The organism is Micromonospora sp. NPDC050686, from assembly GCF_040654475.1.
Classification (GTDB): domain Bacteria; phylum Actinomycetota; class Actinomycetes; order Mycobacteriales; family Micromonosporaceae; genus Micromonospora.
In genome coordinates this window covers 1-227,837 of the sequence record NZ_JBFAID010000005.1, presented here as the reverse complement: position 1 = coordinate 227,837, position 227,837 = coordinate 1, and the positions used below count along the sequence as shown (strand labels likewise).

209 protein-coding genes, 5 tRNA genes and 5 pseudogenes (1 of these 219 running past the window's edge) are annotated in these 227,837 nt (G+C 73.0%); 128 read left to right on the top strand and 91 right to left on the bottom strand.

Going from position 1 to position 227,837, the window contains the following annotated elements:
- Positions 1-1,714, bottom strand: the 5' portion of a protein-coding gene (locus tag AB0H57_RS07525) for a glycoside hydrolase family 44 protein (protein WP_357503698.1). It extends 560 nt beyond the left edge of the window; the window shows 1,714 of its 2,274 coding nt (coding positions 1-1,714); the start codon lies at positions 1,712-1,714; its stop codon lies off the left edge, out of view.
- Between the two features lie 139 nt (positions 1,715-1,853).
- Between AB0H57_RS07525 and AB0H57_RS07520 the strand changes: the two genes are divergently transcribed.
- From AB0H57_RS07520 to AB0H57_RS07500, 5 genes and pseudogenes are all read left to right on the top strand, one after another.
- On the top strand, positions 1,854-2,558 hold the full coding sequence (locus tag AB0H57_RS07520; RefSeq protein ID WP_357503696.1) for a VanZ family protein: 705 nt from the start codon (positions 1,854-1,856) through the stop codon (positions 2,556-2,558).
- 57 nt (positions 2,559-2,615) lie between these two features.
- Positions 2,616-2,987: pseudogene (locus AB0H57_RS07515) on the top strand (response regulator); the annotation flags it as partial.
- A 103-nt stretch (positions 2,988-3,090) separates the two neighbouring features.
- Complete coding sequence (locus tag AB0H57_RS07510) at positions 3,091-3,552, top strand: GntR family transcriptional regulator (protein WP_357503732.1); 462 nt, start codon at positions 3,091-3,093, stop codon at positions 3,550-3,552.
- A complete protein-coding gene (locus AB0H57_RS07505; RefSeq protein WP_357503694.1) occupies positions 3,549-4,469 on the top strand; it encodes an ABC transporter ATP-binding protein in 921 nt (306 codons plus the stop codon). The genes AB0H57_RS07510 and AB0H57_RS07505 overlap by 4 nt, the downstream gene beginning before the upstream one ends.
- Complete coding sequence (locus tag AB0H57_RS07500) at positions 4,466-5,527, top strand: ABC transporter permease (protein WP_357503692.1); 1,062 nt, start codon at positions 4,466-4,468, stop codon at positions 5,525-5,527. Before AB0H57_RS07505 ends, AB0H57_RS07500 begins: the two co-directional genes overlap by 4 nt.
- Before the next feature lie 663 nt (positions 5,528-6,190).
- Here AB0H57_RS07500 and AB0H57_RS07495 read toward each other — a convergent pair.
- Together AB0H57_RS07495 and AB0H57_RS07490 are read right to left on the bottom strand one after the other, a co-directional pair.
- Positions 6,191-6,263: transfer RNA gene (locus tag AB0H57_RS07495), tRNA-Arg, on the bottom strand.
- A 35-nt stretch (positions 6,264-6,298) separates the two neighbouring features.
- Positions 6,299-6,389 (bottom strand) — tRNA-Ser (locus AB0H57_RS07490).
- Between the two features lie 625 nt (positions 6,390-7,014).
- Between AB0H57_RS07490 and AB0H57_RS07485 the strand changes: the two genes are divergently transcribed.
- A complete protein-coding gene (locus AB0H57_RS07485) occupies positions 7,015-8,301 on the top strand; it encodes a hypothetical protein (protein WP_357503691.1) in 1,287 nt (428 codons plus the stop codon).
- Here AB0H57_RS07485 and AB0H57_RS07480 read toward each other — a convergent pair.
- Entirely contained in the window at positions 8,262-9,032 is a 771-nt protein-coding gene (locus AB0H57_RS07480; protein ID WP_357503689.1) for a CPBP family intramembrane glutamic endopeptidase, read from the bottom strand. The two genes, AB0H57_RS07485 and AB0H57_RS07480, sit on opposite strands and share 40 nt — an antisense overlap.
- A gap of 144 nt (positions 9,033-9,176) precedes the next feature.
- Here AB0H57_RS07480 and AB0H57_RS07475 point away from each other — a divergent pair, with 144 nt between their 5' ends.
- Entirely contained in the window at positions 9,177-10,295 is a 1,119-nt protein-coding gene (locus tag AB0H57_RS07475) for a globin domain-containing protein (protein WP_357503687.1), read from the top strand.
- A gap of 72 nt (positions 10,296-10,367) precedes the next feature.
- Here the strand turns inward: AB0H57_RS07475 and AB0H57_RS07470 are convergent, their stop codons facing one another.
- On the bottom strand, positions 10,368-11,891 hold the full coding sequence (locus tag AB0H57_RS07470; RefSeq protein ID WP_357503685.1) for a peptide deformylase: 1,524 nt from the start codon (positions 11,889-11,891) through the stop codon (positions 10,368-10,370).
- A gap of 321 nt (positions 11,892-12,212) precedes the next feature.
- Between AB0H57_RS07470 and AB0H57_RS07465 the strand changes: the two genes are divergently transcribed.
- Positions 12,213-12,992, top strand: a complete 780-nt coding sequence (locus AB0H57_RS07465) for a ferric iron reductase (RefSeq protein WP_357503683.1) — start codon at positions 12,213-12,215, stop codon at positions 12,990-12,992.
- A 455-nt stretch (positions 12,993-13,447) separates the two neighbouring features.
- Positions 13,448-14,158, top strand: a complete 711-nt coding sequence (locus AB0H57_RS07460; protein WP_357503681.1) for a class I SAM-dependent methyltransferase — start codon at positions 13,448-13,450, stop codon at positions 14,156-14,158.
- Between the two features lie 57 nt (positions 14,159-14,215).
- On the opposite strand, the gene AB0H57_RS07455 is transcribed toward AB0H57_RS07460, so the two are convergent.
- On the bottom strand, positions 14,216-14,749 hold the full coding sequence (locus tag AB0H57_RS07455; RefSeq protein ID WP_357503679.1) for a YbhB/YbcL family Raf kinase inhibitor-like protein: 534 nt from the start codon (positions 14,747-14,749) through the stop codon (positions 14,216-14,218).
- A gap of 111 nt (positions 14,750-14,860) precedes the next feature.
- Positions 14,861-14,947: transfer RNA gene (locus AB0H57_RS07450), tRNA-Ser, on the bottom strand.
- A 225-nt stretch (positions 14,948-15,172) separates the two neighbouring features.
- Between AB0H57_RS07450 and AB0H57_RS07445 the strand changes: the two genes are divergently transcribed.
- On the top strand, positions 15,173-16,150 hold the full coding sequence (locus AB0H57_RS07445; protein ID WP_357503677.1) for an NAD(P)H-quinone oxidoreductase: 978 nt from the start codon (positions 15,173-15,175) through the stop codon (positions 16,148-16,150).
- On the opposite strand, the gene soxR is transcribed toward AB0H57_RS07445, so the two are convergent.
- Positions 16,137-16,601 (bottom strand): redox-sensitive transcriptional activator SoxR, encoded by a 465-nt coding sequence (gene soxR, locus AB0H57_RS07440; protein ID WP_357503675.1) that lies wholly within the window; start codon positions 16,599-16,601, stop codon positions 16,137-16,139. The two genes, AB0H57_RS07445 and soxR, sit on opposite strands and share 14 nt — an antisense overlap.
- Before the next feature lie 47 nt (positions 16,602-16,648).
- Here soxR and AB0H57_RS07435 point away from each other — a divergent pair, with 47 nt between their 5' ends.
- Positions 16,649-17,344: a transketolase gene (locus AB0H57_RS07435; RefSeq protein WP_357503673.1), complete on the top strand. Its 696-nt coding sequence runs from the start codon at positions 16,649-16,651 to the stop codon at positions 17,342-17,344.
- Positions 17,345-17,349: 5 nt separating this feature from the next.
- A complete protein-coding gene (locus AB0H57_RS07430; RefSeq protein WP_357503672.1) occupies positions 17,350-18,231 on the top strand; it encodes a transketolase in 882 nt (293 codons plus the stop codon).
- A 153-nt stretch (positions 18,232-18,384) separates the two neighbouring features.
- Here AB0H57_RS07430 and AB0H57_RS07425 read toward each other — a convergent pair whose 3' ends face one another.
- On the bottom strand, positions 18,385-19,083 hold the full coding sequence (locus tag AB0H57_RS07425) for a glycosyltransferase family 2 protein (RefSeq protein ID WP_357503670.1): 699 nt from the start codon (positions 19,081-19,083) through the stop codon (positions 18,385-18,387).
- Between the two features lie 125 nt (positions 19,084-19,208).
- Between AB0H57_RS07425 and AB0H57_RS07420 the strand changes: the two genes are divergently transcribed.
- Positions 19,209-21,428: a hypothetical protein gene (locus tag AB0H57_RS07420; RefSeq protein WP_357503668.1), complete on the top strand. Its 2,220-nt coding sequence runs from the start codon at positions 19,209-19,211 to the stop codon at positions 21,426-21,428.
- Positions 21,429-21,540: 112 nt separating this feature from the next.
- On the top strand, positions 21,541-23,136 hold the full coding sequence (locus AB0H57_RS07415; protein WP_357503666.1) for a ricin-type beta-trefoil lectin domain protein: 1,596 nt from the start codon (positions 21,541-21,543) through the stop codon (positions 23,134-23,136).
- Between the two features lie 53 nt (positions 23,137-23,189).
- On the opposite strand, the gene AB0H57_RS07410 is transcribed toward AB0H57_RS07415, so the two are convergent.
- From AB0H57_RS07410 to AB0H57_RS07385, 6 genes are all read right to left on the bottom strand, one after another.
- Positions 23,190-23,777 carry a hypothetical protein gene (locus AB0H57_RS07410; RefSeq protein ID WP_357503664.1) on the bottom strand — a complete coding sequence of 196 codons (588 nt, stop codon included), beginning with the start codon at positions 23,775-23,777 and terminating at the stop codon, positions 23,190-23,192.
- Between the two features lie 56 nt (positions 23,778-23,833).
- The gene (locus AB0H57_RS07405; protein WP_357503662.1) at positions 23,834-25,243 is read right to left on the bottom strand and encodes a HAMP domain-containing sensor histidine kinase; all 1,410 of its coding nucleotides are present in this window, start codon (positions 25,241-25,243) and stop codon (positions 23,834-23,836) included.
- Positions 25,236-25,928, bottom strand: coding sequence for a response regulator transcription factor (locus AB0H57_RS07400; RefSeq protein ID WP_357503661.1), 693 nt, complete (start codon positions 25,926-25,928; stop codon positions 25,236-25,238). The genes AB0H57_RS07405 and AB0H57_RS07400 overlap by 8 nt, the downstream gene beginning before the upstream one ends.
- 71 nt (positions 25,929-25,999) lie before the next feature.
- Complete coding sequence (locus AB0H57_RS07395) at positions 26,000-26,509, bottom strand: hypothetical protein (RefSeq protein ID WP_357503659.1); 510 nt, start codon at positions 26,507-26,509, stop codon at positions 26,000-26,002.
- Positions 26,510-26,652: 143 nt separating this feature from the next.
- The gene (locus tag AB0H57_RS07390) at positions 26,653-27,639 is read right to left on the bottom strand and encodes a phosphotransferase (protein WP_357503657.1); all 987 of its coding nucleotides are present in this window, start codon (positions 27,637-27,639) and stop codon (positions 26,653-26,655) included.
- Between the two features lie 55 nt (positions 27,640-27,694).
- Positions 27,695-28,867 (bottom strand): acetyl-CoA C-acyltransferase, encoded by a 1,173-nt coding sequence (locus tag AB0H57_RS07385; RefSeq protein WP_357503655.1) that lies wholly within the window; start codon positions 28,865-28,867, stop codon positions 27,695-27,697.
- A 163-nt stretch (positions 28,868-29,030) separates the two neighbouring features.
- Between AB0H57_RS07385 and AB0H57_RS07380 the strand changes: the two genes are divergently transcribed.
- Positions 29,031-29,474: a PH domain-containing protein gene (locus AB0H57_RS07380; RefSeq protein WP_357503653.1), complete on the top strand. Its 444-nt coding sequence runs from the start codon at positions 29,031-29,033 to the stop codon at positions 29,472-29,474.
- Between the two features lie 82 nt (positions 29,475-29,556).
- Here the strand turns inward: AB0H57_RS07380 and AB0H57_RS07375 are convergent, their stop codons facing one another.
- Together AB0H57_RS07375 and AB0H57_RS07370 are read right to left on the bottom strand one after the other, a co-directional pair.
- Complete coding sequence (locus tag AB0H57_RS07375) at positions 29,557-30,468, bottom strand: rhomboid family intramembrane serine protease (RefSeq protein ID WP_357503651.1); 912 nt, start codon at positions 30,466-30,468, stop codon at positions 29,557-29,559.
- A gap of 103 nt (positions 30,469-30,571) precedes the next feature.
- Complete coding sequence (locus AB0H57_RS07370; RefSeq protein ID WP_357503649.1) at positions 30,572-31,102, bottom strand: peptidylprolyl isomerase; 531 nt, start codon at positions 31,100-31,102, stop codon at positions 30,572-30,574.
- 28 nt (positions 31,103-31,130) lie between these two features.
- On the opposite strand from AB0H57_RS07370, the gene AB0H57_RS07365 reads away from it, so the two are divergent.
- Positions 31,131-32,021: a hypothetical protein gene (locus AB0H57_RS07365; protein ID WP_357503647.1), complete on the top strand. Its 891-nt coding sequence runs from the start codon at positions 31,131-31,133 to the stop codon at positions 32,019-32,021.
- Between the two features lie 132 nt (positions 32,022-32,153).
- On the opposite strand, the gene corA is transcribed toward AB0H57_RS07365, so the two are convergent.
- From corA to AB0H57_RS07350, 3 genes are all read right to left on the bottom strand, one after another.
- Entirely contained in the window at positions 32,154-33,293 is a 1,140-nt protein-coding gene (corA, locus tag AB0H57_RS07360) for a magnesium/cobalt transporter CorA (protein WP_357503645.1), read from the bottom strand.
- 361 nt (positions 33,294-33,654) lie between these two features.
- Positions 33,655-34,749, bottom strand: coding sequence for a PLP-dependent aminotransferase family protein (locus AB0H57_RS07355; RefSeq protein ID WP_357503643.1), 1,095 nt, complete (start codon positions 34,747-34,749; stop codon positions 33,655-33,657).
- Between the two features lie 154 nt (positions 34,750-34,903).
- A complete protein-coding gene (locus tag AB0H57_RS07350) occupies positions 34,904-35,293 on the bottom strand; it encodes a CBS domain-containing protein (protein WP_357503641.1) in 390 nt (129 codons plus the stop codon).
- Between the two features lie 121 nt (positions 35,294-35,414).
- Here AB0H57_RS07350 and AB0H57_RS07345 point away from each other — a divergent pair, with 121 nt between their 5' ends.
- The 4 genes from AB0H57_RS07345 (at position 35,415) to AB0H57_RS07330 (ending at position 38,793) form a co-directional block, all read left to right on the top strand.
- Positions 35,415-36,218 carry a hypothetical protein gene (locus tag AB0H57_RS07345; RefSeq protein WP_357503639.1) on the top strand — a complete coding sequence of 268 codons (804 nt, stop codon included), beginning with the start codon at positions 35,415-35,417 and terminating at the stop codon, positions 36,216-36,218.
- A gap of 91 nt (positions 36,219-36,309) precedes the next feature.
- Positions 36,310-37,041 (top strand): phosphocholine cytidylyltransferase family protein, encoded by a 732-nt coding sequence (locus tag AB0H57_RS07340; protein WP_357503637.1) that lies wholly within the window; start codon positions 36,310-36,312, stop codon positions 37,039-37,041.
- Positions 37,029-38,096, top strand: a complete 1,068-nt coding sequence (locus AB0H57_RS07335) for an iron-containing alcohol dehydrogenase family protein (protein WP_357503635.1) — start codon at positions 37,029-37,031, stop codon at positions 38,094-38,096. Before AB0H57_RS07340 ends, AB0H57_RS07335 begins: the two co-directional genes overlap by 13 nt.
- Positions 38,071-38,793, top strand: a complete 723-nt coding sequence (locus AB0H57_RS07330) for a CDP-alcohol phosphatidyltransferase family protein (RefSeq protein ID WP_357503633.1) — start codon at positions 38,071-38,073, stop codon at positions 38,791-38,793. The genes AB0H57_RS07335 and AB0H57_RS07330 overlap by 26 nt, the downstream gene beginning before the upstream one ends.
- A 359-nt stretch (positions 38,794-39,152) precedes the next feature.
- Here the strand turns inward: AB0H57_RS07330 and AB0H57_RS07325 are convergent, their stop codons facing one another.
- Complete coding sequence (locus AB0H57_RS07325) at positions 39,153-40,430, bottom strand: glycosyltransferase (protein WP_357503631.1); 1,278 nt, start codon at positions 40,428-40,430, stop codon at positions 39,153-39,155.
- A gap of 80 nt (positions 40,431-40,510) precedes the next feature.
- On the opposite strand from AB0H57_RS07325, the gene AB0H57_RS07320 reads away from it, so the two are divergent.
- From AB0H57_RS07320 to AB0H57_RS07300, 5 genes are all read left to right on the top strand, one after another.
- Positions 40,511-41,371 (top strand): DNA-formamidopyrimidine glycosylase family protein, encoded by an 861-nt coding sequence (locus AB0H57_RS07320; RefSeq protein ID WP_357503629.1) that lies wholly within the window; start codon positions 40,511-40,513, stop codon positions 41,369-41,371.
- A 265-nt stretch (positions 41,372-41,636) separates the two neighbouring features.
- Positions 41,637-43,205 (top strand): sugar transferase, encoded by a 1,569-nt coding sequence (locus AB0H57_RS07315; protein ID WP_357503730.1) that lies wholly within the window; start codon positions 41,637-41,639, stop codon positions 43,203-43,205.
- A gap of 33 nt (positions 43,206-43,238) precedes the next feature.
- Positions 43,239-44,462, top strand: a complete 1,224-nt coding sequence (locus AB0H57_RS07310; RefSeq protein ID WP_357503627.1) for a histidine kinase — start codon at positions 43,239-43,241, stop codon at positions 44,460-44,462.
- The gene (locus AB0H57_RS07305) at positions 44,459-45,214 is read left to right on the top strand and encodes a LytTR family DNA-binding domain-containing protein (protein WP_357503625.1); all 756 of its coding nucleotides are present in this window, start codon (positions 44,459-44,461) and stop codon (positions 45,212-45,214) included. Before AB0H57_RS07310 ends, AB0H57_RS07305 begins: the two co-directional genes overlap by 4 nt.
- Before the next feature lie 139 nt (positions 45,215-45,353).
- Entirely contained in the window at positions 45,354-47,345 is a 1,992-nt protein-coding gene (locus AB0H57_RS07300; RefSeq protein WP_357503623.1) for an FG-GAP-like repeat-containing protein, read from the top strand.
- A 102-nt stretch (positions 47,346-47,447) separates the two neighbouring features.
- Here the strand turns inward: AB0H57_RS07300 and AB0H57_RS07295 are convergent, their stop codons facing one another.
- Together AB0H57_RS07295 and AB0H57_RS07290 are read right to left on the bottom strand one after the other, a co-directional pair.
- Positions 47,448-48,686 (bottom strand): sialidase family protein, encoded by a 1,239-nt coding sequence (locus AB0H57_RS07295; RefSeq protein WP_357503621.1) that lies wholly within the window; start codon positions 48,684-48,686, stop codon positions 47,448-47,450.
- Entirely contained in the window at positions 48,679-49,215 is a 537-nt protein-coding gene (locus AB0H57_RS07290; protein WP_357503619.1) for a SigE family RNA polymerase sigma factor, read from the bottom strand. The genes AB0H57_RS07295 and AB0H57_RS07290 overlap by 8 nt, the downstream gene beginning before the upstream one ends.
- A 106-nt stretch (positions 49,216-49,321) precedes the next feature.
- On the opposite strand from AB0H57_RS07290, the gene AB0H57_RS07285 reads away from it, so the two are divergent.
- The 7 genes from AB0H57_RS07285 to AB0H57_RS07255 all read left to right on the top strand — a co-directional run bounded on the left by AB0H57_RS07285 (position 49,322) and on the right by AB0H57_RS07255 (position 56,637).
- Complete coding sequence (locus tag AB0H57_RS07285) at positions 49,322-50,182, top strand: alpha/beta hydrolase (protein ID WP_357503617.1); 861 nt, start codon at positions 49,322-49,324, stop codon at positions 50,180-50,182.
- Positions 50,183-50,280: 98 nt separating this feature from the next.
- A complete protein-coding gene (locus AB0H57_RS07280) occupies positions 50,281-50,958 on the top strand; it encodes a response regulator transcription factor (protein ID WP_357503615.1) in 678 nt (225 codons plus the stop codon).
- 50 nt (positions 50,959-51,008) lie between these two features.
- Positions 51,009-52,037 (top strand): HAMP domain-containing sensor histidine kinase, encoded by a 1,029-nt coding sequence (locus AB0H57_RS07275; protein ID WP_357503728.1) that lies wholly within the window; start codon positions 51,009-51,011, stop codon positions 52,035-52,037.
- On the top strand, positions 52,034-53,944 hold the full coding sequence (locus AB0H57_RS07270) for a DUF4153 domain-containing protein (RefSeq protein WP_357503613.1): 1,911 nt from the start codon (positions 52,034-52,036) through the stop codon (positions 53,942-53,944). The genes AB0H57_RS07275 and AB0H57_RS07270 overlap by 4 nt, the downstream gene beginning before the upstream one ends.
- A 147-nt stretch (positions 53,945-54,091) precedes the next feature.
- The gene (locus AB0H57_RS07265; protein WP_357503726.1) at positions 54,092-54,439 is read left to right on the top strand and encodes a DUF485 domain-containing protein; all 348 of its coding nucleotides are present in this window, start codon (positions 54,092-54,094) and stop codon (positions 54,437-54,439) included.
- A gap of 1 nt (position 54,440) precedes the next feature.
- Positions 54,441-56,081, top strand: a complete 1,641-nt coding sequence (locus AB0H57_RS07260) for a cation acetate symporter (protein ID WP_357503611.1) — start codon at positions 54,441-54,443, stop codon at positions 56,079-56,081.
- A 61-nt stretch (positions 56,082-56,142) separates the two neighbouring features.
- Positions 56,143-56,637, top strand: coding sequence for a hypothetical protein (locus tag AB0H57_RS07255; protein WP_357503609.1), 495 nt, complete (start codon positions 56,143-56,145; stop codon positions 56,635-56,637).
- Positions 56,638-56,722: 85 nt separating this feature from the next.
- Here the strand turns inward: AB0H57_RS07255 and AB0H57_RS07250 are convergent.
- Positions 56,723-56,839, bottom strand: a pseudogene (locus tag AB0H57_RS07250) (SigE family RNA polymerase sigma factor); the annotation flags it as partial.
- A gap of 153 nt (positions 56,840-56,992) precedes the next feature.
- Here AB0H57_RS07250 and AB0H57_RS07245 point away from each other — a divergent pair.
- The 4 genes from AB0H57_RS07245 (at position 56,993) to AB0H57_RS07230 (ending at position 61,332) form a co-directional block, all read left to right on the top strand.
- The gene (locus tag AB0H57_RS07245) at positions 56,993-57,757 is read left to right on the top strand and encodes an ABC transporter ATP-binding protein (RefSeq protein WP_357503607.1); all 765 of its coding nucleotides are present in this window, start codon (positions 56,993-56,995) and stop codon (positions 57,755-57,757) included.
- Positions 57,742-59,433 (top strand): ABC transporter permease, encoded by a 1,692-nt coding sequence (locus tag AB0H57_RS07240; protein ID WP_357503605.1) that lies wholly within the window; start codon positions 57,742-57,744, stop codon positions 59,431-59,433. The genes AB0H57_RS07245 and AB0H57_RS07240 overlap by 16 nt, the downstream gene beginning before the upstream one ends.
- 140 nt (positions 59,434-59,573) lie before the next feature.
- Positions 59,574-60,086, top strand: a complete 513-nt coding sequence (locus tag AB0H57_RS07235) for a sigma-70 family RNA polymerase sigma factor (RefSeq protein ID WP_357503725.1) — start codon at positions 59,574-59,576, stop codon at positions 60,084-60,086.
- Positions 60,079-61,332, top strand: a complete 1,254-nt coding sequence (locus AB0H57_RS07230; protein ID WP_357503603.1) for a hypothetical protein — start codon at positions 60,079-60,081, stop codon at positions 61,330-61,332. Before AB0H57_RS07235 ends, AB0H57_RS07230 begins: the two co-directional genes overlap by 8 nt.
- A 207-nt stretch (positions 61,333-61,539) precedes the next feature.
- Here AB0H57_RS07230 and AB0H57_RS07225 read toward each other — a convergent pair whose 3' ends face one another.
- Complete coding sequence (locus tag AB0H57_RS07225) at positions 61,540-61,737, bottom strand: DUF397 domain-containing protein (protein ID WP_357503600.1); 198 nt, start codon at positions 61,735-61,737, stop codon at positions 61,540-61,542.
- Positions 61,734-62,519 carry a helix-turn-helix transcriptional regulator gene (locus tag AB0H57_RS07220; RefSeq protein WP_357503599.1) on the bottom strand — a complete coding sequence of 262 codons (786 nt, stop codon included), beginning with the start codon at positions 62,517-62,519 and terminating at the stop codon, positions 61,734-61,736. The genes AB0H57_RS07225 and AB0H57_RS07220 overlap by 4 nt, the downstream gene beginning before the upstream one ends.
- A 195-nt stretch (positions 62,520-62,714) precedes the next feature.
- Here AB0H57_RS07220 and AB0H57_RS07215 point away from each other — a divergent pair, with 195 nt between their 5' ends.
- The 13 genes from AB0H57_RS07215 to AB0H57_RS07155 all read left to right on the top strand — a co-directional run bounded on the left by AB0H57_RS07215 (position 62,715) and on the right by AB0H57_RS07155 (position 75,424).
- Positions 62,715-62,924, top strand: a complete 210-nt coding sequence (locus AB0H57_RS07215) for a hypothetical protein (RefSeq protein ID WP_357503597.1) — start codon at positions 62,715-62,717, stop codon at positions 62,922-62,924.
- A gap of 223 nt (positions 62,925-63,147) precedes the next feature.
- Positions 63,148-63,903: a flavin reductase family protein gene (locus AB0H57_RS07210; RefSeq protein WP_357503723.1), complete on the top strand. Its 756-nt coding sequence runs from the start codon at positions 63,148-63,150 to the stop codon at positions 63,901-63,903.
- Positions 63,904-64,070: 167 nt separating this feature from the next.
- Positions 64,071-64,439 (top strand): DUF485 domain-containing protein, encoded by a 369-nt coding sequence (locus tag AB0H57_RS07205; protein ID WP_357503595.1) that lies wholly within the window; start codon positions 64,071-64,073, stop codon positions 64,437-64,439.
- Positions 64,417-66,090 carry a cation acetate symporter gene (locus tag AB0H57_RS07200; RefSeq protein ID WP_357503593.1) on the top strand — a complete coding sequence of 558 codons (1,674 nt, stop codon included), beginning with the start codon at positions 64,417-64,419 and terminating at the stop codon, positions 66,088-66,090. Before AB0H57_RS07205 ends, AB0H57_RS07200 begins: the two co-directional genes overlap by 23 nt.
- Positions 66,091-66,193: 103 nt before the next feature.
- On the top strand, positions 66,194-67,171 hold the full coding sequence (locus AB0H57_RS07195; protein WP_357503591.1) for an NAD-dependent epimerase/dehydratase family protein: 978 nt from the start codon (positions 66,194-66,196) through the stop codon (positions 67,169-67,171).
- Positions 67,172-67,237: 66 nt separating this feature from the next.
- Complete coding sequence (locus AB0H57_RS07190; protein ID WP_357503589.1) at positions 67,238-68,455, top strand: LCP family protein; 1,218 nt, start codon at positions 67,238-67,240, stop codon at positions 68,453-68,455.
- Between the two features lie 281 nt (positions 68,456-68,736).
- Positions 68,737-69,957, top strand: a complete 1,221-nt coding sequence (locus AB0H57_RS07185; protein WP_357503587.1) for an LCP family protein — start codon at positions 68,737-68,739, stop codon at positions 69,955-69,957.
- A gap of 309 nt (positions 69,958-70,266) precedes the next feature.
- Complete coding sequence (locus tag AB0H57_RS07180; protein WP_357503585.1) at positions 70,267-71,208, top strand: LCP family protein; 942 nt, start codon at positions 70,267-70,269, stop codon at positions 71,206-71,208.
- Positions 71,209-71,265: 57 nt separating this feature from the next.
- Positions 71,266-71,601: a rhodanese-like domain-containing protein gene (locus tag AB0H57_RS07175; RefSeq protein ID WP_357503583.1), complete on the top strand. Its 336-nt coding sequence runs from the start codon at positions 71,266-71,268 to the stop codon at positions 71,599-71,601.
- A gap of 10 nt (positions 71,602-71,611) precedes the next feature.
- A complete protein-coding gene (locus AB0H57_RS07170) occupies positions 71,612-72,391 on the top strand; it encodes a glycerophosphodiester phosphodiesterase family protein (RefSeq protein WP_357503581.1) in 780 nt (259 codons plus the stop codon).
- Between the two features lie 139 nt (positions 72,392-72,530).
- Positions 72,531-73,988: an ATP-binding protein gene (locus tag AB0H57_RS07165; protein ID WP_357503579.1), complete on the top strand. Its 1,458-nt coding sequence runs from the start codon at positions 72,531-72,533 to the stop codon at positions 73,986-73,988.
- A 75-nt stretch (positions 73,989-74,063) separates the two neighbouring features.
- Positions 74,064-74,480, top strand: a complete 417-nt coding sequence (locus AB0H57_RS07160) for an ATP-binding protein (RefSeq protein WP_357503721.1) — start codon at positions 74,064-74,066, stop codon at positions 74,478-74,480.
- Positions 74,481-74,539: 59 nt separating this feature from the next.
- Positions 74,540-75,424, top strand: a complete 885-nt coding sequence (locus AB0H57_RS07155; protein ID WP_357503577.1) for a DUF5926 family protein — start codon at positions 74,540-74,542, stop codon at positions 75,422-75,424.
- On the opposite strand, the gene AB0H57_RS07150 is transcribed toward AB0H57_RS07155, so the two are convergent.
- Positions 75,411-76,646 (bottom strand): arginine deiminase, encoded by a 1,236-nt coding sequence (locus AB0H57_RS07150; protein ID WP_357503575.1) that lies wholly within the window; start codon positions 76,644-76,646, stop codon positions 75,411-75,413. The two genes, AB0H57_RS07155 and AB0H57_RS07150, sit on opposite strands and share 14 nt — an antisense overlap.
- Before the next feature lie 161 nt (positions 76,647-76,807).
- Here AB0H57_RS07150 and AB0H57_RS07145 point away from each other — a divergent pair, with 161 nt between their 5' ends.
- The 4 genes from AB0H57_RS07145 (at position 76,808) to pheA (ending at position 79,996) form a co-directional block, all read left to right on the top strand.
- Positions 76,808-77,542: a hypothetical protein gene (locus tag AB0H57_RS07145; RefSeq protein ID WP_357503573.1), complete on the top strand. Its 735-nt coding sequence runs from the start codon at positions 76,808-76,810 to the stop codon at positions 77,540-77,542.
- A gap of 178 nt (positions 77,543-77,720) precedes the next feature.
- On the top strand, positions 77,721-78,179 hold the full coding sequence (locus AB0H57_RS07140) for a hypothetical protein (protein ID WP_357503571.1): 459 nt from the start codon (positions 77,721-77,723) through the stop codon (positions 78,177-78,179).
- Positions 78,180-78,330: 151 nt separating this feature from the next.
- Positions 78,331-79,029 carry a hypothetical protein gene (locus tag AB0H57_RS07135; protein WP_357503569.1) on the top strand — a complete coding sequence of 233 codons (699 nt, stop codon included), beginning with the start codon at positions 78,331-78,333 and terminating at the stop codon, positions 79,027-79,029.
- 10 nt (positions 79,030-79,039) lie between these two features.
- On the top strand, positions 79,040-79,996 hold the full coding sequence (pheA, locus tag AB0H57_RS07130; protein WP_357503567.1) for a prephenate dehydratase: 957 nt from the start codon (positions 79,040-79,042) through the stop codon (positions 79,994-79,996).
- 117 nt (positions 79,997-80,113) lie between these two features.
- On the opposite strand, the gene AB0H57_RS07125 is transcribed toward pheA, so the two are convergent.
- The 3 genes from AB0H57_RS07125 to AB0H57_RS07115 form a co-directional block, all read right to left on the bottom strand.
- Positions 80,114-80,830, bottom strand: a complete 717-nt coding sequence (locus tag AB0H57_RS07125) for an AIM24 family protein (protein WP_357503565.1) — start codon at positions 80,828-80,830, stop codon at positions 80,114-80,116.
- Positions 80,831-80,962: 132 nt separating this feature from the next.
- Positions 80,963-81,325 carry a metallopeptidase family protein gene (locus AB0H57_RS07120; RefSeq protein ID WP_357503564.1) on the bottom strand — a complete coding sequence of 121 codons (363 nt, stop codon included), beginning with the start codon at positions 81,323-81,325 and terminating at the stop codon, positions 80,963-80,965.
- Between the two features lie 82 nt (positions 81,326-81,407).
- The gene (locus AB0H57_RS07115; protein ID WP_357503562.1) at positions 81,408-81,839 is read right to left on the bottom strand and encodes an OsmC family protein; all 432 of its coding nucleotides are present in this window, start codon (positions 81,837-81,839) and stop codon (positions 81,408-81,410) included.
- Between the two features lie 128 nt (positions 81,840-81,967).
- Between AB0H57_RS07115 and AB0H57_RS07110 the strand changes: the two genes are divergently transcribed.
- From AB0H57_RS07110 to AB0H57_RS07100, 3 genes are all read left to right on the top strand, one after another.
- Complete coding sequence (locus AB0H57_RS07110; RefSeq protein ID WP_357503560.1) at positions 81,968-82,735, top strand: hypothetical protein; 768 nt, start codon at positions 81,968-81,970, stop codon at positions 82,733-82,735.
- 190 nt (positions 82,736-82,925) lie between these two features.
- Positions 82,926-83,747 carry an HAD hydrolase family protein gene (locus tag AB0H57_RS07105; protein WP_357503558.1) on the top strand — a complete coding sequence of 274 codons (822 nt, stop codon included), beginning with the start codon at positions 82,926-82,928 and terminating at the stop codon, positions 83,745-83,747.
- Entirely contained in the window at positions 83,747-84,565 is an 819-nt protein-coding gene (locus AB0H57_RS07100; RefSeq protein ID WP_357503556.1) for an HAD family hydrolase, read from the top strand. Before AB0H57_RS07105 ends, AB0H57_RS07100 begins: the two co-directional genes overlap by 1 nt.
- Before the next feature lie 33 nt (positions 84,566-84,598).
- Here AB0H57_RS07100 and AB0H57_RS07095 read toward each other — a convergent pair whose 3' ends face one another.
- Positions 84,599-85,201 carry a bacterial proteasome activator family protein gene (locus AB0H57_RS07095; RefSeq protein ID WP_357503554.1) on the bottom strand — a complete coding sequence of 201 codons (603 nt, stop codon included), beginning with the start codon at positions 85,199-85,201 and terminating at the stop codon, positions 84,599-84,601.
- 81 nt (positions 85,202-85,282) lie between these two features.
- Between AB0H57_RS07095 and AB0H57_RS07090 the strand changes: the two genes are divergently transcribed.
- Positions 85,283-86,077 carry an alpha/beta hydrolase gene (locus AB0H57_RS07090; protein WP_357503552.1) on the top strand — a complete coding sequence of 265 codons (795 nt, stop codon included), beginning with the start codon at positions 85,283-85,285 and terminating at the stop codon, positions 86,075-86,077.
- Positions 86,078-86,156: 79 nt separating this feature from the next.
- Entirely contained in the window at positions 86,157-87,353 is a 1,197-nt protein-coding gene (locus tag AB0H57_RS07085; RefSeq protein WP_357503550.1) for an ABC transporter substrate-binding protein, read from the top strand.
- A 36-nt stretch (positions 87,354-87,389) separates the two neighbouring features.
- Here AB0H57_RS07085 and ddaH read toward each other — a convergent pair whose 3' ends face one another.
- Positions 87,390-88,223, bottom strand: a complete 834-nt coding sequence (gene ddaH, locus AB0H57_RS07080) for a dimethylargininase (RefSeq protein ID WP_357503548.1) — start codon at positions 88,221-88,223, stop codon at positions 87,390-87,392.
- A 59-nt stretch (positions 88,224-88,282) separates the two neighbouring features.
- Between ddaH and AB0H57_RS07075 the strand changes: the two genes are divergently transcribed.
- Both AB0H57_RS07075 and AB0H57_RS07070 read left to right on the top strand, forming a co-directional pair.
- Positions 88,283-88,741: an Lrp/AsnC family transcriptional regulator gene (locus AB0H57_RS07075; RefSeq protein WP_357503546.1), complete on the top strand. Its 459-nt coding sequence runs from the start codon at positions 88,283-88,285 to the stop codon at positions 88,739-88,741.
- Between the two features lie 79 nt (positions 88,742-88,820).
- Positions 88,821-89,777, top strand: a complete 957-nt coding sequence (locus tag AB0H57_RS07070) for a zinc-binding dehydrogenase (protein ID WP_357503544.1) — start codon at positions 88,821-88,823, stop codon at positions 89,775-89,777.
- Between the two features lie 12 nt (positions 89,778-89,789).
- On the opposite strand, the gene AB0H57_RS07065 is transcribed toward AB0H57_RS07070, so the two are convergent.
- The 3 genes from AB0H57_RS07065 to AB0H57_RS07055 form a co-directional block, all read right to left on the bottom strand.
- Positions 89,790-90,896, bottom strand: coding sequence for a hypothetical protein (locus AB0H57_RS07065; protein ID WP_357503542.1), 1,107 nt, complete (start codon positions 90,894-90,896; stop codon positions 89,790-89,792).
- An 81-nt stretch (positions 90,897-90,977) separates the two neighbouring features.
- Positions 90,978-91,232, bottom strand: coding sequence for a DUF6457 domain-containing protein (locus tag AB0H57_RS07060; RefSeq protein WP_222955917.1), 255 nt, complete (start codon positions 91,230-91,232; stop codon positions 90,978-90,980).
- Positions 91,229-91,912, bottom strand: coding sequence for an NTP transferase domain-containing protein (locus tag AB0H57_RS07055; RefSeq protein ID WP_357503540.1), 684 nt, complete (start codon positions 91,910-91,912; stop codon positions 91,229-91,231). The genes AB0H57_RS07060 and AB0H57_RS07055 overlap by 4 nt, the downstream gene beginning before the upstream one ends.
- A 660-nt stretch (positions 91,913-92,572) precedes the next feature.
- Here AB0H57_RS07055 and fdhD point away from each other — a divergent pair.
- The gene (fdhD, locus tag AB0H57_RS07050; protein ID WP_357503538.1) at positions 92,573-93,433 is read left to right on the top strand and encodes a formate dehydrogenase accessory sulfurtransferase FdhD; all 861 of its coding nucleotides are present in this window, start codon (positions 92,573-92,575) and stop codon (positions 93,431-93,433) included.
- Positions 93,434-93,451: 18 nt separating this feature from the next.
- Here the strand turns inward: fdhD and AB0H57_RS07045 are convergent, their stop codons facing one another.
- Entirely contained in the window at positions 93,452-94,591 is a 1,140-nt protein-coding gene (locus AB0H57_RS07045; RefSeq protein WP_357503536.1) for a DUF4192 domain-containing protein, read from the bottom strand.
- Between the two features lie 172 nt (positions 94,592-94,763).
- Here AB0H57_RS07045 and AB0H57_RS07040 point away from each other — a divergent pair, with 172 nt between their 5' ends.
- The 5 genes from AB0H57_RS07040 to AB0H57_RS07020 all read left to right on the top strand — a co-directional run bounded on the left by AB0H57_RS07040 (position 94,764) and on the right by AB0H57_RS07020 (position 101,539).
- The gene (locus AB0H57_RS07040) at positions 94,764-95,675 is read left to right on the top strand and encodes a fructosamine kinase family protein (protein ID WP_357503534.1); all 912 of its coding nucleotides are present in this window, start codon (positions 94,764-94,766) and stop codon (positions 95,673-95,675) included.
- A complete protein-coding gene (gene moaA, locus AB0H57_RS07035) occupies positions 95,672-96,685 on the top strand; it encodes a GTP 3',8-cyclase MoaA (RefSeq protein WP_357503533.1) in 1,014 nt (337 codons plus the stop codon). Before AB0H57_RS07040 ends, moaA begins: the two co-directional genes overlap by 4 nt.
- Positions 96,686-96,688: 3 nt before the next feature.
- Positions 96,689-96,934 carry a MoaD/ThiS family protein gene (locus tag AB0H57_RS07030; protein WP_357503531.1) on the top strand — a complete coding sequence of 82 codons (246 nt, stop codon included), beginning with the start codon at positions 96,689-96,691 and terminating at the stop codon, positions 96,932-96,934.
- A 14-nt stretch (positions 96,935-96,948) separates the two neighbouring features.
- Entirely contained in the window at positions 96,949-98,256 is a 1,308-nt protein-coding gene (locus AB0H57_RS07025) for a metallophosphoesterase (RefSeq protein WP_357503529.1), read from the top strand.
- An 88-nt stretch (positions 98,257-98,344) separates the two neighbouring features.
- Positions 98,345-101,539 (top strand): UvrD-helicase domain-containing protein, encoded by a 3,195-nt coding sequence (locus tag AB0H57_RS07020; RefSeq protein WP_357503527.1) that lies wholly within the window; start codon positions 98,345-98,347, stop codon positions 101,537-101,539.
- Here the strand turns inward: AB0H57_RS07020 and AB0H57_RS07015 are convergent.
- A complete protein-coding gene (locus AB0H57_RS07015; RefSeq protein WP_357503525.1) occupies positions 101,521-102,531 on the bottom strand; it encodes an EamA family transporter in 1,011 nt (336 codons plus the stop codon). The two genes, AB0H57_RS07020 and AB0H57_RS07015, sit on opposite strands and share 19 nt — an antisense overlap.
- Positions 102,532-102,813: 282 nt before the next feature.
- Here AB0H57_RS07015 and AB0H57_RS07010 point away from each other — a divergent pair, with 282 nt between their 5' ends.
- Together AB0H57_RS07010 and AB0H57_RS07005 are read left to right on the top strand one after the other, a co-directional pair.
- Complete coding sequence (locus AB0H57_RS07010) at positions 102,814-103,293, top strand: hypothetical protein (RefSeq protein WP_357503719.1); 480 nt, start codon at positions 102,814-102,816, stop codon at positions 103,291-103,293.
- A 140-nt stretch (positions 103,294-103,433) separates the two neighbouring features.
- Positions 103,434-104,672 carry an ATP-binding protein gene (locus AB0H57_RS07005; RefSeq protein WP_357503523.1) on the top strand — a complete coding sequence of 413 codons (1,239 nt, stop codon included), beginning with the start codon at positions 103,434-103,436 and terminating at the stop codon, positions 104,670-104,672.
- Between the two features lie 32 nt (positions 104,673-104,704).
- Here the strand turns inward: AB0H57_RS07005 and AB0H57_RS07000 are convergent, their stop codons facing one another.
- Positions 104,705-105,250 (bottom strand): N-acetyltransferase, encoded by a 546-nt coding sequence (locus tag AB0H57_RS07000; RefSeq protein WP_357503522.1) that lies wholly within the window; start codon positions 105,248-105,250, stop codon positions 104,705-104,707.
- 135 nt (positions 105,251-105,385) lie between these two features.
- Here AB0H57_RS07000 and AB0H57_RS06995 point away from each other — a divergent pair, with 135 nt between their 5' ends.
- The gene (locus AB0H57_RS06995; RefSeq protein ID WP_357503520.1) at positions 105,386-105,934 is read left to right on the top strand and encodes a DoxX family protein; all 549 of its coding nucleotides are present in this window, start codon (positions 105,386-105,388) and stop codon (positions 105,932-105,934) included.
- 158 nt (positions 105,935-106,092) lie between these two features.
- Positions 106,093-107,544, top strand: a complete 1,452-nt coding sequence (locus AB0H57_RS06990; RefSeq protein ID WP_357503518.1) for a glycosyltransferase 87 family protein — start codon at positions 106,093-106,095, stop codon at positions 107,542-107,544.
- Positions 107,545-107,577: 33 nt separating this feature from the next.
- On the opposite strand, the gene AB0H57_RS06985 is transcribed toward AB0H57_RS06990, so the two are convergent.
- The 5 genes from AB0H57_RS06985 to AB0H57_RS06965 all read right to left on the bottom strand — a co-directional run bounded on the left by AB0H57_RS06985 (position 107,578) and on the right by AB0H57_RS06965 (position 113,595).
- Positions 107,578-108,027 carry a molybdenum cofactor biosynthesis protein MoaE gene (locus AB0H57_RS06985; RefSeq protein ID WP_357503516.1) on the bottom strand — a complete coding sequence of 150 codons (450 nt, stop codon included), beginning with the start codon at positions 108,025-108,027 and terminating at the stop codon, positions 107,578-107,580.
- Positions 108,024-109,280 carry a molybdopterin molybdotransferase MoeA gene (locus AB0H57_RS06980; RefSeq protein ID WP_357503514.1) on the bottom strand — a complete coding sequence of 419 codons (1,257 nt, stop codon included), beginning with the start codon at positions 109,278-109,280 and terminating at the stop codon, positions 108,024-108,026. Before AB0H57_RS06980 ends, AB0H57_RS06985 begins: the two co-directional genes overlap by 4 nt.
- 82 nt (positions 109,281-109,362) lie before the next feature.
- The gene (locus tag AB0H57_RS06975) at positions 109,363-109,833 is read right to left on the bottom strand and encodes a MogA/MoaB family molybdenum cofactor biosynthesis protein (protein ID WP_357503512.1); all 471 of its coding nucleotides are present in this window, start codon (positions 109,831-109,833) and stop codon (positions 109,363-109,365) included.
- Complete coding sequence (gene moaC, locus AB0H57_RS06970) at positions 109,830-110,321, bottom strand: cyclic pyranopterin monophosphate synthase MoaC (protein WP_357503510.1); 492 nt, start codon at positions 110,319-110,321, stop codon at positions 109,830-109,832. Before moaC ends, AB0H57_RS06975 begins: the two co-directional genes overlap by 4 nt.
- A 244-nt stretch (positions 110,322-110,565) precedes the next feature.
- Positions 110,566-113,595 (bottom strand): BTAD domain-containing putative transcriptional regulator, encoded by a 3,030-nt coding sequence (locus tag AB0H57_RS06965; protein WP_357503508.1) that lies wholly within the window; start codon positions 113,593-113,595, stop codon positions 110,566-110,568.
- A gap of 868 nt (positions 113,596-114,463) precedes the next feature.
- On the opposite strand from AB0H57_RS06965, the gene AB0H57_RS06960 reads away from it, so the two are divergent.
- The 5 genes and pseudogenes from AB0H57_RS06960 (at position 114,464) to AB0H57_RS06940 (ending at position 120,223) form a co-directional block, all read left to right on the top strand.
- Entirely contained in the window at positions 114,464-116,989 is a 2,526-nt protein-coding gene (locus AB0H57_RS06960; RefSeq protein WP_357503506.1) for a bifunctional diguanylate cyclase/phosphodiesterase, read from the top strand.
- Between the two features lie 148 nt (positions 116,990-117,137).
- A pseudogene (locus AB0H57_RS06955) lies at positions 117,138-118,352 on the top strand (glycosyltransferase 87 family protein); the annotation flags it as partial.
- Between the two features lie 72 nt (positions 118,353-118,424).
- On the top strand, positions 118,425-119,057 hold the full coding sequence (locus AB0H57_RS06950; protein WP_357503717.1) for a phosphoribosyltransferase family protein: 633 nt from the start codon (positions 118,425-118,427) through the stop codon (positions 119,055-119,057).
- Between the two features lie 19 nt (positions 119,058-119,076).
- Positions 119,077-119,460, top strand: a complete 384-nt coding sequence (locus AB0H57_RS06945) for a zf-TFIIB domain-containing protein (protein ID WP_357503504.1) — start codon at positions 119,077-119,079, stop codon at positions 119,458-119,460.
- Positions 119,461-119,536: 76 nt separating this feature from the next.
- Positions 119,537-120,223, top strand: coding sequence for a maleylpyruvate isomerase N-terminal domain-containing protein (locus AB0H57_RS06940; protein ID WP_357503502.1), 687 nt, complete (start codon positions 119,537-119,539; stop codon positions 120,221-120,223).
- A 448-nt stretch (positions 120,224-120,671) separates the two neighbouring features.
- Here AB0H57_RS06940 and AB0H57_RS06935 read toward each other — a convergent pair.
- Positions 120,672-120,836, bottom strand: a pseudogene (locus AB0H57_RS06935) (sigma factor-like helix-turn-helix DNA-binding protein); the annotation flags it as partial.
- Between the two features lie 168 nt (positions 120,837-121,004).
- Positions 121,005-122,426 carry a replicative DNA helicase gene (gene dnaB / locus AB0H57_RS06930; RefSeq protein ID WP_357503500.1) on the bottom strand — a complete coding sequence of 474 codons (1,422 nt, stop codon included), beginning with the start codon at positions 122,424-122,426 and terminating at the stop codon, positions 121,005-121,007.
- A 567-nt stretch (positions 122,427-122,993) separates the two neighbouring features.
- Between dnaB and AB0H57_RS06925 the strand changes: the two genes are divergently transcribed.
- Positions 122,994-124,442 carry a hypothetical protein gene (locus tag AB0H57_RS06925; RefSeq protein ID WP_357503498.1) on the top strand — a complete coding sequence of 483 codons (1,449 nt, stop codon included), beginning with the start codon at positions 122,994-122,996 and terminating at the stop codon, positions 124,440-124,442.
- 73 nt (positions 124,443-124,515) lie between these two features.
- Here AB0H57_RS06925 and rplI read toward each other — a convergent pair whose 3' ends face one another.
- From rplI to rpsF, 4 genes are all read right to left on the bottom strand, one after another.
- Positions 124,516-124,962, bottom strand: a complete 447-nt coding sequence (gene rplI, locus AB0H57_RS06920) for a 50S ribosomal protein L9 (protein ID WP_357503496.1) — start codon at positions 124,960-124,962, stop codon at positions 124,516-124,518.
- A 14-nt stretch (positions 124,963-124,976) separates the two neighbouring features.
- A complete protein-coding gene (gene rpsR, locus AB0H57_RS06915) occupies positions 124,977-125,216 on the bottom strand; it encodes a 30S ribosomal protein S18 (RefSeq protein WP_007073789.1) in 240 nt (79 codons plus the stop codon).
- 41 nt (positions 125,217-125,257) lie between these two features.
- Positions 125,258-125,791 carry a single-stranded DNA-binding protein gene (locus AB0H57_RS06910; RefSeq protein WP_222955893.1) on the bottom strand — a complete coding sequence of 178 codons (534 nt, stop codon included), beginning with the start codon at positions 125,789-125,791 and terminating at the stop codon, positions 125,258-125,260.
- 78 nt (positions 125,792-125,869) lie between these two features.
- The gene (gene rpsF, locus AB0H57_RS06905) at positions 125,870-126,160 is read right to left on the bottom strand and encodes a 30S ribosomal protein S6 (RefSeq protein ID WP_088643630.1); all 291 of its coding nucleotides are present in this window, start codon (positions 126,158-126,160) and stop codon (positions 125,870-125,872) included.
- A 545-nt stretch (positions 126,161-126,705) separates the two neighbouring features.
- On the opposite strand from rpsF, the gene AB0H57_RS06900 reads away from it, so the two are divergent.
- Both AB0H57_RS06900 and AB0H57_RS06895 read left to right on the top strand, forming a co-directional pair.
- Complete coding sequence (locus AB0H57_RS06900) at positions 126,706-127,494, top strand: deoxyribonuclease IV (protein ID WP_357503493.1); 789 nt, start codon at positions 126,706-126,708, stop codon at positions 127,492-127,494.
- Positions 127,491-129,563 (top strand): hypothetical protein, encoded by a 2,073-nt coding sequence (locus AB0H57_RS06895; protein ID WP_357503491.1) that lies wholly within the window; start codon positions 127,491-127,493, stop codon positions 129,561-129,563. The genes AB0H57_RS06900 and AB0H57_RS06895 overlap by 4 nt, the downstream gene beginning before the upstream one ends.
- A gap of 14 nt (positions 129,564-129,577) precedes the next feature.
- On the opposite strand, the gene AB0H57_RS06890 is transcribed toward AB0H57_RS06895, so the two are convergent.
- The 3 genes from AB0H57_RS06890 to AB0H57_RS06880 all read right to left on the bottom strand — a co-directional run bounded on the left by AB0H57_RS06890 (position 129,578) and on the right by AB0H57_RS06880 (position 134,641).
- Entirely contained in the window at positions 129,578-131,098 is a 1,521-nt protein-coding gene (locus AB0H57_RS06890; RefSeq protein WP_357503489.1) for a glycosyltransferase 87 family protein, read from the bottom strand.
- 124 nt (positions 131,099-131,222) lie between these two features.
- Positions 131,223-134,012 carry a transglycosylase domain-containing protein gene (locus tag AB0H57_RS06885; protein ID WP_357503487.1) on the bottom strand — a complete coding sequence of 930 codons (2,790 nt, stop codon included), beginning with the start codon at positions 134,010-134,012 and terminating at the stop codon, positions 131,223-131,225.
- A gap of 197 nt (positions 134,013-134,209) precedes the next feature.
- Positions 134,210-134,641: a DUF5318 domain-containing protein gene (locus AB0H57_RS06880; RefSeq protein WP_357503485.1), complete on the bottom strand. Its 432-nt coding sequence runs from the start codon at positions 134,639-134,641 to the stop codon at positions 134,210-134,212.
- 175 nt (positions 134,642-134,816) lie between these two features.
- Here AB0H57_RS06880 and AB0H57_RS06875 point away from each other — a divergent pair, with 175 nt between their 5' ends.
- Entirely contained in the window at positions 134,817-135,455 is a 639-nt protein-coding gene (locus AB0H57_RS06875; protein WP_357503483.1) for a PadR family transcriptional regulator, read from the top strand.
- A gap of 23 nt (positions 135,456-135,478) precedes the next feature.
- Entirely contained in the window at positions 135,479-136,558 is a 1,080-nt protein-coding gene (locus AB0H57_RS06870; RefSeq protein ID WP_357503481.1) for an inositol-3-phosphate synthase, read from the top strand.
- Positions 136,559-136,711: 153 nt separating this feature from the next.
- Here the strand turns inward: AB0H57_RS06870 and AB0H57_RS06865 are convergent, their stop codons facing one another.
- Positions 136,712-137,191, bottom strand: coding sequence for a methylated-DNA--[protein]-cysteine S-methyltransferase (locus AB0H57_RS06865; protein ID WP_357503479.1), 480 nt, complete (start codon positions 137,189-137,191; stop codon positions 136,712-136,714).
- Positions 137,192-137,287: 96 nt separating this feature from the next.
- Between AB0H57_RS06865 and AB0H57_RS06860 the strand changes: the two genes are divergently transcribed.
- Both AB0H57_RS06860 and AB0H57_RS06855 read left to right on the top strand, forming a co-directional pair.
- Positions 137,288-137,809 (top strand): SigE family RNA polymerase sigma factor, encoded by a 522-nt coding sequence (locus AB0H57_RS06860; RefSeq protein ID WP_357503478.1) that lies wholly within the window; start codon positions 137,288-137,290, stop codon positions 137,807-137,809.
- Positions 137,806-138,930 (top strand): hypothetical protein, encoded by a 1,125-nt coding sequence (locus AB0H57_RS06855; RefSeq protein ID WP_357503476.1) that lies wholly within the window; start codon positions 137,806-137,808, stop codon positions 138,928-138,930. Before AB0H57_RS06860 ends, AB0H57_RS06855 begins: the two co-directional genes overlap by 4 nt.
- Positions 138,931-138,985: 55 nt before the next feature.
- Here the strand turns inward: AB0H57_RS06855 and AB0H57_RS06850 are convergent, their stop codons facing one another.
- On the bottom strand, positions 138,986-139,390 hold the full coding sequence (locus tag AB0H57_RS06850; RefSeq protein WP_357503474.1) for a hypothetical protein: 405 nt from the start codon (positions 139,388-139,390) through the stop codon (positions 138,986-138,988).
- 94 nt (positions 139,391-139,484) lie between these two features.
- On the opposite strand from AB0H57_RS06850, the gene AB0H57_RS06845 reads away from it, so the two are divergent.
- A complete protein-coding gene (locus AB0H57_RS06845; protein ID WP_357503716.1) occupies positions 139,485-140,006 on the top strand; it encodes an NfeD family protein in 522 nt (173 codons plus the stop codon).
- A gap of 26 nt (positions 140,007-140,032) precedes the next feature.
- A complete protein-coding gene (locus AB0H57_RS06840; RefSeq protein ID WP_357503714.1) occupies positions 140,033-141,517 on the top strand; it encodes an SPFH domain-containing protein in 1,485 nt (494 codons plus the stop codon).
- 121 nt (positions 141,518-141,638) lie between these two features.
- On the opposite strand, the gene AB0H57_RS06835 is transcribed toward AB0H57_RS06840, so the two are convergent.
- Positions 141,639-143,099 (bottom strand): CCA tRNA nucleotidyltransferase, encoded by a 1,461-nt coding sequence (locus AB0H57_RS06835; protein ID WP_357503472.1) that lies wholly within the window; start codon positions 143,097-143,099, stop codon positions 141,639-141,641.
- Between the two features lie 126 nt (positions 143,100-143,225).
- Here AB0H57_RS06835 and murJ point away from each other — a divergent pair, with 126 nt between their 5' ends.
- The 7 genes from murJ (at position 143,226) to AB0H57_RS06800 (ending at position 151,724) form a co-directional block, all read left to right on the top strand.
- Positions 143,226-144,971: a murein biosynthesis integral membrane protein MurJ gene (murJ, locus tag AB0H57_RS06830; RefSeq protein ID WP_357503470.1), complete on the top strand. Its 1,746-nt coding sequence runs from the start codon at positions 143,226-143,228 to the stop codon at positions 144,969-144,971.
- Positions 144,972-145,395: 424 nt separating this feature from the next.
- Entirely contained in the window at positions 145,396-147,012 is a 1,617-nt protein-coding gene (locus AB0H57_RS06825; protein WP_357503468.1) for a protein kinase family protein, read from the top strand.
- A 43-nt stretch (positions 147,013-147,055) separates the two neighbouring features.
- Positions 147,056-147,796, top strand: coding sequence for an RNA polymerase sigma factor SigM (gene sigM, locus AB0H57_RS06820; RefSeq protein WP_357503466.1), 741 nt, complete (start codon positions 147,056-147,058; stop codon positions 147,794-147,796).
- Positions 147,793-148,824, top strand: a complete 1,032-nt coding sequence (locus AB0H57_RS06815; protein WP_357503464.1) for a hypothetical protein — start codon at positions 147,793-147,795, stop codon at positions 148,822-148,824. The genes sigM and AB0H57_RS06815 overlap by 4 nt, the downstream gene beginning before the upstream one ends.
- A 192-nt stretch (positions 148,825-149,016) precedes the next feature.
- Positions 149,017-149,967 (top strand): thioredoxin-disulfide reductase, encoded by a 951-nt coding sequence (trxB, locus tag AB0H57_RS06810; RefSeq protein WP_357503462.1) that lies wholly within the window; start codon positions 149,017-149,019, stop codon positions 149,965-149,967.
- 95 nt (positions 149,968-150,062) lie between these two features.
- On the top strand, positions 150,063-150,386 hold the full coding sequence (gene trxA, locus AB0H57_RS06805) for a thioredoxin (protein ID WP_357503460.1): 324 nt from the start codon (positions 150,063-150,065) through the stop codon (positions 150,384-150,386).
- 171 nt (positions 150,387-150,557) lie between these two features.
- On the top strand, positions 150,558-151,724 hold the full coding sequence (locus AB0H57_RS06800) for an N-acetylmuramoyl-L-alanine amidase (protein ID WP_357503458.1): 1,167 nt from the start codon (positions 150,558-150,560) through the stop codon (positions 151,722-151,724).
- A 43-nt stretch (positions 151,725-151,767) separates the two neighbouring features.
- Here the strand turns inward: AB0H57_RS06800 and AB0H57_RS06795 are convergent, their stop codons facing one another.
- Positions 151,768-152,433: a GNAT family N-acetyltransferase gene (locus AB0H57_RS06795; RefSeq protein ID WP_357503456.1), complete on the bottom strand. Its 666-nt coding sequence runs from the start codon at positions 152,431-152,433 to the stop codon at positions 151,768-151,770.
- A gap of 293 nt (positions 152,434-152,726) precedes the next feature.
- Here AB0H57_RS06795 and AB0H57_RS06790 point away from each other — a divergent pair, with 293 nt between their 5' ends.
- Both AB0H57_RS06790 and AB0H57_RS06785 read left to right on the top strand, forming a co-directional pair.
- Positions 152,727-154,040 carry a PLP-dependent aminotransferase family protein gene (locus tag AB0H57_RS06790; RefSeq protein ID WP_357503454.1) on the top strand — a complete coding sequence of 438 codons (1,314 nt, stop codon included), beginning with the start codon at positions 152,727-152,729 and terminating at the stop codon, positions 154,038-154,040.
- A gap of 7 nt (positions 154,041-154,047) precedes the next feature.
- Positions 154,048-155,067 carry a D-alanine--D-alanine ligase gene (locus AB0H57_RS06785; RefSeq protein WP_357503452.1) on the top strand — a complete coding sequence of 340 codons (1,020 nt, stop codon included), beginning with the start codon at positions 154,048-154,050 and terminating at the stop codon, positions 155,065-155,067.
- 77 nt (positions 155,068-155,144) lie between these two features.
- Here the strand turns inward: AB0H57_RS06785 and AB0H57_RS06780 are convergent, their stop codons facing one another.
- The 9 genes from AB0H57_RS06780 to rpmH form a co-directional block, all read right to left on the bottom strand.
- Entirely contained in the window at positions 155,145-155,867 is a 723-nt protein-coding gene (locus AB0H57_RS06780; protein WP_357503450.1) for a hypothetical protein, read from the bottom strand.
- Positions 155,868-158,108: 2,241 nt separating this feature from the next.
- Complete coding sequence (locus AB0H57_RS06775; RefSeq protein ID WP_357503448.1) at positions 158,109-159,137, bottom strand: ParB/RepB/Spo0J family partition protein; 1,029 nt, start codon at positions 159,135-159,137, stop codon at positions 158,109-158,111.
- Positions 159,138-159,164: 27 nt separating this feature from the next.
- Positions 159,165-160,235 carry a ParA family protein gene (locus AB0H57_RS06770; RefSeq protein ID WP_357503712.1) on the bottom strand — a complete coding sequence of 357 codons (1,071 nt, stop codon included), beginning with the start codon at positions 160,233-160,235 and terminating at the stop codon, positions 159,165-159,167.
- Positions 160,236-161,104: 869 nt separating this feature from the next.
- Positions 161,105-161,812 carry a 16S rRNA (guanine(527)-N(7))-methyltransferase RsmG gene (gene rsmG, locus AB0H57_RS06765; protein WP_357503710.1) on the bottom strand — a complete coding sequence of 236 codons (708 nt, stop codon included), beginning with the start codon at positions 161,810-161,812 and terminating at the stop codon, positions 161,105-161,107.
- A 121-nt stretch (positions 161,813-161,933) separates the two neighbouring features.
- A complete protein-coding gene (locus AB0H57_RS06760; protein ID WP_357503708.1) occupies positions 161,934-162,464 on the bottom strand; it encodes a R3H domain-containing nucleic acid-binding protein in 531 nt (176 codons plus the stop codon).
- 292 nt (positions 162,465-162,756) lie between these two features.
- A complete protein-coding gene (yidC, locus tag AB0H57_RS06755) occupies positions 162,757-163,737 on the bottom strand; it encodes a membrane protein insertase YidC (RefSeq protein WP_357503446.1) in 981 nt (326 codons plus the stop codon).
- Between the two features lie 3 nt (positions 163,738-163,740).
- Positions 163,741-164,025 (bottom strand): membrane protein insertion efficiency factor YidD, encoded by a 285-nt coding sequence (gene yidD, locus AB0H57_RS06750; protein WP_357503444.1) that lies wholly within the window; start codon positions 164,023-164,025, stop codon positions 163,741-163,743.
- Positions 164,022-164,432, bottom strand: coding sequence for a ribonuclease P protein component (gene rnpA / locus AB0H57_RS06745; RefSeq protein WP_357503442.1), 411 nt, complete (start codon positions 164,430-164,432; stop codon positions 164,022-164,024). The genes yidD and rnpA overlap by 4 nt, the downstream gene beginning before the upstream one ends.
- Positions 164,433-164,466: 34 nt before the next feature.
- Positions 164,467-164,604 (bottom strand): 50S ribosomal protein L34, encoded by a 138-nt coding sequence (rpmH, locus tag AB0H57_RS06740; RefSeq protein WP_088969042.1) that lies wholly within the window; start codon positions 164,602-164,604, stop codon positions 164,467-164,469.
- Positions 164,605-164,808: 204 nt separating this feature from the next.
- On the opposite strand from rpmH, the gene AB0H57_RS06735 reads away from it, so the two are divergent.
- From AB0H57_RS06735 to AB0H57_RS06710, 6 genes are all read left to right on the top strand, one after another.
- The gene (locus AB0H57_RS06735; protein ID WP_357503440.1) at positions 164,809-165,120 is read left to right on the top strand and encodes a hypothetical protein; all 312 of its coding nucleotides are present in this window, start codon (positions 164,809-164,811) and stop codon (positions 165,118-165,120) included.
- A gap of 117 nt (positions 165,121-165,237) precedes the next feature.
- Positions 165,238-167,121 (top strand): chromosomal replication initiator protein DnaA, encoded by a 1,884-nt coding sequence (gene dnaA, locus AB0H57_RS06730; protein ID WP_357503438.1) that lies wholly within the window; start codon positions 165,238-165,240, stop codon positions 167,119-167,121.
- A gap of 761 nt (positions 167,122-167,882) precedes the next feature.
- On the top strand, positions 167,883-169,016 hold the full coding sequence (gene dnaN / locus AB0H57_RS06725; RefSeq protein WP_357503436.1) for a DNA polymerase III subunit beta: 1,134 nt from the start codon (positions 167,883-167,885) through the stop codon (positions 169,014-169,016).
- A 40-nt stretch (positions 169,017-169,056) separates the two neighbouring features.
- Positions 169,057-169,929 carry a phosphogluconate dehydrogenase (NAD(+)-dependent, decarboxylating) gene (gene gnd, locus AB0H57_RS06720; protein ID WP_357503434.1) on the top strand — a complete coding sequence of 291 codons (873 nt, stop codon included), beginning with the start codon at positions 169,057-169,059 and terminating at the stop codon, positions 169,927-169,929.
- Positions 169,930-169,945: 16 nt separating this feature from the next.
- A complete protein-coding gene (recF, locus tag AB0H57_RS06715) occupies positions 169,946-171,079 on the top strand; it encodes a DNA replication/repair protein RecF (protein ID WP_357503432.1) in 1,134 nt (377 codons plus the stop codon).
- Positions 171,069-171,770 (top strand): DciA family protein, encoded by a 702-nt coding sequence (locus tag AB0H57_RS06710; RefSeq protein WP_357503430.1) that lies wholly within the window; start codon positions 171,069-171,071, stop codon positions 171,768-171,770. Before recF ends, AB0H57_RS06710 begins: the two co-directional genes overlap by 11 nt.
- A 3-nt stretch (positions 171,771-171,773) precedes the next feature.
- Here AB0H57_RS06710 and AB0H57_RS06705 read toward each other — a convergent pair whose 3' ends face one another.
- Entirely contained in the window at positions 171,774-171,998 is a 225-nt protein-coding gene (locus AB0H57_RS06705) for a hypothetical protein (RefSeq protein WP_357503428.1), read from the bottom strand.
- 87 nt (positions 171,999-172,085) lie between these two features.
- Here AB0H57_RS06705 and AB0H57_RS06700 point away from each other — a divergent pair, with 87 nt between their 5' ends.
- Positions 172,086-172,580 (top strand): MarR family transcriptional regulator, encoded by a 495-nt coding sequence (locus AB0H57_RS06700; RefSeq protein WP_357503426.1) that lies wholly within the window; start codon positions 172,086-172,088, stop codon positions 172,578-172,580.
- Here AB0H57_RS06700 and AB0H57_RS06695 read toward each other — a convergent pair.
- Positions 172,565-173,119 carry a hypothetical protein gene (locus AB0H57_RS06695; protein WP_357503424.1) on the bottom strand — a complete coding sequence of 185 codons (555 nt, stop codon included), beginning with the start codon at positions 173,117-173,119 and terminating at the stop codon, positions 172,565-172,567. The genes AB0H57_RS06700 and AB0H57_RS06695 overlap by 16 nt on opposite strands.
- Positions 173,120-173,639: 520 nt before the next feature.
- Between AB0H57_RS06695 and gyrB the strand changes: the two genes are divergently transcribed.
- From gyrB to AB0H57_RS06665, 6 genes are all read left to right on the top strand, one after another.
- On the top strand, positions 173,640-175,586 hold the full coding sequence (gene gyrB, locus AB0H57_RS06690; RefSeq protein WP_357503422.1) for a DNA topoisomerase (ATP-hydrolyzing) subunit B: 1,947 nt from the start codon (positions 173,640-173,642) through the stop codon (positions 175,584-175,586).
- A 130-nt stretch (positions 175,587-175,716) separates the two neighbouring features.
- Positions 175,717-179,496: an intein-containing DNA gyrase subunit A gene (gene gyrA, locus AB0H57_RS06685; protein ID WP_357503420.1), complete on the top strand. Its 3,780-nt coding sequence runs from the start codon at positions 175,717-175,719 to the stop codon at positions 179,494-179,496.
- 3 nt (positions 179,497-179,499) lie between these two features.
- Complete coding sequence (locus tag AB0H57_RS06680; RefSeq protein ID WP_357503418.1) at positions 179,500-180,432, top strand: DUF3566 domain-containing protein; 933 nt, start codon at positions 179,500-179,502, stop codon at positions 180,430-180,432.
- Between the two features lie 182 nt (positions 180,433-180,614).
- Positions 180,615-180,688, top strand: a tRNA-Ile gene (locus tag AB0H57_RS06675).
- A 45-nt stretch (positions 180,689-180,733) separates the two neighbouring features.
- Positions 180,734-180,862 (top strand): DLW-39 family protein, encoded by a 129-nt coding sequence (locus AB0H57_RS06670; protein ID WP_222955853.1) that lies wholly within the window; start codon positions 180,734-180,736, stop codon positions 180,860-180,862.
- A gap of 25 nt (positions 180,863-180,887) precedes the next feature.
- Positions 180,888-180,963: transfer RNA gene (locus tag AB0H57_RS06665), tRNA-Ala, on the top strand.
- Positions 180,964-181,018: 55 nt separating this feature from the next.
- Here the strand turns inward: AB0H57_RS06665 and AB0H57_RS06660 are convergent.
- Positions 181,019-182,167 carry a site-specific integrase gene (locus AB0H57_RS06660; protein ID WP_357503706.1) on the bottom strand — a complete coding sequence of 383 codons (1,149 nt, stop codon included), beginning with the start codon at positions 182,165-182,167 and terminating at the stop codon, positions 181,019-181,021.
- Positions 182,160-182,375: pseudogene (locus tag AB0H57_RS06655) on the bottom strand (GntR family transcriptional regulator); the annotation flags it as partial. The gene AB0H57_RS06660 and the pseudogene AB0H57_RS06655, both read right to left, overlap by 8 nt.
- Before the next feature lie 34 nt (positions 182,376-182,409).
- Between AB0H57_RS06655 and AB0H57_RS06650 the strand changes: the two are divergent.
- Positions 182,410-182,892, top strand: a complete 483-nt coding sequence (locus tag AB0H57_RS06650; RefSeq protein ID WP_357503415.1) for an NUDIX hydrolase — start codon at positions 182,410-182,412, stop codon at positions 182,890-182,892.
- A gap of 476 nt (positions 182,893-183,368) precedes the next feature.
- On the opposite strand, the gene AB0H57_RS06645 is transcribed toward AB0H57_RS06650, so the two are convergent.
- Positions 183,369-184,394, bottom strand: coding sequence for a hypothetical protein (locus AB0H57_RS06645; protein ID WP_357503413.1), 1,026 nt, complete (start codon positions 184,392-184,394; stop codon positions 183,369-183,371).
- 691 nt (positions 184,395-185,085) lie between these two features.
- Here AB0H57_RS06645 and AB0H57_RS06640 point away from each other — a divergent pair.
- Positions 185,086-185,754: a hypothetical protein gene (locus tag AB0H57_RS06640; protein WP_357503411.1), complete on the top strand. Its 669-nt coding sequence runs from the start codon at positions 185,086-185,088 to the stop codon at positions 185,752-185,754.
- A 281-nt stretch (positions 185,755-186,035) separates the two neighbouring features.
- Here AB0H57_RS06640 and AB0H57_RS06635 read toward each other — a convergent pair whose 3' ends face one another.
- Both AB0H57_RS06635 and AB0H57_RS06630 read right to left on the bottom strand, forming a co-directional pair.
- Complete coding sequence (locus tag AB0H57_RS06635; RefSeq protein ID WP_357503409.1) at positions 186,036-186,407, bottom strand: hypothetical protein; 372 nt, start codon at positions 186,405-186,407, stop codon at positions 186,036-186,038.
- Positions 186,404-186,808, bottom strand: a complete 405-nt coding sequence (locus AB0H57_RS06630) for a VOC family protein (RefSeq protein WP_357503407.1) — start codon at positions 186,806-186,808, stop codon at positions 186,404-186,406. Before AB0H57_RS06630 ends, AB0H57_RS06635 begins: the two co-directional genes overlap by 4 nt.
- A gap of 42 nt (positions 186,809-186,850) precedes the next feature.
- On the opposite strand from AB0H57_RS06630, the gene AB0H57_RS06625 reads away from it, so the two are divergent.
- Positions 186,851-187,801 carry a YafY family protein gene (locus tag AB0H57_RS06625; protein ID WP_357503405.1) on the top strand — a complete coding sequence of 317 codons (951 nt, stop codon included), beginning with the start codon at positions 186,851-186,853 and terminating at the stop codon, positions 187,799-187,801.
- A gap of 135 nt (positions 187,802-187,936) precedes the next feature.
- Here AB0H57_RS06625 and AB0H57_RS06620 read toward each other — a convergent pair whose 3' ends face one another.
- Positions 187,937-188,581, bottom strand: coding sequence for a methyltransferase domain-containing protein (locus tag AB0H57_RS06620; RefSeq protein WP_357503403.1), 645 nt, complete (start codon positions 188,579-188,581; stop codon positions 187,937-187,939).
- 19 nt (positions 188,582-188,600) lie between these two features.
- Complete coding sequence (locus AB0H57_RS06615; RefSeq protein ID WP_357503401.1) at positions 188,601-189,074, bottom strand: hypothetical protein; 474 nt, start codon at positions 189,072-189,074, stop codon at positions 188,601-188,603.
- A 131-nt stretch (positions 189,075-189,205) separates the two neighbouring features.
- Between AB0H57_RS06615 and AB0H57_RS06610 the strand changes: the two genes are divergently transcribed.
- Positions 189,206-190,021, top strand: a complete 816-nt coding sequence (locus tag AB0H57_RS06610) for a hypothetical protein (protein WP_357503400.1) — start codon at positions 189,206-189,208, stop codon at positions 190,019-190,021.
- Between the two features lie 238 nt (positions 190,022-190,259).
- On the opposite strand, the gene AB0H57_RS06605 is transcribed toward AB0H57_RS06610, so the two are convergent.
- Positions 190,260-191,837, bottom strand: a complete 1,578-nt coding sequence (locus AB0H57_RS06605) for a protein kinase (protein WP_357503398.1) — start codon at positions 191,835-191,837, stop codon at positions 190,260-190,262.
- A 70-nt stretch (positions 191,838-191,907) separates the two neighbouring features.
- Positions 191,908-192,198, bottom strand: coding sequence for a hypothetical protein (locus AB0H57_RS06600; RefSeq protein ID WP_357503396.1), 291 nt, complete (start codon positions 192,196-192,198; stop codon positions 191,908-191,910).
- A gap of 133 nt (positions 192,199-192,331) precedes the next feature.
- Between AB0H57_RS06600 and AB0H57_RS06595 the strand changes: the two genes are divergently transcribed.
- The gene (locus AB0H57_RS06595) at positions 192,332-192,751 is read left to right on the top strand and encodes a CBS domain-containing protein (protein WP_357503394.1); all 420 of its coding nucleotides are present in this window, start codon (positions 192,332-192,334) and stop codon (positions 192,749-192,751) included.
- A 66-nt stretch (positions 192,752-192,817) separates the two neighbouring features.
- Here AB0H57_RS06595 and AB0H57_RS06590 read toward each other — a convergent pair whose 3' ends face one another.
- A complete protein-coding gene (locus AB0H57_RS06590) occupies positions 192,818-193,621 on the bottom strand; it encodes an MBL fold metallo-hydrolase (protein ID WP_357503392.1) in 804 nt (267 codons plus the stop codon).
- Between the two features lie 36 nt (positions 193,622-193,657).
- On the bottom strand, positions 193,658-198,205 hold the full coding sequence (locus AB0H57_RS06585) for a cation-translocating P-type ATPase (protein WP_357503390.1): 4,548 nt from the start codon (positions 198,203-198,205) through the stop codon (positions 193,658-193,660).
- A 233-nt stretch (positions 198,206-198,438) separates the two neighbouring features.
- Here AB0H57_RS06585 and AB0H57_RS06580 point away from each other — a divergent pair, with 233 nt between their 5' ends.
- The 4 genes from AB0H57_RS06580 to AB0H57_RS06565 all read left to right on the top strand — a co-directional run bounded on the left by AB0H57_RS06580 (position 198,439) and on the right by AB0H57_RS06565 (position 201,192).
- Positions 198,439-198,699: a hypothetical protein gene (locus AB0H57_RS06580; RefSeq protein ID WP_357503388.1), complete on the top strand. Its 261-nt coding sequence runs from the start codon at positions 198,439-198,441 to the stop codon at positions 198,697-198,699.
- A gap of 139 nt (positions 198,700-198,838) precedes the next feature.
- Complete coding sequence (locus AB0H57_RS06575; protein WP_357503386.1) at positions 198,839-200,215, top strand: MFS transporter; 1,377 nt, start codon at positions 198,839-198,841, stop codon at positions 200,213-200,215.
- 86 nt (positions 200,216-200,301) lie between these two features.
- The gene (locus AB0H57_RS06570; protein WP_357503384.1) at positions 200,302-200,496 is read left to right on the top strand and encodes a hypothetical protein; all 195 of its coding nucleotides are present in this window, start codon (positions 200,302-200,304) and stop codon (positions 200,494-200,496) included.
- A gap of 147 nt (positions 200,497-200,643) precedes the next feature.
- Positions 200,644-201,192, top strand: coding sequence for a YbaK/EbsC family protein (locus AB0H57_RS06565; RefSeq protein ID WP_357503704.1), 549 nt, complete (start codon positions 200,644-200,646; stop codon positions 201,190-201,192).
- Positions 201,193-201,249: 57 nt separating this feature from the next.
- Here the strand turns inward: AB0H57_RS06565 and AB0H57_RS06560 are convergent, their stop codons facing one another.
- From AB0H57_RS06560 to AB0H57_RS06545, 4 genes are all read right to left on the bottom strand, one after another.
- The gene (locus AB0H57_RS06560; RefSeq protein WP_357503702.1) at positions 201,250-201,885 is read right to left on the bottom strand and encodes a DsbA family oxidoreductase; all 636 of its coding nucleotides are present in this window, start codon (positions 201,883-201,885) and stop codon (positions 201,250-201,252) included.
- A gap of 20 nt (positions 201,886-201,905) precedes the next feature.
- Positions 201,906-202,331, bottom strand: coding sequence for a SufE family protein (locus AB0H57_RS06555; RefSeq protein ID WP_357503382.1), 426 nt, complete (start codon positions 202,329-202,331; stop codon positions 201,906-201,908).
- Between the two features lie 112 nt (positions 202,332-202,443).
- Positions 202,444-202,869 (bottom strand): CBS domain-containing protein, encoded by a 426-nt coding sequence (locus AB0H57_RS06550; protein WP_357503380.1) that lies wholly within the window; start codon positions 202,867-202,869, stop codon positions 202,444-202,446.
- Positions 202,870-202,928: 59 nt separating this feature from the next.
- Entirely contained in the window at positions 202,929-204,686 is a 1,758-nt protein-coding gene (locus AB0H57_RS06545; RefSeq protein WP_357503378.1) for a proline--tRNA ligase, read from the bottom strand.
- A gap of 353 nt (positions 204,687-205,039) precedes the next feature.
- Between AB0H57_RS06545 and AB0H57_RS06540 the strand changes: the two genes are divergently transcribed.
- The 5 genes from AB0H57_RS06540 (at position 205,040) to AB0H57_RS06520 (ending at position 211,235) form a co-directional block, all read left to right on the top strand.
- On the top strand, positions 205,040-206,692 hold the full coding sequence (locus tag AB0H57_RS06540; protein ID WP_357503376.1) for a glycoside hydrolase domain-containing protein: 1,653 nt from the start codon (positions 205,040-205,042) through the stop codon (positions 206,690-206,692).
- An 81-nt stretch (positions 206,693-206,773) separates the two neighbouring features.
- Positions 206,774-207,946 (top strand): hypothetical protein, encoded by a 1,173-nt coding sequence (locus AB0H57_RS06535; protein ID WP_357503374.1) that lies wholly within the window; start codon positions 206,774-206,776, stop codon positions 207,944-207,946.
- A gap of 278 nt (positions 207,947-208,224) precedes the next feature.
- Positions 208,225-208,755, top strand: coding sequence for a SigE family RNA polymerase sigma factor (locus tag AB0H57_RS06530; protein WP_357503372.1), 531 nt, complete (start codon positions 208,225-208,227; stop codon positions 208,753-208,755).
- Positions 208,752-209,900 (top strand): hypothetical protein, encoded by a 1,149-nt coding sequence (locus AB0H57_RS06525; protein WP_357503370.1) that lies wholly within the window; start codon positions 208,752-208,754, stop codon positions 209,898-209,900. Before AB0H57_RS06530 ends, AB0H57_RS06525 begins: the two co-directional genes overlap by 4 nt.
- A 219-nt stretch (positions 209,901-210,119) precedes the next feature.
- Positions 210,120-211,235, top strand: a complete 1,116-nt coding sequence (locus AB0H57_RS06520; RefSeq protein WP_357503368.1) for a hypothetical protein — start codon at positions 210,120-210,122, stop codon at positions 211,233-211,235.
- A 75-nt stretch (positions 211,236-211,310) separates the two neighbouring features.
- Here AB0H57_RS06520 and AB0H57_RS06515 read toward each other — a convergent pair whose 3' ends face one another.
- On the bottom strand, positions 211,311-212,960 hold the full coding sequence (locus AB0H57_RS06515) for a hypothetical protein (RefSeq protein ID WP_357503366.1): 1,650 nt from the start codon (positions 212,958-212,960) through the stop codon (positions 211,311-211,313).
- A gap of 234 nt (positions 212,961-213,194) precedes the next feature.
- On the opposite strand from AB0H57_RS06515, the gene AB0H57_RS06510 reads away from it, so the two are divergent.
- A complete protein-coding gene (locus tag AB0H57_RS06510) occupies positions 213,195-213,962 on the top strand; it encodes an SGNH/GDSL hydrolase family protein (protein WP_357503364.1) in 768 nt (255 codons plus the stop codon).
- Positions 213,963-213,964: 2 nt separating this feature from the next.
- Entirely contained in the window at positions 213,965-214,411 is a 447-nt protein-coding gene (locus tag AB0H57_RS06505) for a hypothetical protein (RefSeq protein ID WP_357503362.1), read from the top strand.
- A 13-nt stretch (positions 214,412-214,424) separates the two neighbouring features.
- On the opposite strand, the gene AB0H57_RS06500 is transcribed toward AB0H57_RS06505, so the two are convergent.
- Together AB0H57_RS06500 and AB0H57_RS06495 are read right to left on the bottom strand one after the other, a co-directional pair.
- On the bottom strand, positions 214,425-215,636 hold the full coding sequence (locus AB0H57_RS06500; protein WP_357503360.1) for a hypothetical protein: 1,212 nt from the start codon (positions 215,634-215,636) through the stop codon (positions 214,425-214,427).
- A complete protein-coding gene (locus AB0H57_RS06495; RefSeq protein WP_357503358.1) occupies positions 215,629-216,159 on the bottom strand; it encodes a SigE family RNA polymerase sigma factor in 531 nt (176 codons plus the stop codon). The genes AB0H57_RS06500 and AB0H57_RS06495 overlap by 8 nt, the downstream gene beginning before the upstream one ends.
- A gap of 117 nt (positions 216,160-216,276) precedes the next feature.
- On the opposite strand from AB0H57_RS06495, the gene AB0H57_RS06490 reads away from it, so the two are divergent.
- Positions 216,277-217,179, top strand: a complete 903-nt coding sequence (locus tag AB0H57_RS06490; RefSeq protein WP_357503356.1) for a sulfurtransferase — start codon at positions 216,277-216,279, stop codon at positions 217,177-217,179.
- A 57-nt stretch (positions 217,180-217,236) separates the two neighbouring features.
- Here AB0H57_RS06490 and AB0H57_RS06485 read toward each other — a convergent pair whose 3' ends face one another.
- From AB0H57_RS06485 to AB0H57_RS06470, 4 genes are all read right to left on the bottom strand, one after another.
- The gene (locus tag AB0H57_RS06485; protein WP_357503354.1) at positions 217,237-218,412 is read right to left on the bottom strand and encodes a hypothetical protein; all 1,176 of its coding nucleotides are present in this window, start codon (positions 218,410-218,412) and stop codon (positions 217,237-217,239) included.
- On the bottom strand, positions 218,409-218,948 hold the full coding sequence (locus AB0H57_RS06480; protein WP_357503352.1) for a SigE family RNA polymerase sigma factor: 540 nt from the start codon (positions 218,946-218,948) through the stop codon (positions 218,409-218,411). Before AB0H57_RS06480 ends, AB0H57_RS06485 begins: the two co-directional genes overlap by 4 nt.
- Positions 218,949-219,023: 75 nt before the next feature.
- Positions 219,024-219,593 (bottom strand): TetR family transcriptional regulator, encoded by a 570-nt coding sequence (locus AB0H57_RS06475; RefSeq protein ID WP_357503350.1) that lies wholly within the window; start codon positions 219,591-219,593, stop codon positions 219,024-219,026.
- Positions 219,594-219,621: 28 nt separating this feature from the next.
- Complete coding sequence (locus AB0H57_RS06470; protein WP_357503348.1) at positions 219,622-220,605, bottom strand: NAD(P)-dependent alcohol dehydrogenase; 984 nt, start codon at positions 220,603-220,605, stop codon at positions 219,622-219,624.
- Between the two features lie 104 nt (positions 220,606-220,709).
- On the opposite strand from AB0H57_RS06470, the gene AB0H57_RS06465 reads away from it, so the two are divergent.
- Together AB0H57_RS06465 and AB0H57_RS06460 are read left to right on the top strand one after the other, a co-directional pair.
- Complete coding sequence (locus tag AB0H57_RS06465; RefSeq protein ID WP_357503346.1) at positions 220,710-221,420, top strand: TetR/AcrR family transcriptional regulator C-terminal domain-containing protein; 711 nt, start codon at positions 220,710-220,712, stop codon at positions 221,418-221,420.
- 205 nt (positions 221,421-221,625) lie between these two features.
- Positions 221,626-222,801: an FAD-dependent oxidoreductase gene (locus tag AB0H57_RS06460; RefSeq protein WP_357503344.1), complete on the top strand. Its 1,176-nt coding sequence runs from the start codon at positions 221,626-221,628 to the stop codon at positions 222,799-222,801.
- Between the two features lie 13 nt (positions 222,802-222,814).
- Here the strand turns inward: AB0H57_RS06460 and AB0H57_RS06455 are convergent, their stop codons facing one another.
- Both AB0H57_RS06455 and AB0H57_RS06450 read right to left on the bottom strand, forming a co-directional pair.
- Positions 222,815-223,243 (bottom strand): hypothetical protein, encoded by a 429-nt coding sequence (locus tag AB0H57_RS06455; RefSeq protein WP_357503342.1) that lies wholly within the window; start codon positions 223,241-223,243, stop codon positions 222,815-222,817.
- A gap of 22 nt (positions 223,244-223,265) precedes the next feature.
- Positions 223,266-224,492: an MFS transporter gene (locus AB0H57_RS06450; RefSeq protein WP_357503340.1), complete on the bottom strand. Its 1,227-nt coding sequence runs from the start codon at positions 224,490-224,492 to the stop codon at positions 223,266-223,268.
- Positions 224,493-224,625: 133 nt separating this feature from the next.
- On the opposite strand from AB0H57_RS06450, the gene AB0H57_RS06445 reads away from it, so the two are divergent.
- The 3 genes from AB0H57_RS06445 (at position 224,626) to AB0H57_RS06435 (ending at position 227,638) form a co-directional block, all read left to right on the top strand.
- Entirely contained in the window at positions 224,626-225,240 is a 615-nt protein-coding gene (locus AB0H57_RS06445) for a TetR/AcrR family transcriptional regulator (protein ID WP_357503338.1), read from the top strand.
- An 86-nt stretch (positions 225,241-225,326) separates the two neighbouring features.
- A complete protein-coding gene (locus AB0H57_RS06440; protein WP_357503336.1) occupies positions 225,327-226,664 on the top strand; it encodes a biotin carboxylase N-terminal domain-containing protein in 1,338 nt (445 codons plus the stop codon).
- A gap of 53 nt (positions 226,665-226,717) precedes the next feature.
- On the top strand, positions 226,718-227,638 hold the full coding sequence (locus AB0H57_RS06435; RefSeq protein ID WP_357503334.1) for a hydroxymethylglutaryl-CoA lyase: 921 nt from the start codon (positions 226,718-226,720) through the stop codon (positions 227,636-227,638).
- Positions 227,639-227,837 lie beyond the last annotated feature (199 nt).

Sequence of the window (227,837 nt, the reverse complement as noted above, 5' to 3'; positions counted from 1 at the left end):
CGCCGGTGATCGTGCCGGCGGCCGGCTTGCCGGGGGTGGTCGGTGGCTGGGTGTCGCCGGGCGCGGCGCCGCGTGGCAGCACCAGGTGAGTGATCGAGTTGGCCGGGAAGGTGGCGGTGAAGCCGCCGGCGGTCACCGGCTGGTCGGCCGCCCGGACGATCCCCGCCAGGTTGGTCGCGCTGTAGCGGTACACCTGGGCGCTGCCGGCGGAGCCGCCGGTGAGGGCCACCGGGCTGGTCAGGTCGTCGCCGCTCTTGTTGACCACGACCAGGGTCAGCGCCTTGTCGGCGGTGCGCTCGGCCGCGTACACGGCGAGTCGGCCCTGGTCGGCGCTGGTGGCCCGGACGGAGGTCTCGCCGAACGCGCCGCCCCTGCCGTCGTAGTTGCGGTAGATGCGGAACGCGTTGGCCACCGGCTGGTCGGCCGTCGGCGCGGTCCAGAGGCTGGCCAGGTCGAGCCCTTCGCGGCCGAAGATGCCGAGCACGTCCGCCTCGGCGAGCGCGCCGTTGAGCGACCCGTACCCGCCCCAGCTGTACTCGGTCATCGCGACCTTCGTGCCCGGGTAGTGCTGGTCGACCAGGTCGCGCAGCCGCGGAATGAAGCGGACCGGCTGGTTGATCCAGCTCTCGTCCACGTACGTCGGGTCCCAGAGCTGGCGGGTCGAGCGCAGTCGCAGCGCCTGGGTGGCGGCGTCGCCGGCGTCCGGTCCGCTGACGCCGGACTGCTGCGGGTAGAGGTGCACGTCGAAGTAGTCGAGAATCCGGGTGCCGTGCTGCTGCTCGTACTCGCGCATCCGGTCCAGGTACCACGGGCCGAGGTCCTGGCCGCCGTGCGCGGCCTTGTCCGGCGGGTTCGACCAGCAGCCGGTCCGCCCGCAGGTGTCCTGGTCCAGCCCGGAATAGAAGATCGAGTTCAGGCCCCAACCGACCGGGCCGAGCGTCTTCGCCCCCGGGTCGGCCGCCTTGATCGCCGCGGCGTACTGGTACGTGCGGTCGCGCAGCTCGTCGTAACCCAGCCCGGCGGGGCGGACGTCGCGGTGGGTCGCGTGCCACAGGTCCGGCTCGTTGTCCAGGTTGTAGAACCGGACTCCGCCGGCACCGGCGGCGCCGAACTGATCCTTCAGGTGAGTGACGAAGTCGGCGACGTACTGCGGCCCGACCGCCACGCTGGTGTCCTTCGGGTCGTTGCCGGTGACCAGGCTGCCGTCCGGCTTCTTCCCGTTGCCGCAGTCCGGCGCCCAGGGATCGGTGGACTCCTGCGGGCCGTACTTGGCGACGCTGAAGCCACACGCTTTCGACCGGTCCTTGGCGATCCAGCCGATCATCGGCACGGTCATGATGGTCTCGGTGCCGGTGGCCTTGTTCTGCTGCACGAAGCGGTCGGTCTCGGAGCCCTTGGGCAGGCTGGCCGGGTCCGGGTTGTCGTTCGGGATGTTCTCGAAGTACCAGTCCGAGGCCCGGTTGGTGGTGTCGACCCGGAAGTTGTAGCGGGTCGTGGCGTTGCCGCCGTACCGGTGCACCGGTAGCCGCAACTCCCGGGCGAGGGCCTCGTCGGCGAAGTTCATGCCGTAGACGTACGGGCTGATCGGGTGGCGACCGGCGGTGGCGTCGACGGCCAGCGCCGGGCCGGCCGCGGCCAGGGCGGGCTCCGGCACGGCCAGACCGCCGAGGGCGGTGGCCAGCACGACCGGAAGCAGTGCTGTGGTGGGACGCACGAGCTTTCCCTTCCTAGGGGGTCGAAGCTCGCCGTTGGGAGCGCTTCCATAGCCTCACGTAGATCTGTCCGGACGTCAATCGGGGACGTATCCAGAACTGCTTACGCCACCGCAACAGCCCGCCGTCTCTAATGGGGGCATGAACCACAGCGCGTCTCCGTCGACACCGCCCCGTCGTACGCCTCGGATCGTGCTCGCCAGCCTGGTGGTCCTCTGCCTGGCGAGCGCGGCGTTCGGTCTGCGGCGGCCGCTCATGATGTCCGCTCCGAGGTGCCTGACCGGGCGGTGGCACGGCTGCTACGACACGGAGAACGGTGTGGTGCTGATGATGCTGGTCGGGCTGCCGTTGGCCGCGCTCGTGGTGTGGGCGCTGGCGCTCCGTCGACGTGCCACCGGCGTCACCTCGGCGGGGCGGATGTCGCTGGCCGAGGTGGGCATGATCTACGGGACGGTGCCCATGGTGTGGCTGACCCTGATGCCGGGCCCGGGGGCCGGCGTCGTCCCCGGCCGGGTGAGCCTGGTCCCACTGCGGGACCTGGTCACGATGGGGCCGCTCGGGGTCGGCGGCAACCTGCTGATCTTCGCGGCGCTGGGGTTCTTCGCTCCGATGCGTTTCGCGGCGCTGGCGTCCGTGCCGCGGATTCTGGCGCTCGGGGCAGGCTGCTCGGTCCTGGTCGAAACCGCGCAGTACGTCCTGCGGCTGGACCGGGTGTCCTCGGTGGATGACGTCCTGGTCAACGCCGCCGGCGCCGTGCTGGCCGGGCTGGCGTCGCGCCGCGGGTGGCGCAGCGCGGCGGAGGTGCCGTCGGACCAGCCCCGCCCCGCGCCGGCATCGGCAGGCTGAGGCGTTGCCGAGTGTGCACACATCGGCGATATTTTGTGCCGGTCAGAAGGTTCAGACATGCGCGTACTGATCGTGGAGGACGAGCCGTCCCTGGCCGAAGCAGTCCGTGACGGTCTGCGGCTGGAGGCGATCGCCGCCGACGTCGCCGGCGACGGTGACAGCGCCTTGGAACTGCTCAGCGTCAACTCCTACGACCTCGCCGTCCTCGACCGCGACATCCCCGGCCCCTCCGGTGACGAGGTCGCCCGACGCATCGTCGCCTCCGGCAGCGGCATCCCGATCCTCATGCTCACCGCTGCCGACCGGATCGACGACAAGGCTTCCGCGGGCCTGCCGCTCGACCCGTTCCGCCGGGAGGTCTTCCGCGACGGGCGCTACGTCGCGCTCACCCGCAAGCAGTTCGCCGTGCTGGAAGTCCTCGTCGCCTCGATGCCGCCAGCCGCCCGGGTAGGTCCTTGTCATGCTGGTTAACTGGTGTTCTACTTTACCAGAACAATCCGCGATGCCCGGAGCGGACAAGGAGGACCACCAGGTGATCAACTTTCATGTCGACCGATCCAGCAGCGTCCCCGCCTACGCCCAACTGGTGCGGCAGGTGCGCGAAGGGCTACGAATCGGGACGCTGCAGCCCGGGGACCAACTTCCCACCGTGCGCAGCGTGGTGACCTCATGCACGGTCAACCCGACCACGGTACTTAAGGCCTACCGGGAACTGGAGCTGTCCGGCCTGGTGGAGGCGCGGCAGGGGGCGGGCACCTTCGTCAGCGGAACGCTCGGCCACGCGGATCCCCATGTCATGGCCCGCTTACGCAGCAGCCTGGCCCGGTGGCTCGGCCAGGCCCGCGAGGCCGGTCTGGAGGACGAGGACGTCCAGGCGTTGCTCGCCTCGGTGATCGTGGAGAACTCGGCGCGCAGGGCCCCGACCGGCGGCGCCCGGACGCAGGCAGAACCGGCACCGGACGCTGGGTTCCAGAAGAAGGAAGGCGCCGCATGAGCGAGCAGTCCATCGCCGTGGAAGCCCGCGACGTGGGCAGGCGCTACGGCACCGTTTGGGCGCTACGGAAGTGCAGCTTCCAACTGCCCCCCAGCCGCATCATCGCGCTGGTCGGCGCGAACGGCGCGGGCAAGTCGACGCTGATGAGCATCATCGCCGGTACGTTGGCGGCCACCTGCGGCTCGCTGCTGGTCCACGGCCGGCCGGTGGTGCAGGGCAGGTCCTCCAACGGGGGTCGTTCTGCCGGGAGCCGGGTCGCGATCCTGGCCCAGGACAAGCCGCTGTACCGGGACTTCAGCGTGTCGGACATGCTCCGCTTCGGAAGGTCGATGAACCGCGTGTGGGACCAGCGGCGGGCGCTGTCGTGGCTTCAGCGCTTCGACATCCCCCTGGATCGCCGCTGCGGCAAGCTGTCCGGCGGGCAGCGGGCGCAGGTCGCGCTGGCGGTCGCCCTGGGCTCCCGTCCGGCGCTGCTGCTGTTGGACGAGCCGCTCGCGAACCTGGACCCGGTGGCCCGCACCGAGGTGACCGGCGAACTCATGGCGGAGGCCGCCGACAGCGACATGACCGTCATGCTGTCGACCCACATCATCGCCGAGCTCAGTGGCGTCGGTGACCATCTGCTGCTGCTCGACGCGGGCCGGCCTTTGCTCACCGGCGATGTCGAGGAGCTGCTCGACAGCCACGTGCGGCTGACCGGACCCCGCGCGGACCAGCCACCGGGCCCCGGCGCGATCGTCCAGGAGCGGCACACTGACCGCCAGTCCATGTTCGTGCTCCGGCAGCCGGCGTCACCGGCGGCGCACGCCGTCGTCGCCCCCGGCTGGACCGCCCAGCCCATCACCTTGGACGAGCTGATCCTGACCTACCTCAAGGCATCGTCCTCGGCACACCGTGATCTGGAGACAGCGGCATGAGCCCGGTCACCCAAGCGACCCCCACGAAGCGCCAGGACGATCTCGGGTACGCCGGGGGCTTCCGCGGTCTGCTGTGGCTGACCTGGCGGCAGCACCGCTGGTCGCTGATCAGCATGCTCGTCCTGGCCGCGGTCCTGGTGGGCTGGATGACCTACCTGTCCATGGAACTGACAGACCTGTGGCACCAGTGCGGCAACGCGTACTGCCCGGAGAACTCCCCACAAGGCGAGCAGCTCGCCGGGTCCTCGCCCCTGGTCCTGACCTTGGGCGCCCTGTCGCGGCTGGTGCAGTACATGCCGCTGCTGATCGGCGTGTTCATCGGCGTCCCGCTGCTGACCAGGGAGCACGAGCAGCGAACCCTGCTGCTGGCCTGGAGCCAGGACGTGTCCCCTCAGCGCTGGCTGTGGACCAAGCTGGGCATGCTCGGCCTGTTCGTGACGGCGGTGACCGCGGCCGTCGCCGGGGTCAGCGACCACCTGCAGCGGACGATGACCCTGGTCGCTCCGGGAACCCTCTTCGACTACCTGCCGTTCCTGAACACCGGGATGCTGCCGGTCGCGATCAGCATCTGCTGGTTCACGGTCGGCGTCGCACTCGGCGCCGCGATCAAGCGCACGCTCCCCGCCGTGTTCGGCGTGATCGTCGGCTTCATCGGCCTGACCTACCTCGTCCAGTGGCGCTACCCCACCCTGATGAAGCCGCTGTCCGCGCAGCTACGAGTGGGCGGCCCGGACGGTGGTCTGTTGCGCGACAACGCCCTGGTCGTCAACGGCGGCATGATCGAATACGGTGCCGACGGGCCGTCCGGCGCGTTCGACGCCTCCGGGCGCCAACTCAGCGGCGTCGACCTTCAACGCCTCTGCCCGCCCGACAATGATGGCGGCAAGATCCTCTCCTGCGAGTTCGACAACCATCTTCTGCACCACCTGCAGTACCAGCCGGGCAGCCGGATCCCCGAATTCCACCTGATCGTCGCGACCGGCTACCTGGGCCTGACCGCGGTGGCTCTCCTCGCCGTCTGGTGGATCGTCCGCCGCACCAACCTCAGTGCGGGCTGACCCCCAGCCGCCGAGGTATCACACCCGGCAATGATCGCGCCGGGCCGCAGGACGGATATCGATGCGGAAACCCGAACCAAGATGGTCGGCCGGTACGCCGGCCGGCCATCTTGACGATGGCGCGCTGTCCGCCCCACGACACCCCTTCATGTCAAGACACCGCTCGGGGGCGGGTTTAGGCTGGCTGGTGGCGGGTCCGGGAAGTGGCTTGCCCGAAGGGCCGATGTCCGGGGTCAGGTCGGTCACGCTGGATAGCAGAGTCGTCCCCGAATGCCCTCCCGGATCCGCCGCCTGCATGCGTTTCTGGTCGGTGACCTCGCGGGCGTAGACGACGTTGGACAGTCGCCGATTCAGCGCGTATGGCTTCCATGAGGTCTTCCCGGCGGATTCTTCGCGTCGGCGCAGCCGCGACCTTCGGTGCGGTTGCGCAGCTGGACAACGGCTATGAGGTGCAGAGTCCGAGCTGCTCAGCGCGTCGTGTGAAGCAAGGCATCGACGTGATCACAGATTGCGGGCCGACCACTATGAGAGTAGAGCTCGGCCACTCTGAGAAGTTTTCTGCCGACGCTTGAGGCGTCGGCGCCCCCTGGAGAGGCACCAAAAACGCCCCTCAGTTCGATCGCTTTCGATCGCCTGAGGGACGTTTCCGCAGGTGAAACCTCGTGCGCCCGAAGGGACTCGAACCCCTAACCTTCTGATCCGTAGTCAGATGCTCTATCCATTGAGCTACGGGCGCTCGTGCTCGGCCAGTCTACACACCCGGCTTTCGCGCGGAGACTCCGGGATTCGAACCCGGGAGGGGCTTTAAGACCCCAACCGCATTAGCAGTGCGGCGCCATAGACCAGACTAGGCGAAGTCTCCCCGGCGGTCCGGAGACCACCGCGCCCGAGGATACAGGTACGGCCCGGCCGGGAGCAAAGCGACTAGCGGGCCGGCTCGGGAGCGCCCCCCGCATGAGGTCGAGGCGCCTGCGTTTCCACGCTGTGCCGCAGGCGGTTCAAGACTAGGCTTCGTCGATATGCAGGAGCAGCCGCCCAGCGACCCGCCCCACGAGCCCGCCCAGCGCCCACGGCGCAGCCGGTCACCGAAGGCGACCTTCACCCCGCCGACGGCCACCGGACCAGAGTCGGACGACGACAGCCGGCGGTCGACTGCACGGGGTGAGAGCCCGGCGAGCCGGACACCGCGGGCCAAGGCGGCACCGAACGTCCTCTTCCAGCCGCCGGATCCGGCCGGCGCGGGCGTCCCCGCTCCCGACCGCGACGCGACCGCCGGTGGTGACCCGGCCGGCGGGCGGACGACCACCGGCGGCGGTGACCCGGTCCGTGGGCGGACGCGGACGGCACCCGCCGGCCGGACGCCGAGGCCGGCTCCCGCCGATCCTCCGTTGAGCCCGCGCCCCCCAGACACGACGCAGACGGACGCGACGGAGCCGGTTTCGAACCCGGCACGCAAGGCGGCGGCCCGCCGGGCACCAGCGGAGCGGGTGGCCCGGCCCCGGAAGTCGGCCACCGGGCGGGCGCCCGCGCCGGTCGGCGAGCCGAGCACCGGTGCCGGTGATCCCGCACCCGACCCGACGGCGGAGGCGTCACCGGCGACGGACCGGACCGGGCCGGCCACCATCCTGCCGCCCCAGCCGGGCATTCCCGAGCCCGCCGCGGCCGACACCGGCCCGACCACGGTCGTTCCGGCCCAGCCGGGCACCGCCGACCCCGCCGCGCCGACCGCCCTCCCGAGTGACGCCGCTGCCCCCGACCCGCAGGCCACGGGGGGGCCCAGCCGCGCCAAGCGGGTACCCCGGGCCCGGCAGGCGGCCGCCCCGAAGAAGGCCGTCCGGAAGACCACGTCCGTGCCGAAGGCCGCACCGGCCGGACCAGGCACCCCGGAGAAGCCGGCCACCTCGGAGAAGACGGCCACCCCGAGCGAATCGGCCACCCCGGGGAAGACGGCCACCCCGGCGGGCGAGCCGACCCCGGCCGGCCCGCCCGCTGCAGCCGAGCCGGCAACCGAGCCGGTGGCCGGCGCGGCGGAACGCGCGGCGGGGCGTACCCGGGAACTGGATCTGGCGTCCCTCACCGCGCGGCTGCGCGACCATCCCGGCCTCGCGCCGGAGCTGCTGGCGCTGGCGGCGGTCGAGGCGCTCGGGCCGCGCGCCGGCGACTGGGCCGAGCGGCTGCGCGCCGCGTACCCGGCGGCGGCCCCGGATGCGCTGGCCCGGCTGGCCAGCCGGCGGTATGTGCGGCTGGCCGGGATGGGCGGGGCGGGTGCGGCGGTGGCCGGACTGTTCGCACCGGTGGCCGAGCTGGCGGCGGTGCTCTGGACCCAGGCCAACCTGGTGCTGCGCCTGGCGGCGACGTACGGCCGGGACCCGGCCGACCCGGAACGGGCGGTGGAGTTGCTGGTGCTGACCCGGGTGCATCCGGACGCGCCGAGCGCCCGCGCGGCGCTGTCGGCGGCCCGGGCCGCCGACGGGCCGCGGGCGCAGCCGCAGCCGTGGCCGTGGGCGGCGGAGGCGGCGTGGCGGCTGGCCCTGCCGCTGGGTGCGCAGGCGGGCGGTTGGCTGGCGTTGCGGCTGGCGTCCCGGCTGCTGCCGGGGGCCGCGGTGCTCGTCGCGGCGGCCGGGGACGCGGCGGCCGCCGACCGGCTGGCCGCGCGGGCGATCTGGGCCTACCGGCCGGCCGCGGCTGGGTCACGGCCGGCGCCGGGCCGCTCAGCGCCGGCGGAGGGATCCGGTCAGAGCCAGCTGAACCATTCCTTCGGCAGCAGCGAGTAACCGACGAAGGCGACCACGTCGAGCAGGGTGTGCGCGACGATCAGCGGGGCCACCCGGCGGGTGCGCAGATAGAAGAGGCTGAAGATCACGCCCATCACGGCGTTGCCGACGAACGCGCCGAAGCCCTGGTAAAGGTGGTAGGAGCCGCGTAGCAGGGCGCTGGCCGCGATGACCGCGCCGAGCCGCCACCGGAGCTGGCGCAGCCGGGTGACCAGGTAGCCGACCACGATCACCTCCTCCAGGACGGCGTTCTGCACGGCGGCCAGGATGAGCACCGGCACCGCCCACCAGAGCGCCGGCAGGGCGGCCGGGACCAGGGTGGCGTTGACGCCGAGCTGCGCCGCCGCCCAGAACAGCGCCAGGCCGGGCAGGCCGATCAGCGCCGCCAGCCCGGCGCCGCGGGCCAGGTCGGACCCGGGCCGCCGCAGGTCGACGCCGAGCGTCCGCGCCGGGTCGCCCGGGTCCCGGGCCAGCAGGTGTACGGCGAGCAGCACCGGCAGCAGCGCGAAGCAGATGCCGAGCAGCTGGTACGTCAGGTCCAGGTACGGCCGGGCGGAATGGGAGGTGTTCAGCGAGGCGGTCTGCTTGGACAGCGGCCCCTCGGCGGTCAGCTTGGCGATGATCGACACCATCGCGTAGACCGCGGACTGCCCGAGCGACAACCCGAGCACCAGCAGCGTCTCGGTGCCCAGGGTGCGGCGGGACACCGGGCGGGTGAGCTCAACGGTCACGGCACCACTCTGCCCGACCGGGCGGCCCGCCGGCACGACCGGATCGGCGATGCGAGCCGGTCGCACACTCTGTGCGACCGGCGCACACGCTCCGTGGACATTCTGTGGGCGTCCGATCCGCAGTCCCCCAAGGAGCGAACCCCGGTGGAGAACTTCGCACGGCTGCTGAAGGAGAGCTGGGCCCTGGTGGAGGAGCATCGGGACCGGCTGAGTGAGCACTTCTACGCTCGGATGTTCCTCCTCGACCCGAGCCTGCGGCAGCTCTTCCCGGTGCAGATGGCGGGCCAGGGGAATCGCATCCTGGAGGCGATCGTCACCGCCACCCAGACGGTGGACGACCCGGAGAGCTTCGACGAGTACCTGCGCGCGCTGGGCCGCGACCACCGGAAGTACCACGTCGACGCGGCGCACTACGAGACCATGGGCGTCGCGCTGCTCGACGCGCTGGGCGGCATCGCCCGCGACGCCTGGAACCTGGAGTACGACCAGGCGTGGCGGGAGGCGTACCAGGCGATCACGGCGAAGATGCTGGCCGGCGCGGAGGCCGACGAGAACCCGCCGTACTGGCACGCCGAGGTGCTCACCCACGAGCGGCGCGGCCCGGACACCGCCGTGCTGACCGTCCGCGCCCTCCAGCACCCGCTGCCCTACCGGGCCGGCCAGTACGTCAGCCTGGAGGTGCCCCGGTACCACCCGCGGGTGTGGCGCACCTACTCGGTGGCGAACGCCCCGAACGACGACAACGTGCTGGAGTTCCACGTCCGTACGCCGGAAGGGGCCGGCTGGGTGTCGGGCGCGCTGGTCCGCCGGACCCGGCCGGGGGACCTGCTGCGGCTGGCCGCGCCGATGGGGTCGATGACCCTGGACACCGCGTCCACCCGGGACATTCTCTGCGTCGCCGGCGGCGTCGGGCTCGCCCCGATCAAGGCGCTCGTCGAGGAACTGACCAAGGTCAACCGCACCCGCTGGGTGCACATCTTCTACGGCGCCCGCCGCGCCGAGGACCTGTACGCGCTCCTCGGCCTCCAGAAGTTGGTGGAGACCCACCCGTGGCTGTCGGTCACCCCGGCGTGCAGCGAGGACCCGGACTTCGACGGCGAGCAGGGGGACATCTCCGAGGTGGTCACCCGGTACGGGCCGTGGACCTCGCACGACTGCTACGTGTCGGGCTCCACCCGGATGGTCCGGGCCGCCCTGCGGGCGCTCGCCGAGGACGGGGTTCCCCCGCAACACATCCGGTACGACACGTTCGGCACCGTCTGACGACTTTCCTCCCCCCAGCCGGGCCGCGTGCCCCTGCCCCCTGGGGCACGCGGCCCGGTCCCCCTGCGGCGGTCAGTACCGCCAGGGGTTGCCGGTCTCCCGGTACTCCTCGACGGGGACCAGCGGCACCCCGGGCGCCATCCGGTCCACGTACAGCCGCCCCTCCAGGTGGTCGATCTCGTGGGCGACCAGCCGCGCCATCGCGTACTCGAAGGCGGTGATCACCCGGCTGCCGTCCCACTGGGCGTGCTCCACGTCGACGCGCAGCGGCCGGGGCACCAGGCCACGGTGGTCGAAGAAGGAGAGGCAGCCCTCGTACTGCTCGTCGGCGTCCCCGGCGGCGTCGACCACCCGCGGGTTGAGCAGCACCACCGGTTCGTCCGTGCGGTCCGGCGGCCGGACGATCGCGGCGGACCAGCCCAGGCCGAGCTGCGGTGCGGCGATGCCGACGCCCTTGCTGAACGGGTGCAGTTCGTCCAGCCGGTCCAGCGTGGCGGCCAGCCGATCGACCACCTCCCGGGCGGTCCGCTCGTCGCGGGGCAGGTCGAACTGCCGGGCCGGCTGGCGCAGCAGGTCGGCACCGCGCTGGACGACGCCGAGGGCGCGCATCCGGTCGCTGGGTCGGGCGACGGCGGGCCGCCGGGACGGGTCGGCGTCGACCCGCCGGCTCCGGAACCGCCACTGCATCCGGTACCGGGCGTTCAGCGGCGGGTCGTCGGTCGCCCATTCGAAGATGGCGCGGTCGCCGTCCACGCGCCGGACCACCGGCGTACGCAGTGGCCCCTCCTCCGCCGACAGGGAGGTCTCGACCCCCCACACCTGCGGGTCCGCCTCCACGGGCAGGTCCAGCCAGACCTCCAGCCGCCGGGTGGGCACCCGGACGGCCCGCTGGAACCAGGGCCCCCACTTCTCCCGGCCGACCTGGTACGCGTACTCGATGGTGGCCCGGTCGCCGGGGTAGAGCGGGAAGCGCCCGTCGGCGTTCTCGAAGAGGAGCCAGATCTCCTTGAACGCGTCCCGGTCGTGCTTGGCCCGCCAGTGCATCGGCTCCCGCTCGCCGCTGTCCTCCCGGTACGCGCGCAGCCGCAGCTCGGCGAAGGTCAGCGGGTGTTCCCGATGGTGCCGGTTGGAGCGGCCCGGGTCGTTGGGGTAGCGGTCGACGGCGACCCGGACCAGGTAGCGGGTGACCGGCTCGGTGCCGGCGTTGTAGAGCTCCCGCCGGATGACGCAGTGGTACGCCTCGTCGGCGTAGCGCAGCGACGCCTGTTCCCGCTCGACGATGAGGCCGGTCCCGGGTGGCATCCACTGCCCGGGCGCCGGGGGCTCCCGGTGCGGCGGGGCGGACCGGGCGTGCCGGAGCTCGTCGTACTCCCGGAAGCGCTGCCAGATCGCGCCGCTGGCCTCCAGGACGGCCTCGGCCCGCCGGGCGAAGTCCTCGGTGGGGCGGTGCCGGCGCCCCTCGACGTGGCTGACGTAGGACGGGTCGAAGCCCATCAGGGTGGCCAGTTGCTTCTTGGTCAGGCCGCGACCGGTGCGATGCCGGGCGAGTTCCGCCGCGAACGAGTCGGCCGCTCGCTCGATGGGGGAGGTCGTCATCAGCTTCCTCGTGGCCGGGAATATCAGTTTCACGTTCCGTGGCCGGACGGGTACCGGACTGGCGGCTTGTCGACAGGAACCTTGACAGTTCAGGTAAATCTGTCGATGCTCGCCTGGCCTCTCGCGGGCGACCCGCGTCGCGGTGGCCGGTTTTCGTCCGGCGTCGACGGGTAGTACCAGCCCGCAGCCCTACCCCGGAGTGACGGGGACCTCCCGGTTCCGCCCCAGCCACGCCTTCCCCCGGCCCGACGAGTGTGGTTAGGCTAGCCTTATCTCGACGGACACACATCGGACAAGGGGACGGTTCTGGTGACAGCGGTGATGCCTGGACGCGCAACCGCCGCCCCGCTGGCCCCGGTGACCGACACCCTGCGCGCCATGTTCGGCACCGACGACGTCCCCGGGCTCGCCCCGGGCCTGCTGGTCGCCGACGAATTCGGCTGGTCCCCGGCCACCACCCTGGTCGACGGCACCCGACTGCCCGAGTTCCTGGCCGCGGCGACCCGGCGCTGGGGCGGCACCCCGCACGCCTGCGCCGCGCTGGCCTGGAAGGCGTACAGCTACTGGGCCGCCCTGCCGGCGGTGCTCGGCTGGGCCTCCGCGCGACGGGTGCCGCTGCTCGACCCCAGCGACGTGCTGATCCACTTCGCGGACCACCGGCCGCTGCTCACCATGGGCCTGCGCCGCTCGACCACCGTCGCGGTGCTGCCCACCGACCCACTCGCCCTGGCCGGCCCGCCCGAGGTACGGGTCGTCGCCGACGAGGCCGAGCTCATCGCCGCGCTGCGCGCCTCACTGCTCGACGCGCACCTCGTCCCGCTGATCGCGGCCATCCAGGCGGAGGTCCGGGTCGGCGCCCGTACGCTGCTCGGCTCGGTGGCCTCCGGCATCGCGCACGGCGTGCTGCGCGCCGCCGACGCGCTGCCCGGCCCCTCCACCGAGAGCATCGGCACCCTGCTGGCCGCGCTGGACCTGGCCGACCTGGTCGACCTGGTGCCGGGGCCGGACGGCACGCCGACCGTCCAGCGCCGCACCTGCTGCCTGGCCTTCACCCTGCCCAAACCGAAGATCTGCCAGGGCTGCTGCCTCCGCCCGGCCTGAGGCCACCGGTTAACGCCGGGCCGCGGCGTGGGTAAGGTGATCGACGTCATTGCCGGCGAAATGGACAATGCATCGGCATTTGCCCGCAAATTGGCACGGCCGGTCGCATTCCCCTCGAGCCCGTATGCGATTTGCGTGATCATCCAGACACCCTGCGCAATCAATTCCTCGACGCGACCTGCCCGGACCCTCGCGAGGGGTGACCGAGCGCAGATTCCCGCCGGACCGGCCCGTTTCGCGAGTAGTCATAACAATTCGTAGCGTAGTCGAAGAATGCCTGGCCGTGACATGATTCAGGGTTCTGGGTATTATGTGCCGGGTTCGCCGACCGCCTATCTCGCGCCACCCCCGACCGCAATCGGTTCGCAACGGCCCCCAATTTTACTGCCGTGCCCGTAGCTGATTGACTCATTCGGTCCAGGCGCGGGTCGAGTCATATCGTGAGGAATCGACGCATGGCAGATATCACTGGGGATCAGCGCGTCCAGTCCGAGGTGCTCGAAGGCCTCGCGATGGCGGTCAACCACCGCCGCTGGTTCGTGGAGCTCGCCGTGCCCCACCTCGGTGACGACCCGATCGAGATCGGCAGCGGTCTCGGCGACTACGCCCTGGAGTGGTCGGAGCTGCTGCCCAGGTTCACCGCCACCGAGGCCGACCCGGACCGGTTGGTGGCGCTGAAGGAGCGGCTGGCCGACCGGCCCAACATCGAGGTCCGGCAGATGCTGCTGCCGCACCCGGAGGGCGGCGACTACAGCGCCGCCGTGTCGTACAACGTCCTGGAGCACATCGAGGACCACGTGGGCGCGCTGCGCAGCATGCGCGACCTGGTCCGGCCGGGCGGGAAGGTGGTGCTCATCGTGCCGGCGTTCCAGTTCGCGATGAGCCCGGCGGACGTCGCCACCGGGCACGTGCGCCGCTACACCAAGAAGACGCTCGGCGCCGCGCTCACCGAGGCGGGCCTCCAGGTCGAGGAGCTGCGGTACGCCAACGCCCTCGGCCTGATCGGCTACTTCATGGCGACCAAGGTCTTCCGGCTCATGCCGAAGGAGGGCCCGATGGTCAAGGTCTACGACACCCTGGTGCTCCCGGTGACCAAGGCCGCCGAGCAGAAGGTCCGCCCGCCGTTCGGCCAGTCCGTCTTCGCGGTCGCCCGGGTCCCGGGCTGACCGGCCGGCCCCGCGGCCCCGGCACCCGGGCGGGTGGCGCGGGACCGCGGAGTCGGGTCACTCCTTGACCTGGTACGTCGGGCGGATCACCGCCCGGGCCAGGGTGTGGAAGGCCAGGTTGAAACCGACGAAGGCCGGGCTGGCCTGCGGGCCGACGTCCAGGCGCTCCACGTCCAGGGCGTGCACCGCGAAGACGTACCGGTGCGGGCGGTCACCGGGCGGCGGCGCGGCGCCCCCGAATCCCTGCTCGCCGTAGTCGTTGCGGACGGTGAACGCGTCGCCAAGGTCGGCCTCCCGGACGTCGCGGGGCAGCTCGGTCACCGAGGCGGGCAGGTTCACCAGCACCCAGTGCCAGAACCCGCTGCCAGTCGGGGCGTCCGGGTCGAAGCAGGTCACCACGAAACCCTGCGTCTCGGCCGGGAAGTCCGACCAGGCCAGGTGCGGTGAGACGTTCTCACCGCCGGCGCTGCCGTGTGCGTGCCGGGCGTCCATCGGCTCGCCGTTGACCACGTCGTCGCTGGTCAGGGTGAACGCCGGGACGGTCGGCAGGAGTTCGTACGGGTCCGGGGCGATCGGTCGTTCCAGGGTCATCGGGACGGGTCCTTCCGGTTGCACGGGAATCCTGCGCACCTTCATACCCCGCCCACGCCTCCCACCGAACGCACCCGCCGGTGGTGTCGGGCCAGCAGCGACTGATCAAGGCGGAGGGTGTGGGATTCGAACCCACGAAGACATCGCTGCCTTACCGGTTTTCAAGACCAGCGCCATCGGCCACTAGGCGAACCCTCCCGGCACCGCGCCTCGTAGGGCGGCGGTGGCGGTGCCTAGTCTGCCATGGGCACCGCTCGTACGGATGACCGTCCCGCGCGAGCTGGCCGTCCTGTGCCCAGCTACCCCGCGCTCGGGCGGCGCCCCCCGGGTATGAGGTGTCAAGCGGGGCCCTCCGCTACCGAAAGCGTTAACAGAGGCCCCCTCCTTACCCCGCACCCGCGGGTGGCGGGGTATGAACGAGCCATGCGCGCGATCACGATCCCGGAACCCGGCGGACCCGAGGCACTCGTCTGGGCCGAGGTGCCCGACCCCGAGCCCGGCCCCGGCGAGGTGGTCGTCGACGTGCGGGCCAGTGCCGTCAACCGGGCCGACCTGCTGCAACGGCAGGGGCACTACCCGCCGCCGCCGGGCGCGCCCGGGTACCCCGGGTTGGAGTGCTCCGGGGTGATCAGCGCGACCGGCCGCGACGTGACCGGGTGGGCGGTCGGCCAGGAGGTCTGCGCGCTGCTGGCCGGCGGCGGCTACGCGGAGCGGGTCGGGGTGCCGGCCGGGCAACTGCTGCCGGTGCCGGCCGGCGTCGACCTGGTCGACGCGGCCGCGCTACCCGAGGCGGCCTGCACCGTCTGGTCGAACGTGGTGGGGCTGGCCCGGCTCGGTAGGGGCGAGACGCTGCTGGTGCACGGCGGCGGCAGCGGGATCGGCACGTTCGCCGTCCAGCTCGGCACCGCGCTGGGCGCGACCGTGGTGGTGACCGCCCGTTCGGTCAAGCACGAGCGGCTGCGCGCGCTGGGCGCCGCGCACACCATCGACTACCGGGAGCAGGACTTCGTCGAGGAGGTCCGCCGGGTAACCGGCGGGCGCGGCGCGGACGTGATCCTCGACATCATGGGCGCGTCCTACCTGGGGCGGAACGTGGCGGCGCTGGCCGACGGCGGCCGGCTGGTGGTGATCGGCATGCAGGGTGGCCGCAAGGCGGAGCTGGACCTGGCCGCGCTGCTCGCCAAGCGGGCCTCGGTGGCGGCCACCGCGCTGCGGTCCCGGCCGCTCGACGACAAGGCGGCGATCGTCGACGGCGTACGCGAGCAGGTCTGGCCGCTGGTCGCGGCCGGCACGGTCCGGCCGGTGGTGGACCGGCGGCTGCCGATGGTCGACGCGGCGCAGGCGCACCGGCTGGTGGAGACCAGCGACCACATCGGCAAGGTGCTGCTCACGACGGGGTGACGTCGTCCGCCGCCGGCCGGGGCAGCATCAGCCGGGCCCCGGCGCCCTCGGCGGCCAGGTTGTCCTTCGGGTTGTAGAGGGTGCAGCGCTGCAACGACAGGCAGCCGCATCCGATGCAGCCGCTCAGGTCGTCGCGCAGCTTGGCGAGCAGGCGGATCCGCTCGTCCAGCCGGGTCCGCCAGGCGGCGGAGAGGCGGGCCCAGTCGGCGGCGGTCGGGGTGCGGGAGGCGGGCAGCGAGTCCAGCGCCGTCCGGATCTCGTCCAGCGACACTCCGACCTGCTGGGCGATTCGGATGAACGCCACCCGGCGCAGCTCGGAGCGGGCGTACCGGCGCTGGTTGCCGCCGGTGCGGTCGGCGCGGACCAGCCCGAGCCGCTCGTAGTAGCGCAGCGCGGACGGCGCCACCCCGGAACGCGCGGAGAGTTCGCCGATGGTCAGTGAGTCGTGCATCACCCGGTCCTTGAGTTGAAGCGCACTTCAACTCACACGCTATCCGCATGGCCACCATCACCTCCACCGACGGCGCCCAGGTGCTCGCGCCGCTGCTGCGCCGGATCACCGGCGACGAGAAACACGGGCCCAGCGCCCACTCCACCATCGACGTGCTCTGGGTGCTCTACGACCGGGTGCTGCGGGTCACTCCGCAGACCGTGGACGCCCCGGACCGGGACCGCTTCCTGCTCTCCAAGGGACACGGCCCGGCCGCCTACTACGCCGTGCTCGCGGCGAAGGGCTTCATCCCCGAGGGCTGGCTGGACGACCTGGCCGGACCGGCGAGCCGGCTGGGCCACCACCCGGACCGGCTGCTGGTCCCGGGCGTGGAGATCGGCACCGGCTCGCTTGGCCACGGCCTGGGCCTCGGCGTGGGCACCGCGCTCGGGCTGCGGGCCCAGGGCCTCACCGACTCCCGGGTGTACGTCCTCACCGGCGACGCCGAACTCGACGAGGGCGCCAACCACGAGGCGATCGCGTACGCCGGCGCCACCGGGCTGGACACGCTCACCGCCGTCGTGGTGGACAACGACTCCGCCAGCCACGGCTGGCCCGGCGGCATCGCCAGCCGGTTCACCGTCAACGGCTGGACCGCCGACACCGTCGACGGCCGCGACCACGCCGCCCTGTACGCCGCGCTCACCGGCCACCGGCCCGGCCAGCCGCACGTCGTGGTGGCCCGCATCGAGAGCTGGCGGTGACCGGGATGCGGACGACCTTCGTGGACACCACGGGCGCCCTGCTGGACGACGACCCGCGTACCGCGCTGGTGCTGGCGGACATCTCGGCCAGCGCGTTCGCCCCGGCCGCCCGGCGGCACCCGGACCGGGTGCTCAACGTCGGCATCCGGGAGCAGTTGATGATCGGAGTGGCCGGCGGGCTGGCACTGACCGGGCTGCGCCCGATCGTGCACTCGTACGCCACCTTCCTGGTGGACCGGGCGTACGAGCAGATCAAGCTGGACCTCGGCCACCAGGGCGTCGGCGCGGTGCTGGTCAGCGTCGGCGCGTCGTACGACGGTTCCCGGGAGGGACGGACCCACATGTCCCCGGGCGACGTGGCGCTCTTCGACTCGCTCGGCGAGGGATGGCGGGTGCACGTGCCGGGCCACCCCGACGAGGTGCCGGCGCTGCTGCGGGCCGTGGTCCGCGACGACGACCGGGTCTACCTGCGGCTCACCGAGCGCCGCAACGGCACCGGTTACCCGGACGCGGACCGGCTGCGGGTGCTGCGTCGGGGCGGCGCTCAGGCGCCCCTGGTGGTGGCGGTCGGTCCGACGCTGGACGCGGCGCTCGCGGCGACGCAGGGGCGGGACGTGACGGTGGCGTACACCCACACGCCGCGCCCGTTCGACACGGCCGGGCTGCGGGCGCTGGCCGGGACCGAGGTGGTGCTCGTCGAGCCGTACCTGGCGGGTACGTCGGCGGCGGTGGCCGGCCGCGCGCTGGCCGACCGGCCGCACCGGCTGCTGGCGCTCGGCGTCGGCGACACCGAACTGCGCCGGTACGGCGACCCGGCCGACCACGAACGCTGGCACGGGCTGGACGCCGCCGGGCTGCGCCGGTCGATCGACGCCTTCCTCGGCTGACGGGCCGCCCCGGCTCGCGCCTTCCGCGGAGTGGATGGGCCCGACGTACCGCGAGTCGGGCCTTCCGCGGCCTGGACAGGGCGGACTTGCCGCAAGTCGGGCCCGCCCGGTCGGGGGCGGTCCGGGCGTGACGGGGGGTGGGCCCGCCGTCGGTCAGCTCGCGGTGGGGCGGCGGCGGGCCCGCTCGCGGCCGAGGATCCAGAGTGCCTCGACGCCGTCCTTCCAGGTGATCTTCTTGCCCTCCTCGCGGCCCCGGGCGCGGTAGCTGATCGGCACCTCGTACGGGCGGATCCGCTGGCGGAGCAGCTTTCCGGTCACCTCGGCCTCCATGCCGAAGCCCTTCGAGCGGACGTTCAGCGAGCGGTACAGCTCGACCGGCATCAGCTTGAAGCAGGTCTCCAGGTCGCCGATGTAGGAGTTGAAGAGCACGTTGGCGGCCATGGTGACGCCCTTGTTGCCCATCACGTACCAGAAGCTGTAGGCGCTGTGGCTGCCGAAGGTCCGATTGCCGTACACCACCGTGGCGTGGCCGTCGAGGACCGGGGTGAGCAGCCGCGGGATGTCCTGCGGGTCGTACTCCAGGTCGGCGTCGAGGATGACCATGTACTCACCCTCGGCGGCGTTCACCGCGGTGCGGATCGCCGCGCCTTTGCCCGCGTTGCGCTGGTGCGTGATCACCCGCAGCCGGCTGTCGTCGACCCGGCCGAGGATCTCACCGGTGCCGTCCCGGCTGCCGTCGTCGACCACGACCAACTCGATCTCGCACGGGTAGTCCACCGCGAGGGCCTGCTTGAGGGCATCCGCGATGCGTTCTTCCTCGTTGTAGACCGGCATGAGGATCGAGAGCTTCACGGGGATCTCCACGGTGGCGACGGCAAGTCGGACCTAGCGTAGCCTGGCACCCCGTCCCGATGGCGTCAGCACCGCCGGCAGCGGTGGCCGCCGGACGCCCAGGTGAATGATGTTTACTTTCGCCCATGTCGTGGGCTGGGTCACTGCTCGTCGTCGTACCGGTTCTGGCGCTCTGCGTCCTCACCGTGGCGCTGCGCCCGCACGCCACCGACGCGGTGGCCCCGGTGCGGCTGGCCGCGCTGCGTGCGGCGCTGGTGGTCGGCGCCTTCGCCGTACTCGCGGTGGAACTGCTCGGCGCGGCGAGCGCGCTCACCCGGCCGGCGTTCGCGGCGGCGTGGCTGCTGTTCCTCGGTGCGGCGCTGGCCGTGGCATGGTGGCGCCGGGCCGGTCGGGGCACCGCGCGCCGGGCGCGCGAGCGGGCCGCGGCGGTCCGGGCCTTTCGGCGTACGGGGGGACGGGCGGAACGGCTGCTGGCCGGCGCGGTGTTGGCGGTGGTCCTGGGCGAGCTGGTCGTGGCGCTGCTCGCCGAGCCGAACAACTTCGACTCGCAGACCTATCACCTGCCCAAGGTCGAGCACTGGGTGGCGCAGCGGAGCCTGGAGTTCTGGCCGACCGCCATCCACCGGCAGGTGACCATTCCGCCGGGCGCGGAGTACCTGCTGCTGCACCTGCGCCTGTTCACCGGCGGGGACGGGCTGCACAACCTGGTGCAGTGGGGCGCCGGAGTCGGCTGCCTGCTCGCGGTCACCCGGGTCACCGCACAGCTCGGCGGCGGCCGGCGGGCCCAACTGCTCACCGCGTTCGTGCTGGCCACCACCCCGATGGTGGTGCTCCAGAGCACCAGCACCCAGACCGACCTGGTGGTCGCGGCCTGGGTGGCCTGCGCGGCGACGCTCGCCCTCGACGGGCTGCGCCGGCGCGCCGGCCTCGGCTCGCTGCTGGCCCTCGGCGCCGCCGCCGGCCTGACCGCGGTGACCAAGACCAGCGGGCTGATCGGGGTCGGACCGCTGCTGGTGCTGTGGGGGGTCGGTCAGCTGCGGCTGACCCGCCGCACCGCCGGTACGGCGGCGGTCGCGCCCTCCGGTGCCGCACCGCTGCTGCCCCGCCAGCGCCGGGCGCCGCAGCCGGCCGTACTCGCCGCCATGTCTGCACCCAACGCCGCCGGCGCGTTGGGAGCGGCGGGCGCGGTCGACGCGGCGGACGCGGCGGGATCGGGTGATGGGGCCGGGGGTGGCGGTGCGGCGGGAGGCGGCGGCCCGCGGGCCCGGGGCGGCCGGTTCCCCGCCGGCCCCGTCGCGGCCACCGTGGGCGGCTCCCTGCTGATCGTGCTGGTCGCCACCGTCCTGGTCGGACCGTTCCTGGCCCGGGAGACCGCGGAGTTCGGCCATCCGCTCGGGCCGCCCCGGCTGCGCGACTCGATCCCGATGGAACGCCACGATCCGGCCGCCGTCCTGGTCAACCTGGCCCGGATCGGGCACACCGCCCTGGACACCCCGCTCTTCCCGCTCAGCCGGGCCGGCGCGACGGTGATCGACGGGGGCGCCCGGGCGATCGGGGTGGACCCGCAGGACCGGGCCATCACCTTCGGCAACGAGCGGTTCCCCGTGCCGGCCTGGTACCCGGACGAGGACCGGGCGGCGTTTCCGGTGGCCGGTTCGCTGGCCCTGCTCGGGGCCGTGCTGGCGCTGGCCCGGCCGCGCCGGATCAGCCCGGAGCGGGCCGGCGCGCTGCGCGCGTACGCGGTGGTCGTGGTGGCCGTCGTGCTGCTGCACGCGAGCATGATCAAGTGGCAGACCTGGGGGAACCGGCTGCTGCTCTACGCCCTGGTGCTGGCCGTCCCGCTGGCCGGGCTCTGGCTGGACGCGATGTTCCGGCGCCGGGCGGTGGCGGGCCGGCGGTCGGTGGCGGCCGGGGTGGCGGTGGCCGTGCTGGCCGGGGCGCTGACCCTGGCGTACGGCTATCCACGCCGGCTGCTCGGGGCCGAGTCCCTGCTGACCTCCTCGGACGGGGAGACCCGGTTCGTGCGGCGGCCGCAGTGGGCGGCGGACTTCCGCTGGGCGGCGGCCGGGGTACGGGACAGCGGCGCCCGCCGGATCGGCCTGTCCCAGCAGTACGACAACTGGGAGTACCCCTGGTGGCTGCTGCTGCGCGACGCCGACGGGCGGCCACCGGAGCTGGTGGCGTTGCAGTCGGTGCTGCCGGACCGGCCGCCCGCCGATCCGTCCTCGGTGGACGCGATCGTCTGCTCCGGCAGCCGGCCGGAGTGCGCGAAGGTCGTCCCGGCGGGCTGGTCGCTGCGCTGGCGCGGGTACGCGGGCTACGCCCTGCCGCCCGGCCGGAGGTGACTTTCCGCATCCCACCAGAAGGTTCCTGAGAGGTATTCACATACCTCGACATCGGCGTTACCGTCTGGTAACTCGATCGACGTCCCGCGATCGAGGCGAAAGGAGTGCGTCGATGTCTGGTACCCCTGCCAGGCGCGAACGGGTGACCCGCCGGGCCCTCGCCCTCGGGTTCGCCGCCGCTCTCGTCCTGCAGCTGATCGCCGGTCCCGGCACCCCCGCCACCGCAGCCGACCGGCCCCCCGTCCAACCGCTCTCCGCCAGCCTGGAGGCCGTCCGCGCCGCGGAGGCCACCGCCCTCTACGGCTCACCCGACATCCGCCCGATCGAGCAACGCCGCAGCTCGCTCATCACCATGGGCGACAGCGAGATCTCCGGGGAAGGGGTCGGCAACTACGTCCCCGGCACCCACCAGGCCGGCAACTGGTGCGACCGCTCGTACGACCAGGCGGTCTTCCGTACCGGCATCCCGGCCGACACCAGATACAACCTGGCCTGCTCCGGCGCCACCCCGTGGAACCTGATCGCGGGCGGCCCCACCCAGCACAACGAACTCAACCAGGGCGACCAACTGGCGATCAAGGCCCGGAACACGCACGTCAAGCTGATCTGGGTGGTGGTCGGCGCGAACGGTGACGGCACCATCCAGTTCGGCCCGGTCGCCACCGACTGCGCGGTCCGCCGGGTGTTCTTCCAGGGCGCCTGCTGGCCGACGTACACCGACCAGTGGACGATCCGCACCGACGGCAGCCGGCAGGCGGTCGAGCAGGCGCTCAATTCGATCCGGCAGACGATGACCGGCGCCGGGTACCTCCGCTCCGACTACGAGCTGGTGCTGATGTCATACCCCAGCCCGGGCAGCCCGGACGTCGAGGACAACCCGAACTTCCCCGGCTGGTACGCCGGCGGCTGCCTGCTGTACCTGGCCGACGCCGCGTTCGCCCGGAACAAGGCGGTGCCGCTGTTCGAGTCGGCGTTGCGGACCGCGGCCACCAACACCGGCACCCGCTACCTGGACGCCAGCCGGCTCTTCCACGGCCACGAGGTGTGCACCGACAACACCTCGGTCCGCGGCCTCTACATCGAGGTCGGGATCTGGGACGAGAACGCCGCCCGGCAGTCGTTCCACCCCAACTACCGGGGCCACGGCATGTTCGCCCAGTGCATCACCCAGTTCTGGAACGCCGGCCTCGACCGGGCGACCTGCGTCGACCCGGCCAGCACCGGCGACGGCGTGCTCTACCCGGGCCTGCTGGAGTTCAAGCAGTTGCGCAACGCCGCCACCGGCACCTGCGTGGACGGCAAGGGATACGACTCGCGCAACGGCACCGTGCAGCAGTCGTACGGCTGTCACGGCGGGCGTAACCAGGGCTTCTGGTACGACCCGACCCGCCAGTCGCTGCACTCCGAGCTCTCCCACGACCGCTGCCTGGACGTGGCGGGCGGCTCGCTGACCTCCGGCACGGCGGTCAACATCTACGACTGCCACGGCGGCGCCAACCAGAAGTTCGTCTTCGCCGGCAACCAGCTCAAGCCCGCCGGCGCGACGAACCTCTGCATGGCCTTCGACAACCCGTGGCTGGGCACGCCACGGCTGCGGCTGGCAGGCTGCTCCACCAGCACCCGGCAGCAGTGGTCGTTCCAGTCCCGGTCGTACGCCAACCCGGTCGGCTACGGCCACGACGACTTCATCGGCTCCCGCGTCTACTGAGTGTCAACGGGGCCCCCGGTACAACGACATGCGTTAACCGGGGGCCCCTCCTTTCACTTCTGCTTGAACGGGACGAGGATCAGCCGGGCGACGGCAGCGTCGCCGTCCTTCGCGCCGGCCACGCCCACCTTCGTGCCCACCTTCACGTCGCTGGCCCGCACCGCGGCCCGCCGCTCGACCACCCGCAGCTTCTCGCCGAAGCTCCAGGTCAGGGTGAAGCCGTCGGTCGACCTGACGGTCATCGAGTCGCCGTCGATCGCGCTGACCTCGCCGCGCTGCACCACGACGGTCCTCGTGCCGCCGTCCTTCGTCCCTACCACGGCCTCGCCGTGCAGGGTGTTGCGCCGCAGCAGCACCCGGGCCCGGTGCCGGTTGCGCCCCTCCTCGGCCCGCTCGCCGCGCTTCCCCTTCGGCTCGGCGCTGCCGGACGGGTCGGCGGACGGTGCCCGATCACCGGCCACCTCCAGATCGGCCGGGTCGAAGCCCATCGCGGCGAGCGCCTGCCCCTCCGCGCCCATCGCCGCGGCCACCTCTACCCCGGTGTCCTTCGCGGTGTCCTGGGCCACCTGCGCCGGACCGCAGCCCGCCACGCCGAGCGCGACCGCCGCGACCAGCGCGACCCCGAATCCGTGCCGTGTCATGACTCTCCCTTTCGTCGGTGGTGGATCCAGCATCGCGCCCCCGGATGGGCGACAGGTCAGGCCGGTGTTCGGGGCAGGTAAGGACCTGCCGGCAGCCGGACGGTGAAGGCCGCCCCGCCCTCGGCCGCGTGCCCGGCGGCGATGTCCCCGCCCAGCCGGCGGACCAGGCCCGCCGCGAGGGCCAGGCCCAGCCCGCTGCCCACCTTGCGCACCCCCCGGTAACGCTGGTGCAGCGCCCCCCGCTCGAACGCCACCGCCAGGTCGTCGTCGGTGAGGCCGGGCCCGCCGTCACGGACCTCGACGATCCCGCCGGCGGCCGGGTCCGCCCCGGCCGGCCGGACCGCCAGCACCACCGGCGCACCCGGGGGTACGACCCGCAGCGCGTTCTCCAGCAGCCCGTCCACCACCTGCCGGATCCGCCCCGGATCGGTGTACGCGGGCACGGGCGCCGCCGGCACCTCCACCCGGAACGGCACCCCGACCGCCGCGCACCGGCCGGACCAGGTGCGTTCCGCGTCGGCGGCCAGCCGGGTCAGGTCCACCGGCACCGGCTCGAGCGGGAAGTCCGCCGCCTCCAGCCGGGCCAGCGCCAGCAGGTCGCTGACCAGCCGATCCAGGCGTCGCGCCTCGGCCAGCACGGTCCGCCCGGTCTCCGGTACGGCGTCGGCGTCGATCACCCCGTCGGCCAACGCCTCGGCGTAGCCGCGGATCGCGGTGAGCGGGGTGCGCAGCTCGTGCGAGACGGAGAGCAGGAACTCCCGCTGCCGCCCCTCGCTGACGGCCAGCGCGGCGGCCAGCCCGTTCAGCGCGTACGCCAGGTCGGCCACCTCGTCGGGCGGCTCGACCGGCACCCGGACCGTACGGTCCCCGGCCCGCAGCCGGGCCGCCGCGGTGGCCGCGTACCGGATCGGCCGGGCCAGCCGGCGGGCCAGCAGCAGCCCGGCGGCCACCCCGGCGGCGAGCCCGGCGAGCAGCGGCAGCCAGAGACCGCGCAGCACCTGCCGCCACGGCCCGGCCAGGGTGCGCCGGGTCAGCACCACCCCGCCACCGCCGGGCAACGCCCGCCCCTCGACCAGGGCGCGTTTTCCGTCCACCAGCCGGCGACCGGAGACGTTCCCGCCGGCGGCCACCCGGTTGACCACCTGCCGGGGCAGGCCGGGCCGGTCCGCCCGGCCGTCCCGGATCACGTACACGTCGATCTCCTGCTCGCGGAGCTGGCGGATCAGCCGCTCCCCGGCGTTGTCCCGCTGCCGGACCGCCCGCACCCGGAGCACGTCCGCGGCCAGCCGGGCCTGCGCGGCCAGCGCCGCCTGGTCCCGCCGCTCCGCGCCGCGCACCGCCAGCGGCACCGCCACCAGCGCGGTGACCAGCACCGACACCAGCGCCACCGCGCAGGTGACCAGCACCGCCCGGGCGGTGAGGGTGCCGGGGAACCGCCGGCGCGGCGACGCGGCGGGCTCAGGCATCGGCGGCATACCCGACGCCCCGGTGGGTACGGATCACGCTCGCCGCGCCCAGCTTCGCCCGGACCTGGGCGACGTGCACGTCAACGGTCCGGGTGCCGCCGTGTGCCGCGTACCCCCAGACGCCGGCCAGCAGTTCCTCCCGGGTGAAGACCCGGCCCGGACGGGCCATCAGGTGGGCGAGCAGGTCGAACTCCGTCGAGGTGAGCTGCACCGGCGCGCCGGCCACGGTGACCGTGCGGCGGGCCGGGTCCAGGGTCACCGGCCCGACCACCCGGGGCTGTTCCGCGCCGGACGGCGGGCCGGCCGCGCGCCGCAGCACCGCCCGGACCCGGGCGACCAGCTCGCGCGGGCTGAACGGCTTGGTCACGTAGTCGTCCGCGCCCAGTTCCAGCCCGACGATCCGGTCGACCTCGTCGTCGCGGGCGGTGAGGAAGATGACCGGCGTCCAGTCGCCGGCCGCCCGCAGCCGCCGGCAGATCTCGGTGCCGGCCAGGCCGGGCAGGGCGATGTCGAGGACGCAGGCCACCGGCCGCAGCCGGCGGGCGGCGGCCAGCCCGGCCGCCCCCTCCCGCTCCAGGTGTACGCCGAAGCCGTCCCGGCTCAGGTAGAGCCGGACCAGGTCGGCGATGGCCGGCTCGTCCTCGACCACGAGGACGAGACCGCGCTGCGGTGCGTCGACGGTCACCGGCCCATGATGCGGGACCGGTGCCCGGCGCCGACGTCAGGTACGTGTTCGGATCAGGTAAGGAGTCGGGCTCAACCCAGGGTGGCGGCGCGCAGGCCGGTGGGACGGGCGGCCGTGGCCTCGCCGATGGTGGCGACGATCCGCTCGCGGGGGCTGCGCAGCCGGGTCCGGAAGGCGTGGTGGAGCAGCTCGTCGAGCTGCCACACCTGCTTCGGGTTGGCCGTGCGGATGAGGAACCGCTCGCGGACGCCGTCGATCGCGGTGGCGGCCAGCTCGACGGCGCGCAGGCGCGGGTCGGGGCTCCAGGTGACGTTGCTCAGCTCGCGCAGCTCGGTGTTGAGGTGCAGCTGGAGCCGGTGCAGCAGCCGGGTCTGCCGGGTGACCACCAGCCGCCGGTGGGTCAGCAGGAGCAGGTAGTCGGCGCCGACCGGCTGATCGGGCCGGCTGCACCGGGTGACCAGCACCGGAGCGTCGCCGGAGCCCACGCACCGGCGGAAGATCGGCATGTGCCGGGTGACGGTCTGGGCCGCCAGGCCGGTCTCGGCGGCGGCGGGCAGGAACGTTCGGGAGAACACGTCCATGACCTGCCCAACGACCCGTGAACAGGGGTGACGTGGGTCACGCCGGCGTTTTTGGAAGTTCCACCCCGCGCGTCGCACCGGCTGTCCGACTGAAAGGCGAGCCCCCTTCTCAACAGACGTCTGTCATGAAGAGGCCCCGCCTTTCACCTGAGCAGTTCCTCCAGCCAGCCGGGGACCGCGTCGGCGTACTCCGCCCGGGCGGGGTCAATGGTGCGCAGGGCGGACCGCCAGGAGAGCGCCCGGCTCACCTTGGCGGTCGTCATCGCCAGGTCGGCCGCCTCGCGCAGGGTCGCCCGGTCGTACCGGTCGGTCCAGCCCTCCAGGTACGCGTCGCGCAGCCGCACCAGCGCCGGGTCGCCGGCCGGCAGCTCGAAGGCGTACGCCACCGAGCGCAGCGTCACCAGCAGGGTGCCGAAGGGATGGGCGACCGAGGAGTCGCCCCAGTCGAAGAAGCGGTAGCCGCCGGCGGTGGCGAAGACGTTGCCGTCGTGCAGGTCGTCGTGCTGGATCGTGGCGGGGATGCCGGTCTCGGCGAGCCGCCGGCACAGCTCGTCGAACTCCGGCCGATAGGCGCGCAGCCGTTCGTGCAACTCGCCGCTCAGCCCGCCCTCCGCGCCGAGCAGCAGGTCGTCCTCGGCGGCCAGCAACTCCCCGAACCCGTCGCTGAGCCGCCCGGGGCGCCGGTCCGGCACCCCCAGCTCCAGCAGCGTGCCGGTGTGCGGAGCGGTCGCCCGCTGGACGCTCCCGTACCCGGGCAGCACCCGCTCCCAGTGCGCCAGGTCCCGCCCACCGGCCAGCACGTCGCGCAGGCTGGGGCCGCCGTCGGGGAGCAGCGACCAGCCGCGGTCGGCGTCCACCGCGAGCGGGTGCAGCACCGCGTCGGGGGTGAGCCGGGCCAGCGCGGCCAGCAGGCCGGCCTCGTACCGGGTGCCCGGGTTGTTGGCCTTGAACCAGACCGGGCCGGCGTCGGTGGGCACCCGCCAGACCAGTGACCAGGGGCGGACCCGCGGCTCGACCGGGCCGGTGACCCGGAGCCCGGACCGGGCCAGCGCCTCGGCCGCCCAGGCCAGCGCGTCGTCCCGCCAGTCCTCGCTGAACCATTCCGGGGCGGAGATGGGGGAGGTCGTCACGCTGCGCAGGCTAGGGCACCGGCCGCCCCCCGCGCCGGCAATTATCGCCGCCGGATCAGAGCAGCTCGACGATGGTGGCGTTGGCCATGCCGCCGCCCTCGCACATGGTCTGCAGGCCGTAGCGGATCCCGTTGTCCCGCATGTGCTGGAGCATCGTGGTCATGATCCGGGCACCCGAGGCGCCCAGCGGGTGGCCCAGGGCGATCGCCCCGCCACGCGGGTTCAACCGCTCCGGGTCGGCCTCCGTCTCGGCCAGCCAGGCCAGCGGCACCGGGGCGAACGCCTCGTTCACCTCGTACACCCCGATCTCCTCGATGCCCAGCCCCGCGCGGCGCAGCGCCTTCGCGGTGGCCGGGATGGGCGCGGTGAGCATGGCGACCGGATCGTCGGCGGCGACCACGGCGGTGTGCACCCGGGCCAGCGGGCGCAGGCCGTGCCGGCTGGCCCACTCGCTGGTGGTGACCGCGAGCGCCGCGGCGCCGTCGGAGATCTGCGACGCGGAGCCGGCGGTGACCACGCCGTCGGCTCGGAACGGCGTGGCCAGCTCACCGAGCTTGGCCAGCGAGGTCTCCCGCCGGATGCCCTCGTCGGCGGCGAACTTGCCGCCGTCCGGCAGCGCCACCGGCGCCAGCTCGGGGTCGAAGGCGCCCGCGTCCTGCGCGGCGGCGGCCTTCTCGTGGCTGGCCAGGGCGAACTCGTCGAGCTGGGTGCGGGAGAAACGCCAGCGCTCGGCGATCAGCTCGGCGCCGACGCCCTGGTTGAAGGGGAGCGGGCTGTCCGTGGCGACCCCCGCCACACCGCGGTAGCGCGCCAGGATCGCGTCGCTGAACGGCATGCCGCCGGCCACGCTGGAGCCCATCGGCACCCGGGTCATCGACTCGACACCACCGGCGACCACCAGGTCGGCCTGGCCGGACAGGACGGTGGCGGCGGCGAAGTGCAGCGCCTGCTGGCTGGAGCCGCACTGCCGGTCCAGCGTGGTGCCGGGGACCGACTCGGGCCAACCGGCGGCCAGCACGGCGTTGCGGGCGATGTTCCACGACTGCTCGCCGACCTGCGACACGCAGCCCCACACCACGTCGTCGACCTGGCCGGGGTCGACCCCCGTCCGCTCGGCGAGCGCGCGCAGCACGTGCGCCGACAGGTCGACCGGATGCACGCCGGCCAGGCTGCCCTTGCGTCGCCCGACCGGGGTACGCACCGCTGCGACAATGACCGCGTCACTCATTCTCTACTCCCCGGTAACCTCGGCTGCCTGCGATCCTACGTCCTTCGGACGCGAAAGCAGCGGCCCCCTTTCAACGCCTGTAGAGGCGGGGCCCCCGCTCAACACCCCGAGCCCCGCCGAGCGCGCGGCGGCGGTGGCCCGGGAGGGCTGGCATGCTGGAGCGGTGACCGACCAGTCCTCCCCGGTACGCCAGTGGCGGGTGCCGTCCGTCCTGCCCGTGGCCAAGCTGGCCGGCGCGGTCCTCGTCACCGGGCTCGGGCTGCTCTTCGCCGGCGGCGACCGGATCCAGCTGGTGCTCGCCGTGGCCGCGGGCGCGGTGCTGGCCGGCTGGGGCGTACGCGACCTGGTGGCCCCGGTGCGGGTGGCGGTCGACCCGGAGGGGATCACGCTGATCCGCGGCTTCGCCGGCCGGCAGCGGCTGCCGTGGGCGGCGGTCGAGGCGATCACCGTGGACCGGCGCAGTCGGGCGGGCCTGGCCACGGAGATCCTGGAGATCGACACGGGCGAGTCGCTGCACCTCTTCGGCCGGTACGACCTGGATGCCGCGCCCGCCGACGTCGCCGCGGCGCTGCGCGCCGCCCGGCTGCAAGGAGGGGGCCCTGCTTAACGCATTTCGCATAGCAGAGGCCCTCGCCTAACCACCCCGCTCCGCGTAGTGCGGCGCCCGGTTGCTGCCGAGTGCCCGCGGCTCAGCCGGTGAGCATCGCGGTACGGACCAGCACCGCCCCGATCAGCGCGACCAGGATGATCGCCCCGCCGACCGCCTGGAACAGGGTGCGCCGGCCACGCGGGGCGTACGCCAGCACGAGGGCCATCAGCCCACCGACCACGAGCCCGCCGAGGTGACCGGCGACGGAGATGTTCGGCACGGTGAACGTGAAGATCAGGTTGATCACCAGGATCGGCACGATCGCCGAGGTGTCCCGGCCCAGCCGGCGCATGATCACGAAGATCGCCGCGAACAGGCCGAAGATGGCGGTCGAGGCGCCCGCCGACGGCTGGTTGGGCGGGCTGAACAGGTAGACCGCCACGTTGCCGCCGAGCCCGGCGATCAGATAGAGCGCCAGGAAGCGCAGCGGGCCGAGCGCCGCCTCCAGGGTGCGGCCGAGCACCCAGAGCCCCCACATGTTGAGCAGCAGGTGCGGCACGCCGTAGTGCAGGAACATCGCGGTGACCAGGCGGTACCACTCGCCGTTGGCAACCCCGCCGACGGTCCCGTCGGGGAACATCGCGAGCCCCAGCACCGCCCCCCAGTTGGTGAGCGGGGTGCTGCCGCCGAGCAGGCCACCGAAGCCGGAACCGCCGATCGCCGCGTCACCGCCCCGGTCGGAAGCGATGGAGAGCAGCATCACCGCCACGTTCAGGGCGATCAGCACCTTGCTGACGTAGCCGTGCCGGCCCGTCTCCCCGCCGCCGAAGGCGGTGCGCGCCGGGCGTACGCTCCGCCGGCCCTCGGCCACGCATTCCGGGCACTGGTGGCCGACCGACGCCTCCCGCATGCAGTCGGGGCAGATCGGCCGGTCGCACCGGGTGCAGCGGATGTACGTCTCCCGGTTGGGGTGCCGGTAGCAGACCGGGGTGGTGGGTGGCGACTCGCTCACCGCGGACACCGCCCGTCGGTCGGACGCGTACCCACCACCCGGCTGCTGCCGGTCACCCGGCCGGGGCGCTCATTCATGCGAGCAAAGGTACCTCGCGGAGCGCTCAGGCCGGCTGCCGCTCGATCTCGACCCGCTCGATCACGACGTCCTGCAGCGGACGGTCGCTCGGGCCGGTCGGGGTGTTGGCGATCGAGTCGACCACCTTCACGGACTGCTCGTCGGCCACCTGCCCGAAGATGGTGTGCCGGTTGTTCAGGTGTGGCGTCGGCGACACGGTGATGAAGAACTGCGAGCCGTTGGTGCCCGGCCCGGCGTTCGCCATCGCCAGCAGGTACGGCCGGTCGAAGCGCAGCTCCGGGTGGAACTCGTCACCGAACTTGTAGCCCGGGCCGCCCCGGCCGGTGCCGGTCGGGTCGCCCATCTGGACCATGAAGCCGCTGATCACGCGGTGCGAGATGGTGCCGTCGTAGTAGGGCCCGCTGCCCGGCTGACCCGTACGCGGGTCGGTGTACTCGCGGGTGCCCTCGGCGAGCTCCACGAAGTTGCGGACGGTCTTCGGAGCGTGATTCGGGAAGAGCTCCAGCCGGATCGGGCCAGCGTTGGTGTGCAAGGTGGCGTAGACAGCCTCGGCCACGGGTACTCCTCACTCGTTGGTCAGTTCCATGCGGATCCTCCCATGTGCCCGATCTGGCATCGCGGAGGCATCCGAAGGTGGAGGATGCAAGCAACAACACCCAGGAGGTGGGACCGTGTTTCGAATCGGGCGGCGCAAGACCCAGGGGCAGCTGGCGAGAGCCGAGCTGAACCAGGGCATCGGTCACCTGAGGCAGGCCGCGACGTACGCGACGAAGGGTGCCGGCGCCACGATGGGACCGCGGGTCCAGGCAGCCCGGGTAGCCGTCGCGCCCACCGCGGTCATGGTGCGGGATCGGGCGTCGAGCGGGTTCGCGTCGACCGCTGCCGCGCTCGCGCCGCTGGCCCTGGCCCTGCGCAACGCGCAGGCCGAGGCCGGGGGCAAGGCCGTGACCGGGCGCAAGGCCGCCGCTGCGAAGCAGGCCGCCGTGAGCAAGAAGGTCAAGGCGAAGAACATGAAGGCCGCGAAGAAGAAGCAGAAGAAGTCGCGGGGCGGGCTGATGACCGGCCTGCTGGCCGCCGGCACCGTCGCCGGCCTGGCCGGCGCGATGGCCGTACGCCGCCGCCGCGAGCAGCAGGAGTGGGCCGAGTACGACCCGGCCGGCAAGCTGGAGCCGATGCGAGAGGACGTGGACACCATCGTGGTGGAGACCCCGGACCCGACCGCCAAGGTCACCGACGCGTCCACCATGTCCAGCAGCTCCGGGGTGGCCGGCGGCCCGACCGGTGCCGGCAGCTCGACGGTGGCGGGCGGCGACAGCGCCTCCACCACCACGCCCGGCAAGCAGCCGGTGGTGCACGCCAACGACAAGGTCCCCTCGGTCGCCGAGGGCGCCCGGGGCACCACCGGTCGCCCGGCCGACGACATCAGCAAGGCGGTCGGCGCCCGCAAGAACGGCGCCAAGGCCGGCGGTCGCTGACGCGGTGCCTTTCCGGTAGCGCCGGCCGCGCGGGGGACTGCCCCGCGCGGCCGGCGCTTGCGGCCCGAGGTGTTAGGCGAGGGCCCCGCCTATACAAAATGCGTTAAGCGGGGGCCCCACCTTGCGTGCGGGTCAGAGCCAGCCGTTGCGGCGGAACCAGCGGTACAGGACGAAGGACAGGGCCAGGTTGACGGCCCAGATGCCCGGATAGCCGTACGTCCATTTCAGCTCCGGCATGTTCTCGAAGTTCATGCCGTAGATGCCGGCGACGGCGGTCCACACCGCGCCGATGGCCGCCCACGCCGCGATCTTGCGCATGTCGTTGTTCTGCTCGACGGTGACCTGGGCCAGCCGGGCCTGGAGGATCGAGTTGAGCAGGTCGTCGTACGAGTTGACCTGCTCGACGGTGCGGCTGAGGTGGTCCTGCACGTCCCGGAAGTACCGACGGATCTCCTGCGGCACCTCCCGGTTGACCTGGGCGGTGAGGGTCAGCATCGGGCGTTGCAGCGGGGCCACCGCCCGCTTGAACTCGACCAGCTCCCGCTTCATCTGATAGATCCGCTGGATCCGTCCGCTGCCCGCGCGGTCGAAGACGTCGGCCTCCAGCACGTCGAGGTCGTCCTCGATCTGGTCGGCCACCTCCAGGTAGAGGTCGACCACCCGGTCGGTGACCGCGTACGCGACGGCCCACGGCCCGTGCTCCAGCAGGTCCCGCTTGGCCTCCAGGTCGGCCCGCACCGGGGCGAGCCGGCAGGCGTCCCCGTGCCGGACGCTGATCAGGAAGTTCGGGCCGATGAAGAGCATCACCTGCCCGGTCTCCACCACCTCCGAGTTCTCGGTCAGCTCGGTGTGCTCGCAGTACCGGGCGGTCCGCAGCACCAGGAAGCTCACCTCGCCGAACCGCTCCAGCTTGGGCCGCTGTTGCGCCTTGACGGCGTCCTCGACGGCCAGCTCGTGCAGCCCGTACGTCTCGGCGATGGCGGTCATCTCGGCCAGGTCCGGCTCGTGCAGCCCGAGCCAGACGAAGCCGTGCGGCTCCCGGCGGGCGGCGGCGAGCGCCTCGGGGTAGCTCCAGTGGCCCGGCCGGCGCTCCCCATCGACGTAGAGCGCGCAGTCAACCACCGAGGTGCGTTCCGGATCGCGCGGCTCCGGGGCGCGCTGGGAACCGTCGGCGTTGAGCCGGCGGGTCATCGCCCGCACCGGCGCCGCCCAGGAACGCACCCGCCGGCCGTCCGGCGCCGCGGATTGCTCCCGCCCCACCCGATCGGTCATCACACCCCTCCCCTCGCCGCGGCTTGCAGGTTACGCCGCCGGCAGGCCGCGCGCCGTTACACCGCTGGCGGGCCGCAGGCCGTTGTTCCGCCCGGCGGGCGCGGGCCGGCCAGGCGGGAGAGCCGCACTCCTGGGGAGGCGCCGGGCGGGCCGGGCCGCGTCAGGGGGGTGAGGGGCGACACGGCCCACCCGGCGCCATGGGGGCGGGGGTGGTGCTGCGCGCGTCGAGCGGTCGGGGGGCGCCGAGGGGAACCCGGGCACGAACGCGAGCGACGCTCGCAGCATTGTGCGGCCGGGGACCACCCCGAGGAAGACCCCGGGGCGGACCACCTCACTCTTCTGTCGGAAATCCGACAGTGAATCAGCCTCGAACGGCTTCCATCGCCGCCGCCAGGCGCTGTACGCCGTCCTCGATCCGGTCGGCGGTCACCGCGGAGAAGGCCAGCCGAAGCGCGTGCCGGCCGCCGTCGATCATGAAGTCGCTGCCCTTGACCACGGCCACCCCGCGCTCGGCGGCGGCCGGGGCGAGCCGGTCGACGTCGACGTCCTCGGGCAGCTCCACCCAGAGGAAGTAGCCGCCGTCGGGCTCGACGAAGCTCGCCTCCGGGATGTGCCGGCGCAGCGACTCGGCCAGCACCCGGGCCCGTTCGCCGAGGGCCCGGCTGACCGTTGCGATCGAGCGGTCGATATCGCCCGAGACACAGAACTGGTGCACGATCGCCTCGGACACCATGCCGGGCGAAATGTAGAGGTTCGTCGCCCGCTTGGCGATGTCGGCGATCAGCCCGGTCGGACCGATCAAATAGCCGACCCGGACGCCCGGGCAGACCGTCTTGGTGAAGCTGGAGGCGTGCACCACCACGTCGCGGGTGTCCAGGGAGAGCATCGACGGCAGCGGTTCCCCGCGGAACCGGATGTCCGCGTACGGGTCGTCCTCAAAGATCGTGAACTCGTACTCGGCGGCGAGGTCGAGCAGCTCCCGGCGCTTTTCCAGGGAGAGGGTGACGCCGGCCGGGTTCTGGTAGTTCGGGATGACGTGCGCCAGCCGGGGCCGCACCCCGGACTCCAGCAGCTTGCGCAGCTCGGCGGTGTCCAGGCCGTCCGGCTGGATCGTCACGCCGTGGATCTCACCGCCCATCTTCTGCAGGTTGAGCAGCGTCCGGTCGTACGTCGGGCGCTCCACCACCACGGCGTCGCCCCGCCGGACCAGGTGGTCGAAGAGGAACGCGTCGGCCTGCAACGAGCCGTTCGTGACCAGCACCTGGTCCGCCTCGACGCCGTGCTTCGCCGCGATCCACTTCCGCAGGGGCGGGTAGCCGACGGAGGTGCCGTACGCCGTGACCCCGGCGGGGTCGGCGTCGAAGGCACGGACGGCGGCGGCCTTGAGCCCCTCGACATCCACGATGTCCAGGGACGGAGCTCCACGGGCGAACGAGATCAGTTGCTCGGCGGTCATGCGCACGAGCCTAGGGCCTGCCCCCGGCGGTCCGAGCCGCATACACGCCAAGTTCAACATGCGGGCGGCGATCCGGGGGCGGACCCGAGCGGGACTTACGTGTTCGCCGGCCGAAGGCCGGTGCGGCGAGACACCGGGGCAACGACCGGCGGGCTCACCGGACCGCCAGCCGCTGCTGCGCCCAGACCCGCATCAGGTCCCGTACCGAGATCACCCCGGCCACCTCGCGGCCGTCCAGCACCACCAGGTGCCGGAAGCCGCCCCGGGCCATCGCGCCGGCCGCCTCCTCCACCGTCCAGTCCGGACCGGCGTAGACGACCTCCCAGCTCACGTGCGCCCGAGTGCGCTCGACGTCGCAGTCCAGGCCGGCCCCGATGGCGTTCAACACATCACGTTCGGTCATGATCCCGACCCCCTCGGAGTCGGGATCGACCACCACCGCCGACCCGACACCGCGGGCCGACATCATCCGGGCCGCCTGACGGAGCGTGTGCTCCGGGCCGACCATCAGAACCTCGCTGGACATGGCTTCGCGAACCTGCATCACACATCACCCCTGTGGGACGGCGGCACCGGTACGGACATGGTGGGCCCTCGATGCGTACCGGGACAAGGCCGGATCCGGACGGCGGCGAAAGCCGTCCCACCTGGCTACTGTTTCATCCGTGCCCACCGAGCCCCTCCTCGATCGGTTCGTGAACCACGACGTCGGGCTCCCGCCGCACCGGTTCGCCGGGCTGGTCGCGCCGGCGATCGACCGGGTCTTCGTGGCCGGCATGCTGGCCGGCCGCGACGGGGGTGGCGCGGAGCTGAGCCAGCGGTACGGCGGGCCGGCCGCCACCGGCCTCCTGGTCGAGTTCCGTACCCGGCTGGCCGCGCCGGGCGGCGTGATCGACGGCTCCGGCTTCGCCGCGGTCACCCGCTACCGCAACCCGGCGGTGACCCGGCGGAACCTGGACAAGCACGTGGCGCACGGCACGGTGGTGCGCAGGCCGGACGGTGGCTTCACCGCCACCGAGCGCGGCGCGGACTTCCTGGCCGAGATCTACCAGGTGCACGCCGAGGTCACCGAGGAGCTGTGGGCCGGGCACGACGACCGGGTGGCGCGGCTGGTCGAGGCCGCCGGCCGGCTGCTGGCGTACGCGCTGCTGCGGGCCGACGAGCCGGACGCCGAGCCGGCGCCGGCCTTCGCCGCGATGGCCCCGCCGTACGAGCCGGAGGGGCTGGCCCCCGGGGTGCAGCTGCTCAACCGCCTCGGCGCGCTGCGCTACCACCGGGCCGACGCGCACGCCGCCGCGTGGACCGCCGCCGGGCACACCGTGACCAGCGTGGCGGAGCTGCCGCTGGGGCTGCCGGAGCGGCGGGCGATCGAGCAGGAGACCGACCGCCGGGCGGCCGGCCCGTACACCGCGCTGACCGCTCAGGAACGGCTGGAAGTCCTCGCCGACCTCGCCGCGCTGCCCGGCTGAGATCGCCCCGCAGGCCGGTTGCGGTCGGGCCCACCGCCGTCCGGAGCTATCCTCCAGCGGTGACCCGGACCCTCAGGAACAGGAGTTCCGCATGATCGGGATGGTGCTGGCGGCCGGCGCGGGACGCCGACTGCGGCCGTACACCGACACCCTGCCCAAGGCCCTGGTGCCGGTGGACGGCGAGATCACCATCCTGGACATCGCGCTGCGCAACCTGGCCGAGGTCGGGCTGACCGACGTGGTGATCGTCGTCGGGTACGCGGCCGACACGGTCCGCGAGCGCCAGGCCGACCTGGAGAAGCGGTACGGGGTGACGATCACCCTGGTGCACAACGACAAGGCCGAGGAGTGGAACAACGCGTACTCGCTCTGGCTGGCCCGCGAGCACTTCGCCGAGGGCGTGCTGCTGGTCAACGGCGACACCGTGCACCCGGTGAGCGTGGAGAAGACGCTGCTGGCCGAGCGCGGCCCGGGCGTCCTGCTGGCCGTCGACACGATCAAGCCGCTGGCCGAGGAGGAGATGAAGACCACCTTCGACGCGGCCGGCCAGCTGACCCGGATCACCAAGCTGATGGACCCGGGCGAGGCGTACGGCGAGTACATCGGCGCCACGTTGATCGAGCCGGCGGTGGCCGACGCGCTCGCCGACGCGCTGGAGGCCACCTGGCGGCGCGACCCCAACCTCTACTACGAGGACGGCTACCAGGAGTTCGCCGATCGGGGCGGCGAGGTCCGGGCCGCCCCGATCGGGGATGTGTCCTGGGTGGAGGTCGACAACCACGCCGACCTGGCCCGGGCGCGGGAGATCGCGTGCCGCTACTAGCCCGTACGGTGCTCACCCCGCTGCACATCGACGTGCGGCGGGGGGCGGTGGCCGACCTGGGCGCGATCCTCGCCGACGGCCGGATCTCCGCCGGCGGCGACGTGGCGGTGGTCGTCGGGCCCGGCCAGGGCGAGCAGATCGCCGAGCTGGTCCGGCCGTCGCTGCGCTCCGCAGACGTCTTCACCGTCGCGGGCGGCACCCTGGACGCCGCCGACGCCCTGGGCGGCAAGCTGCGCACCCGCTCCTACGACGCGGTGGTCGGCATCGGCGGCGGCAGGACCATCGACGTGGCCAAGTACGCGGCCACCCGACGCGGGCTGCCGATGGTTTCGGTGGCGACCAGCCTCGCCAACGACGGCATCGCCTCCCCGGTGGCCAGCCTGGTCAGCGAGGGTCACAAGGGCTCCTACGGAGTACACATCCCGATCGCGGTGATCGTCGACCTCGACTTCGTGGAGGCCGGGCCGGAGCGGCACAACCGCGCCGGCATCGGCGACGTGGTCAGCAACATCAGCGCCCTGGCGGACTGGGAACTCGCCCGGCAGGTCCGCGGCGAGCCGGTCGACGGGCTGGCCGCCTCGCTGGCCCGGGCGGGCGCGGAGGCGGTGCTCCACCACCCGGGCGACACGAGCGACGACGCGTTCGTCACGGTGCTGGCCGAGGCGCTGATCTCCAGCGGCCTGGCGATGGCGGTCTGCGGCACCAGCCGGCCGGCCAGCGGCGGCTGCCACGAGATCATGCACGCCGTCGACGCGCTCTTCCCCGACACCGCCTCGCACGGCGAGCTGGCCGGGCTGGGCGCGCTCTTCTGCACCTTCCTGCGCGGCGACCACCGCCGCTTTGCCGAGATGTCCGCCTGCCTTCAGCGGCACCAGTTGCCCCGGCTCCCCGCCGACGTGGGCCTCGACGACGACCGGTTCGTCGAGGCGGTGCAGTTCGCGCCGAACACCCGCCCCGATCGCTACACGATCCTCGAACACCTGGCCCTGTCGCCTACCGAGACGCGGGAGCGGCTGGCAGACTACGCCGGTGCAATCCGCGACCACCGTGGCTGAGGCCCGTCCCACCGTCGCCGACTTCTACCGGGTGAACCGGGGCGGCGGCCTGTTCAGCGAGTCGGTCAGCCAGTGGCTGGGCGCGGTCTTCGCGCTGGTCGCCCAGCGCCTCGGGCTGCGGCCCACCGCGCTGACCGTCACCAACCTGGTGCTCGGCCTGGCCGCCTCGGTGACCGTGGTGGCGCTCGCCGGACGGGTGGCCGCCGGCGACGTGCCGGCCTGGGTGGTGGGGCTGCTCGCGCTGGTCGGCTGGCAGGTCGCGTACGCCCTGGACTGCGCCGACGGCCAGCTCGCCCGGGTCACCGGCACGGGCAGCGCGGCCGGCGCCCGGGTCGACGTGCTCTGCGACGTGGCCGCCCAGATCGCCCTGGTGGCGGCCCTGTCGGCGACCGCCGTGGCGCAGCACCCGGGGACGCCGAGCTGGCTGGTGGCCACCTTCGCCGGCACCTGGATGGTCAACCTGGTGACCTCGGTGATGCAGGCCGGCCCGAACGCGGCCAGCATGGTCACCTCGACCAGCCTCCTGGTCCGGCTGGTCAAGCTGGTCCGCGACTACGGCGCGGTGATCTTCGTGGCCGCCCTGGTGCTGCTGTTCGCCCCGGCGCTCACCCTCTGGGTGCTGGTCGCGTTCACGATCGTCAACGGCGGCTTCCTGCTGGCCAGCATCGCCTTCTCCGCCCGCGCCTCCCTCCGCTGACCGACGACCACCGACCACCGACCACCGATTCTGGTCACGCTCGGTGATATCTCTCCCGCGAAACCGACTCCCTGTCCGCTCCCCTTTGCTCTGCTTCAGCGGACGCAACAGTCACGCGCAGTCAGTGTTGCGTCCGCTGAAGCAGAGCAAAGGCAGCAGCGGTGGGTTGGTCGAGGCGTCGGGCGTCCCGCGACGCCGCAGGTCAACGGGCTGACACTTCGGGCCAGCTCAGCGCCGCCCGAACGGGCCCTCGCGCTCGCACACGGTGAGCGACGATGGGCCATCGACGACCCCCGGTCACCTGGAGTGCGGAACCGGGGGTCGGGGGCGTACCCGCCGGCAGCCTCCGACCGGGCGAGTCAGCGGTCCAGTGCCGGCCGGGTCCGCGCCACGTCGGCGTAGATGTCGATGAGGCGCTTGGTCAGCACATCGGGGTGGAAGCTGCTCTCGTAGCGGGCCCGGGCCGAAGCGGCCAGCGCGGCCGCGCCGGCTCGGGCGACGGGCAGGGCGGCGGCGAGGAGAGCCGGCTCCGGCGGGACGACCCAGCCGGCATCGCCCGCTTCGATGCCCTCGGGCATGGCGGGGCGCTCGGATCCCCCGGCCGGCGCCGAGGCGACCTCGGCCGGACCGGTGCCGGCCGGTTCCCACGGGGCGTCCGCGCCGACCAGGTACGGGATGCCGCCCAGCGCCGTCCCGAGCACCGGCCGGCCGCTGGCCAGCGCCTCGAGGATCACCGTCGGCAGCACGTCGTGCCAGGTGGAGGTCGCCAGCACCACGGCGCTCGCCTCAATCGCGGCGCGTACCCCGGCCCGGTCGAGCTGGCCCAGGTAGGTCACGTCCGACCGCTCGGCGGCGGCCGCCTCGACCAGCGGGCGCAGCTCGCCGTCGCCGGCGATCCGCAGCTGCCCCAGCCCGCCCACCGGATGCCGCCGCCACGCCTCCAACAGCAGGGCGAGGCCCTTCTCCGGGGTGAGCCGGGCCATGTAGAGGAAGCCGTCGCCGAGCGGCGCCGGGGCTCCCGGGTCGGGAATCCCGTTCGGCTTGACCACGATCCGCTCGTCCGGAATGCCGTAGTCCCGCAGGTGGTCGGCGACGGCGCTGGTCAGCGCGACGAACCGGTCCACCGACCGCCAGGTGGGCCGGTGCACGGCCAGGGTGGTCGCCATCAGCGCGCTCTGCGCCCGGGACCCCCGGTAGCAGCGGTGCACGATCGCCGGCACGCCGAGCGCCCGGCCCCGGCAGTCCTGGCAGATCACCCCGTCCCGGAAGTACAGCCCGGAGGAGCAGACCTGCCGGTAGTTGTGCACGGTCTGCACCACCGGCACGCCGTGCCGGTGCGCGGTCCGCACCACCCACGGCGAGAGCAGCGGGTACGGGTTGTGCAGGTGCAGCACGTCCGGCTTGTGCTCGTCGAGCAGCCGGCCCAGGTCCTGCTGCGCCTTCGGCGCCCAGATCGGCGAGACCGGCAGCAGCGCCTTGGCCGGCTTCGACATCGACGGGATCTCGTCGGAGCTGCGCAGGAACGGCAGCACCTCCACCCCGGCCGCGGTGAGCTGGGCGATCTCCGCGTCAACGATCGTGTTCTCGCCGGACGGCTGAGCCTCGCGGTACCGGTTGTGCGCCACCACCACTCTCACTGAGCTCGCCCTTCGTTCGCCACTGCGGGACTCGCAAGCTCAACCCTCGCGCTCACGGCAAGAAAGGCTACCGTTGAACCGTGCCCGAACTACCGGAGGTGGAAGCGCTGGCGGGTTACCTGCGCCAGCGCGCCGTGGGGCGGCGGGTCGACCGGATTGAGGTCGCCGCGATCAGCGCCCTGAAGACGTACGACCCGGCACCGACCGCCGTGGCGGGCCGGGCCGTGGTGGGTGCCGGCCGGCACGGCAAGTTCCTCGACGTGATCTTCGACGGCGGGCTGCACCTGGTGGTGCACCTGGCCCGGGCGGGCTGGCTGCACTACCGCGAGGCGTTCCCGTCCACCGCGCCGCTGCGCCCCGGCAAGGGTCCGGTCGCCCTGCGGGTACGCCTCGACGACAGCTCCGGTTTCGACCTCACCGAGGCCGGCACCCAGAAGAAGCTGGCCGCGTACCTGGTGACCGACCCGGCGCTGGTGCCCGGCGTGGCCAAGCTGGGCCCGGACGCGCTCGCCGCCGACCTGGCGACCTTCTCCGACCGGATCCGCGGCCGGCGGGGACAGGTCAAGGGGGTGCTGACCGACCAGGCGGTGCTGGCCGGGATCGGCAACGCGTACTCCGACGAGATCCTGCACGCGGCGAAGCTCTCCCCGTTCGCGATCACCGACCGGCTCTCCGACGACCAGCTCACCGCCCTGCACACCGCGACCCGGCAGGTGCTCGGCGACGCGGTCACCCGCTCGGCCGGCCACCGGGCGGCGGAGCTGAAGGCCGAGAAGCGGTCCGGCCTGAAGGTGCACGCCCGAAAGGGCCTGCCCTGTCCGGTCTGTGGCGACACGGTGCGGGAGGTCTCCTTCGCCGATTCCAGCCTCCAGTACTGCCCCACCTGCCAAACCGGCGGCAAGCCGCTCGCTGACCGTCGGTTGTCCCGCCTCGTACGGTGAGTAACGCCACCCGCCGGTTACGCAGCGGAATCGTCCCGGACGCGTCGAAGCTCCCACTCCGCACCCCTACCCGGTACACCGCGCATCGGTATAGTGGCCCGGTCCCCGGCTTCAAAATGTACGGAGTCGGCCGGATCCCAGGCAGGACGACCACTCCGGCGCTGTCCCTCGCGGCGGCGCCCGGGTCGGGCCAGCGTGGGAGACTGGAACGGTGGGCGGCGCGCATCCTCACGCCGAGTGAGCGACACGCGCCATGCGGGAGGACATGGGTGAGGTGACGACAAGCCTCCAGCGCCCGGTAACCAACACAGGCCGGAGCAAACTCGTGCGGCACGTCGACAGCTTCGAGATCCAGCCGCCGACTCCGCCGTCGCACAACGGCGTACCCCGGTCGGCGTGGGCGCGGGCCCGGCGCCGCGTGTCCCGCTGGCACCGTCCCTACATCGCGCTGCTGCTGCTGCTCGACTTCGGCGCGGCGGCCCTGGCCAGCTTCCTGGCCATCCAGATCTTCGACCAGGCGGCCTCGGGTTTCTACGGCGTCAAGGAGGACCCGACCTGGTTCCTCACCGTGTCGTTCGTGCTGCTCCCGCTCGGCTGGCTGGTCATCCTCTGGGGCAACCGGGCCTACGACCGGCGCTACCTGGGGCTCGGTCCGGACGAGTTCAAGCGGGTGATCCGGGCCGGGGTGGCCGTCGCGGCCAGCGTCTCCTTCCTGGCCTTCGCCACCGTGACCCAGCTCTCCCGGTGGACCGTCGGCTTCGCGCTGCTCGGGGCGCTGCTGCTCATCCTGTTCGAGCGGATGGTCGCCCGGTTCGTGCTGCACCTGGTCCGCAGCCGGGCCGGGCAGGCCGGGCACCGGATGGTGCTGGTCGGCACCCTGCCGGAATGCCTGGACGTCTACACCGCGGTCACCCGCAACCCGGGCGCCGGCCTGGTGCCGGTGGCCATCCACATCACCGACGGGTACGCCGCCGCCCGGGGCCTGGAGACCCCGGTCCCGGTGTACGCCGGCCGGGACGTGCTCGCCCTCGTCCGCGAGGTCGGCGGGGACACCATCGCGGTCTGCTCGGCCAGTGCCGAGCCCGGTGAGCTGCGCCGGCTGGCCTGGCAGTTGGAGGGCTCCGGGGTCGACCTGGTGGTCGCGCCCCAGTTCACCGACATCGCCGGCCCCCGGGTGCACATCCGCCCCATCGAGGGCCTGCCGCTGCTGCACGTCGAGGAGCCGACCCTGTCCGGGCCGGCGCTGCTGGCCAAGAACGTGATGGACAAGGTCGCCGCCGCGCTCGGGCTGCTGCTGCTGACCCCGCTCTTCCTGGCGATCGCCGTCGCGATCCGGCTCTCCGACCCCGGGCCGGTCTTCTTCCGGCAGCCTCGGGTGGGCCACGAGGGGCGCACCTTCCGGGTCTGGAAGTTCCGGACCATGTACTGCGACGCCGAGGACCGGCTGGCCAGCCTGGTCGACCAGAACGAGACCGACGGCCTGCTGTTCAAGATGAGGCAGGATCCCCGGGTCTTCCCGGTCGGCCGGTTCCTGCGCGCCTCGTCGCTGGACGAGCTGCCCCAGCTGATCAACGTGCTCAAGGGCGAGATGTCCATGGTCGGCCCGCGCCCGCTGCCCGCCGACGACGGCGACTTCCTGGGGGACGTGCGGCGCCGCCTGCTGGTCCGCCCGGGCATCACCGGCCTGTGGCAGGTCTCCGGCCGCTCCGACCTGTCCTGGGACGAGGCGGTCCGGCTGGACCTCTACTACGTCGACAACTGGTCGCTCGCGTACGACCTGAGCATCCTGTGGCGGACGGTGGGCGTGGTGCTGGCCCGCAAGGGCGCCTACTAGCGGAGTCGGGGCCCACCGGTCAGGATTCGCTGCGTGGGTGGCAACCTCTCCGCCGTGCTCGGCGTCGTCTCACTGGTCACCGCGCTGGCCGCGGCGCTGTTCGCGGTGCTCCGGCTGCGCGCCCGGCGGGGCATCGCCACCGCCACCCAGCGGGCCACGTACGAGGTGCTGCACACCGCCGGGCTGGCCGCCGAGCCGCTGCGCGGCGGGCTGAGCGAGGCGGGCGCGGCGAAGGCCGTACGCCATCTGCGCGCCCTGGTGGGCGCGGCCGGGATGGCCCTGACCGACCGGGAGTCCCTGCTCGTCCTCGACGGGCGCGGCGGGCACCACGGCGACCAGCTGCTCGCGGCGGCCCGGCGGGCGGTCGGCACCGGCCGGTCGACGGTGCTGCGCGAGTCGGAGCTGGACTGCGACGTGGTGGACTGCCCGGTCCGGGGTGCCGTGGTGGCGCCGCTGAGCGCGGAGGGCCGGGTGGTGGGGGCGCTGGTGGCCGTCGCCGACGAGCAGCCGGCCCCTGGGCTGGTCCAGGCGACGCTGGAGACCGCGCACTGGGCCGGTGACCAGCTCGCCCTGGCCGAGCTGGACTCGTCCCGGGAGCGGCTGGCCCGGGCCGAGGTACGCGCGCTGCGCGCACAGATCAGCCCGCACTTCATCTACAACGCGCTGACCGCGATCGGCTCGTTCGTCCGGACCGACCCGGACCGGGCCCGGGAGCTGCTGCTGGAGTTCGCCGAGTTCACCCGGTACTCGTTCCGGTCGCACGGCGAGTTCACCACCCTGGCCGAGGAGCTGCGCTCGATCGACCGCTACCTGACCATCGAGCGGGCCCGCTTCGGCGACCGGCTCCAGGTGCGGTTGCAGATCGCCCCGGAGGTGCTGTCGGTGACCCTGCCGTTCCTCTGCCTCCAGCCACTGGTCGAGAACGCCGTCCGGCACGGGTTGTCCCGCAAGCCGGGCACCGGCATGGTGAGCATCGAGGCCCGGGATGCGGGCGCCGAGTGCCACATAACGGTGGAGGACGACGGAGTGGGGATGGATCCGACCACGCTGACCGCAGGCATCGCCGAGCTGGCCGGAGCCGGCAGCGACCCGGCGGACGACCCGGGCCAGCACGTCGGGCTTTCCAACGTCGACGAGCGGCTGCGGTCGGCCTTCGGGGACCGGTTCGGCCTGGTCGTCGAGACCGGGCTCGGCTCGGGTACGAAGGTGAGCATGCGGGTGCCGAAGTTCCACCCCGGCGTACGGGCCGGTTCATGAGTGGCTTTCTCCGAGTGCTGGCGGTCGACGACGAGCCGCCGGCGCTGGACGAGCTGGCGTACCACCTGCGGGCCGACCCGCGGGTGGCCCGGCTGCACACCGCCGGGGACGCCACCGAGGCGTTGCGGGTGCTCCGCGACGACGACGTGGACGTGGTCTTCCTGGACATCCGGATGCCCGGGCTGGACGGGATGGAGCTGGCCCGGGTGCTGCGCCGGTTCGCCCGGCCGCCGGCGATCGTCTTCGTCACCGCGTACGACGACGGGGCGGTCGACGCGTTCGACCTGGGCGCCACCGACTACGTCCGCAAGCCGGTACGCGCCGAGCGGCTGGCCGAGTCGCTGCGCCGGGTGACGGGCTCCCGGGTGGTGCCGTCGCACCCGGCGGCGCTGGCCCGGGCCGAGGAGGATCCCACCATCCCGATCGAGCTGGCCGGGACGACCCGGATGCTGCCCCGCTCGGCGGTGCGCTGGGTGGAGGCGCAGGGCGACTACGCCCGGCTGCACACCGCCGACGGCTCGCACCTGGTCCGGGTCTCGCTGGCCACCCTCGCCGAACGCTGGGCGGACGCGGGCTTCGTCCGGATCCACCGGTCGTACCTGGTGCAGTTGAAGCTGATCGCCGAGCTGCGGCTGGTCAACTCGGGGTACGTGGTGGTGATCGACGGCACCGAGCTGCCGGTGAGCCGCCGGCACACCCGGGAGCTGAAGGACAAGCTCGTCCGGGCGGCGAAACAGGACTGGAGTCGCTGACTCTCCTCCACAGTGGAGTCCGGCGGAACCCCGTTGCCGTAACGGAATTCCGGATGGTTGCGCTGACTTTTCCGGAAGTGGCGCGCCGTCCCGCACCACGGAGCGGGGCCGCGACGTGCCACCGGACACGGGGAGCGCGATGACCGCGATGCGAAGAGTCCTGTCCTTATGCCTGCCGGCGGTGCTGCTGGTGCTGGTGAGCGGCGCGCCGGCGCAGGCCGCAGCGGTGCGGCCACCCACCGGGGTGACCGCGGAGTGGGTGGGCACCGGCCAGGCCCGGGTGAGCTGGCAGTCGGCCGGCGCCACCTACACCTACGACGTGCTGCGCGCCACCGGCGCCAGCACCACGTACACCCTGCTGGGGACCAGCAACCAACTGGAGTGGCGGGACGACAAGGTCGGTGTCGGCACCAGCTACCGGTACGTGGTGCGCAGCCGCAGCGCCACCAAGGTCTCCGGCAACTCCGAGCCGGCGGTGCTTCCGGCCAGCCTGGCGCAGCCGGGCGAGCTCCGGCACACCGCATACCCGGACCGGGTGGAGCTGGCGTGGGGTGCGGTGGCCGGCGCCAGCCGGTACGAGATCCGCCGGGCCGCGCCCGACGGCTCCGGCGAGCAGGTGGTCGGCACGACCACCGCCCTGTCCTACGTCGACTCGACGGTCACGGACCGGACCGGTTACACGTACTGGATCCGGGCCACCGACGGCACCTCCACCGGCCTGTCCCGCCCGATCCCGGTGCTCACCGGCACTCCGACCACCGTCACCCTGCGCACCACCCCGTCGACCACGGAGACCGGTCAGTGGGCCCTGCTCACCGCCCGGGTGACCACCGCCGCCGGCGGACGGATCTTCGGGACGGCCACCTTCTACCGGGACGGCGTCCGGGTCGGCAGCCAGTCGGTCTCGGAGGGGCTGGCCGAACGGCAGTGGGCGGCCGAGGCCGGCCGGGTCAGCGTGGACTACTCCGGGGACCCGGGTGCCGGTCTGGCCTCCAGTGGGTCCGCGCCGGTGACGCAGACCGTGGTGCCCCGGCTCGCCGAGCCGGCCAGATTCGGCGGGCTCCAGGTGCACCAGGTCGGGCTGGAGTCCTGGCCGACCGCGACCGAGGTCGCCGACGTCACCGGGGACGGCCGGGCCGACGTGCTGATGACCACCCAGAGCTTCGGCACGGGCGCCCCGGCGACGGACTTCCGGCTCTGGCTGTTCGCCCAGCGGGCCGACGGTGGGCTCGCCGAGCCGCGCCTGCTGGCCACCAACGGCGCCCCGGCGGCCACCATGCGGATCGCCACCGGCGACGTGGACGGCGACGGCGGGACCGACGTCGCGGTCACCACCCGGGGCGGGGTGGACGTCTTCTTCGCCGGGGCGGGCACGCTCACCGGCCCGGTGCCGGTGCCGGTCGCCGGCGGCGGGGACTCCCGTACCGGTGACGTGCGGCTGGCCGACCTGGACGGTGACTCCCGGGCGGACCTGGTGGTGGCGGGCCTGACCGGCATCGCCGTGGTGCCCGGCCGGGCGGACCGCACGTTCGGCCCGGCGACGCCGGTCGCGCCGGTGGTCAGCAAGCAGATCGAGGTCGGCGAGGTGACCGGCGACGGCCGCCCGGACGTGATCAGCCGGGAGGGCCCGTGGAGCGTGGCCGTGTACGCCCAGACCGAGGCCGGCGGCTTCCAGCCGGGCTGGCGCGCGGAACTGGCCGGGGACGGGTACCTCGACGTCAAGGCCATCGCGGTCGGTGACGCCACCGGCGACGGCCGCGACGACATCGCCGTCACCTCCGGCGGCAACCGGCCCACCGCCCGGATGTCGCTGTACGCGCAGACCGCCACCGGCGGCTTCGCCGATCCGCTGGTCTACCCGATGTACGACATCCCGTCGCAGATCCTGCTGCACGACTTCGACGGCGACGGCCGGCGCGACGCGATGACCCTGCACGCCGGGTGGCAGACGATCAGCCTGATGCGGCAGCGGCCCGAGGGCTGGTTCGGCATCGACCGGTTCACTGACATTCCGGCCCCGGGCAGCACCGACCACCGGGCCATGGCGGCGGGGGACGTCACCGGCGACGGCCGGCCGGATGTCGTCCTCGCCGACTACCGCGCGGGGCTGCTGGTGATTCCGCAGGTCTGACCGGGTGAAAGGCGGGGCCCTTGTTAACGCATTCGGTATAGGAGGGGGCCCCGCCTAACACCCCACGCACCGCGAGCCGCAGCGCGGGCGCGGGCGGGGCGTTCACTCCGGTAACGGGTACCGCGTCCAGGTGCGGCCGTCGGTGGTGAGCTGGACGTGGTCCGGCCCGATCACCGACCTGTCGTCCCGGCCGTACAGCCAGGCCGCGCCGGGGCCCGCCCCGGCCCCACCGTCCCCGCCCTGCCGGCGGCTCTCCGCGAAGTGCCGTCCGCCGTCCCGGCTGACGAAGACCCGGGAGGTCACCGACTCCTCCCGGAAGCCGGTCTCGGCCACCAACAGGGTGCCGTCCGCGCCGATGGAGAACCACCGCATCTCGGCGGAGGCGGACAGGTCCGTCTCCACCTCCGTCCAGGTGGCGCCGCCGTTCGTGGTGTGCATCAGCCGTGACCGCGTACCAGCGGGCGGCACCTGCTGCCCGGCCGGTAGGTGCGGCTCCGCCAGCACGTACGCCTCCCGCTGGTCGATCCCGACCACGCTCGCCGGGGCGACGTCCGGCGGCAGCTCGGCGGGCAGCCAGGTGGTGCCCCGGTCGCTGACCCGGATGACCTGCTGGATGCCGTCCGGCTGGTGGACCAGCAACCAGATCGTGCCGTCGGCCGTCGGAAAGCTGCCGGTGATCCGCCCGACCAGCGCTCGCTCGGCACCGAGCTGGTAGACCCGGCCGGTCGCCGGGTCGACGGCCAGCGGGTCGGTGAGCGCGTCGCAGCCCTGCTGCTGGCAGTAGACGGGCCGGGCGCCCGGCGGGAAGGCGGGCACCCTCCGGATCGCAACCTCGGCGGACTGCCAGGTGCGGCCCCCGTCCGTGGAGAGCAGCCGGCTGTCCTCGTCGCGCAGCAGGATCGAGCGCTGCCCGAGCACGGTGGCCGTGAGATAGACGTCGGGGCTCAGCGGGGTGTCCGGATCGCAGATCTGCTTCTGGTAGCGGGCCGCGTCGTAGTCGCTCCAGTTCCGCCCGGAGTCCACGGTGAACGCGAACCGGACGGTGCATCCGTGGTCGACGTACTCCACCCCGACCGCGGTGCCGGGGCCGGTGACGTACAGCTGGGTCGCCCGGTCGCGCGGCGGCGACTGGTCCGGTCCGGCCGGGTCGACGCCGGGCCGGCCACCGACGAGCGGCACCGCCGCCATGCCGGCGACGGCGACCACCAGCGCCAGCGCGACGCCCGCCGCGCGCCGCCGGCGCCGGGCGCGGCCGTTCGCCCACAGGTCGTCCAGCGGCGGCTGCCGCACCGCGGCGGCCAGCGCCGCGGCGTCGAAGCCGGGAAACTCACGATCAGGCATTGTCCCTCCCGGGGTACGCGCGGACGGCGGTGACCGGGATCGCGGAGGGCGGATCGCCGAGCAGCGCGGCGAGGGCGGTACGTCCCCGGTTCAGTCGGGACTTGACCGTGCCGACCGAGACCCCGAGGGTGCGGGCGACCTCGCCGACCGGCAGGTCGACGAGGTAGTGCAGGGCCAGCGCCTGCCGCTGCCCGGTGGGCAGCGTGCGCAGCGCCGACATCAGCGCCAGGTGCTCGGGCGCGGTGTCGGCGACCACCGGCGGCGGGCCGATCCGGTGCAGCAGCCCGGCCAGCACCCGACGGCGGCGGTGCCGGCTGCGGGCCACGTTCACCGCGACCCGGCGCAGCCAGGACTCCGGGTTCTCCAGCCCGGCGAACCGCCGGGGTGTGGCCAGCGCGCGGGTGAACGCCTCCTGCACCGCCTCCTGCGCCTCGTGCAGGTCGCCGGTCACCGCGTAGAGCTGGACGACCAGCCTCCGGAAGCTCCCCGCGTAGATCTCTTCGACCAGACCGTCCTCGGGCACCGTCACCCCCTTCTCCTCGCCAGTCCCACGCACCGCGACGGAAAAAGGTTCCCTCGGGCAGGTGCCGGATTCGGGGCGGACACGAGCGCGCCCCGCTCGGTACGGTCGCCGGATGCCGACCTACCCAGCCTCCGACGGGGCCCTGCTGCACTACGACGACCACCCGGATCGGGGCGGCGCCCCGGTCGTCGCTCTCGCCGGCGGTGCGGCGGCCCATCCGAGTTACCTGGGCGACCTGGCCGGCCTGGGCGAGCGGCACCGCCTGCTGGTGCCACACCTGCGCGGGGTGGGCCGGTCCCCGGCGCCGGACGACGTCGAGCTGGGGTCGTACTGGCGGCAGGCGGAGGACCTGGACCGGCTCCGGGTGCACCTCGGGCTGGACCGGCTGACCGTGCTGGGGCACTCGGCCGGCACCCGGCTGGCGCTGGCCTTCGCGGCCCGCTTTCCGGACCGCGTCGCCGGCCTGGTGCTGGTGACGCCGCCGGCCGCGCACCTGGTGGACGAGCCCTCCGACGCCGAGGCACTGCTCGATTCGCGCCGGGGCGAGCCGGACCTCGATGCCGCCGTCGCCGCCTGGGCGGCCGGGCCGTTCCCCGCCGACGGCGGTCCGCTGGACGACGCCGCGTTCAACGCCTGGCAGCAGCGGGTCGCCCCGCGCGGGTACGCCGCCTGGGGCGCGACGGAACGGGCGCACGCCGCCGCCGTGTCGTACGGCTTCGCGGCGAACCGGGCGTACTTCAGCGTCGACCCGCCGGCGGACCTCGCCGCCCGGCTCGGGGAGGTCACCGCCCCGGTGCTGGTGGTGGCCGGAGGCGCGGACGCCAGCGCCGGGGTGGCCCCGCTGCTGGCGCTGGCGAAGCTCTTCCCCGCCGGCGAAGCCGTGGTGGTCGAGCGGTCCGGTCACTTCCCCTGGGTGGAGCGTCCGGCCGAGTTCCGCGCGGCGGTCGACGGGTTCCTGGACCGGCTCGACTGAGCTTTCCACCGGGTTATCCACAGGAGTGACCCGTTCTCCACAGGTTGTTCACAACCTGCCCCACCGTTCTCCACGGCCGCTACCTACAGTTCGGACCCATGAACGAACGCCGGGTACTGGTGGTCGAGGACGAGCGGACCATCGCCGAGTCGGTCGCCGCCCGCCTGCGGGCCGAGGGTTTCGCCGTCGACATCGCCGGTGACGGGCCGTCCGCCGTCGACCGGTTCCGGGCCGGGCGGTACGACATCGTCGTACTCGATGTCATGCTGCCCGGGTTCGACGGCCTGGAGGTGTGCCGGCGGATCCAGGCGGAGCGGCCGGTCCCGGTGTTGATGCTGACCGCGCGGGACGACGAGACGGACCTGCTGGTGGGGCTGGCGGTGGGCGCCGACGACTACCTGACCAAGCCGTTCTCGATGCGGGAGCTGTCCGCCCGGGTGCACGTGCTGCTGCGCCGGGTGGAGCGGGCCGCGAGCGGCGGACCGCCCGCGCTGCACCTCGGCGAGATCGAGATCAACCAGGCCGAGCGGCGGGTCCGCCGGGGCGGGGCCGAGGTCCACCTGACCCCCACCGAGTTCGACCTGCTGGTGCACCTCGCCCGCCGGCCCCGGACCGTGCTGCCCCGGGAGCGCCTGCTGGCCGAGGTGTGGGGGTGGGCCGAGGGCTCCGGCACTCGCACGGTGGACAGCCACGTCAAGGCGCTGCGGCGCAAGCTCGGCGCCGACCTGATCCGGACCGTGCACGGCGTCGGGTACGCGCTGGAGGTGCCGGCGTGAGCAGCAGCAACGTCACCACCGGGGTCGCCGTGGTGGACTGGCTGAACAGGATGCTGCCCCGGCCGCTCGACCCGGTCCGCTCGATCAAGACGAAGCTGGGCTTCCTGCTGGTCGCCTCCGGCACCACCGGGCTGGCGTACTTCTGGTGGATGATCGGCTGGGTGCCGCCGATGACGTCGGCGACGGCGATCGGGCTGGCCCTGCTCACCTCCCAGGTGCTGGCGCACGGGATGACCTCGCCGCTGCGCGAGATGACGGCCGCCGCCGGCGCGATGGCCCGCGGCGACTACACCCGCCGGGTCCGCGCCACCTCCCGGGACGAGGTCGGCGAGCTGGCCCAGGCGTTCAACAAGATGGCCGAGGACCTGGCCGCGGCCGACCAGCGGCGACGCGAGCTGATCGCGAACGTCTCGCACGAGTTGCGTACGCCGATCACCGCGTTGCAGGGCGTGCTGGAGAACATGGTCGACGGGGTGGCCGCCCCCGAGCCGGCCACGCTGCGCACGGCCCTCGCCCAGACCGAACGCCTCGGACACCTGGTCGCCGACCTGCTCGACCTGTCCCGGCTGGACGCCGGGGTGGTGCCGCTGCGCCGGGTCCGGATCGACGTGGCGGACTTCCTCGACGAGGCGATCGAGCACGCCGCGGCGGCCGCCGCCGGGGCCGGCCGGCAGGTGCGGTTCCGGCTGGCGCCGCCGGCCGGGCCGCTGACCGTCACCGCCGACCCGGGCCGGCTGCACCAGGTCTTCGCCAACCTGCTCGACAACGCCGCCCGGCACAGCCCACCGGGCGGGACGGTGCTGGTGACCGCCGAGGAGCGGGCCGGCCAACTGCACTTCGAGGTGAGCGACGAGGGCGAGGGGATCCCGCTCGCCGAGCGTCCCCGGGTCTTCGAACGGTTCACCCGCGGCGACCGCTCGGGCGACGGGGGCACCGGTCTCGGCCTGGCCATCGCGCGCTGGGTCGTGGAACTGCACGGCGGCGCCATCCGGGTGCTCGAACCGGCCGGGAACGGTCGCGCCGGCTGCCGGATCGGGGTGTCGCTCCCCCTCACCACCCGAACGGGAGAAGCCGCATGAACACCCCCACCACCCCTGGCGACCGCCCGACCCCACCGCCCGGCACGGGCGCGACGATGCCACCGCCCGGCACGGGCGCGACGATGCCACCGCCCGGGGCGGGCGGGCCGGCCGGTACGGGTGCGGCGACGTCCCCGCCTGGCAGCGGCGTGCCGACCGCGCCGCCCGGCGTGGGTGTGCGTACGGCGCCACCGCCCGGCACCGGGGTGAGCACCGCGCAGCGGCCCGGCGGCGAGTGGCCAACGCCGCCGCCCCCGTCCGCGTTGTGGCGCCGGTGGCCCGGACCGGCCGCCCCGCCCCGGCCGGTGGTGCTGGGCGCGGTGGGCGCCGCCGCCCTGACGGCCGCCGCCGTCATCCCGATCGGGCAGCCCGGCGCGGGCTGGGTGCTGGCCGGACTCGCCGCCACCGCCGCGCTGGTCACCGCCGCCGTCCGGCCCGGCAGCGCCGCAGCGGTCGCACCGGCCCAGGGCGGACCGAGCGCCTCGGCCGAACCGGCCCCGACCGGACCGGCAGGCACGACCGGACCGGCGGGCACGACCGGACCGGCGGGCACGACCGGACCGGCGGGCACGACCGGACCGGCGCCGGCCACGCCGGCGGGCGATCCGACCACCCGGCCCGGCGTCACGGGGGCGCCGGGCCGGATGGCCCGGCTGGTCTGGGCGGCGGCCACCCTCGCCCTGCTCGCGGTGGGCGCGGTCCGGGACGCCGGCTGGCTCTTCGGGCTCTGCCTGCTGGCCGCCGCGGTGACCGGCGTGCTGGCGGTGGCCGGCGGCCGGACCGGCCTGGGCATGCTCACCGCCGTACGGATCTGCCTGCTGGCGCCGTTGCGGGCGCTGCCGTGGGCCCGGCGTTCGCTGGCCGGGGTCACCTCCGGCGCGGCGGTCGGCCGCAGCCTGGTCAGCATCGCCGTCTCGGTCGGCCTGCTGCTGGTCTTCGGGCTGCTGTTCATCTCGGCGGACGCGGTCTTCGCCGATCTGGTCATCGGACTGCTGCCGGAGAGCGCCCCGCCGGACCTGGTGGGCTGGGCGTTCCGCCTGGTCCTCGCGATTCCGGTGCTGCTCGGCGGGGCGTACCTGCTGGCCGCGCCGCCGCGGCTGGACGACCTGCGGGCGAAACCGGGCCGGCCGGTGCGGCGCCGGGAATGGGTGCTGCCGCTGGCCCTGCTCGTCGGGCTCTTCGCCGCGTTCGTGCTGGTGCAGCTCGCGGTGCTGTTCGGCGGCTCCGGGCACGTGCTGCGGACCGGGGGACTGACCTACGCCGAGTACGCCCGCGGCGGCTTCTGGCAGCTCCTCGCCGTCTCGGCGCTGACCCTGCTGGTGATCGGCGGCGCCGCCCGCTGGGCGCCCCGGCAGACCCGCGCCGACCGGATCCTGATCCGGGCACTGCTCGGCACGCTCACCGCGCTCAGCCTGGTGATCGTCGTCTCGGCGCTCTACCGGATGCAGGTCTACACCGAGGCGTACGGCGCGACCCGGCTGCGGCTGTTCGTGGCGGTAGCGGAGGCCGGCCTGGGGCTGCTGTTCCTCTTCGTCGGGGTCGCCGTGCTGCGGCTGCGCGCCGGCTGGTTGCCCGTGCTGGCGGTCGGTACGGCGGTGGCCGCCCTGCTCGGACTGGCCGTGGTCAACCCGGACCGGCTGGTCGCCGAGTGGAACGTCGACCGTTACCAGCGCACCGGCCGGATCGACGTGGGCTACCTGGCCGGGCTCTCGGCGGACGCCGCGCCCGCCCTGGACCGGCTGCCAGAGCCGCAGCGCTCCTGCACGTTGGACGACCTCCGGGACCGGCTGGTCGCCGAGGACGACTGGCGGACGGCCAACCTGGGCCGCGCGGCGGCCCGCGACCTGCTCCTGGACCGGCCCCTGCGCAGCACCGGGCTCGACTGCCCCTGGCCGGGCCGGTGGTGATCATCCCGCCCTTGACAATCCCGGTGATCGGGCGAGACTGCCGGGGTGGCGGTACCTGACGAGCCGGGCGGGCCGGGGTGGGAGACGACCGCCCCGGCCGCGCCGGTACCCGCCCCCCGGCCGCCCGCCGCGCCGGCCCGGACGCGGATCGTGCTCGCCGAGGTCCGCCGGGGCAGCCGGGCGGACCGGACCCGCAGCGAGCTGACCCAGCAGACCCGGATCGGCGACACCCTGGTACGCGGCCTGGTCCGGGCCCAGCTCGCGCTGGCCCTGCGGCTGTCGCTGCTGGTGCTGATCGGGCTGGGCGGGCTGCCCTGGCTCTTCGCGATCGCGCCGTCGCTGGGGCGTACCACGGTGCTCGGGGTGACCCTGCCATGGCTGCTGCTGGGCGTGGTGTCGTTCCCGTTCCTGATCGTGGTGGGCTGGGCGTACGTCCGGCTCGCCGAACGCAACGAGCAGGACTTCACCGACCTCGTCCAGCGGCCGGAGCGCTGAGGTGAGCAACGGGTACGTCGTCCCGGCGATCGTCGCGGTCACCCTGGTCACCGTCGGCATCGGCTTCTACGGGCTGCGGCTGGCCCGGACCACCTCCGACTTCCTGGTCGCCTCCCGGACGGTCAGCCCGACCTGGAACGCCGCCGCGATCGGCGGGGAGTACCTGTCGGCCGCCAGCTTCCTCGGCGTGGCCGGCCTGATCCTCAAGTACGGCGTGGACGTGCTCTGGTACCCGGTCGGCTTCGCCGCCGGCTACCTGGCGCTGCTGCTCTTCGTGGCGGCTCCGCTGCGCCGCTCCGGCGCGTTCACCCTGCCCGACTTCTGCGAGCTGCGGCTCGGTTCGCGCCGGCTGCGCACCCTGGCCACCGTCTTCGTGATCTTCATCGGGTGGCTCTACCTGGTGCCGCAGCTCCAGGGGGCGGGGCTCACCCTGGCCACACTCACCGGCTCGCCGTACCCGGTGGGTGCCCTGCTGGTGGCGGCGGTGGTCACCGCGAACGTGGCGCTGGGCGGGATGCGGGCGATCACCTTCGTCCAGGCGTTCCAGTACTGGCTGAAGCTGACCGCGCTGGCCGTACCCGCGATCTTCCTGGCCCTGCAGTGGCAGGCCGACGCCCGCCCGGCGGTGACCCCGCCCGACGGGCCGGCGTTCCGGACCGCGACCACCGTCGTGGTCGAGCACCACGCGGCGCTCACCTTCGCCGACGGCACGATCCGGGAGGTACGCCCCGGCGACCGCCTCGACTTCGCCGCCGGCGACCCGGTGCCGGAGGTGTCCGGCACGGCCACGAAGGCAATCGACTGGCTGCTGCCGGACACCGCCGGAAACGACGACCGGGGACTGTTCGGCACGTACTCGCTGATCCTGGCCACCTTCCTGGGCACCATGGGGCTGCCGCACGTGCTGGTGCGCTTCTACACCAACCCGGACGGCGCGTCGGCCAGACGGACCACGTTGGTGGTGCTGGCCCTGGTCGGCCTCTTCTATCTGCTGCCCACCATCTACGGGGTGCTGGGCCGGATCTACACCCCGCAACTGCTGGTCAGCGGGCAGACCGACGCGGTGGTGGTGCTACTGCCCGGCGCGGCGCTCGGCGACGGCACGACCGGCCGGCTGCTCGCCGCGCTGGTCGCCGCCGGGGCGTTCGCCGCCTTCCTGTCCACCTCGTCCGGGCTGCTCACCAGCGTGGCCGGGGTGATCTCCACCGACGTGCTGGGCCACGGCTCGGTACGCGGCTTCCGGCTGGCCACGGTCATCGCCGGCGGGGTGCCGGCGGTGCTCGCGCTGAACGTCTCCGGGCTGGACGTCTCCCAGGTGGTCGGGCTGGCCTTCGCGGTGGCCGCGTCCAGCTTCTGCCCGCTGCTGGTGCTGGGCATCTGGTGGCGCGGGCTGACCGACCTGGGCGCGGCGGCGGGGGTGCTGGTGGGCGGTGGCGCGGCGATCGCCGCGGTGCTGGTCACCGTGCTGGGGCCGCCGCTGTCCGGGTGGCCCGCCACGCTGACCGCCCAGCCGGCGGCCTGGACGGTGCCGCTGGCCTTCACGGTGATGATCGCGGTGTCGGCGGCGTCGCGGCGGCGGGCGCCGGCCGACGTGGGCGCGACGATGCTGCGGCTGCACGCGCCGGACAGCCTTCGGCTGTAATAGGACCGCTGCTATCGGGAGACGACGTGGACGACTACATCCTCGACCTGGTCGGTGCGGCGTGCTGACCGGCCTGCCCGCCGGGGGACGCCGGCGCGGCATCAGGCTGCTGGCCCTGGTGCTGCTCGCCGGTGGCCTCGTCGGCCCGCTCGGTGGCTGCGCCGGTGGCTGCGCCGACACCGTTATTCAGGTGTCGCCGGTCGAGGTCAACGACGTGTCCGCCCCACTCACGGTGAGCGCGCGGCTGACCCGGGACGGCAGACCCGTCGCCGGGGTCACCGTGAATCTGGCGGTGATGGTGGTGGGTCCGAACAACGCACACAGCGAGGCAATGTTCGACGCCACCACCGACGCCGACGGCCGGGCGAGCGTCACCCGGCGGGGCGGGGTCGCCCGACTGTCGCCCATCGACCACCGGGTCACCGGGTACTCCGCCTACTTCCAGCCCACCAACAAGATCGACGGGAAACGCTACTGCTGGTCGAGCGTGTCGGCGCGGATCACCTGCCGTACCGCGGCCGGCTCCGGCCCATGCCCGGTAGGGGCGCGCACCTGACGGTTGGCGGCGGGCACGCCGCCGGGCCACGCCGAGAGGAGGGGTCCCCGGGAAACGCCTCCGGTAGAGCAGGGCCCCTGTTCAACGCCTCCTGGGCGGCGTCCTGGGCCTCGGCGAGGTCACCACCGAGCGCGTAGAGCACGGTGACCACCCGGTGTCTGGTGTTCCGGTAGAACTCCTCGAACCCCTCGTCTGTGCCCAAACGTGCCTCCCCGTCCCGGTCCTGCTGCTGTCACCCGCCACGGCGGCGGCGGGTTGCATCCGGTCGGCGCGGATCCGGCTCCGTCCGGGGGATGAGCGTGGGTCATCCTGCGGCCGGAGTCCGGGATGGTGCCGGGAGGATACGGTCGGGTGCATGACTGGAGAGCACCCGGCGCTCGCGCTGCGCGGCCTGGCCAAGCGGTTCGACTCGAAGGTGGCCGTGGCCGGCGTCGACCTCGACGTGCCGGCCGGCTCCTTCTACGGGCTGCTCGGCCCGAACGGCGCCGGCAAGACCACCACGTTGTCCATGGCGGTGGGTCTGCTCCGGCCCGACCACGGGCGGGCCTGGGTGCTCGGGCAGGACGTGTGGGCCGATCCGGTGCGGGCCAAGGCGCTGCTCGGCGTGATGCCCGACGGCATACGCCTCTTCGACCGGCTCAGCGGCGCGGAGCTGCTGGCGTACCACGGTCTGCTGCGCGGCATGGACCCGGCGGTGGTCGACCAGCGGGCGGCGGAGCTGCTCGACGTGCTGGCGCTCACCGACGCGGGCCGGACCCTGGTGGTGGACTACTCGGCCGGCATGAAGAAGAAGATCGGGCTGGCCTGTGCGCTGCTGCACGGCCCCCGGCTGCTGGTGCTCGACGAGCCGTTCGAGGCGGTCGACCCGGTCTCCGCCGCGCTGATCCGGGACATCCTCCAGCGGTACGTCACCGGCGGCGGCACGGTGGTCTTCTCCAGCCACGTGATGGAGGTCGTGGAGCGGCTCTGCTCGCACGTGGCGATCCTCGCCGACGGCATCATCAAGCGGGTCGGCACCCTCGACGAGGTACGCGGCGACCGCTCCCTGGAGCAGGTCTTCGTGGCGGTGGTCGGCGGGCGCACCGCCACCGGCGAGGAGCTGGCGTGGCTGTCCCGGTGACGCCCGACCACCCCGCCGCGCGGCGCGTCTCCGCCGGGCACTTCGTCCGGCTGAAGCTGCGGGTGATGGGCAACAACTTCCGCGGCCAGGGGCGGCGGATCGCGCTGTTCGTGGTCGGCGTACTCGTCGGGCTCTGGTTCGGCGCCATGGCCTTCCTCGGCCTGGCCGCCCCCGGGCTCGTCGGCGAGCCCCGCTACGCGGGGATGGTCGCCGCGTTCGGCGGTGGTCTGCTGGTGTTCGGCTGGCTGGTGCTGCCGTTGGCCTTCTTCGGGGTGGACGAGACCCTCGACCCGGCTCGCTTCGCCCTGCTGCCGTTGTCCCGCCGTACCCTGATCACCGGCCTGTTCGCCGCCGCGCTGATCAGCGTGCCGGTGTTCGCCGCGCTGCTCGCCGTCGCCGGGCTGGTGCTCAGCGCCGGCCTGCTGGGCGGCGTCCCGGCCGCGTTGGTCGCGGTGGTCGGCGCGGCCGGTGGCCTGCTGCTCTGCGTGGCGCTCAGCCGCGCGGTGACCAGCGCGTTCGCCACCATGCTGCGTTCCCGGCGGGTACGCGACCTGGCCGCCGTCCTGCTGGCGGTGGTCGCCGCGCTGCTCGGCCCGATCCAGATCGCGGCGACGGCGGCGATCCGCGACGCCGACTGGGACCGGCTGGCCGGGGTGGCCACCGTGATCGGCTGGACGCCGTTCGGCGCGCCGTGGACGGCCGCCTTCGACGTGGTCGACGGGCGGGCCTGGGCGGCGCCGGTGAAGCTGCTGATCACCGCGGCGACCATCGGCCTGGTGCTGTGGTGGTGGTCCCGCTCGCTGGAGTCGGCGATGGTCGGCGCGGCCAGTTCGGGGCCGGCGAAGGCCCGGCGTGGCGCCCCGGCCGGGGCGGTCGGGGAGTTCTTCCCCCGGGTGGTGGGCCGGCTGCGCCGGGACCGGTTCGGCGCGCTGGTGGCCCGGGAATGCCGCTACTGGTGGCGCGACGCCCGTCGGCGGGCCAACCTGATCAGCATCGCCGTGGTCGGCGTCTTCGTGCCGGTGATGGTCAACCTGGGCGGCGGCGGCTTCCGGATGAGCAGCGAAGACGGGTTCACCGCGACCGGGGACCCGTCGCCGCTGCTGGTCGGTTTGTCGATGCTCTTCGTCGGGGTGCTCGCCTCGGTGACCATCGCCAACCAGTTCGGCTTCGACGGCAGCGCGTACGCGGCGAACGTCGTGGCCGGGGTGCCGGGTCGGCTGGAGCTGCGGGCCCGGATGACGGCTTTCTCGCTGTACGTGGTGCCGCTGCTGGTCGTGGTGTCGGTGCTGATCCCGGTGGTGCTGGGTGAGCCGGGCTGGATCGGGATGGCGGGCGGCACCCTGCTGGCCGCGTACGGCTGCGGGCTGGCGGTGAACTCGTTCATCTCGGTACTCGCGTCGTACTCGCTGCCGGAGACGAGCAACCCGTTCGCGATGAACACCGGCGCCGGGGTGGCCCGCAGCCTGCTCGTGCTGCTGTCCATGGTGGTCACGGCGGTCGCCGCGCTGCCCATGGTGGTGGCCGCCGCGCTGCTCGACGGCGGCTGGCTCTGGCTGGCGCTGCCCGTCGGGGTGGCGTACGGGCTGGGTGCGGCGCTGCTCGGGGCGTACCTGGCGGGGGACGTGCTGGACCGCCGGCAGCCGGAGTTGCTCGCCATGGTCACCCCGCGCCGCTGACGCGCACCTGACACTCGGCGGGGTGCAACCGCGCCGCCCATTCAGGAGTGTGTGCAGCAGACACCGCCACGAACGACGGTGCAGAAGCCTGGGGGAGGCGCCTCGTGCGGCAACACCACCCCGGCGAGACGGATGCGGAGCTGGTCCCCCCACCCACCGGGGGTGGGGGCGACAGCTTCGAGGATTTCTACGCCGCGAACTTTCACCCGCTGACCCTTCAGCTCTACGCCTACACCGCCGACGCGAACCAGGCACAGGACGCGGTGCAGGAGGCCTTCACCCGAGCCTGGCAGCGGTGGGACCGGCTGGTCCGGTACGACAATCCGGCCGCCTGGGTACGGCACGTCGCGTTGAACGTGGCCCGCAACCGGTGGCGTCGGCTGCGCGCCGCCCGCGCGCACGCCCGGTTCCACCGCGATGAGGTGGTGGCCGGCCCCGGCCCGGACCGGGTCGCGCTGGCCCGCGCCCTGGCCGGCCTGCCCGAGCGGCAGCGCCGCGCCCTCGTGCTTTTCCACGTCGCCGACCTCGGCATCGAAGAGATCGCCGGCCAGGAGGGCGTCGCCGCCGGGACGGTGAAGTCCTGGCTGCACCGGGGCCGACAAGCCCTCGCCGCCGCGCTCGACGACTCCACCATGGAGGAACGCCATGTCTGAGTTCGACGCGCGTCGCCTCGACGACGCGTTCGCCACCTTCCGGTCCGGCGAGCCGCTGGTCGCCGCGCCCGGCGTATCGGCCGCCCAGGCCGTGCACCGTCGCCGCCGTACCACGCGGATCGTCGTCGCAGGAGTGGCCGCCGCCGTGCTGGTCGCGACGCCGGTACTCGCCGCGCAACGGCACGCCGACCCGGTGCCGCCGCCACCGGCCACCCAGTCGCCGGACACGCCACCGACGCCGGTGCCGAGCCCCTCGGCCAGCGGGGTCAACCCGTCCGCGTCGGCCACCGGAAGCCCGCAGGCGACCGGAAGCCCCACCGGCACCACCGCGCCCGACGGCCAGATCAGCAAGCAGGTCCTGGGGAACGCGACGCTACGCCTGCCGGGATGGCCGGAGGGCTTCGCCGGGGAGTGCCCGTCGGGCCGGGTGCGGTTCGCCGACGGCAAGGCGCAGTTGTCGGTCGGGTCGGAGCTGAGCATTCGCATCGGCGATGTCGTGCACGTCGACGTCGACGACGACGGCGCGAAGGAGACCGCGGCGTCGCTCGTCTGCTCCGGTGTCGAGATGACACATGTCCGGGTTTTCGCCTTCGACCGGGACGGGACCGGCTCGATCGTGACCATGGGTCTGGTCACCGAGATGAAGGGCGACATCGCCTTCATCGGTGCCATCCGCCCGCAGGGCCGGGCGGTCCAGGTCGAGGTGCTCGACTACCTGGAAGGTGAGGGCGTGGCCGGCGGCACGGCCCAGCACCAGTGGCGGTCCTGGTCGTGGAACGGCAAGCGGTTCACCCAGACGGGCGGACCCGCCAGCTTCCCGCCCAATCCTCGGGTCACCGACCTGTCGGTTAGCGGCGGCGACGTCCAGCTCACTCCAGCCGACGCCGGGCAGTCGGCGGGCACCCTGACGCTGGTGGTGCGGAACAAGGGGCCGCAGCGCGCCGAGCAGCCCCGACTGCTGGTGCGGCTGCCCAAGCCCTTCGTCGTCAGTTCCGTGCCGTCCTACTGCACCCCGTTCGTCTCCCGGGCTGAGACCTCGTACACCTGCCAGTTGTCGCCGTTGTCGGCGGGCGCCGAGCGGACGATCCGACTGCCGGTGTCGGCGCCCCGGTCCAGCGCACCCGCCGGGACGTCCGTCGAATACTCCGCCGAGTTCGACTGGGGCGTAGGCGACACTCCGGGGTTCCCGGAGCCGGCGGGCACCAAGGCCGACAACCGGGCTCGGGGCAATCTCGTGGTCGGCTGACGCCGGCAGCCACGCCGCCAGGCGGGCGGCGGGCCGGCACCCGCCGGCCCCCGCCCGCCACTCACCCACCACCGTCGGACCGGGCGATCACGTTACGACCGCTCCACGCTGCGCTTACGTCGATCTGCACGTCGGCTGCGGCGCGCGAGGGTGGGCCGGTTGATCGGCCGGGGGCGGGGCTGGGCGGGCAGCCGGCGGGGGTGGTGGTCAGGCGTGGTGGGGGTGGGGGCGGGGGTCGGCGACGAAGGCGCGCCAGGCGTCGGGGGCGAAGGTCAGCGTCGGGCCGGACCGGTCCTTGCTGTCCCGCACCAGCACCACGCCGGGCAGATTGTCCGCCACCTCGACACAGTTCCCCTCGTTGGCCGACCGGGCCGCCTTGCGCCAGCGCGGCGCGGCATTCGTCATGACGTCACCTTCAGCTTGTTGATCAACTCGATCGAGGCGCTCTCGCTGAGTGCCTCACCGAGTAGATGCTCCCACTTTCGCTGCACCAGACCTATCCACTCCGGGTAGTCCGCGATCTGGCCACGCGCCGCGTTGTCCAGGCAGAGCAGGCGATCATCGCCGGAAAGCTGCGCGAGCACGAAGCCACCGCCCATCGATGCGTGTGCGCCGACGCCGAGTGGCAGGACGTGCAGGCGCACCTGCGGGAGCTCGACGGCTTCGAGCAGGCTCCCCAGTTGCCGGTCCATGACGGCCCGACCACCGACGGGCCGGTGCAGCGCACTCTCATCGATCACGAACACGCACTCCGGCGGATCGCTCCGGTGCAGCAGCCGCTGCCGGCTCATGCGCAGGCTTACGAGGTGCTCGACCCGATCGCTTCGATACAAGCCGCCGGCCGAGACAACGGCGCGGGCGTACTCCTCGGTTTGCAGAAGCCCTGGCACCAGGCACGGCTCGAAGTAGCAGAGCCGCACGGCCCGCTCCTCCTCACCCGGCCATGATTCGAACCAGGATGGCCCGCCTCTTGCCTCGTTCTCCGACAGCAGGCTGGCGAGGAGACCGCCGGTGCCGAGGGCCTGGTCGGCGGCGACGGCGAACTCCATCGTCGGGCGGCGGCGGCCGGTTTCGATCGCGGCCACCGTGGACGGGCTCCACCTGATCGCGGCCGCCAGGGCTTCCTGAGAGACGTCCGCGCCGGCCCGGGCGGCCTTCAGCGCCCGGATCCACATCTCGATGTTCATCCTTACCTCTCCGGTAAGTACGCGACTTCGCTCCGTAGTAAGCCCTGGCATCCTCCCCCGTCGAGGCCCGGCCGTCCAGGGTGGAGGGCACGCGGCCCGGCCGGTGGAGGCGACGTCCCGGCGGCCGGTCCAGCGTCGGGTCGCCCCGGTCATTCCCCCGACCGGGGCGACCCCCTAGCCCTAGGGAGGTCAGTCATGTCCGGGTTGCGTCGCCGCAGGAACGCCGCGCTGTGGTCGTACCGAAGGAGGAAGCCGCCGGGCGCGACCGGCCGAGAGGAGCCCGCGGACCGGCCGAACCAGCCACCGAAGTGGGCGACCGCGCCGACGGTGGCCTGGCCGCGACCGGGCCGCGCCGGCTGGCTGACCCCGGCGCAGACCTGGCGGGCGAACGGTGGCCGCTGGTGACCGCCCGCCACGGCGCGTCGTGCGCGACGGCCGGTGACCCGCCGAACGCGATACCTCTCAGGTATCAATATGCCGCTGAGTCATCACGCTCGTTCGGGCGGTACGCCTGGCCGGACGACACGCCGGGCATCCGCCATCACGGCCAGCCGGGAGCGGACAGCCAACCGGGCGCGGCCGGCGCACCGGAGGCAGGCGGCGTGTGGTGAGGCGGGAGCACCTGCCGATGCGGCCGTTGTGGCGGTGCCGGGCGTGCGGCGCGGCGTGGCCGTGCCAGCCGGCGCGGCTGGCGTTGCTGGTCGAGTACCGGGGCAACCGGACCGGGCTGCTCGTCTATCTCGGCGGGTTGCTGGCCGAGGCGGGCGACCAGCTCGCCCAGCTCAACGGACACGCCCGCCCCGCCGACCTGCACGAGCGCTTCCTGGGCTGGGCGCGGGCCCGGGGCGGCACAATGTTTCACGTGAATCATGAGCCGGGTGCCGAGATCCACCACACCGACCCGTTCGCCGTGCCGGCCGGGCAGCGGTCCCCCACGCGCCGGCTGCGGGGTCGGCTGGCCGCGCCGGTGACGCTCTGGACGGCGCCGGGGCCGGCCGGCCTGACCGTGTCGTCGACCCTGGTGGCCGAGGGCGAACCGGACCGGCTGCTCGGGCTGGTCGACCCGGAGTCGGACCTGTGGGCGGCGGTCGAGGAGGCCGGTCGGTTCGCGGTGTCGCCGCTCGGCCCGGCGCACCGGCAGCTCGCCGACCGGTTCGCCGGCCTCTTCCCGTCGCCCGGGGGCCTCTTCGCCACCGGTTCGTGGACCGACACCCCCTACGGCCCGGTGCCCGCCGACGCCGGCGGTTGGGCCGGCTGCCGGCTGGACACCGCCCGGGAGTACGGCTGGGCCCTGCTGGTCGAGGCCACCATCGAGGCCGTCGACCTGGCCGAGGAGACGGCCCCCCTGCTGCACTACCGCGGCCGCTACCGCGACCTGACGTGAGCTGACCGTCGCCAACCGGTTAACGGAGTGACCCACGTCACTCGGCGCAGGCAGCGCGCCGTTCGGCGCAGCCATCAACCGCGGGCGGTCGGGGCCTTCCGGGGGTGGGAGCGCGGACTCTAGCGTGCGCGAAAATCCCCGATGCCTGTGAAGGTGGTGATCCACAGATGTCCACGGACACACCCGCGTCCGCCCCGACCGGCTCGGCGGCGGAGCGATATCTGGCCGTGCAACGGTCGGACGAGTTCGCCGGGTTGCGTCGCACGTTGCGCGGCTTCGTCTTCCCGATGACCGTCGCTTTCTTCCTGTGGTATGCGCTCTACGTGATTCTCTCCGCGTACGCGCGGGACTTCATGGGCACGAAGCTGGTCGGAAACATCAACGTGGCCCTGATCTTCGGCCTGCTCCAGTTCGTCTCGACGTTCCTCATCGCCTGGTACTACTCCCGGTACGCCGACCGGAAGATCGACCCGATCGCCGACCGAATCCGCGCCGAGATGGGGGAGGTGACCCATGAATCCGATCCTCGCGGCTGAGGCGGGCAGCGGCACCGCCCGCAACCTGACCATCACGCTCTTCCTGGTCTTCGTGGCGGTGACCCTGGCGATCACCGTCTGGGCCAGCCGGCAGACCAAGACCGCCACCGACTTCTACGCCGGCGGCCGGTCGTTCTCCGGCTTCCAGAACGGGATGGCGATCGGCGGCGACTACATGTCGGCGGCGTCCTTCCTCGGCATCGCCGGCATCATCGCGCTCTACGGCTACGACGGCTTCCTGTACTCCATCGGCTTCCTGGTCGCCTGGCTGGTGGCGTTGCTGCTGGTCGCGGAGCTGCTGCGCAACTCCGGCCGGTACACGATGGCCGACGTGCTGGCGTTCCGGATGCGCCAGCGCCCGGTGCGGACCGCCGCCGCGGTCTCCACCATCACCGTGTCGATCTTCTATCTGCTGGCCCAGATGGTCGGCGCGGGCGCCCTGGTCGCGCTGCTGCTCGGCATCAAGCCGGGCACCACCTTCCTGGGCATGGACGCCGGCACCGCGAAGGTCGCCACCATCATCATGGTCGGCGCCCTGATGATCATCTACGTCACCGTGGGCGGCATGAAGGGCACCACGTACGTCCAGATCGTCAAGGCGTTCCTGCTGATGGGCGGCGCGACGGTGATGACCGTGCTGGTGCTGGCGAAGTTCAACTTCAACCTGTCGGCGCTGCTCGGCCAGGCCGCCGAGGCGTCCGGCAAGGGAGCGGCCTTCCTCGAACCCGGCCTCCGGTACGGCGTGGAGACGGCCGGCGATCCGCTGAAGACGTTCTACAGCAAGATGGACCTGCTGTCGCTCGGCATCGCGTTGGTGCTCGGCACCGCCGGCCTGCCGCACATCCTGATCCGCTTCTACACGGTGCCGACCGCCAGGGCGGCCCGCAAGAGCGTGCTCTGGGCGATCGGCATCATCGGCACCTTCTACCTGCTCACCCTCGCGCTCGGCTTCGGCGCCGCGGCGCTGGTCGGCGGCCAGGCGATCACCACGCAGGACAAGGCCGGCAACACCGCCGCCCCGCAGCTCGCCGAGGCGCTGGGCGCCGACTTCTTCGGCGGCGACCTGGGCGGGGCGGCCCTGTTGGCGATCATCGCGGCGGTCGCCTTCGCGACCATCCTGGCCGTGGTCGCCGGGCTCACCCTGGCCTCCTCGTCCAGCATCGCGCACGACTTCTACGCCAACGTCATCAAGCGGGGGCAGGCGTCGGAGCGCCAGGAGGTGCGGGTGGCCCGCATCTCCGCCCTGGTCATCGGCGCGGTCTCGATCGCGCTGTCGATCTACGCGCAGAACCTGAACGTGGCGTTCCTGGTGGCGCTCGCGTTCGCGGTGGCGGCCTCCGGCAACCTGCCGGCGATCCTCTACAGCCTGTTCTGGAAGCGGTTCAACACCTCCGGGGCGGTCTGGGCCATCTACGGCGGCCTGCTCTCCGCCGTACTGCTGGTCTTCTTCTCCCCGGTCGTCTCCGGCGCACCGACGGCGATGTTCCCGGACCACGACTGGCACTGGTTCCCGCTGTCCAACCCGGGCATCCTCTCCATCCCCTTCGGCTTCCTGTGCGGCTGGATCGGCACGGTGATCTCCAAGGAACGCGACGACGACAAGTACGCCGAGCTGGAGGTGCGTTCGCTCACCGGCGCCGGCGCCCACTGACCGGCCCGCACCACGGAGGAGCCCTTCCCACCGGGAGGGGCTCCTCCTCGCGTACCCGGAGTGCGCCCGGCGGAGCCCGGTCGCGCTGAGTAGGCTGGCGGCCATGAAGGTTGCCCCGCGCTTCGGAACCGGCCACCGAGTCCTCGTCACCGGCGGCGCCGGTTTCGTGCCGTCACACCTGGTCGAGGCACTCCTCGACCGCGGCTGCACGGTCGTGGCGCTGGACAACTTCATCACCGGTTCCAAGGACAACATCGCCCACCTGGTCGAGAAGCCGACGTTCACGCTGATCGAGGCGGACGTCAGCGAGGGGCTGCCGACGTACCACCCGGCGATGGCGGAGCGGTTCGACGCGATCCTGCACATGGCGTCGCCGGCCAGCCCGACCGACTTCACCCAGATCCCGCTGGAGATCCTCCGGGTCGGCTCGGTGGGCACCCTGCACCTGCTGGACCGGGCGGTGGCCGACGGCGCCCGGTTCCTGATGGCCTCCACCTCCGAGGCGTACGGGGACCCGAAGGAGCACCCGCAGCGCGAGTCGTACTGGGGGCACGTCAACCCGATCGGCATCCGCAGCGTCTACGACGAGGGCAAGCGCTTCTCCGAGGCCGCCACCATGGCCTACCACCGCTACCGCGGGCTGGACGCGGCGATCATCCGGATCTTCAACACGTATGGGCCACGGATGCGCCCCGACGACGGGCGGGCCGTCCCCACCTTCATCTCCCAGGCGCTGCGCAACGAGCCGATCACCGTGCACGGCACGGGCAACCAGACCCGCTCGGTCTGCTACGTGGACGACCTGGTGCGCGGCATCCTGCTGCTGCTCGACTCGACCGAGACCGGGCCGGTCAACTGCGGCACCGAGCACGAGCTGAGCATGCGGCAACTGGCCGAGTTGATCGTGTCACTCTCCGGCAGCTCCTCGGAGGTGACGTACGTCACGCGCAGCGCGGACGACCCGGAGATGCGCCGCCCCGACCTCACCCTCGCCCGCGAACTGCTCGGATACGAGCCGCAGGTCGCGCCCGAAGATGGCCTGCGGCGCACGATCGCGTACTTCCGCGAGCGGCTAGGGTAACGCCGGCTGCGCGCCGCCCGGCCGCGCCTGAGGGCGGGACTGGTCCGGGCTACGTACCCTCGGGGCATGTCAGCGAGCAGTTCCGCCGCCTTCCCGTACCCCCTGCGCCGCAGCGCGGGGCGGGCCTCCGTGCCCGGCCCGGCCGGCGGTTCCCGGTCCCGCGGACCGGGCGCGCAGTGGTACCCGTCGCACGACGACTCGACGCGGGTGGGCGGCCCACCGGGGCCGGGCGGGCCGCGCGGCCCGCTGGGGCCGGACGGACCGGCCGGGCCGGGCCGGCGCGGGCCCCGGCCGCGGTGGGGCCGGATCGGCCTGGTGGCCGGCGTGGCGCTGCTGGTGATCGCGCTGATCGCCGGCGCCGGGGCCTGGTTCTACGCCCGCAACCTCAACGACGACCTGAAGCGGATGGACCCGTTCGCGCAGATCACCGGCGGACGGCCGGCGAAGGCGGTCAACGGCGCGCTGAACATCCTGCTGGTCGGCACCGACTCCCGCGACCCGGACGCCCCGGTCGACCGGGCCGGCAAGTGGCGCGCGGACACGATCATCGTCATGCACATCCCGGCCGACCACAAGGCCGCCTACCTGGTCTCCATCCCGCGTGACCTCTACGTGCCGATCCCGGAGAACGCCGGTGCGTCGTGCGACACCGGCCGGCGGGCGAAGATCAACGCGGCGTTCGCGTTCGGCGGGGTGCCGCTGGCCGTACGGACCATCGAGTGCTTCACCGACGTCCGGATCGACCACGCGATGTCCATCGACTTCGCCGGCTTCAAGAAGGTCACCGACGCCCTCGGCGGGGTCGACCTGCCGGTCGAGCGGACCATCAAGTCCATCCACAAGCCGTACCGCACGTTCAACAAGGGCACCAACCACATGAACGGCGATGAGGCGCTGGACTGGATCCGGCAGCGCAAGCAGTTCCCGCAGGGCGACTTCGCGCGGATGCGGCACCAGCAGGAGTTCCTCCGGGCGCTGATGGACAAGGCCGCCAGCACCGGCACGCTGTCCAACCCGAAGAAGCTGAACGACTTCCTCCGGGCGGTCACCGCCGCGACGACGGTGGACAAGGACTTCCAGCTCACCGACATGGCGGTGCAGTTTCGGAGTCTGCGCGGGGAGAACCTGACCTTCATCACCAGCCCGAACAAGGGCAGCGAAACCATCAACGGGGAGTCGGTGGTGGTCTCCGACCGGGAGAAGGCGCTCGCCATGTTCAAGGCCATGTCGCAGGACACGATGGGCGACTGGGTCGCGGCGAACCCGCCGCCCGCGGGTCGGTGACGGCGGGTCGACTACTGCTAGTCACCGGATCGCGGGTGGCGGTTCCGCTCGGCGACGGCCCCGCCGGCCCGCCCCGGCACAGGCCGCCGTCGTCACCCCGCCATGCGGATACTCGTTGGATCGGTTGACGTACCACCGACCGCACAGATCCGGATCGACTTTCGGCCACTTCTCGGCGGACTGGCGAAGGAAAGTCTCAATTGGCGTTAAGGCGAGGTCGCCAGAACGGTAACCGGTACGTACAGTAGTTCCGCCCCCCGTTCGCCCGAGCTGGAGCACGCATGCCGGTCCAGACCAGCCGTCGCCCCACGTCCCCCGACCCCGTCAGCGGCTCCGCCCGGGTCTCGGCGGCCGTCCCCGGCCAGCCGGGTGGCGGCGGTCGCCGCGCCGCCGGCGGGTCGAAGAAGCGCTCCCGCCGCAAGGACCCGCTCTGGGCCCGCCTCACCCTGATCTTCGGCGCCGTGCTGATGATGAGCAGCGGCGTCGCGCTCGTCGGCGCCAAGGCGGTGATCGGCCAGGCCACCGGGGACATCGCCCAGCGCAACCTGCTCGGCGGCGCCGGCAAGTCGGGGGCGGAGGGCGGGGACAGCCTGGACGGCCCGATCGATCTGCTGCTGCTGGGTGTCGACGCCCGCGAGCAGTGGTCCGCGGACGACGTCCGCTCGGACAGCATCATCGTGCTGCACATCCCGGCCTCGCACGACCAGGCTTACATGATCTCCATTCCCCGGGACACCGAGGCGCAGATCCCCCCGTTCAAGAAGAGCGGCTACCGGGGCGGCACCGAGAAGATCAACGCGGCCTTCCAGGCCGGCGCCCGCAACGGCGGCGGCTGGGAGGGCGGGGCCCAGCTGATGGCGCAGACCATCAAGAACATGACCGGGATCAGCTTCGACGGCGCCGCGATCATCAACTTCGGCGGTTTCAAGCACGTCATCGACGCGCTCGGCTCGGTCCGGCTCTGCGTCAGCCAGGACGTCAAGTCGATCCACATGGGCCTGGTCAACGGCAAGCCGAAGTACATCGCGAACGCCAAGCTGGACGGCGACAAGTGGGAGCCGCTGATCCACAAGAAGGGCTGTCGCGAGATGACCGGTGCACTCGCGCTGGACTTCGCCCGCCAGCGGTACGGCCTGAAGAACAGCGACTACGACCGCCAGCAGAACCAGCAGCAGCTGCTCAAGGCGATGGCCCGCAAGGCGACCGACAGCGGCACGATGAGCAACCCGCTCAAGCTCCAGAAGATCATCAAGGCGGCCGGCGAGTCGCTGGTGCTGGACACCGGCGGCGCGAAGATGGACGACTTCATCTTCACGATGCGCGGCATCACCGGCAACGACCTGGTCATGCTGCGTACCAACGGCGGCACCTACAACGGCACCGCCGCCAACAGCCGCGAGGCGTTGAACCAGACGACCCTGGACATGTTCAAGGCGGTCAAGGAGGACCGGCTCGCCCAGTTCGTCTTCGAGAATCCGAGCGTCCTCTCCACCCGCAAGTAGGCAGGCAAGGAAGGGCCCCGCTTAACGCAATCGGTGGAGCAGGGGACCCTGCTTAACACCCGCGCCCGCGCCACCCGCGCCGGTGCCCCGCGCCGCCCGCGCCCCCGCACCCGTGCCCCGCGCGGCTGATCCGGCGAAAGCCGCCCGACCTGCCGGAACACCCTCGTAGCCTGACGTGAGCAAGACTCATGTCGGGCTGCGGGGGAGGCTGCCACGTCCAGGTCGGGACGGGTCGTACGCGGACGGGTCGGCGCCGCTCGCCGAGGCCCCCGCTGGCCGGTCCTGCTGCTCCGGGCCGGCCTCGCCCTGGTGCTGCTGGCCGGCGTCGCCGTGCTGGGGCTGAAACTGCTCGCCCTGCACTACGGCCGGGCGGTGGACCGGGGGGAACTGCTCGACCCGGCGGCCCGGCAGCGCCGCAGCGACCTGGGCAAGGACCTGAACTACCTGCTGGTCGGCTCCGACCAGCGGCCCGGGGCGACCAGCGCCGACCAGCGCTCCGACACCATCCTGATCGTGCACATCCCGGCCGGCATGCGGCAGGCGTATTTGATCTCCGTCCCGCGCGACCTGCTGGTGGCGATCCCCGCCGGTGGCGACTGGGGCGGCGGCCGAGACAAGATCAACGCCGCGTACGAGCACGGCGGCGGCGGCGAGGGCGGGGCCCGACTGCTCTCCGCCACCCTCACCCGGCTCACCGGGCTGCACTTCGACGGCGCGGCGTTGATCGACTTCTCCGGCTTCCGTACCGTGATCGACCTGCTCGGCGGCGTCCGGATGTGCGTCGACACCCCGGTCCGGTCGATCCACACCGGCACCGTCTTCGCGGCCGGCTGCCAGCAGATGGACGGCGCGCGCGCCCTCGACTACGTACGCCAGCGGTACGGTCTGCCGGGCGGTGACTACGACCGCCAGCGCCACCAGCAGCAGCTGCTGCGGGCGATGCTGGACCGGGCCGGCCAGACCAACCTGCGCGGCGACCCGGTCAGGCTGGACCGGCTGATCCGGGCGGCGGGCGACTCGCTCACCGTGGACACCAACGGCGTACCCCTGGACGACCTGGTCTTCGCGCTCCGCGCGCTGCCGGCGAACGCCCTGCACGGGATCAAGCTGCCGTCCCACCCGCAGAACATCGACGGCGTGTCGTACGTGGTGCTGGACGACGACGACGGCGGCGGGCTGTTCCCGGCCCTGCGGGACCGGCGGGTGGCGTCCTGGGCCGTGGCGAACCCGCGCTGGGTGAACCCGCTCTGACGGCCGCCCCCGCCGCCCCCTGCCGCTCGGGCCGGCGAGGACCTAGGCTTGGTAACCGTGTTCGGACCTCAAGTTCCCAGCGTGCCGGCGTCGGCCGTGCCCGACGACGTCTACCTGCTCGACGTCCGGGAGGACGACGAGTGGGCGGCCGGCCACGCGCCCAGCGCCCACCACCTCCCGATGACCGAGTTGCCGGCCCGGATCGCCGAGGTGCCCACCGACCGTGAGGTGGCGGTGATCTGCCGGTCCGGGGGCCGGTCCGCCCAGGTCGTCGGCTATCTGATGCGCAACGGCTGGGAGCAGGTGCGCAACGTCGACGGCGGGATGGGCGAGTGGGCCACCGTCGGGCGGCCGGTGGTCACCGACGACGGCAGGCCGGGCCGGGTCGTCTGAGCCGCGCGCCATGGCCGGACCGCTGGTCTTCGCGCACCGGGGTTCCTCGTACGACCTGCCCGAGCACACCCTGGCCGCGTACCTGCGCGCCCTCGACGAGGGCGCCGACGGGCTGGAGTGTGACGTCCGGCTGACCCGGGACGGGCACCTGGTCTGCGTGCACGACCGCCGGCTGGACCGGACCAGCAGCGGGCACGGGCTGGTCAGCGCGCGCACCCTCGCCGAGCTGGAAGCGCTCGACTTCGGCTCGTGGCATCCGGGTGGCGGCGTGACGCCGGTCGACGAGACGCGGGTCCGGCTGCTCACCCTGGAGCGGCTGCTCGACGCCGTGCTGGCCGCCGGACGGCCGGTGCGGCTGCTGGTGGAGACCAAGCACCCCTCCCGGTACGGCCGGGACGTCGAGCGCCGGCTGGTCGCCCTGCTCCACCGGTACGGGCTGGCCGAGCCGGCGCCGGACGCCCCGGTACGGGTCACCGTGATGTCGTTCTCGCCGCTGGCCGTACGCCGGATCCGGGAACTGGCCCCGGCCCTGCCCACGGTGCTGCTGCTGGAAATGCTGCCGCGCTTGCTGCCGCTGGGCCGGCTGCCGTTCGGCACCCGGATCGCCGGGCCAGGCATCGAGCTGGTCCGGGCCCGGCCGCGGCTGCTGCCCGCCCTGCGGGCCGCGGGCAACCAGGTCTACGTCTGGACGGTGAACGAGCCGGACGACCTGGCGCTGGTCCTCGACGCGGGGGTGGACGGGATCATCACCGACCGACCGGCCCGGACGCTGGCCCAGCTCGGCCGCTGACCCCGGGTGGCGGGACGCGGGCCGGCCGCCCGCATCTCGTCCGTCCGCCCCGAGAAAACCACCCCGCCGGGCGGGCTGGCGGGGCCGGCGGGTCGGGCGGGGGGTGCCCCGCGGCCGGTCGGCGGGGCACACTCGGGACATGCCGGAGCGCACCGACCTCGCCGCCCTGATCGCCGGTCACGGCGAGGTGATCGAACTGCTCAACCGCGGTGGGGGTGGGCTCGCCCTGCTCACCCGGCTGCTCGAGGTCGTCCAGCCGGCGGTCGGCGCGGCCGGGCTGGCGTTCGTCGAGTTCGCCCCGGCCGGCGGCCGGGTGATCGCGGCCAGCGGCGACGTCGAGTGGACCATCGGCCGGCCGCTGCCGGCCGCCCATCCGGCGACGGTGTGCCTGCTCAACGGCCCACGGGTACGGCAGGTGCGGCTGGACCGCATCCCCGGCACGCTCGCCGGGGAGCTGGCCGGGCACGGGCTGCGCCGGATGGTGGTGGCCCGCGCCGAGATCACCGGGCACACCGTGGGCAGCCTGCACGCCCTCCACCGGGGCGACGACGACCCGGCGGACGAGGTGGAGCGGGACGTGCTGGGTTACGTCGCCGCCTGCATCGCGCACATGTACGGCGACCAGACCGGGCTGCCCGTGCACGGCGACGGCCCGGTGGTGGCGGCGCTCTCCGAGGGCCTGGCCGTGGTCGACCGGGAGGGCCACGTCCGGCTCTGGAACCCGGCCGCGGCGCAGATGACCGGGCTGCCCCCGGCGGAGGCGCTCAGCCTCCCGTTGCCGTTCCCGATCCCCCCGTCCGGCCAGGTGCTCGACCACCGGCTGCCGGACGGCCGGTGGCTGAAGATCACTTCGGGGGAGCTGCCCGGCCCCGGCGCGCTACAGGTGGTCACCTTCCGCGACATCACCGTGCAGCAGCGCCGCGACCAGGACCGCGACCTGTTCGTCGCGGTGACCAGCCACGAGCTGCGCACCCCGGTCACGGTGATCAAGGGGTACGCGGACACCCTCACCGACCACTGGGAGTCGCTGAGCGAGACCGACCGCCGGTACGCGGCCCGGATCATCGGGCAGCGCGCGAACGAGCTGGCCCGGCTGGTGGACCGGCTGCTCATCTCGGCCACCGACGACCGGCCGGAGGACGGCTCGGCCGTACCCTTCGACCTGGCCCAGGCGCTCCGGACGGCGGCGGCCGACCTGCCGGCGGACCTGCGCCGCCGGGTGGTCCTCGACCTGCCCGCCGACCTGCCCAAGGCGCTCGGCGAGCGGCAGAGCCTGGCCACCGTGCTGACCGAGCTGAGCACGAACGCCGGCAAGTACTCGCCGGCCGACTCCCCGATCCAGATCACCGCGGTCGCCCGGGACCGGATGGTCTGCTTCCGGGTCAGTGACCGGGGCATCGGCATCCGGCCGGAGCACGTGGAGCGGGCCTTCGACCGGTTCTGGCAGGGCGAGTCCGGTGACCGCCGCCGCTACCCGGGCGCCGGGCTGGGCCTCTATCTCGTCCGGCGCATCGTTGAACAGCAAAATGGATGGGTATCCCTCCGACCGAGAGAAGGTGGCGGTACGGTCGCAGAGGTGCGGTTGCCGTGCGGATGACCCGGGTGGGGCCGGGAGTGCGGCGACGGGAGGGGACGACGGGTGTCGACGGGTGCGGGCGATCGTTCGTGGTGCGTGGTGGTGCCGCACCACCCCACCGGCGCCCGGCTGGCCCGGCACCGGCTCGCCGACGAGCTGGCTGACGTCGTACCGCCGGCCCTGCTGGCGGACCTGGTCGCGGTCCTGGCCGAACTGGTGGGCAACGCGGTGCGGCACGCCGAGCCGCTGCCCGGCGGGGTGGTCCGGGTGGCCTGGCGGCTGCGGCCGGGCCCGACCCGGCCGAGCGTCGAGCTGCGGGTCACCGACGGCGGGGCGGCCGCGGGCCCGCGGATGCGGGCCGCCAGCCCGGACGCGATCGACGGGCGCGGCCTGCACATCGTCGCCGGCCTGGCCAACCGGTGGGGGGTCGAGCGGGACGGCCTCGGGCAGAGCGTCTGGGCCGAGTTCGACCCGACCGACACCAACCGGCCGGACCTCGTCGCGGCCGGCTGACCGGCCTCGGGGGCGGGTCGGCCCACCCCGGCCTGCGCCGGCATCTAGGCTGTGACGCCGTGAGCAAGCGTCGAAAGAGCCAGCGCGCCGTCGAGACCACCCCGAAGCGGGAGAAGGTGCGGGACGTCTTCGTCCCCCGTCCCTTCGAGGGCCTGGTCGACGAGCCGGAGTGGATCGCCCTGCGCGAGCTGGTGCCGGCCGCGTCCGCCCCGCTGCGGCTCGCCCCCGAACTGGTCGAGGAGCACGGCGACCGGCCCGTCGTACTGGCCACCGTGCTGCCGATGGCCGCGCCGGCGATGACGAAGGAGGACGGCCGGGTCTTCATCGGGTTGCAGCGCCACCAGCAGTCCGGGGACGTCTCCCGGGACCTGGCCGACGCGCTGCTCAGCGCGCTGCGGGTGACGCCGGGCAGCCCGGTCACCGTGCCGCCGCTGCCCGGCCCCGGGCCCCGGCTCCAGGACGTCCTGGTGGACGGCCCGCTGGAGATCACCATGCACGAGGGCTTCGACTTCTGGCTCGACCCGGGCGCCGCGGAGGACCCCACCGTGCAGGCGTCCCTGGAGCGGGCGAACGCGGCGGTGTACCCGACGGTCCGGCTCGACGCGGCCCGGGCCGCCTACTGGTGCCAGGTGCCGGAGAAGGCGCACGTGCGCTGGGTGCTGCCGGAGGACGAGGACAGCGCGCTGGACGCGCTGTCCCGGCTGGGCGCGGCCGGCACGCTGACCCTGGGCGACCGCACCCGCTTCGCCGGGATGTTCCGGGCGCACGGGCGGCTGGTGCCGGTGTGGGACCTGCCCGAGGACGTCCCGGCCGGCGAGTGGGAGGGCCCGGTCGCCGAGTTCGCCAAGCGGTACGCCGAGGCGCTCACCGACCAGGCGCCGCTGGACCCGGCGGGCCGCCGGGCCCGGCAGGGGCTGCTGGGCCGCCAGCTCACCCTGCGCTGAGCCGGCCCGGGCGGGCCAGCGGCTCCCGCACCAGCGGGCAGGACATGCAGCGCGGCCCGCCCCGGCCGGAGCCCAGCTCCGAGCCGGCGATCGGGATCACCTCGATGCCGGCCCGCTCCAGCTGGGCGTTGGTCTCCACGTTGCGCTCGTACCCGACGCAGAGCCGGGGCGCGAGGGCGAGGGTGTTGTTCCCGTCGTCCCACTGCTCCCGCTCGGCGGTCACCGGGTCCAGCCCGGTGTCGATCACCCGGAGCTGGTCGAGGTCCATCGCGTCGGCCGCCGCGCGCAGGAACGGCGCCGGGCCGTCGACCCGCGGGTCCTCGCCGTCCGCGCCGGCGATCACCGTGTACGCCGACAGCGTGCTGGCGATGTTCGGGTACATCAGCACGGCGTCGACGTCGACCATGGTGCAGACGGTGTCCAGGTGCATGGTGGCCCGTTCCTGGGCGATCGGCACCACCAGCACGGTGTGCGCCAGCCCGGCCCGGAAGACCTGCCGGGCCAGCCGCTCGGCGCCGGCCGGCGTGGTCCGTTCACCCACCCCGACGGCGAGCACGCCGGGGGCGAGCAGCAGCACGTCCCCGCCCTCCAGGTGCTCCAACCGGTGGTGGTAGACGAACTCCGTACCGGCGAAGCGCGGGTGGTGCCGGTAGATCGCGTCGGTCAGCGTGGTCTCCCGGCGGCGGGCCGGCATGGCCAGGCTGGTGACCCCGACCCGGTCGCCGATCCACAGTGACGAGTCGCGGGTGAAGAGCAGGTTCGGCAACGGGTCGATGACGAAGTCGTGCCGGTCCATCAGGGTGTAGACCAGCCCACCCGGCCGCTCCGGGCTGATCCGCAGCTCCTCGTGGGCCAGCCCGGCGGTGAACACGTCGGCCAGCGCGGCCGGGTCCAGATAGGCGAGGTGGTCGGCCACTCGGCGGCGCAGCGAGTCGCCCAGCCGGGGCCCGGCGAGCACCTCCTCGGTGAGCTCGGCGCGGGCGTCCGGAATGGCCAGTGTCTCGGCCAGCAGGGTGGCGAGATAGAGCACCTCGACGCCGCGGGCCCGCAGTTGGGCGGCGAAGGCGTCGTGCTCCTCCTGCGCCCGGCCCACCCACGGGATGGCGTCGAAGAGCAACGAGTCGTTGTTGCGGGGGGTCAGCCGGGCGAGCTCCGGGCCGGGGCGGTGCAGCAGGACGGCGCCGAGCCGACCGACCTCGCTGTCCACGTAGTGGGTCACCATCGCAGCGTAGGACAAGGGTTCCGCACCATCCGAGAAAAGAACTGCGGATGAATATGGCATTCATCCGCAGTCATTCCGGTGCTTCAACTTGCCGAGCCCCGGTGTGGTCAACGTAGTGTAGTGGGGACATAACTTCGAGGGACCTTTTGCCGGAGGTCGCGATGACTGTCTTTCCCGCTCGCCGAGCCGTGACGCCGCCGCGGGCGCTGCCGCCCGTGGCACCGCCGCCACGGGCCGAGTCCCCCGCGCTGGAGCCGCTCCGCCCGGGCCCGTTGCAGTGGGCCCGGCGCCGCCGGGCCGAACGGGACGCCCGCCGGTTGGAGGCCGCCGGCGCCCGTGCCGTCGGCCAACTCGACCACCTCGGGCCCGCGTGGCACGTCATCGAGTGGCCGCGCACCGACGTCGCGGAGGCACTGCTGGAGTCCGGCCAGGACGACCGGGCCGGCTTCCTCGCCATCGGCCCGAGCGGTCTCTTCGCGGTCACCATCGCCGACCACGGCCGGGCCCGGGTGCTCGTCGCGGGCGACGTGGTGCAGATCAACGGTAAGCGCCCGCCGTACGTGGCCGAGGCCCGGCGGGACGCCAAGCGGGCGAGCAAGGCGCTCTCCGAGGCGGTCGGGCTGCCGATCCCGGTGACGCCGGTGCTGACCTTCGTCGGCTCCGGCGTCATCAGCGTGTACGGGCTGCCGAAGGACTGCCTCATGGCGACCCACCGCGAGCTCGACCGGCTCCTGATCGCCGGGGGCAGCCGGATCAGCCCAGCCACCGCCGAGAAGCTGTCCCGGGTCGCCCAGGCCCCGTCCACCTGGCTGAACGGCGCCTACCGGCCGGCGGCGGACTACCGGTGGTACGACGAGGGCCGAACGGCCGCTGACAAGCCGGCCGCCCGCCGGTAACGTCTGCGGTGACGCCCCCCGGCTCCCGTACCGCCTCGCACCGCCGTCGAACCGTGCCCCCGCCCGACCTCGGTCGGGGCGGCTGACCAGCACGGCGGAGCCGACGCGCCACGCGGCCGGGCGCTTGCCGGGCAAACCGGCTAGCGTGGACGGACGCCCGGTGTACAGAGGAGGCTCGGTGGCCCACGTCGAACTCTCACTCTCGGAAGTGTTCGCGCCCGACGGACGGACCTCGACAGAGCGGGAATTCGACAGTCTCGGCCGGTGGTCGGAGATCGTCGCCGAGGCGGCCGAGCCGTGCCTGCTGATCGACGCCGACACCCGGGTGGTGGCGGTCTCCGCCTCCGGCTGCGAGCTGCTCTGCCTCGGCGCGCCGGAGGACGTGATCGGCCTGCCACTGCTCGACGGCGGGCTGCGGCTGCTCGACTTCACCGCCAACCGGGGCGAGCTGACCGAGCAGGAGACCGACAAGATCCCGCCGCTGCTCGCCCTGCACTCGGGCCGACTGGCCCGGGGCCTGCTGCGGGTCCAGGCGGCCGCCGAGGGAGCGCCCGACGCCACCGTGGACGCGATCACCACCCCGGTTCTGCACCACGGATCCGTCGCCGGCTCGCTCACCTTCTTCTCCGAGGTCTGACCCGCGGCGATTGCCGGTCCCGGGACGCCCGAGCGGGCCGGGCGGCGCGGGCTGCGCCGATCCAGGGCGCCCGCAGCCCTTTCACCCAGCCCTCGGATCCTCCTAACATGGGCAGTCGCCACCACGACCTCCCGATGCCGAGGATCGGCTGATGCCGCTCACCCCACCGGCCCGCCGGGCCGTACCCCGTCTGGCCGTCTGCGCGCTGCTCGCCGCCGTGCCGCTCGCCGGCTGCGGCGCCCCGCCGGCGCTGCGCGACGCCGGCCGACCGGCCACGGCGCCCACCCCGGCCCTCGCCCCGGACGGCGCGACGGGGTGGCCGACGGCGTCCCCGGGGTACGGCACCGGTCTCCCGCCCGGGGGCGGCGCGAGCTTCCCGCCGCCCGCGGACGGCACCGGCCTACCGCCGTTCGGGGGCGCTACCGGCCTGCCCCGGACCGGGGACGGCCTCCCGCCCTACGGGAGCGGCATGACGACCGGGCCGGCGCTGCCCGGCGGCACCGGACCCGCCGTACCGCCCCCGCCACCGGCGCCGGTGGTGACCCCGTGCCCGGGCCGCCCGACCGGCGGCGCGGTGATCTCCCTGCTGCGCGGCTCGGCCCGGGTGCTCTCCCGCGACGTCGCGGTCCGGGTGACGCTCGGGCCGCTCTGCGCGGACGGCTGGCAGTACACGACCCTCGACGTGACCGGGCACGAGGAACTCCAGGCGATCACCCGCGACGGCGCGGACGGGCTGACGTTGGTCACCACCGGCACCGACGTCTGCAGCCCCCGGGTCTCGGCCGACGCGCCGCCCGGCATCCGGGCGCTGGCCTGCGACGCGGACCCGCCGGCCGCACCCGGTGCGTAGGCTGGTCGGCATGCCGGGAACACCGCCGACCCGCTTCGTCTATCTCGGGCCCGAGGGCACCTTCGCCGAGCAGGCGCTGCGCACCGTGTCCGCTGCCGACCGGGGCAGCCGGACGCCCGCCCGCAGCGTGGGTGAGGCGCTGGAGGCCGTACGGGCCGGGGACGCCGACGCCGCCCTGGTGCCGCTGGAGAACTCGATCGGCGGGGCGGTCGGGGTGACCCTCGACGAACTGGCCGAGGGCGCCCCGCTGGTGATCACCCGCGAGGTGGTCCTGCCGGTGGAGTTCGTGCTCGGCGCCCGGCCGGGGACGCCGCTGGACGCGATCCACACGGTGGCGGCGCACCCGCAGGCGTCCACCCAGTGCCGGGGCTGGTTGCGGGAGTGGCTGCCCGACGCGACGGTGGTGGACGTGCTCTCCAACGGCGCGGCCGCCTCCGGCGCCGCCTCCGGCGAGTACGACGCGGCGATCTGCGCCCCGGTCGGCGCCGTCCGGCACCGGCTGGAGGTGGTGGCCGACAAGATCGCCGACCACGCCGACGCGGTGACCCGGTTCGTGCTGGTCTCCCGCCCCGGGCCGCCGCCCCCGCCCACCGGCGACGACGTCACCTCGCTGGCCGTCTACATCGCCCACGACCGGGTGGGCGCGCTGCTGTCGGTGCTGATGGAGCTGGCCGTACGCGGGGTGAACCTGACCCGGATCGAGTCCCGCCCGACCGGCGAGGCGCTCGGCCGGTACGTCTTCTTCCTCGACTGCACCGGGCACGTGGCGGACGTCCGGCTCGGCGAGGCGTTGCAGGGGCTGCGTCGGGTCTGCGCCGACGTACGTTTCCTCGGCTCGTACCCCCGGCACCGCTGGCTGGACGGCTCGACCGACCGGCCGATCCCCGCCCCCGCCGGCCTCTCCGACACCGACTACGCCGACGCCGCCGCCTGGCTGGCCCGCCTCCGCACCGGCCACCTCACCTGACCCCCGCCCCACCCCGGATGCCCGGCGGCGTTGATCAAGGAGTTTGCGTCTGAATCCGGCGCCGGGAGGACGCAAGCTCCTTGATCAACGCGGCGAGGGTGGGCCGGTGGGTTGGGTTTAGGAGATGAGGTTGTTGAGGAGGCCGCCCTGTTGCTGGGTGCCGCTGCCCTGCACCGGGGGCTCCTCGGAGGGCTGGACGACCACGAAGCCCTGGCCGGCGAAGCTCATCGTGAACGCCTCCCCCGTGCTGCGGCCCAGCAGGGTGCCCAGGCCGAGCTGGTCGGCCCGGTGGTAGCCGGTCTGCAGGTTCGCCGACCAGCAGACCGCCGCCTGCGGGTCCACGTACGTCGGCTGGTCGACGTTGAGCACCACGGGCGTGCCCCTGGTGGTGACGGCGATCCGGCCGTGGCCGGAGAAGACGCAGTTGAACAGGCCCGAGGAGGCCATCCCGGCGCCGCCCACCATCCGGATGTCGTACTGGAGGGTGGAGTCGAAGGCCAGCACGCTGGAGCCGTTGATGGAGAGGGCGTCGCCCGGCTCCAGGTCGATCACGTGCACGTCCTTGCTCAGTTCGGCGAGGAACACGTCACCCCGGCCGGTGAGCTTCATCAGCGGCACGCCCTCACCGGTGAGGCGCTGCTTGATGAACTTGCCGATGCCGCCCGAGCCGAGCGCCTGGAACTGCACCTGCCCCTGGTAGGCGACCATCGAGCCGACCCGGGCCATCGCCTCGCCGTTCAGCTCGATCTTGAGCATCTTGGAGTTCTGCAGCCGCATGCCGGGCTGGGCGGACTCCTTCTCCAGGTTCTCCGCGGAGAACAGCGCGCTGCGCATGGGTTCCCTCCCTGTTCCGGTTCCTTCGCGGAACGGTCCTGCGCGGAACGGTAGGGGACCAGCGCAACCGGCGACATCGGCCGAGCGGGAGGCCCGGCGCTGGACGCCCGAGCGGGCCCGCCGGCCGGACGGTCAGCCCCAGCCCAGCTCGTGCAGCCGCACGTCGTCGATGCCGAAGTGGTGCGCGATCTCGTGCACCACGGTCACCGCCACCTCGTCGACGACGTCCTCGTCCGTGTCGCAGATCCGCAGGATCGGGTGGCGGTAGAGGAAGATCCGGTCCGGCAGCACCCCCGCGTAGTCCCAGCCCCGGTCGGTCAGCGCGTGCCCCTCGTACAGGCCGAGCAGGTCCGGGTCCTCCGGCGGAGGATCGTCCTCCACCAGGATGACCACGTTGTTCATCAGCGCGAGCAGTTCAGCGGGCACCTCGTCGAGGGCGTCACCGACCAGTTCCTCGAAGCGTTCCCGGCTCATCTCGACGGCCACGCCCGCCATTGTGCCCCGCGCGATCGCCACCGGCAGCCGGGCGCCGGCCGCGGTCCGGGACCGGGAGCGGCCCCGGACCGTCGGCGGTGGGTCAGGAGGCCAGCCGTGCGGACAGGTTGATCGTGGCGCCCGGGGAGAGCAGCCGCGAGATCGGGCAGTTCGCCTTGGCCGCCTCGGCGAGCTTGCCGAACTGCGCCTCGTCGATGCCCGGGACCTGGCCGACCGTCTCCAGGTCGATGGCGGTCACCGTCATCCCGGCGTCGGTCTTGTCGAAGTGCACCTTGGCGGTGGTCTCCACCGAGGTGGGGGTCGCGCCGGCGTCGGCCAGCGCCTTGGAGAAGGCCATCGAGTAGCAGGCGGCGTGCGCGGCGCCGATCAGCTCCTCGGGGTTGGTCCCCTCGCCTTCCTCGAAGCGGGACTTGAAGGAGTAGTTCCCCTCCAGCCCGCCCTTGCCGGTGCGGAGGGTGCCGGCACCCTCGGTGAGGTTGCCCTGCCAACGTGCGGAAGCGGTACGGATAGGCATGTCACCGACGCTAACCGAAACCGCGGTCCCCGGCGACCGACCTGCCCCGGCGGGCGCATCCGGTCCCCCGTCGCCCACTGCCGGCTGTGCCATGATTCGACGCAGGCCCGCGAGCGCGGAGGTGGCCGATGTCCCAGGATCTACCCATCCCCCGGCAGGACAACCGGGCCGACGGCACGGCCGTCGTCGAGTGGGGCCCGGCCGGGCCCGACCGCCCGGAGCAGCCGCGCGGGCGGCCCTCCCTGGCGGCCCTCACCCGGGACCACCGGCTGCCCCTGGCGCTGGCCGGCCTGGGCGGGGCGGCGGCGATCGCCTCGCTGGTCGGGGAGTGGGTGGTGCTGACCCTGCCCAACGGCGGCCCGGAGGGCAACCAGACGGTCCGGGTGCCCAACGGGGTCGGTGACATCGGCGGGTTCGGCATCGGCTACCTGCTCGGCCTGCTCGGGCTCGCCGTCGCGGTGGCCCTCGCGGTGCGCGGCACGGCGGCCGTACGCCCCAACGCCCGGGTGGCCGGGCTGGCCCTCGCCGTGGCCGTGGCGGCGGTGCTGACCGCGCACGCGCTCTCCCTCGACAGCCTGGCCGACCGCACGTTCTACTTCTCCTCCGACGACGGCTACCGGGCCGACTACGGGCGCGGGCTGGTGATGGCGTTCCTCGCCACCGTGCTGCTCGCCGCGGCGTTGCACCTCGCCGGCCGGGTCGCCGGGCCCACGGCGCCCGCGGTCCCCGGGCCGCCGGACGGCGGGACGGGGGAGCCCCGGCCGGGACCCGGGGAGGCGAGCGACCCGGGCCGGTGGAGGCGCCCCGGGGCCGCCGACGCGGACGAGCCGCCCGCCCCCGCCGACCTGACGGTGGAGCCGGCCGCGCCGTTCGCCCACCCCGAGCCACCCCGCTGAGCCCCTGCCGGGCCGCCCGCCCGGACGGAACCCGCGGGCCACCGGACGGTCGCCGGCCGTTGGTGCCCGATTCGCCGGGAAGCCGTGGTTGTCGCCCCTTCCGCGAGGTACGGTTGCTGCCCGCCGTTGGTCGGTCGAGGCACCGACGACCAGAGCGGCCGGCGCGACGGCGGCGGGCGAAGGAGGAGCCATGACCCGCCCGGGACTGCCCAAACTGATCGCCACCGACCTCGACGGGACGCTGGTGCGCAGCGACGAGACCGTGTCGGCGTACACCCATGGGGTGCTGGACCGGGTGCGGGCCGCGGGCATCCCGGTCGTGGGCGCGACCGGGCGCGGCCCGCGGTTGAAGGAGCTGACCCGCAACGACATCCGGGCGGCGGACTTCCTGGTGATGGCCGGCGGCGGCTGTGTGGTGGATCAGAGCGACCCGGCCGGCCCGGTGCTGCTCCGCGACGAGCGGCTGCGCGGTGAGGTGCTGGCCGGGCTGCTGGCCGACCTGGAGGCCGAGGTGGGCCCGCTGACCGTGATGGTGGAGGGCTCCGACGAGCACGACGCCCCGCTCTGGGGCGACTACCACCCGAGTTGGCCCTACCCGGACCGATTCGAGGAGCGCAGCCGCGCCGACTGCCTCTCCTGCGACGTGATCAAGGCGTTCGTCCGCACCGCCGACCACCACGTGGACGAACTGCTGGCCACCGCCCGCGGGATCGTCCCCGCCGAGGTCGCCACACTCACCCAGGCCGGCCTGGGCTTCGTGGAGATCTGCCCGCCGGGGGTGGACAAGGCCACCGGGCTCAGCGTCGTCGCCGCGCGGCTCGGCGTCGACCCGGCCGACGTGCTCGTCTTCGGCGACATGCCCAACGACCTGCCGATGTTCGGCTGGGCCGGCTGGGCGCGGGTGGCGGTGGCCAACGCGCACCCCGACGTCCGGGCGGTCGCCGACGAGATCACCCTGCGCAACGACGACGACGGCGTCGCCGTCTACCTGGATCGACTACTGTCGCGGTGATGGCTCCTTCCACCCCACCCCGCCTGGTCGCCAGCGACATCGACGGCACGCTCCTCGACGACGAGGCCCGGATCAGCCCCCGCACCGCCGCGGTGCTGAAGCGGATCACCGCCGAGGGCACGCCCGTCGTGCTGGTCACCGGCCGCCCCATCCGCTGGCTCAAACTGGTGTACGACCAGCTCAACGCCCCACTCCCGGCGATCTGCGCGAACGGGGCGGTGGTCTACGACCCGCACACCGACGAGGTGCTGCGCGCCGACCCGCTCGCCCCGGAACTGCTCGCCGAGGTGGCCCGTCGGCTGCGCGCCGAGGTGCCCGACATCAGCTTCGCGGTGGAGATCGTGGACAGCCGGCAGATGCGGCACGAGTCGCACTACCCGCTGCGCTGGGACGCCGACACCGACGCCATCCGGGCGATCGAGTCGCCGGAGGAGCTGCTGACCGTACCGGCGGTGAAGCTGCTGGCCCGGGCCGGCGAGCAGGACCCGGACGCCTTCGTGGCGCTGGTCGCCGGGGCCCTGGCGGGGCTGGCCGAGGCGACCCACTCCTCGCGGAGCGGGCTGGTGGAGATCTCCGCGGCCGGGGTGACCAAGGCCGCCGGCCTGGCCTGGTACTGCGCCCGGCACGGCATCGACGAGCGGGACGTGCTGGCCTTCGGCGACATGCCGAACGACGTGCCGATGCTGGCCTGGGCCGGCCGGGCGGTGGCGGTGGCGAACGCGCACCGGGCGGTGCTGGAGATCGCCGACGAGGTCACCGCGGCGAACACCGCCGACGGGGTCGCGGCGTACCTGGAAAAGGTCTTCCCGGCCGGGTGAGCGGCGCCGCTGGCCGCGGCGCCGCACCCGGGGTCAGAGGTACTGGCCGGTGCTGTGGCCCTCGCCGCCCTGCGGCTGCCCCATGCCCGGCATGCCGGGCACCATCCCGCCCGGCCCGCTGGGCAGCGCCTGCCGGCCGCCGCGCATCTGCTCCAGCTGCATGCGGGCCGCCATCTGCTGGGCGACCAGGGCGGCCTGGATGCCGTGGAACAGCCCCTCCAGCCAGCCGACCAACTGGGCGTGGGCGATCCGCAGCTCGCCCTCGCTGGGCGTCTGGTCCTCGGTGAAGGGCAGCGAGAGCCGCTCCAACTCGTCGCGCAGCTCCGGGGCGAGGCCCTCCTTGAGCTCGACGATCGACCGCTCGTGGATCTCCCGCATCCGGTTGCGGCTGGCGTCGTCCAGCGGCGCGGCCTTGACCTCCTCCAGCAGCTGTTTGATCATGCTGCCGATCCGCATCACCTTGGCGGGCTGCTCGACCAGGCGGGCCGGGTCCTCGCCCCCGCCGTCGTCGGTCTGCACGGTGCCGACCGGCCGGCCGTCCGGGCCGACCACCACCACGGTGCCGGAGTGCCCAGCGCCCTCCTGGCCCGGCTCGTCGTTCTGTCCACCTGCACGCGCTTCGGTCATGGCACCCATCTTTACCCCACCGCCGCCATGGATGCGCGCCGGTACCGCCCACCCGTCCGGACCCGCCGGCGACGCGCTACCGTCGCCGCCATGTCCGCCGACCCACGCGACGTGCTCACCCGCCCCGCCCCGGCGCCGGACCTGACCGTCGCCTACGGCAGCCACCCGGATCAGGTCGCCGACCTGCGCCGGCCCGCCGGCCCGGGCCCCGGGCGCCTTCTGGTGGTGGTGCACGGCGGGTTCTGGCGGGCGGAGTACGACCGCACCCACACCGGCCCGCTGGCGGCGGCGCTGGCCGCCCAGGGACACCCGGTGGCGCAGCTGGAGTACCGCCGCACCGGCCAGCCGGACGGCGGCTGGCCGCACACCCTCACCGACGTGCTCGCCGGGGTGGCGGCGCTGCCCGGGCTGGCGGCCGACGCGCTGCCCGGGCTGGTGGCGCCCGGCGCGCCGATCCTGATCGGCCACTCCGCGGGCGGTCAGCTGGCCCTGTACGCCGCCGCGCACGCCCCGGGCACGGTCGGCGGGGTGCTGGCGCTCGCCCCGGTGGCCGACCTCGCCGAGGCGTACCGGCTGGACCTGGACTCCGGCGCGGTGGCCGCGCTGCTCGGCGGCGGCCCGGACGACGTCCCAGACCGGTACCGGACGACCGATCCACGATCGTTGGTACCGACTCAGGTACGCACAGTAGTGATACACGGCACCGAGGACCGTCAGGTGCCACTGTCCCTCAGCCGCCGCTACGTCGCCGCCACGGCGGCCGCTGGCACCCCCGCTACCCTGGTTGAGCTGCAAGGATGCGAGCACTTCGGGTTGATCGACCCGGAGTCGGCGGCCTGGCCCCAGGTAACTGCCGCGTTGCGGTCCTTGCTCGATGATCACTAGCCATTGACGCAGCGTCGCCAACCAGGTAGAACGCCGAGGGGGCGGTGACCGGCCCTGCAACGCTCCCGGAAGGAACTCGGTGTCGCAGATGAACCGCAGGCGGGCCCTCCAGCTGCTTGCCGCACTCGGTACGACCGGCCTGGCCGCGGGGTGCGGCGCCGACGACGACACCGGAACCGCCAGCACACCCGGCAGCCCCATCAAGATCGGACTGGTCGCACCGCAGAGCGGGGCGTACAAGGCGATCGGCGACGAGATCCTCAACGGCTTCCAGCTCTTCCTCACCCTCAACAACCAGCAGCTCGGCCGACACCCGGTCACCCTGCTCACCGCCGACGAGGGAGACAGCGCCAAGAGCGGCAAGGCGGCGGTGGACCGCCTGCTCTCCGAGGGCGTGCTGGCGCTGACCGGGGTGGTCGGCTCCGCCGTGATGACCGGCATCCGGGACACCGTCGAGCAGGCCCGGGTGCCGCTGATCGGCTCGAACGCCTCGCCCACCAGCCTGCAGAGCGTGGTCTACATCTGGCGGACCTCGTACGTGCTGGACGAGCCGGGCCGGGCGCTCGGCGAGTACCTGCGCCAGCAGCTGCCGACGGGCGGCCGGATCGGGATCATCGCGCCGCAGGGCCTGGGCAGCCGGGACGTGGTGGAGGGCTTCCGCCGGGGCTTCGGGGCCACCGACCCCCGGCTGGCCGGGGCGCCGATCTGGACGACCGACGCGCCCAACCCGAGCCGTACCGCATACGCCCGGGACATCCAGACCCTGCTCAACCGCGACCCGAGCGGCGTCTTCTGCTACTTCGCCGGGCCGGCTGCGGTCGAGTTCCTCAAGCAGCTGTACCAGGCCGGCTACCGGGGGCGGATCTTCGCGCCGGGCTTCCTCACCGAGGGCACCGTGCTCGACGACGTGAAGCCCCCGGAGGTCGCCCGGGTCGAGACGGCGTTGAACTACTCCGCCGACCTGAACAACACCGCGAACCGGGTCTTCGCAGCGGCGTACCGCAAGACCTTCAACGTCTCGCCGACCACGTACGCGATGGCCTCCTACGACGCCGCCCAGGTGCTGGACAAGGCGATCCGGCTGGCCGGCGCGTCACCCACCGCGCAGCAGGTCAACCTGGCCATGGGCAAGATCGGCCAGATCGACAGCCCGCGCGGGCCCTGGCAGTTCAACCAGCCGCGCACCCCGCAGCAGAAGTGGTACCTGCGCCGGGTCGAGCCGGACGGTCAGCTGCTGTCGAACGTCCTGGTCACCGAGCTCTCCACGCAGGGCTGAGCGCGGCGCGGCGGCGACCCGCCGCCGCCGGGTGCGTCAGTGGCGCAGCTCGGCGATGCAGCACTTGACGCTGCCGCCGCCCTTCTTCAGCTCGGCCAGCTCCACCGGAACCGGGTGGTAGCCGGCGTTCTTGAGCTTGCCGGCCAGCCGGCTCGCCTCGCTGTTCAGCACCACGTTCAGGCCGTCGCTGACCAGGTTCAGCCCGAAGGCCAGCGCATCGGAGTCGTCAGCGATCACCGCGTCCGGGAAGAGCTGGCCGAGCACCCGCTGGCTGGCCGCGGAGAAGGCGCCCGGGTAGTAGACGACGTTCTCGTCGTCGATCGAGGCCAGGGCCACGTCCAGGTGGTAGAACCGCGGGTCGACCAGGCGCAGCGAGACCACCGGGCGGCCCAGCGCCTCCTGCGCCTCGGCGTGCGCCGGCTGCTCGGTACGGAAGCCGTGCCCGGCGAGGACGAGCCCGCCGTGGGCGTCCGGCAGGTACGCGAAGTCCCCCTCGCCCTCGTTCGTCTCGTTCGGGGCGATGAACCGCCAGCCCCGCTCCTCGTAGAACGCCCGGTGCGCGGCGGCCTCGGCGGCCCGCTGCTCGTGCTTGAACCGGGCGCCGTAGACGTGGCCGTCCACCACGAACGCGCCGTTGGCCGCGAAGACCATGTCCGGCAGCCCCGGCTCCGGGTTCAGCACGTGCACCTCGTGACCGAGACCGACAAGCGTCTCGCGCAGCCGGTCCCACTGCTTGACCGCCAGTTCCGCGTCGACGGGCGTGGTGACGTCCATCCACGGGTTGATCGCGTACTCGACGGCGAAGTGCTCGGGCGAGCACATGAGATATGTCCGCTTTCGCGAGACTCGCTGCTGGTTCACGGTCACCAAGAGTAGGTAGCGTAGAACTTTGGTAACAGCCACAACCATTGCTTGCCAGAGGCGGAACGTTGCAGATCGACGCGGTAGACCAAAGAATCATTGCGTTGCTGGTGGCCGACGCCCGCGCCTCGTACGCCGACATCGGCACCCGGGTGTCACTCTCCGCCCCGGCCGTCAAGCGACGGGTCGACCGGCTCCGATCCACCGGGGTGATCCGGGGGTTCACCGCAGTGGTCGACCCGGCCGCCGTCGGCTGGACCACCGAGGCGTTCGTCGAGCTGTTCTGCGCCGGCCGGACCACCCCGGCGCAGATCGGCGCCGCCGCCCGCCGGCACCCCGAGGTGGTCGGGGCGTACACCGTCTCCGGCGAGGCGGACGCCCTGGTGCACCTGCGGGCCGCCGACATCGCGCACCTGGAGGAGGCCCTGGAACGGCTCCGCGCCGAGGGGTTCGTCACCTCCACCCGGAGCACCATCGTGCTCTCCCGGCTGGTGGAGTCCCCCGGCGTCGGCCCGTCCGGCGGCTGATCCTTGACCTCAACCTCGCTTCATGTCGTTGACTCGACGGAACGAGCGAGCCTCGGTGGGGACGAGCGGGGGAGGTGCCGTGCGGGCGGTGTGGCTGCGGGAGTTCGGCGGGCCGGAGGTGCTGGTGCCGGGCCCGGCACCAGACCCGGAACCCGGACCGGGACAGGTGCTGGTCGAGGTGGCCCACGCCAACCTCACCTTCGTCGAGACGATGTTCCGGGCCACCGGCTTCGGGCCGTTCCGTGGACCGCTGCCGACGATCCCCGGCAACGGGGTCGGCGGGGTGGTCACGGCGGTCGGCCCGGGCGTCGACCCGGGGCTGGCCGGCCGGCGGGTGGTGACCGGCACCGGCGGCACCGGCGGGTACGCCGAGCGGGTCGCGGTGGACCGGGAGGCGCTCTTCGAGGTGCCGGACGGGCTCGCCCTGGACCAGGCAGTGGCGCTGCTCGCCGACGGCCGTACCGCGACCATGCTGGTCGACGCCGCCGCACCACGCCCCGGCGAGTGGGTACTGGTCGAGGCGGCCGCCGGCGGGGTGGGCAGCCTGCTGGTCCAGCTCGCCGCCCGGGCCGGCGCCCGGGTGGTCGCCGCCGCGGGCGGCGCCCGGAAGGTGGCGCTGCTGCCCGGGCTCGGCGCGGACGTGGCGGTGGACTACACCACGCCGGACTGGACGGACCGGGTACGGGACGCCGTCGGCGCGGTGGACGTCGTCTTCGACGGGGTCGGCGGCGAGCCGGCCCGGTCGGCGTACGAGCTGCTGGCCCCCGGGGGCCGCATGATCAGCTACGGGCTGGCCAGCGGGGACTGGGCGGCGATCGACCCGGCGGACGCGCAGCGGCGGGACGTGACGCTGGTACGCCCCGCCCCGACGCCCGAGCAGCTGCGGTCGTACACCCGGCAGGCCCTGGCGGACGGCGCGGCCGGCCGGCTGCGGCCGCTCATCGGCCAGCGGTGGCCGCTGGAGCGCGCGGCGGACGCGCACGCCGCGATGGAGTCCCGCGCGACGGTCGGCAAGACCCTGCTCGACGTGGGCTGAGCCGGCGGCGGGTCAGAGGTACATGCCGGTGCGGTGCTCCCCCTCGATGGCGCGGGCCGGCTTGTCCCCCTCGCCGAAGAAACGCTTGCCGCCGAACTCGCCGTGCAACCGGTCGTCCAGCTCGTCGGCCAACCCGGTCATCACCTGCACGGCGAGCATCAGGTGGGTGGCCTGGAAGTTGCGGCCGAAGACCGGGATCGAGGCCCACACGGTGTCGTCGGCGCAATACAGCCGGCCGATCGGCATCCGGTTGGTCAGCTCGGAGAGCTTCACGTACAGCCGCTCGGTCGGCTCGACCTCGGTCAGCACCGGGGAGAAGACGTCGACCAGCGGCGGGTTGTCCCGGACCCGGACGAAGACCATCGCCGAACCGGCCCGGATGTTGATGTCCCCGTCCGAGTCGACCTGGATCTGATCGGACTTCGCCTTCAACATCGTGGAGACGACGGTACGCACCCGCTCGGCCAGGTCGAGCACCTCGGTGTCGCCCTCCTTGACGGCTGCGGCGGCGGCCAGCGCCTCGTCGAGGTCGGCCTCCACGTCCCGGTCCGGGCCGAACTCGCTGCGGGCGGTGCCCAGCGGCCGGACCGGCAGCGACTCCCCCTGCCCGTCGTGCACCAGGTAGACCAGGAAGGCCGGGTGCGGGGCCCCGTAGACGTCCCGCAGGGTACGGGTGAGCACCGGCGCCAGCCGGCCGACCTCCGCGGTCGAGCAGTCCAGGCCGAAGTCCTCGCCGGAGCCGGGGACCACGCCGGGCGGCGACCAGCCGAGCGCGATCATGTCGGCCACGGCGGCCCGGTCCAGTCGGTAACCCGCCGGCAGGGTCGCGTTGCCGACCGCCCGGGCGGAGAGCTGGCCCTGCTCACCGACGTCCACGCTGGTCGAGTAGACCGCGTCGTCGGTGCCGGAGGCGGTCGGGTCGAGGGTCAGTTCGAGGTGCGCCCCGGCGGGCAGCTCACGCAGCTGCTCGGCCAGCGCCCGGGCGAACTCCCGCCAGGCCTCGGTGACCTTTGCCCGCAGGTCGGCCGTGCTCGGCTCGTCCAGCAGGATCGACTCGTGCGGCTCCGGTGGGCTGCCCGCCGGAGCGGTGGGCGGCGCCGAGGGGTGGTCTGCCGTCATGATCGCCTCCGTCCGTCAGAGTCACCCTACCCACGCGGTCGAGGTCGCCAACCAGCCCGACCTGGAGGGCCGGGGGCACGCTCAGGCGGGGCGGTCGGAGCCGAGTTCGACGGGCCAGGTCGCGGCCAGGTCGCTGAGCCGGGCGGCGGCGACCGCCGGGTCGGCGCCCCGCCCGACCGCCACCCCGAGCAGGTACGCGCTGACCGGGGCACCCGGGCGCAACACCTGGTGAGCGACGTCCCGGGCCAGGTCGAGCACGGTGGGCACCGACACCTCCGCCGGGTCGAGGCCCAGTTCGGCGCAGGCCGCCGTCACCCAGTCGTCCATCACCGTCATCGCGTCCACTCCTGTGCGAGGCGTACGTCCGATTCAGTGTCGCAGTCGAACCAGGGCGGCGGCCCCGCACCGGACCAGGCGACCTCCCGCACGGTGAGGCCGCCGAGCAGCTGCCGCAGCGGGGCGCCGTGCGCCGTACCGCCGCGCCGGGCGGTCAGCTCGGCGAGCGCGGCCCGCAGCGGGGCCACCCGCCACACCCCGCAGAGCGTCTGCCGGCGGCCGTCCCCGTCGACGAAGCAGACCCCGTCGGGGTTGACCTGGCGGGCCCCGTCGGGCTCGGCCTGGCGGACCCCGTCGGCGGGCTGGTGGGCTGTTTCGGGGTGGGCTGCGCGGGGCGGCGGGACGGCCAGCCGGCGCCGCAGCTCACCGACGGCGTCGCGGGTGAGCAGCGGCAGGTCGGCCGCGAGCAGGGCCACGGTGGCGGTGGTGGGCGGCAGCAGGGCCAGCCCGGCGGCCAGGGCGGCGACCGGGCCGCCGCCGGGAGGCTCCTCCCGGGTCACCCGCACGTCCGGCGGCACCGGGCCGGGCGGGCCGACCAAGATCCGGGGCACGGCGTCGACGACCGCGTCCAGCACCCGGTCGCGCATCGGCCGGCCACCGACCGGCCGGGCGGGCTTGTCCACCCCGCCCATCCGCCGGGCGGCGCCGCCGGCGAGCACGACCGCCGCGTACGCCTCCATCCCGTCACGGTAGGCCGCGTCCGGCCCGCCCGCCGGGCAGCCCCCCGCCCGCCGCTCCTGGCGGGCCGCCCGGCTGCCCGGCGGATCCGCTGCCCGGCGGATCCGCTGCCCGGCCGCCCGAGTGACCGGCCGGCCCGCTGCCCGGCTGCCCGATCAGGCCCGGTGAACGGCGGGCCGCCGTTGCCGCCCGGTGGTGCCCCGACCCGTCCCGGCCAGCGAGGGTGCTCGCCGGGCACACTACGAACTTGATGTCATAAACGAATCAGGCACCGGACAACCGGCCGGCTTCGGGTTACTCCGGCGGCCGTGACCTCGCACTCCGTCGGGGCGATCGACCCGCCTTCCCGGCGGGTGATTCGTTTATGACATCAAGTTGGTAGGACGCGACCACGGGTACTCGCCGACCGTGGTGCTGCGGACGGCCCCCAGTTCGCCAGGCAGCCACGCAGCCACTCAGCCACGCCACGCCAGGGCCGCCACACTACGCACGCCACCGCGCCGCGACCCCACACCGCCCGCAGCCACGCATGCCACCGAGCCACCGCGTCACGCCGCCACGCCGCGCCACGCCGCCACGCCGCTGCCGGCCGGCGGGTGATCACGGGCACCCGTCGAGCGCCGGTGGGTGTGGCGGGTGGCTGAGCGGGGGAGGATGGCGGGATGGGACGAGCGACCGATCGACGTGGCGTGCTCCGGATCGATCTGGACGCGGCGGCGGAGGGCCGCCCTTCGGTACGCCGGCTGGACAGCATGGCGGTCGAGGAACCGCTGGAGATCCGGGTCGGACCCGCCGGCCCCGGGCGGCGGCGGCCGCTGGCGGTGACCATGCGGACCCCGGGCGACGACATCGACCTGGCGATCGGCTTCCTGCTCACCGAGGGGCTGATCCGCTCCGCCGGGGACGTGCGGACCGCCCAGCTCTGCGCCGGGGCCGAGACGCCGAACACGTACAACGTGGTGGACGTGGTGCTGGCGCCGGACGTACCGGAGCCGACCACGGATCCGGCCCGGAATTTCTACACCACCAGCTCGTGCGGGGTCTGCGGCAAGGCGAGCATCGACGCGGTCCGGACCCGTTCGCTCTTCCCGGTGGCGCAGGACCCGCTGGCCGTGCCGGCGGAGGTCGTCGCCGGGCTGCCCGACAAGCTGCGGGCCGCGCAGCGGGCCTTCGACCGTACCGGCGGACTGCACGCCGCCGGCCTGTTCACCGCCAGCGGCGAACTGGTGGTGCTCCGCGAGGACGTCGGCCGGCACAACGCGGTGGACAAGGTGGTGGGCTGGGCGACCCGGCAGCATCGGCTGCCGCTGGCCGGTCACCTGCTGCTGGTGTCCGGCCGGGCGAGCTTCGAACTGACCCAGAAGGCCTGGATGGCCGGCGTACCCCTGCTGGCCGCCGTCTCCGCGCCCAGCACCCTGGCCGCGGACCTGGCCGCCGAGGCGGGAATGACCCTGGTCGGCTTCCTGCGCGGCCGCACCATGAACGTCTACACCGGCGCCCAGCGGATCACCGACGCCGGCTGACGGGGGCGGCCGTGGGCGTCAGGCGCCGGGCCGTGGCAGGCGGGGGCGGCGGGCCCGCCGGCGGACCACGTTCGGCAGGGCGACGGCCGGCCAGCCGTCCAGCTCCGACGGGGGTACGCCCCGGCGGAGCAGGTCGTCGAGGAGCAGCGCCAGCGAGTAGCCCGGCTGGACCGCCAGGGCCCGTTCCAGGGCCACTGCGGCCAGCGCGCCATGCCCGGCCCGCCAGGCGGCGAACGCCAGCAGGCTGGCCGGCGCGGCGGTCAGCCCCGGCTCGGCCCGGCGGACCACGTCGGTCCAGAGGCTGATGTCCGCGTCCCGGCCGTCCGTGCGTTCCCAGGCGTGGTCGCGGACCGACAGCCGGGTCAGCAGCAGACTGAGCCACGCCACCTCGTCGTCGGTCAACCGCTCGCCCCGCCGGTGCCGGCGCTGGGCCGATCGCGTCGCCGCCACCCCGGCGCCGTGCACAGCGAGATCCCCGGGCCGGTCGCCGCCAGCCGCGCCGAGCGGCGGGCCGCCGTCGGGCCGGTCGCCGCCAGTCACGCCGAGCGGCGGGCCGCCGCCGGGCCGGTCGGGCCCGCCGGCCCGGAGCAGCAGCCGGGTCAGCCGCCGCTCGGCCCGGGCGGTGGCCCGACGCATCGCGACGCGGACCGGGCCGGACAGGGGCGCCACCTGGGCGGTGAGAGCCGCCCGGTCGGGGAGGGCGACCTGGCCGGCGAGGACGGCCGCCGCGCTGACCTGACTGGCCGCCGGGTCGTACGGGTTGCCGTCGGGCGGGCAGCAGTCGACCTCGGTGCACAGGTAGGACCAGTAACGGCCGTCAGTCACCCGGAGGACGTCGAGCAGGAGCAGGCCGGCCCCCTCGAGCACCGTCCGGACGGCATCCACGGCCGCCGTCACCCGGCCCGCCGGGCCGTACCCGATCACGGTGGCCGCGTCGGCCCGCTGCCGGCGGATCACCTCGGCCAGGTGGCGGGCCGGCGGTTGCGGGTCGGCGCCCGGGTCCGGCAGGTCCGCCCGGGCGGCGAAGATGATCCGGCGGCCACGCAGCGCGACCACCACCACGCTGTCGGCGGGGTGGAAGCCGAGCAGGTACGGCACGGCGGCGATGAGGTCGGCGGGCGAGCGGACGGCGAGGCGGGCGGGGTCGGTCGGGGTCATGCGGGCAGCCTGCGCGGCCGCCGGTACGCCCGACAGGCCCTGTGGACGACACGCGGGTTATCCACAGTCACCCTCCGTATCTCCGCTGGTGGAGTCGGATCGGCACCCGCCCGGACGGGGCATCGAATGCGCCCGGTACGCGCGCCGCGCGCCGACGGGCTACCTTGCGCACATGGACCTGGCGTACCTGCGGGCGCACCCGGAACACCTGCCGACCTTCCTGACCCACCAACGGATCCGGGAGACGCCCGTCGCCGGTGGGGACAGCTGCGCGGCCGTCCGCCTCACCCTGGACGACGGGCACTCGATCTTCGCCAAGACCTGGCCGGAGGCGGCCGGGCCGGTCCCCGACGGGTTCTTCGCCACCGAGGCGGCCGGGCTGCGCTGGCTGCGGGAGGCCGGCGCGGTGGCCGTGCCGGAGGTGCTGGTGGCGCTGCCCGGGCTGCTGGCGTTGGACTGGGTGGAGCCGGGTGAGCCGACGCCCGAGGCCGCCGAGCGGTTCGGCCGGGAGCTCGCCGGTCTGCACCGCGCCGGGGCGCCGGCCTTCGGCGCCGGCTGGCCGGGGTTCATCGGCGCGCTGCCGGCGGAGAACACCCCCGACCCCGGCCCATGGTCCGCCTGGTTCGCCCGCTGCCGGCTCGAACCCTACCTGCGCCGGTCGGTCGACGGCGGTGCCCTCACCGCACGGGACGCCGCCCTGGTGACGGAGGTGCTGGATCAGATCGGCGAGTTCGGCGGGGACGAGCCGCCGAGCCGGGTGCACGGCGATCTCTGGCCGGGCAACCTGCTCTGGGGTGCCGACGACCGGGTCTGGCTGGTCGACCCGGCGGCGCACGGCGGTCACCGGGAGACCGACCTGGCCCAGCTCGCCCTCTTCGGCGGCGCGCCGCACCTGGCGCGGATCCTGGCCGCCTACCAGGAGGCGTGGCCGCCGGCGGACGGCTGGCGGGAGCGGGTTCCGCTGCATCAGCTCCACCTGCTGCTGGTGCACACGGCGCTGTTCGGCGGGGCGTACCGCGATGCGGTGGCCGGTGCCGCCCGAGCCGCGCTGCACGGTGCCGGGCGCGCTACGGTCGACAGGTGACCACCACGCCGACGACCGACGGGGTCCTCGTCGACCGGTACGGCCGGGTCGCCCAGGATCTGCGGGTCTCGCTGACCGACAAGTGCAACCTGCGCTGCACGTACTGCATGCCGGCGGAGGGGCTGCCCTGGCTGGCCGGGCCGCAGTTGCTCACCGACGAGGAGGTCGTCCGGCTGGTCCGGGTGGCCGTGCGGCGACTCGGCGTGACCGAGGTGCGCTTCACCGGCGGCGAGCCGCTGATCCGCCCCGGCCTGCCCGGCATCGTGGCCGCGGTGGCCGCGCTGGAGCCGCGACCGAGGATCTCGCTGACCACCAACGGCATCGGCCTGGCGCGCCTGGCGCCCGCCCTGCGCGCCGCCGGCCTGGACCGGGTGAACGTCTCGCTGGACACCCTGGACCAGGCCCGGTTCAGCCGGCTGACCCGGCGGGACCGGCTGGCCGACGTGCTCGCCGGCCTGGCCGGCGCGACCACGGCCGGGCTGACGCCGGTGAAGGTGAACTCGGTGCTGATGCGCGGGGTCAACGACGACGAGGCTCCGGCGTTGCTCCGGTTCGCCCTGGACCAGGGCTACCAGCTGCGGTTCATCGAGCAGATGCCGCTGGACGCGCAGCACGGCTGGGACCGGGCCACCATGGTCACCGCCGACGAGATCCTGGCCGCGCTGGCCGGGGAGTTCGAGCTGACCGCCGATCCGACCGAGCGGGGCGCGGCGCCCGCCGAGACCTGGCTGGTGGACGGCGGGCCGGCCCGGGTCGGGGTGATCGCGAGCGTGACCCGGCCGTTCTGCGGCGCCTGCGACCGTACCCGGCTGACCGCGGACGGCCAGCTCCGCTCCTGCCTGTTCGCCACGGACGAGTCCGACCTGCGCGGGGCGCTGCGGGCGGGGGCGGACGACGACGAGCTGGCCCGCCGCTGGCGCACCGCGATGTGGGGCAAGCGGGCCGGCCACGGCATCGACGACCCGGCGTTCCTGCAACCGGCCCGCCCGATGTCGGCGATCGGCGGCTGAGCGGTGGAGCTGACCGTCCGGTACTTCGCCGGTGCCCGGGCCGCGGCCGGCCGCCCGGAGGAGACCGTGCCCGCCGGCCGGTCCCTGGACGAGCTGGCCGCCGAGCTGGCCGCGCGGCACGGGGAGGGGCTGGCCCGCGTGTTGCGGGTGGCGAGTTTCCTGGTCGACGGCGTGACCTGTCATGATCGGAACACCCCGCTGCCGGCCGGAGCGACGATCGACGTGCTGCCGCCCTTCGCCGGCGGCTGAGAGAGGACGAGGCGTTGGCGGTCGTGGGGTTCGTGGCGGTGCTGGCGCTGATCACCGGTCTGATCCACTTTTATCTGTGGAAACGGCTGGTGAAGGACACCACCGGGCCGGGGCGGGTGCGCCGGATCGGCTCGGTCACCGCCGTGCTGCTGGCGCTGCTGGTGCCGGCCACCCTGATCGGCACCCGCGCCGGCATGTACTGGCTGGCCTGGCCCGGCTACCTCTGGCTCGCGGTGATGTTCTACCTGCTGGTCGTGCTGGTGGTGCTGGAGGTGCCCACGGCGGTGGCGAAGCTGGCGCTGCGTCGCCGGGCCGCCGCCATTCCGGCCGGGGCCGCCCCGGAGCCGGTGCTGGTGGGCGCCGCCGGCCCGGCCGCGGAACCGCGCGCCACCGCAACCACCGGCCCAGCCGCTGACCCGCTAGCCACCGACCCGCCCGCCGGGGTCGCACCGCCCGCCGGGGCCGGCGGCCCGCCGGACCACGACCCCGGTCGCCGGTTGCTGCTGGCTCGCGGGGCGGCGATCTTCGCCGGCCTCACCGCGGTCGGCGTGACCGGGTACGGCGTCCGCACCGCGCTCGGCCCGCCCCGGCTGGACCGGGTCCGCATCCCGCTGGCGAAGCTTCCCCGGCGGATGGACGGCCTGCGCATCGCCACCGTCTCCGACATCCACCTCGGCCCGCTGCGCGGGCGGGTCCACACCGAACGGATCGTGGCCGCGATCAACCGGCTGGACGTCGATCTGGTGGCGGTGGTCGGCGACCTGGTCGACGGCACGGTGGCGGAGCTGGGCGAGGCGGCCGAACCGCTGCGCGGCCTGCGGTCCCGCTACGGCAGCTTCTTCGTCACCGGCAACCACGAGTACTACTCGGGCGTGGCGGAGTGGGTCCGGGAGGTCGACCGGCTCGGCCTGCGGGTGCTGCAGAACACCCGCCAGGAGATCCGCATTCCGGGCGGCGTGCTGGACCTGGCCGGGGTGAACGACGTCTCGGCGGCCGGCACCGGCCTGGCGGCCCCGGCGGACTACGCGGCGGCGTTGGGCGACCGCGACCCGAGCCGGCCGGTGGTGCTGCTGGCCCACCAGCCGGTGGCCGCCCGGGAGGCGGCGAAGTTCGGGGTGGACCTGCAACTGTCCGGGCACACCCACGGCGGCCAGATGGTGCCGTTCAACCTGGCGGTCGGCCTGGAACAGCCGGTCGTCTCCGGCCTCGGCGAGGTGGACGGCACCAAGGTGTACGTCACCAACGGCGCCGGTTTCTGGGGCCCGCCGGTGCGGGTCGGCGCCGAACCGCAGATCAGCCTGGTCGAGCTGCGCAGCGCCTGACGGTCCCCGCGGGCCGCGCCGGGATTGCTCAGGTCACGCGTAAGCGTGGCGGGGGGCGGGTACGGCAACGGTCGTGACAGGATGCGGCGTGCCCCCGTTCAGCGCCGTACCCCCCGGCGGCTCCCCGCCGCTCGTCGCGGACCTGCACATCCACTCGAAGTACTCCCGCGCGTGCAGCCGCGATCTGACCCTGCCCACCCTCGGCTGGTGGGCCCGGCGCAAGGGCATCGGCCTGCTCGGCACCGGTGACTTCACCCACCCGGCCTGGTACGACCACCTGCGCGAGACGCTGCACCCGGCCGAGCCGGGCCTGTACCGGCTCGGCCCCGAGGCGGAACGGGACATCGCCCGGCGGCTGCCGCCCCGGCTGGCGAGCGAGGCGGAGACCGAACCGGTCCGGTTCATGCTGAGCGTGGAGATCTCCACGATCTACAAGCGGGACGACCGGACCCGCAAGGTGCACCACCTGATCTACCTGCCGGACCTGGACGCGGTGGCCCGGTTCAACGCCGCGCTGGGCCGGATCGGCAACCTCGGCTCGGACGGCCGGCCGATCCTCGGGCTGGACTCCCGCGACCTGCTGGAGATCACCCTGACCGCCAGCCCGGACGGCTACCTGGTCCCGGCGCACATCTGGACGCCCTGGTTCTCGGCGCTGGGCTCGAAGTCGGGCTTCGACGCGATCGCCGACTGCTACGCCGACCTGGCCGAGCACATCTTCGCCGTGGAGACCGGCCTCTCCTCCGACCCGGAGATGAACTGGCGGGTCGGCAGCCTGGACCGCTACCAACTGGTGTCGAACTCGGACGCGCACTCGCCGCCGGCCCTGGCCCGGGAGGCCACCGTGCTGCACACCGACCGCGACTACTTCGCGGTACGCGAGGCGCTGCGTACCGGGGACGGGCTGGCCGGGACCGTCGAGTTCTTCCCGGAGGAGGGCAAGTACCACGCCGACGGGCACCGGCTCTGCGGGGTCAACTGGCCCCCGGAGCGCACCCGGGAGGCCGGCGGGCGCTGCCCCGAGTGCGGCAAGCCGTTGACGGTGGGCGTGCTGAGCCGGGTCGAGGAGCTGGCCGACCGGCCAGCGGGGCACCGCCCGGCGCACGCCCGTGAGGTGACCCACCTGGTGCCGTTGGCCGAGATCCTCGGCGAGCTCAACCGGGTGGGCGCCCGCTCGAAGAAGGTCGAGGGCAGGCTCAACGACCTGGTCACCGCGCTCGGGCCGGAGCTGGAGATCCTCACCCGTACGCCGCTGGACGAGATCGGCCGGGTCGGCGGCGAACTGCTCGCCGAGGGCATCGGCCGGCTGCGCCGCGGCGAGGTGCGCCGGGTGCCCGGTTACGACGGCGAGTACGGGGTGATCACCCTCTTCGACCCGGCCGAGCTGGGCGGCGGCGGGTCGGCGGCGCAGGAGACGCTCTTCGACGTACCCGTGTCGGTGCCCGCGCAGCGGCGGCCCGCGGAGCCGGCGCCGAAGCCGGCGACCCGGCGCCCGGCGGCGGCCCGGCCGGAGCCGAAGCGCAAGCCGGCCACCCCGCCCCCGCCGCCGATCGCGCCGGCGCCCTCCCCGCACGAGCCGTTCGAGCCGATGCTGGCCGGCATGGAGGAGGTCGGCACCGGCCTGCTGGACCGGTTGGACGCGATGCAGCGGGTGGCCGCCTCCGCGCCGGGCGGGCCGCTGCTCATCGTGGCCGGTCCGGGCACCGGCAAGACCCGGACGCTGACCCACCGGATCGCCTACCTCTGCGCGGAGCTGAACGTTTTCCCGGACCAGTGCCTGGCGATCACCTTCACCCGGCGGGCGGCCGAGGAGCTGCGGCACCGCCTGGACGGGCTGCTCGGGCCGGTGGCCGAGGACGTCACGGTCGGCACCTTCCACTCCCTCGGGCTGACCATCCTGCGGGAGAACGCCGAGGCCGTCGGGCTGCCGGCACACTTCCGGATCGCCGACGACGCGGACCGTGCGGCGGCCCGCGCGGAGGCCGGTGACGACGCCGACCGGTACACCGCGCTGCTGCGCAAGGGCGACCTGGTCGACCTGGACGAGCTGCTCACCCTGCCGGTGGCGCTGCTGCGCGGCGACCGGAAGCTGGTCCGCGAGTACCGCGAGCGGTGGAAGTGGATCTTCGTCGACGAGTACCAGGACGTCGACGCCGTTCAGTACGAGCTGCTGCGCCTGCTCAGCCCCGCCGACGGGAACCTGTGCGCGATCGGCGACCCGGACCAGGCGATCTACTCGTTCCGGGGCGCGGACGTCGGCTACTTCCTGCGGTTCTCGCAGGACTTCACCGACGCCCGGCTGGTCCGGCTGAACCGCAACTACCGGTCATCGGCGCCGATCCTGGCCGCTGCGGTCCAGGCCATCGCGCCGGCGTCGCTGGTCCGGGGCCGCCGGCTCGACCCGGCCCGGCTCGACCCGGAGGCCCCGCTGGTCGGCCGGTACGCTGCGGCGTCCGCCGCGGACGAGGCCGACTTCCTGGTACGCACCATCGACGAGCTGGTCGGTGGCCTCTCTCACCGCTCCCTGGACTCGGGCCGGATCGACGGCCGGGCCACCGCGCTGTCCTTCGCCGACATCGCGGTGCTCTACCGCACGGACGCGCAGGCCGCGCCGATCCTCGACGCGCTGTCCCGGGGGAACATCCCGGTGCAGAAGCGCTCGCACGACCGGCTGCGGGACCGGCCCGGGGTCACCGCCGTCGCCCGCGAGCTGCGGCACGCCGGGCTCGACGGCTCGCTGGTCGCCCGGGTCCGGCTGGCCGGGCAGGTGCTGGCGGAGCGCTTCGCCGTGCCGACGCTGGACGGCACCGGCGCGGTACGCCCGGAGGACGTCCGGTCAGCGGTGGACCTGCTCACCCCGCTGGCGCGGCGCTGCGGCGACGATCTGGAGGCGTTCCTGTCCCAGCTGGCCACCGGCGCGGAGGTGGACGCGCTCGACCCACGCGCCGAGGCGGTCACCCTGCTCACCCTGCACGCCGCCAAGGGGCTGGAGTTTCCGGTGGTGTTCCTGGTCGGGGCGGAGGACGGCCTGCTGCCGCTGCGCTGGCCGGGCGGCACGCCGGACGACGAGCAGGTGGCGGAGGAGCGGCGGCTGTTCTTCGTCGGGCTGACCCGGGCCCAGGACCGGCTCTACGTCACGCACGCGGCGCGCCGCTCCCGGCACGGCGCGGAACGCGAGGTCGGGCCGTCGCCCTTCCTGGCCGACATCGACCCCGGGCTGTTCGAACGGTTCGGCGACAGCGAACCCCGCCGGCCCCGGGACCGTCAGCTACGGCTGATCTGAGCCCTCCGGCGGGGGCGCTCGGTGCTCACCACCAGGGCCACCCCGGCCACGATCACCGCGCCGCCGAGCACCACCGGCAGGGTGATCGGCTCGGCGGCGAGCAGTGCGCCGAGCGCCACCGCGACCGCCGGATTCACGTACGCGTACGTGGCGACGAGCGAGATGGGCGCGTGGTGCAGCAGCCACACGTACGCGGTGAAGGCCACCAGCGAGCCGGCCACCGTCAGGTAGCCCAGCGCCAGCCACGAGCGGGTGCTGACCTGCGCCGGGTCGAAGCCGGACAGCTCGCCCCGGGCCGCGCCGAGCACGACGAGCAGCACCGAGCCGGCGACCATCTCGTAGACGGTGGCCACGAACGGGTCGTCCGGCATCCGCAGCCGGCCGGAGAGGAACGAGCCGACCGACCAGCAGGTGGCCCCGACGACCACGGTCAACGCCCCGGCCAGCGGCACCGCGTCCGAGCCGCGGGGCAGCACCAGCAGCACCAGCCCGACGAACCCGACGGTCACCCCGGCCAGCGTCCAGGCCCGGGGCCGGTCGCCGGTGACCGTACGCAGCAGCACCACCAGCAGCGGGACGGTGGCCACCAGCAGCGCGGCCACCCCGGACGGCACCGCCTTCCCGGCCGGGCCGGACTCGGCGAGCACCACCAGGCCGTTGCCGCCGGCCAGCAGCAGCACACCGACTCCGGCGGCGGAGCCGAGCTGACGACGGTCGACGCGCAGCGCGCCGGGACCCCGCCGCAGCCGCAGCAGCACCGCCAGCACCACGGCCGCGGCGGCGAACCGCAGGCCCGCCGAGAGCAGCGGCGGCAGGGTCTCCACGGCCACCCGGATGCCCAGGTAGGTGGAGCCCCACAGCACGTAGACCAGGCCGAGCGCGGTCCACACCAGCGCCGGCCGGACGGCGCCCGGCGACGCGGGGGCGGCCCGGGTGTCCGTCGAGGCGGACGGTCCCCCGGGTGACGAAGAACGCGGAGTGGGTGAGGCCATCGTGGGATCACGCTACGGTGGCGACGGTGCCGCGCCGCCCCCGGGTGGCCGGACCTCACCACGGGCACGCGGGAGGCGGGCATGGCGAACAACGGTCCCCGGGGTGGCGACGTCCCGTGGGACGAGCGTCGACCCGGCGACGGGCGCGACGGCGACACCCGGGGTGGGGCGGCGGTCGAGGCCGGCCCGGAGCCCGTGGTGCCGCGCAGCCGCCCGATCGGCCCGGAGGACTATCCGGACCCGGACGGCGCCGACCCCTACCGCCCGGGCGGCCCCGGCCCGGTGTCGTACGACGGGCAACCGGTGCCCCGGCGTGGCCGGGGCCCGCTGATCGCCGTGCTCGCCGTGCTGGGGGTGGCGCTGCTGGCCGGCGTCGGCACCCTGGTCTGGCTGCTCGGCGCGGCCGCACCCGATCCCGACGGTGCGGCGTCGAGCGGGTCGGGCGGCGTCCTCGGCGCCCCGCCGAGCGCGGTCCTCCCGACGGCGCCGGCCGCCCCCGCCCCCGACTCCACCGCCGACCCCCGGTTCGTCAAGGAAGGCCAGTGCGTCCGCAACGAGGGCCCGGCCGAGGGCACGCCGAAGCTGCTGATCGCCGCCTGTGCGCCGAGCACGTACGAGGTGCTGCGCCGCTTCGACGGGCCCACGAGTGGCGAGAAGGACGCCGAGGCGAAGTGCGCCGACGTCCCGGGCTACACCAACTGGTTCTTCTTCGACAGCGAGCTGGACACCCTGGACTTCGTCCTCTGCCTCAAGCGGCGCTGATCCGCCACGGTAGCCGAAACTAGGACTCTCTAGCGCTCAAGCTAGAGAGCCCTAGTTTTTCCTCGACCGGCTCGACACGCCGGTAGCCGCCTCTATCCATCTCTAGCCCCGACGCTAGAGGGCCCGATACTGTGCGATTCGTGGATCCGGTCCGCAACCCGTACGCCCCCGGCGCCGGCCAGCGCCCGCCCGAACTCGCCGGCCGGGGGCGGGAACTGGACGTCTTCGACGTCGTCCTGGAACGGATCGCCCGCGGCCGGCCGGAGCGCAGCCTGATGCTCACCGGCCTGCGCGGCGTGGGCAAGACGGTGCTGCTCAACACCCTCCGCTCCCAGGCGATCAACCACCTCTGGGGCACCGGCAAGATCGAGGCCCGGCCGGACCAGTCACTGCGCCGGCCGATCGCCGCCGCGTTGCACATGGCGGTCCGCGAGCTGGCCCCCCGGCACCGCGCCCCGGACCGGATCGACGCCTTCCTCGGCGTACTCAAGGCGTTCGCCCAGCGTTCCGCGCCCACCGGCCGGGGCGGCGCCGCGCCGAAGCTGCGCGACCGCTGGCAACCCGGCATCGACGTACCGGCCAGCAGCGGGCGCGCCGACTCCGGGGACATCGAGATCGACCTGGTCGAGCTGCTCACCGACGCGGCGGCGGTGGCCACCGACGTGGGCACCGGCGTCGCCGTCTTCATCGACGAGATGCAGGACCTCGGCGCGGAGGACGTCTCCGCGCTCTGCGCCGCCTGCCACGAGCTGTCCCAGCTCGGCGCGCCGCTCATCGTGGTCGGCGCCGGCCTGCCGCACCTGCCGGCCGTGCTCAGCGCCGCCAAGTCGTACTCCGAGCGGCTCTTCCGCTACCAGCGCATCGACCGGCTGGACCGGATCGCCGCGGACCAGGCGCTCTGCGCGCCGGCCGAGCGGGAGGAGGTCGAGTACGAGCAGAAGGCGCTCGACCTGCTCTACGAGAAGTCGGGCGGCTATCCCTACTTCGTCCAGGCGTACGGCAAGGCCACCTGGGACCACGCGCCGCGTTCGCCGATCACCGCCGCCGACGTGCGGGTCGCCGCGCCCGAGGCGGAGGCCGAGCTGGCGGTCGGCTTCTTCGGCTCCCGCTTCGAGCGGGCCACCCCGGCGGAGCGGGAGTACATGCGGGCGATGGCCACCCTCGCCCTGGTCGAGGGGGAGGACGGCGGCGGCCGGGACGACATGGACGCCGCGGTGCCGACGGCCGAGATCGCCCGCTCCCTGGGGCGCAAGCCGGCCAGCCTCTCCCCGGCCCGGGACGCCCTGATCAAGAAGGGCCTGATCTATTCCGGTGAGCGGGGCACCGTCGCCTTCACCGTGCCGCATTTCGGCCGCTACCTGCGCACCCAGCCCGCCTGACCGGCGGTTCCCCCGCCGGGGCGCGGCGGCGGTCAGACCCGGGACCAGGGCGGCGGGAAAACCACCTCACCACGCGGCAGCGGCCCCAACCCGCCCGCCGCCGGCGGCAGCGCCAGGGCCTGCCACGGCTCACCGAGCCCGGACCACGGGCTGGTCAGTCCCATCCGGTCGGCCCGCTCGAAGCCGAACCGCCGGTAGTACGCGGGGTCGCCGAGCACGACCACCAGGCGCTCGCCCAGCTCGGTCGCCGCCTCCAGGGCGGCCTGCACCACGGCGGTGCCGTGCCCGACCCGCTGCCGGTGTGGGGCCACCGCCACCGGGCCGAGGGCCAGCGCCGGCCCCACGCCGCCGTCATCTCGCACGGTGACCCGGCTCAGCAGCGCGTAGCCGACCACCTCGCCGCCGTACTCGGCGACCATGGCCAGCTCCGGGATCCACGCGGCGCTGTCCCGCAGGGCGTCGACCAGGCCCACCTCGGGCGGGGTGGCCGCGTCGGGGCGGGCGAAAGCGGCGGCCAACACCCGCCGGATCGGCTCGGTGTCGGCCGGCCCCTCGGGTCGCAGCCGCAGCGTCGTCACCCGCGCGACGCTACCCGCTGCGGCCGGTCCATCCGCGACGGTCGCTCGAATCGGCGTGGCGCGGCGCCCCGGTCGACCGGTCCGGATCCGGCCGTTGCGGGGGTAATCGGCCCCGGGACGGGGTATGACTGGTCCATGAAGCCCGTGCGCTCCCTCGCCCGCATCATGTTGAGCGGCATCTTCGTGGTCAGTGGTGCCCGCAACCTGCAGAACCCGGAGCGGCTGGTGCCGGCGGCCAAGCCCGTCACCGACCGGATCGCGCCGTTGATCGAGAAGAACGCCCCCCAGTTCCCCACCGACACCGAGTCGCTGATCCGCGCCAACGCGGCCACCCAGCTGGTCGGCGGGCTGATGCTCGCCACCGGCCGGTTCACCCGCCCGGTCGCGCTGGTGCTGGCCGGCACGCTGGTGCCGACCACGTTCGCCGGACACCCCTTCTGGAACAACGACGACCCGGCCGCGCGGAGCAACAACCAGATCCACTTCCTGAAGAACCTCGGCCTGTTCGGCGGGCTCCTGCTCGCCGCGGCCGACACGGAGGGCAAGCCGGGGCTGCGCTGGCGGGCCGGGCACCGGATCGGGCACTCCCGCCGCACCATGGCGCGCACGGTGCGGACCGCCCGCCGGGAGGCCCGGATCGCGGTCCGTTCCGCCGCCACCGCCCGGCGGCTGCCCGGCCGCTGACCCTCACCCACCCCCTCACGGTCAACACCCACCCCCGACCGCGAATCACCTGCCTGCACTGGCCGGCGTTAACGCGGATGAAGTCGAGAACATCCGCCGATCCGCAGGGATCGGGGCGGTCGGTCGTGTGAGGGGGCAGCGAGGTGAGGCGCCGCTGGATGCCCGGCGGGGAGGAGGGCCGGTCGGGACCCGACCGTCTTCCCCCGCTGCCCCGCGTCACCGACCGGGTCGACCGGACGGTCCTCGTCCGGCTCGGGATCGTGGTGGCCGCCGCGTACGCCGCCTGGCTCGCCATCGGCGCCTTCGGCCGGCCGTACACCTTCTTCGACATGCGGATCTACCACGGCGCGGTGGTGTGGTGGGCCACCGGCCACGAGCTGTACGACTTCATCGCCCCCGCCACCACGCTGGGCTTCACCTATCCGCCGTTCGCCGGGCTGCTGATGCTCCCCATGGCCCGGGTGCCGGTCGCGCTGGCCGGCTGGATCAACGCGCTGGTCAGCGTCGTTGCGCTCACCGCCGTACTGATCGCGCTGCTGCGGCCGATCGTGGCCCGGCTCGGCTGGCCACTCTGGTTCAGCGTCGGGGTGGCCGTGCCGATGGCGGTGGCCATCGAGCCGGTACGGGAGACCCTCGGCTACGGCCAGGTCAACCTGATCCTGTTCGCCCTGATCACGGCCGACCTGGTCGGCCTGCGCCGGCGCTGTAGGCGCGGCCCCCGGCACGCGCCCACCGACGGGCCACTGGTCCGGTTCGTGCTCAGCGGCACGTGGGCCGGCGTCGGCATCGGGCTGGCCACCGCCATCAAGCTGACCCCCGCGCTGTTCGTCGCGTACCTGCTGATCACCCGGCAGTGGCGGGCGGCGGCCACCGCCGTCGGCACCGCGATCGGGGTGACCGTGGGGACCTTCCTGCTCTTCGGCGCCGAGTCCCGCGCCTACTTCAGCGAGGTGCTCTGGCAGACCGAGCGGGTGGGCGCGGCCGACATGACCGCCAACCAGTCCCTGGCCGGGCTGCTGGCCCGGCTCTACGACACGATCGAGACGCCGGGCCTGCTCTGGGTGTCGTTCGCCATGCTGCTGCTCGCGCTCGGGTTGTCCCGGGCCGCCGCCGCCCGCGCCGACGGCGACGAGCTGACCGCGTTCACCCTGGTCGGACTGACCGCCAACGTGATCAGCCCGATCTCCTGGTCGCACCACCTGGTCTGGGTGATCCCGGCGATCATCGTGCTCGCCGACGCCGCCGTACGCCGGCGCGAGGCGAGCCGGGGGCTGGTCGCCCGGGCCGCCCCGCACCCGGTCGAGGGCGGGTTGCCCGGAGTCACCGGCCTGCGGTCGCCGATCTGGTACCCGACGCTCACCGGGTTGCGGCACGCGGTCGCCGCCGTCGTGCTCTACCTGATCTTCCTGGTCTCACCGATCTGGTGGTACGAGCACCAACTGCCCGAGGTGTCGCACTACCAGGACGGCCTGTTCGGCGCGCTGATGGAGAACTCCCTGGCGATCGCCCTCATCGCGCTGGTCGCCGCGCTGCCCTGGCGGCCCGGCGCCGACCCGGCATTCTACGACCAGCGACTGGCCCGCCCGGCGCAGCTCGCCGCCCGCCGCTGACCCGTCACCGCCGCCGGAGCCGGTACGCCCCGGTCAGGGGCAGTTCACCCACTCCTCGGTGCCGTCGGTGAAGACCTGCCGCTTCCAGATCGGCAGCCGGGCCTTCACCGCGTCCACCAGTCGGGCGCAGGCGGCGAACGCGGCGGCCCGGTGCGCGGTGCTGACGGCCGCCACCAGCGCCACGTCGCCGATCTCCAGCGGGCCGACCCGGTGCGACACGGCCACCGCGTACACGTCGGGGTCGGCGGCCACCTCGGCGGCGACCTCCCGGAGCACCGCCGCGGCGCTCGGGTGGCCCTCGTACTCCAGGGTGGTCACCGCGCGACCGTGGTCGTGGTCGCGGACCACGCCCTGGAAGGAGACCACCGCGCCGGCCCGGCGGTCGGCGACCGCCGCCTCGTGCGCGGCCAGGTCCAGCGGCTGCTCGGTGACGGCGCCGAAGACGGCCCGGCCCTCCGCGCGCGCGCCGACGGGCGCGGTCACCAGGCACGCTCCCCGGGCAGCAGGGGCAGCGGCACGACCGGCACCCGGTCACCCGGCTGGCCGCTGGTGCCCGGCCGGACGACCGCGAACCCGTCCGCGCCGGCCAGGCCGCGCAGCATCGCCGAGCCGACGTGCCGCACCGGGTGGGCGGTGCCCGCCACCCGGTCCAGCCGGACCAGGGCCAGGTGGGTGTACTCGCCGCGGCCGGGGATCGGCTCGGCCAGCGTGGCGTGCGGCAGCACCGGCATCGGCCGCCCCCGCAGTCCGGCCAGCAGCGGCGCCACCAGCGACACCAACGCGACGACGGCGGACTGCGGGTTGCCCGGCAGCCCGGCCACGAACCGCACCCGGCCGTCGTCGCCGACCAGCCGGGCCAGCAGCATCGGGAAGCCGGGCCGGACCGCGACCGTGTTGACCACGTAGTCCGCGCCGAGCGCCGCCAACGTGGGGTGCAGGTGATCCACCGGGCCGTGCATCGTGCCGCCGGTGGTGCAGACCAGGTCGGCGCCGGTCAACGCGGACCGCAGCGCGGCCACGTGCGCGGGCAGGGTGTCCGCCACCGGGCCGACCACGTCGGCCGGGCGGACCTGGCAGCCGTACCGGCGCAGCCAGGCCGGCACGGCCGGCCCGAGCGCGTCGCGCACCCGGCCGTCCGCCGGCGGACCCTGGGTCAGCAACTCGTCGCCGAAGACCAGCAGCGCGGCCCGGGGCGGCCGGCGCACCCGCAGGGTGTCGTGGCCGCAGGAGGCGGCCAGCCCGATCAGCGCCGGGTCCACCGGGGTGCCGGCCGGAAGCAGTTCCTCCCCCGCGTACGCCTCCTCGCCCGGCTCCCGCCACTCCGGCGCCGGACGCGGCGTGCCCGCGACGAGGCCGTCGGCCGTACGGGTGGACTCCTCGACCCGCAGCACCGCGGTCGTGCCCTCCGGCACCATCGCGCCGGTGGCGATCTCGACGGTGGTCCCGTCGTCGGTCAGCGGATCCGGACGGCCGCCGGCGAGCACCCGGCCGACCACCTGCCAGGGCCCGGTGCCGCGCACCGCCCAACCGTCCACGCTCGAGGTGGGGAAGGCCGGCAGGGCCGTCCGGGTGGTCAGCGGCTCGGCCAGGGTGTGCCCGTCCAGCTCGGCGAGCGGCCGGCTGACTGCGGGCAGGGCGGCGGAGAGCCCGACGGCGTAGACCCGGGCCCGGGCCTCTTCCCAACCGGCCGGCGGCGCCTCCGCCGGCTCCACGGCCGACGCGGTGTCCGTGCTCAACGCCCTGCGCTCCTTCCCGCCGGCACCCGCCCGGCAGCAGGCACTCCGCCGAGCCTATCGCCGCGACGACCGGCCCGCCCGATCAGTGGTCACCACCGCGCAGCTGGTCGACGGCGTGCCCGAGAATCGGGCCGAGCACCGCCAGGCCGTCCCTCGCCCCGCCCCGGGAACCCGGCAGGTTGACCACCAGCGTCCGCCCGACCACCCCGGCCAGCCCTCGGGACAACGCCGAGGTGGGCACCCGGTCCCGGCTGTGCGCCCGGATCGCCTCGGCGATGCCGGGGATCTCGTGGTCGAGCAGCGCCCGGGTCACGTCCGGCGTCCGGTCGGACGGGTTGATGCCCGTCCCGCCGCTGGTCAGCACCACATCCACCCCGTCGGAAAGGGCGGCCCGCAGCGCCACGCCGACCGGCTCGCCGTCGGGCACCACCACCGGCTCGTCCACCTGACAACCCAGCTCGCGCAGGCCAGCGACGAGCAGCGGGCCGCTGGTGTCCTCGTAGACCCCGGCGGAGGCCCGGTTGGAGGCGACGATCACCCGGGCGCGGATCACGGCCGGCCCTCCGGGCGGACCCACTCGCCGGTCTTGCCGCCCTCCTTGCGCAGCACCCGCACCGCGTCCACCGAGGCCGCCGGGTCGACCGCCTTGACCATGTCGACCAGAGCCAGCCCGGCCACCGCCACGGCGGTGAGGGCCTCCATCTCCACCCCGGTCCGGTCGGCGGTCCGCGCGGTTGCGGTGATTTCCACGGTGTCGGCGGTGAGCCGCAGGTCGACCGCCACCCCGTGCAGGGCGATCGGATGGCAGAGCGGGATCAGGTCGGGGGTGCGCTTGGCGCCCATGATGCCGGCCAGCCGGCCGACCGCCAGCGCGTCGCCCTTGGGCAGGTCGTCGCGCCGCAGCAGCTCGACCACCTCGGCGGTGGTGCGGAGCCGGCCGGCCGCCACCGCGAGCCGGCCGGTGACCGGCTTGGCGGAGACGTCCACCATGCGGGCCGCGCCCGCCGGATCGACGTGGGTGAGCTGCGCGGGATCGGTCACGGCCGTGAGCCTATCCCCCGGGTACGACCCCCCGCGTCCGGTCGGCCCGCTGGGTGGGGAGGGGGCGTGACCGGGTGCCCAGGTCACGCCCCTCCTCCCCGGCCCACCGCCGGCCGCTGGGGAGACCGGCGATGGGCGATCCGCGTCAGCCGGTCCGGCCCCGCCCCGGAGCCACCCCCGTAGCTGACGGGCAGACGCTACCGAGCGGGGCGATAAGAAATCGATAAGAGCCCGTCACCGCAGGTCAGCGGGGCTCTTCCGACGGTTCGCCGAGCCGGCGTCGCAGGTCGAAGCGCTCCGGCACCCCCATCCGGTCGAAGATCGCCAAGGCCCGTCGCCGGTACCGGCGCGCCTCGTCCGGGTCGTCGGTGAGTTCGGCGAGACCCGCGAGCGCGCGACCCTGCTCGTACGGGTGGGCGATCCTGGTCGCCACCTCCAGGGCGCGACGATGGTGCCGCACCGCCTCGTCCCGGCGGGCGGCCACGACCAGGGTGAGCGCGAGATCGTTCAGGGCGGCGGCCTGGGCGTGGCGTTCCCCCGATTCCACGGCCAGGTCAAGGGCCAGCTCGTGCTGGCGTAGCGCGTCGTCCAGTCGTCCCAGGTGGCGGTAGGCGATGCCGAGGTCGTTGCGGTTCTCGGTCTCGCCGTACCGGTGGCCGGTTCGATCGTGCAACATCAGCGCGGCCCGGAGCAGCCGAAGCGCCGGCGCCCACTGACGGGCCCGAACCCGGACCGCGCCGAGATGCCCCAGCGCGTGCATGGTGTGGGAGATGTCGCCGTTCACCCGGGCCAGAAAGAGGTGCAGACGGTGGCTCTGGAGCGCCTCCTCACACCTGCCAAGGGCGGTGAGCGCCAAGCCGAGGTTGGGCAGTGCATGCGGTATTCGTACGGAAGTGGAGAACTGCGGCTCCCGCAGCACCGCCCGACCCAGTTCGACAGCCTCCTTGAGGTCTCCTCGCAGGCAGTGAACGACGGCCATGTTCGCCTGATACCGCAGCGCGGACTGGGTATCACCGAGCTTCCGGCTCAATGCCTCAGCCTTGTCGAGCAGGCGTCCCGCCTCGGCGTACTCGCTGGTCTTGAGGTATGCCGAGGCCAGGTAGTTGTTCATCATGGCCGTGGCGCGCAGGTCGCCGAGCCTCTCGGCGGACGCGAGGCCCAGTCGATGAGTGTGCTTGATGTCGTCGAAATAGCCGCGCACGTAGTAAAAGCGCCACAACGCCCGGGCCAGCCGCCATACGAACTCGTGTTGGCCGGTGACGCCCGCCAGCTCCACGAGGCCGACCAGGGTCGCCCGCTCACGTTCCAGCCAGTCTGGCCCGAGCGACCCGGCAGCAACGAGCAGGTCCGGCCGCAATGGTTCTTGGGGTGCGAGCTCCGCCCGGACGTCGTACGAGTCGAGCAGTCCCTCGTTCGCGGTAAGCACGGCATGCAGCACGAAGTCGAGCAGCCGCCGCACCGAGGTCTGTCGTTCGCTGGGGTGGGTGCGACGAGACAGTTCGGACGCGTACTGCCGCACCAGATCATGCAGCCGGTACCGGCCCCTTTCCGCCTCCTCGATGAGGTGCCGGTCCACCAGGTCGTTAACGATCCGGATCGTGCTGTCGGCGGGCAGGTCGGCCAGGGCCGTAGCCATCTCGACAGTGAAGTGGCCGGGAAGCACGCCGAGCAACCGGAACACGCTTTTCGCCGGCTCGTCCAGGGGCTCGTACGACGCCGCGAACGCCCCGGCGACTGTTCGTTCCTCCATCCCCAGCTGGTCCAGGGCCGCAGCGGCCGCCAACTGGGCGGACAGGTCCGACACACGCCAGTTCCGGCGATGGGCCAGACGCGAGCCCGCCAGTCGGATCGCCAGCGGAAGGTGACCGCATCGCCGGACCACCTCCGCCGCCGCCTCAGGCTCCGCGCCAATCCGGTCCGCGCCGGCGGTCACCGCCAGCAGCCGTACAGCCTCGTCGGGCTTCATCACCGACAGGGATTCCGGTAGACCGGTGCCCGGCAGCACGAGCCGGCGGCGTGAGGTGACCAGAACGACGGCCCCGGGAAGGAGTGGAAGCAGCGGCCGGATCTGCTCGCTGCTGGCGGCGTTGTCGAGAACGACCACCGTCCGGCGCTTGGCCAGTTCCCGCCGCCACTGCCCCACCCGTAGGTCCAGCTCGGCCGGGATGAGACCGGCTGGCACGCCGAGCTGCCGCAACAGGGTGACGAGCGCCGCCGCCGGCGCCACGGGGGCCTTCTCACCATGTCCGGAAAGGTCGATGAAGAGCTGACCATCCGGGTAATGCGCGGCAAGCTGTCGGGCGACGTGCACCGCCAGCGCAGTCTTGCCGCTGCCGGCCATCCCGTCGATGAGGAGTACGACGGCATCCGCCTGGCACTTCTGCTGTCGGGCCGCCGCCGTCAGCCGGGCCACCGCATCGGCCCGACCCACGAAGTCATTGACCGCACGGGGGAGCCAGTCGGCACCGCTGGGCGCCGTCCCCTTCCCGGCGCTCGCCGCCACCGTCGGCACCGGCATGCCAATCGTTGTTCTTCGATTGAGGATGTGCTGGTGCAGGCGCCGAAACTCCGTTCCCGGGTCGATTCCCAGGTGCTGACGCAGGCTGTCCCGGGCCGCTCGATAGGCGGCGAGCGCGGCGGCGACGTCGCCCTTCTCGTAGAGCGCCCGAACGAGCAGGAGCTGGCCCGATTCCCGTAGCGGATGTGCCCGCACATGCTGTCGCAGCAGCGGCGTCGCTTCGTCTGGCCGTCCCCGCCGGATCTGGAGGTCGGCCAACAGCTCAGTCGCGGCCAGCAGCTCCTCGTCGACCACGACCCTCCGCGCGATGGCGACGGAGCCGACCGGCAGACCGGCGAGCAGTGGGCCGCGCGAGCGCGAGAGTGCGCAGTCAAGCGAACCGATGGCTGGCTCCAGCACCCCCCGTCCAGCCAACTCCCGTGCGGTGCGGTAGTCGTCCGAAAAGCGGTGCAGGTCGATCCGGTCGGGCGGAAGGTTCAGACAGTAGCCGTCCCCCTCGCGGGTGATGAGGTGCTGTCCTGGCTCGGCCGAGTCAAGAGTCCGCCGCAGGTTGGCCGCATAGGTGCGGACGTTTGCCACAGCCGAGCGCGGCGGATGGGTCGGCCAGAGCTCATCGATCAGCGCGTCGAGCAGCACCGGTTGACCCGGCGAGATAGCGAGCATGCCCAGCACGACTCGTTGTTTGGGGGTGCCCAGAGGGATTTTCACTCCTCCAGCCACGACCTCGATCGGACCCAGAAGGCGGATCTCCGTCAACCGTCTCCTCCCTGGCTTCGGCAAGGGCGGCCCAGCTGGCTTTTAATTTCCTCACGTCGCTGGCGCACCTGCATCACCGGCCCTTTCGAGGGCCGCGACTCGTCAACGAATTGATTCGGGGTGACCACTGATCGACGCATCCATCCGGTATGACCGTTACACCCGGTGTGGTCGGTCGTCCGAGCACACCGAGGACGGTCCCGCCACCGCTCGTGTCGCGCGTGGTCGCTGGCGTCCCGGGCGCTGGTCGGATGCACCGATACCCCAAGACCGGCCCCGGGTCCGGGGCCGAATCTTCGTGAGCGCAGCAACTCGGGTCGACCAGCATCAGGCAATCACCCGGTGAAGCTTAGCGATCACTGAAGGATTCCACCGCCCAGGTAAGTCCCAACGCAAGCCCAAAGCCACACCCATTGGGCAATTGCCATGCTTCCGCTATTTGCTCGGCGCAACGCAAGTGTCGCCTGAAGCAGGGATGAGTTCACTCAAGAGAACCGCGAGACTGTAGGCAGGCGTGGGGGGTGACAACGAAACGAAGCTGATCAGACACGGAAAGAGAAGACGTCGACGCGCTCCGCACACACCAGAGAACAGGAAGTCATAAACACCTCCACTATTAGCTAATGTTGAATATAGTAACATATATGCCTGCCAAACACATCGATCCTGACTTAGGCTGCCATTAATCAACGAACCGACGGTTAGTGGAACGCCGTCAAGCTTCGGTGCGAAGGGGGCAGGGCGATGCGCGGCAACGAGTGGCACTGACCGAAGCTTCATCCCGATACCTGTGAGGGGTAGGCTGTCGAGCGTCGACAATGCTGGTTGATGCCGGCTTAGGCTTCAGCCGTTCAGCCATTGGAGCTGGATGAGCCAGACCGACGGACGACATGTTGAGACCGATCGACGCTTGGCGGCGCTCGTCGGTCTCACCGTCGTTCTCGCTTCTCTGACGACGGTCGCCGCGCTTCTGTCGTTTCCGCGCGTCGCGCCTGGGTCCGCTCGAGACGTCGTCACACTGCTCACGCTCACCCTGGCGACCGTGGGCGGGGTGGTCATCAAGACCCCCATTCGAATCCGCTCCACGACGCACTCCACCACGTGGGCTGAAGCCGCGATCTTGATCGGCTTAGCGCTCGCACCCTGGCAATGGGTCATCCTGAGCACTTGCGTAGGAGTGACCGTCGCCTCGGCGACACTCCGTCTGACGAAGATCAAGACAGCGTTCAGCGTAGGCAAGAACGTCCTGGTCGCGGCAGCTGCCGCAACGACGGCCACCCAGCTGAGCTGGCACTGGTCATCAGCTTCGGTCGGTAAGCTCGTCGGAACGCTGGGCGTCATCTACCTGGTCGCCGCACTGCTCGACGAGTTGCTCACCATGCCCGTCATCGCCCTGGCATCCGGTACCCGCGTCGTTCATCTGTTTCGAAGCAACATGGATCTGCGGATCGCAGGTTTCGCGGTCCGTTTCGTCGCAACCGCCTGCACTTTGCTCATCCTCCGGGTGGACCCCCGGTTGCTGCTCGCAGTGCCGGCGCTTGTACTCAGCCTGCACCTGGCCTACTCCACCCGGATCCGCACCCGCACCGAACAGCAGGCCTGGCAACGCCTCGCCCGCGCCACCGACGCGCTCAACGTGGTCGACCTGGACCGGGTCCTCACCACCGCCGTCACCCAGGCCGCCGCGCTCTTCTCCGCCGACGAGGTCGAGATCGAGCTGCGCCGGGACGGGCGGGTGGTCCGCGGCACCGCCGACGCGCTCAGCTACGACGGGACCGCCGAGCAGCCCAGCGACGTCGACGGGATGGTCATCCCGGCCGCGCTGGAGGGGCATGACGGCACCGCCGACGTCGGGGTCCTGCGCCTGCGGTTCCGCGGGCCCGTCGAACTCTCCGAACGGGAGCGGTACACCCTGCGTACGTTCACCTCGGCGCTGTGCACCGCGGTCCGCAACGCCCAGGCGTACGCCGAGCTGGCCCGGGCCGCCGAGGAGCACGCGTACGCCGCCACCCACGACGCGCTGACCGGCTTGTCCAACCGGCGGCACCTGCTGGAGGAGGGCACCGAGCAGCTCGGCGAGCGGCACGCCGAGGGGGTGACCGCCCTGGTGCTGATCGACCTCAACCATTTCAAGGAGGTCAACGACACCCTGGGCCACTCCGCCGGCGACCAGGTGCTGACGCAGGTCGCCGACCGGTTGCGGGCCGCCACCCGCCCCGAGGACCTGGTCGCCCGGCTGGGCGGCGACGAGTTCGCCGTACTCCTGCGCGGGCTGTCCGCGCCCGCGGTGGCCGCCCACCGGGCCGAGGCCCTGCTCGCGGTCCTGCACGAGCCCCTCGACCTGGACGGCATGCGGATCAACGTCGAGGCCAGCGGCGGCATCGCCGTCGCCCCGGCCAGCGGCGGCATGCCCGAGCTGCTGCGCCGCGCCGACGTGGCGATGTACCAGGCCAAACGTGCCGGCCAGCGGATCGCCACGTACGCCCCCACCCGGGACACCGCCGACCTGGGCCGGCTCACGCTCGGCGGGGAACTGTCCCGGGCGGTGGCCGACCACGAGTTCACCGTCAACTTCCAGCCGATCGTCGACCTCGGCACCGGGGAAGCCACCGGCGCCGAGGCGCTGGCCCGCTGGCACCACCCCACCCACGGGCTGATCGACCCACTGCGGTTCCTGGAGGCGGTGGAACGCTCCGGCCTGCTGCCGGCCTTCGCCGAGGCGATCCTCGACCAGGCCCTCCTCGCCGCCCGCAGCTGGCGCGACGCCGGCTTCGACCTGCCGGTGTCGGTGAACGTGTCGCCGCGCAGCCTGCTCGACGCCCGGTTCCCCGGCTCGGTACTGGCCCGGCTGCGGGCCCACGACCTGCCGCCGGACCGGCTGGTGCTGGAACTGACCGAGACGCTGACGCTCAGCCAGCTCGACGTCGTCGACCGGGTGCTCAGCCGGCTCCGCGACGCCGGCGTCCGGCTGGCCCTGGACGACTTCGGCACCGGCTACTCGTCGCTGTCCCTGCTGTCCCGCATCCCCGTACACGAGCTGAAGATCGACCGCAGCTTCGTGGCCGCCATGGAGACCTCCGCCGAGGCCGCCGCCGTGATCCGCTCCACCCTGGACCTTGGCCGCAGCCTCGACCTGGACGTCGTCGCCGAAGGGGTGGAGAACGAACCGCAACGGCGGGCGCTCTGGGAACTCGGCTGCACCGCCGGCCAGGGCCACCTGTTCGCCCGGCCGCTCCCCGCCGGCGCGCTGCTCGCCACGCTGCGCCGGGGCTCCGGCGGGCGCCCCGGCGTGCTGGCTCCGCCGCTGCACGACGCCGGCGCGGTGATCCGCCTGCCCGGGCGGCGTCCCGGCGGCCGCAGCCGCGCCGCCGGCGGCTCCCAGCTGCCGGTCTGACCCGCCCGCCGCCCGGACACCGGATGAGGCCGCCGCGCCAGGTCCGGGCGCCGGAGAGCCATCGGCCCGGTACGCGCCGTCTGCCAGACTGGCCGGCGTGACCGTCGCCCCCGACCAGGCCGCCGGCCGGCTCGACCGCTGGCCCCGGCTGGACGCCACGGCCGGCGGGCTCGCCCTCGACCTCGCCCTCTACGCCACCTCCGCCGCCTTCGCCGCGCTCACCGCCGCCACCTCCACCCTTCCCCCGCACCGGGCGTGGGGGGCCGTCGCCGGCGCCGGCTACCTGGCCGTTGCGCTCGCCGCCGCCGGTCAACTGCTCGCCCGCCGGGCGCGACCCGACACCCCGCTCGCCGGGCGTTGGGCCCGCTGGGCGGTCACCGCTGCCGCCTGGACGGCCACCACCCTGCTGCCCCTGCTCGCGCAGAGCATCCAGCGCGCCGCCGGACGCACCGACCGGGCCCAGGAAGAGGTGATCGTCGTCGAACAGGCCGGCCACCGGCTCACCGACCACGGCACGCCGTACCTCGGCCACGACGCCATCGCCGCCCTGCCACCCGACGAACGGCTCCTCGGCTACACCCCGTACCAGCCGGGAATGGCGCTGTTCGGGCTGCCCCGGGCCGCCGCCGACGCCTGGTGGACCGACGCCCGGATCTGGTTCGCGCTGGCCACCGCGCTGGCGCTCGCGCTCGCCGTGACCACCCTGCGCCGCGCCGGCCGCCCCGCCGACCGGCCCGGTGGCGACCTGCTGCTGCGCGGCGTGCAGGCCGCCACCGTACTGCCCGTCTGCGCGCTCACCCTCGCCACCGGCGGCGACGACCTGCCCGTACTCGCCCTCTGCCTGCTCGCGCTGGCGTACGCCGCCACCGGCCGGCCCGGCGCGGCCGGCGTGGCGGTCGGCGCCGCCGGCGCGCTGAAACTCCTCGCCTGGCCCATCGCCCTGGTCCTGCTCTGCTGGGCCGCCACCCGCCGCCGCGCCGCCCGGTTCACCGCCGGCGCCCTCGGCCTCCCGGCGCTCGCCCTGCTCCCCGCCCTGCTGGCCGACCGGGACGCGCTGGTGGAGAACGTGCTGCGCTTCCCGCTCGGCCACGGCCTGGTCACCAGCCCGGCCGCGTCCCCCCTCCCCGGCCACCTGATCGCCACCGCGCTGCCCGCCGGCCGGCTGCTCGCCACCGCGCTGCTGGTCGCCGCCGGAACGGCCATCGCCGTCCGGCTCGTCCGCCGCCCGCCCCGCACGGCCACCGCCGCCGCGCTCGTCTGCGGGTACGGGCTGCTCGCCGCCATCCTGCTGATGCCCGCCACCCGCTTCGGCTACCTGCTCTACCCGCTCGCCCTGCTGGCCTGGGCTCCCGCGCTACGCCGGGAACCGGCCGATCCGCGTCCGGTTCGCCCGACTTTCGAGCGGGAACCGTCCACAGGGCGTAGACCTGAGGACATGAGCAGCTACCACGATCGCGAGGACGCCGGCCGCCAGCTCGCCGACCGGCTCACCGACCTGACCGGGCAGCCCGGCGTCATCGTGCTCGGCCTCGTCCGCGGCGGCGTACCGGTGGCCCGGGTGGTGGCCGACCGGCTCGACGCACCGCTGGACGTCCTGGTGGTCCGCAAGCTCGGCATGCCGTGGGCCCCCGAGGTGGCCTTCGGCGCGCTCGGCCCCGGCGGCGTACGCGTGCTCAACGACCAGGTCGCGGCCCGGCTCGGTGCCGAAGAGGTGGCCGAGGTCCAGCGCCGCGAACAGGCCGAACTGGACCGCCGCGAGGCCCGCTACCGGGACGGCCGACCACCGCTGGACCTCACCGGCCGGACCGCGGTGATCGTCGACGACGGGCTGGCCACCGGCGCCACCGCCCGCGCCGCCGTCCAGGTGGCCCGCCACCTCGGCGCCCGCCGGGTCGTGGTCGCGGTGCCGGTCGGCGCGCAGGAGGCGTACGAGATGCTCTCCGCCGAGGCCGACCTGGTGGTCTGCCTGCAGCGGCCACCCGAGTTCGGTGCGGTCAGCGCCTACTACGACGACTTCCACGAGGTCTCCGACGACGAGGTGACCGAGGCGCTGTCGGCAATCGGGTGACCTGACCGGGTACCGTCGGATGATGCAGCTCACCTGTCCCAAGTGTCACGGAGACATGCGCCAGTACGAGCGCAGCGGAGTCGTCATCGACCAGTGCGCCGAATGCCGGGGGATCTTCCTCGACCGCGGCGAACTCGAGAAACTTTTCGAGGCGGAGGCCAACTGGAGCCAGCAGCAGGCCGGCCCCACACCGCAGGCCCCCGCCCAGGGTGGTTACCCCCCGCCCCCGCCGCCACCCGCCCGCCAGCCGGGTTACGGCGCGGTGCCGCCACCACCGCCGCCCCCCGGCCCCGGCTACCCGCCGCAGCCCGCGTACGGCCACGGACAGCAGCAGCACTACGGCTACCACGGCCACTACCGGCGTAAGAAGCGCAAGGGGTTCCTCGACGAGATGTTCGGCTGACCGCTGATCGGGGGCCGGCCCACCCGGCCCCCGGTCCGCCCTGCCGATCCCCACCCGCCGTGGCAGGCTGCACCCCATGACGCCGCACGGGCAGCACATCGCGCTGGCACAGGCCTACGACGGGATCATCCGGGTCGTCACCGACCTCGACGACACCGACCTGCAACGGCCGACCCGCTGCCGCGGCTGGGTCGTCGCCGACCTGCTCTTCCACCTGCTCTGCGACGCGCAGCGCGCGCTGGTCACCCTCGCCAGCCCCGCCGACGGGCCCCCCGACACCGACGACGTCAGCTACTGGCGGTCCTTCCCGCCCGGCGACGACCGCGACGCCCGGCACGCCTGGTGGGCCCGGCGCTCCGCCGCCGCCTTCGACCGGCCCGGCGAGATCGTCACAACCTGGCGCGACACCGCCCCCGCGGCGGTCCGGGCCGCCGGCGCCGCCGTGCGGGAACGCCCCGACGGCTGCGTCACCACCCAGGGGCACGTGCTCCGGACACCCGACTTCCTGGCGACCCTGACCACCGAGGCGGTCGTACACCACCTCGACCTGACCGTCGACCTGCCGGACGCGCCGGCGCCCGGCGGGCTCGCCACGGCCGTCGCGGTGGCCACCATGGACGGGCTGCTCAGCGACGACGCGGTCCGGCCGGCGGGGTGGGACGACGCGGAGTACCTGCGCAAGGCGACCGGCCGGGAGCCGTTGGCCGAACGGGACCGGATGGAGCTGGGCGAGGCGGCGGGGTGGTTCCCGCTGCTCGGCTGAGCCGCTGTTCGCTCGCCTGCGGGCCTCAGCGCGGAGCTTGGCCGGGCGAGATCAACGCGGCCCGCGTTCGAGCAGTCGCGGCCGTCCGAAAAGCCGGAACTGGGGTCCAACGGCCCGCCCGGCCTTTTCGCGTAGGCCCCGATGGAGCCGTCGCCGTCCACGAACCCACGCCAGAAGTCACGGGAGGACTCAATTGACCATTCACCAGGCCCCTGTAACGGCCGAACTCCAGCAGTCGGTTGGCGAGTTGCAGCGATCGCACCGAGAACTGACAGGATCCGAGCCTGGGGTTCGGGGCCGAGATGCTGTTGGTTGATCCCAAGAAGTCCGCAGCGCCACCAGGTGGTCGGGATCACACGCGGCCAGCCCCACGAGTGCAGATGACCCGAGCGGAACGTCACCGACCCGTCGGCGAAGAGGAACCCTGCCCAGTAGCAGGACTCCGGAGTCAGGTCATCGAAGGCGTCGTGCCGTAGGGTGCGCACCCGCAGCGGCCCCCACGACGGAGCAGCAGGCCCCGGACCGCTGGTTCCGAAATGCCGACCTCCCGGGCGATCTGTGCGAGCGAACTGCCTGCCCGGTACCGCTGGACGACCACCTGGCGCTGAAGGTCGGTGAGCCTTCCGTTTCCCTAGGTGGTATGCCGCGGCGGCGCAGCAATCCGCACACCGCCTGCCGGGTGACCCCGTATTTCTCGGCGATCCGGGTCATGCTCTCGCCTCGGCCGGCACGATTGATGACGTCTGCTGTCTGCGCCTCGGAGAGAGCATAGCTTCCTTTGTCAGACAATTGCCATGTCGACGAACCGGGAAAGGTGAAGCTGCGCGGCCACCGTTATGGAATCGGTCGGACCATTTCTGTGCTTGGCTATAATGAAATCCGCCTCTCCGGCCCGCGGCGATTCTTTGTCGTAATAGTCGTCGCGATGAAGAAGGATGACAACGTCGGCATCCTGCTCGATTGATCCCGATTCACGCAGATCGGACAACTGGGGTCGCTTGTCCGTACGCTGCTCTGGACCACGGTTCAGCTGGCTCACCGCGATCACCGGGCACTCGACCTCCTTGGCCAGCAACTTCAGGCCACGGGACAGGTCCGCGACCTCCTGCTGCCGGCTCTCGGTGCGCTTCGGCGAGGTCATCAGCTGGAGATAGTCGACCACGATCATCTTGAGGTCGTGCTTCTGCTTGAGCCGCCGCGCCTTGGCCCGGATCTCCATCAGGTTCATGCTCGGCGTGTCGTCGACGAAGAGCGGCGCCTCGCTGATCTCGCCCATGCAGCGGGCCAGCTTGGTCCAGTCGTCGTCGGAGAGCTGACCGCTGCGCAGCACGTGCAGCGGCACCCGGGCCTCGGCCGAGAGCAGCCGCATGACGATCTCGACCTTGCTCATTTCCAGCGAGAAGATCGCCGCCGCCTGATTGGCCCTGATAGCCGCATTTCGGGCAAAATCCATACTTGCCGTTGATTTGCCCAATCCTGGCCTTCCGGCCACGATGATAAGTTGCCCAGGGTGCAGGCCGTTGAGCAGCCGGTCCAGGTCCGTGAAGCCGGTCGGCACGCCGGTCATCACGCCGCCCTGCGCGCCAACCGCCTCGATCTCGTCGAGGGTGGGCTGGAGCATGTCGGCGAGGACGGCGAAATCCTCGCTGACCCGCTTCTCGGTGACCTCGTAGACCGCCTGCTGGGCCAGGTCGACGACGTCGTCGACGTCCCGGCTGCCACCGGCCGCGGTGCCGTAGCCGAGCTGGACGATCCGGGTGCCGGCCTCGACCAGCCGGCGCAACACGGCCCGCTCGCTGACGATCCGGGCGTAGTAGGCGGCGTTCGCCGCGGTCGGCACGGCGGACATGCAGGTGTGCAGGTAGGGCGCGCCGCCGATCCGGGCGAGGTCACCGGCGTCGGCGAGGGCCGCGGCCACGGTGATGGCGTCGGCCGGCTCGCCCCGCCCGTAGATGTCGAGGATCGTGTCGAAGATGGTGGCGTGCGCGGGCCGGTAGAAGTCGTTGGTCTTGAGGATCTCGACGACGTCGGCGATGGCGTCCTTGGAGAGGAGCATGCCGCCGAGGACGCACTGCTCGGCGGCGACGTCCTGGGGTGGGGTCTTCTCGAACTGGCCGTCGCGCTGGTCGAACTGCCCGTCGCGGGGTGCGGGCGGTTGTCCGCCGCCGCGGGGCTCCGCCCGTACGTCATCGGTGACCGACACGGATCCCCCTCCACTGCGCCAGGTCGACTACCAGCTCTACCGGCGGGGTGCGACAACTTCCGATCGGACCGGTGCGGTCGATCGGGGGGCATCGCGCGACCGGTCGGTGCCTCACGATACGGAACCCGAGGTCAGCCCCTCAACAACGCCGGTGGACGAGCCTCGGGACAACCTGTGGACGCCGGTGCACAAGGGTGTGCGCAGCGTGTGCACAGCCTGTGGAAAACGGATGGGGAATTCCGACCGGCACCTCTGTGACCTGCTGGAACGTGATCCCCACCCTGTGGATGAGAATTTTCCGGTGAGGCTTTCCGGTCCGTTTTCCCGTACCATCTCCGGCGAACGGCTACACCTGGACAGCGGATTGCACTTTCGGTTGAGAAAGGTCACGCTCCGGCCGTGAGTTACCGGGACTGGGAGCGCGGGGAGGGCAGCCCGCGGGAGCGTCAGCCGATCGGCGGCTGGGTCGACGCTCGCGAGACGCTCCCGACCGATCCGTACTCATCGGAGCCGGCGGGTGACCCTCCGCGAGGCCGGCGCCGGGCCGTCGAGCGCGACCATGGGCCAGTGGACGCCTACCTTCCCCGGTGGGCGGTGGAGTCGGGGGTCACCCACGCGGACGGGCGGGGGCGGCACGCCGCGCCGGACGACGACGATGGGGCGGCCCCCGCGTCCGGATCGGGCTGGCGGAGCGGGCGCGCCGATCGGGGCGGTGTCGGGGTGCCGGCGATCGGTGCCGGCCCGGAGTCGGAGCACACCAGCGAGTGGACCTTCGACCGCCCACAGGAGCAGGGGTACGTCGGGAGCCGGCGGGCCGATCAGGGCGACGGCGAGCCGGTGTCCGGGGCGATGCCGACGGCCCGGCCGCGCCGGTCGTCCACCCGTCGGCCGCAGGTGACCTGGTCGGGGGGCGACGAGCCGGACGCCGGGGCGGAGCCGGGGCGTCGGACCCGGCGGGGCCGGCGGGCGCTGGAGGCCGGGCCGGCGGTGGATCCGTGGAGCCGTTCGGCGGAGCCGGAGCCGGCGCAGCCGCCCGCGGTCGACCCGTGGAGCCGTTCGGCCGAGGCGGAGCCGGAGCAGCCGCCCGCGGTGGACCCGTGGGACGCGTCCGGGGTGCGCGCGTGGCAGGGCTCCGGTGGGGACCGGTGGGATCGGTCCGGGGCGGCCGGGCGCTGGGACCAGGGCGACAGCACCGGGCAGTGGGACAAGTTCACCGACACCGCCGAGTGGGACGGGGCGGGCCGGTGGGACCGGCCCGGTGGCCGGGGGCGGGCCGGGGAGACCGGTTGGGACGGCGCGGGCGCGGACCGGTGGGACGCGGCGGCGGCCGAGGGCCCGGACCGGGCCCAGGCGGCACGGTGGGGCGGGACGGCGCGGGCGGAGCCGGTGGAGCCGACCACCGGCTGGCCCTGGCGGGAGCAGGCGGAGAGGTTCTGGTCGGGTACCCGGCTGGCCGGTGACGATCCGCGGTGGGTGGATGCGCCGCCGTCGGCGCCGCGTTCGCCGGCGGTGGCCTACTCGGCGGCGCGTCCCCGGGTCGCGCCGCGCCGGTCGGCAATGGACCGCGCGGGCGGGTCGGTGGATTCGGGGTCGTGGCGGCAGCGCATCGATTCGGTGGGCGGCGGGGTGTGGGGGCGCCGGCTGGAGGACGACCTGCTGGACCCGGATCCGGGGGGTCCGCTGCGTCCGCTGGTCTACACGGCGGCCTGTTATCTGGTGCCGGCGGTGCTGGTCTTCCTGTGGTTGCTGACCTTGGACGGGCAGGCGCCGGCGGGTTGCGTGACGGACATCAGCGGCGGTGGTTGCGATTCGCCGCGGGCGCACGCCGTCGGTTCGCTGATCGCGGGCGCTCCGCGGTTCGGGTTGGCGCTGCTGGGCAGCCTGGTGGTGGCGGTGGTGCTGCGGCGGGTCGGTACGACGTGGCGGTCCACCACGGTGGCGTTGGCGGCGGCGGTGGTCGGGGGTGGGCTTTCCACGGTGCTGATCAGCGCGGTGACCGGGCAGCCGATCGGCTGACGCGCCCCGGCGGAACGCGAAAGGGCCCGCACCGGATGCCGGTGCGGGCCCTTTCGGTGCTGCGGAGTGGGTGTCAGCCCTGGACGACGTTGAGGTCGAACTTGGCGGTCACCTCGGGGTGCAGCTTGATGCGGACCGGGTAGGTGCCGGTCGACTTGATGTGACCGGGCGTCTCCAGTCGGCGGCGGTCGAGGGTCGGGCCGCCGGCGGTCTTGACGGCGTCGACGATCTCGGCCGGGGTGACCGAGCCGAAGAGCCGGCCACCGTCGCCGGCGCGGGCCTTCAGGCTGACCTTGAGGCCCTCGAGCTGCGCCTTGACCTCGTTGGCGTGGTCCAGGTCGCGGATCTCCCGGGCCCCGCGGGCCCGCTTGATCAGGGTGACCTGCTTCTCCGCGCCCTTGGTCCAGGCGATGGCGAAGCCCTGCGGCAGCAGGTAGTTACGGCCGTAGCCGTCCTTCACCTCGATGATGTCGCCCGGCGTGCCGAGGCCGGACACCTCCTGAGTCAGGATGATCTTCATGTCGGTGCCCCCTCTCAGCGAGCCGTGGCGGTGTACGGCAGGAGCGCCATCTCACGGGCGTTCTTGACCGCACGGGCGATCTGCCGCTGCTGCTGCGAGGTCACGCCGGTCACCCGCCGAGCGCGGATCTTGCCGCGGTCGGAGATGAACTTGCGCAGCAGCGCGGTGTCCTTGTAATCGATATAGGTGATCCCGTCCTTGTCGAGCGGGTTCACCTTCTTCTTCGGCTTGCGAAGTGCCGCAGCCTTGGCCATTGACCTTGCTCCTGGTTTGCGATCGCGGGCGCTCGGCGCCATTAGAACGGAGGCTCCTCATCGAAGTTGCCGCCCGAACCGGAGCGGGAGGGACTGGGTGCGGCCGAGGCCCAGGGGTCGTCGAAGTTGCCTCCGCCGCCGCCCTGGTTGCCACCACCACCGGAGCCGAAGCCGCCGCCACCACCGCCGGAGCGAGACATCTTCTGCACCTTCGCCGTGGCGTAGCGCAGCGACGGGCCGATCTCGTCGACCTCGAGCTCGATGACGGTGCGCTTCTCACCCTCGCGGGTCTCGTACGACCGCTGGCGCAGCCGACCCGAGACGATCACGCGGGCGCCTCGTTGCAGCGACTCGGCGACGTGTTCCGCCGCCTGCCGCCACACCGTGCACGCCAGGAAGAGTGGCTCGCCGTCCTTCCACTCGCCGGAGGCCTTGTCCATGAACCGGGGCGTCGAAGCGACCCGGAACTTGGCGACCGCCGCGCCGGACGGGGTGAACCGCAATTCGGGGTCATCGGTCAGATTGCCGATGACCGTGATGGTGGTGTCTCCTGCCATGACCATCTCCTCGCGCACTCATCAGATCTGTCCCAGGCTCTCAGAGCCGTACGACAGAGCCGATGAGGCAGATCCGGGCGAACTGGGGTGGAATGCTTAGCGCATCTCCGGCCGGATGACCTTGGTGCGCAGCACGGACTCGTTGAGTCGCAGCTGACGGTCCAGCTCGGCCACGGCCTCCGGCGTCGCCTGGAGGTCGACGACGGCGTAGATGCCCTCGGCCTTCTTGTTGATCTCGTACGCGAGGCGCCGGCGGCCCCACACGTCCGTCTTCTCCACCGAGCCACCCGCGGTCCGGATCACGTTCAGGTACGTGTCGAGCGACGGGGCGACGGTGCGCTCCTCGAGGCTGGGGTCGAGGATCACCATGACTTCGTAATGACGCAAGACGTGCTCACCTCCTGTGGGCTATGCGGCCACGGTCCTTCCGTGGCAGGAGGTCGTGCGTCGTGCCCGCTCGCACCGGGTCGGCCCCGGCCGGGCGCGGACAACCGGACCAGGATACCCGGTCCGGAGGATCATGACCGGGCAGGTCGGAGCGGCCCGCCCGGGCGTGGCGACGGGGGCCCGGCGCCGGCGTCGACCGCCGGAACCGGACCCCCGTCCACGAGGCCGCAGGGCGTCCCGTCCGCATTCCTTGGGTGGGACCTGGGGAGGAACGACCACACCGATGAGGTTGGACCGGAGACGCCCCGCGGAGCTTTGTTGTGTTGTTATGAGACGGTACCGAGGTTTTCGTCACCCGTCGGGGTTTTCGAGATATTCGGTGCAGCGGCTGCAACTCCGGCCACCCGACCCGGGCACCGCCGTCCATCCATCCGGGTCAACGACCCGCCGGGCACCCGGTGACGCGCCCGGCCGGCGACACCCGCCGCCGCGACTCCCCGCCGCCGTCGCACCGAGCGTCAGGACGGCGACGTAGGCTCCCGGGCATGCGTATCGGAGCCCACGTCGATTCGGCCGACCCGCTGGCTGAGGCAGCCGCCCGCGGCGCCGACACCGTCCAGTTCTTCCTCTCCGACCCGCAGGGCTGGAAGGCCCCGAAGCCGCGGGAGGACGCGGACCGGCTGCGCGCCGCCGACGTCGACCTCTATGTCCACGCGCCGTACGTCATCAACGTCGCGACGCTCAACAACCGGATCCGCATCCCCAGCCGCAAGCTGCTGGTCGGGCACGCCGACGCGGCAGCGGCCATCGGCGCGAAGGGGCTGATCGTGCACGGCGGGCACGTCAACTCCGGCGCCGACCTGGCGGTCGGCTTCGACAACTGGCGCAAGACGTTCGCGTACGCGGCGGAGTCCGGCGGGTTCAAGTTGCCCGTCCTGATCGAGAACACCGCCGGCGGCGACAACGCCTGCGCGCGCCGGCTCGACGCGCTGGCCCGGCTCTGGGACGCCGTCGGGGAGCACGAGGTCGGCTTCTGCCTGGACACCTGCCACGCGCACGCCGGCGGGGAGGACCTGCTCGGCCTGGTCGACCGGGTCAAGGCGATCACCGGGCGGATCGACCTGGTGCACGCCAACAACTCCAAGGGAGCGTTCAACTCCGGCCAGGACCGGCACGACAACCTCGGTGGCGGCACCATCGACCCGGAGCTGGTGGTGGCGGTGATCCGCGCCGCCGGGGCGCCGGTGGTGGTGGAGACGCCCGGTGGCGCGGCGGGCCAGGGCGCGGACATCGACTTCCTGCGCGAGCAGCTGGGCGGGAGCTCCGCCGCATGACCACCGAGCAGTCCGCCGCAGACGCCGGCGGGCCCGCGCCGGAGGACGGCGAGCCCGGCCGGGCCGCGACGGACGCCGGCCCCGGCCAGGGCCCCACCGCCAACGGATCGGTCGCCGGCCCCAGCGCCACCGACCCGAGCGCCACCGACCCGAGCGCCACCGACCCCAGCGCCACCAGCCCCAGCGCCACCGGAGCCGACGCCGCCGGGTCCGCCGGCAGCGGGCCGGCCACCGGCTCCGGCACCGCCGCGACGCCGGCCGCCGGCTCCGCGCCTGCCAAGGCTTCGCCCGGGGGTACGCCCCGGACGGCCGAGCCGGACCGCTGGGAGTCGTTCGGCCCGGCCCCCGAGCGGCAGCTCACCCGGCTGGGGCGGGCCCGTCGCCGGGTCGGCCGGTTCCTGGCCCATGAGTGGACGCTGGCCGCGCTCGGCGCGCTCGGCCTGGCCGTCCTGCTGACCTGGCCCACTTTGCGATACCCGCGCTACACGCTGCCGCAGGACTACTGGGACCCGAGCCTGCAGTCGTGGCAGATGGCCTGGTCCGGGCACATCCTGCTGACCGACCCGGGGCGACTGTTCCAGTCCAACACGTTCTTCCCCGAGCCCTGGAGCTTCGCCTTCTCCGACATGCTGCTCGGCTACGCGCCGGCCGGCCTGATCGGCACCGGCCCCGAGGCCGCCGTGCTGCGCTACAACATCATCTTCGTGCTGGCCCACGCGCTGGCCACGTTCGGGGCGTACGCGCTGGTGCGTCAGCTGGGCGCCGGCCGGATCGGCGCGGCGGTGGCCGGGGTCAGCTTCACGTACGCGCCGTGGCTGCTGGCCCAGGCCGGTCACCTGCACATCGTCTCCAACGGCGGCATCCCGCTGGCGCTGGCCATGCTGGCCCGCGGGCACGGCTGGTCGCTGCGCCACGGTTACCGCCCCGACCGCCGCCGCCCCGGCTGGGTGTACGCGGGCTGGTTGGTGGCCGCGTGGCAGCTCAGCCTGGGCTTCGGCATCGGCCTGCCGTTCGCGTACGTGATGGCGGCCGTGGTGTTGGTGGCCGCGGTGCGGTGGCTGGTGCGCCGGCCGGCGTTCGGGGCCCGGCTGCTCGTCGCCGACGTGGTCGGCGGGGCGGTCTTCGCCGCGGTCGGCGCGCTGCTGTCCGTCCCGTACTTCAAGGTGGCCGAGCTGCACCCGAACGCGCAGCGCACCATCGGCGACATCGCCATCTACTCGCCCCCGGTGAACGGCCTGTTCACCGCGCCGGGCGAGTCGCGGATCTGGGGCGCCCTGCACGAGGGGGCCCGAGCGGCCCTGCCCTGGCCGCCGGAGATGACCCTGCTGCCCGGCTTCGTGCTGTACGCGCTGGCCGCGGGGGGCCTGTTCTTCTCGGTGTGGCGGCTGCGGCACCGGCTGCTGCTGCTGGCCGGGGTGCTGGTCGCCATGGCGCTGGCGATGGGCACCCGGTTCCTCGACGGCGCCTTCACCTACGTGCCGCTCTTCGACCACCTGCCCGGCTGGAACGGGCTGCGCACGCCGGGCCGGATGATGCTCTGGGCCACGCTGCTGCTCGGCCTGCTCGCGGCGGGCGCGGTCAGCGCGTTCGCCGAGCGGGTGGGCGAGATCGCCGCCGAGCGGCCCCCGTACCGGCCGGGGCCCCTGCTGCGGCTGGCCACCCTGCTGCCGCTGCTGCTGGTGGCCGTCGAGGGTTTGAACGCCACGCCGCATCCGGTGGTGCCCGAGCAGCCCACCGCGATGCGCACGGTGGACGGCCCGCTCCTGGTGCTGCCCAGCAGCCAGAACCTCGACCAGCCGGTGATGCTCTGGTCGACCACCCGGTTCCAGGACGTGGTCAACGGGGGCAGCGGTTTCACCCCGACCCAGCTCGACGAGGTCCGCCGGGTGACGCTGGCCTTCCCGGACCAGGTCAGCGTCGACTACCTGCGCGCCCTCGGGGTGCGCAACGTGGTGCTGCTGCGCGACCACCTGGCCGGCACCCCCTGGGAGCGGGTCGTGGACAACCCGGTCGACGGGTTGGGCGTCACCCGCTCCGAGGTCGGGTCGGCGGTGGTCTACCGGCTCTGACCCCCCGGTGGGTTTCAAATGGTGGCGACGGGGACCGGTTCCGGGGCCGGGTCGCGGTGGCGGTGGCGCCAACGGTGGTGCCAGGGTGCGTCGGCGGCGCCGTCCAGGACGCCGCCGTCCGGATCGTCGGCGTAGGTGCGCCGGACCGCGTCCCGCTCGGGGTGCAGGATCTCCTGGATCACCAGCACGCAGAGCAGCACCACCGTGCCCAGCCGCAAGGTGGCGGCCAGCACGAACACCCCCTCGGGGAAGACCGGGCGGTTGTTGGCCGTGCCGAGCAGTTCGCCGTAGAACGCGGCGAAGTAGCCGATCTCGGCGACCTGCCAGGCCAGGAAGGCGCCCCAGCGGGGCCGGGCCAGCACCACCAGCGGCAGCAGCCAGAGCACGAACTGCTGCGACCAGACCTTGCTGAAGATCAGGAACGCGGCCACCACCAGGAAGGCGAGCTGGGCCAGGCGGGGCCGGCGCGGGGCCAGCAGCGCCAGCGCGGCCACCCCGACGCAGGCCAGCCCGAACAGAAGGTACGAGACCCAGTTGAGGGTGGGGATGTTGTTGTTCAACCACTCGAACGGCCCCTGCTCGGCGGGGTTGCCGATCCGGCCGTCCAGGTAGCGGCCGACGTACCAGAGGGTGCCCCAGTCGATCGGCCGGGTGGTGTTCAGCTCGAAGAACCGGTTCCAGCTCTCCGGATAGCGGATCGCCACCGGCAGGTTCACCAGCACCACCGTCGCCACGGCCGCGGCGACGGACACCAGGGCGGCGGCGATCCGGCCGGCGCGGACGGCGAGCACCAGGATCGGCCCGAGGAGGAACAGCGGCCACATCTTGGCCGCGCCACCGAGCCCGAGCAGGATGCCGGCCAGGACGACCAACAACGCCCGGTGCCGGCTGGTTGCGGCGCGCGCCCAGGCCAGCAGCCCGAACGCGGCCAGCCCGATGGCGAGCAGGTCCCAGTTGACGGTTGCGGTGAGGAACAACGCGGGGGCCAGGGCGAAGAGCGCGGCGTCCCAGGGTCGTCGGCGGCGCAGGGCGAGGATGGTGGCCACGGTGGCCACCGCCAGCGCGCTGAGCACCAGGGCGTTGAGGTTGTAGAACCACTGCCCCTGGTTGATGCCCGGGTCGTTGACGCCGAGGGCGTGCACCGGCAGACCGAGCGCGCCCATGAAATAGCCGGTGAGCACCGGGTACTCGACCGGGTGGTCGGCGTAGGGCACCTTGCCCTCGTTCAGCCCCTCGGCGTAGTAGAGCGCCAGCACGTCGGTGTAGCACATCCGGGTGTACTGCACGTTGTTCTGCCAGGCGCCGTCCTGACAGGGCGACTTCTGCACCCAGTGCAGGGCGAGCGTCAGGCAGGCGAGCGCCAGCACGATCCGGGCGGCCGTCCAGAACCGTCCCTGGAGCTCCGTCGGCGTCGCGGCGTGGTCGCCGAGCGGGCCACCGATCAGCTCGGCCGCGCCGCGGACGAAACCGTCCGAGCGGGACGGGTGGTCGGTGCTGCCGGCCCCCTCCGGGGTGGGCGTCGACTGGGTGCTCATGGAGAGGCATCCTGCCGTACATCGGGGGTCCGCGTCCTGCCGGCGGCCCGACATTCCGGTACGCGAAAAGGCCGACGGCCGCCGGACGGGTGTGCCCGGCGGCCGTCGGCCCGGTGTCGTTCGGTCAGTACGGCGTGGACCGTGGTGGTGTGGTCGGCAGCAGGCCGCCGCCACCACCGCCGTTGCCGCCGCCGCCCGGCCCCCCAGGGCGCGGGAAATTGGGGAAGGGCTGCTGCTGCTGCTGGTCCTGCGGCTGCGGGTCCTGCGGGCAGAACGGGTTCAGCGGGTCGGGGCAGACCGGGCCGGTGGGCTTGGGTTCCGGCTTGACGCCGGTGCCCAGGGTGTCGTCGCCGATGCCCTGGACCTTCGGCAGCTCCGCCTTCTCCTTGCCGTCGAGCGCCGCGTTCATGTACTTCTTCCAGATCTTGGCCGGCAGGCCGTGGGAGCCACCACCGGTGACCCGGGCACCGCCCTTATCGAAGATCTTCGGCTTGTCGGGGTCGCGGCTGCCGACCCAGACGGCGGTGGCGACCTGCGGGGTGTAGCCGATCATCCAGGCGTGGGCGTTGTCCTTGGTGCCGTTCCACTCCCAGGTGCCGGTCTTGGCCGCGGCCTCGCGTCCGTTCTCCAACTTGGCGTCGTTCGGCCCGGGGATCTGCTTGAGCACGCCGGTCACCTCGTCGACCACGTCGGGTCGCAGCCGGCCCTGGGGGTCGAGCTTCTCGCCGGCGTCCCGCACGTTCTGCCACTTGCCGGTGTTGCGGTCCATGCGCTGGATCGTTTTCACGAAGTGCGCCTTGTTGTACTGGCCACGGGCCGCGAGGGTGGCCACGCCGTTGGCGTGTTCGAGGACGGTGATCGGGTACTTGCCGAACGCGGTCCAGCCGTCGAACCCGGCCCGGACCGCCTCCTCCGGCTTCGTCTTGAGCAGGTTGTACATCTTGCCGTCCGTGTTCCACATGGTGGTGACGCCGGCCCGGCGGGCCATGTCGACCACCTTGTCGAAGCCGATCTTTTCCGCCACGTGGTAGAAGGGCACGTTGTACGACTTGATCGTCGACTGCTCCAGGGTGCAGGACTTGCCGCACACGCCGGCGCCGCGACCGGCGTTGCCGATCTCGTTCTTGCCGTCCGGCTTGAACGGGGTGGCGTCCCAGTACGACTTCACCGAGATGTTCTCGTTGATCGCGGCGGCCAGGGTGTAGATCTTGAACGACGAGCCCGGCGGGTGGCCGCCGGTCAGGTCGCCGTACTTGTCGGTGTTCAGGCCGGCGTAGTCGAAGCCCGCGCCGCTGTCACCGCCGTAGTAGGCCAGCACCCGCCCGGTGCTCGGGTCGATCGAGACCAGCGCCGCCATCAGGTTCTTGGGCTGGTCGTTGAGGATCGAACCCTTCTGGGCCGGCCGCGCCGCCTCCTCGGCGTACTTCTGCAGCTTGGGGTCGAGGGTGGTGGTGATCCGGTAACCGCCGTCGCGCAGCTCGTCGACGCAGCTCGGCTTGCCCTCCGCGCCCGAGTTGGAGCAGATGCCCCACTGCTCCATCTCCTTGCGGACGTAGTTGATCACGTTGCCGCGCGGGGTCTTGACACCGAACGAGGTGGAGCCGGCCTTGTCCGGCGGCAGCACCTTCGGGTACTTGGTCGGCCGGACCGGCTTGCCCGAGGCGTTCAGCCACCCCTCGGTCTCCATGTTGTTAAGGACGTACGTCCACCGCTGCTGGGCGTCCGGCAGGTTGACGGCCGGGTCGTAGCCCTTGTGGGTGGTGCTCTTCACCGGCTGCTTGATCAGTGCGGCGAGGACCGCGGCCTGGGCCACGTTGAGCTTCTTGGCCGGCACGCCGAAGTAGGTCTGCGCCGCCGCCTCGATGCCGTACGCGCCGCGCCCGAAGTAGATCACATTGAGGTAGTGCTCCATGATCTCGGACTTGGTGTACTGGTCGTTCAGCTTGGAGGCGAGGATCGCCTCCTTGACCTTCCGGGCGTACGTGTCGTCCTTGAGGCTGTCGTACGCGTTGCGGGCGTACTGCTGGGTGATCGTCGAGGCGCCCTGCTTGTCGCCGCCGGTGAAGTTGTTCCACGCGGCCCGGGCGATGCCCTTGTAGTCGACTCCGTCGTGCCGGTAGAAGTTCCGGTCCTCGGCGGCGGCGACCGCGTCCTGCACCCACTGCGGAATCTGGTCGATCTTGACGAGTTGCCGGTTCTGGTTGCCCAGCTTGGCCGCCACGGTCTTGCCGTCGCTCATGTAGACGGTGGTGGAGAGCGGCATCGGCAGGGCCTTGGGCAGCACCACGGTGGTCGAGTAGTAGGTGAACCCGACGACGCCGATGCCGGCCAGCATGATGAAGACCGCGAAGCTGGCGATCAGCAGGTTGATCCGGCGGCGCTTCTTCGCCCGCGCCACCGCGTCCGGGTCGCGGTCGCCACGGCCGCGCCGGCCCGGGCCGCCGAAGTCCCCGGGCCCGCCGGGACCGCCCGGCGGGGGGGCCGATGCCCGGGCGACGCCGGCCCGACCGGCGACGGAGGCGGCGCCGACACTGGCCGCGCCGACACTGGCCCGGCCGGCCGAGCCGACCCCGACCGCGGCGCGACCACCCGCCGGGGAGACCGGCACGGAAGCCCGCCCGCCGCCGGGGGCCGGAGAGATCGGCACGGAGGCCCGCCCGCCCGGGGCCGGCGAGACGGGCACGGTGGCACGGCCGGAGCCGCCGGTGGGCGCCGGCACGGAGGCCCGACCCGAGCCGGACCGACCGGGGGCGGCGCCGTGGGCCGGCACCGAGGCCGAGTCACCGACCGAGGCGCGCGCCCCGACCGAGGCCCGACCGCCGGACCCGGCGGAACCGGACCAGCCGTTCCCCGGGTCGCCGCCCGGAACCTGGGCCCGCCCACGCTGGGAACTGGGATCGCCGTACGAACTCATTCCTCACACCCTGCCGGTCGCGGTGGGACGCAGGTGCGCCGCCACCGGTTTGCCGTGAGTTGAGACACCACAGGCGTGGGCCGACCCGGGCCACACCGAAGGCATCCAATCTGAACTATTCGGACCAATCAGGCCCTGGACCCGTCGATCTCTCCACCAGACGTGCACGGTACCGGGATCGATCGGATCAGCGGTGGTCACCGTCGTGCCTCTCGCCTCCGTGCCGGGGTGGCGTCCTCCGGCCCGTCCTCCACGCCGCCGGCCAGGCCGTCCCGGCCGAGCAGGAACTGCTCGACGAGATGGTTCCAGTCACAGCCGGGGCACACCTCCACCACGAAGACCTGGAACTCACGCAGCGTCATCGCGAGCACCGGCAGCTCGACCCGGCTGCGGGCCTGGCCGGCGGACTGCTTGAGCTCGTCCCCGTAAATGTAATGGACGTGGATGAGGTTCTCGCTGCGGCAGATCGGGCAGCGGTGCTCGGTCGGCTCGCCGTGGAACCGAGCGGCGTTCTTCAGGTACGGCGAGGCGTCACAGACGTCGTACGTGCCGATCCGGCCGGCGAGGAGTTCACGCAGCACTGCCCGCTTCTGGAGCGAGTAGTCGACCACCTGGCGCTGCGTACGCATGCGGAGAAGGGTACGCCGTCGGCGACCGCGAGGCGACCACCGTCACGATGCGTGACCCAGGCGTCTCGGAACCGGGGTTTGCCCCGATCGTGGAGGAGGCACTAACGTGCGATGTATCGGTTCGATACATCGCGGCGGTTACCGCTCCGCGCCGGGGGTAAGGAAGGGATGGTCCGTGCTCGAGCTCGCCATCCTCGGCCTCCTGCAGGAGTCTCCGATGCACGGCTATGAGTTGCGCAAGGAGCTGACCGCCAAACTCGGCGCGATCCGGGCGGCGATCAGCTACGGCTCGCTCTACCCGACCCTGCGCCGGCTGCAGGCGGCGGGATGGATCACCGAAGCCGCCGAGACACCCGCGAACGCCGAGGAGGTTCCCGCGCTGACCAGCCGACGAGGTCGGGTGGTCTACAAGATCACTGCGGAGGGCAAGGAACGCTTCGCCCAGCTCATCGCGCAGGCCGGTCCCGAGACGTACGACGACACGGGCTTCGGCGTGCACTTCGCGTTCTTTTCCCGTACGGACCGGGCGACCCGCCTGCGCATCCTGGAGGGCCGCCGCCGCACGATCGAGGAGCGTCGCGAAGGGCTACGCGACGTGCTGGGCCGGGCGGCCGAGCGCCTCGACGCGTACACCCTGGAACTGCAACGTCACGGGCTGGACGCCTGTGAGCGTGAGGTTCGCTGGCTGGAGGAGCTCATCGCCAACGAGCGCTCCGGCCGGGCCCCGGCCGCCCCACAACCCGGGACGACCGACGGCCGACGAGACAACAACAGCCCGCCCCCGCCTGGAGAGTCCAGGAAAGAGCGGCCGTGATGAAGAAGAAGGAGGCAGACGCTATGGGCTCCGTCCGCGTCGCCATCGTCGGTGTGGGTAACTGCGCCTCGTCCCTCGTGCAGGGCGTGGAGTACTACCGGAACGCCGACCCGAACGACCGCGTCCCGGGTCTCATGCACGTCACCTTCGGCGACTACCACGTCTCGGACGTGACGTTCGTCGCGGCGTTCGACGTGGACGCCAAGAAGGTGGGCATGGACCTCGCCGAGGCGATCGTGGCCAGCGAGAACAACACCATCAAGCTCTGCGACGTGCCGCCGACCGGCGTCACCGTGCAGCGCGGCCCGACCTTCGACGGTCTCGGGCAGTACTACCGCGAGATCATCGAGGAGTCCGGCGCCGAGCCGGTCGACGTGGCCCAGGCGCTGCGCGACGCGCAGGTCGACGTGGTCGTCTCCTACCTGCCGGTGGGCTCCGAGCAGGCCGACAAGTTCTACGCCCAGGCCGCGATCGACGCCGGTTGCGCGTTCGTGAACGCCCTGCCGGTCTTCATCGCCTCCGACCCGGAGTGGGCGCAGAAGTTCACCGACGCGGGCCTGCCGATCGTCGGCGACGACATCAAGAGCCAGGTCGGCGCCACCATCGTGCACCGCGCCCTGGCGAAGCTCTTCGAGGACCGCGGGGTCGAGCTGCTGCGCACGTACCAGCTCAACTTCGGCGGCAACATGGACTTCATGAACATGCTGGAGCGCAACCGCCTGATCTCCAAGAAGATCTCGAAGACCCAGTCGGTGACCTCCCAGATCCCGCACGAGATGAGCAAGAGCGACGTGCACATCGGCCCGTCGGACCACGTGCCGTGGCTCGACGACCGCAAGTGGGCGTACATCCGCCTGGAGGGCCGCTCCTTCGGCGACACCCCGCTCAACGCCGAGCTCAAGCTTGAGGTGTGGGACTCGCCGAATTCGGCCGGTGTCATCATCGACGCCGTCCGGGCCGCGAAGATCGCGCTGGACCGCAAGATCGGTGGCCCGATCCTCTCCGCCTCCTCGTACTTCATGAAGTCCCCGCCGGTGCAGTACGCCGACCACGACGCGCACGCCGCCGTCGAGGGCTTCATCGCCGGCGAGGTCGAGCGCTGACGCGTTGACGCTTGACGGCAGGAGCGGGCTGCCGCCCGCGCCAAGCACCGCCGAGGGCCGGGTCCGCGAGGGACCCGGCCCTCGTCGTTCGTTCAGGCCAATTTCAGGTACGGCGAGAGCCGCAGCGGTTCGGCCGAGGCCGGCCCGGCGCGGTCACGACCAGGCGCGGCGCAGCGCGACCGCCGCCTCCAGCTCCAGCAGGGTCACCTTGCGCGGCAGCCCGCCGCCGAAGCCGACCAGCTTCCCGCCCGCGCCGACGATCCGGTGGCACGGCACGATCACCGGCACCGGGTTGCGGTTGCAGGCCACCCCCACCGCCCGGGCCGCACCGGGGTCACCCACCGCCCGCGCCACCTCGCCGTAGGTGAGCGTCTCCCCGTACGGGATGCGGGTCATCTCCCACCACACCGCCCGCTCGAACTCGGAACCCCGCCGCGCCGCCACCGGCACCGTGAACTCCATCAGCTCACCGGTGAAGTACGCCCGCAGCTCCGCCACCGCCCGCGCCGCCAAGGCGTCGCCGGGCTCCTCGGCCGCCGAGTCCACCCGGCCGAAGTGCGCCCCGCACACCGCTTCGGCGTCGGTGGCCACGGAGAACTCCCCGATAGGTGAGTCGAGCACGGTCCAGCGCATCCGGCCATTCTGCCCCGCCGGCACGACATCGAGGATTTTCCGCCGGCCAGGCAAGATTTCCCCGGCGCCGCGCGTCTGACAGTACGGAGGTGGACGGTGGCAGAGGTAGTCGACGGGGAGTTCACCGCGTTCGTCCACGAGCGGGGAGAAACGCTGCTGCGCATCGCGTACGCGCTGGCCGGCAGCCAGCACGGCGCCGAGGACCTGTTGCAGAACGCGCTCGCGAAGGCGTACGCCCGGTGGCCTCGGATCAGGGGCGACGCCGAGCCGTACGTGAAGCGGATCCTCTACCACGACCAGGTATCCCGCTGGCGGCGCCGGTCGCACCGCGCCGAGGTGTCGGTGGCCGTGCTGCCCGAACGGGCGGCGGAGCGGGATCTCGGTCAGGACAGCGACCTGCGGCTGCTGCTGCGCGACGCGCTGCGCCAGCTGCCGCCCCGGCAGCGCGCCGTGCTGATCCTGCGCTACCTGGAGGACCTGAGCGTCGAGGAGACCGCCGCGGCGCTGGGCTGCCGGCCCGGCACGGTGGCCAGCCAGACGTCCCGGGCCCTGGCCAAGCTGCGGGAGCTGGTTCCCGCACTCGACGAGCTGACGACGTTTCAGGAGGTGCCGCGATGAGCGCAAAAACCGAGGAGGCGCTGCGCGCCGCCGTACGCGACCTCGCGGACGAGGCCCGGAGCGCACCGGAACTCGCCGGCCGGGCCCTGCGGCGGGGCCGGAGCCTGCGCCGCCGACGCCGGGTGATCGCCGCCGGGGCCGCCCTCGCGGCGGCGGCCGTCCTCGCCGGGCCGTTCGTCTGGCTGCGGCCCGACCCGCCGGCGGGCCCGGCCCGGTGGGCGGCACCCCCGGGCACGGCGACGCCCTCGCCCACCGGCCCGGCGGCGGCTCCGCCACCGGCACCGGACTGGACGCGCAGCCCGCTGGCGCTGCCCGGTGGCTGGGTCCTCACCGGCGCCAGCTCCACCGGCACGCCGGCCGAGCTGGGCTACGCGCTGGACCGCTCGCGCGGCCGCTACGTCACCAGCCGGTACGAGGAGACCTGGGCGGCCCCGCGCGGCGGGGTGGCGGCGGTGGTCGACTACGAGCGGCGGGGCGAGTTGGGGCTGCTCGATCTGGGCACCGGGAAGGTCCGCTGGGTCACGGTCGGCTCGTTCATCATGACCCCGCACTGGTCGCCGGACGGCCGCCGGCTGGCGCTGACCCTGATGAGCAAGGACAGCGGCGCGTTCTCGCTCGGGGTGCTGACCGTCGGCACCGCCGAGTACCGCGCGTTCCCCGTCGACGGCGAGCGCTACCTCTGCACCGATCAGTGCTTCTTCACCTGGAGCCGGGACGGGAAGGAGGTGGCCCTCCAGCAGACCGACCCGGGCGCCGCCTTGTCGGAGTCCCAGCCGCACCCCCGGCGCGGGGTGCAGTTCTTCGCGCCGGACGACGGGCGCCCCACCCGCTTCCTGCCGGTCAAGGGCGACCCGGACGGCCCCTGGTCGTGGTCACCGGACGGCCGGTCGGTGGTGGTGAAGGGACCGGACGGCCCACGGCTGACCGAGGTGGCGACCGGCCGGACGATCGGACCGGCCCCGGCCACCGACGCCGCGTGGGTGGCCGACGACCGGTTGCTCTACCGGGACCGGCGGGCGAACGAGATGGTGCTGGTCGACCTCGACGGGCGGGAACTCACCCGGCAGGCCCTGCCCCCGGCGCTCGGTGCCGACACCACCCTGGCGGTGGCGCCCCGCTGACCGTCCGGGCGGCGGACGACCCTGCACGACGTCGATGCGGCCCGCCCCAGACCCGTCAGAGCAGGCTCACCCCGAGCAGCAGGGCACCCGCGCTCAGGCTCGCCCCGCCGGCGACCGTGAGCCAGATCAGCTTGTTCGGCTTCGTGTCGCTCGGGCGGACCACCGACAGGAAGAAGCCGAGCGGCATCAGGATCGGCGCGGCCACGAACAGCGTCCGGACCAGGGTCCGGCCGCCGTCCGACAGGTCGGCCGCGTCGACGTACGGGAGCACGGCCAGCGCGAGGAGCACCAGCACCCCGGCGTGCGCGTGTCCGGCGGTCCAGAGCCCGCGCCGGACGGGATTGTCCAGGTAGCCGGCCTTGCGCCGGGCGAGATGGGTGAGCAGGGTCAGTCCGCCGTACGCGATGGTCACGACGGTGATCAGCAGGATGCCCGCGGTGAAGCGGGTCGACTCGGACATGGCGCCTCCATCTAGTCATTGTAAAGATGAGCCGTCGGCGACATCTTGTCAATAGCTAGATTGGCCGATCATCGGGTTGCGCCAGGTGGCTAAGGTGCAGTGCGTGGCCACCGGTACGCAGGCGTTTCTTCTCATCGGCGGGGCGGGGATCGCCGTCCTGGCCCTCGCGCTGCTCGGCAACGGCCTGTTCCACCTCGGTCAGCCCGACGTCGACGGGCCGGTGACGCTGGAGGCGGTGGCCGGTTTCGTCGGGGCGTTCGGCTTCGGCGCGGCGATCGTCAACGAGCTGCTCGGCGGTCGTACGCCGGGGATGATCGCGGCGGCCGTGGCCGGCGGCGCGGTCGCCGCCGTGCCCACCGCCTGGCTGGCGGCCCGGCTCAGCCGGGCCGCGCGGCACATGCGCACCGACCCCACCCCCACCCGCGACCACCTGGTCGGGGCGATCGGGCTGGTCGTCACCCCGATCACCGCCGGCGGCTACGGCGAGGTCCGGGTACGCCTCGCCGGCCAGCCGGTCAAGCTCAACGCCCGCGCCGACGGGCCGATCCCGGTCGGCGCCCGGATCTTCGTGGTCGAAGCGCTCAGCGAGACCAGCGTGCACGTCGAAACCTACTGAACCCCCAGCACAGATCGGGAATGCCCATGCCCCTGCTCCTCGCCGTCGGCGGCGCGGTCCTCCTCGCCCTCCTGCTCGTCCTCTTCGTGCTCTCCCGGATCAAGGTGGCCGGCCCGAACGAGGCATTCATCGTCACCGGCCGCAAGGGCCGGACCACCCAGACCGCCGACGGCGGGCGGCTGACCGACATGTCCGGCCAGAAGGTCGTGCTCGGCGCGTCGGTCTTCGTCCTGCCCGTGGTGCAGAAGCTCCAGTCGCTCGACCTGTCCAGCCGGCGGATCGACGTCAGCATCCGGGGCGCGGTGAGCAAGCAGGGCATCCGTACCGAGCTGCACGGCGTCGCCATCGTCAAGGTCGGCGGCACCGAGGACGCGATACGGGCCTCGGCGCAGCGGTTCCTGCACCAGCAGGACGAGATCGACAACTTCACCCGGGAGGTGCTGGCCGGCGCGCTGCGCTCGATCGTCGGCCGGCTCACCGTCGAGGAGATCATCCGGGACCGGGCGGCCTTCGCCAGCGCGGTGGCCGAGGAGGCCGAGCACTCGATGACCAACCAGGGCCTGGTGCTGGACACCTTCCAGCTCCAGGACATCCTGGCCGAGGGGTCGTACCTGCAGGACCTGGGCCGGCCGGAGGCCGCCCGGGTGCTCAAGGACGCCGCCATCGCCGAGGCCCGGGCCCGCCAGCAGGCCGAGCAGGAGCGGCTGCTCGCCGAGGAGGCGATCGCCGAGGCCAACCGGAACCTGGCCCTCAAGCAGGCCGGCATCCAGGCCGAGATCGACGCCGCCAAGGCGAGGTCCGCCGCGGCCGGCCCGCTCGCCCAGGCCGAGCGGGACCAGGCGATCCTCACCGAGCAGCAGAAGGTGGCCGAGCGCAACGCCGAGCTGAAGCAGCGCCAGCTCGACACCGAGGTGCGCAAGCCGGCCGACGCGGCCCGCTACAAGGTCGAGCAGGAGGCCGAGGCGTCCCGCAACGCGGCCGTGCTCAACGCGGACGCGCAGCGGCAGGCCACCATCGCCGCCGCCCAGGCCGCAGCCGAGCAGTCCCGGCTCACCGGTGAGGGCGAGCGGGCCCGGCGGGCCGCGCTGGCCGAGGCGAACGCGATCGAGGGCGCCAAGGAGGGTGAGGCCGAGCAGCGCCGGCGCTCCGCCATCGCCGAGGCGATCGAGCGGGAGGGCCAGGCCGAGGCCGCGGCCATCCTGGCCAAGGGTCAGGCGGAGGCCGACGCGATGTCCCGCAAGGCCGAGGCGTTCGCCGCGTACGGCGAGGCTGCCGTGCTGGACCTGCTGGTCAAGGTGCTGCCGCAGGTGGTCGAGGCGGCCAGCGCGCCGATCGGCGCGATCGACAAGATGACCGTGATCTCCACCGACGGGGCGTCGTCGCTGACCAAGTCGGTGGCCGGGAACGTGGCGCAGGGCCTTCAGCTCGGCAGCGACCTGACCGGCATCGACCTGCCCGGGCTGCTCACCCGGCTGGGCGCCCAGCGCAACGGCACCGTCGTCGACGGCTGAGGTGTTAGGAGGGGCCCCCGCTCAACGCATTCTGTTGTCGAGGGGGCCCCGCTTAACACCCCGAGCCGGGGAACCCGGCGCACGGCGGCGCGGGGCGGATCGGGGCGGGGCGGTGGGGCGGTCAGGTGGTGATGCCTTCGGCGCGGGCCCAGCGCAGCAGCTCGGCCTCGGCCTCGTCCCGGTCCAGCGGGCCGCGCTCCAGGCGCAGCTCCTTCAGGTGCTTCCAGGCCCGGCCGACCACCGGCCCCGGCGGTACGCCGAGCAGTTCCATGATCGCGTTACCGTCCAGGTCGGGGCGGACCCGGGCCAGGTCCTCCTCGGCCGCGATCCGGTCGATCCGCTCCTCCAGCGCGTCGTAGTCGGCCGCCAGCTGGGCCGCCTTGCGCCGGTTGCGGGTGGTGCAGTCGGACCTGGTCAGCTTGTGCAGCCGGGTCAGCAGCTCACCGGCGTCGGTGACGTACCGGCGGACGGCCGAGTCGGTCCACTCGCCACGGCCGTACCCGTAGAAGCGCAGGTGCAGACCGACCAGCTTGGTCACCTGGGCGGTCACGTCCTTCGGGTAGCGCATGGCCTTCATCCGGGCCTTGGTGAGCCGGGCGCCGACCACCTCGTGGTGGTGGAAGCTGACCCGGCCGTCCGGCCCGACCGACTTGGTGGCCGGCTTGCCCGCGTCGTGCATCAGCGCGGCCATCCGGAGGACGAAGTCGCAGCCGTCGGACTCCATCGACATCGCGTTGCCGACCACGGTCAGCGTGTGCTCGTAGACGTCCTTGTGCTGGGCGTGCTCGTCGATGGTCAGCTTCAACCCGGTCAGCTCGGGCAGGAACCGCTCGGCCAGGCCGGTGTCGACCAGCAGCCGCAGCCCGGTGATCGGGTCGGCCCCGCAGAGCAGCTTGGTGAACTCGTCGCGGATCCGCTCGGCGGTGATCCGGTCCAGGTCGGTGGCCATCGCGGTCATCGCCGCCCGGACCTCCGGCGCGACGGTGAAGCGCAGCTGGGCGGCGAACCGCGCCGCCCGCAGCATCCGCAGCGGGTCGTCGCCGAACGACTCCCGCGGCGTGCCGGGGGTACGGATCACCTTCGCGGCGAGGTCGTCCAACCCGCCGTACGGGTCGGTGAAGCGGTGCTCGGGCAGGCTGACCGCCATCGCGTTGACGGTGAAGTCCCGGCGCCGCAGGTCCTCGGTGAGGCTGGTCCCGTACTCGACGATCGGGTTCCGGCTGACCTGGTCGTACGCCTCGGCGCGGAAGGTGGTGATCTCCAGCAGCAGGCCGTCGCGCTGGCAGCCGATGGTGCCGAACTCCCGGCCGGTCTCCCAGATCGCCTCGGCCCAGCCGTTGACGATCCGCAGCGTCTCGTCCGGGTGGGCGTCGGTGCAGAAGTCGAGGTCGTTGCCGAGCCGGCCGAGCAGGGCGTCCCGCACCGAACCGCCCACCAGGTGCAGTTCGTGCCCGGCCCTGGCGAACCGGCGTCCCAGCTCGTCGGCGACCGGGGAGACGCGGAGCAGTTCGGCGACGGCGTTGCGCTGCGCGGCGCTGAGTTCGCGGCGGTCGGCGGCGTGGGATGCGGAGGCTTCGGACATGGGATCGCCAGCCTATCGGGCCGGGGCAGGAACTGATCCGCCGGGCGCGGGTATGAAGCGGGCGTTGACTAAGGTCGTGGCGTGCGGGCCGGTGCCCGGCTCCGACGTACCCCTTGGAGGCTGGAGATGAGCGGCGGGCTCTACCGCAGCGCGAACGCCACGCCGCCCGGCGCGATCCCGCCCACGGACGAGGCGACCTTCATCTCGGCCGAGCCGCTGAACCAGCCGGCGGTGGAGGCGACCGCACCGCCGCCGGAGCAGGTTGCCGAGGGCAGCGCCGCCGCGAACAGCGCGGTGATGGCCGCCGGCAGCCTGGTCAGCCGGGGTACGGGGTTCATCCGCAACCTGATGATCGGCGCGGCGCTCGGCGGCGCCCTGGTCGGCGACGCGTACACCACGGCCCAGTTCCTGCCCAGCCAGGTGTACGAGTTCCTGCTCGGCGGGGTGCTCACCAGCGTGCTGATCCCGGTGCTGGTCCGGCGGCGTCGCTCCGACCCGGACCGGGGCGACGCGTACGCCCAGCGGCTGCTCACCCTGGCGGTGCTCACCCTGGGCGTGGCCGCGGTGCTCGCGGTGGCGCTGGCGCCGGTCATCACCCTGCTGTACGCGGGCGGCAAGGGCGCGGACTACGTCGGGCTGGTCAACAGCCTGTCCCGGCTGATGCTGCCGATGCTGTTCTTCACCGGCGTCAGCGCGCTGATCGCCGCGGTGTTGAACACCCGGGGTCACTTCGCCGCGCCGATGTGGGCCCCGATCCTGAACAACCTGGTGGTCATCGGCACCTGCGCGATCTACATCGCCACCTTCGGCACGGACCTGCTCCGGCCGGAGGAGATGGGGATGGCCCGGATCCTGGTGATCGGCGGCGGCACCCTGCTCGGCGTGGCGGTGCAGGCCGCGGGCCTGCTGCCGGCGCTGCGCAAGGTCGGCTTCCGGTGGAAGTGGCGGTTCGACTTCCGCGAGCTGGGGCTGCGCGAGCTGGCCAAGCTGGGCGGCTGGATGTTCTGCTACGTCGCGGCCAACCAGGTCGGCCTCTTCGTGATCGTCAACCTGCTCACCCGGGCGGCCGGCGAGGACAAGGCCGGCATCATGATCTACAACAACGTCTTCCTGTTGGTGATGATGGCGCACGGCATCGTCGCGGTCTCGATCATCACCGCGCTGATGCCCCGGATGAGCGCGGCGGCGGCGGACGGCCGGTTCGCCGACATCACCGCCGACCTGTCGCGGGGCATCCGGACGGTCACGGCGGTGCTCGCCCCGATCGCGATCTGCTACGCGGTGCTCGCCGGCCCGATCTCGGTGATGGTCTTCCGGTACGGCGCGTTCAACAGCCGCAGCGCCCTGCTCACCGCGACGGTGCTGCTGGTGGGCGCCCTCGGCCTGGTCCCGTTCGCGATCAGCCAGCTCTTCACCTTCGGCTTCTACGCGCTCCAGGACACCCGCACCCCGGCGCTGGTGATCGTGGGGGTGGTCGCCCTGCGGACCCTGCTCCAGTTCGTCTTCTACCTGGTCTTCCCGGCCAGCTTCGCGGCGGCCGGGATGATGCTGGGCAACGCCATCTCGTACGTGGTGGCGGTGGTCGCCTCGGCGATGCTGATCCGGCGGCGGGTCGGCCGGATCGGGCTGGGCCGGATCGCCCGGACCCTCGGCAAGGTGGCGGCCGCCGCGCTCGGCGCGACCCTGGTCGGGCTGCTGGTGGTCGCCCTGCTCCCGGGCGACGCGAGCGCCCTGAGCCGGGGGCACGCGTTCGGGCAGCTGCTGATCGGCGGCGCGGCGATCGGCCTGACCTATCTCGGGCTGGCCGCGCTCCTGCGGATCGGCGAGATCACGGAGGTGATCGGGATGGTGCGGCGACGGCTGGCCCGCTGAGCCCGTCCGCCACGCACCGTGACCAGCGATCACCAGGCTGGGGACGAGCCTGTGGATAACCCAGCGATTCGCGGGTCACCCACCGGTTCAGCCTGTGGACAACCAGCCGGAAGGATGAGTGACGAGGGGCCGATCCGGGGAACCCGGGGAGGCGGTGGCCCGGCCGCCACACCGGGAACCCCTGCTTCGACTACTTGCGGTCAACCTCTAGATTGGCTAGTACATGTGCCAGCAACGTGGCCGACAACGGTCACAACCGGACGCATCCACCGAGCCTTGGCACCCGCCGGGGACGGCGGGAAGATGACATGTCGAGGGCACAGGCAACCCGGGTAAGGTCGCTCTCGACGGGTACGGCAGGCGACGACGATCCGCGTCGACTCCGGCCGGGCCGGTTCCATCGCAGGCGGAGCGGGAAGCCACAATGCCCAGCAGCGCGGGTCCATCGATCGACACGATCACCGAGGGAGGACGGGTGACCCAGGTCGGCGAGGGTCAGGAGGCGGACGAGAGCGCTCCGCCAGTCATGACCTTCGGTGCTCCCACGGCCGGTGAGATCCTCGCCGAGCGGTACGAACTCGTCGAGCACATCAACAACGACAGCGCGGGCCGGCTGGTCTGGCGCGGGGTCGACGTCGTGCTCCGGCGGCCCGTCGCGGTGGTCATGCGCTACCCGGGCGGCGACTCCGCCACGGAGATGCTCCAGGCCGCCGTGGCGGCCAGCCGCGTCATCCACCCCAACCTGGTCGGCGTCTACGACGCGATCGACGAGGACGAGCGGGCTTACGTGGTCCGCGAGTGGGTGGACGGCCAGTCGCTGCGCGAGCTGGTCGGCGCCGACGGGCCGCTGGACCCGGCCCGGGCCACCGCCGTCGGCAACGCCGTGGCCAGCGCCCTCGCCGCCGTGCACGCCACCGGGATGGTGCACGGCAACCTGCACCCCGGCACCGTGATGATCAGTGACGAGGGCCGGGTGGTGCTGGCCGACGCGCGTACCGACGGCGCGGACAGCCAGGAGACCGACGTCCGGGCGGTCGGCGGGATCCTCTACTTCGCGCTCACCGGGCACTGGCCGCACGCCGAGGCGCCGCTGCACGGCGCGACCGCCGGGCACGGCCGGGCCGCCATCCCCGACGCGGTGCGGGACGCCGGCGGTGCCATCGCGGCGCCCCGGCAGGTCCGGGCCGGCGTGCCGGCGTACCTCGACGACCTGACCATGGACCTGCTCGACGCGCAGATCGCGCCGCCCGGCTCGGACGTGCTCGCCGCCGAGCTGGCCCGCCTCGACATCCCGGCCGACGACCACTTCCTGGAGAGCGCCGGCACGCTGCGCTTCACCGCCGGCCCCGACGACGACCCGTCGCCGTTGGCCGCCGCGGGTGGCCGCAAGGTCGCCATCGGCATCGCCGGCCTGCTCGCGGTGGCCCTGGTCGGTCTCCTGATCGGCATCAGCGCCCTGGGCGGTGGCGACGACAAGAAGGGCGGCACCGAGCCGGTGGCCCAGCCGTCCGCCAGCCAGCCGGCGGTCGAGGACACCACCCCGGCCACCGCGGCGGTCCGCAAGCTCGACATCAGCGACGTCAAGATCGTCGACCCGATCGGCAGCCGGGACGCGCTCCGGGGCGCCGACAAGGTGGTCGACGGGGACGAAAACGCCGGCTGGGAGACCCAGACCTTCTACAACAACCCCAAGTTCGGCAAGCTGAAGGAGGGCATGGGGGTCTGGATCGACCTGGGTGCCCCGCGCACCGTGAAGTCGGTGCAGGCGGTGCTCTCCGCCAGCGGCGCCTCCGCACAGATGTACGCCGGCACCGCGAACTTCCCGGACACCAAGTCGGGCGACGGCCAGCTCGTCGGCAGCTACCAGCCGGTCGGGGACGCCCTGGAGCAGTACGACGGCACCAGGATGACCTTCAGCAACGGCTTCAACGCCGACCAGAAATACCAGTACCTCATGCTCTGGATCACCGAGCTGCCGCAGAAGGAGGACGGCAGCGGCTACAAGCTCGGCGTCCAGGAGATCACGGTTCAGGGGTCGTGAGCCGGCCGCCGCGCCCCAGGCACCGCTTCCGCCGGACGTGGTGATGACCGATCGCGGTACGCAGCCGGCCGGTGGCGCCCGGCGCGTCGAGGCCGAGCTTCCGGGCGTCAGCGACCTCGAACTGATCCACGCCCACGTGGCCGGTGACCGGGACGCGTTCACCGAGCTCTTCCATCGGCACCGTGACCGGCTGTGGGCGGTCGCCCTGCGTACCGTGGGCGACCGCGAGGAGGCCGCGGACGCCCTGCAGGACGCGCTGCTCTCGGCGCACCGCGCCGCCGGCCGGTTCCGGGGTGACTCGGCGGTGACCACCTGGCTGCACCGGATCGTGGTGAACGCCTGCCTGGACCGGATCCGTCGCCGCCAGGCGCACCCCACCGTCCCGCTGCCGGACGGCAACCACGGCGACTCCGATCGGCCGGTCGGCCCGGAACCGGCCGCCCCGGTGCGGGACCACGACACCGCCCTGGTGGTCCGCCAGGCGCTGGCCGCGCTGCCCGTCGAGCAGCGGGCGGCGCTGGTCCTGGTCGACGTGCAGGGCTATCCGGTGGCCGAGGTGGCCCGGATCCTCGGCGTGGCCGAGGGCACGGTGAAGAGCCGCTGCGCCCGGGGCCGGGCCCGGCTCGCGGCGCTCCTCGGTCACCTGCGTACCGGCGCCGACGAACCGGTCGCCGCCGGGCGGCCGGACGTGCCGGGCGTCACCCCGGGGAACCCGCGGCCCGCGCCGGGCGTCGGATCGAGGTCGGGGCGTTCCCGACGGGAGACCGACGAGGAGAAGACGTGACCGCCCGGGGCTTCCGCGAGGTCGACCACGACCTGCTCGCCGACTACGTCGGCGGGGCGCTGGAGGGTACGCCGGAGCAGGACAACGTCGCCCGCCTCGTCGAGCGGGACCAGGCGTGGGCCACGGCGTACGCCGAGCTGACCGCCGCCCTGTCCCGGGTCCACGACGACCTGGCCCGGTGGGCCGGGCCCGAGCCCGCCATGCCGCTGGCCGTGACCGAGCGGATCGCCGCCGCGCTGGCCGGTGCCGGCCCGCTCGGCGCCGCCGGTGAGACGGGCGAACGCGATGCGGCCGGCGAACCCGAGGGGCCGGTCGGGACCGATCGGAGCGTCCTGCCCGCCCCCCGGACCGGCGGCACCCGGGCGGCCGGCCGGCCGAGTACCGGTGACGACCGGCCGGTCCGGCGCTCCCGGCCCGGCTCCGACGAGCGGGGTGGTTCCCGCCCGCCCGCCGGCCCCGGCCGGCGGAGCCGGCGCTGGACCCGGCTCGCCGGGCCGGCGGCGCTCGCCGCCGCCGTCATGGTGGCCGCCGGCCTCGGCCTCAACCAGCTGGCCCGCCCGTACTCGGCGAGCGACAGCAGCGGTGTCGCCGCCGAAGCGCCCGCCCACGAGTCCCAGCCCTCCATGGTCGCCCCGCTGGGTGCGGCGGTACCGCCGACGACGGCCAGCGGCACCGACTGGAATCCCGCCACCCTGGCCGGTGGGATGGTCGCGGATAGTGCCCGGACGTCGAAGGGGCCGCTGCCCGGCCCGGGCAGGGAGGCGGACAAGCGGCTGGCCGGGCCGGTGGGGCTGGACCGGCTCACCGATCCGGGCGCGCTCCAGTCCTGCCTGACCGAGATCACCACCGAGCACGGCACCGGCACGCTGACGATCATGGTGGTCGACTACGCCACCTTCCAGGGGCAACCGGCGCTGGTCGTCGACTTCGTGGACAGCACGGGCGCCCGATGGGCCTGGGTGAGCGGCCCGGAGTGCGGGGTGCCCGGTTCCGGCGCGGACACCCGCTACCGGTCCCGGGTAGGGTGAGATCGCCGCCGGGCGTCCGCTTTCGCACGTGACGTGACCCACCGGACGACCGGCGCGGGAATCCCCGCTTCGTACGATGACGTTCTGCAAGTCAGGTCGCCGACGACGTGGGCCGTCGGCACTCGAACCGGCATCGCCCCGGGCGCCACGCCCGCCGGGACGGATGACGAACACACACATCGGGAGACGGCAGTGGACGAGGTCCGCAACCTGATCATCATCGGCTCCGGGCCGGCCGGTTACACGGCGGCGGTCTATGCCGCGCGCGCCAACCTCAAGCCGCTCGTCATCGAGGGCGCGCAGTCCGGTGGCGCCCTGATGACCACCACCGAGGTGGAGAACTTCCCCGGCTTCGCCGACGGCATCCTCGGGCCCGAACTGATGGACAACATGCGCAAGCAGGCCGAGCGCTTCGGGGCCGAGTTCCTCACCGACGACGTGACCCGGGTCGACCTGAAGGACACCGGTGAGGTCGGTTCGGACGCGGTGAGCACGGTGTGGGTCGGTGAAACCGCGTACCGGGCGAAGGCCGTGATCCTCGCCACCGGTTCGGCCTGGCGCCCGCTGGGCGTGCCGGGCGAGCAGGAATACCTGGGCCACGGCGTTTCTTCCTGCGCGACCTGCGACGGCTTCTTCTTCCGCAACCAGCACATCGTGGTGGTCGGTGGCGGCGACTCCGCGATGGAGGAGGCGAGCTTCCTCACCCGGTTCGCCGAGTCGGTCACCATTCTCCACCGGCGCGACAGCTTCCGGGCCAGCAAGATCATGGCCGACCGGGCGCTGGGCAACGACAAGATCAAGGTCGAGTGGAACACCGTGGTCGAGGAGATCCTCGGCGACGACGGCAAGGTCAGCGGCGTACGGGTCCGCAACGTGCACACCGGCGAGAGCAAGGTGCTCGACGTCACCGGGGTCTTCGTGGCCATCGGCCACGACCCGCGCAGCGAACTCTTCCGCGACCAGGTGGAACTGGACGACGAGGGGTACGTGAAGGTGACGGCGCCCAGCACCCGCACCAGCATCCCCGGCGTGTTCGCCGCCGGCGACCTGGTCGACCACACCTACCGGCAGGCGATCACCGCGGCCGGTACGGGCTGTGCGGCAGCCCTGGACGCCGAGCGTTTCATCGCCACCCTGGCCTGACCGGGTCCCCGCCCCCCGGCGGGCACCGAGCAACGTTGCTCCGCCCCGGCGGCGGAGCGCACGACAGGAACGAAAACCCCCGGAGGAGGGTCATAGTGGGAGCAACAAAGGTCGTCACCGACGCGAGCTTCGCCGCCGACGTGCTGAAGTCCGACCGGCCGGTGCTGGTCGACTTCTGGGCGGAGTGGTGCGGCCCGTGCCGCAAGGTGTCGCCGCTGCTGGAGGAGATCGCGGGCGAGATGGGTGACCAGGTCACCATCGTCAAGCTCAACATCGACGAGAACCCGGAGACCGCCCGGACCTACCGGGTGATGTCCGTGCCGACCCTCACCGTGTTCAAGAACGGCGAGCCGGTGCAGTCCATCGCCGGCGCCAAGCCCAAGGGCGAGCTGGTCAAGCTGATCCAGTCCGCGCTCTGACCGATCACCGGCACGCCGGAACCCCGCGCCCCTCGGCGGACGCGGGGTTCCGTCTTTTCCGGGCTGACCTGCGCGGACCCGGCACCACCGGCGTCCGGCAGCGCTTAGCCTCAAGCGGGGCGACCGGGGTACCCGTCCATCGGCGCACCCGTGCTGCGAAGGGGGTCGAACGTGCGTCCGATCCGACCCGGTGACCGGGGACCGGCGGTGACGGAGATCCGCGCCGTGCTGACCGGCCTGGACCTGCTCACCCCGGCCGACGGCGGTGACAGCGACGAGTTCGACCCGCCCACCGAACGCGCCGTTCGCGCGTTCCAGCAGTCCCGCGGCCTGAGCGTGGACGGCCGGGTCGGTGCGGAGACCTGGCGGGCGCTGGACCAGGCCCGCTGGCGGCTGGGTGCCCGGACGCTGTACCACGCGGTGCCCGAGCCGCTCACCGGCGAGGACGTCCGGACACTCCAGGAACGCCTGCTGGAGATGGGGTACGACGTGGGCCGCGCGGACGCCGTCTACGGCGTGCAGACCTCCCGGGCGGTGGCCCAGTTCCAGCGTGAGGTCGGGCTGAAACCGGACGGGGCGTGCGGGCCGTACACCATGGGGGCGTTGCGGCGGCTCGGCCGCAAGGTGGTCGGCGGCCGGCCGCAGTGGTTGCGGGAGTCCGACGCGATCCGCCAGTCCGGTCCGAACCTGGTCGGCCGCACCGTCGTGATCGACCCCGGCCACGGCGGCACCGACCCGGGCCAGGTGGTGCCGGACGGCCCGCTGCGCTGGACCGAGGCCGACCTGGCGCACGACCTGGCCAGCCGGCTGGAGGGGCGGCTGGCCGCCTCCGGGGTACGGGTGCAGCTCACCCGCGGGCCGGCGCCCCGGACCTGCCTGCCGGACGCCGACCGGGCGGAGCTGGCCAACTCGCTCGGCGCCGACGTGTTCATCTCGCTGCACACCGACGGGCACGCCAACCCGGCCGCCGAGGGCGTGGCGACCTACCACTACGGAACGGACAACGGGGTCACCTCGGCGACCGGTGAACGGCTCGCCGGGCTGGTGCAGCGGGAGATCGTCGCCCGGACCGGGCTGCGGGACTGCCGCACCCACGCCAAGACCTGGGACCTGCTCCGGCTCACCCGGATGCCCGCGGTACGCGTCGAGGTCGGCTACCTCACCTCGGCCGCCGACCGGGCCCGCCTGGTCGACCCGCGGTTCCGCGACCGGGTGGCGGAGGCGATCGTCGCCGCCGTGCAGCGCATGTACCTGCCCGTCGAGCGGGACGTGCCGACCGGCTCGCTCGACGTCAGCGAGCTGCGCGCGGTGGTCACCGCCGGCACCGTGGTCGACTGAACTGCCGCCGTCCCGCGCCGGTGGGCCGTGGAGTGCCCGCCGGTCAGCGGCCGGCGGAACGGGTGGCCGGGGCGGGACGGACCGGGCGGAGCAGGGTCTCCGGGCTCATCGAGCCGAGCAGCTTCTCCAACGCGTACTCGACGTCGGACTTCCAGGACAGCGCGGTGCGCAGCTCCAGGCGCAGACGGGGATAGCGGGGGTGCGGGCGGACCGTCTTGAAGCCCACCGACAGGAAGTAGTCGGCCGGGGCGACGCAGCCGCTCACCAGCTCGTCCACGTCACCGAACTTCGCGTCGCCGAACGCCTCGATCGCCTTGATGCCGCGTTTGGTGAGGTCGCGGGCGACCCCCTGGACCAGCATCCGGCCCAGGCCGCCACCGGCGAACGCGGGGATCACGTGGGCGGTCATCAGCAGCGCCGCGTCGGCGGAGACGGGCGAGGTGGGGAAGGCCATCGAGCGGGGGACGTAGGCCGGTGGGGCGTACATGACGAAACCGGCCGGCATCCCGTCGACGTACGCGAGCTTGCCGCAGGAGCCCCACTCCAGCAGGGTCTGGGAGACCCAGGCCTCCTTCTCCAGGCCGGGGTCGCCGGCCGCGCAGGCCCGCTCGGCGGAAACCGGATCAAGTTCCCAGAAGACGCACTCCCGGCATGGACGAGGCAGGTCCTCCAAGGTGTCCAGGGTCAGACTGACCAGACGTCGCGACATTGGCGCATCCCCACACTTAGGCTCAGAGGTGAAACCACCGCGGTACGACGCCGCCGCCTTCCTGCCCCCGACGAGCGATCGTACGCCGCCACTCGACCGTACGGGAGAGGACGCGCGAACGCCCGCCGTCGGTGCCCCACCGGGGTCCGGGATGTGGACCTCCACCGCGTGGTGGAGTCGCTGGTGGGCGGGGCGAACTAGGATCGACGAATCGCTGCCCGCGCCGCCATGGTCGCCGGCGACCCGGGTACCACCCGGGTGGGAGCCATTCGACACGCGATCGAGGTGATGTCATGACCGGCACGACACTCGACGACTACACCGACCGGTACGCCCGGCGGGTGCGCGGGATGACCGCCTCGGAGATCCGGGCGCTCTTCGCGGTGGCCAGCCGGCCGGAGGTCGTCTCGCTCGCCGGTGGGGCCCCCTACATCGCCGCGCTGCCGCTGGACGCGGTCGGCGAGATGCTCGGCCGGCTCGGTTCCGAGCACGGCGCCACCACCCTCCAGTACGGCATCGGCCAGGGCACCCCGGAGCTGCGCGAGCGGATCTGCGAGGTGATGGCCCTCTCCGGCATCGACGCGTCCTGCGGCGCCTCGCCGGACGACGTGGTGGTGACGGTCGGCGGCCAGCAGGCGCTCGACCTGGTGGCGCGCCTCTTCCTCGACCCGGGCGACGTGGTGCTCGCCGAGGGCCCGACGTACGTCGGCGCACTCGGGGTGCTCCAGGCCGCCCAGGCGCAGGTGGTGCACGTGCCGATGGACGACGAGGGGCTGATCCCCGAGGCGTTGGAGGTGGCCATCGCCGACCTGGCCCGCGCCGGCCGCCGGGTGAAGTTCCTCTACACCATCCCCACCTACCAGAACCCGGCCGGCGTGACGCTGAGCGAGCAGCGGCGGGAACGGGTGCTGGACATCTGCGAGCGGGCCGGGCTGCTGGTGGTGGAGGACGACCCGTACGGTCAGCTGGGCTTCGAGGGCGAGGCGCCGTTGCCGCTGCGGGCCCGCCGCCGCGAGGGCGTCTTCTATCTGAGCACCTTCTCCAAGACCTTCGCGCCCGGGCTGCGGGTCGGCTGGATCCTCGCCCCGCACGCGGTCCGCGACAAGCTGGTGATCGCCAGCGAGGCGCAGATCCTCTGCCCCAGCGCGTACGCCCAGGCGGCGGTCACCACGTACCTGTCCACCATGCCGTGGCAGGAGCAGCTGAAGGTCTACCGCGAGGTGTACCGGGAGCGCCGGGACGCCCTGCTCGACGCCCTGGACGACATGATGCCGGCCGGCACCACCTGGACCACGCCCGGTGGTGGCCTCTTCGTCTGGGCCACCCTGCCCGACGGGCTGGACGCCAAGGCGATGATGCCCCGCGCCATCGCCGCCCGGGTCGCGTACGTGCCGGGCACCGGCTTCTACGCCGACGGGTCGGGCAGCGGCAACATCCGGCTCAACTTCTCCTTCCCGCCGCCGGAGCGGATCCGCGAGGGGGTCCGCCGGCTGGCCGGGGTGATGGAGCAGGACATCGCCATGCGGCGGATCTTCGGGCCGGTGGACCGTCCCGAAATCCGGCGGGGCCGTCCCGGCGCGGACGCCCCCGGACCCGACTTGGCATGATTCCGGCATGGCTGCCACCCCCGCCGAACGTTCCCTGGTGACCGACCCCGCCACGACGGGCGAACTGCACGTCCTGGTGCTCGCCGGTGGGCTCTCCTACGAACGGGACGTGTCGCTGCGCTCAGGGCGCCGGGTGCTCGACGCGCTGCGCGGCGCCGGGCTGGAGGCCGAGCTGCGCGACGCGGACGTTGCCCTGCTGCCGGCGCTCGGCGCGGACCCGCCGGACGCCGTGGTGATCGCGCTGCACGGCGCCACCGGGGAGGACGGCTCACTGCGCGGCGTGCTCGACCTGTGCGGCGTGCCGTACGTCGGATGCGACGCGCGGGCGTCCCGGCTCGCCTGGGACAAGCCGTCGGCGAAGGCGGTGCTCCGCGAGGCGGGCATCCCCACCCCGGACTGGGTGGCGTTGCCGCACGACCGGTTCTCCGAGTTGGGCGCGGTGGCCGTGCTGGACCGGATCGTGGACCGGCTGGGGCTGCCGCTGATGGTGAAGCCCGCCCAGGGCGGGTCTGGGCTCGGCGCCGCGGTGGTCCGGGACGACGCGGCGTTGCCCGCCGCCATGGTCGGCTGCTTCGCGTACGACTCGACCGCGCTGGTGGAGCGCTACGTGCCCGGCAAGGACGTCGCCGTGTCGGTGCTGGACCTCGGGGACGGGCCGCAGGCCCTGCCCGCGGTGGAGATCGTGCCCCGCAACGGCGTGTACGACTACGCGGCCCGCTACACCGCCGGCCGCACCACCTGGCACGCTCCGGCCCGGCTGGAGCCGGAGGTGGCGACCGCGGTGGCCGACGTCGCGCTCGCCGCCCACCAGGCGCTGGGCCTGCGCGACCTGTCCCGGGTGGACCTGATCGTCGACGCGGACGGCCGGCCTCACGTGCTGGAGGTCAACGTGTCACCCGGCATGACCGAGACCTCACTGCTTCCGCTGGCGATCCAGGCCGGCGGCCTGGACTTCGGCCGGGTGCTCGGCACCCTGGTCACCCGGGCCGTCACCCGGCACCGCCAGCCCGTCGCCGGGCACCGCTAAGCCTGTCACCCGGCACCGCTCAGCCCGCCGGGCGGCACCGCTAGCCCGTTGGCGGTGCGTGCGGCCCCGGCGCCGCGTCAGGCGGATCCCGTGCCGGGCGCGGGCTGCTCCTCGTCATCGTCCTCGGGCGCCGGCGCCTCCTCGGCGGCCTCGATCACCGACGCCGGCTCGTCCGGCTCACTCGCCGGCTCGGCGGCCGGGCCGGACAGGCTCGACGGTGCCTGCCACTGGATGCGCGGCGGTTCGGCGAGTGGGCGCCCGCCGAACTCGGCCAGCCAGGCGGCGACCATGGCCAGGTTCTCCCGCCACCGCGACTCCGGGATGGGCGGCAGGATCGAATCCCAGAGGGGCAGGAACGTCCCCCGCAACTGGAGCTGCCCGTACGGCCGGGCGAGGAACCACATGTGCAGGTGCGCCGACCCGTCTCCCCAACGGTTCACGTGCACCCGCGCAACGCCGTCGAGCGACCGGATCGCCCGCTCCAGACGGACGGTCATGACACCCAACTCGGCGGCGAGCAGGTTGGGCAGGTCCCCGAGGTCGAGGTGCGACCGGGACTCCAGGATCAACACCATCGGCAGGCCGGTGGGCCGGTCCATGGCCCGCACCCGCCACCGTTCGCCGACCCAGATGTACGCCTCGTCGGGAGCCTGGCAGGCGGTGCAGTCGCGGTTACCTTCGCCCTTACGGAGCGGCTCCTCCGCGACGGGGTCCTCGATGTGCTTGACGCGGATGTCGCCCTCGAAGGGAAAGGATGGCCACTGGGTGAAGTCCGGAACTGAGGGAGGGGTGTCGGGCACGAGGGTGACCCTAACCGAGCCGACTGCAAGGAGGGATCCCCTGCCATCGCTTTTCGTGCAGCGGAGGGTCCCTATCAACACCCGCGCCGCAACAGCGGCTCACGGCTCCTCGGCGTACGTCGGAGCCTCTGTACAGGGCCGCTGAGATCCACAGCACACCCCGTCATCCACAGGCTCACACCCTGTTTTACGCGGGGTTTCACGTGAAACAGGTCAGCCTGTGGAAAACCCCTGTGGATAACTTTTACGCTGGCCCTGCTCTTCCAGAGGCCCCGAGTGCACCTCTCGCCAAGGCCCTCGCACGCTGGCCGCGACCATCAGCCCCGCTGGCTCGATCGGTCTCCCGTCGCCGTCGGTCGCCCGGGTTCACCCGATCGTCGGCGCTCGTTCTGCACGCTCGTCAGGCCGGGCCGGACGCGCCCTTCCTCCCTAACGAGCGAACCGCGGAAGGGGTGCCCGTTTGCAACGGGTGGTCTCGACGCGCTCCCTGAGCCGGCAGGGTCCGGGCCGCCGGGCAGGTGCAGTACGGCGGAACGGGATTGCCGGGTACGACGCAGATCCGGCCCGCCTGGGTCGCCGCAGCGGTGCGTCGATGACTGGTTCGCCGGCTGAGGTCCCGAGCCGGGCCCCTGGGGCGTGGTTCGGTCGGGGTCAGCGTTCGAGGCTGCTCGGTTCGAGGCTGCTCGGCAGCCTGGCAGCGTGACGGCGCCACCTCCACCAGGCCCGGCGCAAAGGACGCGGCGGCCCCGCGGAAGCGAGGGCTGGGGACCGCCCGACGTCAGTCGAGCGATCGGGGGCGTGAGAGGCGCTGAGGCGCCCTGGGGCGGCCTTGCCCGGCCCTGATGCGTCAAGGACGCGCCGAACGGCCCCGGAGAGGGCTCAGGAGTGAGGAAAGGCCATCACAGCCAGGAGGGCGGGCGATGGCGCCCACACCCACGAAGGAGGGCGGGGCTTCGGCTCGACTTCAAAGAGGGCCGGCCTGTGCATTACCGAGTGCGCTGGGCTGGACCAGATCCCTCGACGTGATCTCCGTCAGTGCGCCGGATCGGAACGGTGGCCGGCGCAGTAGCGACGTCGATCGCCGCCGCCGGTTTCACGTGAAACAGCGACGCGGCTGGCGCCTGGCAAGCAACCGAAGACCGGCGTATGAGAGCACCGGCTGGCAGGTGCGAGATCGGCGAGGGCAGCTCCAGCCTCGTTCCCGACACGCCAAGTCTTCGGCATGGCTCCGTTCGACGGTGCGACGCCGGAGGCGCACTTCCAGTCGACGCGGTACCGGGCGATTGAGGGTGCCCGGGTCACTGCCGGCCGCGTGCCGATCGAATGCTTCCGGGCCGTCGAGCAATGCTGCGCCGGCAGGTCGAATCGTCGGTGCGGCGCCTCCCCGTTGCGGCGCCTCCCCGTTGCGGCGCCTCCCCGTTGCGGCGCATCGTCGCTTGCCACATCTCGTTGCGGCGTCTCCCCGGCAACCGCATCGCCTGGCTTAGCGGAAGACGGAACGGCAAGGAGTGGCGATCGCTCGACAACTCAGGTCGGTCCCGGCAACGGCGGCCGACCACTGCCCCTCGGGCACCGTGTCGGGGTTTCACGTGAAACGGCTCAACCGATACGCGCTGGCGATCGGATTGGCTCCCGAGCCGGACACCGTCCGCCCGCGAGCGCCCTGGCGGCGCACGTCGGTCGCACGCCGACTGCACCGACCGCGGAAGCTGTCGGTCAACGTCTGGCATCGGAGACGTGTCGGTGGGCCGGCCACGCCGTTCGGTCTCAGACTGAACCGGTCTGAGACCGGTGGCGTCAGAACTGTGGTCGGTGGCGCGACCGGTCGGGCGCGACGGGCCTAACCGGGCGACGGGCGACGGGCGACGGGCGACGGGCGACGGGCGACGGGCGACGGGCGACGGGCGACGGGCGACGGGCGACGGGCGACGGGCGACGGGATTGTTGGGCAGACCGCTTGCTCTCAAGACCGCGGCTCACGCCATCGGACCGACCCAGCATGATCCGGGAGGCTGGCCATCGCCCATCCGCTCCAGCACCCGCCCACGTTTCACGTGAAACCTGCGAGCTGCTACAACCCCTCGGAGCGGTGCCGGGGCGGCAGCCGGAGCCGTCCGACACCAGATTCCACACCATCGGTCGGTCCCGCCACTTCGATGCCAGCACGCCCGCCTGAGCGAGAGCGACGCCGGCCGCGTCCCCCTGATATCGGGACACGCGGCCGGCGTCGGCGAGGCTCGGTCAGTCTTCGGGCTCGTCGCCCTTCATCACGCCGATGATGCCGACGATCCGCTCGAGGTCGTCGACGGTGGCGAACTCAATGGTGATCTTCCCCTTGCTCCGCCCGATGTCTACCTTCACCCGGGTGTCGAAGCGATCGGAGAGCCGATCTGCCAGGTCGGTCAGCGCCGGTGCGTGCGGCTTCGGCCGGCGCTTGGCGGCGGGAGCCTTGGCCGGCCCATCGGCCAAGGCCAGCGCCACCACCTCCTCGGTGGCCCGCACGGAGAGCCCTTCGGCGACGATCCGGAGCGCCAGTTGCTCCTGCGCCTCGGCGTCGTCGAGGCTGAGCAACGCCCGGGCATGGCCGGCGGAGAGGACGCCCGCAGCCACCCGGCGCTGCACCTGCGGCGGGAGGTTGAGTAGCCGGATGGTGTTCGAGATCTGTGGTCGGCTGCGGCCGATCCGGCGCGCCAGCTCCTCGTGGGTGGCACCGAACTCTTCCAGCAGCTGCTGGTAGGCGGCCGCCTCTTCGAGCGGGTTGAGGTTGGCCCGGTGAATGTTCTCCAGCAGGGCGTCGCGCAGCATCGCGTCGTCCCGGGTGTCCCGGACGATCGCGGGAATGGTTTCCCGGCCGACCGCCTGGGCCGCCCGCCAACGCCGCTCACCCATGACGAGCTCGTACTTGTCCGGGTCGAGCTGGCGTACGACGATCGGCTGGAGGAAGCCGACCTCCCGGATCGAGGTTTTCAACTCCTCCAGGGCGTCCTCGTCGAAGACGTGCCGGGGCTGCTTGGGGTTCGGCACGATCGCGTCGACCGGGATCTCGGCGAACCGGGCCCCCGGGACCGGGCTGAGTTCCGGCTCCGGCTGGGCCTCCGATGCGGGCGCCGACAGCTCTGCCGAGGGGGCCTCCGAAGGCCCGGGCAGGATGGCCGGGCTCACCGTCTGCGGGCCGGGCGCCGTGTCCGTCGTACCGTCGGCCGGCGCCGGACCGGTCGGGATGAGCGCGCCGAGCCCGCGTCCCAGACCGCCACGGGGTCGGTTCTTCATGCCACGCCTCCCAGCGGGTTGTCCGTACTACGCATGCCGGCTCACCGGCTCCTTGGCTCCGCGCTCGGCGATCTCCTGCGCGGCCTCGAAGTAGCTGGTGGCACCCCGGGAGCCGGGGTCGTAGGTCATCACGGACTGCCCGTAGCTCGGCGCCTCGGAGACGCGCACGTTGCGGGGAATCACCGCCTGGAGCACCTTGTCGCCGAAGTGGTTTCGGACGTCCTGCTCGACGGCGTCGGCCAGCCGGGTACGCCGGTCGTACATGGTGAGCAGAATCGTCGAGACCTCCAGCGCCGGATTCAGGTGCTGGCGGACCAGGTTGATGTTGTTGATCAGCTGGTTCAACCCCTCCAGCGCGTAGTACTCGCACTGGATGGGGATGAGCACCTCCTGCGCGGCCACCAACGCGTTGACGGTCAGCAGGCCGAGCGACGGCGGGCAGTCGATGAACACGTAGTCGAAGTCGCCGGGGTGGGCGGCGATCGCCCGGGCGAGGCGGGACTCCCGGGCGACCACCGAAACCAGCTCGATCTCGGCGCCGGCCAGGTCAATGGTCGCCGGCACGCACCACAGGTTGGGGATGCCGTCCACGGCCTGAGCCACCTCGGACAAGGGCATGCTGTTGATCAGGCAGTCGTAGACGTCCGGGATGCCGGTGTGGTGCGGCACGTCGAGCCCGGTGGAGGCGTTGCCCTGCGGGTCGAGATCGACCACGAGCACCCGGTTGCCGTGCAGCGCGAGGGCCACCGCCAGGTTCACCGTGGTCGTGGTCTTACCCACGCCGCCCTTCTGGTTGGCGACGCACATGACCCGCGTCCGCTCCGGTCGAGGCATGGTCACCTCGCCACTCGGATTGAGGATCTGCACGGCGCGCCTCGCCTCCATAGCCAACGGTGGATCATCCTCTTCGCGCGTCGAAGTTTCACGTGAAACGTACGCAGCCCCGTCCGGTTGAGCGTACGGGGCGACCGTCTCCCCTGCGGCCCCCGCCGGCGTGGCGTCCGGGACTGCTCGTGCGACGGGCTGCTGTGGCACCGCCGCTCCGGTAGCCGGCGGCTCGAAGCGCACGGGCGCCGCCACGTTGCGGCGCGGCTCCACCGGCCGCGCCCCGGGCAGGTTCGCCGGCCGGCTCGGGCCGTCGGATCCCGCCACCCCCGGCAGGTTCGAAGGCCGACTCGGGCCGTCGGACCCGGCCACCCCCGGCAGGTTCGGCGGCCGGCTCGGGCCATCGGACCCGGCCACCCCCGGCAGATTCGCCGGGCGACTCGGGCCGTCAGATCCCGCCCGCGCCGACGGCACCGGGCCCGGCGCACCGGTGTTCGGTCCGGCGTCTCCGGGCGGTACGGCGGGGACGCCGGTCGGGGGCACGTCCCGCTGGACGACGGGATCGCAGTTCGCGGCGGAATCGGTCGACTCGCCGGCTGATCCGCTGTGCTGGTCGGTTTCACGTGAAACACGGTCCGTTGTGGAGGCTGAGCCGTCCGAACCGTTCACCCGTGGGTCGTCGTACCTGCCGTCGTCATGCACCTGTCATCCCTGCCCGCTCCGGATGTCGGTCCGCACCCCGTCAACTGGCCTCGCACGCCCGCTCCGCCGGGCGGCCGGCCCTCCGGGAGCGGCCCGGACCGATGCCTTGCGGTGCCGTCCGCTCCACACTATCGACGCTCGGCCAGCCTACGGCGCACAGGCGCGGCGGGTCCATGTCGGGTGCTCATCCCGTTACGTGTCCAACGACGGAACACCTGACGGGAAGCCCGATTACGCGCACCGATAGAGATCGGGATCACCGGCGGGCCGACGCGGAACGCCACCCTGACCGACCGAGAGGTAGCGACGGTGACGAGAGGGACCGACGAGGAGAGGGACCGACGAGGACGAGGAGTAGCGACGAGCGACGAGCGGGCCGAGGCCCACCCCCGGTTGTCGTGACCGAGGAGCGAGGGAAGGGCCACGGACGACGCCGGACGTCAGCGTCCCCGCCGACGGGCCGCCCGGGAGGCCTTTGCTCCCCGCGGCACCGTCATCCGCTCCCGAACGATCTCGACCACCGTGGTCGGCGGGTCGATGATCCCGGTGCCGCACCGGTGCACGACCGGCTCGCCACCGCCGGCGCGGGCCACCGCCGCGGCGTGCTCGGCGATCTCCTCCTGCGCGGAGGCGCCCTTCAGCGCGACCACCCGTCCGCCCCGTACCGCCAGCGGCAGGCACCAGGCGGCCAACCGGTCCAGCGGGGCCACCGCGCGGGCGGTGACCACGTCCCCACGGAACGGACCGACGCCGGTCGCTCCGGAGGCCGCCTCGTCGGCGCGGCCGCGGAACACCCGCACCGAGCGGGTCAGCCCGAGCTGCTCCACCGCCTCGACGAGGAAGGAGGTCCGGCGGGCGAGCGGCTCGACCAGGGTGACCTCGAGATCGGGTCGGGCGATCGCCAACACCAGGCCGGGCAGCCCCGCGCCGGAGCCGACGTCGATGACCCTCGCGCCCGCCGGGATGCGCTCCGCGACGGCGGCGCAGTTGAGCAGGTGCCGGTCCCAGATCCGGGGCGCCTCGCGGGGTCCGATCAGGCCGCGGACCACGCCGTCGGTGGCGAGCAGTTCCGCGTACGCGGCGGCCAGGTCGAGCCGGTCGCCGAAGAGGGCACGGGCGGCACCCGCCAGCTCGGCCGGCAGCACCACCTCCGACGGTCCGGCGGCGGGCGGTACGGCCTCCGGTTCGTCGGGGAGGGACGGGGCGGGGACAGGGGACGGCCCGGGCGGCGTGCCACCCGGGCCGGGAACGTGCTGGTCGCCCACTCGGTCAGTCCGCCGGGCTGACGACGATGCGCCGGTTGGGCTCGACGCCCTCCGACTCGCTCTCCACGCCGCTCATCGCGTTGACGACGTCGTGCACGCACTTGCGCTCGAAGGCGGACATCGGCTCCAGCCGCACCGGCTCGCCGTACTCCTTGACCTTCTCCACCGCGTTCTTGGCGACCGCGGCCAACTCCTTGCGCCGGGTGGCCCGGTATCCGCCCACGTCGAGCAGCAGCCGGCTCGGCGAGCCGGTCTGCCGGAACACCGCCAGCCGGGCCAGCTCCTGAAGCGCCTCCAGGGTGGCGCCCCGCTGGCCGACCAGGCTCTGCAGCCGCCCACCGACGACCTCGACCATCGGCCGGCCACCAGAGACCAGCTCGTCGATGTCACCGTCGTAGTCGAGGACGTCGAGCAGGCCCTCGATGTAGTCGGCGGCGATCTCGCTCTGCCGGAACAGCTCGCTCTCGGCCGGGGCCTTCCGCTCCCGCGTGCCGCCCTCGGCGTCGGTCTCCGCCACGTCGTCCTGGGCCGCCAGGTCGTCCTGGTCCGTGGTCGAAGCGTTCTCCTCGTCCACGGCCGGGTCGACGCTGGGAATGCTGGTGTCGGTCACGGTCTCATCTCCGTACTCGCTCGGCCGGACCGTCGGGTCCGCTGGTCTCCCGGGGCCGGCGGGAGGTCGCCGGTGCCCACGGGCAGGTCTGTACGGGCCAGTTTCGCCCGCGCCCGCGCGGTGCGCGGTGGGTTCGCCGACGGCGCCGGCCGGGTGGCGGCGGCTCGATCGACGGGACCGGCCGCCACCGGGGTTGTCCCGGCGGCGGCCGACAAGCTCAGCCCTGCCGCTTGGCCGGGCGGTTCTTCTTCGGGTTGACCGGCCGCGCGCCCGGCTTCGGCCCGGCGACCTTCGGCGCGGTGGGCTTGGCGGGGGCCTGGGGAGCCGGCTTGCGGCCGAACAGCCCGCTGTTCTTGGCCGGCTGCACCGGACCGCGGATCGCGCCGCCGGCCTTGGTCGGGGTGGTCACCGGCGGCGGGAACTTGCGCAGCACCCACTGCTGCTGGCCGAGGGTGAAGAGGTTGTTGGTGACCCAGTAGATGATCACACCGATCGGGAAGATGGCGCCGGAGATCAGCAGCGACGCCGGGATGCCGTACAGCATCAGCCGCTGCACCATCCGCTGCTGCGGGTCCTCGGCCCAGCCGGTCTTGAGGATCATCTGACGGCTGGTGAGATAGGTGGTGAGCATCATGATCAGCACCAGGACACCGGCGATCACCTTCACGGTGGTGCCGTTGGCCTGCAGCCGGGCCAGCTCGTCGACGGTGGAGCCGAACTTGCCCGCGATCGGCGCGGTGAAGATCTTCGCGTTCGAGGCGCTGTCGAACTGCTCAACCGACCAGCCGTAGAGTTCCTTGTTCTTCTTCTCCGGGTCGAGGCGGCGCAGCACGTGGAAGAGGCCCAGGAAGACGGGGATCTGGAGGAACATCGGAAGGCAGCCCATCAACGGGTTGGCCTTTTCCTTCCGATAGAGCTCCATCATCTCCTTCTGGAGCGTCTCCCGGTCACCCTTGTGCTTCTCCTGCAGCTCCTTGACCTTGGGCTGGAGCGCCTGCATCGCCCGCTGCGACTTGATCTGCTTGACGAAGACCGGGAACAGGATCACCCGGACCGTCACCACCAGGAAGATGATGGCCAGGATCCAGGCCCAGTTCGTGCCGAGCACCGCGCCGACCGGCACCCCGATGGCATCCCAGGCCGAGTGCCAGGTCAGCAGGATCCACGAAATCGCGGAGTAGATCCAGTCGAGACTCAATTCTCAGGCTCCAGTCACGTCAGCGCGGCGGCGGCCGCCCGGCTCCGGCACCGGGTCATGTCCACCGGGGTGGAAAGGGTGGCAGCGCAACAGCCGCCGGACCGTCAGGCCGGCTCCCCGGAGTGCGCCGTGCCGGGACACCGCCTCCAGCGCGTACGCACTGCACGACGGGTAGAACCGGCAGCGGGCCGGCAGCGCCGGGCTTATCCAACGACGGTACGCGATGATGGGCCCGATCAGCACCCGGGCACCCGTTGTCGCCGGCCGTGCGGCGTTGCCGTCGCTCATCGCGACCGCCGTCCCCGGGGGGCCCGCGCGGCGGCGAGCGCCCCGTCGAGGTCGGCGCCGAGCCGGGTGTACGACGCGTCGGCCGCGGCCGGCTGCGCGCGTACCACCAGGGTGCTCCCGGCGGGCAGCGCGTCCAGCCGCTCGCGGACCAGGTGGCGCAGCCGGCGCCGGACCTTGTTCCGGACCACGGCCGGCCCTACGGCCTTGGACACGACGAAGCCGGCGCGGGTCGGCGCGGAGGTGTGCTCCGCGCCCCGCGCCGGCTCCGGCGAGGTCGCTGTGCTGCCGTCGGGCGCTGTCGGCAGGGTCAGGTGGACGACGACCGCGCCTCGTCCGGCGCGTCGGCCACCGCGGACCGCTGCGGCGAAGTCGCTACTGCGCCGCAGTCGCTGTGCGGCCGCCAGCACGACTGACCACGCCCCCGGACCGACCTGTGCGGCGTCAGGCCGACAGGCGGGTGCGGCCCTTGGCGCGACGGGTCGACAGGATGGCGCGGCCGGCACGGGTGCGCATGCGCAGCCGGAAGCCGTGGGTCTTCGCGCGCCGGCGGTTGTTCGGCTGGAAGGTGCGCTTGCTCACGTCAGGCTCTCCGTTTTCGTACGTCCCGGGCGCGGGATCGCCGGGGTCGTGTGGTGGTTCAGACCACCTCGGTGGGTGGCCTCCGATCGATGCTGCCCGCCGACTCGGCACCTCGGCGACGCGGGAACGCGACCGCGGACAGCAAGCACCAATCACCCTAGCAGAGGGCGAGCGAGCAGCCGCTCCAGCCTACGCAGGGGGGCAATGACCGTCAAACAGCACATCACCCGCTACCGGACGACCGGGACCGAAGCGGCGGTTTTTGCTGATGCCGACAAGGTGGGCGGTGCGTCGACGGTTGATGCCGTACCGCCCGCGCTGTTAGCGTGCGCGTTTGCGGTCGGCGGCGGGGGTGGGGAAAAGTCGCTGACCGGCAAGACCGGACAAGGTCGTGAATCGTTCGGCACGGTGAACCCGCTTCAGCGCCCGTCGAGACCGGGGGGCCAGGTCCGACCCGCGTCCGGCGGGCGGCCACAATCGGTCGGTACACACAGGCTGTGGATAACTTGTGGATGACGACCGGTCAGCCGTCCGGGTGGGTGTCACACCCCGGCTCGACACGGTGGCGGGCCCGGTACGGCTGACTGGACCACAGCGGCGACCGGGGGCAGAGGCGAGGGGGGTGGCACGACGGTGGCCGGTACGACCGACCTTGCCGCGGTGTGGACGGCGACGACGGATGAACTCGCCGACGAGATCGTCTCCGCCCAGCAGCGGGCGTACCTGCGCCTCACCCGACTGCGCGCGATCGTCGAGGACACCGCGCTGCTCTCCGTCCCGGACGCCTTCACCCGGGACGTGATCGAGTCCCGCCTCCGCCCGGCGATCACCGAGGCGCTCACCCGCCGGCTCGGCCGGCCGATCCAGGTGGCGGTCACCGTACGACTGCCCGAGGACGGCGCGGGGCGCCCGGCCGGCACCGTCTACCGCAGCGCCCCGGACGCCGGGTACGAGACCGCGCCCGAGCCGCCGGTGGCCGTGCCCGGCGACGGACCGACGGTCGACCACCTGGCGCCGGCTTACCCGGAACCCATCGCGGGCTGGGACCACGGCGGCCCGGGTTACCTCGATCACACCGTTCCCGCTGGGGTCGACCGGGACGCCGACCCCGGGCCGCCGCCGGAGCGGGATCGTTCCGCGATGCGGTCGGAGGCGGACGGTGCCGCGGGCCGGCCGGCACCCGCCGACGGCCGGCGCGGTGCCCACATCCCGGCCAGCCGGGATGCCCAGGAGACGCTCTTCGGCACGTTCGACGAGCCCTCGGCCCCATCCGCCCGCACCGGACGGCCCCGCCTCGACGAGCGCCCACGGCCGGAGTCCGGCGGCTTCGAGCCCCGCTACCGCGACGAGGCGCGGGCCGCCCGCGACCAGCCGCCCCCGCGCGGAATGTCCGGCGGCGCGGAGAGCGGGCCGGGCCGCGGTGGCGCGGATCACCGGCCGGGCGGGCGGGACGACCGTCGCCTCCCCGGCGCCCCGGACTCCGGCGGCAACCGGCTCAACCCGAAGTACATGTTCGAGACGTTCGTCATCGGCTCGTCCAATCGGTTCGCGCACGCGGCGAGCGTGGCGGTGGCCGAGTCCCCGGCGAAGGCGTACAACCCGCTGTTCATCTATGGCAGCTCCGGGCTGGGCAAGACGCACCTGCTGCACGCCATCGGGCACTACGCCACCACGCTGGGCAACGCCCGCTCGGTCCGGTACGTCTCGACCGAGGAGTTCACCAACGACTTCATCAACTCACTGCGGGACGACAAGACCAGCGCGTTCCAGCGGCGCTACCGCGACGTGGACATCCTCCTGATCGACGACATCCAGTTCCTGGAGAACCGGGAACGGACCCAGGAGGAGTTCTTCCACACCTTCAACACCCTGCACAACGCCAACAAGCAGATCGTGATCACCTCCGACCGCTCGCCGAAGCAGTTGGCGACGCTGGAGGACCGGCTGCGAACCCGGTTCGAGTGGGGGCTGCTGGCCGACATCCAGCCGCCGGACCTGGAGACCCGGATCGCGATCCTGCAGAAGAAGGCGGCCCAGGAACGGCTGTACGCGCCGCCGGACGTGCTGGAGTTCATCGCGTCCCGGGTGTCGAACTCGATCCGGGAGCTGGAGGGGGCGCTGATCCGGGTCACCGCGTTCGCCAGCCTCACCCGCTCCACCGTCGAGCTGTCGCTGGCCGAGGAGGTGCTGCGGGACTTCATCCCGGACGGCGCCGGCCCGGAGATCACCGCCGACCAGATCATGGTCTCCACCGCCGACTACTTCGGGGTGAGCCTGGAGGACCTGCGCGGGCACTCCCGCTCCCGGGTGCTGGTCAACGCCCGCCAGGTGGCCATGTACCTGTGCCGGGAGCTGACCGACCTGTCGCTGCCCCGGATCGGGCAGGCGTTCGGCGGCCGGGACCACACCACGGTGATGCACGCCGACCGCAAGATCCGGCAGCAGATGGCCGAGCGCCGCTCGCTCTACAACCAAATCGCCGAACTCACCAACCGGATCAAGCAGAACACCCCCTGAGCCGACGACAGGACAGGGCCCGGCCGGACGTCCGGCCGGGCCCTGTCGCGTACCGGTGGACGCCGGGCGCTTGACCCTCGACCCGGTGCAGGGGCCACCATCGGCGTCGTGTTCGTCCACACCTCAACCCGGTTGTCCACACCCCCTGTTCCACAGGCGGTGGAAAACCACCCTCCGTCCCGACCCGGTTACCCACAGACTGTGGACAACTCCTGGGGACGGACCTGTGGACGCCTGGGGACAACGGCCCGGTTGTCCACCGCCGACGGTCGGCCTGTGGGCGGCCTGTTGAAGGTTCTGGGGATGACGCCGATCGAGACGCCCGTCGTCGTCCACAGCACTGGGGAGAAACCCGGTGGATTAGCGGTGGACAACCGGTGGACAACCGTGGACAACCTGGGGACGCGGCACGGCTGTGGACCGGGACACGGGTTGTGCCCCTGGTTCTCCACAGCCAAACCACCGGTGGATAACCTGTCTGAACTGGGCAGACGCCGGTTCTCCACAGTTTGCACAGGTGCGATGAAGACGATGAGTTATCTCTTCTAAAACAACAAAAACCAATCATCACCGTTGGACTTCCTGTGGATCGGGCCGGAACGGCCGGAGACAGTCGCTCCGGCACCGGCAGAACCACGGGGTCGGGCGCACAGCCGATGCCCCCGCGCCCTAAGGTGCGATGGGTACCCGCACGGTCGGGCGGGACGGCAGAAAGCGGTCGGCATGAGAGAGTTGTCGCTGACGTCGACGCGGAGGCATTGATGAAGTTCCGAGTGGAGCGCGACGCGCTCGCCGATGCGGTCGCGTGGACCGCGAAGAGCCTGCCCAACCGGCCGTCCGTACCGGTGCTCGCCGGCGTGCTGCTGCGGGTCACCGACAGCAACCTGCAGGTCTCCGGCTTCGACTACGAGGTCTCCAGCCAGGTCACGGTCGAGGTGCAGGGAGACGCCGACGGCGCTGCCCTGGTCTCCGGCCGCCTGCTCGCCGAGATCACCAAGGCGCTGCCGGCCAAGCCGGTGGACATCGCCGCCGTCGGCGCCCACCTGGAGCTGGTCTGCGGGAGCGCCCGGTTCACCCTGCCGACCATGCCGGTCGAGGACTACCCCACCCTGCCCGAGATGCCGGAGAGCGCCGGCACGGTCGACGCGGCGGCCTTCGCCGCCGCGGTCTCCCAGGTCGCGGTGGCCGCCGGCCGGGACGAGACGCTGCCGATGATGACCGGCGTACGGGTCGAGCTCTCCGGCGGCACGCTGGCCATGCTCGCCACCGACCGTTACCGGCTCGCCCTGCGCGAGATGGAGTGGCACCCGGACGACCCGGAGATCAGCGTCAACGCCCTGGTGCCGGCCCGGACCCTCAACGACACCGCGAAGGCCCTCGGCCCGCTCGGCGGCTCGGTGACCCTGGCGCTCTCTCAGGGCGCGGCCGGCGAGGGGATGATCGGCTTTGCCGGCGGCACCCGGCGTACCACCAGCCGGCTGCTCGACGGGGCCAACTACCCGCCGGTGCGTTCGCTCTTCCCCAGCAGCCACAACGCCGAGGCCCAGGTGGCGGTCAGCACGCTGATCGAGGTGGTCAAGCGGGTCGCCCTGGTCGCCGAGCGCACCACCCCGGTGCTGCTGAGCTTCAGCTCCGACGGCCTGGTGGTCGAGGCCGGCGGCACCGAGGAGGCGCGGGCCAGCGAGGCCATGGAGGCCACCTTCACCGGTGAGTCGCTGACCATCGGCTTCAACCCGCAGTACCTGATCGACGGCCTGACCAACCTGGGCACCCAGCAGGCCATCCTGCACTTCGTCGACGCGTTCAAGCCCGCAGTGATTTCCCCCGCTGGCGAGGATGGCGAGGTCGTCCCGGGGTACCGGTACCTCATCATGCCGATCCGCGTCTCCCGCTGATCGGCACCCGCAAGACCCGGACGTACGGAGGTAGCAGCAGATGCAGCTCGGCCTGGTAGGACTCGGCCGGATGGGCGGCAACATGCGCGAGCGGTTGCGCGCCGCGGGGCACGAGGTGGTCGGCTTCGACCGCAACGCGGAGCTGAGCGATGTCGCGAGCCTGGCGGAGCTGGCCGAGAAGCTGGAGTCGCCCCGCGCGGTCTGGGTGATGGTCCCGGCCGGCGTCACCGACGCCACCATCGACGAACTCGCCGGCGTGCTCGGCGAGGGCGACATCATCATCGACGGCGGCAACTCCCGGTTCAGCGACGACGCCCCGCGCGCCGAGCGCCTGAACGAGCAGGGCATCGGGTATGTCGACGTCGGCGTCTCCGGCGGCGTCTGGGGCCGGCAGAACGGGTACGCGCTGATGGTCGGCGGCGCCCAGGAGCACGTGGACCGGCTGATGCCGATCTTCGAGGCACTCAAGCCCGAGGGCGAGTTCGGTCTCGTGCACGCCGGCCCGGTCGGCGCCGGCCACTACGCCAAGATGGTGCACAACGGCATCGAGTACGGCCTGATGCACGCCTACGCCGAGGGCTACGAGCTGCTGGCCAAGTCCGAGCTGGTGACCAACGTGCCGGGGGTGTTCAAGTCCTGGCGCGAAGGCACGGTGGTCCGGTCCTGGCTGCTCGACCTGCTCGACCGGGCGCTGGACGAGGACCCGGAGCTGGCCGAGCTGAGCGGCTACACCGAGGACACCGGCGAGGGGCGCTGGACGATCGACGAGGCGGTCCGGCTCGCGGTGCCGATGAACGTCATCGCCGCTTCGCTCTTCGCCCGGTTCGCCTCCCGGCAGGACGACTCGCCCGCCATGAAGGCCGTCGCCGCGCTGCGCCAGCAGTTCGGCGGCCACGCCGTCCACAAGCGCTGACCGGTATCCACAACCTGTGTACGTCCGCCGGCTGGAACTGGTCGACTTCCGCTCGTACGAGCGGGTCGGCGTCGACCTGGAGCCGGGCCCGAACGTGCTGATCGGCGCCAACGGCGTCGGCAAGACGAACCTGGTCGAGGCGTTGGGCTACGTGGCGACCCTGGACTCACACCGGGTCGCCACGGACGCCCCCCTGGTCCGGATGGGCGCCTCGTCGGCGGTGATCCGCTGCGCGGTGGTGCACGACGGCCGGGAACTCCTGGTCGAGCTGGAGATCGTGCCGGGCAAGGCGAACCGGGCCCGGCTGGGCCGCTCCCCGGCGCGGCGCGCCCGGGACGTGCTGGGCGCGCTGCGGCTGGTGCTCTTCGCCCCGGAGGATCTGGAACTCGTCCGCGGCGATCCCGCCGAGCGGCGTCGCTACCTGGACGACCTGCTGGTGCTCCGGCAGCCCCGGTTCGCCGGGGTACGCGCCGACTACGAGCGGGTGGTCAAGCAGCGCAACGCCCTGCTGCGCACCGCGTACCTGGCCCGCAAGACCGGGGGTTCCCGGGGCGGGGACCTGTCCACCCTCGCGGTCTGGGACGCGCACCTCGCGCAGCACGGGGCCGAGCTGCTGGCCGGCCGGTTGGAGCTGGTCGCCGCGCTGACCCCGCACGTGGCGAAGGCGTACGACGCGGTGGCCGCCGGCCGCGGCGCGGCCGGGATCGCGTACCGGCCGTCGGTGGAGCTGCCCGAGCCGAGCCCGGACCGGGCGGCGCTGGCCGAGGCGCTGACCGCCGCGCTGACCGAGCAACGAACGGCGGAGATCGAGCGGGGCACCACCCTGGTCGGCCCGCACCGCGACGACCTGACCCTCACCCTCGGCCCGCTGCCCGCCAAGGGGTACGCCAGCCACGGCGAGTCCTGGTCGTACGCGCTGGCGCTGCGGCTGGCCGGCTACGACCTGCTGCGCACCGACGGCATCGAGCCGGTGCTGGTCCTCGACGACGTGTTCGCGGAGCTGGACGCCGGGCGCCGGGAGCGGCTCGCCGCGCTGGTCGGCGGGGCCAGCCAACTGCTGGTGACCTGTGCGGTGGACGAGGACGTGCCGGCCGCCCTGCGCGGCGTCCGGTACGCGGTCGGTGAGGGGACGGTGCACCGTGTCGGATGAGCCACTGCTCCCGCCCGCCCGGCTGGGGCCGGCGAAGGACGCGCCCCGGCGTACCCGGGAGACCGGCGGCCCGGCCGGCGACGCACCCGGCGGCGACGGCACCGCGCGCGGCGGCAGCACGGCCGGCACGGCCCGCGGCGACGGCGCACCCGGCGGGGACGGTACCGCTCGCGGGGACGGCGCGGCCGGGGCGGCCGGTCCGGAGCTGGCCCGGGCGGTGCTGGACGCGGCGAAGGCCCGCCGGGAGGCCGCGGCGAAGACCCGGCGGCGCAGCGCGGTCCGGGGGGACGGCGACGAGCGGCGGTTGCGCGGCTACTCGGGGCCGGGCCCCGACCCGCGCGACCCCCAGCCGCTGGGTGTGGTGCTGGAACGGTTGATGAAGGCGCGCGGCTGGCAGCAGCCGGCCGCCGAGGCGACCGTCTTCGGCGCCTGGGAGAAGGTCGTCGGCGCGGAGGTGGCCCAGCACAGCCGGCCGGTCAAGCTGGAGGACGGCGAGCTGACCGTGGAGGCCCGCTCGACCGCGTGGGCCACTCAGCTCCGGCTGCTCGCCGGCTCGCTGCTCAAGCAGATCGGCCGCGAGGTCGGCCACAACGTGGTCCGGAAGCTGCACATCCACGGCCCGGCCGCGCCGTCCTGGTCGCGGGGCCCGCGCCGGGTGCGCGGTCGCGGCCCGCGCGACACCTACGGCTGACGGTCAGTGACCGCGCCGGGCCTCCCGCTCGGCCTGCTTGCGTGCGCGCTGCTCCCGGCTCCACTGCTTGCGCCGTTCGAGGTCCTGCTTCCACCCCTCCCGGGCCGGGCGTGAGCCGCCCTGGAGGGCACCCTGGATCTGCGGGGGACCGGCCAGGTTGCGGAACACCCAACTCATGAGGCGGCCGCCCTTGCCGGCGGCGTCCCCGATGTGCTCCTCGGTGTTCATTCCTGCCCCTCCCGGCCAACCATTGGTGTACAAACCATTGGTACAGCAATCATTGCTAGGATCGCAACGACCTTAGGGAGGTCGTAGGTGTCCGAGCAGCTCGACGGTGACCCGCTGGCGCTGGAGCAGCAGGTGTGCTTCGCGCTCTCCGTCGCCGCCCGCGGCGTCGTCGCGGTCTACCGGCCGTTGCTGGAGCCGATGGGCCTCACCCACCCGCAATATCTGGTCATGCTGGCCCTCTGGCAGTACGCGCCGCTGTCCGGTCGGGAGTTGAGCCGGCTCCTGCAGCTTGACCCCGGCACCCTGTCACCGCTGTTGAAGCGGCTCGAAGCGGCCGGCTACGTGCGACGTGAGCGGGACGCGTCGGACGAGCGCAGCCTCGCCGTGTCGCTCACTCCCAGCGGGCAGGCCCTGCGGGCGCAGGCCGAGCGGATCCCGCCCGCGATCGTCGAGCGGCTCGGCCTGCCGCTGGCCGACCTGCGGCACCTGCACACCGTGCTGACCGAGGTCATCGCGGCGGCGAACCGGGCCACCGCGCCGGAGCCGGCCGCGCCGGGGCAACCGGATCAGGCGTCGGCGTAGACGGCGAAGCCGCGGTCGGCGCAGCGACGGTAGAAGGCGGCCAGCACGGCCAGCTCGGCGCAGGTGAAGCTCCACTGCGGCGGATCGCCGTTCTCGTCCCGCAGCTTGTCCAGCCGGCTGTCCAGCCAGCGCAGCTGCTGCTCGGCCAGGCGACCGTCGGACAGCAGCGACCGGAGCACCTCGCTGACCGACTCGAAGGTCACCGCCTCGCCGAACGCCCGGTGCTGGGCGACGAACTTCTCCACCCCGCCGGCGATCCAGGAGCAGCCGTCGGGGTCGATCACCGGGTCCTCGTCCTCGGCGGCGTTCTCTGTGGCGTAGAGCACATCCTCCAGCCCGAGGATCAGGTCGACCAGCTCGGAGTAGGCGGTCGCCCGTACCGTGCCGGTCTTGGCGATGAGCTCGGCGAGCGCCGCGGTCGGCGCGGAGATCCGCGGCACGTCGACGATCTCGCCGAAGTCGACGAACTCGGCCGGCGCGACCGGGTCGTAGAAGCGGCCGGTACGCGGCCAGTGCACCGCGACGTTGTCCAGCCCCATCTGGCGTCACCTCTTCAACACGTGTGCGAGCGATCAGGTCGATCGTCCCGGTTCCGACCGGAAAAGATCAAGAGCAGCCCGGGCGGCGTGGCAAAGCTACGGTACGGCGGGCATGCCCGTCACGCCCGCCCCGGCCACGGCGAGGCGATCCGACGGCGGCGGCGACCCGCGACGGGGGCCTGGCGTGTAGGGGGAGTCGCGGACAGCGCAGTTCGGCCGGCTACGGAGTTCTCAGCCGCCATTACAGGGGTGCCGAGTGGCGGTTCTGTCGTGTGCGCACAGTAAGATTGAGGGCGAGACGAAGACCGGACACGGTGCGACGGACAACGGGCCCACAGGCCCTTGATCATTGTCCCGGGCCCGGTTGAGCCGATCGCGATCCGCGGGCAACCGCGGCGACCGGCGCGAGCGATCCCCGACCTGGGCATCCGGGCCGGTCCGTGCGCGCCCGGCGTCGCGTCCTGTCCGCCGAACCCGCGCCCCGCGCCCCGGCGTGGTCGGCGCGAGAAAGTGGCCGAGGGTGGCAGCGGAGGACAACAAGAAGTACGGCGCCGAGTCGATCACCGTCCTCGAGGGGCTGGAGGCGGTCCGGAAGCGGCCCGGTATGTACATCGGGTCCACCGGTGAACGCGGCCTGCACCACCTCGTGTGGGAGGTCGTCGACAACGCGGTCGACGAGGCGATGGCGGGCTACTGCGACACCATCGACGTGGTGTTGCTGGCCGACGGCGGGGTCCGGGTCACCGACAACGGCCGGGGCTTCCCGGTTGACCTGCACCCCAAGCTCAAGAAGCCGGGCGTCGAGGTCGCCCTGACCGTGCTGCACGCGGGCGGCAAGTTCGACGGCAAGGCGTACGCGGTCTCCGGCGGCCTGCACGGCGTCGGCGTCTCCGTGGTGAACGCCCTCTCCACCAAGATGGCGGTGGAGATCCACAAGGACGGCTTCGTCTGGCGGCAGGAATACCACCACTCCAAGCCCACCCCGCTGGAGAAGGGCGAGCCGACCGACCGCACCGGCTCGGCGGTCTCCTTCTGGCCGGACCCGAACGTCTTCGAGACCGTCGACTTCGACTTCCAGACCATCTACCGGCGCCTGCAGGAGATGGCCTTCCTCACCCGCGGCCTCACCATCCACCTGCTCGACGAGCGGGTGCCGGAGGGCGAGGAAGGCAAGATCCGCGAGGTGACCTTCCGCTACGACGGCGGCATCGCCGACTTCGTGCGCCACCTCAACGCCTCCAAGAACCCGATCCACAAGACGGTGGTCGAGTTCGGCGCCGAGGAGGAGGGCATGTCGCTGGAGATCGCCATGCAGTGGAACGAGTCGTACGGCGAGTCGGTCTACACCTTCGCCAACAACATCAACACCCACGAGGGCGGCACCCACGAGGAGGGCTTCCGGAGCGCGTTGACCAGCGTTGTCAACCGCTACGGCACCGACCGCAAGCTGCTCAAGGGCGACGAGAAGCTCTCCGGCGAGGACATCCGCGAGGGGCTGGCCGCGATCATCTCGGTCAAGCTGACCAACCCGCAGTTCGAGGGTCAGACCAAGACCAAGCTGGGCAACACGCCGGTGAAGAGCTTCGTGCAGCGGGTCTGCAACGACCGGCTGGTCGACTGGTTCGACCGGAACCCGGCCGAGGCGAAGACCATCATCCAGAAGGCGTCCCAGGCCGCCCGGGCCCGGATCGCCGCCCAGCAGGCGCGCAAGCTGGCCCGGCGCAAGTCGCTGCTGGAGTCCGGCTCGATGCCGGGCAAGCTGGCGGACTGCCAGTCCACCGACCCGCGCGAGTCCGAGGTCTTCATCGTCGAGGGCGACTCCGCCGGCGGCTCGGCCAAGCAGGGCCGCGACCCGCGTACCCAGGCGATCCTGCCGATCCGCGGCAAGATCCTGAACGTGGAGAAGGCCCGGATCGACCGGGTGCTCAAGAACAACGAGGTCCAGGCGCTGATCACCGCCCTGGGCACCGGCATCCACGACGACTTCGACATCGAGAAGCTGCGCTACCACAAGATCGTGCTGATGGCCGACGCCGACGTCGACGGCCAGCACATCCAGACGCTGCTGCTCACCCTGCTGTTCCGCTTCATGCGGCCGCTGGTCGAGCTGGGCCACGTCTACCTGGCCGCCCCGCCGCTCTACAAGATCAAGTGGAACAAGAAGGGCGACGACGCCCAGTACGCGTACTCCGACCGTGAGCGGGACGGGCTGATCGCGCTGCGCCAGCAGAAGAAGGCCAACGCCAAGCCGGACGACATCCAGCGGTTCAAGGGCCTCGGCGAGATGAACTATCCCGAGTTGTGGGAAACCACCATGAACCCGGCCACCCGTACGCTCCGCCAGGTGACGCTCGACGACGCCGCGACCGCCGACGAGCTGTTCAGCGTGCTGATGGGTGAGGACGTCGAGGCGCGCCGGTCGTTCATCCAGCGCAACGCCAAGGACGTGCGGTTCCTCGACATCTGACGGACGGCGCCGGGGTGGTCGACGATCCACCGGCCACCTCGGCGGTCCACAGAGTTATCCACAGTCTGGCCGGTTTCCACAGCGGTTATCCACAGCACGAAGCCGACTCTGAGTCTGATAAGGGTTAACAGTGACCGATACTCCCGAGTCCACCCCCAACGAGCCGGCGACCCCGGAGACACCGGCCGCGGTCGTGGCGCACGACCGCATCGAGCCGGTCGGCCTCGAGGTCGAGATGCAGCGCTCGTACCTCGACTACGCGATGAGCGTCATCGTCGGGCGGGCACTGCCGGACGTCCGGGACGGGCTCAAGCCGGTCCACCGCAAGATCCTCTACGCCATGTTCGACTCCGGCTACCGGCCGGACCGTGGCTACGTGAAGTGCTCCCGGGTCGTCGGCGACGTGATGGGCCAGTTCCACCCGCACGGCGACTCGGCGATCTACGACGCGCTGGTCCGGATGGCGCAGCCCTGGTCGCTGCGGTACCCGCTGGTCGACGGCAACGGCAACTTCGGCTCGCCGGGTAACGACCCGGCTGCGGCGATGAGATATTGTCTGACCGCAGATGTCCGGATTCGTACCGCCGAGGGCAGCGTGCGGATCGGTGACGTGGTGCCGGGTGCCGCGCCGAGCAGCGAGACCGACGTCGAGCTGAAGGTCCGCGACCGCAACGGCGACCTGGTCCGCGCCTCGAAGTTCTTCCACTCCGGCGAGCACCCCACGCTGCGGCTGCGCACCCGCGAGGGGTACGAGCTGACCGGCACCCACAACCACCCGGTGCTCTGCCTGGTGGATGTGGCCGGCGTGCCGACCCTGCTGTGGAAGCTGCTCGCCGAGATCTCGCCGGGCGACCGGGTGGTCCTCCAGCGCACCGTGCCGGACGAGATCGGCTACCCGATGCTGGAGCACGTCGAGGCGGCCGTCCTCGCGGGCGCGTTCGTCAGCGAGGGCTGGGTGTCCGAGGGACGGGCCGGCTTCAACAACGTCGACCGGGAGTTCTTCGTCCGCGTCCTCGCCGCCTACGACCTCGCGGTCGGCGGTCCCCGCTACGTCAGCGAGCGGGTCATCGCCTCGGGGAGCACCCTGCACGAGCTCGACGTCCAGGATCTCTGCGCGCTGCGGAAGAGCATCCTCGGCGAGCTGGTCGGGGCGCGTAGCGCCGCCAAGTTCGTACCCGAATTCGTCTGGCAGGGGCCGGCGGCCGTCAAGCGGGCCTTCCTCCAGGCGCTCTTCGAGGGCGACGGCTCGTCCTCGCTGCTGCCGCGCAACACCATCCAGATCTCGTACTCGACCCGCAGCGAGCGGCTGGCCCGCGAGGTCCAGCAGCTGCTGCTGGAGTTCGGCGTCGTCAGCAAGCAGTGCGGCTACGACAGCGGCGAGATCAAGGTCGTGGTGACCAACCGCCGCGACGCGCGGATCTTCGCCGCCCACGTCGGCTTCCTCGGCCGCAAGCAGGCCAAGCTGGAGTCGGAGCTGGCCGAAGTGCCGGCGAGCAGCACGGCGCTCTCCGGCGACCACGTGCCCTTCGTCGGTGATTTCATCCGCGAGCACGGCGCGACGCGCTGGACCGAGCGGGACTGGCTGCGCCGGCACAACGTGGACCGGATCGAGCGCTGGGAGCGGGACCGGGAGGAGATCGCGGCCCGGGTCACCGAGCCCGGGATCCTCGACGTGGTCGAGCCGCTGGTCGACGGCCGCTTCTACTACACCGAGGTGGCCGAGGTCGCCGACGCGGGCGTGCAGCCGGTCTACAGCATCCGGGTGGACACCGACGACCACTCGTTCGTCTCCGACGGTTTCGTCAGCCACAACACCGAGTGCAAGCTCGACCCCCTCGCCATGGAGATGCTGCGGGACATCGACGAGGACACCGTCGACCTGCAGGACAACTACGACGGCCGGGCCAAGGAGCCCACCATCCTGCCGTCGCGCATCCCCAACCTGCTGGTGAACGGCTCCGAGGGCATCGCGGTCGGCATGGCCACCAAGATCCCGCCGCACAACCTGCGGGAGATCGGCGCGGCGGTGCAGTGGTGCCTGGAGCACCCGGAGGCCGACGAGGCCGAGACGCTGGAAGCGCTGCTGGAGATCGTCAAGGGCCCGGACTTCCCGACCCACGGCCTGATCGTCGGGCATGCCGGCATCCAGGACGCGTACCGGACCGGGCGCGGTTCGATCCGGATGCGCGCCGTGGTCGAGGTGGAGGAGGACAAGCGGGGCCGGCCGGCGCTGGTGGTCAGCGAGCTGCCGTACCAGGTGAACCCGGACAACCTCGCCGAGCGGATCGCCGAGCTGATCAAGGAGGGCAAGCTCGGCGGCATCGCCGACATCCGGGACGAGTCCTCCGGGCGTACCGGCATGCGGATCGTGTTGGTCCTCAAGCGCGATGCGGTCGCCAAGGTGGTGCTCAACAACCTCTACAAGCACACCCAGCTCCAGGAGACGTTCGGCGCCAACATGCTGGCGCTGGTCGACGGGGTGCCGCGCACGCTCAACCTGGCGCAGTTCATCCGCTACTACGTCGAGCACCAGATCGAGGTCATCCGCCGGCGGACCGCGTTCCGGCTGCGCAAGGCGGAGGAGCGGGCGCACATCCTGCGCGGTCTGTCCAAGGCGCTGGACGCCCTGGACGAGGTGATCGCCCTGATCCGGCGCTCGCCCACCGTCGAGGACGCCCGGCAGGGCCTGATCCGGCTGCTGGAGATCGACGAGGTCCAGGCGACGGCGATCCTGGACATGCAGCTGCGTCGGCTGGCGGCCCTGGAGCGGCAGCGGATCCTGGACGACCTGGCAAAGCTCGAGGTGGAGATCGCCGACCTCAAGGACATCCTGGCCAAGCCGGAGCGGCAGCGCAGGATCGTCTCCGAGGAGCTGGGCGAGATCGTCGCCAAGTGGGGCGACGACCGGCGGACGAAGATCGTGCCCTTCGAGGGCGAGGTCTCGATGGAGGACCTGATCGCCCGCGAGGACGTGGTCGTCACCATCACCCGCACCGGGTACGCGAAGCGCACCAAGGTCGACCTCTACCGTTCGCAGCGACGCGGCGGCAAGGGCGTCAGCGGGGCGACGCTGCGGCAGGACGACATCGTCAGCCACTTCTTCGTCTGCTCCACCCATGACTGGATCCTGTTCTTCACGAACAAGGGGCGGGTGTACCGGGCCAAGGCGTACGAGCTACCGGAAGCCAGTAGGGTGGCCAAGGGTCAGCACGTGGCCAACCTGCTCGCGTTCCAACCGGATGAGCAGATCGCGCAGATCATCGAGATTCCGAACTACCAGGTGGCGCCCTACCTGGTACTCGCCACGAAGAACGGTCTGGTGAAGAAGACGCGGCTCGAGGAGTTCGACTCCAACCGTTCCGGCGGCATCATCGCGATCAACCTGCGCGATGAGGACGAGCTGGTCGGCGCTGTCCTCGTGTCTCCCGAGAACGACCTGCTGCTGGTGTCCAAGAACGCGCAGGCGATCCGGTTCAACGCCACGGACGAGGCGCTGCGCCCGATGGGCCGGGCAACCTCCGGGGTGATCGGCATGCGGTTCAGCGAGTACGACGAGTTGCTCGCCGTGGAGGTCGTCCGCGAGGGCCTGGACGTGCTGGTCGCGACGAACGGCGGATATGCGAAACGTACGCCGATCGAGGAATACCCGGTGCAGGGCCGGGGAGGTAAGGGCGTGCTGACTGCAAAGATCACCGAGCGACGGGGTGGTCTGGTCGGTGCCGTGGTGATCGATCCGGACGACGAGCTGTTCGCCATCACCAGCAACGGCGGTGTCATCCGGACTCCGGTGAAGCCTGTACGCCGTACGCGTGACCGGAACACAATGGGGGTAAAGCTGATGGACCTCCCGGACGGCGTGACTATCGTGGCGATTGCTCGCAATGCCGACGAGCCTGAGGAACAGGACTAGTTGATGACGGAGACACAGGCGAAGTCGGGGAACACGGGGACCTCGGCCAGCGCGGTCGACGAGGAGTCCGCGGACGGGGGCACCTCGTCCGGCGGGCGGGCGGCCGTCGGCCGGGCCACCGTCCCCGGCGACGCGCCTGCCCCGAAGTTCACCCGGGCCCCCGGCATGTCGCCACCGCCGGACAAGCCCGCGGAGGATTCGGGGGCGACCGAGCAGACCGAGGCCACGGCCACCGAGGCGGTCCCCGCCGCGCCGAAGTCGACACCCGCCGCCCCGAAGCCGGCGCCGGCCGGCCCCAGCGCGGCGACCCCGCGTTCGTCCTCCACCACGCAGCCGATCAAGGCCGGTGCGGGGCAGGCGGCGACGGCGAAGGGCGGTGCGGCCACCGGCACCCAGGCTCGGGCCGGCGCGGCCAAGCCGCAGCCGGAGGGTGGCGCTCGCGCTGCCGGCCGGCCGGCCAACGGTGGTGGCCTCCCGCCGGGCGTCGGCACCGCCGCCGTCGGGGCCGCGCGGGTCGGTGACGCGGTACGTGCCGCGCGTACCTCGGTGAGTTCCGCGGCCTCCCGCGGACCGCGCCGGGCCCGGCTCAACCTCAAGCGGATCGACCCGTGGTCCGTGATGAAGTTCGCCTTCGCCGTCTCGGTGGTGCTGTTCATCGTGGTGGTCGTCGCCACCTCGGTGCTCTACCTGGCCCTGGACGCGATGGGCGTGTTCGAGAGCGTCAACAGCAGCCTGACCGACCTGGTCAACGCCGGCGGCGGCCAGGGCACCAGCGGCTTCCGGGTCACCGCCAAGGGCGTCATCCTCAGCTCCGCGCTGGTCGGGCTGGTCAACGTGGTGCTGTTCACCGCGCTGGCCACCCTCGGGGCGTTCGTCTACAACGTCTGCGCCGACCTGGTCGGCGGGATCGAGCTGACGCTCGCCGAGCGCGACTGACCCGACGAGTGACGCCGGGACCCGCTGTCAGGGTGTGGTCCCGGCGTCTTCGTCTCCGGCCCGCCGGAAACCGTTCGCCCGGCCTGCGGCCGGCCGGGTACGGTCGTGCGGGCGAGGACGCCACGATCGACCCCGATTTGGGACCGGACGAGGCGATAGGTTAACCTTGGCCGTCGCCACGCGGGGCTATAGCTCAGTCGGTTAGAGCGCAGAGCTGATAACTCTGAGGTCGCTGGTTCGATTCCAGCTAGCCCCACCGCACGTCCTTCCCGACGGCAGTCGAGCGCGAGGGGTCGCCCCAATGGTCAAGAAGCTTCTGTTCCTGGTCGGTGTCGTCGGCGTGGTGGCCGTGGTGGCCAAGAAGGTCAAGGCTTCCAACGACGAGCGTGCCCTGTGGCACGAGGCGACCACGGCGCCCGACCTGCGCTGACCGGCCGGGCGGCTCCGCCCGGCACGGGGCCCTAGCTCAACTGGCAGAGCACTGCCTTTGCAAGGCAGGGGTTAGGGGTTCGAGTCCCCTGGGCTCCACCAGCACTTCCACCGGTTGATCTCGGTTCCGAGTACAGCCATCTGTACAGCCAAGCGGTCACGCCGTCCCCTCCTCGCCCAGCACCCGATCGATGGCCGAGGCAGCCTGACGAGCCCGCGCCGGCAGGACATGTCCGTAGGTGTCGGCCGTCATCCGGATCGTGGAGTGCCCGAGCAACTCCATTACCGTGCGCAGCTCCTCGCCCTGGTCGAGCAGGAACGTGGCGAACGCGTGCCGCAGGTCGTGCAGGTGCAGCCAGTCCAAGCCAGCCGCCGCGCGCAGCTGCTCGAAGCGCCGGTTGACGTTCCGCGGCTCCATCGCCGTGCCGATGGTGCTGGCGAAGACCAGGCCCAGATCCGACCACAGCTCCCCAGCCGCGAGCCGTTCCTTCGCCTGGCGCACCCGCTGCGACTCCAACGCCCGGACGGCCAGCGCCGACAGCGGTAGCGGCCGGCTCGATCGGTGCGTCTTCGGTGGCACGAACTCCAGCCCACGATCCGTCCGCTGGAGCGTTTGCCGAACGAATAGCGCCCGTCCCGGCAGGTCGACGTCCGACCAGCGGAGGCCCAGCAGCTCAGCCCTCCGGAGCCCGGTCGCCAGCGCCAGGACGAACAGCGATTCCAGCCGGTCCCCGGTCAGCACTGACAGCAGAGTCTTGGCTTCCTCGGGAGTCAGGGCGCGCCGCTCGGTCCGGCCGAGAGCCGGCGGCTTGGCGGCCTTGGCGACGTTGCGCGGGACCAGGTCCATCCGCTCAGCGTCGGCCAGGGCGACGCGCAGCACGGCGTGCACCTTGATGATGCTGGCCGGCGCGAGCTTGCCCCGTAGACCGGTGAGGAACCGCTGTACGTCCCGAGGCGTCAGCCGGTCGAGCTTCGCCCGGCCCAGGCCCGGCACCAGGTGCTTGCTCACGGCCAGGCGGTAGCGCACCAACGTCGACGGCCGCGTACCGTCGTGCGCCTTCACGTCCCGCAGCCACTCGGTCAACCAGGCTTCCAGAGTCCGAGGCTGCGCGGTGAGGTCGACACCGAGCTGAAGTTGGCGCCGCAGCTCGTCCCGCTTCCGGGAACAGCACCTCGACCCGGAACGGCCGGTTGCTCGCCTCCATGTCGACCGTGAACGCCGCCTTGCCCTCGGCGCGACGCTTGAAGCGATCCGAGCCGAGCCGCTTGACCGGTGGCCGACGACGGACGAACCACCCACGCCCATGCTCGGAGACCACCAGGCCATCAGTGACCAGGACACCTAACGCCCGGCGAGCCGTCACCCGGCTCACGCCGTACTCATTGACGAGCTGAGTCTCCGACGGCAGCTGGGCGCCCTGCTCCAGCTCGCCGCGCTCGATCGCCGCGCGCAGGTGATCCGCGATCTGCCGGTACACGGCCCGGTCACTGGCCGGGTCAATCCGTACGGTCATCGCGGGCCTCACCAGGTGGTATACACGAGTCGTCTTGGAAGAACCCTACCGAACCGGGGGCAGCGCCATGCCGGTCAGTTCCCAGCACTCCGTCAGCGTCGCCGCCATCATCGTCAACGACGACGACCAGGTCCTGATGACCCAGCGCCGCGACAACGGCCACTGGGAACCCCCGGGCGGCGTGCTCGAACGCGACGAATCGATCATCGACGGGCTACGGCGGGAGGTCCGCGAGGAAACCGGCCTCGAAATCGAACCCGAGCGGTTGACCGGCGTCTACAAGAACATGCCTCGCGGAATCGTCGCCCTGGTCTTCCGCGCCCATGTAGCCGGCGGCCAGCTCCGAGTGACAGAGGAAACCACCCGAGCCGAGTGGTGGAACCGCGAACGTGTCACCAGCGGCATGGACGAGGCGTACGCCGTCCGCGTGCTCGACGCCCTGAACGAAGCTCAGCCAGCCATCCGCGCCCACGATGGAGTATCGGTCCTGCACGACCAAGCGGCACTGCCGAATTGACCTTTTAAGGATCAAGGCGGCCCGCAAAGCGGGCCGCGCCGGCCCGGCCCCGGCCTGCTGGCGACCTCCGGCCGGCATCGGCCGGGCCGGCCGGCCACGCTGACGGACGGAACCAGGGGCATGAACGGCTGAGGCGCGACGATCGCCGTCGGGGATGCCTTCCATCGAGGCTGGGGCGATCGGCTGCCGCGCAGCAGAGCTGCTTGCCACTGGACTCTCGGGGGCGCCGCACGCAGTAGGTTGACGCCGAGGACCAGGGCGTGACCCATCCCCCGGATGCCGGATCTTCTACGCCACCCATTCAGTGTCAAGGGCGCTGCGCGTCGGCACGCCGATGGCCTGCGGCCACCCTTGACACCGAACGGTCGCCGCAGTTCTTGGCATCTATCCGGGGGACGGGAGCAGCGTGGCGGCGGCCCTTTCCGGACGACCATCTGTTAGAGGATGGCGCATTCGTACCGTGAGGAGGGCAGTACTTAGATGTATATCGCGACTGGAACTACCTTGAAGGAGAGTCCATCAATCCTTGACGGAAAGTCGAGGTCTAGGTATTCCTCGACCCTTGCGTCGAGGCCAGAATTGTCCTCCATCTTTTCGCTCGCCAACTTTCTAAGTTGATCCGTGAGCAGGTCGACCGCCTGAGGCTGAATGCGGTCTAGCACCTTATTGCGGGCGAGAATGGGAACGTTAGCTGCGGGTGGGGTGCTCACCTTGCCGAACACCGTAAAGTGTCCGTCGAGGATCCGATCTGCGTCCTCTACGAGAAAGCTTCGGGTATCACATACGACTACTGCGGTGACGCCAGGGATCGAATTGATGGCTCCGTAGTATTCTCGGGTAGCGATGCTCCGGAAGTCCACACGGATGGCTTCCGCTACGGCCCTAGCAAGCTCCGCATCCGCGTCTGGGCGAGTTTGGTATTCAAGGATCAGGCTCTGCCGCTCATCTTCGCTACTCGCATTCGTGATTTGTGGAATAATCTGCGTCCTGCGAGCCCACTGCGTAATAGCGCCTACCAAGGTTGGGTTGAGGACGTCCATGAGCGCAATCAGCTCATCCGGCTTGAACTCGGCCTGAAACTCTACAAAATCTCCTACGGCTAGTTCTTCCACGTCGGACGCGGCAGTCAGCTTTTTCAGTAATCCCGCAGTTCGGAGATCCTGCCTTACGTGGTGCAAGTAGAAGGCAGAGGTGTATTTGTAATTCCTAGTTGTCTGCTGTCCTGCGACACCCTCGAAGGTGGTTCCATCGTCGGCCGTAATCTTCGCGCTTGCCTTAATTCCGCCGACGCCCGGCAGTTTCACATCTGCGCCCAATTCCCCGCCGCCGGTTTCGCCTTCCTTTGAGGTGTGGGTATTTCTGGACTCGCCAGCCTCAGAGGCGTCGGTGATTAGGCCCCTGTTCGCCTGCTGGAGAATGCCCTCGACGTATGACGCGTCTTGATAGATGGTTATGCTTGGGCCTTCACCGGAGATCGCGATGTCAGCGCTTGCTGAAGTCATATTCTTGCCCCTCTACGGCATCGCCAAAGTGAACTACTCGCCAGGCTCCTTGCACCGTATCTAAGGTGGACTGTCCCCGCAAATGGGGGCGAAGTCTGTAGAGGTCACGACCGTAAGAGCACCACGGCAAGGGCGACAGATTGCCGATGACGGCACTGTGCGCCAGCGGCAGCTCCGAGGGCGGATCGATGCGGTTGCGGAGGAGTAGAGGCCTGCGACCATGGTTGCGGGTCTTGCTGAACGAGAACCTAGCCCTGCCGAGGCTACGGATCAGAAGCTGGCTGTACAGCCATCTGTACAGCCAGCTGGCCGACTGACCCGGTCGTAAGTGGACGAGAGTCGACGAGACGAGCAAGGTAGCGGATCGGGCCATCCCCGGGCCGCAGGCCGATGCGACGCCAGGCCGAACCAGGCCACGAGGCGACCATGCCGACCAGGCGGATCGCTGTGCCACCAGCCCCTTCGGTCCAATTCCCAAGCTGACAGTCGCCCGTGCAAGCCGTGGCCGTGACGGGCCATCCACGGGCCAGTAACCGTGGCGCGCAGCGGTCATGAGCGGGCACGAGCGGCATCCGGCTCTGCCGCCGGCCGCAGGCGTTTCGGGCATCACGACCCGTTGAGCGCGCTCTTCCAAACTGGCGGTCCCCTTGTCTAGTCCGTTTCACGCCGTCAGACGCGAGTCGGGTTAGATGTGGCCGTGACCGCTCATGCTGTAGCTCAAGCCCTGCCGGACATCGCAACGCTTCGCGACCGGTGCCGGGCGTTGGCGATGCTGGACGCGGTCATGAGTCCGGATTGGGAGTTCCGCTACTACTCCTTCGACTCGCGATGGGGGCCCGGCGAGGAGATGGCGTCGATGCGGAACGGCTCGGGTGACGCCTACTCGATCGTGTTCTCGCCACCCGGCGCGTTCATCCGGGGGCTCGACCACGAGTCGCCGATGAGCCCGGCTCGCAACGACAAACTGTGGCCGGGGTTGGTCGACACCGTGCCGGAAGTGTTCTCCGCGCATGTAAACGAACCGGCGTTCAGCTACAAGGGCGTGTTGTCTGCGACGGTGTGCCTGTGGCGCCAGGTCGACGACGACCGGTGGCAGGCCGGCGACATCGACTTCCCCAGTGGCGACGACCCCGACGGTGCGGACGGACTGTTCGAAGTGCTGGTCGACCCCACGCCTATGGGGTATCAACGCTTCGCCGAGGACTACTACGAGACGAGCGTGGGCATCGACGCTGTCAGTGAGGTCCTTGCGCTGCGCCCGCTCACCGAAGACCTGGTACGGCGCCTGAACCCTGACGTGACGATGGAGGACCTCGTTGAAGATCTCGCCGAAATCAGCTACCCGTCGGGGACGGCGTAGCGGCTCCAGGTGTCGCCGGGCTTCGAGACGTTGATTCGAGCGCATGTAGGCACTTGAGCTTGGCTGTACAGCCACCCGTACAGCCAAGCCGGCCGACGAGGTACTACGAAGACCGACGCCGCCCGACGCGGCGCGCAGGTCAGCGACGGTGGCCGACATCCGTCGACAGCGGTCTTGATCTTTGCAAGGCAGGGGTTAGGGGTTCGAGTCCCCTGGGCTCCACCCGAAACGCGTACCCGAACGCGGACCGCGAGGACGGCAACGTCCTGCATCACCTCAGCTCACTTTTCGCCTGAGGCAGGCGCACCCGGCCAACGACCGTCGGCCTGGGCCGCCGCGACCTCGGCCAGCCCGGGCGGGCGCATCCGGCCCTGCGCCGACAGCTTGGCGACGAGGTCGACGTTGACCTGCGACCACGGGCTGCGGGATCGCCGCCGGGAGTACCGCTGGAGGAAGAAGTCCTCGTCGAGTGGCTTACGGAGGCTGCTGATCCAGCCGTAGCAGAGCCCCACTTCGACCGCCGCCATCCCGGTGACGGTCGTGTGCGGCGACTTCTTCTTGGCGATCTTCAGCCAGATCGCCTCCTCCTGTGCGTGGTGCTCCTCCAGCCAGGCGGCGAATTCGTCCTGCCCGGTGAAGACCAGCGGGTTCACGACGCGCCCCGGGAAGACGTCAGCACGTCGAGGTAGTGCTTGTTCGTCATGACACCGAGTACGTTGCCGAACGGGTCGACGACCGAGGCCGTCACGAAGCCCGGCCCCCATTCGCGGATGCCCTGGTGCTCCGTCGCGCCCATCTCGAGCAGCCGCGCGAAGACCCCCTCGAGGTCGTCGACGTGCCAGTATGCGATCACTCCGCCCGGCAAGCCGGCGGGAGAGGCGAAGCGACGGTCGATGATGCCCAGCTCGTGCTGGTAGTCGCCGATGCGGAACTCGCGGTAGCCGTCCCGCGAGAAATAGGGCTCGACGCCGAGGAGGTCGGCGTACCAGCGGGCGGCGGCGTCCAGGTCGTCGGCGAAGAGGTTGATCGTGGCAAGTCCTCGAAGAGTGCTCATGGGACCAAGGCTAGGGTCACTTGTGGAACGTATGATTCCTCAATGCTGGATACTTCGGTCCGACTCCTGCGACTGCTGGCGTTGCTGCAGTCGCGGCGAAACTGGTCCGGCGCGGAGCTGGCCGACCGGCTGGAGGTCACCAGCCGGACCGTGCGCAACGACGTCGAGCGCCTGCGCATCCTGGGCTACGAGATCCACTCCAGCACCGGGATCACCGGCGGTTACCGGCTGAGCCCCGGCCGCGTCCTGCCACCGCTGCTGCTCGACGACGAGGAGGCGGTCGCGGTCGCCGTCGGGCTCAGCGCGGCCGCGGCGGGCTCGGTCGCGGGCATCGAGGAGCCGTCGGTACGCGCCTTGGCGAAGCTGCAGCAGACGCTGCCGGCCCGGCTGCGTGGCCAGGTGGACGCGATGCGTAAGGCCACTGTCTTCGCGGCGGGCGGCGGACCGGCGGTCGATCCACAACACCTGACCGTCATCGCCGCCGCCATCCGCGACCACGAGCGGCTGCGGTTCGACTACGCCGGGCATTCCGGGGGAACCACTCGGACCGTCGAGCCGCAACGTCTCGTCTACACCGGGCAGCGCTGGTACCTGCTGGCCTGGGACCTCGCCCGAGAGGACTGGCGTACGTTCCGCGCGGACCGGATCACGCCACGATTGCCGACCGGTCCCCGGTTCACGCCGCGCGGGCTGACCGACGAGGAGGCGACCGACCGGGTTCGCCGCGGGGTGGGCTCGCTGGCCTGGCCGTATCAGGCGGAGGTGCGGCTGCACGCCTCGGCCGAGGCGGTCGCCGGCCGGATCCCGCCAGAGGCAGGTCTGGTCGTCCCGATCGACGACGAGGCCTGCCTCTTCCAGACCGGCACGAACTCGTTGCTCGGCCTGATCACCTACCTCACCAAGCTGGAGGTCGGGTTCACCGCGATCAATCCACCGGAGCTTCGCGAGCTGCTGCGGCAGCTTGCCGCCACCTACGCGGCCGCCGCCGAGTAGCCCGGCAAGACAGCTGCCGTCTCGGCGGCGAGCCCCAACCAAGGTCAGGGTCCGGCTGGTCGGCTCAATGCCGTCGTCATGCCATCGACGCTAGGGCATGCCCGCCAGCGCGGACCAGCACAGCAGCAGGCCCGGTCAAGAGCCGCGGCGCGCGAAGATGATCCCGCCGAGCGAGCTCTCGGCCGAGCTGACCGTCAGCTCTGCCTCGACCGTGAACCCGGCTTCGCGCAGCCACGCCGCCACCCGGGCGGGCTGGCGCCGGTGGACCTGCACCTTCATCGGGTGGCCGCCGTAGCCCTCCGTCTTGAGCCGTGACTCGTCGCCGACGTGGAAGCTGACCAGCAGCGGCCCACCGGGACGCAACACTCGCCGGAACCGCGCGAGGACCGAGCCCATCTGATCGTCGGGAATGTGGATCAGCGAGTACCAGGCGACCAGTCCGGCGACCGAGCCTTCAGCCAGCTCGAGGTCGGTCATGGAGCCCACCTCGAACCGCAGGCCGGGGTGGTCGCGCCGAGCCACCTCGACCATCCGGGGTGAGAGATCGATGCCGAAGGCGTCCACGCCGAGCCCGTGCAGGTGGGCGGTGATGCGCCCCGGCCCACAGCCCACGTCGACGACCGGCCCGCCGCCGGTGGCCTGCACGAAGTCGGCGAACAGCGCCAGCGCCGCTCGCTCGTACGGGGTTTCGGACAGAAGGTTGCGCAGCAGATCCGCGTAACTGGCGGCGACCGTGTCGTACGAGGTGCGAGCGTCCGCCAACCAGTCCGCACCGTTCATACTGGCAAGGCTAGACGGCTCAGGTGCGGCGGCGTAGCGCTCGGGCCAGCCGACGGAGGCAGTCCTCGTTGTGCGCCGCTACCGCCCGAAGCACCGGCCCGATCTCCATGAACATGATCAGTGGGGTGTGGACGGTGCGTCCGGAAGGGCGCCGCCACCGCAGGGAGGGCAGGGACGTGAGTGCCACGACGTCCGCGCGGCGGATGGTCCGCGAACGCAGCAGCCCCCGTACGGTGATGACCTTGCCTGCCACCGCCACCGACATGCGGTAGCCGCGCACCGCCAGGACCACACCAGGAACCGATGCGGCCAGGCAGGCGAACAACACAGCCAGGTCGGCGAGGCTCGTGCTTGGCGGCACCGGATCGAGCGGCAGCCAGGCCAAGGTGGCGAGGACGGCTCCCGGCGCGCTGTTGGCCACGCGCGTCATCGGCAGTGGGCGGAGGATCATCACCCGATGATCCGACGCGACGGTCGCGGGGACAATGATCATCGAAGCCCGCGTCGGCGCAGCGGGCGTGCCCCGTGCTGACGGCGAACAAACCGGTGGGCTCTCCAGGTGCGGTACGCCGCCGGCCGGGTATGCGGGTTCGTGGCACCGAGGGTGAGATGGGTGGGCGGCCGGTGACCGCGAACGCGGCCGACCGTCCCGCGCGGCTGTCCGAGGCGATCCGCGCCGAACTGCGCCGGGCGTTCCGCTGGCCGTTCGAGACCCCGATCGTGGTCGCGACCAACGGCACGATGATGACGCTCGCCTGGTTCCTGCTGCCCCCGAGCCTGATCAACCTCCTGTTCAGCTTCCACGGGCCGCTGGCGTACCCGATGATCCTCGCCTTGTGGATGTACGCCGACGTGCCGGCGACCAATCTGCTCGGCTCGGACGGCCGGCGCAGCATCGGCCTGCTGGATGATCGGCGGGCGCTGCGCCACTCGCAGCGGGCCAAGAACCTGGTGCTGTGGCTGCTGGTCTCGCCGCTTGCGGCGGCGATCGCGATCGTGGTGGGGGTCCACGGCAGGCATCCGCTGGCCACGATCTTCACCGCGCTGTGGATCATGGTGGTGCCCCTGGGGGCGCTGGGAGTCTCCGCCTGGCTCGGGGTTTTCTTCCCGTATCACCCGGTCGGCCTCAAGCGGCGGTGGCGGCACCGCCGGCCGTTCCGTCGCAAGATCGTCCGTTGGCTGATCCTCGTGACGGCACCGTGGATGCTGGTGCCGGGCCTGGTGGTGCTGATCAGCCTGCCCGCGGTCGCGCTGTGGGTGGCCACCTACCAGAGTTGGCGGGGGCAGCGGATCCCCGACGGGTACTTCGTCGGCGGTGTGGCGATGGGATGCCTGTCGGCGGTGCTGTGCTGGATCTTCGGCCCGCGGCTGGCCGCGCGGTTCGCGCGGCGTCGCCGGGACCGGCTGGCCAGCTTCCTCGCCGATCCGGACCGTGGCTGACCGCCCTTGACGACCGTTTCTAGGCTGCCGGGCATGGGAGCGATCAAGCCGTGGCACCTGTCCGTCCTGCTCTGCGTTCTGCTGCCGCTGCTGGCGGTGGGGGCCGGGGTGTGGATGTCCCGCCGCCGCTCCCGCGACCACCGCTGACCGACCCGATCGGCCCAGCCGACCCGACCGAACCGAGGGACCCGACCGACCCGACCGGCCCTGGCCCAGGCGACGGGCGCGGGGTCGGGCGTCAGCCGACCTGGGCGGCGAGCCGGTCCACGTCCCTCGACAGCCGGGTGTAGCCGGCCTCGCTGAGCCGGCCGTCCTTGTGCAGGCCGGCCAGCCTGTCGCGGAGCTTCTTGACGTCGTCCGCCGCCCGCCGTTGGTCGTCCGCGGCCAGGTCCTTGGCGATGGCGTCGACCTTGCCGTGCAGGTCCTTCGCGGCGTCCGGGTTGAGCTGCCCCGTGTTCACCTGTTCCTGGATCGACAGCCGGATCGCCACGATTGGGTCGGCGGGCGGCGGCGGGCTGGTCGTACGCGCCGGGGCGCTGGTCGGCGCGGTGCTGCGGGCGGCGGGCCGGGTGGAGGTGCTCGTCCGGGCCGCCGGTGCGGGCGCGGCGCCGGTCGGGCTGGGGGCGGGCGGCGTGGTCGCCCCCGTGCCGGACGCGACCGGCGTGGGCCGGGTGGCGAGCGTGGTCGCCGCCGTGACCGGCGGCGCGCCGGCAGGCTCGTCGTCGGGCAGCAGTGCCGCGCCGGCCACCGCGAGCGCCGCGCCGCCGGCGAGGACGGCCAGTAACACGGCCGGGCGGCGGCGCCGGCGGTGCGGCTGGTCCGCCGGCCGGTCGAGGATCAGTCTCGATCCGCCGGTGGGCCAGGGTGCGGCGCCGGCCACGGGCCGGGATCCCGCGCCCGGGCCGGCGGAGCCGGCAGTCACCGCTCCGGCCAGCGCCGCCAGCGGCAGGCCGTCCGCTGGTGCCGCCACGGGCAGGCCGTCTGTCGGTGCCTCGTCGGGCAGGCCCGCCCGGATCGCGGCGAGCCGGTCCCGCACCTCGACCGCGTCCGCCGGGCGGGCGGCGGGGTCCTTCGCGAGCAGGTCGGCGAGCAGGGCGTCGAGCGCGGGCGGCACCTCGGGCCGCCGGCTGCGTACCGGGGTGGCCGGTTCGTGCAGGTGCTGGTGCAGCACGTGCAGCGGGTCGCCGGCGAACGGTGGGGTGCCGGCGAGCATGGTGTAGAGGGTGCAACCGAGGCCGTACAGGTCGGTCCGCGGGTCGACCGGGCCGCCGGTCGCCTGCTCCGGCGACATGTACGAGCTGGTGCCGAGTCGGGTGGCCGCGTTGGTGAGGGTGTTCTCCCCGTCCCGGAAGAGCCGGGCGATGCCGAAGTCGCAGATCTTGACGACGCCGGTGGGGGTGACGATCAGGTTGCCGGGTTTGATGTCGCGGTGCACCACCCCGGCGGCGTGCGCGGCGACCAGACCGTCGCAGATCTGCTCGGCGATGGCGAGCGCCCGCCCGATCGGCATCGGACCGGCCATGACCAGCGCCGACACGGTCTGCCCCTCGGCCAGCTCCAGGACCAGGTACGGGTCGCCGTCGGCGGTGCCGAAGTCGTACACGGCGACGATGTTGGGGTGGGCCAGCCGGGCCACGGCCCGGGCCTCCCGGTCGAACCGTTCCAGGGCCATCGGCTCGTCGAGCCCGGCCCCGGCGAGCACCTTCACCGCGACCGGGCGGTCCAGCCGCAGGTCCCGGCCGCGCCACACGCTGGCCATGCCACCGCTGCCCAGCAGCTCCTCGGCCTGGTAGCGGCCATCCAGCAGTCTCGACATCACCCCCATATTTCCATTACCGGCCGTCGCTACACAGCCTGCGATGGGTAGTGACGGCCGGTGGGGTCGGTCAGGTCTGTTGGCGGTCGACCTTCAGGTTCACGAAGCGCGGGTCGCCCTTGGCCAACGTGCGGATGCGCTCGGCGTAGGCACTGGTCTGCGGCTGGCCGCTGTGCGCCATCGCCTGCTCGTACGTGTCGAACTCGGCGACGATGACGAAGTGGCCCGGCTTCTCCTGGTCCTCGGCGAAGGTGAGCCGGGACGGGCCGTTGGCCGGGCGTTCCCGCTCCCACTGCTCGCTCAGCATCCGCATCTCGTCCGGACGGTCGGTCTCGTACTCGACGATCTGCACGAACGACATCTGATCCACCTCCGCTGCTCGCTGCTCCGGTTGTCAGCGTTCCCCACCAGCTCGGGCTCATGTCTCGGGAATGGACCTGCCCGGCTGGGGTAGCAGAAGCATCAGAACCCCCGGAAAGTGAGGTGTGATGCCGATGCCGACCGCACGCGAGATCATGACCAACGACGTGTCCTGCGTCCGTGAGCAGGACGACCTCAAGGTGGCCGCCCGCCGGATGGCGGAGCTGGGCGTCGGTTCGCTGCCGATCTGCGGCGACGACAACCGGCTCAAGGGCATGCTGACCGACCGCGACATCGTGGTGAAGGTGCTGGCCGAGGGCCGGGACCCGGGCAACGTGACCGCGGGTGAGCTGGCCCAGGGCGAGGCGGTGACCGTGGGCGCAGACGACGATGCCGCCGAGATCCTGCGGACCATGGGCAAGCATCAGGTACGCCGGCTGCCGGTGATCGACGGGCACGAGCTCATCGGCATCGTGGCGGTCGCCGACGTGGCCCGGTCGCTGCCGGACCGCCCGGTGGGCGACCTGATCGAGGCCATCTCAGAGCGCACCTGACCAGCGGTTGATCGCCGCCGCCGCCGGCTCTGCGCCGGGGACGGCGGCGATTCGCCGTACGGGACGTCAGGCGGGTGGGGTGAGTGGCACCGTCTCGCCCCGGGCGACGGTGCGTACCGCACGGACCAGGCCGCGCCGGCGCGCCTCGTCGACGAAGTGCCGTAGCGGTGACCGGAAGACCGGGTAGTCGTCGTAGTGGATCGGCACGGTGAGCCTGGGCCGGATCAGCTCGACCAGGTCGGCGCCCTGCCGCGCGTCCATGGTGAGCAGTACGCCAGCGAGGCGGGTGCCACCGAGGTGGATCAGCATCGCGTCGATGTCGGGGAAGCGTTCCGGGATCCCGGCGAGCAGCGGCCGGTGCAGGGTGTCCCCGGTGACGTACAGGCGGAACTGCCGTGTCCCGTCCCGGTCCAGGTCGATCAGGGTGCCCATCACGTCCGGCAGCGCCCGGTCCAGCAGGCCCGGCCCGTGCTGCCCGGGCAACGAGGTGAGCCGCAACGTCTCGCCGCCCCGGCGCAGCTCCCGGGAGCGCCAGGTGGGCAGGCCTTCCGCCGCGCCGAATCCCCACCGGCGCAGTTTCCGTTCCGCCTCGGGCGTGGTGAGGATCGGCACCTGCCGGTCCAGCCCGCGCCGGGCCACCCGGTCGAAGTGGTCGCCGTGCAGGTGGGACAGCACCACGGCGTCCAGTTCGGGCAGGTCGGCGACGGCCATGGCCGGGTCAGTGCGGCGCTTCGACCACATCCCGTACCCCAGGTAGGCGCGCTGGCCGCGGTGCAGGAAGTTGGGGTCGGTCAGCAGGGTGAACCCGCCGAGCCGCAGCAGGGTGGTCGCCGTGCCGATGAAGGTCACGTCCGGTTGGTGGGTCACCATGCGTTCTCGGTACCCCCGATTCCACCGGCCATGCGGTCAGCTCACCGGCGGCCCGTCCGGCCGGCCCCACCCGTCAGGGCTCTCCGCCGCGGCCACGTCCACCGGCTCGTCCTGCCGGGTGTCGGCAGGCGGCGAGGCGTCGTCCGGGGCCGGTTCCGGCCGGGCCCGGCCGTCGGTGGACGCCGGTGGGAAGCGTTCCACCAGCCGGGTCAGCGCCCCGTTGGCGAAGGTCGCGCCGAGCGCCGAGCCGGCGGCGATGCCCCACCCGACCGGGCCCAGCGGTGTGCACCCGAAGAACTGGCTGACGCCGGGCGTCTGCACCACGCCGACCAGCACGCCCACCGACGCGGCGGTGGAGGCGAGCACGGTCGGGCTGGTCCCGCCGGCCAGCACGGTCTGGCCGAGCTGGGTGCCGATCAGCGAGGCGAGCGCGACCGTACCGGCCCGCCGCTCGGTCCCGGTCCACCGGGCCAGCGTCCAGCCGGCAGTCGCGCCCAGCGTGGTCGCCGCCGCGCGTAGGCCGATCTCCCGGGTCATGGTCGCCCCCAGGGACCGGTCCGGCCCCTCCCGCAGCAGGCCGTCCGCGTGGTCGCCGCCGGGCGGCCGGACCGCGATGGCCAGCGCCGGCGCCAGGTCGGTGAGCAGGTTGACCAGGAGCAGTTGCCGGCCGGTGAGCGCGGACCGGCCGGTCGCCGCGGCGCTCAGCACGCTGAAGGCGATCTCGCCGAGGTTGCCGCCGACCAGGATGCTCAGCGCGTGGCGGACCGACGACCACATGGCCCGGCCCTCGACCAGGGTGGCGATGATGGTCTCCAGCCGGTCGTCGGTGACCACCAGGTCGGCCGCGGCGCGGGCCGCCGGGGTGCCCCGCTGGCCGAGGGCGATGCCCACGTCGGCCAGCCGGATCGCCGGCGCGTCGTTGGCCCCGTCGCCGGTCATCGCCACGGTACGCCCGGCCTTCTGCAGGGCCTGGATGATGCGTACCTTGTGGGCCGGGGTGCAGCGGGCCACCACGTCGGTGCGGGTCAGCCGCTCGCCGAGGGCATCGTCGTCGAGCTGGTCGAGTTCGGTGCCGGTGGCGACCCGTTGCGACCCGTCGTCGGGGCTGATGGTCGAGGCGATCGCCTCGGCGGTGGCCGGGTGGTCCCCGGTGATCATGATGGTGTGCACCCCCGCCGCGCGGATCCGGCGCACGGCGGGGGCGGCGCTCTCGCGTACCACGTCGGCGAGCGCCAGGAAGCCGACGAACACCAGGTCACGTACGTCCGCGTCGGTGATCGTCGCGGTCGCGGCCCGGCACTCGCCGACGGCCAGCACCCGGTGCCCGGCGCCGGCGCTGTCGGCGAGCGTGGCCTCGATCCGCTGCCGGCCCGCGGTGTCCAGCGGCTCGTCCCGGCCGCCCGGGTTGCGCCAGGAGGTGCACCGGGGCAGCACCGTCTCCGGTGCCCCCTTCACGCTGAGCAGCAGCTGCTCGCCGGTGCGCCCGACCGTCGCGTGGTAGCCACGGGACGGTTCGAACGGCAGCCCACCGGCCGGGACCCAACCCGCCGCGCCGGTGTCGGCGGAGATCCCGGCACCCCGGGCGCCCCGCAGCACCGCCCGGTCGGTGTGCTGGGGCAGCTCGTCCGGGTCGTCCGCCATGGGGGTCGCCCGCAGCCCGGCGGCCAGCGTCCGGCGCAGGCCGTCGTCGAGCCGGTCCAGCGGCGCGTACCGGCCGTCGTTACCGACCCCGGCCAGCATCAGCTGCCCCTCGGTGAGGGTGCCGGTCTTGTCGAAGCAGAGCACGTCCACCCGGCCCAGCGCCTCGATGGTGCGCGGGTTGCGGACCAGCGCGCCGTGCTCGGCCAGCCGCCGGGCCGCCGCCAGTTGCGCGGCGCTGACCAGGAACGGCAGCCCCTCCGGCACCGACGCCACGGCCAGGTTCGCGGCGGTCGCGGCCGTCTCCGCCAGCGGTACGCCCCGCAGCAGTCCCGCCCCCGCCACGGCCACCGCGGAACTGACCGCCAGCGGCACCGCCGCGCTGGTCAGCCGGCCGAGCCGGGCTTCCACCCCGCTGACCGGCGGGGACTGCCGGGCCAGCGCGAGGCTGCGCCCGGCCTCGGTGTCCGAGCCGGTGGCCACCACCACGCCGACGCCGCGGCCGGTGGCGATCGTGGTGCCCTCGTACAGCATGGACCGGCGGTCGGCGATATTCGCCGCCACCACCGGTTCGACGGTCTTGCCCACCGGCAGCGACTCGCCGGTCAGCGACGACTCGTCGGCCTCCAGGCCGACCGCCTCCAGCAGCCGGCAGTCGGCGGGCACCGCGTCCCCCGGCCCGACCAGCACCACGTCCCCGGTGACCAGGTCGTCCGCCGACACCACCTCCGCCACGCCGTCCCGGCGGACCCGGGCGGTCACCGCCGAACGGGTCAGCAACTCGGCCAGGGACCGTTCGGTGTTGCGCTGGTGCACGGCGCCGACCAGGGCCGACCCGCCGACCACGCCGCCGACCAGGGCGGCGTCGACCAGCGAGCCGAACGAGGCGGACAGCACCGCGCCGGCGACGAGCACCGGGGTGAGCGGGTTGGCCAGCTCCTCGACGAAGGCCCGGAACAGGCTGGCCTGGCCGGGCGCCTCGGTCCCGGCGGCGCCGTGCCGCCGGTGCGCCTCCGCGGCGCCGAGCCCGTCCGGGCCGGTTTCGAGCTGGCGCAGCACGGTGTCCACCGGCATCAGGTGCCAGGCGGTGGTGACCGGGACCGGCGTACACGCCGGGTCGGGCAGCCGGTGCGCCCGCCACACCCCGTTGGCGAAGGCCAGCCCGGCGGCGCCGTTCACCGCGGCCAGCGCCCGGCCGGGCAGCAGCTGCGGGTCGGTGGTGAACGCGTTGAGCGCGCCGAGGCCGGTGCCGGCCAGGCCGAGCCGGATGCTCTGCCGGGTCAACCGGCGGGCCGTACCGGCGGCCTCGATCAGCAGTCCGGGGATCCGCAGGTCGTCCCCGACCAGCAGGTGCGCTCCCCAGGGTGGGGTCTCTCGGGGGTCGGAGAGGCCCACCCCGCAGTCCGCGGCGCCCAGTGCGGAGCGGTCACCGGAGATCACCATGACGACGGCGCCGTCGCGTTGCAGGGCGCGTACCGACTCGGTGAGCCGGGAGCCGTTCGGCAGGACGGCGTCGGCGAAGCCGTACCGCTCGGGGTCGTCGGCGGCCACCACCAGCCGCAGCCCCGCCCGTCGGGCGGCGGTCGGCAGGGACTGCACGCCGGGCGCCGGCTCCTCGTCCACCCGCAGCACGGCGACCAGCCGGTCGCCCCGGGCCAGCCCGAGCAGCCGGCCGCCCGCCTCCCGTAGCCGGCGGGTGTCCGGGGTGTCGCCGGGGTCGGTGGCGTCGAGCCGGTCCAGCGGGCCGAGCCGCCAGCTGTCCGCCTGCTGGAGCCGGTCCGGCGCGTCCGGGTCGAACAACTCGAACGCCCGGCCGGCCACCTCGCCGGTGTCGGCGCCGGCCAGCGGGGCCAGGTCGGCCAGCACACCCCGGCCCGAGCCGAGCACGGCCGCGTCGAGCACCACGGTGTCGATCCGGTCCAGCTCGCGCAGCACGCCGCGGTCCATCACGATGACGCCGCGCCGGGCGAGGATCCGGCCGAGTCGGGCGGCGTACCCCTCCCGGCCGCTGCCGGGGGCCTTGGGCAGCGCGGAGAGCCCCAGCGCGGCGGCCCGCTTGCCGCCCACCACCGGCACGGCGGCGACGCCCGCGGCGGCGCCGGCCGCCAGCATCCGCTTGACGTACCGCTCGGCCGGGCCGTCCGGCTTCGGGGCGGGCCGCTCGGTACGCGGGGCCCGGGCCACCGCCCGGTCCGGGTCGCCGGTCAGCCGGGGCTCGGCCCGTTCCCAGGTGGTCAGCTGCGATCGGGCCTCGCCCCACTGCACGAGCCGCTGCGCGCCGTCGAGCACGATGCCGGTCCAGCCGCCGGCGAGGCCCTGCGCCACCGCCTCGGCGAGCGGGAAGAGCACCTCGGCGCGGGGGTCGGCGCGCAGCCCCCGGTTGGCCAGGGCGTGCAGCTTCGGGTGCAGGTCGACGGCGCTGAGCAGCCCGGCGACCTCCCCGGGCACGGGGGTGAACGGCAGGATGCGGGTGGCCGCGGAGATGGTCAGGCCGAGCGCGTCGGAGACGAGGGCGCCGAGGGTGCGGGGGGTACGCGGGCCCTCCTCGGGCGGGTGCGGCGGCGGGACGTCCGGGTCGGGTTCGTGGTCGCAGGTGTGCTCGGTGCGGGCGACGGTGGCGATCAGGTCGCGCAGTTTCGGTTCGGGCTGCCGGACGGCAACCACCACCCGGCCGGAGGGCGCGTTCACCCGGGCCCAGGCCACGCCGGGCAGCCGTTCCAGGGCCGCCTCCACCTGCCGGGCCAGCTTGTCGCCGCCGTCCTGGCAGACGCCGTGCACCTCGATGTGGTGCCGCCCGTTGCCGGACCAGACCCGGCGGCTGGTCAGGCCGGCGGCACGGGCCAGCTTCCGGGCCGCGGCGTCGACCGCGCGGGTGGCGTCGCCGACCAGCCCCGGCACCGGGAGCGGGGGCAGCAGGCGGCCGGCGACGCGGCCCAGCGGCGTCATCGAGCGGTACGGCCGGGCCGCCGGCCTCGCTTTCCGTCGCCGTCGTCGCGTCCCCTGGCGTGCGCCATGTCGCCTCCCGGTCGTCGTTCCGGCGCCCTGGCTTCCCGGCGCGGCGTCCCTTATGCCCAGGAGGTGGGGGAAATTTCCGTCGCCCAGTGGGCATGGACCGGGTGGGCGGTGGAATCCGGGGGTGGCATGACCGTGTGGACCGTCGGAGTGCCGGGGAGGCCGGGATGAGCACGTTGACGCGAGACCTGAACGCGAGGGACCGGGTCCGCTCGTACGAGCGGCGGCGGGTGGAACTCCCGGTGCTGGGCGAGGTGGCGATGCCGCCGCCGGACAAGCTGGCCTACTACGCCGGCATCGGGGTGCTGGCCGCCTTCCAGGTGATCCAGTGGCCGGTCGCGCTGGTGATCACCGCCGGGCACCTGCTGGCCGACCAGCGCGTGTCGGGCCTGGCCAAGGGAATGGGAGAGGCGTTGGAGTCCGCATGATGGCGACGCCGGACGTGGGCCCGGTCACCCGGCGTTGACCTCAATCCCGGTTGAGGTCGCAGGGTAGGGGCATGGCTGTCCCCGTGCCGAGGTTGCCCCCGGCGTACCCGATGTTCCTCCGCCACCCGGCGGGCCGGCGGTGACCGCGACCGCCACGCCGACCGCCCCGGTCGAGGGCCTCTACACCCCGCGACTGCGGGCGATGACGGTGGGCAGCGTGGCGCTGGTGTCGCTGCTGGCCTTCGAGGCGCTGGCCGTGGGCACCGCGATGCCCACGGTCGCCCGCAGCCTGGACGGGCTGGGCGGGTACGCACTGGCCTTCGGCGGCCCGCTCGCCCTGGGAGTGTTGGGCATGGTCGCCTCCGGCGTCTGGTGCGACGCCCGAGGGCCCCGCCCCGCCATGTGGGCCGGTCTGGCTCTCTTCGTGTCCGGGCTGCTGCTCGCCGGCTCCGCCTCGCTGATGGGGGTGCTGGTCGCCGGGCGGATGGTGCAGGGCTTCGGCAGCGGTCTGCTGTCGGTGGCGCTCTACGTGATCGTCGGGCTGGCCTACCCGGAGCGGCTGCGCCGCCGGATCTTCGCCGCCTTCGCCGCCGCGTGGGTCGTACCCTCGCTGGTCGGGCCGGTGGTGGCCGGCCTGATCGTGGAGCACCTCGGCTGGCGGTGGGTCTTCCTCGCGGTGCCGCTGATCGCGGTGCCCGCGGTCCTGCTGATCCAGCCCGGCCTGCGCGCGCTGGGGGTCACCGGGCGGCGCCGGCCGCCCGCCGGCTCGGCGGGCCGGATCGGTTGGGCGTGCGGGGCGGGGGTGAGCGCCGCACTGCTGCATCACGGGGGGCAGCAGCGCGGCGCCACCGCCGTGGTGGTGGTGTCGGTGGCGCTGGCCGGTCTGCTGGCCAGCGTCCCGCACCTGCTGCCGGCCGGGTTCCTGCGCGCCGCGCGAGGGCTGCCCACGGTCGTCGGCCTGCGGGCGCTGGCGGCGGCCGCGTTCGCCGGGGCGGAGGTGGTGATCCCGCTGATGCTGTCCCGGGAACGCGGGCTGACCCCGACCGGTGCCGGCCTGGCGCTCACCGTCGGGGCGGTCTCCTGGTCGCTGGGCTCCTGGTTGCAGGGGCGGCTGCCGGCCCCGGCGTCGACGGCCACCCTGCCCCGGGCCGGGCTGGCGTGCATCGCGATCGGCACCGCGGGAACGGCCGCCGTCCTGCTTCCGCAGGTGCCGGTGCCGCTCGGGATGGTGGCGTGGGCGGTGGCCGGGCTGGGCATGGGACTGCTCTTCCCGTCGCTGTCGGTGCTGACCCTGAGCCTCTCCGCCCCCGGCGAGGAGGGCCGGAACAGCTCCTCGCTGCAACTGGGCGACTCGCTGGCCTCCGCCACCGTGCTCGCCCTGATCGGCACTCTGCTCGGCATGGGGAGTGCGCCGGGGCCGGCCGGGTACGCCGGAACCCTGGCGGTGGCCGCCGGCTGCGCGCTGGTCGGCGCGCTGGTCGCCGGGCGGGTGGTGCCGGAGGGCGCGGCGGCCTGAGCCCGGCGGGTGGCCACCCCGTCACGTACGGGGGACCCGGGGAAAAATGAGGAAGTTGCTGGTCCTGACCGACCTAGCCTGAGGGCATGCTGGTCGTCGTCGTCACCGTGCTCCTGTATGTCTTCGGTTTCGTCTTCCTCTACGGCGTGATCCGGCTCGCGGTCCGCCACGGTCTGGAGGACCGGGAGGGCCGCCGGGCGCAACTGCTGCACGCCGAGCAGCGCGCCGTCACCGGGGATCGGGCCTTCATGGGGGACAACGCCTTCCTCACCGGCAACTGACCACGCCGTCGCCGCGGCTTGGGTCGGTCGGGCTGCTCCGCCGGGTCGGCCGCCGGACCGCAGCACCCGTCCTGGCCGCGTCCGGGTGGGACGCGCCGGGGCCTCGGCGAGCGTTTCCCGCCGGTGGGTGCGAGGATCGCTCCCGTGATGGGGACGTTGAAGACCGAACCCGCCCGCACCCGGCTGGACCTGCTCGCGCCGCCGGTCGCCGCCGCGATCGAGCAGTGGCCCGCCGAGGCGCCGGCGGACGTCGACGAGGTGCTGGTCGCGCCGATCGATGCCGAACTCGCCGACACCGCCGCCTTCTGCGCCGCGTACGAGGTGGAGTTGGCCGAGTCGGCCAACTGCGTGGTGGTGGCCGGCAAGCGCGGTGGTGAGGTCCGGTACGCGGCCTGCCTGGTGCTCGCCACCACCCGGGCCGACGTCAACGGGGTGGTCCGCCGGATGCTGGACGTCCGCAAGGCCAGCTTCGCGTCGATGGCCGAGGCGGTCGAGCTGACCGGCATGGAGTACGGCGGCATCACCCCGATCGGGCTGCCCGAGTCCTGGCCGATCCTGGTGGACTCGCGGGTGGTCGCCACGCCGCACGTGATCATCGGTTCCGGCGTACGGCACAGCAAGATCGCTCTGCCCGGCCCGGCGCTCGGGGTGCTGCCCGGCGCGCAGGTGGTGGAGGAGCTCGCCCGGCCGGCGTGACCCGGCGTCGATCTTGTTCCACGTGAAACATCAAGACGGTCGATGCGGGCCGGCGGCTCAGACCTCGCCGGCCTCCCGGCGGCGCACCTCGTCCAAGGCGGCGAGCAGCGTCTCCGGTTCCTGGGCGCCGGTGACCGCGTACTTGCCGGCCAGCACGAACGTCGGCACGCTGGTCACCCCGAGCTGGTGCGCGGCCGACAGGTCGGCGGCCACCTCGCGCCGGCCCAGGTTCGACTCCAGGTACGCGCGCGCGTCGGTCTCGTCCAGGCCCACCTCGGCCGCCAGCTCGACCAGCGCGTCCGTCGACCCGACGTCCATCCCGTCCTGGAAGTGCGCCCGGTAGAGCCGCTCCACCAGCTCGGCGGCCCGGCCCCGTTCGGCGGCGAACCGCACGAGGCGGTGCGCCTCGAAGGTGTTCGCGGCCACCGCGCGGTCGAAGTGCATCTCGATTCCCGCGCCTGCGGCGACTCCGGTGACGCGGGCGGCCATCCCCTCCGCCTGGTCCCGGCCGCCGAACTTCGCACCCAGCGCCTCGATCAGCGGCTTCGGCTCGGTGACCGGCGTCGGGTCGAGCTGGAACGGCCGGTACCGGACGGTCACCTCGCCGTCGTACGACTCCAGCGCCTGTTCCAGCCGGCGCTTGCCGATCCAGCACCAGGGGCAGACCACGTCGGCGTAGATCTCGATCTCCATGAACCGGGACAACCCGAAGCTCAACCGAGTTGTTCCCGGACCTGGCGCTTGAGCCGGGCCAGGATCGCCGTGCCACCGCGTACCCGCAGCGGGCTGATCGCCTGGGCCAGCCCCATCCGCTGGTAGAGGTCGTCCGGCACGGCCAGCACCTGCGTGGCGTCGGCGCCGGCCAGGCCCTCGGCGAGGATGCCGGCGAAGGCGCGGGTGGTCGGCGCCTCCGGCGGGCAGTCGAACCAGGTGATCACCGTGTTGTCCGGCTGCACCTGGGCGCGCAGGAAGAACGCCGTCTGGCACTCCGGGACCTGCTCCATGCCCTCCCGGTCGATCCCGGTGGGCAGCGGCGGGATGACGTCCGCGTACTCCAGCAGCATCTCCAGCACCACGTCGCGGGGCGCGGCGGCGAACTCGTCGACGATCTCCGCCAGCTTGGTCGGCATCTCGGGCATTCGTCGAGGCTACCGCCGCCCGTCGGCCGCCGTGCTCGCGCACGGGTGGGTGGGTGTTGAGAAGGGGCCCCTGCTCTACCGAAAGCGTTGAGCGGGGCCCCCTCCTTGCCTCTCACATGTTGGGGGCGGCCTCGGTGATGTCGCTCAGGGCCGAGGTGGGGTCCAACTGCATCGCCAGGTCGCCGAGGGAGACGATGCCGACCAGCTTCCGGTCGCTGTCGCAGACCAGCACCCGGCGGATGTTGCGCTCGCGCATCAGCGACGCCGCCTCGTTGGCCGTCGCGTGCTGCTCGATCATCACCACCTCGCGGGTGATCACCGAGCCGATGGGCGTCGCCGCCGGGTCGAGTCGATCGGCCACCGCCCGGATCACGATGTCCCGGTCGGTCACCATGCCGGCCAGCGTCGCCCCGTCGGTGACCACGACATCGCCGATGTCGGTGTCCCGCATCACCCGGGCCGCCTCGTCGAGCATGGTCTCCGCCGAGAGGTAGACGACCTGTCTTGTCATCACGTCGGAGACGCGTAGATCCGCCATCGAGAGCCTCCCCGGCACAAAAGAAGTCGATTCTCGACCGGTACCCACCGCCACGGCCGTTACACCCGCTTTGCCCGCTCCGCGGTCAGCCGCTCCACCAACTCGTCGACGGGCAGCTCGGCCCGCTCCCCGCCGGCCCGGTCGCGCAGCTCGACGTACCCGTCGGCGAGCCGGCGGCCGACCACCACCGTGCGCGGGATCCCGATCAGCTCCGCATCGGTGAACTTCACCCCGGCGGAGACGTGCGTCCGGTCGTCGACCAGCACCCGCAGCCCGGCGGCGGCCAGCCGTCCGCCGAGGTCGAGCGCCGCGTCCAGCTGCGGCCCCTTCCCGGCGGCCACCAGGTGTACGTCGCACGGCGCGACCTCCGCCGGCCAGACCAGGCCCCGGTCGTCGTGGTGCTGTTCGGCGATCGAGGCGACCGCCCGGGACACGCCGATGCCGTAGCAACCCATGGTGGGGCGGACCGGCTTCCCCTGTGGACCCAGCACGTCCACGGCGAACGCGTCGGTGAACCGGCGGCCGAGCTGGAAGATGTGCCCGATCTCGATGCCCCGCCGCATGGTCAGCTCGCCGTCCCCGCAGGCCGGGCAGCGGTCGCCGGGCCGTACCTCGGCGGCCTCGATCGTGCCGTCGGGGGTGAAGTCGCGCCCGCAGACCACATTGGTGGCGTGCCGGCCCGGCTCGTTCGCCCCGGTCAGCCAGGACGTGCCGGTGACCACCCGGGGGTCGACCAGGTAACGGACGCCGTGCTTGGCGAGGATCTGCGGCCCGAGGTAGCCGCGGACCAGCTCGGGGTGCGCCGCCCAGTCGTCGAACACCGCGACGGTGGCCGGGTGCACCGCCGCCGCCACCCGCTTGAGGTCCACCTCCCGGTCGCCCGGCAGGCCGATCACCAGCAGCTCGGCCTGCTCGGCGCCGGGCCGGCGCACGGTCAGCACCACGTTCTTCAGGGTGTCCGCGGCGGTCCAGTCGGTGCGGCCGGCGAGCGCCCGGGCGTTGGCCAGCGCCACCAGGGACGCGATGGTGGGCGTCTCCGGGGTGTCGTGCGCCTCGGTGGCCGGGTGCGCGTGCGGGTCACCGGCGGCCGGGGCCGGGGTCACCACCGCCTCGGTGTTCGCGGCGTAGTCGCAGGCGGTGCAGCCGACGTAGGTGTCCTCACCGACCGGCGTCGCGGCCAGGAACTCCTCCGACGCCGAGCCGCCCATCGCCCCGGACATCGCCCGCACCACGGTGAAGTCCAGCCCGAGCCGGGTGAAGATCCGCCGGTACGCCTCCCGGTGCCGGTCGTACGCCCGCTGGAGCCCCGCCTCGTCCAGGTCGAACGAGTACGCGTCCTTCATCAGGAACTCGCGCCCGCGCAGCACGCCGGCCCGCGGCCGGGCCTCGTCGCGGAACTTCGTCTGGATCTGGAACAGCGTCACCGGGAAGTCCCGGTACGAGGTGAAGAGGTCCTTCACCAGCAGCGCGGCCAACTCCTCGTGGGTCGGGGCGAGCAGGTGCTCGGCGCCCTTGCGGTCGGCGAGGGTGAACAGAAGATCGCCGTACTCCGTCCACCGCCCGCTGGTCCGGTACGGCTCCGCCGGCAGCAGCGCCGGGAAGTGCACCTCCTGGTCGCCGATCGCCGCCATCTCGGCGCGGACGATCTCGGTCACCCGGTCCAGCACCAGCTTGCCCAGCGGCAGCCAGGTGTAGCCGCCCGGCGCGGCGCGGCGAACGTAACCGGCGCGGAGCAGGAGCCGGTGGCTCGGCACCTCCGCGTCGGCCGGATCCTCGCGCAGGGTGCGGAGCAGCAGGGTCGACATGCGCAGCAGCATTGCCGCAGCCTACGACCGCCGGAGGCAGGCCGGCGATCCTATTCGGCGCGGCAACCGGCCGCTACCTCCGCTCGGCCCGCCGATCTTGGCAAGTTGTCATCGTCATGAGCGGCGACTAGCCCAGATCTCAAAGCGGTGGCCGGAACGCGGGGCGTCGCGGCCTCCACAGCGACGTTCCGGTCCGATATGGTGGGCCCGCTTCTCCTGCTCGCATCGATCGGGCCCAGGAAACTCGCCGTGCCCGACGCTCCGCTGAGCAGGTCGGCTGTGGCCATCACCCCGCCACGCCGTAACCGATCACTGTGCGGCCAGTGCCGGCCTGAGTTGGTCCTCCTGGAACGAATCGAGACCGCATGAACAGCAGAAACCGTGCCCGCACCGGGCGTCGCCTGATCCCCGCCCTGCTGGCCGGCGTGGTCAGCCTGGCGGCGGTCACCGGGCTGACGCCGGCCGCCGAGGCCACCACGACCGCCGCCGGAGCCGGCGGCACGGCCGCCGACGCCAGCATGACCGCCGCCGCGGCGGCCGGCACCGCCGGGCCGCAGCCCGGGACGTACACCGGAGTGGGTTTCGACGCCTGCACCGCGCCCTCGTCCGCGGCCATGCGGGCCTGGCTGGCCTCGCCCTACCGGGCGGTCGGCATCTACTTTGGTGGGGCCAACCGCGCGTGCGCCCAGCCCAACCTGACCGCCGCCTGGGTCACCGAGCAGCAGGCGGCGGGTTGGCACCTGATGCCGATCTACCTGGGGTCGCAGGCCCCGTGCTCGCTGTCCAGCAAGCGCTACCTCATCGACCCGCCGAACGCGGCGGCGCAGGGGCGGGCGCAGGCCGAGGACGCCGTGGCGCAGGCGAAGGCGATCGGGCTGGCGCGGCAGAGCGTGCTCATCTTCGACATGGAGGCGTACCGGACCGGGGACGCCGGCTGCCGCACCGCCGTGCTGTCGTTCATGAGCGCGTGGACCGCCCGGCTGCACGACCTCGGCTACCTCTCCGGCTTCTACAGCAGCATGGCCTCCGGGGTCGCGGACCAGGTGGCGGCCTACGACCAGCCCGGCTACGCACGCCCCGACTTCCTGGACTTCGCCCGCTGGGATGGGGTCGCCACGGTGGACGATCCGGCCATACCCGGCACGTACTGGGCGCCGAAGCGCCGGATGAAGCAGTACCGGGGTGACCACACCGAGACGTGGGGCGGGGTCACCATCAACATCGACAGCAACTACCTGGACGTGGCCGTGCCGCAGCCGGCCCCGCCCATGCCCGGCGACTTCACCGGCGACGGCTGGCCCGACCTGGTGGCCCGGCAGACCTCCAACGGCTCGCTGTACGTCTATCCCGGCAACGGCACGTCCCTCACCGGCCGCAGCGTCGTCGGCACCGGCTGGAACGGCATGGACGCGATCATCCGGACCGACTTCACCGGGGACGGTCGCGAGGACGTCATCGGCCGGGTCAAGTCGACCGGCGAGGCGTGGCTGTATCCCCGGACGGGGTCGGGCTGGGGTAGCCGGAGCCGGATCGGCACCGGCTGGAACATCCTGCGGGAGATCACGCCGGCCGGCGACTTCAACCGGGACGGCAATCGCGACCTGCTCGCCGTGCAGACCTCGAACGGCTACCTGTACCTCTACCCGGGGCGCGGCACGGGCTTCGGCACCCGGGCCATCGTCGGGTCCGGCTGGAACGGCATGGACGAGCTGGCCGGGGTGGGTGACTTCAACCGCGACGGCTACCCGGACCTGATCGCCCGGCAGAAGAGCAACGGCAACCTCTACCTGTATCCGGGGCGCGGCACCGGGTTCAGCCCTCGGATTCAGGTCGGTTCGGGCTGGAACGGGCTGCGGGACCTGGTCGGCGTCGGTGACTTCAACGACGACGGCTACCCGGACCTGATCGCCGTCGAGAAGTCGACCAACTACCTGTACCTCTACCGGGGCAAGGGCACCGGCTTCGTCGGCCGGGTCCGGATCGGCACCGGCTGGAGCGGGATGCAGCCGCTGCTCTAGGCGTACGGCTGTCGATGCGACCCGCCGACCCGGCGGCAAGCACGGCTCGCGAAGGTCGAAGGTGGCCCGTACGCTGCCCGAATGACCACGGGGGCAGTCTTCAGCGACTTTATCGTGACGGATTCGCAGCGGCTCGACTTCCGGTACGAGATCGACCGGGGCGGCGATCGCGCCGCGGGTGAGATCTACTTCGAGGCCAGCCGGCCGATTCCGTTCGCACCGGATACGGTGGCACTGGCGCTGTCCACCATGTGCGGTCCAGCCTACGACCGGGTCCAGCTCGACCTGCGGATCTCCCCGGCGGTGAAACAGGTCGTCGAGTCCTTCGTACGCGGGAAAGTGACCGCTCCGATCCGCGAGCGGCCGGCCGGCGGGGGGCGGCGGGAGGGGAACGTCCTCAACTTCAGCGGCGGCTTCGACTCACTGGCGGCGCTGCACCTGATGCCCGAGGAGACCAGCCTGGTATCCATGGACTTCGGCGGACGCTTCGCGAAGGAGCGGCCGTTCTTCGAGAAGTTCGGGCCGACGATCATCTCGACGAACATCGTGGGTACGGAGTTCCAGCGGAACTCGTGGTCGTTCATGGGCATCGGGGCGATCCTGACCGCGCCACTGCACTCGGCGAGGTACATGACGTTCGGCAGCATTCTGGAAGCCGGCGTGGACAACCTGCGGCGGGTGCCCGTCACCAGCCGAGGGCAGACGTTCCCGCCGTTCCTGGGGGCTGGCTACCGCAACGCGCCGTACGTCGCCGGCATCACCGAGGTCGGCACGGCCATGCTCCTCATCACGTACTCGCCGGAGGCCATCAGCGAATCGCTCGCCTCGCTGGCGCTGCCCGGCGAGGAGAAGCTCTACCGGAAGTACGTGCTCGCCACCATCGCGGCGCAGCGCGCCGGCGGGATGATCGACCTGAAGGAGCCGCCGGTGCCGAACATCAAGCGGCCCTTCGGCCGGAACTTCACCGCGGACTTCCTCTCCCTCTACATCCGCAAGTTCGCCGGCGCCGACGTGCGCGACAAGTTCCTCACCGACGTCCCCGAGCACATCGACGCGCTCTCCGACCGGCTCAGCCTGACCTTCTACGAGCGGATCAACACGACCATCATGCAGAAGTTTCCCGCCGCGCTGGCCGGCCGCCTGTACGGGCGGGCGGCGGGCGCGGGCCTGATCCCCTACACCGAGGACGACTGGCGCGAGTACGCCGAGGTGCGGGACGCGCTCGCGCCGTACCATCCGACCGTCGCGAAGTAGCGGGCGTTACCGGTCGGCGGACCGCCGGGCGTCAATGGGCCGCTCCCCTCCGCACGTCGGCCGGAACCTGCCTGCGCAACTCGGCGAGCATGGCCTCGTGCGGGTCGGTCGCGGTGACCGCGACCCCGGACCGCGCGAACAGGCGGGTCGCTCACGCCGGTGACATGACTTTCGAGGTCGGCAGGATTCCTCTCCCGGATCGGCAACCATCGCGGTCGGAGGTGGCGTCTGGGAGGGCGTCAGCATCGCGCGTCACCTACCCCTGAGGATCGGCTTGTGTGGACTGTCAAGTGAGCGAGTTCGACGCCTTCGTCCGCGCCCGTACCCCCGCCCTGCTGCGCTCGGCCTACCTGCTCACTGGCGATCAGCATCTCGCCGAGGACCTCGTCCAGTCGGCGTTGGCCCGCACCCACCGGTCCTGGCACCGGCTGCACGACAGCGGGAACGCCGAGGCGTACACCCGCAAGGTCATGTACCACCTTCAGGTTTCCTGGTGGCGGCGTCGCCGGGTGCCCGAGTCGATGTCGGGCGTGCTGCCCGAGCCACGCGGAGGCGGCTCGGTGCCCGACCACGCCCAGCAGACCGCCCTGCGGCTGACCCTGCGGGCCGCCCTGCTGAAGCTCTCCCCCAAGCAACGGGCTGTGCTGACCCTGCGGTTCTTCGAGGACCGCACCGAGTCCGAGGCCGCCGACCTGCTCGGGGTCACGGTCGGCACGGTGAAGAGCCAGACCGCCAAGGCGCTGGCGAAGTTGCGCGCCGTCGCTCCAGAACTGGCCGAGCTGTACGTCCTGGAAGGAACCGTTCGATGAACGCCGACCGCCTCCGGGCCGACCTCGCCGACCTCGCCGAGGAGGTGACCCCGGTCGACCTGCGGGACCAGGCCCTGCGCACCTCCCGCCGGCTGGTCATCCAGCGTAGGGTCGCCACCTCAGCGGCGGCGCTGGCGCTGGTCGGTGTGGCGACCGGCTCGGCTCTCGCCATCCGGTCGGCCACCGGTGGGCTCGGGCCGGTGCCAGCCGACTCCCCGTCCGTCACCGGCGGGCCGTCCGCCGGGCCGGCGCCGACCTCGTCCGCCCCGGCGCCGCGTGGCTCGGCGCCCAGCTCATCCGGGTCACCGGCCGCCGGCACCTCTGGGCCGAGCCGGAAACTGCTGACCGTGGCCGAGGTGAAGAACGCCCAGATCCCGCTGCCACCCTGGCCCGGCGACGCCTGCGCGGCCGGTACCTACCAGTTCCGCCAGGGCGCGGTGCTGTCCGGGTCGGCGCCGGACTCGAAACCGCTCCTCCTCATGGACAGGCCGTCGATCGCGGATGTCGACGGCGATGGCGAGCCCGAGGCCGTGGTCACGTTGACCTGCAAACCTGGCTCCACGTCGGCCCAACAGGTGATCGCCCTGGTGCGCGGGCCGGCGGGCCTTGTGCCTCTTGGCGTGGTCGCGCCCGCCGGTCAGCGGGACAGCCAGGTCAAGGGCGTCCAAGCGCTGGCCGACGGGTCGGTGCGCGTGCGCTGGGTGGACACCCAACGGGGTTCCGCCGGGGCGGAGCAGTGGCGGACGTACCGCTGGAACGGCAGCGCGTTCCGCCAGATCGCCGGGCCGACCGGGTTCCCCGAACTGCGGGTCGATCTGAAGGTCACCGCCGTGCCGCTCGTCCTGGTCAAGGATCCCAGCGGCAAGTACCTCGGCGACCTGAAGGTGACCGTGACCAACGTCGGCGACCTGGCCGTCGGGCGCCCCGAACTCCGGCTGACCCTGCCGGCCGGGGTCGGGATGAACACCGAGATCGACGGGGTGGGCCCGATCGACCCGGGCCGGTCGCGGACCCTGCTCTACACCTTGGAGGCCACCTCCCCGATCGGTCCACGCGTCGGCCGGGTGACGGTGACCAACGACCTGGGCGACGACGACTCGGGTAACGACGAAGCGATGTGGACCGTCCAGACCAGCGAGTCTTGACCGATCGAGAGCAGCGGGCGGCACCGACCCCGGGTCGGTGCCGCCCTTCGTCATCCCGCTGCCCGGCGGCGGGTCACCCGATGCCTCCGGGCCGGAAAAGGTTGCCGCTCTCGGGAAGATCGGAATGTCGGATGGTGGCGGGCGGAGAACGGCAACTCTGCCGCCCGCGGGACGGCTCTCGGGTGGTGTCAGATCGACCACTCCTCAAGGAGCGACGCGATGAATCTCGCCACCACACCCCGTACCCTCTCCGCCGCGTTGCGGCGGGCACCTCGCGCGCTGCTGGCCAGCACCGCGCTGCTGCTGGCGGTCGGGGCCGCCGGCTGCGCCGCGTCGCCGACCGGGACGACCGCCGCCCGGCCGTCCACCGCACTCGGCGCCACCGCCACCGCCACTGCCATGGGCGGTGCCGCGCCGGCGGTCACCGCCAGCCGACCGCTCACCGTCCTTCCGGCCGCCGCCCGCACCGTCAGCTGGCCGCTGCTGACCTGGTACACCCCTCAGCGGTACGCGCCGCACGCCGCCCCGGCCCGGATCTGGCGGCAGACCCCCGCTGGCAAGTGGCAGCTGGTTCGGCAGGGCATGCCCGGCGTGAAGGGCAGCCTGAGCAACGTCGCCGTCTCGCCCGACGGCCGGCGGGCCACCTGGTTGGCGTCCGCCCAGCGTCGCCTCGTCATCGACCGGTTCACTGGTGGCGCCAAGCGGACCGTGCCGGTGGCGAACGGGCCGGCCTGCGAGCCGAGCTGGCTGGACAACCTGCGGGTGGTCTACGCCCAGGGCCGGGAGGGCGACTGGACGTACCTCGGGGTGAACGCCGACGGCACCGGCCGGCGGGTCTTCGCCACCCACCAGAAGAGCTGCCCGACGGTGGCCGGGACCGCTGTGCTCGCCCGATATGACGCCCGGACGGTCACCCTGTTCGGCGAGGGTGGCCCCCGGCGCACGGTGAAGCCGCGTATCCCGGCCGGCCTCAAGATCCACGGCGTGGCGGGTGTCTCCGGGGACGGGCGAAACATCGTGATCAGCACCCACGTGCCCAGCCCGGGCGAGTGCGCCTGCGGCTGGCGGATCCGCAACTACCGGGTCTCCATGGCCACCGGCGCGGCCGTCGAGCTCGCGCCGCTGGACCGGGCCTGGCGCAAGCCGACCGGCCGGGGCCTCGTCGAGAAGATCGTCTTCCTGCGCACCGGTGGCCTGGTCGCCCAGACCAATGCGGCGATGCCCGGTGACGACTCCCCGCGCTACCGACTCGTCCGGTACGGCACCGACGGCCGGGTGGTGGGCAGCCGGTCGGTGCCGGCAGGTGACCAGTGGGCCAGCCGCCTGTTGGGCTGACGGACCAGAAGGCGGGAGCGGCCACCGCACGGGGTGGCCGCTCCCGCCGGCGGTCGGGCGGGCGGTGGTGCCGGCTCAGCGCATCCGGGCCACGACGTAGGCCGCCCACTGGTCGCAGAACGTGGCGTACGACACGCCGAGCACCTCCTGCGTGCTGGCCTGCACCGTCTTGCCCCGGTAGTGCGTGGCGACGAACTCGAAGACCTTGCGCTCGCCGTACCGCTCGGCGATGTAGGTCATCGCCGAGTGGCCCAGCCAGTAGTGGTAGGAGCCCCGACCGCTCATGTCCCAGCTGAAGTTGCTCGGCATCGGCAGGTCGTAGCCGAGCGAGCGGAGGATCCGCCGCGACTCGGGGGTGCGGTCGCTCTTCGTCCAGGACTGCCGCTGGGCGCCCATCCACTCCGCGAAGCCCTCGACGACCCAGTTCTCCAGCTCCTCGCCGGCGTACTTCTTCGGGTCGTGCTGGCGCAGGTTGAACACGATCGAGTGGGCGAACTCGTGCCGGAAGATGTTCGCCCGCAGCGCGGTGCCGTTGCGGAAGAAGAATTCGTCGGCCACGTCGATCACCACCCGACTGGCGCCGACGTCGGGGCCGCCGCCCTCGCGCTGGGTGTCCATCCAGCCGGCCGGGGGCACCGGGATCGACACGCCGGACTCGTCGGGCAGCTCCTTCGTCACCCGGTACAGCGAGCCGAGTTCCTTCTTGCCCTTCACCAGGGAGAGCACGAAACCCTGCGGGATCTTGCCGGCCACCCCGCCGGAACGCCAGGTGGCCAGGTCCGCCGCGGCGGCCCGGTCGGCGAGCTGCGCGTACCGCTTCGCCTCGGCCTTCAGCTTGCCGTCGACCAGGATGACGGTGTGCGGGGTCCGCTCCACGTGCAGGTCGGACCACTTGTCCCAGGGCGCGGGATAGTAGGTGAGCTGGTCGCGCTTCGGGTCCACGGGCAGCCCGCCGGCCTTGGTGACCTTGACCGGTGCGCCCTTGGCCGGGCGGAGCAGCGTCCAGCGGTACAACTCCTCCACCGGGGTGAGGTCGAACTCGAACCGGTGCACGAACGAGATGGTCACGTCGACGGTGACCCGATCACCGGCCCGCTTGAAGTCGGTCTGGGTGACCCGCTCGAACTTCTGCTCGGCCAGCGGCACTTTCAGCAGGTTGCGGAAGAGCCGGGTCTGCTGGGCGACCAGCGCCTTGTTCGCCGGGTCGAACGGCGCCAGGAACGTCTTCAGGTCCTTGGCCCGCAGCGCCTTGCCGCGCGCGTCGAGCAGCGCCTCGATCTCCTCCTGCCGGATCGGGTTGTACTTCTCGTCCAGCTCCGCGGCGCTCGCCGCGTTCTGCGCGTCGAGCTGGGACTTCAGCACCACCGCCGAGCCGGTGCAGAGCGCCAGGACCAGCACCACCGCGCTGAGGGTGATCCACAGCCAGCGCTTGGACCGCCGCACCGGAGGCGGCGCGACCGGGGGCGGGTACCCGCCGTACGGGGGGAACTGCGGCGGGCCGTACCCGGGCGGCGGGGATCCGTACGGCCCGGCGGGTGCCGGCGGGAACGCCGTCGGCGGCCCGTACCCGGCCGGCGGCGGGGCGAACGGTGCCGGCGGCGGCGGGAACGACCCGGCCGGTGGCGGGGCGAACGGTGCCGGCGGCGGTCCCGGGGGTGCCGGGACGGGCTGGCCGGGGGCGGCGGGCTGGGGGAAGGAAGGAACGGATGGGGTTCCCTCGGTCATGGCGGGTCCTCGCTCGGGTCCGTCGCTCGGGCGCGTCCGGGCCACGGCCGCCCCGGATCGGATTCGCGCCATTATTTCCGGCCGCGCCGCCGCGCACTGCCCCGGACCGCCCGGCCCGGGGAATCGCGGGCGTGGGCGTCGCCACACGGTTGCGGTGGCCGGACCCCTCGCGGCGACGAACGGTGGAAGACTGACCGATCGACGCGGATCGGATCCGGAGGTACGGAGGCAGGCGTGCGCTGGCGCAGCTACGTGGCGGTGGGGGACAGCTTCACCGAGGGGATGGACGACGCCTACCCGGACGGCACGTACCGGGGCTGGGCGGACCTGGTGGCGACCCGGCTCGCCGCCGAGAGCGGGCCGGACTTCCGGTACGCGAACCTGGCCATCCGGGGCCGGCTGTTCCCCGCCGTGGTGGCCGAGCAGGTGCCGGCCGCGGTGGCGATGAAGCCCGACCTGATCAGCTTCGCGGCGGGCGGGAACGACGTGCTGCGGCGGACCTTCGACCCGGACACCTTCGTGCCCCGGTTCGACTCGGTCGTCGGTCAGCTCCGGGCCGGCGGCGCGGACGTGGTGCTCTTCCGGTTCGCCGACGTGATGGCCCGCCTGCCCGGGCAGCGCCTGGTGGCCCCCCGGGTGACCCTGCTCAACCGGGCGGTCGGCGAGGTCGCCGAGCGGCACGGCGCGATCCTCGTCGACCTGTACGCCGACGACACCTACCTCAACCCGATGTTGTGGAGCACCGACCGGCTGCACCTGTCGGCGGCCGGGCACCGCCGGGTCGCCGCGCAGGTGCTCGCCGCGCTCGGGGTGGGCTGCGACGAGGAGTGGCTGCTGGTTCCGCCGCACCCCGCGCCGACGCCGTGGCTGGCTGCCCGCGCCGCCGATCTGCGCTGGGCCGGCCGCTACCTGGCCCCGTGGATCAAGCGGCGGCTGACCGGGCGCTCCTCCGGGGACACCATCAGCGCCAAGCGACCGGTGCTCGGCCCGGTCAGCGACTGATCGTGCGGACCGTCCACGCGGCCGAGTCGCTGCGGCTGACTCCGGACGGGCCGACCCGCCCGGGCCACGCGGTGCTGGTCGACGGCGACCGGGTGGAGGCGGTGGCGGCGCTGGACGAGCTGCTGGCCGCGTACCCCGGGGTGCGGGTGCGGCGGTGGGCCGGCACGCTGGGGCCGGCGCTGGCGCACGACGGCCCGCTGCCGGCCGCGCCGACCCCACGCGAGCGGGTGCACGCGCTGTTCCGGATCGGCGTCGGCGCGGTGCCCGCCGCCCACCTGGCCGACCCGGCGTTGCGGGCCGCCGCCGCCCGCAACGGCCTGGCCGTGCCGGACCGGCTCCGGCCACCCGTGCTCGTCGTGGGCGGCCGGGCCGACCTGGCCGTCTTCGCCGACGACGGCGCCTGCCTGGCCACGGTGGTTGCCGGCCGGCTGGTGCACCGGCGGGCCTGAGCTGCCCGCAGGTTCAGGAGTACCGGATCCAGTGCCGGTTGATGCCCCGACCGGCACCGAGGAACTGTGTCTCGCCGGAGCGGATCTCGATCGTGTCGTCGGGCAGGACTGCCACGCTGGCCCGATCGTCCGGGTTGGCGCGCAGCTCGGGGATGTCCAGGTAGCGGCCGTCAGCCACGAAGCCCACCCCGCCGTAGGTGCTGGTGACCACCAGCACGCCATCGCCGGCGGCGGCCACCTCGTGCGTGTCGTCGGGCAGCGGCGGACCGGGCTGCCAGCGGTCGCCGACCAGCCGCCACGCCCCGTTCGGCCGGTCCGTCCGCACCAGCCAGACCTCGCGGCCGTCGGGCGAGACGTCGATGCGCCGGCCGGCCGGGACGGCCGGTAGCTCCCGCCAGGGGCCGCCCGCGTAGTCGCTGGTGAGGACCCGCAGCCGGTCGCCCTCGGTCGCGGTGAGCCAGTATCGCCCGTCGGAGCCGGGAAGGAAGGTGGCGTCCCCGCCGGGCTGCAGGGTCACCGGTGGCTGGTGCGCCAGCGGGGTCCCGTCGAGCAGCACGACCTTCAGCTCGGCGCAGGTGGCGGTCGGTCGGGTGCCTTCCTGCGCAGCCGGGCAGCCGAGGTGCTGACCACCCTCGGCGGCGGCGCTGCGCCAGATCGCCTCCGGTGGCGCGCTCACCGGGTGGCTGGTCCAGCTGTCACCACCGTCGCCGGTGACCAGGTAGCGGCCGCCCACGGCCACGGTCAGCGTCGCGTTGTCCACCGGCAGCAGGTGCGCCGCGCCGTTTGCGGCCGGCAGCGGGGCCGTCCGTCGCCAGCTCACCCCGCCGTCGGTGGTCCGCCCGACCGTGCGCCGGCAGACCTGGGCCGCCAGGTCCCTCCGCTCGCAGGTGTCGAAGAGGGCCCAGCCGTCGGCCGCGCCGGTGAAGCGCACTTCGGCCAGCCGGCCCGGGACACCCGGCAGCGCCACCTTCCGCTCGGTGATCTTTCCGGTCGGGGAGACGGTGGGCGCGGGTGACGGCGTCGACCGGTCGCCCCGGCCCGCGACCGCGTACCCGCCGGCCGAGCCGGTGAGCAGCAGGGCGGCCAGGCCGGCCAGCAGGCCCCGGCGACGCCGGCGGCGGTCCCGCACTCGGCGCTGCGTCTCGGGTACGCCCGGCGGCCGGAAGGTGTCCCGCGCCGCGGCCTCGAATTCGGCGAACATCTCCTCGATGGTGGTTTCAGGCACGGCCGTCCTCCGGTCCGTTCTCGGTGAAGTAGCCGGCCAGGGCGGCACGGCCCCGGGAGAGCCAGGAGCGGACCGTGCCCTCGGGCGCGCCAACCTGCTCGGCGATCTCGGCGACGGTCAGTTGGGCCAGGTGGTGCAGCACGATCGCCCGGCGCTGGTTGGCGGGCAGGGTGGCCAGCGCCCGGGTCAGCGCCACCCGATCGGGTTGCGGGCCCGGCACGTGCTCCTCGCGCTGCCGGGCCAGGTGCCGCACGGCGGTACGCACCCGGCGCAGCCGGCTGGTCGCCAGGTTCCAGGCCACCCGGCGGACGAACGCCGACGGGTCGTCGTACCCGCTGATCCGGCTCCAGCGCTCCAGCGTCCGGCAGAAGGCCTCCTGGGCCAGGTCCTGCGCCTCGGCGTCGTCGCCCAGGTACGCGTAGAGCTGCACGGCGATGCGGTGGAAGTGCGCCTGGTAGAAGTCGGTGAAGTCCGCCGGTGCTGCCGCGGGCCGGGGCGGCCCGGTCTGGTGCCGTACGGTCATGCTGATCCTCTGTGGTCGACGGGGGCCTCCCCACTGTCACGTGCGACGGGCCACATCCGCTGCACCCGATCGGTGATGCCGGGCCGGGCCGGGATGATCCGGCGTACCTTGGGGCTCATGCCTGTGCCGAGCGATCCGAACCCCCGACTCCAGTCGTACGCCGACCCGCAGCGCCTGGTCACCACCGAGTGGCTTGCGGAGCACCTCGGCGACGAGGGCCTCGTCGTGGTGGAATCCGACGAGGACGTGCTGCTCTACGACACCGGGCACCTCCCGGGCGCGGTCAAGGTGGACTGGCACACCGAGCTGAACGACCAGGTCACCCGCGACTACCTGGACGCGCGCAGCTTCGCCGAGTTGTGCGCCGCGAAGGGCATCGGCCGGGACGACACGGTGGTCTTCTACGGCGACAACTTCAACTGGTGGGCGGCGTACGCCCTCTGGGTCTTCACGCTCTTCGGCCACCCGGACGTGCGGCTGCTCGACGGCGGCCGGCAGAAGTGGATCGCCGAGGGGCGGGAGCTGACCCGGGAGAAGGTCACCCGGCCGCGCGCCGAGTACCCGGTGCCGCAGCGCAACGACGCGCCGGTCCGGGCGTACCGGGAGCAGGTGATGGCGCACGTGGCCGCCGGCCGGCCGCTGGTCGACGTCCGCTCGCCGGGCGAGTACACCGGCGAGATGCTGCACATGCCGGACTATCCGCAGGAGGGCGCGCTGCGCGGCGGGCATATCCCGGGCGCGGTGAACAAGCCGTGGAAGTCCGCCGCGAACGACGACGGCACCTTCCGGTCCGCCGACGAGCTGCGCGCCATCTACGCCGACCAGCTCGGGCTGAGCCCGGCCGACGACGTGGTGGCGTACTGCCGGATCGGGGAGCGGTCCAGCCACACCTGGTTCGTGCTGCACCACCTGCTGGGTTACCCGCAGGTCCGCAACTACGACGGCTCGTGGACCGAGTGGGGCAACCTGGTCCGGGCCCCCGTCGTGCGGGGGGACCAGCCGGGCGGCCTGGCCGGCTGACCCGGGTCGCCGCCCGGCCCCGCGCCACCGCCGGGGCCGGGCGATCACCCCGGGCGCTCACCCGGCGGCGAGGGCGATCTGACCGGTCGCGTTCCGGGTCACGCCGGTGAACTCGCCGGTCTCCGGCTGCCAGCGCACCAGCCCGCCGGCGTCGTGGCGCAGCAGCACCGCGCCGTCGGAGTCCCAGCCGAGCACCTCGCAGCACGCCTTGGCCACGCCCTCCCGGCCGAGGTCGAGCAGCCGGACCACCGCGCCGCTGCGGGCGTCGAGCACCGCGACCCCCTCGTCGCCGCCGCGCACGTCGGTGCTGGTCCAGCCCGCCCGGGCGATCTGGTCACCCCGCTGCCAGCCGCGGCCGTAGAACTCGTCGACCCGGTAGGACCCGGACAGTGGGGCACTGCTGATCTTTCGCTGCTGCCGGACCGTGCCGTCCGGCAGGGAGCGGTCGCGCAGGACCAGACCGTCCTGGACGCCGCCGAGCTCCGCCACCGTCGCCGGGCTCCCGGCCGGGTCCGGCGCGACCGTCTCCCAGATCGAGCCGGCGACCGGGTCGGCCCGCCCGGACACCGGGTCGACCAGGTAGGTCCGGTCGTCGCCGCCGACCAGCACCCGGTCGCCCACCCAGACCGCCAGCTCCAGGTAGCCGTCGAGGGGGAACCGGCGCACCCGCGCCGAGGTCAGGTCGACCACGATCACCTCGCCGGTCTGCGGGAACACCGCGGTACGTCCGTCCGGCGAGAGCTGGCCCGGCTTCAGCGCCGGCGCCTCGTTGCCGCCCCGGTCCCGGGTGGCGGCGGGGGTGACCACGTCGAGGCTCCGGACCAGCCCGTCGTCGCCGAGCGACCGGATCTCGCCGCCCGTCCAGGTCTCCCGGTCGATCGGCTGGTACAGGGCGAGCGCCCGGCGTACCGGTCGGGTGGAGAGCGGCGCGCCGGGCGCGTCGGTGAGCCGGGACAGCGGACCGCCCCGGTACACCGGCTCGGCGGGTGGGCGCTGCACGGGTGAGCCGGTCGAGCTCGGAGCCGGCGGCACCGCCGGTGGGGCGGCGTGGTCGGTCGGCCGCAGGGCCAGCGCCGTGGCCCCGGCGAGCAGGGCGACGGCCAGCGCGACGGCCGCCACCGCGCGCCGGGTGCGCCGCCGCCGGGCCCGTTCCCAGCCGGTCGACGCCGGGCGGAACGGCCGGACGTCCGTCGCGGCCACGGTCAGCAGCCGGCGCAGTTCTTCCTCCTTCACCGTCCCACCTCCATCCCGGCGCTCCGGCCGTCCTCCGGTCCGCCGACGCCCAGGTCGGGGGCGACCTGCCGGAGCCGGCGCAGGGCGTCGTGGCACTGGCTCTTCACGGTTCCGACGGTGACGCCCAGCACCTCGGCGGTGGCCGCCTCGGTCAGGTCCTCGAAGTAGCGCAGCACGACCACCGCGCGCTGCCGGGGCGGCAGCCGGTCGAGCGCGGCGCGCACGCTGAGTCGCAGCGCACCGTCGCCGTCGCCGGTCTCCCGCTCCGGCGGGTACGCGCTCAGCCACTCCCGTCGGCGTCGCCGCCACCAGGAGATCGTGTCCCGGTAGAGGATGGCCCGCACGTACGCGGCCGGGTCGCCGTCGCGCACGGTGGGCCAGCGCAGCGCCAGCTTGAGCAGCGCGTCCTGGAGCAGGTCCTCGGCCTGGTGCCGGTTGCCGCAGATCAGGTACGCCGCCCGCAGCAGGCGGTGCTGGTGGCGCTCGACGAAGTTGACGTAGTCGTCCCGCCCGTCGTCGGCTCTCCCGGGGTCCATCCGGTCCCCCTCCCACCGCTCGTCGCGCCACCCGTCGCCCCTTGGACGCCGGGGCGGGCGGAAATGGTTGGGCGGTCAGCCGGGCGGGGTGCCGCGCAGGTAACGCTGGACGGTCGGCGCGATCCAGGCGACCAGCTCCGCCGGCTCCGCGTCGGCGACCGGGGGGATGCGCAGCACGTACCGGGTCAGCGCCAGGCCGAGCAGCTGGCTGGCCACCAGGCCGGCCCGCCGGGGGGCCTCGGCCGGCGCCACCCGGGCCACCATCGCGCCGAGCTGCTCGGCGAAGATCTGCCGCATCCGCTCGGCGGCGCCCGGATTGGTGCTGGCGGTGCGCAGCAGCGCCGCCATCCGCTCGTCGCCCTCCCAGCGGTCCAGGAAGTGCCGCACGAGCGCCTCGCCGACCCGCTCGGGCGGCACCGCGGTCAGGTCGGGCAGCCGCAGGTCGACCTCGGCCGCCGCGGCGAAGAGCGCCTCCTTGCTGCCGTAGTAGCGCATCACCATGGACGGGTCGATCCGGGCGTCGGCGGCGATGGCCCGGATGGTGGCCCGGTCGTAGCCGTCCGCGCCGAACCGCTCGCGGGCGGCGCGCAGGATCGCGGCGCGGGTGGCGTCGGAGCGGCGGGCGCGGGGAGCCGGGTCGGTCATGCCCACGAACTGTAGGCCAACGCCCACGTCAGACCGTGATGACGACCTTCGCTCGCGCGTGCTCACCCTCGAGGTACCGGATGGCCTCGGGTACCTCGTGGAGTGGATACGTGCGGTCGATGACCGGGGTGAGGCGGCCGGCCTCGGCGTGGGCGCGGAGCGTGTCGAGGTGCTGCCGGCTGGGTGTCGCCGCGAGGGTGACGACGCGGTGCCGGACGACGGGTGCCAGCAGCCGTCCGCGGGCGATCAGCCAGACCGGCCCGACGAGGCTGCCGCCCCGGTACACGCCACCGCCGGAGAGGACCAGCGTCCCGGTCGGGGTCAGCGCCCGCCGGAGCGCGGTGAGTGAGCGGTTGCCGACCAGGTCGAACAGGACGTCGTGGCGGTGCGTGCCGGAGGCGAAGTCCGCGCGGGTGTAGTCGACGACGTGATCGGCGCCGAGGGAGCGGACCAGGTCGACGTTGCGGGTGCTGCACACCCCGGTCACCGTCGCGCCGAACGCCTTGGCCAGTTGCACCGCCAGGGTGCCGACGCCGCCGGAGGCGCCGTTGACGAGGACGTGGTGGCCGGGCTCGACCCGCCCGACGTCGCGCAGCCCCATGAGCGCGGTGACGCCGGCCAGCGGCAGGGCCGCCGCCTGCTGCGGGGTCAGGTTCGCCGGCTTGGCCGCGACCGAGGTCTCGGGCACGCACACGTACTCGGCGAACGCGCCGTTGGCGTCGCCGAGGTCGCCGAAGACCGGGTCGCCGGGGCGCACCTGCCGGACGTCGGCGCCGACGGCCTCGACCCGGCCGGCGAAGTCGCGGCCACGGATGCGCGCCCGGGGCCTTGACCGGCCCATCGCCAACCGGGCCAGCCATGGATCGCCACGCATGGCATGCCAGTCGTACGCGTTGAGCGCGGCGGCCTCGACCCGTACGAGCACCTCGTCGGGGGCGGGGACCGGCGCGGCGACGTCGGCGAGGGTGAGCGTCTCCGGTGGCCCGTATCGATCCTGGACGATCGCCTTCATCTTCTTCTCCTCAGGTGTACGGCGTACACCCACGGTAGGTGTACGCTGTACACCTGTCAAGGCGGTTATGGTTCCAACGAACCCCCGCCGAAGACGAGGACGAGATGGCCGAGCAGGCTGAGGTGCTGCGCCGGACGCCGCTGAGCAGGGACCGCGTCCTGCGAGCCGCCGTCGCGCTCGCCGACGAGGCCGGGATCGAATCGCTCAGCATGCGCAACCTCGCCCAGGATCTGGGCGTCGTGCCGATGGCCCTCTACAAGCACGTGGCCAACAAGGACGAACTGCTCGACGGCATGATCGACGTGGTCGTCGGCGAGATCGACCCGCCGGTGCCCGACACCGACTGGAAGCACGCGATCCGCCGGCGCATCCTCTCGGCGCGGCAGGTGCTGCAACGCCACCCGTGGGCGCCGCTCGCGATCGAGTCGCGGAACATGGCGACGCCGGCCGTCCTCGCCTACCTCGACTCGGTGGTCGGGACGCTGCGGTCCGGCGGATTCTCCGCCGACCTCGCCCACCACGTGATGCACGCGATGGGCAGCCGGATCCTGGGCTTCAGCCAGGAACTGTTCGACGCGTCTCGGCGTGCCGGCCGGTCCGGCGCGACCGACGCCGGCCCACCGGCCGACCTGCCACCGGAGGTCGCCGCCCGGTTCCCGCACCTCGCGGAGATCGCCACGGCGGCCGCCCACGACGACGAGTCGGTCGTGGGGCAGGGCTGCGACGACCAGTTCGAGTTCGAGTTCGCGCTGGACCTGCTGCTGGACGGCATCGAACGGCTGCACCGGCAGGGCTGGACGTCGTCGCACCGGTGACCGGCCGGCGCGAAGCGCCTCCCACGGCCTGGCGGCTTTCCTGACGCACTCCCGAGTCCGCCAGATGTCAGGTGCCTGGACCTCGCCCCGATGGCCGTCCGCCCCGCGCTCCGGCGCGGGGTCGCCGGGAGGGCCGCCGGTCGCTACGCTGACAACACTTGCCAACGGCTGTTGGCAAACGACTGTTGGCAACTGGAGGTGGGTCATGCTGCCCGAGCGCACCGACGTCCTGGTGGTGGGGGCCGGGCCGACCGGCCTGGCGGTGGCCGCCACGCTGGCCCGGCGCGGCGTCCCGGTGACCGTGGTCGACCGGCTGGCCGAGCCGCCGGTCACCTCCCGGGCCGCCGTCGTGCACGCGCACACCCTGGAGGTGCTGGACCGGATCGGGGCGGCGGCGCCGCTGGTCGCCCAGGGCGTCCGCTCGCTCCGGTTCCGGGTACGCGACCGGGACCGGGTGCTGCTCACCGTGCCGTTCGGCGACCTGCCCTCGGCGTACCCGTTCGCGCTGCTGGTGTCCCAGAGCCGGACCGAGGCGGTGCTCACCGACCGGCTCACCGCGCTCGGCGGCCGGGTGCTGCGGCCGTACGAGATGACCGGGCTGGACCAGGACGCGACCGGCGCCGTGGCGAGCTTCGCCGGCGGCTCGACCGTGCGGGCCCGCTGGGTGGTCGGCGCGGACGGCATGCACAGCCAGGTCCGCGAGCTGGCCGGCATCGGCTTCGCCGGCCCGGCCGGCCCGGCCGAGTCCTTCGTCCTCGCCGACGTACGGGTGCGCAGCGAGCTGCCCCGCGACGAGGTGTCCCTCTTCCTCGCCCGCCAGGGGCCGCTGGTCTGGGCGCCGCTGCCGGACGGGCTGGTCCGACTGGTCGCCACCGTCGCCGACGCCCCGCCCGCGCCGGACGCCGCCCTGTTCCAGGCGCTGCTCGACCAACGCGGCCCGGTCCGCTGGCCGGACCGGGTGACCGAGGTGTGCTGGACCTCCCGGTTCCGGATCCACCACCGGGTGGCCGAGCGTTACCGGTCCGGCCCGGTGCTGCTCGCCGGCGACGCCGCCCACGTGCACAGCCCGGCCGGCGGGCAGGGCATGAACCTCGGCATCTGCGACGCGGTGGTGCTCGGCGACACCCTGGCCGACGTGCTGGCCGGCGGCCCGGCGGCGCGGCTCGACGAGTACTCCGCCGCCCGGCGTCCGCTCGCCGAGGAGGTGGCCGGCTTCGCCGACCGGCTGACCCGGCTCGCCACCGTGCCGCCGGCCGCCCGGCCGCTGCGCGACGCGCTGTTCCGCACCGTCGCCGGGCTGCCACCGGTGCGGCGGCGGGTGGCCCGGCGGCTGTCCGGGCTCGACCACCGGGGCCGGTCCGGGCCCGCCGAGCGGGGCTGATCCGACCCGGCCGTCACGGCGAAGGGGCGCCGGTCGAGGTGACCTCGTCCGGGGCGGCGCGGGACCGGCAGTGCCAGAGCAGCCGCAGCGCCCCCACCGCCAGCCCGATCACCATCAGCGCCCAGAGCGGCCGGTACGGGAGCACCACCACGTGCAGGGCGATGTTGGCGACGGCCGCCGCCGCCGCCAACCGGAGCGCCCAGTGACGGCCGGTGAACAGCAGGAGCCCGGCCGTCAGCACCAGCGCCGCGGTCACCAGGTGCGCCCAGACCCAGCCGGTGACGTCGAGGTGGAACACCCCCTCGGAGGTGACCACCACGTACGGGTCGCCGTGGAAGTCGTCCGTCGCGGCGAGCGCGTCGAACAGGCCGGCCCCGGCCAGCAGCAGCCCGGCCAGCATCAGCCGCCGCTTCCTGAGCTCGGCCTCCTCGTGCCCCGTCACCGCACCCTCCTCCCGCCCCAGCCTAGGGACGCGGCGGCGACCCGTCCTCGGAACCCCACCCGTGCAGTGTCCGCCACCCAACCGCAGTGACCAGGGCAAACACCACGGCGGCCGCCCAGCCGACCGGGACCAGCCCGTACGCCCCGGCGGCGAGCCCGGCCGCCGCCGCGCCGACCGGCGCGCTGGCCAGGCCGACCACCCGCTGCGCCGCGCCGACCCGGCCGAGCAGTCGGGCCGGCACGTGCCGCTGGCCGTACGCGGACCGCAGGCTGTTCCACACGGTGCTCCCGGCGGCGAAGCAGGCCAGCGCGACGGCTCCGGCGACCGGGTGCCGGGCCGCCGCGAACCCGGCCAGCGCCACGCTCTGCCCCAGCAGCACCCCGCGCAGCGCCCGGAGGGTGCCGAAGCGCGCCGCCAGCCGTCCCGCCCCGAGCGCCCCGACCAGCCCGCCGACCACCGCTCCCGCGGCGAACAGCCCGTACGCCGCCGGTGGCACGTGCAGCACCTCCAGCGCGTACAGCACCAGCACCGCCATGATCCCGCTGATGGCGAGGTTCGATCCGGCGGTGGCCAGCGTCAGCGCCCACAGCACCGGGTCCCGGCGTACCCACCGCACCCCGGCCCACGCCTCCCGCCACACCGGCCCGGTGGGCCGGCCGGTGACGGGCGGAGCCGGCACGATGCCCAGCACGAGCAGGGCGGCGAGCGCGAAGGTCAGCGCGTTCAGGCCGAAGGGGAGGGCCGTCGAGACGGCGAAGAGCAGGCCGGCCAGCGGGGCGCCGAGGAAGCCGCCCGCCACCGCCGCACCGGCCTGGAGCCGGCCGTTGGCGGCCGGCAGCGCGCCCGGTGGCACCAGCGCCGGAAGCACCGCGAACGAGGCCGCGTCGAAGAGGGCGCCGAGGGTGGCGAGCAGGGCCGCGACCGCCGCCACCGTGGCGACACCGGCCCGGCCGCCGGCGATCAGCACGGCCAGGCCGGCGACCACCGCGGCCCGCGCCGCGTCGACCGCCGCCATCGTCCGGCGGCGGTCCCACCGATCGGCGTACGCCCCGCCGAGTAGGCCGAACAGCAGCGGAGGGAGCTGCCCGGCGACGGTCACCACGGCGATCGCCCGGGGGTCGCGGGTGAGTGTGGCGGCCAGCAGCGCCAGGGCCGGCGTACGCAGGGCGTCGCCGAACCGGGAGGCGACGGCGGCCCACCAGAGCAGCCGGTAGTCCCGGCCGAGCAGGGAAGTGGTCACGGCGGTCATGCCGGCCGACCCTGGGCCGTGAACCCGGTCGAGGGTCAAGGGTGCGTGCCGGCCGGCGGCCCGGTGTCCACGTACTGCGACTGACGGGTAACCGTGACTGCCCCGCCTCCCGGCCGAGGTCTAGGCTTGCCCGGTGGCGGTGGAACAGCAGGCGCCGGGTGCGACCGGCGCGACGGGTGCGGGTCGGCGCCGGTCCAGGCGCGACGAGATCCTGGAGATCGCGGTCGGCCTCTTCGCCGCCCGTGGCTACCACGGCGTGTCGATGGACGACATCGGCGCGGCCGCCGGGGTCACCGGCCCGGCGCTCTACCACCACTTCGCCGGCAAGGAGGCGATGCTCGTCGCCGCGCTGATCCCGGTCAGCGAGGGCCTGCTCGCCGGTGGCCAGGAGCGCGCCGCCGGTCACCCCGACGACCCGCGCGCCGCGCTGGAGTCGCTGATCGACTTCCACGTCGACTTCGCGCTGGCCAACCCCGCGGTGATCGCGCTGCACCTGCACGAGCTGGACCGCCTGCCGGACGAGCCGCGCCGCCGGATCCGCCGGTTGCAGCGGCTCTACGTCGAGGAGTGGGTGGTCGTGCTGACCGCGCTGCACCCGGGGATGCCCGCCGGGGAGGCGCGGGTGCTGGCCCACGCCGCGTTCGGCCTGATGAACTCGACGCCGTTCCTCGGCGGGGAGGTGGACCGGCGGCGCCGGGCCGCGCTGCTGCGCTCGGCGACCCTGGCCGCGCTGCTGGCCGACGGCTGAGCGGACAGCACCGGGGCGACTCGTGCCGGACCGGCCGCGCATGGTTACCTGACACCCGTCCCCACCCCTGGACGCCGGGAGGAAACATGATCGAGTCGCTGCTGGTCGCCAACCGGGGCGAGATCGCCCGCCGGATCATCCGTACCGCCAAGCGGCTCGGGATCCGTGCGATCGCGGTGCACTCGGAGGCCGACGCCGGCCTGCCGTTCGTCGCCGAGGCCGACGAGGCGGTCTGTGTCGGCCCGGCCAACCCGGCGCAGAGCTACCGGAACGTCGAGGCGATCCTGGCCGCCGCCCAGAAGACCGGTGCCCAGGCGATCCACCCCGGTTACGGCTTCCTGTCGGAGAACGCGGACTTCGCCCGTACCGTCGAGGCCGCCGGGCTGATCTGGGTCGGACCCGGGGCCGACGCGATCTCCGCGATGGGCGACAAGATCAATGCTCGGAACCTGATGGCCGCGGCCGGCGTGCCGGTCGCGCCCGGCACCACCGACCCGGCGGCCAGCGTCGACGCGGCCGTCGCGGCGGCGGCGGAGATCGGCTACCCGGTGATGGTCAAGGCCGCCGCCGGGGGCGGCGGGATGGGCATGGGCGTGGCCGCCGACGAGGCCGAGCTGCGCACCCAGTACGAGAAGGTCGGCGCGTTCGCCGACCGGATGTTCGGCGACGGGTCCGTGCTGATCGAGCGCTACTTCCCCCGGGTACGCCACGTCGAGGTGCAGATCCTCGGTCTCGCCGACGGTCGGGTGGTCGCGCTCGGCGAGCGGGAGTGCTCGGTGCAGCGGCGAAACCAGAAGCTGGTCGAGGAGTCCCCGTCGCCGGCGGTCTCCGCGGAGCTGCGGTCACGGTTCCTGGCGGCGGCCGTGCGCGCGGGCGAGGCGGTGGGCTACCGCAACGCCGGCACGGTCGAGTGTCTCCTCGACCCCACCACGCAGGAGTTCTTCTTCCTGGAGATGAACACCCGGCTGCAGGTCGAGCACCCGGTCACCGAGTACGTCTACGGCGTCGACCTGGTCGAGGAGCAGCTGCGGGTGGCGGCCGGCCTGGCGCCGACCTTCGACCCGGACGCGCTCGCCCCGCGCGGGCACGCCATCGAGCTGCGGATCAACGCCGAGGACCCGAAGCGCTTCCTGCCCGGCCCCGGCGTGATCGCCACCTGGAACGAGCCGACCGGCGACGGGGTGCGGGTGGATTCCGGCTACGTCGCCGGCAACACGGTCACCCCGTTCTACGACAGCCTGATGGCCAAGCTCATCGTCAGCGGCGCCGACCGGGCCGAGGTGATCGAGCGGGCCAGGGCCGCGGTCGCCGGCTTCGAGATCGCCGGCCCGAAGAACAACATCCCCTTCTTCGCCGAGCTGCTGGAGAACGCGGAGTTCCTCTCCGGCGACTACGACACCGGCATCGTTTCCCGGATGCGTTGACCTGGTGCGATGCTGGGAGACCATGTAATCCCGTCACAGTGAGGTGACCTCTTATGGCGGAACTGCCGGATTTCGTGAGCATCCGGGAGGTCGGACCGCGCGACGGGCTCCAGAACGAGGAGCCCATCCCGACCGACGCCAAGGTACGGCTGCTCGACGCGCTGTCCCGGACCGGCGTCAAGCGGATCGAGGCCGTCTCCTTCGTGCACCCGAAGGCGATCCCCCAGATGGCCGACGCCGACGAGGTGTGGCAGCGGGCCACCCGGGCCGACGGGGTGCGCTACTCCGCGCTGGTGCCGAACACCCGGGGCGCGCAGCGGGCCCTGGCCGCCGGTTTCACCGAGATCGAGGTGGTGGTCTCGGCCAGCGACACGCACAACCGGCGCAACGTCAACCGGTCGACGGACGAGTCGCTGGACGACATCGCCGAGCTGATCGACCTGCTGCACGGCGCGGGCGCCCGGGCCGAGGTGATCGTGGCGACCAGCTTCGGCTGCCCCTATGAGGGAGACGTCGACCCGCGGCGGGTCGCGGCCATCGTCGACCGCGTGGTCCGCGACGGCGCCGACCGGGTCGCGTTCGGCGACACCACCGGCATGGGTACGCCCCGGCGGGTCCGCGAGCTGCTCACCGCCGTACGGGACCGCAACGCCCACGTGCCGGTGCTGCTGCACTTCCACAACACCCGGGGCACCGCGCTGGCGAACATGCTCACCGCGATGGAGTTGGGTGTGACCGAGTTCGACGCCAGCGTCGGTGGCCTGGGCGGCTGCCCGTACGCCCCGGGGGCCAGCGGCAACCTGGCCACCGAGGAGGCGGTGCACATGCTGCACGACATGGGCATCGACACCGGCGTCGACCTGGACGCGTTGATCGAGGCGGCCGAGCTCGCCGAGGAACTGGTCGGCAAGAAGCTCCCGTCGGGGGTGCTGCGGGCCGGCCCCCGTACCCGCCTCACTCCGTTGCCCGCCTGATCCGTCCGGACATGCCACCGGCCGGCACCCCGTGTTCGGGGTGCCGGCCGGTGTTGTTGGCTCAGCTGTTCCAGTGCTGGGCGACCAGGTCGGTGGCCTGCTGCTCCCACTGTGCGTACGCGTCCGGGTAGGCGGACACCTGCACGGTCTGGGCGGCCTTGGTCAGCGGCATGTCCTGCCAACCGTCGACCTGCTTCAG

Bases quoted from the DNA above. Each gene is read 5' to 3' on its own strand.
- AB0H57_RS07520 (WP_357503696.1), top strand. From the start codon at position 1,854: ATGAACCACAGCGCGTCTCCGTCGACACCGCCCCGTCGTACGCCTCGG.
- AB0H57_RS07505 (WP_357503694.1), top strand. From the start codon at position 3,549: ATGAGCGAGCAGTCCATCGCCGTGGAAGCCCGCGACGTGGGCAGGCGC.
- AB0H57_RS07500 (WP_357503692.1), top strand. From the start codon at position 4,466: ATGAGCCCGGTCACCCAAGCGACCCCCACGAAGCGCCAGGACGATCTC.
- AB0H57_RS07470 (WP_357503685.1), bottom strand. From the start codon at position 11,891: ATGACGACCTCCCCCATCGAGCGAGCGGCCGACTCGTTCGCGGCGGAA.
- AB0H57_RS07465 (WP_357503683.1), top strand. From the start codon at position 12,213: ATGCCTGGACGCGCAACCGCCGCCCCGCTGGCCCCGGTGACCGACACC.
- AB0H57_RS07460 (WP_357503681.1), top strand. From the start codon at position 13,448: ATGGCAGATATCACTGGGGATCAGCGCGTCCAGTCCGAGGTGCTCGAA.
- AB0H57_RS07455 (WP_357503679.1), bottom strand. From the start codon at position 14,749: ATGACCCTGGAACGACCGATCGCCCCGGACCCGTACGAACTCCTGCCG.
- AB0H57_RS07445 (WP_357503677.1), top strand. From the start codon at position 15,173: ATGCGCGCGATCACGATCCCGGAACCCGGCGGACCCGAGGCACTCGTC.
- soxR (WP_357503675.1), bottom strand. From the start codon at position 16,601: ATGCACGACTCACTGACCATCGGCGAACTCTCCGCGCGTTCCGGGGTG.
- AB0H57_RS07435 (WP_357503673.1), top strand. From the start codon at position 16,649: ATGGCCACCATCACCTCCACCGACGGCGCCCAGGTGCTCGCGCCGCTG.
- AB0H57_RS07430 (WP_357503672.1), top strand. From the start codon at position 17,350: ATGCGGACGACCTTCGTGGACACCACGGGCGCCCTGCTGGACGACGAC.
- AB0H57_RS07420 (WP_357503668.1), top strand. From the start codon at position 19,209: ATGTCGTGGGCTGGGTCACTGCTCGTCGTCGTACCGGTTCTGGCGCTC.
- AB0H57_RS07415 (WP_357503666.1), top strand. From the start codon at position 21,541: ATGTCTGGTACCCCTGCCAGGCGCGAACGGGTGACCCGCCGGGCCCTC.
- AB0H57_RS07410 (WP_357503664.1), bottom strand. From the start codon at position 23,777: ATGACACGGCACGGATTCGGGGTCGCGCTGGTCGCGGCGGTCGCGCTC.
- AB0H57_RS07405 (WP_357503662.1), bottom strand. From the start codon at position 25,243: ATGCCTGAGCCCGCCGCGTCGCCGCGCCGGCGGTTCCCCGGCACCCTC.
- AB0H57_RS07395 (WP_357503659.1), bottom strand. From the start codon at position 26,509: ATGGACGTGTTCTCCCGAACGTTCCTGCCCGCCGCCGCCGAGACCGGC.
- AB0H57_RS07385 (WP_357503655.1), bottom strand. From the start codon at position 28,867: ATGAGTGACGCGGTCATTGTCGCAGCGGTGCGTACCCCGGTCGGGCGA.
- AB0H57_RS07365 (WP_357503647.1), top strand. From the start codon at position 31,131: ATGCGGATCCTCCCATGTGCCCGATCTGGCATCGCGGAGGCATCCGAA.
- corA (WP_357503645.1), bottom strand. From the start codon at position 33,293: ATGACCGATCGGGTGGGGCGGGAGCAATCCGCGGCGCCGGACGGCCGG.
- AB0H57_RS07355 (WP_357503643.1), bottom strand. From the start codon at position 34,749: ATGACCGCCGAGCAACTGATCTCGTTCGCCCGTGGAGCTCCGTCCCTG.
- AB0H57_RS07350 (WP_357503641.1), bottom strand. From the start codon at position 35,293: ATGCAGGTTCGCGAAGCCATGTCCAGCGAGGTTCTGATGGTCGGCCCG.
- AB0H57_RS07340 (WP_357503637.1), top strand. From the start codon at position 36,310: ATGATCGGGATGGTGCTGGCGGCCGGCGCGGGACGCCGACTGCGGCCG.
- AB0H57_RS07315 (WP_357503730.1), top strand. From the start codon at position 41,637: ATGGGTGAGGTGACGACAAGCCTCCAGCGCCCGGTAACCAACACAGGC.
- AB0H57_RS07305 (WP_357503625.1), top strand. From the start codon at position 44,459: ATGAGTGGCTTTCTCCGAGTGCTGGCGGTCGACGACGAGCCGCCGGCG.
- AB0H57_RS07300 (WP_357503623.1), top strand. From the start codon at position 45,354: ATGACCGCGATGCGAAGAGTCCTGTCCTTATGCCTGCCGGCGGTGCTG.
- AB0H57_RS07295 (WP_357503621.1), bottom strand. From the start codon at position 48,686: ATGCCTGATCGTGAGTTTCCCGGCTTCGACGCCGCGGCGCTGGCCGCC.
- AB0H57_RS07285 (WP_357503617.1), top strand. From the start codon at position 49,322: ATGCCGACCTACCCAGCCTCCGACGGGGCCCTGCTGCACTACGACGAC.
- AB0H57_RS07280 (WP_357503615.1), top strand. From the start codon at position 50,281: ATGAACGAACGCCGGGTACTGGTGGTCGAGGACGAGCGGACCATCGCC.
- AB0H57_RS07275 (WP_357503728.1), top strand. From the start codon at position 51,009: ATGCTGCCCCGGCCGCTCGACCCGGTCCGCTCGATCAAGACGAAGCTG.
- AB0H57_RS07270 (WP_357503613.1), top strand. From the start codon at position 52,034: ATGAACACCCCCACCACCCCTGGCGACCGCCCGACCCCACCGCCCGGC.
- AB0H57_RS07245 (WP_357503607.1), top strand. From the start codon at position 56,993: ATGACTGGAGAGCACCCGGCGCTCGCGCTGCGCGGCCTGGCCAAGCGG.
- AB0H57_RS07230 (WP_357503603.1), top strand. From the start codon at position 60,079: ATGTCTGAGTTCGACGCGCGTCGCCTCGACGACGCGTTCGCCACCTTC.
- AB0H57_RS07225 (WP_357503600.1), bottom strand. From the start codon at position 61,737: ATGACGAATGCCGCGCCGCGCTGGCGCAAGGCGGCCCGGTCGGCCAAC.
- AB0H57_RS07220 (WP_357503599.1), bottom strand. From the start codon at position 62,519: ATGAACATCGAGATGTGGATCCGGGCGCTGAAGGCCGCCCGGGCCGGC.
- AB0H57_RS07215 (WP_357503597.1), top strand. From the start codon at position 62,715: ATGTCCGGGTTGCGTCGCCGCAGGAACGCCGCGCTGTGGTCGTACCGA.
- AB0H57_RS07210 (WP_357503723.1), top strand. From the start codon at position 63,148: ATGCGGCCGTTGTGGCGGTGCCGGGCGTGCGGCGCGGCGTGGCCGTGC.
- AB0H57_RS07205 (WP_357503595.1), top strand. From the start codon at position 64,071: ATGTCCACGGACACACCCGCGTCCGCCCCGACCGGCTCGGCGGCGGAG.
- AB0H57_RS07200 (WP_357503593.1), top strand. From the start codon at position 64,417: ATGAATCCGATCCTCGCGGCTGAGGCGGGCAGCGGCACCGCCCGCAAC.
- AB0H57_RS07195 (WP_357503591.1), top strand. From the start codon at position 66,194: ATGAAGGTTGCCCCGCGCTTCGGAACCGGCCACCGAGTCCTCGTCACC.
- AB0H57_RS07190 (WP_357503589.1), top strand. From the start codon at position 67,238: ATGTCAGCGAGCAGTTCCGCCGCCTTCCCGTACCCCCTGCGCCGCAGC.
- AB0H57_RS07185 (WP_357503587.1), top strand. From the start codon at position 68,737: ATGCCGGTCCAGACCAGCCGTCGCCCCACGTCCCCCGACCCCGTCAGC.
- AB0H57_RS07170 (WP_357503581.1), top strand. From the start codon at position 71,612: ATGGCCGGACCGCTGGTCTTCGCGCACCGGGGTTCCTCGTACGACCTG.
- AB0H57_RS07165 (WP_357503579.1), top strand. From the start codon at position 72,531: ATGCCGGAGCGCACCGACCTCGCCGCCCTGATCGCCGGTCACGGCGAG.
- AB0H57_RS07150 (WP_357503575.1), bottom strand. From the start codon at position 76,646: ATGGTGACCCACTACGTGGACAGCGAGGTCGGTCGGCTCGGCGCCGTC.
- AB0H57_RS07145 (WP_357503573.1), top strand. From the start codon at position 76,808: ATGACTGTCTTTCCCGCTCGCCGAGCCGTGACGCCGCCGCGGGCGCTG.
- AB0H57_RS07135 (WP_357503569.1), top strand. From the start codon at position 78,331: ATGCCGCTCACCCCACCGGCCCGCCGGGCCGTACCCCGTCTGGCCGTC.
- pheA (WP_357503567.1), top strand. From the start codon at position 79,040: ATGCCGGGAACACCGCCGACCCGCTTCGTCTATCTCGGGCCCGAGGGC.
- AB0H57_RS07125 (WP_357503565.1), bottom strand. From the start codon at position 80,830: ATGCGCAGCGCGCTGTTCTCCGCGGAGAACCTGGAGAAGGAGTCCGCC.
- AB0H57_RS07120 (WP_357503564.1), bottom strand. From the start codon at position 81,325: ATGGCGGGCGTGGCCGTCGAGATGAGCCGGGAACGCTTCGAGGAACTG.
- AB0H57_RS07115 (WP_357503562.1), bottom strand. From the start codon at position 81,839: ATGCCTATCCGTACCGCTTCCGCACGTTGGCAGGGCAACCTCACCGAG.
- AB0H57_RS07110 (WP_357503560.1), top strand. From the start codon at position 81,968: ATGTCCCAGGATCTACCCATCCCCCGGCAGGACAACCGGGCCGACGGC.
- AB0H57_RS07105 (WP_357503558.1), top strand. From the start codon at position 82,926: ATGACCCGCCCGGGACTGCCCAAACTGATCGCCACCGACCTCGACGGG.
- AB0H57_RS07100 (WP_357503556.1), top strand. From the start codon at position 83,747: ATGGCTCCTTCCACCCCACCCCGCCTGGTCGCCAGCGACATCGACGGC.
- AB0H57_RS07095 (WP_357503554.1), bottom strand. From the start codon at position 85,201: ATGGGTGCCATGACCGAAGCGCGTGCAGGTGGACAGAACGACGAGCCG.
- AB0H57_RS07090 (WP_357503552.1), top strand. From the start codon at position 85,283: ATGTCCGCCGACCCACGCGACGTGCTCACCCGCCCCGCCCCGGCGCCG.
- AB0H57_RS07065 (WP_357503542.1), bottom strand. From the start codon at position 90,896: ATGACGGCAGACCACCCCTCGGCGCCGCCCACCGCTCCGGCGGGCAGC.
- AB0H57_RS07060 (WP_222955917.1), bottom strand. From the start codon at position 91,232: ATGACGGTGATGGACGACTGGGTGACGGCGGCCTGCGCCGAACTGGGC.
- AB0H57_RS07055 (WP_357503540.1), bottom strand. From the start codon at position 91,912: ATGGAGGCGTACGCGGCGGTCGTGCTCGCCGGCGGCGCCGCCCGGCGG.
- fdhD (WP_357503538.1), top strand. From the start codon at position 92,573: ATGGGACGAGCGACCGATCGACGTGGCGTGCTCCGGATCGATCTGGAC.
- AB0H57_RS07045 (WP_357503536.1), bottom strand. From the start codon at position 94,591: ATGACCCCGACCGACCCCGCCCGCCTCGCCGTCCGCTCGCCCGCCGAC.
- AB0H57_RS07040 (WP_357503534.1), top strand. From the start codon at position 94,764: ATGGACCTGGCGTACCTGCGGGCGCACCCGGAACACCTGCCGACCTTC.
- AB0H57_RS07015 (WP_357503525.1), bottom strand. From the start codon at position 102,531: ATGGCCTCACCCACTCCGCGTTCTTCGTCACCCGGGGGACCGTCCGCC.
- AB0H57_RS06995 (WP_357503520.1), top strand. From the start codon at position 105,386: ATGAAGCCCGTGCGCTCCCTCGCCCGCATCATGTTGAGCGGCATCTTC.
- AB0H57_RS06990 (WP_357503518.1), top strand. From the start codon at position 106,093: ATGCCCGGCGGGGAGGAGGGCCGGTCGGGACCCGACCGTCTTCCCCCG.
- AB0H57_RS06960 (WP_357503506.1), top strand. From the start codon at position 114,464: ATGAGCCAGACCGACGGACGACATGTTGAGACCGATCGACGCTTGGCG.
- AB0H57_RS06950 (WP_357503717.1), top strand. From the start codon at position 118,425: ATGAGCAGCTACCACGATCGCGAGGACGCCGGCCGCCAGCTCGCCGAC.
- AB0H57_RS06945 (WP_357503504.1), top strand. From the start codon at position 119,077: ATGATGCAGCTCACCTGTCCCAAGTGTCACGGAGACATGCGCCAGTAC.
- AB0H57_RS06940 (WP_357503502.1), top strand. From the start codon at position 119,537: ATGACGCCGCACGGGCAGCACATCGCGCTGGCACAGGCCTACGACGGG.
- rplI (WP_357503496.1), bottom strand. From the start codon at position 124,962: ATGAAGATCATCCTGACTCAGGAGGTGTCCGGCCTCGGCACGCCGGGC.
- rpsR (WP_007073789.1), bottom strand. From the start codon at position 125,216: ATGGCCAAGGCTGCGGCACTTCGCAAGCCGAAGAAGAAGGTGAACCCG.
- AB0H57_RS06900 (WP_357503493.1), top strand. From the start codon at position 126,706: ATGCGTATCGGAGCCCACGTCGATTCGGCCGACCCGCTGGCTGAGGCA.
- AB0H57_RS06895 (WP_357503491.1), top strand. From the start codon at position 127,491: ATGACCACCGAGCAGTCCGCCGCAGACGCCGGCGGGCCCGCGCCGGAG.
- AB0H57_RS06890 (WP_357503489.1), bottom strand. From the start codon at position 131,098: ATGAGCACCCAGTCGACGCCCACCCCGGAGGGGGCCGGCAGCACCGAC.
- AB0H57_RS06885 (WP_357503487.1), bottom strand. From the start codon at position 134,012: ATGAGTTCGTACGGCGATCCCAGTTCCCAGCGTGGGCGGGCCCAGGTT.
- AB0H57_RS06880 (WP_357503485.1), bottom strand. From the start codon at position 134,641: ATGCGTACGCAGCGCCAGGTGGTCGACTACTCGCTCCAGAAGCGGGCA.
- AB0H57_RS06870 (WP_357503481.1), top strand. From the start codon at position 135,479: ATGGGCTCCGTCCGCGTCGCCATCGTCGGTGTGGGTAACTGCGCCTCG.
- AB0H57_RS06865 (WP_357503479.1), bottom strand. From the start codon at position 137,191: ATGCGCTGGACCGTGCTCGACTCACCTATCGGGGAGTTCTCCGTGGCC.
- AB0H57_RS06855 (WP_357503476.1), top strand. From the start codon at position 137,806: ATGAGCGCAAAAACCGAGGAGGCGCTGCGCGCCGCCGTACGCGACCTC.
- AB0H57_RS06850 (WP_357503474.1), bottom strand. From the start codon at position 139,390: ATGTCCGAGTCGACCCGCTTCACCGCGGGCATCCTGCTGATCACCGTC.
- AB0H57_RS06840 (WP_357503714.1), top strand. From the start codon at position 140,033: ATGCCCCTGCTCCTCGCCGTCGGCGGCGCGGTCCTCCTCGCCCTCCTG.
- AB0H57_RS06835 (WP_357503472.1), bottom strand. From the start codon at position 143,099: ATGTCCGAAGCCTCCGCATCCCACGCCGCCGACCGCCGCGAACTCAGC.
- murJ (WP_357503470.1), top strand. From the start codon at position 143,226: ATGAGCGGCGGGCTCTACCGCAGCGCGAACGCCACGCCGCCCGGCGCG.
- AB0H57_RS06825 (WP_357503468.1), top strand. From the start codon at position 145,396: ATGCCCAGCAGCGCGGGTCCATCGATCGACACGATCACCGAGGGAGGA.
- sigM (WP_357503466.1), top strand. From the start codon at position 147,056: ATGACCGATCGCGGTACGCAGCCGGCCGGTGGCGCCCGGCGCGTCGAG.
- AB0H57_RS06795 (WP_357503456.1), bottom strand. From the start codon at position 152,433: ATGTCGCGACGTCTGGTCAGTCTGACCCTGGACACCTTGGAGGACCTG.
- AB0H57_RS06790 (WP_357503454.1), top strand. From the start codon at position 152,727: ATGACCGGCACGACACTCGACGACTACACCGACCGGTACGCCCGGCGG.
- AB0H57_RS06785 (WP_357503452.1), top strand. From the start codon at position 154,048: ATGGCTGCCACCCCCGCCGAACGTTCCCTGGTGACCGACCCCGCCACG.
- AB0H57_RS06775 (WP_357503448.1), bottom strand. From the start codon at position 159,137: ATGAAGAACCGACCCCGTGGCGGTCTGGGACGCGGGCTCGGCGCGCTC.
- yidD (WP_357503444.1), bottom strand. From the start codon at position 164,025: ATGAGCGACGGCAACGCCGCACGGCCGGCGACAACGGGTGCCCGGGTG.
- AB0H57_RS06735 (WP_357503440.1), top strand. From the start codon at position 164,809: ATGACCGTCAAACAGCACATCACCCGCTACCGGACGACCGGGACCGAA.
- dnaN (WP_357503436.1), top strand. From the start codon at position 167,883: ATGAAGTTCCGAGTGGAGCGCGACGCGCTCGCCGATGCGGTCGCGTGG.
- gnd (WP_357503434.1), top strand. From the start codon at position 169,057: ATGCAGCTCGGCCTGGTAGGACTCGGCCGGATGGGCGGCAACATGCGC.
- AB0H57_RS06705 (WP_357503428.1), bottom strand. From the start codon at position 171,998: ATGAACACCGAGGAGCACATCGGGGACGCCGCCGGCAAGGGCGGCCGC.
- AB0H57_RS06695 (WP_357503424.1), bottom strand. From the start codon at position 173,119: ATGGGGCTGGACAACGTCGCGGTGCACTGGCCGCGTACCGGCCGCTTC.
- AB0H57_RS06680 (WP_357503418.1), top strand. From the start codon at position 179,500: ATGACGGAGACACAGGCGAAGTCGGGGAACACGGGGACCTCGGCCAGC.
- AB0H57_RS06670 (WP_222955853.1), top strand. From the start codon at position 180,734: ATGGTCAAGAAGCTTCTGTTCCTGGTCGGTGTCGTCGGCGTGGTGGCC.
- AB0H57_RS06660 (WP_357503706.1), bottom strand. From the start codon at position 182,167: ATGGGCGTGGGTGGTTCGTCCGTCGTCGGCCACCGGTCAAGCGGCTCG.
- AB0H57_RS06645 (WP_357503413.1), bottom strand. From the start codon at position 184,394: ATGACTTCAGCAAGCGCTGACATCGCGATCTCCGGTGAAGGCCCAAGC.
- AB0H57_RS06630 (WP_357503407.1), bottom strand. From the start codon at position 186,808: ATGAGCACTCTTCGAGGACTTGCCACGATCAACCTCTTCGCCGACGAC.
- AB0H57_RS06625 (WP_357503405.1), top strand. From the start codon at position 186,851: ATGCTGGATACTTCGGTCCGACTCCTGCGACTGCTGGCGTTGCTGCAG.
- AB0H57_RS06620 (WP_357503403.1), bottom strand. From the start codon at position 188,581: ATGAACGGTGCGGACTGGTTGGCGGACGCTCGCACCTCGTACGACACG.
- AB0H57_RS06615 (WP_357503401.1), bottom strand. From the start codon at position 189,074: ATGATCATTGTCCCCGCGACCGTCGCGTCGGATCATCGGGTGATGATC.
- AB0H57_RS06605 (WP_357503398.1), bottom strand. From the start codon at position 191,837: ATGTCGAGACTGCTGGATGGCCGCTACCAGGCCGAGGAGCTGCTGGGC.
- AB0H57_RS06600 (WP_357503396.1), bottom strand. From the start codon at position 192,198: ATGTCGTTCGTGCAGATCGTCGAGTACGAGACCGACCGTCCGGACGAG.
- AB0H57_RS06595 (WP_357503394.1), top strand. From the start codon at position 192,332: ATGCCGACCGCACGCGAGATCATGACCAACGACGTGTCCTGCGTCCGT.
- AB0H57_RS06590 (WP_357503392.1), bottom strand. From the start codon at position 193,621: ATGGTGACCCACCAACCGGACGTGACCTTCATCGGCACGGCGACCACC.
- AB0H57_RS06585 (WP_357503390.1), bottom strand. From the start codon at position 198,205: ATGACGCCGCTGGGCCGCGTCGCCGGCCGCCTGCTGCCCCCGCTCCCG.
- AB0H57_RS06580 (WP_357503388.1), top strand. From the start codon at position 198,439: ATGAGCACGTTGACGCGAGACCTGAACGCGAGGGACCGGGTCCGCTCG.
- AB0H57_RS06570 (WP_357503384.1), top strand. From the start codon at position 200,302: ATGCTGGTCGTCGTCGTCACCGTGCTCCTGTATGTCTTCGGTTTCGTC.
- AB0H57_RS06565 (WP_357503704.1), top strand. From the start codon at position 200,644: ATGGGGACGTTGAAGACCGAACCCGCCCGCACCCGGCTGGACCTGCTC.
- AB0H57_RS06560 (WP_357503702.1), bottom strand. From the start codon at position 201,885: ATGGAGATCGAGATCTACGCCGACGTGGTCTGCCCCTGGTGCTGGATC.
- AB0H57_RS06555 (WP_357503382.1), bottom strand. From the start codon at position 202,331: ATGCCCGAGATGCCGACCAAGCTGGCGGAGATCGTCGACGAGTTCGCC.
- AB0H57_RS06550 (WP_357503380.1), bottom strand. From the start codon at position 202,869: ATGGCGGATCTACGCGTCTCCGACGTGATGACAAGACAGGTCGTCTAC.
- AB0H57_RS06545 (WP_357503378.1), bottom strand. From the start codon at position 204,686: ATGCTGCTGCGCATGTCGACCCTGCTGCTCCGCACCCTGCGCGAGGAT.
- AB0H57_RS06540 (WP_357503376.1), top strand. From the start codon at position 205,040: ATGAACAGCAGAAACCGTGCCCGCACCGGGCGTCGCCTGATCCCCGCC.
- AB0H57_RS06535 (WP_357503374.1), top strand. From the start codon at position 206,774: ATGACCACGGGGGCAGTCTTCAGCGACTTTATCGTGACGGATTCGCAG.
- AB0H57_RS06525 (WP_357503370.1), top strand. From the start codon at position 208,752: ATGAACGCCGACCGCCTCCGGGCCGACCTCGCCGACCTCGCCGAGGAG.
- AB0H57_RS06520 (WP_357503368.1), top strand. From the start codon at position 210,120: ATGAATCTCGCCACCACACCCCGTACCCTCTCCGCCGCGTTGCGGCGG.
- AB0H57_RS06515 (WP_357503366.1), bottom strand. From the start codon at position 212,960: ATGACCGAGGGAACCCCATCCGTTCCTTCCTTCCCCCAGCCCGCCGCC.
- AB0H57_RS06495 (WP_357503358.1), bottom strand. From the start codon at position 216,159: ATGACCGTACGGCACCAGACCGGGCCGCCCCGGCCCGCGGCAGCACCG.
- AB0H57_RS06490 (WP_357503356.1), top strand. From the start codon at position 216,277: ATGCCTGTGCCGAGCGATCCGAACCCCCGACTCCAGTCGTACGCCGAC.
- AB0H57_RS06480 (WP_357503352.1), bottom strand. From the start codon at position 218,948: ATGGACCCCGGGAGAGCCGACGACGGGCGGGACGACTACGTCAACTTC.
- AB0H57_RS06475 (WP_357503350.1), bottom strand. From the start codon at position 219,593: ATGACCGACCCGGCTCCCCGCGCCCGCCGCTCCGACGCCACCCGCGCC.
- AB0H57_RS06470 (WP_357503348.1), bottom strand. From the start codon at position 220,605: ATGAAGGCGATCGTCCAGGATCGATACGGGCCACCGGAGACGCTCACC.
- AB0H57_RS06465 (WP_357503346.1), top strand. From the start codon at position 220,710: ATGGCCGAGCAGGCTGAGGTGCTGCGCCGGACGCCGCTGAGCAGGGAC.
- AB0H57_RS06460 (WP_357503344.1), top strand. From the start codon at position 221,626: ATGCTGCCCGAGCGCACCGACGTCCTGGTGGTGGGGGCCGGGCCGACC.
- AB0H57_RS06450 (WP_357503340.1), bottom strand. From the start codon at position 224,492: ATGACCGCCGTGACCACTTCCCTGCTCGGCCGGGACTACCGGCTGCTC.
- AB0H57_RS06440 (WP_357503336.1), top strand. From the start codon at position 225,327: ATGATCGAGTCGCTGCTGGTCGCCAACCGGGGCGAGATCGCCCGCCGG.
- AB0H57_RS06435 (WP_357503334.1), top strand. From the start codon at position 226,718: ATGGCGGAACTGCCGGATTTCGTGAGCATCCGGGAGGTCGGACCGCGC.